We start from the raw sequence: 230,686 nt of genomic DNA, 5'->3' as shown, positions 1-230,686 counted from the left end.
ACGACGAGGCCGTACTGCTGGTCATCAACCGCCAGGCCGGTGCCAACATCATCGAGACCGTGGAGCAGATCAAGGCGCAATTGCCGGCCCTGCAGTCGCTGTTGCCGGCCAATGTCACCCTGAACATCGCCATGGACCGCTCGCCGGTGATCAAGGCGACCCTCAAGGAAGCCGAGCACACCCTGCTGATCGCGGTGGTGCTGGTGATCCTGGTGGTCTACCTGTTCCTTGGCAACTTCCGCGCCTCGCTGATCCCGACCCTGGCGGTGCCGGTGTCGCTGGTGGGCACCTTCGCGGTCATGTACCTGTGCGGGTTTTCCCTCAACAACCTGTCGCTGATGGCGCTGATCCTGGCCACCGGGCTGGTGGTGGATGACGCCATCGTGGTGCTGGAGAACATCTCCCGGCATATCGAGGACGGCCAGCCGCCGATGCGCGCGGCCTATCTCGGCGCCAAGGAAGTGGGCTTCACCCTGTTGTCGATGAACGTGTCGCTGGTGGCGGTGTTCGTTTCCATCCTGTTCATGGGCGGCATCGTCAACGCGCTGTTCCGCGAATTTTCCATCACCCTGGCGGCGGCGATCATTGTTTCGCTGCTGGTGTCCCTGACCCTGACCCCGATGCTCTGCGCCCGCTGGCTCAAGCCACAGGCTCACGATTCGGGCCAGACCCGCCTGCAACGCTGGAGCGAGCGCCTGAACCAGCGCATGGTGGCGGGCTACGACCGCACCCTGGGCTGGGCCCTGAACCATCGCAAGCTGACCCTGTTCAGCCTGCTGCTGGCCATCGGCGTCAATATCGCCCTGTACGTGGTGGTGCCCAAGACCCTCATGCCGCAGCAGGACACCGGCCAGCTGCAGGGCTTTATCCGGGGCGACGACGGGCTGTCGTTCAGCGTCATGCAGCCGAAAATGGAAATCTACCGCCGCGCCTTGCTGGCGGACCCGGCGGTGGAAAGCGTGGCCGGCTTCATCGGCGGCAACAGCGGAACCAACAACGCCATGGTGCTGGTGCGCCTGAAACCGATTGCCGAGCGCAAGCTGGACGCGCAGAAGGTCATCGAGCGGCTGCGCAAGAACATGCCGCTGGTGCCTGGTGGCCGCTTGTTCCTGATGGCCGACCAGGACCTGCAACTGGGCGGTGGCGGTCGCGACCAGACCACCTCGCAGTACCTCTACACCCTGCAGAGCGGCGACCTCCAGGCGCTGCGCACCTGGTACCCGAAAGTGGTGGCAGCGGTGCGCGCATTGCCTGAGCTGACCGCCATCGACGCCCGCGACGGCAGCGGCACCCAGCAGGTGACCCTGGTGGTGGACCGCGACCAGGCCAAGCGCCTGGGCATCGACATGAGCATGGTCACCGCCGTGCTCAACAACGCCTACAGTCAGCGGCAGATCTCCACCATCTACGACAGCCTCAACCAGTACCAGGTGGTGATGGAGATCAACCCCAGGTACGCCCAGGATCCGAGCACCCTGGAACAGGTCGAGGTGATCACCGCCGACGGGGCGCGGGTGCCGCTGTCCACCATCGCCCATTACGAGAACAGCCTGGCCAACGACCGCGTCAGCCACGAGGGCCAGTTCGCCTCCGAAGACATCTCCTTCGACGTCGCCGAGGGCTACAGCCCCGACCAGGCTCTGGCGGCGCTGGAAAGGGCGGTGGCCAAGGTCGGTCTGCCCGAGTCGGTGATCGCCAAGCTCGGCGGCACCGCCAACGCCTTCGCCAAGACTCAGGAAGGCCAGCCGCTGATGATCCTCGGCGCCCTGGTGCTGGTGTACCTGGTGCTGGGCATCCTCTACGAAAGCTACATTCACCCGCTGACCATCCTGTCGACCCTGCCGTCGGCCGGGGTAGGGGCCTTGCTCACGCTGTACGTGACCGGTGGCGAGTTCAGCCTGATCTCGCTGCTGGGGCTGTTCCTGCTGATCGGCGTGGTGAAGAAGAACGCCATCCTGATGATCGATCTGGCGCTGCAACTGGAGCGTCACGAGGGCCTGGGTCCCGAAGAGTCGATCCGTCGTGCCTGCCTGCTGCGCCTGCGGCCGATCCTGATGACCACGCTGGCGGCCATTCTCGGTGCCTTGCCGTTGCTGCTGGGCAACGCCGAGGGCTCGGAAATGCGCCAGCCGCTGGGTCTGACCATCATCGGCGGCCTGGTCTTCAGCCAGGTGCTCACGCTTTACACCACTCCGGTGGTCTACCTCTACCTGGATCGCGCGCGCCATCGCTTCAACCGCTGGCGTGGCGTGCGCACCGACGCTGCCCTGGATACCCCGCTATGAGCCAACGTGTCTTTCTCTCCGATTCTTCGCTGCTGCGACTGCTCGGTGCCCGCGGTTCGCGCCTGCTGGCGGCCGGCCTCAGCGTGGCGATGCTCAGTGCCTGCACCCTGAGCCCCGACTACCAGCGCCCGGACATGAACACTGCGGCGCCGTTCAAGTACGCCGAAGGCTGGACCCAGGCCAACCCGTCCGACGCCCTGGCCCGTGGCGCCTGGTGGGAGCTGTACGGCGACGCGCAGCTCAACGCCCTGGTGGAGCAGCTCAACGCTGGCAACCAGACCGTGCGCCAGTACGAGGCCCAGTACCGCCAGGCCCAGACCCTGGTCCGCAGCGCCCGCGCCTCGCTGTTCCCCAGCCTCGACCTGAGCGCGGGCAAGACCCGCTCCAGCCAGGGCACCGGCAGCAGCAGTTCGAGCCTGAGCAACAACAGCAGCGGCATCCGCGACACCTACAGCACCCAACTGGGCGTGAGTTGGGAAGTGGACCTGTGGGGCAAGTTGCGTGAAGGGCTCAATGCCAATGAAGCCAGCGCCGAGGCGAGCTTTGCGGACATGGCGGCGATCCGCCTGAGCCTGCAGTCGGAGCTGGTACAGAACTACCTGCAACTGCGGGTGATCGACGAGCAGAAGCGTCTGCTGGAAGCGACCCTTGCGGCGTACCAGCGTTCGCTGACCATGACCCTGAACCAGTACAAGGCGGGCGTTTCCGGCAAGGACGCGGTTGCCCAGGCCACCACCCAGCTCAAGAGCACCCAGGCTGACCTGGTGGACCTGGTCTGGCAGCGTGCGCAACTGGAAAACGCCATTGCCGTGTTGCTCGGCAAGCTGCCGGCGGAGTTCGCCCTGGCGCCGACCACCGATATCCCGGCCTTGCCGCAGATTCCGCTGGCCTTGCCGTCGCAGTTGCTGGAGCGGCGTCCGGACATCGCCTCGGCCGAGCGCAAGGTGATGTCGGCCAACGCCAGTATCGGTGTGGCGCGGGCGGCGTACTTCCCGGACCTGAGCCTGAGCCTGAGCGGCGGCTACAGCAGTAGCAGCTTCAGCAACTGGATCAGCCTGCCCAACCGCTTCTGGTCGGTGGGACCGAGCCTGGCCATGACCCTGTTCGACGCCGGCAAACGCTCGGCGGAAGTCGATCGTACCGTGGCCGTCTACGACCAGACCGTGGCGCAGTACCGGCAGACCGTGCTGGATGGTTTCCGCGAAGTGGAAAACTACCTGGTGCAGCTCCAGGTCTACGCCGACGAGGCCGTGGTGCGCCAGGAGGCGCTGGAGTCGGCCCGCGAGTCCCTGCGCCTGACCGAGAACCAGTACAAGGCCGGGCTGATCGGCTACCTGGACGTGGTCAACGTGCAGACCACCGCCCTGAGCAACGAACGCAGCGCCCTAACCTTGCTGCAGGGCCGGCTGGTGGCCAGCGTGCAACTGATTGCCGCACTGGGTGGCGGGTGGGATGGAAAGCTCAGTCCTCCGTGAAAGTTCAGGTGCTCGCCGCAGGTTGTGCTGTGTTTTCAAGATCGAGCGCCGCCCGTGCGGCGCATCGCTGGCAAAGCCAGCTCCCACATTTTTTGCAACGCGCCATGGCCTGTGAGATTTGAGTTGCCAGCCTTTGATGCTTGGCGATCTGTTGCGGGGAGGCTGTTGGGCTCGACTCGATAGTGTGCCGTACACACAAGGCGATCAACCATGGCCTTGCAGACAATGTGGGAGCTGGCTTTGCCAGCGATGCGCCGCGCGGGCGGCGCTCGATCTCAAGGGCGCAGACCAACTCCCGACTGGCACCTGTAACCGACGACGTGGAATCCGGCTGGCCCTCGCCAACCTCACACCCTGTGTAAATCCCCCCGCCAACCGGCTGAAACTCCGTGCGTTTCGCCAAAGCTTGAGTACAATCATCGGCTTTTATGGGCTGGCAAATTGCCTCACCATTTTCCTCCCTGGAAGTCCTTATCTTGATCGGCAGTTACTCACCTTCTCTGGTCGTGATCTCCCTCTGTGTGGCGATCCTTGCCTCCTACACCGCACTCGACCTTACCGGACGCCTGGCCACGGCCAAGGGACGGGCCGCGTACCTGTGGATGAGCGGCGGCGCATTGGCCATGGGCATGGGGATCTGGTCGATGCATTTCATCGGCATGCTGGCGTTCAGCCTGCCGATCCAGTTGGGCTACGACGTCACCCTGACGGTACTGTCGCTGGTGGTTGCGGTGCTGTCCTCGGGCTTCGCCCTGTGGCTGGTGAGCCAGCGCAGCCTGCCGCTGCGCATGCTGTTGCTGGGCGCGGGAATCATGGGCGCGGGCATAAGTTGCATGCACTACACCGGGATGGCGGCGATGCGCATGCAGCCGGGCATCCAATACGACCCACTGCTGTTCGGCCTGTCGCTGCTGATTGCGGTCGGGGCCTCGATGGCGGCGCTGTGGATTGCCTTCCGCCTGCGCCGCAGCACGCCCTATGTGCGACAGATTCGCGGCGGCGCGGCGGTGCTGATGGGCGTCGCGATCGTTGGCATGCACTACACCGGCATGGCGGCGGCGAATTTCCCCGATGGCAGTTTCTGTGGCGCCTTCGACACCGGCCTGAGCGGCGACGGCCTCGATTACCTGGTGCTGATCACCACCCTGGCGGTGTTGTCGGTGGCCCTGTTGACCTCGGTGCTCGATGCCCGCCTGGAAGCCCGCACCGCCGAGCTGGCGCGCTCGCTGACCCTGGCCAACCAGGAACTGACCCAACTGGCCCTGCACGACACCCTGACCGGGCTGCCCAACCGCACACTGCTGGCCGATCGTATCGACCAGGCGATGAGCAAGGTCGCCGAGCATGGTGGCTGCTTTGCGCTGATGTTCATCGATCTGGATGGCTTCAAGCCGGTAAACGACGCCTTCGGTCACCACACAGGCGACCAGTTGCTCAAGGAAGTGGCCTTGCGCCTGCGCGGGCATCTGCACAGCCAGGACACCCTGGCGCGGATCGGCGGCGACGAATTCGTCCTGTTGGTGGAGCTGGAAGATCCGGACGACGCGGTCAACGTCGCCGCCAAGCAGGTCAATCTGGTGTCCCGGGCGTTCCGCGTGGCCGAGCAGAGCCTGCAGATTTCCGCCAGCATCGGCATTGTCCTGTACCCGGGCAACGGCAGCGACCAGCACGAACTGCTGCGTAATGCCGACGCCGCCATGTACCACGCCAAGAGCGCCGGCAAGAACGGCTACAGCTTCTTCGACGTGTCGATGAACAGCAACGCCCGCCTGCAATTGCAACTGCTGCAGGACCTGCGCACCGCCGTGGAAGAAAAGCAGTTCCGCCTGTACTACCAGCCCAAGTTCGACGCCGTTGGCCGTCATGCGATCGGGGCCGAGGCGCTGGTGCGCTGGGAACACCCGACCCTGGGCCTGCTGCTGCCGGATCGTTTCATCACCCTCGCGGAAAAGACCGGTCTGATCATTCCCATCGGCGAATGGGTTCTGGAAGAAGCCTGCCGGCAGATGCGCGAGTGGGTCGATCAGGGCTATGGCGACTGGCGGATCGCGGTAAACCTCTCGGCGATCCAGTTCTGTCACGCGGGGCTGGTGGACAGCGTGGCTGCCGCGTTGGCGCGCAATGGCCTGACGCCCAACAACCTGACCCTGGAGATCACCGAAACCACCGCGATGCGCGATGCCGACGCCAGCCTCTGCGTGTTGCAGCGGCTGTCGGACATGGGCGTGGACCTGTCCATAGACGATTTCGGCACCGGTTATTCGAGCCTGATGTACCTCAAGCGCCTGCCGGCCAACGAACTGAAGATCGACCGCGGCTTCGTCCGCGATCTGGAACAGGACAGCGATGACGCCGCGATCGTCTCAGCCATCGTGGCGCTGGGGCAGGCGCTGGGCTTGCGGATAGTGGCCGAAGGGGTTGAAACCGATCGGCAGCAGGATTTCCTGACCCGGCTGGGCTGCGATTCGCTACAGGGCTATCTGCTCGGCCAGCCCGTGCCGGCCGAGCGTTTTCTGATCGATATCGAAAGGGTGACGGCAGCGCAGGCCCGCGTCTGAGGTTCAGGCGGTGCGCTGCAGGGCGCAGGACGGCTGGAAGGCGGCGAGTTCGTCTTCCACCGCTTCGATGATCCGCTCCACATCGTGGGCGGCCATGACGGTGGAGCAGGGGATGCCGGCAATGGCCAGCAGGGTTTCACCAGTGGCGCGGTCGAACAGGCGGGCTACCATGCTGCGCGGCGCGTCCATGCTGGCTTCGAAGCCCAGGGGGTGAAAATGCCAGCGCATCATCTGGCAGGCGCCGGGAAAAGTGAATTTGTTCATGCAGGCCTCCTTGTATCGCTGGACCGATAACCCTGAATGACACCCCGAAATGACTGGCCTTTCGCGGCCAGAGACTAACCATAGCAGCAATGATGCGCGTGAACGGGAATAATTCCCGGTTGTTTTCCCCGTTCCATGATGGCTGTCACATTCCGGTCCATCCCCCTTGCTGGCGCAAACGTTTTCCGCGCTGCTTTGCCACGCATCCGTCGAGGCGCGCTGCCCCAGCGTCGTTCAAGGGTTTCCGACGGGTGGCGCCTTCAACTCAACAGGCCGGCGGCGATATTCACGGTGAACCCGAGAATCGCCGTGTTGAACAGGAAGCCGATCAGCGAGTGGGCCAGCACCACCCGGCGCATTTCCCGGCCGGCCACGCCCACATCCGAAGTCTGTACCGCAACGCTGAGGGTGAAGGAAAAGTAGTGGAAGTCCCAGTAATCGGGATGGCGCTCTTCATCGGGGAAGCGCAGCAACGGCTCGTGGCCGTCGTTGGTATAGAAGAGGCGGGCGTAATGCAGGCTGAAAATGGTCCCGATCAGCAGCCACGAGCCGGCCACCGTCAGGCCGGTGTAGGCGTAGTGCAGCAGCAGGGCGCTGCCGTGCAGTTCCCGGCTGCCGGCCAGTTGCAGCGTCACGGCGGCAAGGCTGGCCACGGCGGCGATGCTGACCACGAACAGCACCAGCGCGGCATTCTCGTCCTCGGCATCGGCGGTTCGCCGCACCGTGTCGGCGTTCGCCCCGAGGGTGAGATGAAGGATCAGTGCCAGGTAGACCCAGGCGGCGACGTTCCAGCCGGCCAGCACCTGCTGCACGGTGTCGCCAGCGGGAATGAACAGGCCGCCGAGAACGCCCAGCAGGCTTGCGGCGATCAGGCGTGGGTGAGTGTGGGCCAGTTTGTGCAGTGCCATGGGGCCTCGCGGTCGGGGAGTCATCCGGCAACTGTAGACCCTGAACGGTGGCACGCCGTTCGGCGAAAGGAGTTGCCGAGGCGGGTGGGCTCGTTCATCCTGCGCGCCTTCGATCCGTCATCGCCGTCGAGGAACCCCACGGTTTGCCCGAGTCACAGCCCAATCCGCTTCAGCAATACCTCGCCCGACTGGCGCCTTCCAGCCAGTTGACCATGAAGTACGTCCTGCAGGACGCCGCCGACCGCCTCGGTTTCGACGAGACCGACATCCTCGACGTGCCCTGGTATCAGCTCGATCCCGCCGACATCACCGATCTGGTGGCGGCCCTGCGCAGTGACGGTTACGCGCCCAACAGTTCGTCGCTGTACGTCAACGCCATTCGCGGGGTGATGAACGAGGCCTGGCGCCTTGGGCTGATCGATCAGGAGCGGTTGTTGCGCATCCGCGAAGTGAAGGCCATGCAGGGCACGCGCCTGCCGGTGGGGCGCAACCTCAAGCGCACGCTGATCCGCGAACTGATGGACGTCTGCGCCGCCGACCCGCGCCCCCAGGGCCTGCGCGACGCCGCGGTGATCGCGCTGCTGTACGGCACCGGCATGCGCAAGTCCGAATCGGTCAACCTCGACCTCGCCCAGGTGGACTTCGCCGAGCGCAGCCTGAGCGTGCTGGGCAAGGGCAACAAGCAACTGATCAAGTACGCCCCGGTCTGGGCCTTCGAAAAGCTCGGCGCCTGGCTGGCGTTTCGTCGTGAACAGTTGCCGGCGGGGCAGGCCGACGACAGCTTCCTGTTCAACCGCATCCGTCGCGGCAGCCACATCACCCGCGAGCGCATCACCAAGCACGCCATCTATTACATCGCCCGCCAGCGCGGCCAGCAGGTGGGGGTGAAGATCATGCCCCATGACTTTCGCCGGTCGTTCATTACGCGGGTGATCGAAGAGCACGACCTGTCCATCGCGCAGAAACTGGCGCACCACAGCAACATCCAGACCACCGCCAACTACGACATGCGCGACGACAACGAGCGGCGGCGGGCGGTGGATCGGTATGACTATTGAGCGGGTTATCGGCGCTTTACGCTGGTGATGTAATCGATCAGATGGCCGACCGTACCCAGCTTGTCAGCCTGGCTTTCAGGGATCACGATGCTGAATTTCTCCTCGAGGAGTGCGGTCAACTCCACCAGGTCGAGTGAGTCTGCACACAAGTCATCTGTGAGCGATGCTTCTCTTCTGACGGCGGTCGCTTCACATCCGAGCCGCTGGATAATTGCTTCTTTCACACCCGATTCGACATTCATGTTCGTCATCCTCTGTTGATCCCCGCTCCAGCGAGGGCCATCTCATTCCATCAGCCTTTGCGGTCTGGCGAAACTGACAAAAATATCAGGTCCGCCCCAGGTCTCCGGCCTGGCAGGCGATCACGTAATTGATCACTGAGCCGAGTGTCGTGAATGGCCGTTGCTCCGGTCCCGGCAGTTCAAGGTCAAAGGCTTTTTCCACGGCGTGCAGGATCTCCAGGCGCTCCAGCGAAGTGGTCGCGAGATTGTGACGAAACGACAGGGTCTCGCTGAGCTGTTCCGGGTCCAGACCGAGGACGCTGTGAATGATGGCGAATACCTGCGACCGAACCGCGCCGAGGGTGCTGGCCGGTGGCTGTCCTGAACCATGGGTGGGCAGAGGCTCCGGTCGGGCAGGCGGCCGCGCCTGTCCGGCCTTTTCGATGCGTACGGCGACATCATCGATCAGTTCGCCCACCGTGGCGAAGCGACAGCTGTCCTCATCGGGGATGTCGATCGTGAACCGGTCCTCGATCGCCATCAGTACCTCCAGCGCCTCCAGCGACGCCAGGTTCAGGTCTTCGACAAAGGTGGCGGATCGTTCGATTTGCCTGGGGTCCACATGCGCTTTGGCGCCGAGGGCCTTCAGAATGAACTGCTCGATAGGCTCCATCTTGCTCATGTCGCCGGCTCCGTTCCTCAAGGATCAGTTGAACCGATGACGTCATTTGAGCAGAGCCGCAGCCAAGGCGAAATTGACAAAAATATCAGTACGCCATCAGTGGATGCTCGACGCCAGTTCGAAGATCGGCATGTACATCAGGATCACGATCAGCCCGATCAGCAGGCCGATGAAGGTCATCAGCAAGGGTTCGAACAGGCGCACGAACCACTCGATCCAGCGACCGATCTCGGCATCGTAGAAATCGGCGCTGCGCTCCATCATCTGGCCGACATTGCCGGATTGCTCGCCCGCCCGCAGCAGGCGCAGCGATACCGGCGTCACCAATTCGCTTGCCTCCAGCGCCGCCGACAGCGAGACGCCTTCACGCACCCGCTCGCAGGCGCGGTCCAGGCGTGTCGCGGCGCTGCTGCCGAGCAGGCCGCGGGCCATGCCCATGGCCGTCAGGATCGGAATGCCGCCTTGCAGCAGGATCCCCAGCGAGCGATAGAACCGCGCCAGTTCGTACATCACCAGCCGCCGGTGCAGGGCAGGCAGGCGCTGCAGCTGGCGACCCAGCCAGCGGCGCACCGACGGTCGGCGTTGCAGCAGTGCCAGGGCAAGGCACAGCCCGGCGCTGCCGGCGAGCAGGGTGCTCTGGTGGCGCTGCAGAAACAGCCCGGCATCCATCAATAGCTGCGACAGCCACGGCAGGTTGCTGCCCAGCCCCTCGAACACCAGGCTGAAGCGCGGCACCACATACGCCAGCAAAAACAGCACCACGCCGCCGCCCACCAGCAACAGCAGCAGCGGGTAGATCGAAGCGCTGACGATCTTCTGCCGGACTTCATCCAGCCGCTGGCGATAGCCGACATACCGGCGCAGGGCATCGGCCAGGGCACCGGTCTTCTCGCTGGACTGCACCAGCGCCACGTACAGCGTCGGAAACACGGCCGGTAACTGGGCCAGCGCCTGGGAATACGACTTGCCTTCGTACAGCAGGCGCACCAGCGCATCGAGGGTCTTGCGGGCCTGGGGCGCGTTTTCCTTCTCTGCCAGGCTCTGCAGGGCGTCGATCAGCGGCAGGCCGGCATCGAGCAGGGTGCCCAGCTCCTGGCTGAACAGCAGCAGGTCGAAGGTTTCCCGGCGGGGGCGGCGCAACCGCACGAAGTGCGCGCTGCTGCGCGCACTGAGCACCCGCAACCCCTGGCGCTCGGCCTGTTCGCGGGCCTGGGCGAGGTCCGCAGCGTCGATGTCCAGGGCGACTACCCCGGTCTTGCCCAGGGCCTTGAGACGAAAGCGCATAGTGGTCACCTAGTTCCAGTTGGTGATTTCGGCGTTTTCGCCGTCGCCGCCGGGCTGGCCGTCCTTGCCCAGGGAGAACAGGTCGTACTCGCCGTTCTCGCCGGGGTAGCGGTAGAGGTAGGCGTGGCCCCACGGGTCATCGGGGACTTTCTTCTGCAGGTAAGGGCCGGACCAGCGTGCCTCGTCGCTGGGGGCGCTGACCAGCGCCTGCAGTCCCTGTTCCGAGGACGGATAGCGGCCGATTTCCAGCCGGTACAAATCCAGCGCCTTGGACAGGCCCTCGATCTGCGCCCGGGCCACCTTCGCCTCGGAGCGGCCTAACTGGCTGAAATAGCGTGGTGCGACGATCCCGGCCAGCAGGCCGAGTACCACCAGCACCACCAGCAGTTCCAGCAGGGTAAAGCCGTGTTGCGTGCGACGTTGTCGGTTCATGGCGGGGCCTCCTCCAGAGCGTGTGGATAGCGCTCATGCAAAGCCCGTGCGCGTCTGCGCCGGGGCCCGTGGCGGCGCGGCCGGCGGGGCGGCACAGTGCTTGCGTCATCCCCTCCGAGCCCGCCCCGATCGGGGCATAACCCCCACTTGTTGGGGAAAACCGGGAGGAGGCGAGCATGCGCATCCTGACCACCGCACTACTGGCCTGGTTGGCCACCCTGAACCCGGCCCAGGCCGATGTGTACGTCTCCGTCGACGCCAATGGCAGCTACGTCCTCTCCAACGTCCACCGACCGGGGCGGCACTATCAGCGGGTGATCGCCGAACCCGGCGTGGCCAGCGTGGCGACGAGCCGCCCGGAACTGGTGACCGGCAAACCCTACGCCGAGCTGATTGCGGCAGCGGCCAGGGCCAACGGCCTGCCAGAAGCGCTGCTGCACGCCGTGGTCCACGCCGAATCCCGCTACGACGCCAACGCCCGCTCGGGTTCCGGGGCCATGGGCCTGATGCAATTGATGCCGGAGACAGCGAAGGAGTTGGGCGTTACCAATGCGCTTGATCCTGCGGCCAACCTCGACGGCGGGGCGCGCTACCTCAAGCGAATGATGAAACTGTTCGACAACGACGTGGCCCTGGCCGTGGCGGCGTACAACGCAGGGCCCGAAGCGGTGCTGAGCCGGGGGCGGGTGATACCGCCGTTTGCCGAGACGCAGCGGTATGTGCCGCAGGTGCTGCGGCGGTATCGGGAGTTGCGGGGGGAGTGAGGGTTTCTCTGGCGTACAGGGTCAGGGCAATTGCATGAGGCGGTGCCTTGGTCGTGGACATTGGTTCGATGCCATCGTATTGACGTCACTTTTCCTGCTCATCTATCATCGCGCCCGCCAATGATGGCCTATTGATATTGACCAGGGATTCGGGATGATGACTGTCCACCACCTCGCGATGAGGTTGTGCCTTGTGGCTGCGTGTCTGGGCGCCATTGCTCCAGCGCTGGCGGTGACCCCGGGTGAGCAGGACATGATCCGCGATCGTCAGAATCGCCTGTTGCAGGAGCAACAGCGCCGTCTTGATGAACTCCGCGAGTTGCCGGGCAATCCGGTCACGCCGCAAACCCCGACATCCGCTGAAGACACCCGCTGCTTCCCCATCGACACCATCGAGATCAAGGGCGCCGACCGCCTTTCTACGGCGGACCGCGAGCGCCTGGCGCAGCCTTATATCGGCCAATGCCTCGGCGTGCAGCAGCTCAACGCGCTGCTCAAGGCCATAACCGATCATTACTTGGCCCTTGGTCTGGTGACTAGCCGTGCTTACTTGCCTCAGCAAGACCTGAGCAGCCGTCATCTGGAAATACAGGTGGTGGAGGGGCGACTGGAAGGGCTCAAGAGCGCCCAGGACAGTGGGCTCACTGCGCGGGAACTGGCCATGACCTTTCCCGGTGAGGTCGGCGCGCTGCTCAATCTGCGCGATATCGAGCAGATGGTCGATCAGTTGAACCGCTTGCCCTCCAACCAGGCAAAGATGGAACTGGTACCTGGCAGCAATGTGGGTGGCAGCACCGTGGAAGTCGGCAACACTCCGCGAAAGCCCTGGCGCGCCAGCCTGTCGCGTAACAACGACGGGCAGCGCGCTACCGGTGAGCAGCAGTGGGGCAGCAGCCTGGAGTGGGACAGCCCGCTGGGCCTGGCAGACCAACTGATGTTGCGCGGCGGCCGCGATGCCGTCAGCGACCACCAGCGCACCTCGCACAGCGAGATGCTGTTCTACAACCTGCCGTTTGGCTGGTGGAACGTCAGCTACTCCTACAGCCAGAGTGCTTACCGCTCCCGGGCCCAGGCCAACGGCTTCAGCTTCAAGCAGACCGGCGACACCCAGAACCACCAGTTGCGGGTAGAGCGTGTCGTCCATCGCGACAACCTGTCCAAGACCTCGCTCAATTCCGGGCTCGCCTACCTGCGTTCCAACAACTACATCGAAGACAGCAAGCTGGCCAACAGCAGCAATCGCCTGAGCGAAGCGCAGTTCGGCATCAACCATGGCCGGCGGATCGGCGGTGCCTTCGTCAACCTGGACCTGGGCCTGCAGCAAGGCATCGGCGCTTTCGATGCGCAGTCCGGTCGCACCGAACGCGCCAGCGACCCGGATGCCCGCTACCGCAAATACACCGCGACCCTCAGCTACCTGCAGCCGTTCCGGCTGGGCAGCGAGTCGTTCACCTTCAGCAGCCTGATGACCGGCCAGCGCAGCGAAGACCCGCTCTACAGTCCGCAGCGCATGAGCCTTGGCGGTTTGTCTTCGGTCCGCGGCTACAAGGACCAGTCCCTCACCGGCGACAGCGGCGGCTACTGGCGCAACGACCTGCGCTGGAGCCGCCCGGTGCAAGCCGAATGGCTGCGCCCGGTGCTGGGCGAATACGGTGTCAGTGTCGGCTACGACCAGGGCGTGATTCGCGGTGACCGTTTCAACGACGACCAGCACGGCCGCGTTTCCAGCAACTCGCTGGAACTGTTCGCCCGTGGCCAGCACTTGAACGCCAGTGTCACCTTCGCCCATTCCCTCGAGCGCCCCGACGTCATCACCGAGCGGGAAGCCCCGATCTATTTCCGGCTGGAGCTACTGCTTTAACTCCAGCCTTTGCCGAATCGAGACCACGACATGGATGTCCGTCAATTCGCTTTCCTGCTGCGCCAGCCTTCGGCGACCCTGCAAGCCCGTGAAAACTTCTGCGGCATCCCCAAGCGTGCCCTGGCGTTTCTGCTGGCTAACGTCATGTTCTGGCAACCGCTGTGGGCCCAGGCCGAGGGTATCGCCGTCAGTGCGCCCGGCACCGGGCTGGCTCAGGCGGGCAACGGCGTCCCGGTGGTCAACATCGCCGCGCCCAATGCCGGCGGGCTGTCGCACAACCAGTTCAAGGACTACAACGTCGATGCCAAGGGCCTGATCCTCAACAACGCCACGGATCGGACGCAAAGCACCCAACTGGGCGGCATCATCGTCGGCAACCCGAATTTCAGCGGTCGTGCCGCCGACATCATCCTCAATGAAGTCAACGGCGGCAGTCCCAGCCAGTTGCGTGGTTATACCGAAGTGGCGGGCAAGTCGGCCCATGTGATCGTCGCCAACCCCTACGGCATCAGTTGCGATGGTTGCGGCTTCATCAACACGCCGAAAGTGACCTTGAGCACGGGCAAGCCAGTGATCGAAAACGGCCAGCTCAACCGTTACCAGGTCGATCAGGGCAGCGTTGCGATCCAGGGCGCCGGGCTCAATGCAGGCAATGTCGACCAGTTCGAAATCATCACCCGGTCGGCACAGATCAACGCCCAGCTGCAGGCGAAGAAGCTCGATATCGTTGCCGGTCGCAATGACGTTGATGCCCGAACCCTGGCAGCCACCGCGCGCGTGGCAGACGGCAGTCAGGTCCCGGAGCTGGCGGTGGACTCGTCGGTGTTGGGCGGCATGTACGTCGATACCATTCGCCTGGTGGGTACCGAAGCCGGCGTCGGCGTGAAGCTGGCAGGCGACATGATCGCTGGCGGCGATATCCAGATCGATGCCAACGGCAAGTTGAGCCTTGGGCAGGTGTCGGCAGGTGGTTCGGCGGCGGTCAAGGCACGATCGGTCGATGCCCAGGGCACGCTGTACGCCGGCAACAACCTGGCGATCACCGCGCAAGGCGAGGTGAACAACCACCAGAGCCTGGCGGCACGGGACCGCCTGACCATCGACAGTGCGGGGCGGGTGCTCAACCAGGGCGTGATCGAGGCGGGCGTCAACGCCGACAACAGCCGCAACGGGCAGGGCGATCTGAGCATCAGCGCACAGACCCTCGAAAACACAGGCCGTACCCTGGCGGCCAGCCGCGACCTTGCGATCACCACCGCTGAGCTGGACAACCAGGGCGGTACCCTCAGTGCCGGGCGCAATGCGCAGGTCGATGCGACTCGGCTGGATAACCAGAACCGTGGCCGCGTACTAGCCGGCGGCACGCTTGGCAGCAATAGCCAGACCCTGCTCAATGGCCAGGGCGGACTGTTCAGCAGCGGCTCAGCGCTGGCGCTGAACAGTAACCGGCTGATCAACCGCAATGGCGAACTGTCCGGCCTCGGCCAGGTCACTTTGCGCGTGGCGAGCCTGGACAACGTCGCCGGCCTGGTCAGCGCCGGGCAGGGGCTCGACGCCTACGTCGCCGGCCTGCTGGACAACAGCGGCGGCGGCCAGGTGAGCAGCCAGCAGCAATTGACGGCCAGCGTCGGCAGTCTCGATCAGCACCAGGGCGGCCGCCTGCACAGCGACGCCGGACTGAGCCTCGACCTGCGCCACGGTACGCTGGACAACCGCGCCGGGGTCATCAACGCCAGCGGCCAGTTGACCTTGGACAACCTCGCCGATGTCGATAACCGCCAGGGCGAAATCTCCAGCCGGCGCGCCTTCACCCTTGCCGCCAGTAACCTCGACAACGCCGCCGGCAAACTGCTCAGCGACCAGGCGTTGACGCTGGAAATAGCCCGCACCCTGATCAACAACGCCGGCCTGATAGCCGCACAGGGCCTGCGGATCGACGCCGCCAGCCTGAGCAACGGCGAGCAGGGCATGCTCTCCAGCCGCGCAGGCCTTGTCGCCCGCATCGGCGGGGCGTTGAACAACCACGACGGCAACCTCAGCGCCCAGGGCGATCTGCAGCTTGCCGTGGGCAGCCTGGACAACAGCACGGGCCGCCTGCATGGTCAGTCGGGCATTCACCTGGACCTCAACCGAGGCCACTGGAACAACCAGGGCGGCCTGGTGACCGCGCCCGGCCCGTTGCAACTGGACAACCTCGCCAGCGTCGATAACCGGAGTGGCGAGATCTCCAGCACCCGTGACTTCGAGGTGCGTGGCGACCAACTGGACAACCGGGGCGGAACGCTGAAAAGCGAAGGCAGCCTCGGCCTGACCGCCGCCACTGGCCTGGACAATCGCGCCGGCCAGGTACTGGGTGGCGACCTGCGCCTCGATGTCGGCCCGCTGGACAACCAGAATGGCCGGATCCAGGCCAGCAATGAGCTGCGCCTGACGGCAGGCAGTGTCGACAACCGCGACGGCGTCCTCGCCAGCGGTGCGCAACTGACGTTGCAGGCCGGCACGGTGGACAACCGCTTCGGCAAGCTCTCCAGCAGCACAGGCTTGACCGCTACCCTGGCCGGCAACCTGCTCAACCAGAGCGGCCTGTTCACGGCGGGCGGCGACCTGCAACTGAGCAGCGCCGACCTGATCAACCAGCGCGGCGAGCTGGCCGCTGGCGGCACCCTGCAACTGCGCAGCGGACATCTGGACAATAGCCAGGCCGGGCGCATCCACGGTTACAACCTCAATGCCGATATCGCCAGCCTGGAGCAACTGGACGGCGGCCAGCTCTACAGCCAGAACGACCTGGCCCTGACGCTCAACCAGGGGCACCTGGGCAACCAGGGCGGGCTGATCAATACCCCGGGCCAACTGTTGCTCAACGCCTTGAACACGGTGGACAACCGTGGCGGAGAAATCTCCGGCAGCCGGGCCTTCCTGTTCGATGCCGCCAGCCTCGACAACCGTGACGGCAAGCTGCTCAGTGACCAGTTGCTGACCCTGCGCATCGCCCGCGCCCTGGACAACGCCGCCGGCCTGGTCTCCGCTGCGCGCCTGGACGGTCGTATCGGCAGCCTGGGTAACGCCGCCGGCACGTTCACCATCGGCAACGACCTCAGCCTGAGCGTCGGTGGCTTGCTCGACAACCGCGGCGGCGAGCTGCTGGCCCGCGAGCTGAGCCTGAGCGCTGGCGAAGTGGACAACCGTCACGGGCGCATCCAGGGCGACCAGCGCGTCGTCCTCGACAGCCGTGGTGCCGTGCTCAATGGCACGGGCAGCCTGGTCGCCGGCAGCGCCTTCAGCCTCACTGCGGCCAGCCTGGACAACAGCGCTGGCACCTGGACCAGTAATGGCAGTCTGGATGCCACCATCATCGGGCAACTGCTCAACCAGGGCGGCACCCTGGCCACCGCAGGAGACCTGGGCCTGGCCGTCGGCAGACTGCTCAACCTGCACGGCAGCCTCAGCAGCAAGGCTCATCTGCGTCTGAGCGGCGCGAGCCTGGACAATCGTCAGGGCGACCTGTTCGCCCGCGAACACCTCGAAATCCTCGGCACTGGCCTGCTGGACAACCGCCAGGGCAGCCTGCGCAGTGATCAACGTCTTGATCTGCGTGCCCTCCAGCTGAACAACGGCAGCGCCGGTCGCATCGGGGCCGGCGCGCACCTGAACGCCAGTGTCGCCGGGCTGGAGCAACTGGACGATGGCCAGATGCTCAGCCAGGGCAGCCTGACCCTCGATCTGAACAACGGCCACCTGAGCAATCAAAACGGGCGGCTCAATGCCGCCGGGCAATTGCTGCTCAAACAGCTGGGGACGGTAGACAACCGCAATGGCGAAATCTCCAGCAACCTGGCCTTCCTGCTGGCTGCCGATGCGCTGGACAACACCGCTGGCAAGCTGCTCAGCGAGCAGGGCTTGACCCTGCGCATTGCCCGTTTGCTGGACAACAGCAAGGGACTGGTGTCGGCACCGACCCTCGACCTTCACGCCGGCAGCCTGCTCAACGCTTCCGGTCGCCTCAATGCAGGCGGCAGCCTTGGCCTGAACGTCGACGACACGCTGGATAACCGTGACGGCAAGGTGCTCGCCAGCAATGCATCGGTCGCGGTCGGTTCACTGGATAACCGGCAAGGCCTGATGCAGGCCGACAGCCGCCTCGAAGTCACAAGCCGAGCGGTCTTGAACAACCGCCAAGGCACCCTGTACGCCGGGCAGGCCCTCGACCTGCGCGCTGCCAGCCTCGACAACGGCAGCGGCCAGCTCTACGGCAAGGCCGACGTCAGCCTCGACCTGAACCATGGCCACCTGGACAACCAGAGCGGCCTGATCAATGCCCCCGGCCAGTTGCTGCTGCGCAACCTCGGCAGCGTCGATAACCGCGGTGGCGAGATTTCCAGCAAGCTGGTCTTTGAAGTGGCAGCCACTCGCCTGGACAACCGCAGCGGCAAGCTGCTGGGCGAGCAGGCGCTGACCCTGCGCATTGCTCAGGCCATGGACAATGCCGCCGGCCTGGTGTCGGCGCAGCGGGTCGAAGGTCGGGTCGGCAGCCTCGGTAACGCCAAGGGCAAGCTGGAGGCACGGGATGGCCTGCAACTGGTGGTAGACGACGCACTCGACAACAGCGGTGGTGAACTGCTCGCCCGCGATCTGGGCGTGACCACCGGCACCCTCGACAACCGCAGTGGCCGGGTCCAGGGCGATAACAGCCTGCTGCTCGACAGTCGCGGACGGGTCCTAAACGCCGCAGGCAACCTGGGTGCCCGGCAACTGACCCTGAACGCCGCCAGCCTGGATAACGCCCAGGGCTCCCTGTTCGCCAGCGAGCGGCTGGCGCTGGTGCTCGGCGGCGTGCTGGACAATGCCAAAGGCACCCTGCGCAGTGATCGCGTGCTCGAATTGCAGGCAGGGCAGGTCAACAATGGCGACGGCGGACGCATCAGCAGCGCCGAGCTATTGAGTGCCAGGGTCTCCGGCCTCGATCAGCGGGACGATGGGCAACTGCTCAGCCAGGGCAGCCTGACGCTCGACCTCGGCAATGGCCATCTGAACAACCAGAGCGGCCGACTGAACAGCCCCGGACAATTGCTGCTGAGCAATGTCGGTTCGGTGGACAACCGCGGCGGTGAGATCTCCAGCAACCTGGCTTTCCTGCTGGCGGCGGCGACGCTGGACAACGGCAGCGGCAAGCTGCTGAGCGAACAGGCCCTGACCCTGCGCATTGCCGGCCTGCTCGACAACAGCAAGGGGCTGGTGTCGGCACCCACCCTGGATCTGCGCGCGGGTCGTCTGCTGAACCTGTCCGGCAGCCTCAGCGCCGGCGGTGGCCTGACACTGGACGTCGATGACACGCTGGACAACCGCGAGGGCAAGGTGCTTGCCGACAATGCGGTGGTCACAGTCGGCTCCCTGGATAACCGGCAAGGCCTGGTGCAGGCCGACAGCCGGCTCGATTTCGCTGGCCGGGCGGCCCTCGACAACCGCCAGGGCACCCTGTACGCCGGGCAAGTGCTCCACGTACGCGGTGCCAGCCTCGATAACGGCGGCGGCAAGCTCTACGGCAAGGCCAATGTCACCCTCGACCTCAATCACGGTCAACTGGACAACCAGGCCGGCCTGATCAACGCTCCGGGCCAGTTGCTGCTGCGCAACCTTGGCAGCGTCGATAACCGTGGCGGAGAGATCTCCAGCCAGCACGCCTTCGTTCTTGCTGCCGACAGTCTGGACAACCGCAACGGCAAGCTGCTCGGCGAACAGGACCTGGGCCTGCGTATCGCCCGTGCCCTGCTCAACGGCAATGGCCGGCTCGGTGCGGCAGCGCTGGACCTGCGCGCGGGTAGCCTGGACAACCGCGACGGTCTGGTCGAGGCCCGGGAGGGCCTGGCCCTGAACGTCGATACGCTGCTGGGTAACCAGCAGGGCAAGCTGCTCGGGGCGAACACCTCGGTCACCAGCCAATCGCTGGATAACAGCGACGGCCTGATCCAGGGCGACACGTCGCTGACCCTGAGCCAGTCGGCTGATGTATTGAACGTCAACGGCCAACTGCTCGCCGGGCAGGATCTGACCTTGACGGCGGCCAGCCTGGACAACCATGGCGGCGGCCGGCTCAACGGCCAGACCCGGCTCACCCTCGACCTCGTCGGCGGGCTGCTGGACAACCGTGACGGCTGGATTACCACCCCCGGCGCTCTGCTGCTGAACCGTCTGGGCCGCGTCGACAACCGCGCGGGCGAAATCTCCAGCCAGCAGGCTTTCGTGCTGGCGGCCACGGCGCTGGACAACGGCAGTGGCAAGCTGCTCAGCGAGCAGGGCCTGACGCTACGCATCGCGCAGTGGCTGGACAACAGCAAGGGCCTGGTTTCAGCGCCAAGGCTGGACGTGCGTGCCGGCAGCCTGGTCAACCTGTCCGGTAGTCTGAACAGCGCCGGAGCCATCGCCCTGGTGGTCGACGAGGCGTTCGACAACCAGAGCGGCAAGCTGCTGGCAGACAGCGCGGTGCTGCGTGTCGGCTCGCTGGACAACCGCCTGGGCCTGCTGCAAGGCGATACCGCGTTCGACCTGACTAGCCTCGGCGCTGTAGACAACCGCCACGGCACCCTGTTCGCCGGACAGCAGTTCGACGTTAGTGCGGCCAGCCTCGACCAGCGCGACGGCGGTCGGCTTTCCAGCCAGTCTGGTGTCACCCTCGACCTCAACGGCGGTGCACTGAACAACCAGGGCGGCTTGATCAATGCGCCTGATCAATTGCTGTTCAGAAACCTCGGCAGCGTCGCCAACCTGGGCGGCGAAATCTCCAGCGCCACGTCCTTCGAGCTGGCCGCGAACCGGCTCGACAATGGCGGCAAGCTACTCAGCGAACAGACCCTGACCCTGCGCATCGCCCAGGCTCTGGACAACACCAAGGGGCTGATCAAGGCTGCGGCGCTGGATGTCCGTGCCGGCAGCCTGGTCAACCAGCAGGGCACGCTAGAAGCGCGCAACGGCCTGACCCTGCTGGCCGATGGCACCCTGGACAACCGCCAGGGCAGCTTGGTCGGCAACCGCACCACGTTGGGCAGCGTGGTGCTGCGCAACGACGCGGGTCTGATCCAGGGTGACCGGCAACTGACCCTGACTGCGACCGGCGCTCTCAGCAACGGCAAGGGCCGCCTGCTGGCCGGAGACGCCTTGACGGTGAGTGCCGCCAGCCTGGACAACAACCTGGGCCGGGTCACCAGCGATGGCGCTCTTGACCTCACGATCGCCGGGCAACTGCTCAACCAGGGTGGCCGCCTGACTGCAGGCGGCGCGTTGCAGGTGCGCAGCAACGAACTGGACAACCGCCTGGCCGGCTTGCTCAATTCCGGTGGCGCCATGACCCTGGATGTCGCCAGCCTGGACAACCGCGGCGGCGAAATCGCCAGCGTCGCCAGCCTGACCGCCACCGGCACCCGGCTGGACAACAGCGCCGGTGGGCGCCTGGTCGCCAACGGCGCCCTGCAACTGACCCTGGCACGCCTCGACAACCAGGCCAAAGGCATCGTCTCCGGGCAACAGGCGGTCACTATCGTCGCCGGCCAGGTGGACAACAGCGCCCAGGGCAGCCTGTATGGCAAGACCGGGCTGTCGCTGCTGCTGCGTGCGGGCAGCGGCGTCAATGGCCAGTTGAACAATGCCCAAGGCGTTGTGCGCAGCGATGCCGGCCTGGGTCTCGACCTGGCCAGCCTGGTCAACGACAGCGGGCGCATCACCAGCGCGTCCAACCTGTTGCTCACGGCGGGGCAGGGCGTCGGCAACCTCGGCGGGGATATTCTCGCCGGCGGCACGCTGACCTTCACCAGCCTTGCGCTGGATAACAGCCGTGGCCGTGTCGCTGCCGACGGTCGTGTGCAGCTCGCTACCGGCACCTTCACCAACCAGGCCGGGCGTCTGACCATTGTCGATCGTCTCGACCTGACTGCCGGCCTGGTGGACAACCGTGGCGGCCGGATCGCCAGCGCCAAGGCGCTGGTGGCCAGTGTCAGCGGTCTTGACCAGCGCAGCGGCGGCGAGCTGTACAGCAACAGCGCGCTGACTCTTGACCTCAACAACGGCCTGCTCGACAACAGCGGTGGCCTGATCAATGCGCCGGGCCCGCTGGTGCTGCGCAACCTGGCCACGGTGCTCAATCGCGGCGGCGAGATTTCCAGCGAGCAAGGCTTCGCGCTCACGGCGCAGAGCCTCGACAACAGCGGCGGCGACCTGCTCAGCGACGCCGCCATCAGCCTGCTGGTGCGTCAGGCGCTGCTCAACGTCGGCGGGCAGATTGTGGCCGAGGGCCTGACTGCCGAGGCCGGTAGCCTGGATAACCGCGACGGGCTGTTCAGCAGCTCCGCCGCCCTCGACCTGACGGTCGCCGGGGCGCTGGGCAACGACGGAGGAGAGGTCTCCGCCGCCGGCAGCAACCTGATCCGCGCTGCCAGCCTGAGCAACACCGCAGGCCAGATCATGGGCGACAGCACCCTCGACCTGACGGTGACCGGTGCCCTGGGCAACCAGGGCGGCACCCTGGGCGCCGCGCAGCGCCTGCAGGTCACGGCGGGCAGCCTCGACAACAGTCACGACGGCAGCCTGGTCAGCGATGGCCGCCTCGGTGTGAACGTCGGTGGCCTGCTGGACAACCAGGCCGGCGGCAGCCTGCTGGCCAAGGGCGCGATGGAACTGCTGGTGGGCAGCCTCGACAACCGGGGCGGCCGCCTGTTCGGACAGAACACCCTGACCCTGCGTGGCACCGGCCTGGACAACCGCGCCGGCGTGGTTCGTGCCAACCAGGACCTGCTCCTGCGCCTGGCCCTGCTGGACAACCGCCAGGGTGTGGTCAACGGCGTGCGGGCGCTGGACCTGGGCGCCACCGAGCTGCGCAACCAGGCGGGCCTGATCAGTGCCAGTGGTCTGCTCAGCCTGAACGCCGACACGGCCGGCAACGGCAAGGGCCGTATCGCCAGCCAGAGCGACCTGCGCGCCACTGTCGGCGTGCTCGAACAGCAGGGCGGCGAGCTGGTCGCCCAAGGCGAGCTGAGCCTGAGCGGCGAGCGCCTGGACAACGGCGCCGGCGGCCTGGTGGGCAGCACAAAAGCGCTGAAAATCGACGTGGCGTCCATCGACAACCGTGGCGGCAACCTTTCCAGCCAGCAACAGGTCGAGGTCAGCGGCGCGCTGCTGGACAATAGCGGTGGCAAGCTGCTTGCCGGTACCGCACTGGAAGTGACCGTCACCCGGGTGATCAACCAGGCCCGTGGCCTGCTGTTCGCCCAGGACATCAGCCTGGCCGGCACTCGCCTGGACAATGGCGGCGGCACTCTCGCTGCCCAGCGCGACCTGGGCGTGCGCTTGTTGGGTGATCTCGACAACGGCCAGGGCAGTATCAGTAGCGAAGGCAAGCTGACGCTTGCCGGCAGCCAGCTGGACAACCGCGCCGGCAGCCTGTCCAGCGCCGGCCTGCTCAAGCTCGAGGCCAGCGCCGCGCTGCTCAATCAGGGCGGCATGGTGGAAAGCGCCCAGGCCCTCGACCTGCGCAGTGCCAGCCTGGACAACAGCGCCCAGGGTCTGATCAAGAGCCAGGGCAACGCCACCCTGGTCACCGGCCACTTCGCCAACGACCTCGGCGGCCGCCTGATCGGCAGCGGGACGCTGGACCTGACCGCCGGCCAGGTCAGCAACGGCGGCCGTATCGCCAGCAGCGGCGCACTGACTGCCAGCCTCGGCGGACTGCTCCAGCAGGGCGAGCTGTTCAGCAACAGCCTGCTGAGCCTCGACCTCAACCACGGCGACCTGAGCAACCTGGGGCTGATCAACGCGCCGAACCTGATCCTGAATAATCTGGGCGCGGTCAGCAACGCCGGCGAAATCTCCAGCCAGAGCGCCTTCAGCCTGGCGGCGCGCAGCTTCGACAACGGCAACGGCAAGCTGGTCAGCAACCAGGGCCTGACCCTGCGCATCGAGCAACTGCTGGGCAACGCCAACGGCCGCATCAGCGCCATGAGTCTGGACCTCGGCAGCCTGCGCCTGGACAACAGCGACGGCCTTATCAGCAGCCGCGGCGCCCTTACCGTGAATAGCGGCGAGTGGCTGCGCAACCAGCGCGGCACGCTGATCGCCGATGGCGTAATGAGCATTGCCGGTGCCAGCCTCGACAACCGCCTGGGCGAGATCGCCGGCAAGGCGCTGGTGGAACTGAACGCCACGGCCATCGACAACCAGGGTGGTCAGGTGATCGGCACCGACCGGATCGATCTCACCGCCACCCGTCTGGACAACCGCAGCGGCCTGCTGGGCGCCACAAAAGCGCTGAAACTCGAGATCGGCAGTGTCGACAACCGTGGCGGCGAGCTGACCAGCAACAGCGATATCAGCCTCACCGGGCAGAGCCTGGACAACAGCGACGCCGGGCTGGTGTTTGCCGCTGGCAACCTGACCCTGACCGTGCAGAGCGTGATCAATCGCGCCCGCGGGCAACTCAACGGGCAGGGCGTCAGCCTGGGCGGTGCGAGCCTGGACAACAGCGGGGGCGCCATCTTCGCCCGGTTGCCGCTGGTGCTGAATCTCAGCGGTGAACTGGCCAACCGCCAGGGCACCCTCAGCAGCGAATCAACGTTGAACCTCACCGCCGCCAGCCTCGACAACAGTGGCGGCAGCCTGAGCAGCGCCGCCGACCTGAGCCTGACCGTCAACGCCGGGGTGAACAACAGCGACGGCGAACTGCTCACCGATGGCGGCCTGGTACTGCGCAGCGCCAGCCTGGACAACAGCCGTGGCAGCCTCAGCGCCAAGGGCGCGGTCAGCGTCACCACCGGTTTGCTGAGCAACATCGGTGGCCGCCTGAACAGCGCGCAAACCCTCGACCTCATCGCCAGCCAACTGAACAACGGCGGCACCATCGGCAGCCTCAAGGCGCTGACTGCCAGCGTCGGCGGCCTCGACCAGCAGGGCGGCAAGCTGACCAGCAACACCCGCCTGAGCCTGGACCTCAACGGCGGCACGCTGAACAACCAGGGCGGCCTGATCAACACCGTCGGCCCGCTGCTGCTGAGCAACCTGTCTGACGTCAGCAACCGCAACGGCGAGATCTCCAGCGCCCAGACCTTCACCCTCGATGCCCGCAGCCTGGTCAACGATAACGGCCGTCTGCTGAGCAGCCAGAATCTGGACCTGCAGATCGCCCAGGCCCTGAGCAACGGCAACGGTCTGGTCGGCGCCGCCAGGCTCGATATCAGTACCGGTTCGCTGGACAACCGCGAAGGCATCCTCAATAGCCGTGGCGACCTGCAACTGACCAGCCGCGGTCTGCTCGACAACCGCCTGCAGGGCTTGATCAGCGCCGCCGGCTTGCTCGGCCTGAACAGCGGCGACCTCTACAACCAGGGCGGCAGCCTGCTCGGTGCCAGTGCGGCGACCCTGACTGTACGTGCGCTGAACAACAGCGCTGCCGGCCTGATCAACAGCCAGGGCGGCCTGACCCTCACGGCCAGCAGTCTCGACAGCCGTGGCGGTGAAGTCTCTGCGCGCAGCAACCTCAAGCTGGACCTCGGCGCACTACAGCTGGCCAACGGGCGCATCGTCGGCGACCAGGGCGTGACCCTCGGCCTCAACGGCAACGACCTGGCCAACGGCGGCGGCCTGATTCTCGCCAGGGGCGCACTGACCCTCGACCGTATCGGCGCCTTCGACAACGCCGGCGGCGAGCTGTCCAGCCAGCAGACCGTCACCGTCAACGCCAACAGCCTGGACAACCGCAACGGCAAGCTGATCGGCAGCCAGCGCCTGGTCCTCAACGTCGGCAGCGTCAACAATCAGCAGGGCCTGCTCTCCGGCTGGCAGGGCCTGACCCTGTACGGCACCAGCCTCGACAACCGTAACCTCGGCACCCTGTCCAGCCGCAATGGCGCGCTGGATGTGCAACTGAGCGGCGCCCTGCTCAACAGCGGCGATGGCGCCCTGGTCAGCCAGGGGCGCATGGATATCGGCGCGGCCAACCTCGACAACGCCGGGGGCGTGCTGTCCAGCGGCGAGGCGCTGCAACTGGTGGTCGCCAGCCTCGGCAACCGCGGCGGCAGCATCGACGCCCAGCAACTGCTGACGGTCAACGGCACTGACCTGGACAACAGCAATGGCCGTATTGCCGGCAACGGCAGCCTGGTCCTCGACCTGCGCGGCACCCTGAACAACGACGCCGGCACCCTGACCAGCGCCGGCAGCCTGCTGCTGACCCAGGCCCTGCAAGTGCTCAACCGTGGCGGCAAGATCGTCAGCCGCGCGGGGCTGGAACTCAACGCCGGCACCCTCGACAACCGCCAGCTGGGCACCGTGGCGGCCAGGGATCAGGTCAAGCTGATCGCCAGCTCGCTGCTGCACAACGATGCCGGCGGCCTGATCTACAGCCAAAGCGCCGATGTGCGCGTGCAAGCCGCCGGGCTGAGCAACCAGCAAGGCCAGGTACAAGGACAGAGCGGCCTGGTGCTGGACGTACTCGGCGCCCTCGACAACCGCAACGGCACCCTGCTCACGCAGGACGGCAACCTGGTGGTCCAGCGGGCCGCCAGTCTCGGCAACCAGGGCGGCACAGTTGCCAGCCTTGCCGGGTTGCTCGACCTCAAGATCGGCGGCCTGCTCGACAACGGCCGCGACCTCGCCGGCAAGGGTGGCGTGGTGCAGGGCCAGCAACTGCTCGTGCAGGCGGGCGTCACCGACAACAGCGGCGGGAGCATGGCTGCGCAGAGCGGTGATGCACGGATTGCCGGCGGCGACTTCACCAATGCCGGTGGCGGCCTCTACGCCAAGGGCCTGGTCCGGGTCGATGGCCTGCGCCTGGACAACAGCGGCGGACAGCTGGCCGGCAACCGCGTGGAACTGGCGCTGGGTGACGCGCTGGTCAACCGCTCCGGGGTGATCGAAAGCGACAGCCACCTGCTGGTCTCGGCCGGCGACCTAGACAACCAGAGCGGCGTGCTGCGGGCGCTGGGCGGTGCGGGCAAGACTGAGTTCCAGGTACTGCGCGACTTCGACAACCGCTACGGCAAGCTGGAGGTGAGCAGCGCCGACCTGACCTTGAATGCGGGGCGGCTGAGCAACCTCGACGGTTCGGTGCTGCATGGGGGGAGTGGGACGTTCGATATCTCCACGGCCAACCTGACCAACGCGGGCGGCAACCTGGTCACCCGCGGCGGCCTGACCATCGCCGCCAGCACCTGGACCAACAGCAGCGTGGTCCAGGCCGGGCGGCTGACGGTGAATGTCGGCGAACTGACCCAGGTCGCCGGCGGCCAACTGCTCGCCTCGGAGAGCTTCAGCGGCAGCGGCAGCAACTGGAGCACCGGCGGACTGATCGCCAGTGACGGACGCCTGGACCTGAACCTGAGCGGCACGCTGAATGCCGGGGCGCGTATCACCAGCCTGGGGGCGATGAACCTCGGGGTAGTGCAACTGCTGGTGGGCAGTGCGGCCAGCATTGCCGGAGGTGGTGCCACGGGGATCACCGTCGGCGGGCAACTGAGCAACGCCGGGCGGGTGACCTCGGCGTCCAGCCTGACGCTGTCGGCCGGCAGCATCGTCAACCAGGGTTCGCTGGGTGGCGCGCTGGGGCTGACCGCGACCACCGCCAGCCTGGTGAACCAGGGCGGGTTTGTCTTCAGCGGTGCAGACATGGCGCTGTATGCGGACAGTCTTTCCAACCAGCAAGGGGATATCTACGGGCTGGGGGCGATTCGGGTTGCGAAGGATGCGCAGGGGAATCGGTCGACGTTGTTGGAGAATATTTCCGGGACGATTGAGAGTGGGGGGGATTTTTCGATTGTTTCGGAGGCAGTTGTAAACAAACGGCGAGATTTTGAAATACAAGAAAATCTAGAATCTGGATATATCGGCGTCAGGTGCGTTTCTTGTAATGGTCTTAATGAAGTTTGGGATCCTTATATTCCAGGTGGATCTCATCTTGTCTGGGCCCAAAAATACGGCAGTTCTTCTGTTTCGGAAGAAAGCTCTCAGCAGGCTAGTTTGATTTCGGGGCGAAATTTTTCTATTCGCGGAAGTGATGTTCTAAATAGTAACTCATTGATTTCATCTGTGGGTGAGCTAGATATTAAAAGCGATAGCTTTTCCAATATTGGTTCCTCTCTCGGAGGGTACACTGTTCTTAAGTATCTCAATGTTACTTTGCCGAGCTGGGGGCTTCTGACAGATATTCTTAAATATAACTCTGAAAATGATAAAAATTACAATGGAGGTATTCATTTCTGGAATGCAGCAGGCGCTGAGACAGTCGCCACTATCAGAATAGATGGAGTAACTGCAGGCAATGACTCGTCTTGGGCATGGTATCAGGTGTTTGGAAGCATGTGGGTCCCCATGGATAAGTGGGTTCCCAAGTATGGTATCCCGATTCCAAGTGGTAATTACCAGCCAGGTGCGGGAATTAAGGTTCCGCTAGAAATTCAGAGCGCCGGATTGATATTGGAGAAGATAGTCAGTGACGATGGGGCGAGCTTCATTCCCTCAGTAGTCCAAGCTGGTGGGGTGGTTTCCATCACAGCAGCCAAAAAAATCGCCAATGGTGTTGAGCGTTCTTTTACTACCGGCGTAATTGGTGCACCTCGCATGTTGGATACCACCGCTATGGATGCTGGTGTATCCAATATCGTCCTCCAAAACAAACAACTCCCCCCCAATCTGGCCCAACAACAGATCAACCCCCTGGACCTCCCAGGTTTCACCCTGCCCACCAACCAGAACGGCCTGTTCCGCCTCAGTGATCAATCCGCCAGTAGCAGCCAGGTAGCCCAGGGCGACAACGGCCCCCGCAACTGGACCCTGAGCGGCGCCAGCATCGATGTCGCCCAACGGGAGCAATCCGTCCCGGGCACCACCGGCCGCACCTTGCAACTGGACGCCATCACCCAGTTGTCGGCGAGCACCCAGCAGCTCTCGGTGGCCGCCCGCGAGGCCAGCACCGTCAGCGCCGCCATCAACGCGATCAACGTCGCCGCCGCTGGTAACGTCAACAACGGCACCTGGCAATCCACCCGCAGCGATGGTGCCGATATCACCCGCAGCGACGGCATCGGCAGCCAGGCGCCGACTGGCGACCCTTCGGGCTCGATCAGTGCCTCGGGCCAGAATGTCGACCTGTCCGGTATCTCCGGCAGCCGCGATACCCAGATCGGTATCAGCGGCCCCGTTGGACCCGGCCTGCCCGGCGGCGGGCGCGGTACCAGGGTCGGCTCCGGCCCGGCAGCGGGCAGCCGTGACACCCAGATCGGCGTGACCGCCAATCTGCCGGGCCTGCCCGCCACCAGCCGTGATACCAGCGTGGCCGGCCAGGCCGGTAAACCTGATCTTGGCCTGCAGGAGCGTGGCAACCAGGCGACCCCGAGCACGCCCGGCGCGAGCCAGAATGTGCCCGGCCTCTCCACTGCGGGCCGTGACACCCGCGTGAACGGCGACACCACCGGCGCCCGTCCCGACCAGGCCCTGCCGGGGCTGACGCCACAAGTCCGCGACCAGCAACTGGCTGTCGGTGCGCCACAATCGGCACAGGTGACTACCGTCGATCCGCTGGCGCGTGAAGCGGTGATCCCGGCATCGGAGCGCTCGGACACTCCGGTGATTGACGCCGGCAGCACGGCGATCAACGCACCGGCTACCCCCTCGCCGACCCCGGCCAGCAGCCAGACCATCGACCGCGTGCAAGGCCTGCCAGACCACACGGCGGCCTCGCAACCGCACAAATACCTGATCGAAACCAACCCGCTGCTCACCGACCTCAAGTCGTTCATGAGTTCCGACTACCTGCTTTCCGGCCTTGGCTACAACCCGGACGACAGCGCCAAGCGCCTGGGTGACGGCTTCTACGAGCAGCGGCTGATCCAGCAGGCCATCGTTGCCGGCACGGGCCAGCGCTTCATCGCCGGGCTGACCAGCGACGAAGCGATGTTCAAGTACCTCATGGACAACGCCATCGCCAGCAAGCAGCAGCTCAACCTGGCGATTGGCGTCAGCCTCACGGCGCAGCAGGTCGCGGCGCTGACCCACGACATCGTCTGGCTGGAAGAGGTGGTGGTGAATGGCGAGAAGGTGCTGGTGCCGGTGCTGTACATGGCCAACGCAGCCGGTCGCCTGGCGCCCAACGGAGCGCTGATTGCCGGTAACGACGTGAGCCTGATCGCCGGCCAGGACCTGACCAACGCCGGCACCTTGCGTGCCAGCAACAACCTCTCGGCCAAGGCCGGCAACGATATCGTCAACAGCGGTCTGATCGAGGCGGGCAACCGCCTGGATCTGTTGGCGGGCAACAACATCGTCAACAAGGCGGGAGGGATCATCAGCGGTCGGGACGTCAACCTGACCACGATCAACGGCGATGTGATCAACGAGCGGACGGTGACCAGCCATGTCACCAATACCGCCCGTCTTTACGAGCGCACCGACTATGTCGACAGCGCCGCGCGAATCGAGGCGGCCAATGGCCTGAGCATCAATGCCGGTCGTGACCTGATCAATGTCGGGGGCGTGCTGCAAAGCGGTGGCGATATCGGCCTGCAGGCCGGCCGCGATGTGCAGTTGCTCTCCGCCGAGGCCAGCAATGGCCTGGCCTATGGCCGGGTGAGCACCCAGTCCACCACCCAGAACGGTTCGCAGGTTACGGCGGGGCGTGATGTCAGTGTCGTTGCTGGTCGCGATTTCAGCGCCATCGCCAGTCAGATCGATGCGCTGCGCGATATTGATATTTCTGCTTTGGGCGACGTCACTCTGATGTCGGCGGCCGACGAAGCGTATGCCTCATACACCTCGAAAAAGCTCAAGACGCAGGAAGGGCATGTCAGCCAGGTATCCACCACGGTCGATGCGGGGGGCAACATCACCCTCAGCGCGAGTAAAGACCTGGAACTGATTGCCAGCCGGGTGAGTGCAGGGGACGAGGCCTATCTGTTTGCCGGCGGCAACGTCAACATGGCGACAGCTGACAACGTTGATTATTCCTATTACGAGAAAACCAAGAAGGGTTCGTTCGGCAAGAAAAAGTCGACGATGACCGAAACCGAAACGGACGTATCTGTCAGCTCCAGTGTTTCGTCCGGGACAAAACTGGTCATTTCCGCCGGAGAGGATTTCAACGCCACAGGCGCCAAGCTGAACAGCGATGGGGCATTGCTCGTTACCGCAGGCGGCGACATCAATCTCGATGCCGCCCAAGACTCTGTAAGGCAGGCCAACGCCTCGTCCAAGAAGAGCTGGACTTCCAGCAAGTCCAGAAGTTCAGAAGTCACCCAGACCCGTTTGAACGGCACAGAGTTGGTCGGCGAAAGCATCGAGCTGAAGGCTGACAACGACGTCTTGCTGAACGCCGCGGCCTTGCGCGCCGAAGAAGGAGTGAAACTCACGGCAGGCAATGACGTACTGATTGGTGCCGCTCAGGAAACGCAAACGTCCGCTCAGTCCAAAAGCTCCAGCAAGGCCGGTTACACGGCCACCGGTTGGTTCTCATCCACGCAGAAATCGCAACAGAGCCAGAGCACCTCAACCCAGAGCATCGGCAGTGCTATCAGCGCCGACAGCATCGAGATCAGGAGTGGCAGCGACACTACGCTTGAAGGCAGTACGTTGGTGGCCGACAAGGATATCGGCATCAATTCCGGGGGTAACCTGGCGATCACCAGTGCCGAAAACACTGAAGCCTCGAACTCCAAGTCCGGCAGTAAGAAAGTTGGCGAAATCGGCACGACCTGGTGGCAGGGCGCAACAGGGGTCCTGAAACAAAAGCAGACCGAGGAGTTTGCATCTACACGCCAGTCGGGCAGCCAGGTCGCATCGTTGGGCGGCAATATCAACCTGACGGCGGGTGATCGTTACACCCAGACCGCCAGCCAGTTGGTCGCACCTGCGGGTGACATCGGTATCACCGCAAAGCATGTCGATATCCAGGCTGGTTACGACAGCATGGAGTTCTCCAAAACCACCAGCACCAGCCGTACCGCGATCGGTGGAACGGTGAGCATCCCGCTGCTTGATGCATTGCAAAACATTCAGCAGATGGGCGAGGCGGCGCAGAAAACCAGTGATGACCGGATGGTTGCGTTGGCTGCTGTGAATGCGGCAATGAGTGCCAAGCAGGCTGTCGAGGCCGGTCAGGCGCTTATGGAAGCCCCGCGGGCCGGGATCAAGATCAGCGTCAATCTCAGTGACAGTCGCAGCCAGAGTGAAAGCAGCCAAAGCGGTCGCAATGTGGTGAGCAGCGATGTGGTGGCTGGCAGAAACGTGAAGGTCGTTGCCACGGGGGATGGTGCGAATAGCGACATCAACGGCATCGGCAGCCGCATCGAGGGTGGTGGCGATGTCAGCCTGAAGGCCGACGGCAATATCAACCTGGTAGCGGCGCAAAATACGGCGAGCCAGAACAGTACCAATAGCAACTCGGGCTGGAGCGCCGGCATCGGGATCGGCTTTGGTGGGGCGCAAAACGGCATTTCATTCGAGCTGGCGGCAAATGCCGGACGCGGCATGGCCGACGGTGACGATGTCACCCAGACCAACACCTACATCAAGGGTGGCAACAGCGTCAGCCTGGAGAGTGGCGAGGATACGAATATCAAGGGAGGGGTCGTCTCCGCTGAGCAGGTCAAGGTCAAGGTGGGCGGCGACCTGAACATCGAAAGCCTTCAGGACACCAGCACCTATACCTCCAGGCAAATGAGCGCTGGCGTCGGTGTAAGCATCTGCGTTCCACCGTTCTGTGCTGGCATGAGCAGTGTCAGTGGCGGTATCGCCGCGCAGCAGATGCAAAGCGATTACGCCAGTGTCAACGAACAGTCGGGGATCAAGGCTGGCAATGGTGGCTTCCAGGTCGAAGTTGCCGGTAACACTGATCTCAAGGGCGCCATCATCGCCAGTACCGATAAAGCGGTGGTGGATGGCAAGAACAGCCTTGAAACCGGGACGCTCACGACGTCCGCAATCAAGAACAAGGCAGAGTACGACGCCACCAGCATCAACCTGAGCGGTGGTTACGGCGGAGACATAGGCCTGGATGGCAAAGGCAATGCCAATGCAATGGCCAACGCCAATGGGCCCACCGCGCCGAGCAAGGACGGACTGAGTGTTAACACACCGGTCGTGCTCTACGCCGGAGACAGCTCCAGCAGTACCACCGACAGCGGGATCAGCGGCGCAGCGGTCACCATTACCAATGCTGCCAGGCAGGCTGAACTGACCGGTCAGACGGCGGAACAGACGGTTGCCGGGATCAATACCGATGTCGCCAGTGACCGCGATGGCAGCAACAGACTCAAGCCGATCTTTGACGCAGAGGAGATCGGCGTGAAGTTCGAGATTGTTGGCAAGTTTGTGCAGAACGTTTCGCAGTACATCGCGAGTCGGGCGCAAGAACTCGATCAGAAAAAGGAGCAGGTCGAGAAGGAACGAGCGCTGATGAAAGCGCCCGGAATATCCGAGGCCGATCAACTCAAACACCTCAACAATATTCAGGCGCTTAAGCAGGAAATCAGGGAAATCGATGAAAACTGGGGTTCGGGTGGCACCTACCGGCAAATTGCGACGGCGCTCGTCGCGGGTGTCAGTGGCAATGTGGCTGGAAGCAGCGCGCAGTTTGCCCAGAACATGGTGGTCAACTACGTACAGCAACAGGGTTCGGCGTACATCGGCGAACTGGTGAAAAAGGGCCTGAAGGAAGGCAGTCCTGAACACTCGGCGCTGCATGCCATTCTCGGCTGTGCCGGTGCTGCTGCCAGTAACCAGGGCTGTTCGGGTGGAGCCTTGGGCGGTGCTGCCTCCAGCGTGCTGGCAGGGCTGTTTGCAGAGGCTGATGCAAACGAAACCGCCGTAGAGCGAGAAGCCAAGCGCAACCTCATCACCACGCTGGTGACAGGCATTGCCGCCATGAGTGATCCGAACGGTGCAGCGACCGCAAACAATGCGGCTACGGCGAACATCGATAACAACTGGTTGGCAACGCAGCAGCATGTGCAGTACCAAAAGGAGTTGGAAGAAGCCCAGGGGCCGCTAGCTAAGGCGATAGTGACCGCCAAGTGGACGGGTACCTCGGTAAAACAGGATGTCCTGACAGCCGGTGGTATTGGCCTGGGTCTCGCAGAAAGTGGTCTGCAGGATATTGAAGGTCTGGCTGAGTTCCTTGCTGATCCGGTCACCGGACTGCAGGGGCTTGCCTCGGTAGTCAGTGATTCGAAGGTACGCACTCAACTTGGCGAGGCGGCACAGGCGAGCCTGCTGGGCAGTATTGACCGGATGAAGGTGGCACTTGAGACCGGCGGGGATGATCAGGCAGTCCAGTTGGGGCGTGATCTGGGTTCGTTGATCTACACGGTCGCAGGCGTCGCGACCGCAGTAGGGGGGCTAGCCAAAGCGGGACTGTCCCTGGCAAAAGCGGGGGTTGAGGTATCGAGCAAGTCTTTGGGTAAAATGCTTGCCAAGGACAGTGAGGCGCTTGGTGAGCATATTGCTGCGCTGGAAGTCAGGACGACGAAAAACCTGGATTCTGTCAGCGGAGGGGTGGATTCTGGTGCAAAAGGACCAGTGCAGGTTATCCCTGATGCAATCAGCCCACCCAAGCTCAGCTCGGTTGAAGACCTGTTTGGGCAGACATTTGAAAGTATCCCGCTGTCGCACCTTCCCAATTGGAAGACCGGTTCGCTTGTAAATGATGGGGTGTTGGGCGAGCAACTGGCCCTTCAAGTCCTCAACGAAAAAACCGGACTCAATTTCAAACCTCTGCAAAACAGTAGCAACCACGGCTGTGATGGCTGCGCGGTGGCGATCAATGGCGATACGATTACCGTAGTGGTGATGGATGCGAAATCTTCGGTGAATGGCGTGAGTAAGGCCGGTACGCCGCATGGGGATCCGGCGGCAAGATTGAGAGGCTGGTTGGCCAATGAGTCAATAAGTCAATCCGATCCGGTCTTGGCTGGAGCCTTGGCATCTGCGCTGCGAAGTGATGCAGTCAAAGTCCAAGGCGTTACCGTTAAAGTCGGTTTGCCAGCACCCGGTAAAACAGGTCAAGCAGAAATCAAGGTGGAACCATGGCTGAAGAAATAAATCAAATTGAACGCGCGGGTGTAAACCCAAAATGGCCTTCCTACAAGAGCGTATGTGTTCGCGTCGCTAGAGGGCCGCATGTTGAGGACTCGTTTTATGTCAACGCGATACGCGAATACATCACGAGGGAGGATGCAAGGCCCACTGGACCAATGATGGTTCCAAATAAAAACAATGCGACAGATACCACCCCGGAAAGAATGGTGAGGGGTAGACTTCATAGGGTACTTGCCACTGCACCAAGCAACCCGCAATGGTTGCAAGAATTGGCTCACTGGATGCGTTACTACCAAGTAGGTGTTTGGCAATTGTACTTTTGGGCACATCAGTACGATCAACGCCCCGGGAACTATATCCGCCAACAAAACTACAGCATCCAAACCGCCACCAATATGATGGGTGCAATGGCGATTTTGGGCTGGAAGGATGCCGTCATCCATCAGGGCTATCTCACCCATGCGGCTCTCAACCGTGGGCATCAATTAGTGATTGAGTACGAAGAGCAACACCGCCGCGCCCAAGCCTTTATGCTGCGTGTGTTTGCCGATTGGGTGGGCGATGTCTCGCATCAATGGCCTGCTTATGCTTACGACGAACCCATCTACGAAGCCTTGTTGGCCAAGTGGCGCACTCCCAGCCCCGACGACCTGATGCCCTGCTTGTTGGCCGCGTGTGACCGCCACACTTGGCAAACCGGCAAAGAGAGCCAGAAAAATTCCTACGACTTCAATCAGGACTGGCACTTGGAGCGCGTGCCGGTGGAAATTCTCTATATCCTGCGCTTGCGCCAGTGGGAAGGCTTAGCCAATCCGCAGAAGATTGATCATCCGCTGCTGGCCGCGCCCTTTGACCAATTGCCGCCCGAGCAACCCGTACCTGAGTTGGACGAGTTGATGCAAGGTGTGCTCAAACGCGCAAGGGAAGACTGGCCACAGTACGATGAAGTGCTGTCTTTTCCTGCATTGAAGGGTTGAACAGGTGAAAAAGGTGCAGGTGCCGCTGGGCGTGATGTTGAAGAGGTTGTGACAGTCCCGAATGCGCAAGCAGGGACGCCAGCCCACCAGGCACTGACGCACCTTTCCCCGCAACCTCAGCGATCTACCTTTCCCGCTGCTGCGCAATCCCCTCCAGCAGCGCCCGCACCAGCGCCCGCGAAATCTCCAGTGACTGACAAGACCGCCACGCCAGGTCGCCCACTGTCCTGTCGGCCAGCTCGCAGATTTTCAGGGTGGTTTCGTGGGTGGATTGGAGGGTCATGGACAGGTGGATCAGGGCGTCTTCGATATCGACGCCGGCGCAGACGGCGAACAACGGCTTTTGGTTGTCCTGGCAATGGCCGAACTGGGTATGGGCGGTGGTGAAGCGGGGGATGAGGCTGGGTGGATCGGGTACCGGCTTTTTCATGGTGACGATCTCTGTGGAAGGAGTGAAACGCCACGAACCGGCTGTCAAACAGGTGGGTGGCGACTGTGCGCGGGTTGACAGACCGGTCCACAGAGAAAAACCGGCGCGCCCGAAGGCGCCCACACGCACAGCTGCCATAGCAACCAGCGATCTGTGAAAGGTCGGCCTGTCAAAGCCGGTCGTTGATTTGGCAACGACCGACGCAGACTAGGCAGCGATCCCCACGAGCGCAACGGCTGATAAGGGCCGGAAGTATGGTTCGGAAATTGCCTACGTAAAAGTCAGAAACAGCCTAAATTTCGTAGCTTTATGCAACGCCTTTTGCGCCCCAGCGCATCGAGGCCGCCGACGACCTGAGCCTGAAAGCCGGGCAGGACCTCCTGAACCAGGGTGGCGTACTGCAAGGCGGCCGCGATGTCGGCCTGCAGGCCGGACGCGACCTGCTACTGGGCTCGACCGAAGCCATCAATGCCGAAGCGGTCGCGGGCCGAACGAGCCAGAGCGTGCAGCAGAACGGCAGTGTGATCACCGCCGGGCGTGATTTCAGCGCAGCGGCGGGACGCGACTTTGCTGCCATCGCCAGCCAGATCGATGCGCTGCGTGATATCGACATCACTGCCACGGGCGACGTGGCCCTGATGTCGGCGGCGGACGAAGAGCATTCGACCTACAGCTCGAAGAAGCTCAAGACCCAGGAAGACCATGTGAGCCAGGTGGCGACCGCGCTCAAGGCCGGCGCCGACCTCGCTATCAGTGCCGGCCAGGACCTGGCGCTGAGCGCCAGCCGGGTCACGGCAGGAGACGAAGCCTACCTGGTCGCGGGCGGAAACCTGGCGTTGTTGGCGGCCGAAGACAGTGATTACTCGCTGTACGACATGAAGAAAAAGGGCAGCTTCGGGAGCAAGAAGACCCAGCGCGACGAGGTGACGCAGATCACCAACGTGGGCAGCGAGATCAGCACGGGTGGCGACCTGACGCTGGTGAGTGGCAGCGACCAGTTGTACCAGGCGGCCAAGCTCAACAGTGGTGGTGACCTGACGCTCGACAGCGGCGGGGATATTACCTTCGAGGCGGTGAAGGACCTGCATCAGGAGAGCCACGAGAAGAGCAAGTCCGACCTTGGCTGGTTCAGCATGAAAGGCAAGGGCAGCACGGATGAAACCGTTCGCCAGAGCGAAATCGTGGCCCAGGGCGAATTGGTCATCAATGCGGTGGGCAACATCCATGCGGATGTCTTGCAGATCAACCAACAGACCGTACATGAGTCTATCGATGCGATGGTCAAAGCCGATCCTAACCTGGCCTGGTTGAAGGAGCTGGAAGCGCAGGGAGGCATCGACTGGCGGCAGGTACAGGAGATTCATACCAGCTTCAAGTATTCGAACTCGGGGTTGGGGCCAGCGGCGCAGATCATCATTGCGATCATCATGGCGGCGGTGGTCGGGCCGGCGGCGATGGGCGCGCTGGGAACTGCTGGAGCAAGCACAGCGGTAGCAGCGGCAGGAAGCGCAGTCGCTGTAGGTGCCGCGACTACGGCTTCGATCAGCGTGGTCAACAATCGCGGCAACCTGGGCGCGGTGCTCAAGGACGTGACCTCCAGTGATGCGCTCAAAGGCTACGCTATCTCGGGTATTACGGCGGGCCTGACCGTTGGCTATTTCGATGCCTGGACGGGCACGACCACCGACCCTATCACCGGCAAGATCACCACCAACCTGAGCACCTGGAAAGGTATTGGCCAGTTCGCGGCCAGGCAGGGTCTGCAAAATGCCACATCGACTGCCCTGGGCAAAATCATGGGGCAGGGCGGTGAGCTGGGCGACGCCTTGCAGAGCACATTGTTCAACACGCTGGCGGCGGCCAGTTTGAACGCGGTCGGCGACTACACCAAGGGACTGTATGCCGACGGCAGCCTGCAGAAAATCGCGATTCCATGCTGTGGTCGGTGGTCTTTTGGCCGAAGTCAGCGGTGGTGATTTCCGTACTGGCGCGCTGGCAGCAGGCGCCAATGAGGCGATGGATGACCAGCTCAATACCTGGGTGGGCGGCGACAAGAACCTGCTAAACATGAGTTCGCAGTTGGTGGGGGTGTTGGCTGCGGCTACGCAGGGTGATGCAGACGCCGAGAGTTTGCAAAAGGGCGCCTGGGTCGCGCAGAACGCGACGCAGTACAACTACCTGAATCACGATCAACTGGCGGAGGCAGCCAAGGAGCTACGTGCGTGTGCCGATGCTGACTGTCGAGAAGAGGTGGTAACTCGCTATAAGGACTTGAGCTTTGCTCAAGACCTCGAAGCTGCCGCAGCGTGTTCGGCCAGTCGAGCAAATTGCGCTGCTTACTCCAGAGAAGTGGCCAATACCATGGCCAATCTGGACGACGTTTACCAGATCCTGGGTGATGGCCCGACCCAAGAGTGGGAGCTTCTTCGTCAAACCAACCTTGAGTTTCAGGAGATGCTCGCGACGTTTACCGCCGGGCACACTTCGGCCTCTATCGCAGGGGCGATGCAGCAAAAATGGGGGCTGTCGGATGAGAACACTAGGATTATTGCCGAGAATCTAGTACTAGTAGCTGCTGGTGGCGTCTCAGTGATTGCTGCGAAAAAAGCACTGGCTTCGGTGCTTGGTTCAAAAGCAACAGCTTCTCCACGCACTCCACTAGGTGGTCCTACTGAAAACTGGAAAACCTTTGTTAATGCTGAAAAACAGATTCAACTGGAAGCAGGTGCTGAGCAACGTGTAGACCAAGTTATCAATGATAACTCTATCTGGTAAGAAAAATTTCACGAGCTCTATGACGCTCACAACCGATGAGGCTCTATCGGCAGGGCAAAAATATTTCGGTCCCGAGTACAGGGAAATCGGCAAGCCCGGCTCTGGGGTGTTTCACAGTGCTGATGGCACCAAGGAGTTCCGTATCGACTCAGGATCTATATCAGGAGCACACGCTCCGGGACTCCCGCATGTACATTTCGGAGTTAAAGACCCTGTGACTGGAAAATATATTTCTAACAATCATGTTCCCTATGCGGACTAGGATATGAATACGTCTATCGTTCGGAAGGGTATTGTTGTCACTGGCGAGTATTCTGGCTGGGAAATTGTTGTTGCGGACGACCGTGATGGCGACACTGGCGGGTATTATCTTTACTTGAAGAAAAGTGATGTTGAAGGGTTTGACTACTGGTTCGAGCATGAGGCAGGGCTTCAGGCTCAGCTAGCTGATTTTGAGGTGGAGTGGATAGTTTAGTAAGTTAATTAGCATGGCTGTTATTTTGCCGTCGGTTCAAAAGCAACTGCAAGCCTTGAAAAAGAGGCCGGCACTTACTTTGGGCAGCAGAGAAAATATTGGTCTCAAGAGCCAATCCAGTACAACGGGAATAAGGTTTATCAGTGGAGTGACTTGATTGACCCAGGTAGGATTGATTCGCAAACTGGATTAACCAATGAGCAGCTTATGGAGAGTGGATTGGCACCATATTGAACAGATGGGAAGAAAATAAACCTCCATCATATGTTGCAGGCTCATGACGGCCCTATTGCGGAAGTGGCTCAGGGTTTTCATTAGAGGAATACAGCGGTTATTCATATAAACTCTGGCTCAGATATTCCATCTGGAATTAGCAGGGCGCAGTTCGAGAAGTGGAAGAAAGGCTATTGGAAAGCTAGGGGATCTAATTTTTAATCGATTTGGTGATATATGATTTTTGATATAAATTGCGTTGTCGTAGAGTTAAAGAAATTACGATTGCCATTACCCAATGCTCAGGTGTTGCCAAGTGATGAACTCTTGGATTCGTGTGAGAAAGAGTTGGGCTTTATCTTTTCGGAGGATTATAGATATTTTTTGAAGGAGGCAAGTGATAGTCTCTTGAACGGAAAGGATTTCCTTAGGGTTACATTTGATAGAGATAGCCCGAGAGAATTAATTACTAATGCGAATGAGGCGTGGAGGCTAGGCGTTCCTCGTGATTGGCTTCCTTTTTGTGAAGATAATGGTAACTACTACTGCCTCACGAAACTTGGAGAGGTAAGATTTTGGTCCCATGATGGTTCTTCTGGTGAGAGCTGGCCAAGCTTGGCGATTTGGATTAAGAAAGTTTGGATTGATGAAGAATAAAAGTAGCCCCGGCACTGTCGGGGCTATTTGTTTCACTCCGCTGTAATCACCAAACAGCCCTGCATCACCCGGATTCGTATCCGCTCAGCGCCATCGTAGCGGCGACTTTGTCCCAGCTATCCAAGGTTCAAGAGCGACTTCCCAAATCGACAACCCTCCCGTGAAGAATGGATGTAAAGTAGGGGAGGATGTCGATAATAAAACCGGTAAGGGCAATGATCCCTCTTGGTCTACTGTTCGGTCCAGGTTCTGGAAAAATGAGGCTGCTGCTCCAAACGCTGCAGATACTTATGGTTCAGATAACCTTGATCGTATGAGGAAAGGGCTCGCGCCTCAGCGATATAACGCAGATAAAGGGGGCGTTGAGTCTATGGAGTTGAGTCATGAACCTATTCCTGCTCGGGATGGTGGTAAAGACTTCGTTCCTCGTTGGCCACAAGACCACGTCGCTGTCGATTCTTACAGAAAACCAGGATATTGAAAAATGACCGAAACACTTTCTTCAATTTTTCAGCGCACACGAGGGGCTCCTGTTGAAATTGCAGAGCGTCTTGTGTACCCGATTTTCCAAAAAAAATCAAAGCAGGGCGGAGCAGTTTTTTAATTCGACGATTGAAAGCACCGGCGCAGCCGATATCAGGATTGCGCTTGAAAGTAGTAAAGGGAGTACTGGAGGTGAATAATCAACATCACTCCGAAATAGTCTTATGGGCGGATACGAGTCCAGAGTCAGTGCCGTTTTCAGTCGTGTCAAAAACAGCTTGCGAATTGAAGATGTGGAATGTTTGGCGGGTGAACGATATTGTGCAGGCGTGGGTCGGCAATGCGGGCATCCTAATAACTGAAGAAGGAAACCTGACAACGTTGGAGTGCAGTGGTGGTACTGAGGCGGTAGATTTTTCTGCCTTGGTTTTCCGGATTGAGTCTGTTGATTGAACTACTTGTGCTGGAGTGGCCAGCAGATCGCTCGAGAAAGTAATGAGCCAGGTAGCTTGAGAACTTGGCTTCATGTGCGTTGCAAGACTCCATTAGTGGGGCGTTAATAAATGTTTTTGGAAAGTTACAGGGAGTAAATGGGCGTCTGCCCTCATTGATCAGGCCGCTCGGGCACTTGCTCAAGGCCAAGGTTTCGAGGGCGTCCAGCCAGCGAATGAGCTCGTCAAGGAATGGGGGGAGCTCATGGCCGGAGAACTCTTAGGCCTTGGGTTTTCCGCTGTCCTAGGTAAGGCTGGCTTGTGGCTTGCAGACGCTCCAAAAGCAACTGGCATTGAGTTCTTGCCCAAAATGACCAGAAACAGCGCCGGACAAATTGAAGCGAATGTTACGCAAAGCAGTGCTATAAATACCCTTGAGGCCAGTGGTTAAAAAAACTGTTTCGCAGGATGGTACGGTGACGGTATTGACAAGTGGTGATAAAACGTACCGATTTTACCCATCCTCTACGTCTACAGGGCAACCCTCAGCTTCGCTGACAATTTCAGGGGTAAAAAAACCAGTTGTGAAAATTAGATTTGTCGGAGAGTGAAGTGGTCGAGCTGAATGTCAGATCTAGTGATTTATCTATGATAGTAGAAAAACTGTCAGGGGTCGTCGACTTTGAGAGCGATTTGCCTTCGAAGGTTTTTTTTGAAAACGAACTGGTGTATTGGTTTTTTGAGCGGCCATTGCTTGCATTTGTAGATATGTTTTCTGAGTTGGTCTCAAAAAGTATCTCTAGCTACGGTTCGAATGTGTTAATTAAGTTTTCTGGTGATAAGTTGCTGGATGATTCTTGCATTGTTTTTGATGGGTGTGATACTGAGGGTAAGGTTTTGATTGTTAGTGATAGGTATGTTGATTTTCTTGGGGGTAAACTTGGATATCCAATAATTTTTTTTAATGAGAATCACGACTGGGTGGCTTTCGAGAGTGCGCATGAGGAGTTTGGGGTTATAGCAGTTCGGAAGGCTGATCTTCCAAAAGAGTTTTCTGAGTATCTGGAGTGTAATTTTATTTCGGCTAAAACTCTTGAAGGATTGGCATTGAGTTCCACTGCTGTGGGCGTTATAGCGAAGGCTTTCCAAAAAGCATACAGCGGCTAGTCGGTGCTTATGAGTTAACGATTAATGGGCTGCCGCAGCGAATTGCTGTGACGGGTGGCGACAACGGTTTTGTCGTCGGTACAACCCCAAGGGGTAGCGTCAAGTGAAAATTTTAAAGTTGATGGCGGATTATCAGTGTCACCCGCTATGGGATATGTCTCCTGATGAATATGGGGACATAGATCCTTGCGGACTTCCTATCTCTAAAGAGCTTCAGTTGCGTCTGTCAAAGTGGGCCTCTACATACGATGAAACACTGGACATTGATTACCCGCCAAACTCTGGGTTTAAAAGCGAGGAGTTGGAACGCGAATTCAAGCAGGAGGGAGAGCGGTTGGCTGAAAGCTTGAGGAATGAGCTGGGTCCGGATTTTTCCATTTTTCTTAAAATTTAGTTGGTGCAAAAGGAACTGGTGCAGCGTAAGGAAGGCTTCCAGATGAGGTATTTACCGGGAAGAAACCGCATCAGACAACGCCCGGAGTAGCGAGTGTGACACAGGAGAGGTACAACCCCGCGACTGGAAAACTGGAAGAATCTGCCATCGAGTACGATCAATATGGCCGGCAGATTAAAAGAACGGACTACACTAATCACGGATATGGGGACAAGAAAAGCCAGCGGAGTATCATTCCGACCCCCACACGCACCTATGACTATGGTCCAGGCTATGGCTCAATGGAAAAGATACGAGGATCAATAATGATTAGTCTTCCAGAATTGAATGAACTGCTTGTTGCTCACAACTGTGTGCATGCAATTAGCAACCAATTGAATGCTGACGGCACAGCCTATGATTTATTCCTATCGATTTCTGACTCTGAAACAGCAGGGGCTGATGTCGTGAGTGTCAGGTTTATTGACATTAGCCAGTTTGCGTCCCGTGATTTTGGAGGCGGATTAACTCAGTTGATGCATATGAGCGTTAACAAAATGGATTCGGGCCTCGATAGGGTGCGCTATCAACTGAGTGATCTTGAAGATAACAAGCTTTCGTTTTATTTCTCATAATTCTCGCTTGGTTAGCTGGTGCAAAAGGAATTGGTGCAACGGGAGGAGTAGCCAGCTCTGGAGGGAAACCCACAGTTGAATTGTTTGGTGGGCAGAAAGCACAGATCCCTGGTGCAATTAACGTTGATATACATCCAGATATTCAGTCGGGTATTCGGGCGGACGCGACGAAACTCCTCTTCAGAGACAATTCGCTGGGAGAGGCTGTTGCTAGTAACCCTTCACTCCAAAGAATGCAGATGGCACTAACTCAATGATGGGTTTTCTATTGGAAGCTGCTCGTGCAATAGAGCCTGGTGGAAAGATACTTATCAATGCGAACGCTGCGAACCCTTATGGCAAAACCCCGCGTGCATCTGAGCTAGAGTCTCTAGGGTTGCGAGTTATACAAAATAGTTCTCCTGATTCCAGGTTTTCGGGGCAAATATTCCTCCGCACAGATGGAAGTGTAATTACAAATCTCGATAGCATGAAAACTATCGTCCTGGAGAAGTTGAGATAATAATGTCAGATGATTTTGTTTCACATGATGCTGCTATTAAAATTGAGCCTGACACAAAAGCAAATTCAACGACCCTCTTATGAGAAGAAGAGAAAAAGGATACGCAGGGACGAACAGATACCCCACCAGGCACTGACGCCCCTTTTCCGTCCCCTCGGCGATCTACCTCCCTCGCTGCCCCGCAATCCCTTCCAGCAGCGCCCGCACCAGCGCCCGCGAAATCTCCAGCGACTGACACGAGCGCCAGGCCAGATCGCCCACCGTTCTGTCGGCCAGCTCGCAGACTTGCAGGGTGGTTTCGTAGGTGGATTGGAGGGTCATGGACAGGTGGATCAGGGCGTCTTCGATATCGACGCCGGCGCAGACGGCGAACAACGGCTTCTGGTTGTCCTGGCAATGGCCGAACGGGGTATGGGCGGTGGTGAAGCGAGGGACGTGGCTGGGTGGATCGGGTACCGGCTTTTTCATGGTGTCGGACTCTGTGTTGAGGTGGGACGCCACAAACCAGCCGTCAAGCAGGAGGGTGGCGACTGTGCGCGGGTTGACGGACCGGACCACAGAGAAAACCGGCGCGCCCGAAGGCGCCCACACGCACAGCTGCCATAGCAACCGGCGCTTTGTGAGATTCGGCCCGTCAAGACCGGTCGTTGATTTGGCAACGACCGACGCAGACTAGGCAGCGATCCCCACGAGCGCAACGGCTGAAAAGGGCCGGAAGTATGGTTCGGAAATTGCCTACGTAAAAGTCAGAAACAGCCTAAATTTCGTAGCTTTATGCAACACCCACATCCGCCGCGAGGAGGATGAGTAGCCGCAACGGACGATGCCGCCACCCGCCACCCCCCAATTCCCCAAAAACCGGGTAAACCCCGGGCCCCAGTCCCCAACTCTCTTCGCGATGAACACCTAACTCACTGAAAAACAACAACAAACGACTCTGGCGCGGCCCTTGCAAAAAGGCCTGTAAACGTCCCGACCGAGGCGCGCCACGATGATCATTGTCAAAGGCAATCTGTTGCCCTCTCTGTTGTCCCTGGCCATTGGGTTGTTGGCCATCCAGCCGTCCGCCGAGGCGGCGATCCGCTGCGAGCGAACGCTGGTGGCGAATGTCGTCGCGCTGGACCAGCCCCTGATGTTCAACCGCCTCGGCGCGCAAAACGCCAACGGCATGATGTTCGCCCTGCGCCGCGATGTGGTGGACGAGCACGATGTTCCGCTGACCAAGGGCGGCGCCGCAGTGCCGGGCAAGGTCTCGCTGCGCCCGGACAAACGCCCGCGGCCGATCGTGCTGCGGGTGGCCGCCGGTGACTGCCTGACGGTCAATCTGCAGAACCTGCTGGCCTACCAGGCCAACCCGAACAAGGGCGAGGAAGGCGAGGACGGCGAGGGCGAGGACTTCGTCGTCGATGATCAGGTCGCCGACCGTCACGTCGGTTTCCAGGTCAACGGGCTGCAGGCCGTCAACGGTATCCAGGACATCGCGGCGTTCACCGGGCGTAACGGCAACTTCCTGGTGGCGCCGGGCAATACCCGCTCCTACACGCTGTATGCCGAGCGCGAAGGCGCCTTTGCCGCCATCAGCAAGGGCGCGACGTTCGGTGGCGACGGTTCGGCGGGTAACGTGGCCAATGGTCTGTTCGGCCAGGTCGTCGTGGTGCCCAAGGGCGGCCGCACCTACCGCAACACCCTCACTGAGGAAGAAATGCGCATGGCCACCACCGGCCGCGCACCCACCGGCCAGCCGGTGGTGGACTACGAGGCCCGCTACCCGCAACGCGAGCCCTGGATCAGCGAAGGCAAGGCGGGGGCGCCGATCATCGCCATGGTCGACGGCAACGAGATCGTCTCCAGCGAGGCAGATGCCGTGGTCATGGGCCCCAACCCCGACGGCAGTTTTCCGCCCTCGACCTACCCGCTGGAAAGCCTCGGCAAGCGCAACCCGGCGCTGCCCAACCGGCTGGACGCGTTCCGCGACTTTTCCTCGATATTCACCGATGAAGCCGTGGCGACCCAGGCATTTCCCGGCTATTGGGCCGATCCGGTGATGGGCCATGTGCTGGAGCCGGCGCGGGACTCGTTCATGATCAACTACGGTGCCGGCGGCATGGGCGCCGAAGTGGTGGCCAACCGGCTTGGCGTCGGGCCGATGCACGACTGCCTGTCCTGCGCCTACGAGGAATTCTTCCTCAGCTCCCACACCGTGGGCGACGTGGCGATGCTGGTGGACGTACCCGCCAACGTCGGCCTGGAGAACATCCGCCCCGGCGAAGTCCCGGACCCGCGCGATACCGGGGTCAAGGCGACCATGGCGCTTTACCCTTCGGAGCCGGCCAACGTCAACCACAGCTACATCGGCGACTTCATCAAGTTCCGCAACAGCCACAACGGCCACGAACAGCACATCTTCCACCTGCACGGTCACCAGTGGCTGTTCAACCCCAATGACGACAACTCCGACTACGTCGATGCCCAGGGTATCGGCCCGGGCATCGGCTACACCTATGAAATCGCCAACGGCGGCTCCGGCAACCGCAACCGGGTCGCGGGTGATGCCATCTATCACTGCCACTTCTACCCGCACTTCGCCCAGGGCATGTGGAGCATGTGGCGGGTCCACGATGTGTTCGAGGAAGGCACCCGCCTGGAAGTCTCGGCCCAGGGCAGCGACGGCTATCACACCGAACCCTGGGCGCTGCGCAGCGGCAAGCCGGCAGCAGGGGCCCGGGCCTTGCCCGATGGCGAGATCGTCGCTGGTACGCCGATTCCTGCCGTGGTGCCGCTGCCGGGCAAGGCCATGGCGCCGATGCCGGGCCAGGTCGCGGTGATCCCGAAAATGGCTCCAGCCCTGGTGGCCAGCCACGATGACGATGACGACGAGCATGAAGACGATGATGACGATGACGACCAGGCCCATGACGGCGAACTGCGCGCCATCGGCTCGGTGGTGCTGGTGGACCGCAGCGAAGCCAACCGCAATGCCGACGGCAGCCTGAAGAACCCTGGTTATCCGTTCTGGATCGGCGGTATGGAAAGCACCGTCGGCCAGCGTCCGCCAACCCCGCCGCTGGACATGCTCGACGCCGACAAGGCGCGCAGCCTGCGCGACAGCGGCAACAGCCTGTGGGCCAACCTCGACCCTGCGCAGTCCGGTGGCTGGGACGGCGGCCTGCCACGTCATGCGCTGGACGGCCTGGCCGCTGGCGGTGAAGCCCATGTCACCACCACTGCCCTGGACTTCTCCAAGGAGATCACCCGGGCCAAGGCGGTGTTCATGCCGGAGGAGGGCACCGATGTCGAACAGGCGGCGATGCGCTTCCACTCGAAACTGGAGCACCCCAGCTACGCATTGCTGCCCGGCCGCCAGTTGACCGCCAAGGCCTTCCGCACCAACGGCGCCTTGCCGGTGGCCGGCGCGCCGTACTACGAGCCGTGCATGGACGACCGCGCCAAGCGCCTGACCCAGGCTTCGCCCACCGGCGAGTACCACAGCGGCGAGCGCCTCGACGGCATGAGCTTCACCGGCTCGTCGCCGTTCACTGCCGATCGCCCGCGTATCTACAAGGGCGCCAACATCCAGTTCGACGCGGTGTACAACAAGGTTGGCTACCACTTCCCGCAAGCGCGCATCATCGCCCTCTGGGAAGACGCCTGGCCGGTGATCACCAAGCAGCGTCCGCCTGAGCCGCTGGTGATGCGGATCAACACCTTCGACTGCACCATGTACCAGCACACCAACCTGATCCCTTCGTTCTACGAGATGGATGACTACCAGGTGCGCACCCCGACCGATGTGATCGGCCAGCATATCCACCTGCCGAAATGGGACCTCACCGCCGCCGACGGCTCGGCCAACGGCTGGAACTATGAGGATGGCATTCTCTCCCCCGGCACCGTGGTCGAACGAATCCACGCCATCCGCACCTTCAACCAGTGCCAGAGCAGCGATCCCCGCGATGGCAGCGCCGAGTGCCCGAAAGCCAAGAACCATCCGTTCTTCGGCCGCTACGGCCGGGCCGACTGGCTGGGCGCACGCACGCAGATGCAGCGCTGGTTCGCCGACCCGGTGGTGAACGTCTACAACATCGACCGTGGCCTGGGCACCATCTTCACCCACGACCACCTCGGCCCATCGACCCACCAGCAACTGGGGCTGTACGCCACGGTGCTGGCCGAGCCGGCCAACTCCACCTGGTACCACGCCGAGACCGGCGAACAGCTGTACAACACTGCCCAGCGCCAGGACGGCGGGCCGACCTCGTGGCAGGCGGTGGTCGCCACCGGAGACCATGACAACGACGGGCGCAACGACAGCTACCGCGAGTTCTTCCTGGAATACAGCGACTTCCAGCACGCCTACGAGGCCGGTGTCTACGTCGGTGCCGGGCCGGACGGCATTCCCAATCCGCAGGCCTATCCGCCCAGTGCCGACAGCTTCCGCTACGCCATCAACCCGCCGGTGCGGGCCAAGGCCTCCAACCTGCTGGAACAGGTGGTGGAAGTCCGTGGCGGCCTGAGCTCGGCCTGTCCGAGCCGGCCGTGCCCGCAGGCGATCTCGGTGGATGACCCGGGCATGTTCGTCGTCAACTACCGCAACGAGCCGCTGGCACTGCGGGTCTTTGATCCGAACAAGGTGGCCCCGGACGGCAAGCGTGGCATGCAGGCCGACGGCCTGGCCGGCGATCTCGCCTTCGCCATGCAGAGCCGCACCGATCGCGCCATCGCGGCGATGAACCTGTCGCCGGCGGCGGTCACCCAGGCGGTCGGGCCTACCGGCGGCACCACGCTGTTCCCGCCGCACATCAACAAGGCCGGCGCCGAACCGGGCGACCCGTTCACGCCGATGCTGCGCACCTACTCCGGCGACAACGTGCGCCTGCGCATGCACGCCGGCGGCCACGAAGAGGAACACAACGTGACCCTGCACGGCGTCAAGTGGCTGCAGAGCGGTTCGGGCTTCGGCAGCAGCTCCAACTCGGGGTGGAAAGCCTCGCAGATGGTGGGCATCTCCGAGCAACTGGGGTTCATGTCGCCGGTGTCGATGATCTCCAGCTCCGCGGCGCCCAATGGCGACTACCTGTACTCCCTGGACGCCTCGATAGAGGGCTACTGGAACGGCATCTGGGGCGTGATGCGCAACTACAGCAACAGCCGCAGCGACCTGTTCGCCGTGCCGAACAACCCGCAACCGATGGCCGTGCGCAACACCGTGGCCTTCGACGGCATCTGCCCGCGCTATACCGCCAACACCAACGGTATCGGCACCCGGCCGACGGTGACCCGCAGCTACGAGATCGTCGCGGCCCTGGCCAACGACATCCTCGGCAACCCGCAAGGGGTCAACATCACCGACCCGGCCGGCGCCGGCCAGCATGTCGGCGGCCCGCTCAAGGCCGGCGGCGGCACCCTGACCTACAACACCCGGACCACGGCGATCCCGCAGGTCACGGTGGAGGATCCGGAAGACGGCGAACTGCTGACCCTCGGCGGTCACGCCGGCCCGCTGCACGACCCGACTGCCATCCTCTACGTGCGCAAGGCCGACCTTGACACCACCACCGGCAAGCTCAAGCCCGGCGTGCCGATCGAGCCGCTGGTGCTGCGCGCCACCGCCGGCGAGTGCATCAAGGTGACCCTGGAAAACCGCCTGCCGCTGGTGATGCCGGACCTGGCCAGCACCGCCTCGGTGCAGAACCTGGTCAAGCGCGACCGCAACGGCAGCGAAGGCTCCACCGCCTTCAGCAACAACCTGATGCGGCCCTCCAGCCATGTCGGTTTCCACACCCAGCTGCTGGCCTACGACATCACCAAGTCGGACGGTGTCAACGTCGGCCAGAACCCGGTGCAGACCGTTGCCCCTCGCGCCGGCAACAGCGGCGCCTACCCGAGCAAGGTCTACCAGTACTATGCCGGGCACCTGGAGCGCGAAGGCAAGCCGGTGTCGCAACTGGGCCGCGCGGTGGACAACATCAACACCACGGCGATCGAGTTCGGCGGCCTCAACATCACCCCGGCCGACCCGATCAAGCAGGGCCAGAAAGGCCTGGTGGCAGCCATGAGCATCCTGCCGCTCAACGCTACCTGGACCGAAGACACCGCCAGCCGTGCCTCGGCCACAGTGCAGGTCAGCGGCCAGCCGACCTACCGTGACTTCGCCACTGTGTTCCAGCGTGCGCTGAACATGCGCTGGGCCGATGGCCGGCCGGTGGAAGCCATCGCCGCCGAAGGCAACGGCGTGCCGGGCGACCCGCAGGACAACTCGGGCATGGCCATCAACTACAAGAGCGAGCCGCTGTGGTTCCGCTTCGGCCTGGCGCCGGACGCCCCCTTCGGTCACGCCGACGGCCGTGGCTGGGGCGACGTGCCCAACGCCCACATGGCGTACTCCAACCTGCTGGTGGGCGGCGATCCTCAGACTCCGGTGCTGTGGGCCAAGCCCGGCCAGCCGTTCCGTACCCATGTGCTGATGCCCACCGGCGGCAGCCGCGGCATGACCTGGCAACTGGACGGTCACCTGTGGCCTCTGCACGCCCTGCAGGCGGAGAAATCCGACACCGGTGGCTACCCCATGGGCCTGCCGGGGATCGGCTCGGTGCGCTTCGCCTACAACCCGATGGCCATGTACATCGGCGCCCAGGAAAGCGTGCTGCCGGCTGCGCACTTCAGCTTCATGCACTCCAGTGCCGGTGGCGGCAACGCCATCCCTGGCGACTACCTGTTCCGCGACTTCGCCGCCTACGGCAACGCCTCGGGACTCTGGGGGATCCTGCGGGTGACCAACGAGACCCCGCCTGCCACGGCACCGGCGCAGTAATCAGGGAGCACGGACATGCACAAGAAGAACAAGACGCTGTACCTGGGCCTGATGACCGGCGTGCTGCTGATGGGCATCGGCATCGCCTACGAAAGCCTGTGGTGCGACCCTCGCGAACCGCTGGTGCCGGTTGCCGATACCGGCGCCAGCCGCCTGAGCCGCGACGGCGTTACCGTGGAGTTCGAGGCCATGCCGCTGGCCGGCAGCGGCAGCCTCACCGAGGGCGCCTACGCCAGCATCCGCTTCAAGGTCACCGACCAGAACTCCGGACAGCCGCTGTCCGGGGTCTCACCGGGGGCCTGGATCGACCCGGCGCTGAGCGGTGATGCGGCCAGGGACCGCGACAAGAGCTGCAAGGCGCGGGTTGCGCTGTTCCTCAAGAGCAGCATCGGCGCACGGCCGCTGATGGACCTCAACAGCTACTTCCTGCTGGTGCTGAACAAGGACGCCAGCCTCACCGTGATCGATCCGTCGGTGTCGGTCGGCGGCGTCACCAGCACCATGGCCCGCATCGGCCTGAGCGACACACCGATGGACTGGGTGGCCAGCAGCGACGACAAACAGGTCTGGGTATCGTTGCCGGCGGCGGGCAAGGTGGCGCTGATCGACACCAGCACCTTCCAGCACCTCCAGGACCTGCCCGCCGGCCAGCAGCCGGTACGGGTGGCACTGCAGCCGGACCAGCGCCTGCTGTGGGTCGGCAACAACGCCGAGGAGGAGGGCAAGAGCGGGGTCAGCGTGATCGACACGCAGAAGCGCACGCTGCTCAAGTTCATCCCCACCGGCAAGGGCCACCACGAGATCGCCTTCAGCCACGACTCGCGCTACGTGTTCGTCAGCAACCGCGACAGCGGCACCCTGAGCGTGATCGACGGCAGCGACCTGAGCCTGCTCAAGACCCTCGTGGTCGGCCCGCATCCGCTGTCGGTGGCTTATTCGCCGCTGTCCCAGGCGGTGTACGTGGCCGATGGTCGCGACGGCGGGATCCGCGTGATCGACGCCCGCAGCCACACCCTGCGCAGCCACATCCAGGCGCAGCCGGGGCTCGGCCCGATGCGCTTCAGCGGCGACGGGCGCTACGGCATCGTCCTCAACACCCTGGAAAACCGCGCCGTGGTCATCGACGCCGCCAGCGACCGCCTGCTGCATAACCTGGAGGTGTCCGCCGAGCCGTACCAGGTGACCTTCACCAGCGCCTACGCCTACGTGCGCGGGCTGGCCTCATCCAAGGTGACCATGATCAACCTGTCGAGTCTCGGCGAAGGGCGCACGCCCATCACCCAGGGCTTCGACGCCGGGCCCGCGGCGCCGCGCCAGGCCGGCGACCTGCCGCTGGCCCAGGGCCTGACCGTGGCCCGCGACGAGAACTCGGTGTTCGTGGTTAACCCGGTGGACAACACCACTTACTTTTACGCCGAAGGCATGAACGCACCGATGTCCGGCTACGCCAACCGCGGCGCCAATGCCCGCGCCGCGCTGGTCATCGACCGCAGCCTGCGGGAAGTGGCGCCGGGGGTCTACAGCTCGACGGTGAAGCTGCCGGCGGCGGGCAATTTCGACGTGGCCTTCCTGCTCAACCAGCCGCAGATCATCCACTGCTTCAGCACCGAAGTGGCGGCCGCCCCGGACGCCGTGCACCGGCGCACGCCACGGGTGGAATTCCTCATGGACCGTCCGGTGGTGCAGCAGGGTAGTCCGTTCGTGGCCCGCTTCCGCCTGCTCGAAGGCAGCGGCGAGCCGCGCAAGGGCGTGCAGGACCTGTCGTTGCGCTACTTCCTCGCGCCGTCGTCGCGGGCGCGCAGCAGCGAAGTGGAAGAGGTGGGCGACGGCGTCTACCAGGCGCCGCTGCAACTGAGCGAGGCGGGGGCCTGGTACCTGCATGTGCAGGCGCCGTCCCTGGGCGAGGCCTTTGCCGAGAAGAACTACACCAGCCTGCGGGTACTGCCCGCCAAGGCGCACTGAACCCAGCACGAGGAACGCGCGATGAAATCCGTCAAAGCCCGCAGTTTCCTGGCCCTGTGCCTGTTGGCCGGCGCCATTTCCCAGGTTCACGCCCATGGCGGCGTCGATCACAGCGGCCATGACGCCCCGCCGGCTCGCCAGGAAAAGACCCAGGTGCGCTTCGCCGATGTCGGCCTGCTGGACCAGGACGGCATGCCGGTGCGCCTGGAAAAGGACCTGGTGGCCGACCGCATCACCGTGATCGGCTTCATCTACACCCGCTGCACCACGGTGTGCCCGGTGGTCTCGTCGATTATGGGCAAGGTCCAGCAACGCCTGGGCGGGCGGGTGGGCGACGAGGTGCAACTGGTGTCGCTGAGCGTCGATCCGCAGCACGACGACTCGAAACGCCTGCGCGACTACGCCCGCTCGTTCCAGCACGGGCCGGGCTGGAGCTGGGTCACCGGCAGTCCCTATGCCGTCACTGAAACCCTCAAGGGCCTGGGCAGCTTCAGCGCCGACCTGAGCAACCACCCGCCGCTGATTCTGGTGGGCGATGGCCGCACCGGCCACTGGACCCGTTTCTACGGCTTCACCGACCCCGACAAGCTGGTCGGCGAAGTCGATCGCCTCAGCGCCCGCCGGGTCCATGCCCGCCACACCGCCATCGCCCAGGAGCACAGCCATGAGTGACGCCAGCCTGCAGCGCCGCAGCATGAAAGCATTCGACTGGCTGGTGCTGGGCGCCTGCCTGTGGATCCTCGCCAGCGTCGCCCTGGCCCACGAAGGCCATGGTAGCGCCGCACCCGCCGCGCCGCCGCCACCGGCCGGCAGCGGCACCCACGATGCCCAGACCTATTTCACCGACAGCGAACTGCTCGACCAGAATGGCCGTCGTGTGCGCTTCTACAGCGATGTGCTGAAGGACCGGGTGGTGCTGCTCAACGTCATCTTCACCCACTGCAACGACGCCTGCCCGCTGATCACCCGCAAGCTGCGGGAGGTGCGCGAGGCAATGGGCGACGGGGCGAAGGCGGTGACCTTCATTTCCATCACCAGCGACCCGACCAACGACTCCCCCGACGTGCTCAAGCGCTTTGCCCAGGAGCAGGGCGTGGACGGGCCGAACTGGCTGTTCCTCACCGGCGCCCAGGCCGATATCGACCGCGTACTGGGCCGCCTCGGGCACATCCTGCCCAGTCCCGAGCAGCACTCGACCCAGTTGATCGCCGGTGACGTGGCCGGCAAGCGCTGGAGCAAGATCCGCCCCGACGCACCGCCGGCGGCCATTGCTCAGCGCCTGCAACTGATGACCCAGCCACTGGCCGGACGCTGAGCCATGAAGCGCCTGTTCGCCACGCTGCTGATCGCCCTCCTGGCCCAGGCTGCGCTCGCCCTCGACCTCAACGAGCAGGAGGCGGCCGGCAAGCGCCTGTACCGCGAGGGCGTGGCGGCGGGGGATGCCCAGGTGATGGCACGGGTCGGTGCGGCGGACATGCAGGTGCCAGGCAGCGTGATGCCTTGCGCCAACTGCCATGGCCGCGACGGTCGCGGACGCCCGGAAGGCGGTGTACGCCCGCCGGAGCTGAGCTGGCAGCGCCTGGTACTGGGCGCGGGCGAACGGCAGATGAACGGTCGCAGCTATCCGGCCTACGACGACGCCACGCTGGCCCGGGCCATCCAGCAGGGCCGCGATCCGGCGGGCAATCGCCTGGACCCGGCAATGCCGCGCTTTTCGCTGTCCATGGCCGACCAGCGCAACCTCACCGCCTACCTCAAGCGCCTCGCCGATGACCATGATCCCGGCGTGGAAGAGGGTTTCCTGCGCCTGGGCACCCTGTTGCCGGCAGACGGTGAGCTGGCAGAGGCGGGCCGGGTGATCCGCGCGATCATCGAGGGTCGTATCGAGGCCATCAACGCGGCGGGCGGCATCCACGGGCGCAAGCTGCAGCTCTCGGTGCTCGACCCCGGGCCGGACCAGGCCAGCGCCGGGGCGGCCCTGAGCCGGCTGCTGGACGAAGAGCAGGTGTTCGCCCTGGTCATGCCGCTGGCGCCGGCGCTGGACGACAGCCTGGCGGCGCGGCTGGAACAGGCCGGCGTACCGTTGATCGGCGCCCAGGCGCGGGCGAGTGACAGCCGGCAGATCTTCGACCCGCTACCGGGCTTGACCGAGCAACTGCTGAGCCTGGCCGAGTACGCCGCAAGCGCCCTCGACCTGCGCAGCCGTCCGGCGCGTATTCTCTACAGCGACCCGGCCCTGGCGACGGTGGGCCGGGCGTTACTGGCCGATCTGCAGGAGCGGGGCTGGAGCCGACTTGAGCTGGAGCCCTTCGCGGGCAAGGCGGTGGAGGGGGAAGCGGTATTTTTCCTGGGCTCGGCGCCGGCCTTCGGCGAGCTGACCGCCGCCTTGCAGGCGGCCGGGCGCACGCCGTACCTGTTCGCCGCCTCCAGCCAGGTGGCCGGGGAACTGATGCAGGTGCCGGAGCAATGGTCGCGCCGGGTGTTCCTTGCCTATCCCTTCGTCCCCGGCGACTGGAGCCCGGCCGGTCGGGCGGCGCTGAGCGAGCTGCGCCGCCGCCAGGGCCTGGATGGTCGCCACGCGCTGCTGCAGGTGGGCGCCTGGTGTTCCATGGTGCTGCTGGAGGAAGGGCTCAAGCGCAGCGGGCGCGACGCCAGCCGCGACAAGCTGGTGAGCGCACTGGAGAGCCTGCACGACATCGACACCGGCCTGACCCCGCCCCTGGGGTTCGGCCCCGGTCGCCGCCAGGGCCTGGCTGGCGCCCACGTGGTGACCCTGGCCATGCCCGGGCCGCTGTTCTATCCCGTAGCACCCTATACCCGCGCGGCCGAACGGCCATGAGAGGTGTGAGATGAAGCTGTTCCTGCTGATCCTGGTCCTGATCGCCTGCGCCCAGGCGTATCTGCTCAAGGCCGAAGAGGGCGGACCGGCGGCATTGCGGGTCAACGGTGTGGCGATCAGCCAGTTGCGTGTGGAGCGCTACTTCGCCGAGTACCTGGAAGACCAGGGCCGGGCACTGACCAGCATCCGCAGCCCCAGCCTGTACCAGCGCCTGCGCGAGCAGGCCGTGGAGCAACTGATCGCCAAGGAACTGCTGTGGCAGGAGGCGCGCCGCCGTGGCATCGAGGTGGACGAAGCCGCAGTGCAGGCACGCATCGGCGAGCTGCGCCGGGCCTTCCCCGATGCCGACGCCTACGACCGCGCCCTGGCCAATGCCGGCTTCGATGGCGCTTCGTTCGCCGACTACACTCGACATGAGATCGCCGCGCAACAGGTGTATGCGCTGTTGGGTCGGGTCGAGCCGCCAACGGACGAGGCCGTCCGGGCGTTCCACGAAGAACGTCGGCAGGCCGGAGAAAATAACCCGAACCAACCGCAACAAAGCCCGGTCGAACGAGAGCAGGGACTCGCATTGACCAAAAACCTCCTCCTCGAACGACAGCAGGCGCAGGCACGCCAGGCGGCGTTGCAGCGTCTGCGGGCCGAGGCCCGGATCGAACGGGCCGATACCCGGTGAAGGTGTCCCCCAGTAGTGGGGGAAGCTCAGGGGCAAAGTGCCATACTGTCCCCGGGATTGGGGCCAGCGGTCTCCGGCATTTTGGGAAACGGCAAGGGAATCAGCTATTTGCACCCGTCTCAAAACGCCTTCGCGGTCTGGCATGAAGCGTGCGTAAGCCTGTTCAAGGTCGCACGCAGCCGGATCGGGAAACCGCACCAGCACGCATTTGGAGTCGACCTTGGTGAAGACAGTTCTGGTAGTCGATGACGAGCAGACCCTTGCGCAGAACCTCCAGGCTTACCTGGCGGCGCAAGGCCTGGACGTCCATGTTGCCCACGACGGAACGAGTGCCATCGGCCTGGCCGAGCGCATCCAGCCCGACGTGACCGTGCTGGATTATCGCTTGCCCGATATGGAGGGGTTTCAGGTACTGGAGGCCGTGCGCTCGCACAGGGACTGCCACTTCGTGTTGATCACCGCGCATCCGACCGCCGAGGTCCGCGAGCGCGCCGCCCAGCTCGGAGTCAGTCATATCCTGTTCAAGCCTTTTCCCCTGGCGGAACTGGCGCGCGCGGTGTTCGACCTGATGGGTATCGCGCGGGTGTCCAAGGCCGGCAGCAACACGGATTCGGGGTTCGTCGAACGACGCCAGCACGCAAACCAGAGCTTCCCCCTGCAGCTGTATGACGGCACCTGGGTTCTGGCGGACAGACGGCGTAACGGCTCGAGACCGCCCCCACCCGACGACGATCAACTGCTCACCGGGGAGTAGGCGCGAGCAGACTGAACCCTGGCTTGCCGCGCCCCGTGCGTTGGAGAGCAGGCCATGGAATCCTCGTCGCTCGCAGTATCCCCGGCAACCGTCACTCCCGCGGCTGCACTCGACCGGGCCTTGCTCGGCCGGGCCCGTGAGCAGGCCGCGCTGACCGGCGAACGCCTGCTCGATGTGCTGCGCAGCCTGGTCGCCCAGACCCCCGTCGATTTCGTTGCCATCCTCGGCAGCCATTTGCATTACCCGGTACTGGACAGCCAGCGCCTGCTCGGTGCCACGCCGCTGTTCGGCCGCGTCAGCCTGGCCCAGTGCCTGAAGCGCGAATTCATCCTTGTCGAACTGGACGGCCAGCCCGCCGGAGTCTTCGCCGATCCCTTCGACGGCGAACGCCTGGCCTGGATCGACGAACACCTGCAGGGCGCTCCGCTGTATCTGGTGCAGGCTGCCGACCTGGCGCTGTTTCTTGCACGCCAGGAAGAGAGCTTCCATGCCGTCGATTCCCTTGGCAGCGAAGGCGAGGGCGGTGTCGAGGCCGAAGCCTTGCAGAGCCTGTCGCTCACCAGCATCAGCGAAGACCAGAGCCGGGTGGTCAAGCTGGTCAACTCGACCCTGTACGACGCCCTGAAGATGCACGCCAGCGACATCCACCTCGGTGTGACCGGTGCCGGCCTGGTGATCAAGTACCGTATCGACGGCGTGCTCACGGCCGTCAGCAAGGTCAATGGCAGCGAGTTCGCCGACCAGGTGATCTCGCGGATCAAGGTCATGGCCGAGCTGGATATCGGCGAGAAACGGGTGCCCCAGGACGGCCGCTTCAAGATCGGCATCAGCGCCCGGCAGATCGACTTCCGCGTGTCGGTCATGCCAAGCATCTTCGGCGAAGACGCGGTGCTGCGGGTGCTCGACAAGCAGGACCTGGCCGACCGGGTCAGCGGCGTACAGCTGCAGGCCCTGGGCTTCGAGGAGCAGACCCTGCGCAGCCTGCGCCGGCTGGCCGGCGAGCCCTACGGCATGATCCTGGTCACCGGCCCCACCGGCAGCGGCAAGACCACCACGCTCTACGCCATGATCAGCGAGATCAACCACGGCCACGACAAGATCGTCACCATCGAGGACCCGGTGGAGTACCAGTTGCCGGGGGTGTTGCAGATCCCGGTCAACGAGAAGAAGGGCCTGACCTTCGCCCGCGGCCTGCGTTCGATCCTGCGCCACGACCCGGACAAGATCATGGTCGGCGAGATCCGCGACCCGGACACCGCGCAGATCGCCGTGCAGTCGGCCCTCACCGGGCACCTGGTGTTCACCACTATCCACGCCAACAACGTCTTCGATGTGATCGGCCGCTTCAGCCAGATGCAGGTCGATCCCTACAGTTTCGTTTCCGCGCTCAACGCCGTGCTGGCCCAGCGTCTGATCCGCCTGGCCTGCCCGCACTGTGCCCGCCCGCTGCAGCCGGACGCCGAGCAACTGGCCGCGTCCGGCCTGCAGCCCGAGCAGGTGGTCGGCTGGCGCTTCGTCCATGGCCCCGGTTGCGGCCAGTGCCGCGGCAGCGGTTATCGCGGACGCACGGCCATCGCCGAACTGCTGCACCTGGACGACGACCTGCGGCAGATGATCGTCGAGCGCCAGCCGCTGTCGCGAATCAAGACCCACGCCTGCCAGCGCGGCCTGCGCCTGTTGCGCGCCTCGGCGCTGGAACTGGTGCGGGACGGCCGGACCACTCTGGAGGAGATCGATCGTGTCACTTTTATCGCCTGACCGGTTTATCGCCGTGCTCGGCGCCCAGGCGGTCGGCCTGTGCCGCCGTCAGGGCCGCCAGCAGCATTGGCTCGACAGCGCCGCCATCGACGCGGGGCGCGAGCGCTTCATCGAGGCCAGCCTGGAACGACTCGACGCACTGCTGGACAGCCATGCCGGCAAAGGTGCGCACCTGAGCGTGGTACTGGCGGCACAGCACTGCCGCTTCTGCCTGGTGCCCTGGAGCGAGGGCATCGCCCGGCCGCAGGAGTTCGAGGTCTACGCCCGTGCCTGTTTGGAGCGCTGCTATGGCCAGGCGCTGGACGACTGGGCCGTGGTGCTCGGGCCAGAGCCCGCCGGCCGCGCACGGATCGCCGCGGCCTTGCCGCAGCTGCTGTTGCAGGGGCTGCTCGGGCAGTGCCGGCAACGGCAGATCCGGCTGGTGTCGGTGCAGCCCTACCTGATGGCGGCCTGGAACCACTTCGCCGATCAGGTGGCCGGCAACGACTTCCTGTTCGTGGTAGCCGAGCCGCAGCGCAGCGTGTTCCTGTTGGCCCGCGAGGGCGGCTGGCAGCAGATCCGCAGCCAGGGCATCGGCGACAGCGACCCGGAGCTGGCCGCGCTGCTGGCCCGTGAATGTCATCTGCAGGCCGGGCAGGGCGAACTGCGCCTGTTCGTCCACGCCCCGGCCCGCCGCGCCCCGCGGCCGCTGCTCGAAGCAGTGGAATTGCTGGAACTGGACGAGCCGGCCGCGCTGTTGCCCAGCATGGCCCGGGTGGTGGCCTGACATGCGCCGCCTGATGCTCGACTTCATCCCGTCACGCCGTGGCCCGCTGGCCTGGGCACCGTTGCTGCTCGGCGCCGGTCTGCTGGCCGCCTCGCTGCTGTGGCAGCAACAGCTGGACGACCAGCACGCGCAACTCATCCGACAGATTCACCAGGCCGAACAGAAACTGGGCCTGCGTGCCCGCGACACCGCGCCGCTGACAGCTGCCCAGAGCCGCGAGCAGGCACAGAAGCTGGCGCGGATGCGGGATCTGTCGCAGCAATTGCAACGCCCCTGGGAGCGCCTGTTCAGCTTGCTGGAAGGCTTGCCGCAAGACGACATCGCCTTGCTCAGCCTCAGCCCCGACGCCCGCAAGGGCCAGGTGCGGATCAGCGCCGAAGCCCGCGACCTGGAGGCCATGCTGGCCTTCCACAAGCGCCTGGAAGCCAGCGGCGAACTGCGCGATGTGTCGCTGCTCAACCATGAAATCCTGGTCAAGCAGCCCGAGCGTCCGGTGCTGTTCAACCTTTCGGCCCACTGGGAGAGCGGCGATGCGCGTCTCTAGCCTGAGAGTCCACGAATACCTGCGCCGGCTGGGCTGGGCGCCGCTGGTGGGCGCTGCGCTGATCCTCGGCGCAACGCTCCACGGCGCCGGCCAGCTCGGCCAGTGGCAGGATCTGCACGCCCTGCAACGGCGCAGCGCCGAAGTGGCCGAGCAGCTGGCCCAACTGAAAACCGGCGAGCGCAAACCGGTCGAGGCCAGCGCCGACCCGCTGCAGGACCTGCAACAGCAACTGCCGGCCCAGCCCGAAGCGACCGCCGTGATCGAGCGTCTGTACCGGCTGGCCCGGGACCAGAAGATCAGCCTGTCCCGCGGCGAGTACGCCCTGGGTGTCGATCCCGAGACCCGACTGGCCCGCTACCAGATTCTGTTGCCGCTGCGCGGCAGCTACCCGCAGATCCGCCGTTTTCTCCAGACCCTGCTGGTGCAGATGCCGGCGCTGGTACTGGAAGACATCGACCTGCAACGCAAACGGATCGGCGACAGCGAGCTGACCGGGCGCATCCGCATGACCCTTTACCTGTCGAGGTCGTGATGAACAGTCAGCGCGTATTGGGCTGGACCGCTTTTCTCGGTATTTCCGGGGCCCTGGCCTGGGCGCCTGGGTACTTCTTCGAACCGCTGGAGCCTGAGGCTGCCGCCGCGGTGACCCGCGCCGCGCACAGCACCCCGGCGGGCAACCAGGCTGCCGCGCCGGCACACGAGGTGACCAGGGCACCGCTGCGCGACCTGTTCGCCAGCAAGCAGTGGAAGCCTGCCGCGGTGCTCGCCACCGTCACCGAGCAGCCCGTCGTGGTCGCGCCGGTGGAGGTGTTGCCGGTGGCGCCGGCGCTGCCGTTCCAGTTCGTTGGCCGCCTGGATGATCGCGACGATCAGCGGGTGTTCCTCCAGGCCGGGGAAAAACTCTACGTCGTGCGTCGCGGTGACGTGATCGACGACACCTACCGCATCGACCAGATCTCCGCCACCGAGCTGAGCCTGGTCTACCTGCCCATGCACCTGTCCCAGACCTTGTCTGTAGGGAGCGCACCATGAATTGCTCAGTCGTTCACAAATCCGCGCCGTTCCTGCTGCTGGCGCTGTTCGTCGCGGTCGCCGGCTGCGGCACCAGCGGGGTGCGCAAGGACGGCCAGGCGCTGATCGCCGAGGGGCAGTACGAAGCCGGCATCGCCCTGATCGAACAGGCCCTGGTGGAATCGCCACGGGACACCGAACTGAACATCGCCCTGGCCCAGGGCCGGGCCAAGGCGGTGGAAGCGCTGCTGACCCAGGGCGACAGCGACCGTTCGCGGCACGACTTCGCCGGGGCGCGCATGGCCTACGGCCGGGTGCTGACGCTGGAGCCGCAGAACCGTCGGGCGATGGAAGCGGTGCGGCAGATCGAGCAGCTGCGCAACATCGACGAGCGCACCGCCCTCGGCCAGGCGGCGCTGCGCCGTGGTGATCTGTTCGGTGCCGAGCGGCACATGCGCGAGGTGCTGCTGCTCGACCCGCAGAACCAGGGCGGCCTGGGCCTGCGCAGTGACATCGAGCTGGTCCAGGCGCGCACCGCCCAGCCCAACCCGCAACTGCGCGGCAAGCTGGAGCGGCCGGTGACCCTGGAATTCCGCGACGCCAACCTCAAGACCATTTTCGAGGTGCTGTCCCAGGTGGCCGGGCTCAACTTCATCTTCGACAAGGACCTGCGCCCGGACATGAAGGCCACCATCTTCGTCCGTGACGTGCGCATCGAAGACGCCGTGGCCCTGCTGCTGGAGCAGAACCAGTTGCACCAGAAAGTGGTGAACGACAACACCCTGCTGATCTACCCGGATTCGCCGCAGAAGACCAAGGATTACCAGGAACTGGTGATGCGCACCTTCTACCTCACCAGCATCGACGCCAACACCGCGCTGAACATGGTCAAGACCCTGCTCAAGACCCGCGACGTGTTCGTCGACGAGCGCCTCAACACCCTGACCATGCGCGACACCCCCGATGCGGTGCGCATGGCCGAGAAACTGCTGCAGTCCCAGGACCAGTCCAACCCTGAGGTGGTGCTGGAAGTGGAAGTGATGGAAGTGGCCCGCTCGCGGATCCTCGACCTCGGCCTGCAATGGCCCAACACCTTCGGCGTGGTCAACAGCGACGGCAGTGGCGTGAGCATTCTCAACCAGCTGCGCGGCATCAACTCCTCGCGCATCTCCATCGCCCCGGCGCCGCAACTGAAGATCAACGCCCAGGACAACGACATCAACACCCTGGCCAGCCCGGTGATCCGGGTCAGCAACCGCGAGCAGGCGCGCATCCATATCGGCCAGCGGGTGCCGATCATCAGCGCCACCTCGGTGCCGTCGACACAGGGCCCGGTGATCACCGAGAGCGTCACTTACCTGGACGTGGGCCTGAAGCTCGAAGTGCAGCCCATCGTCCACCTGAACAACGAAGTGGCGATCAAGATCGCCCTGGAAGTCAGCAACGCCACGCCGCTGGAAGCCACCCGCCAGGGCACCATTCCGGTCCAGGTCGATACCCGCAACGCCCAGACCAGCCTGCGCCTGCATGACGGCGAGACGCAGATCCTCGCCGGCCTGGTGCGCAACGACCACGGTGCCACCGGCAACAAGATCCCCGGCCTGGGCGACATTCCCGGCCTGGGCCGGCTGTTCGGCAGCAACAAGGACAACATGAGCAAGTCCGAGCTGGTGCTGGCCATCACTCCGCGCATTGTGCGCAACCTGCCGTACCAGAGCCCGTCGGACATGGAGTTCCCCACCGGCACCGAGACCAGCCTGCAGATCCGCAACCTCGAGCGTGCCAGCGAGCTGGCCGAACCGGGGCCGGACGCGCCGCTGGGCGACACGCCGATCGCCGGGAGACCCTGAACCATGAAACGCGTACAAGGCGGCTTCACCCTGATCGAAGTGGTCATCACCCTGGCCCTGATCGGCCTGCTGGCGGCCATCGCCGCACCGCTGACGGAAACCGTGATCCGCCGCGGCAAGGAGCAGGAACTGAAGACCGCGCTGTACCAGTTGCGCGACGCCATCGATGCGTACAAGCGCGCCTGGGACGCCGGCTACATCGAGAAGAGCCTCAACGCCAGCGGCTATCCGCCGAGCCTGGAGGTGCTGGTGGACGGTGTGCGTGACGTGCGCAGCGCCAAGGGCGCGAAGTTCTACTTCCTGCGGCGCATTCCCGCCGACCCGCTGCACCCGGCACAGGGCGACGACAACGGCTGGGGCCTGCGCACCTACGACAGTTCGGCGGACAACCCGCGCCCCGGCGAGGATGTGTTCGACGTGTATTCCCGGGCCCCCGGCAAGGGCCTCAACGGCATCGCCTACAGCCAGTGGTGACGACCATGCGCCGGAACAAGGGCTTTACCCTGATCGAATTGCTGGTGGTGATGGCGATCATCGCCACCCTGGTGACCATCGCCATGCCGCGCTACTTCAGCAGCCTGGAGCAGTCGAAGGAAACCACCCTGCGCCAGAGCCTCAGCGTGCTGCGCGAGGCCCTGGACCATTACTACGGCGACACCGGGCGCTACCCCGAGTCGCTGGAGCAACTGGTGGAGCAGCGCTACCTGCGCGCCGCACCGCTGGACCCGATCACCCAGCGCCGCGACCTGTGGCTGGTGCTGCCGCCGCCGGAAGGCGTGGCCGGTGGCGTCGGCGACATCAAGAGCGGTGCCACCGGGAGGGCGCGTGATGGCAGCCTCTATGCCGACTGGTAAGGCGGCCCAGGCCGGCTTCACCTACCTGGGTGTGCTCCTGCTGATCGCCGCGACCGGTCTGGCGCTGGGCGCCGCCGGGCAACTCTGGTCAACCCAGGCCCTGCGCGACCGCGAGCAGGAACTGCTGTGGGTTGGCGGGCAGTACGCCCAGGCCCTGCGCAGCTACTACCGGGCTTCGCCGGGGCTGGCCCAGTACCCGCAGACCCTGGAAGAACTGCTGGAGGATTCGCGCTTCCCCAACCTCAAGCGGCACATTCGCAGGCTCTATGCCGACCCTGTCACCGGCAGTGACGACTGGGGCCTGGTGCGTTCCATCGACGGGCGCATCACCGGGGTCTACAGCCGTTCCCAGGGCGTGCCGCTGAAGCAGTCCGGCTTCGCCGCGCAGTGGGCCGATTTCGAGGGGCTGGGACATTACGCCGACTGGCAGTTCGTCGCCGAGCAGGCGTTTACCGGCAAGGCCGCCCAACGCCCGGTCACGGACGGTGCGCCATGAAACGCTGCCTGCGGGTCGCCGCGCTGCTGCTGGCGCTGGGCTGTGCCCAGGCGCGGGCCGGGGCGGAAGACGAAATGATGGGCTTCATCGTCGATTACACCATCAGCCACATCGGCCACGACTTCTACTACAGCTTCGCCGAGCGGCTGCGTGCCACCAGCCGTCTGGATTTCAACCTGGTGGTACGGGAAAAACCGGACCCGCGCTGGGGCAGCCTGGTGTCGGTCGAGTATCAGCAACGGGTGGTGTACCGGCGCTTCCTGCCGCCCAACACCGCCGAACTGAAAGCGGTGGCCTACGAGGCTGCCGACCTGGTCAAGGCGCAGGTGATCCAGCGCAAGCTCGAATCCCTGCTGCAGGACACCACTGATCTGGAGAGGGACGAGCTATGAACGCCACTATCGCCCACCACCTGGCCTGCGCCGTGCTCCTGACGGCCTGCGTCCAGGCTTCGGCCACCGAACTGGTGCACACCCCGGTCAACCCGGCCTTCGGCGGCAACCCGTTGAATGGCACCTGGCTGCTCAACAATGCCCAGGCGCAGAACGACCATGACGATCCGTCCAGCGGTCGCTCGTCGTACACCGGCACCACGGCCCTCGAGCGCTTCAGCAACCAGCTGGAGTCGCGGATGCTCTCGCAACTGCTGGACAACATCGCCAACGGCAACAGCGGCAGCATGTCCACCGACTCTTTCATCATCAACGTGATCGACGATTCCGGGGCCCTGAGCATCCAGGTGACCGACCGGGCCACCGGCGAGGTCTCGGAAATCCAGGTCAACGGCCTGAATCCTTGAGCCGCGCCGAGCCGAATGGGGAGAACAACATGAAACGTCTACTGGGCGCACTGCTGATCCTGGCCACCCTGCAAGGCTGCGGGCTGCGCGAACCGATGTCGGCCGAGGATACCGAGACCCCGACCCTGACCCCACGGGCCTCCACCTACTACGACCTGCTCAACATGCCGCGGCCCAAGGGCCGGCTGATGGCCGTGGTGTATGGCTTCCGCGACCAGACCGGGCAATACAAGCCGACCCCGGCCAGCTCGTTTTCCACCAGCGTCACCCAGGGCGCGGCGAGCATGCTGATGGATGCCCTGCAGGCCAGCGGCTGGTTCATGGTGCTGGAGCGCGAAGGGCTGCAGAACCTGCTGACCGAACGCAAGATCATCCGCGCCTCGCAGAAAAAGCCGGACACGCCGCTGAACATCCAGGGCGAACTGCCACCGTTGCAGGCCGCCAACCTGATGCTCGAAGGCGGCATCATCGCCTACGACACCAACGTACGCAGCGGTGGTGAAGGCGCGCGCTACCTGGGCATCGACATCTCCCGCGAGTACCGGGTCGATCAGGTTACGGTCAACCTGCGGGCGGTGGACGTGCGCAGCGGCCAGGTGCTGGCCAATGTCATGACCAGCAAGACCATCTACTCGGTGGGCCGCAGTGCCGGGGTGTTCAAGTTCATCGAATTCAAGAAACTGCTGGAAGCCGAGGTGGGCTACACCACCAACGAGCCGGCGCAGTTGTGCGTGCTGTCGGCGATCGAAGCCGCCGTGGGGCACCTGCTGGCCCAGGGCATCGAGCGGCGGCTGTGGCAGGTGGCGGGGGATGGCAGTGGCGACAAGGCGGTGCTGGACAAGTACCTGAGCCAGTATCAGCAGCCTTGAAACGGGCACATCCTCCAGTGGGAGCGGCTTCACCGGAACGCCGGACCGCCGCGATCGGCGGCGAAGCCGTCGTAACCCCTGAGCCCCCTGTCTGCCAGACGTATCGCGGACTCAGGTTTCATGGCCGCTTCGCGCCCAATCGCGGCTGAAGCCCCACAAGATGTTGCCAGTCGATGAGTCTGTGTTCAGGTCGCGACCCGCGAAGTCGAGCCGATCACCGCTTCAAGCACGCTGAAGTCGATCCAGTCGCGCACATCGAAGTGCCGCGGGATGAACTGCCAGCGGTAGAGGAAGTCGGTGAAGTCCTGCAGTGCACTGATGGAGCGGCTGTCGAGGGTGGTGCGCAGGCGCCGGTGGGCGTCTTCGCCATAGGCCGCCGCAACCCAGTATTCGCTGGTGTTCAGCTCCCGGGCCAGGTAGCGGCGGGTCTCGTCGGGGTTGGCCCAGGCCCATTGCTCGGTACGCAGCAGCACGTCGACGATGCGCTTGCAGGCGCCGAAGTGATGGTCGAGCAGGTTGGTGTCCACCGTCAGGGTGCGGGGCGTGCCGTTGTTGGAGCGGATCAGCGGATCGGGGTGGGAGCCGGTGTCGATGACAACATGCAGGCCCAGTTCGTAGGCCAGTTGCAGCGCCGTGGCACCCTTGAGGAAGATCGCGTCGATATCGCCGCGCAGCAGGCCGATCAGTTCGTTGTTGCGCCGGCTGATGCGTCCGCCCAGGTACACCGCTGCACCATGCACATGGGTCACCTGTTCGTCACTGTGGGTGCCGCCGTAGGGGTAGTCCACCAGCTCGACGTCGGCGACGTTCAGGCCTTCCAGGCGCAGGGCGTTTTCCAGGCCACGCAGGGCCTGGGCGCGGGTGAAGTCGATCTGCACGTTGGCCCACTTCGGCAGGCCGAAACGGCGGTTCTTCAAATCGCGGACGGTCTTCACCCCGCTTTCGGCGGTGGTCAGGATCAACTGCACTTCGTCGGCCCAGCTCAGACCCAGCACCCGTGTGTCGACGCCGGCCGAGTAGGCCCAGATCGCCGGGATATTGCCGCCATGGCGGACCGAGTTGGGCAGGTGGTGGTCGTAGTGGGCTTCGCGGACTTCCCGTTCGCTGGACTCGCGCAGCGACTGGATCGAGGTGCCCAGCGGGGCGAAGGCTTCGGCCAGGCGGCCGGTCTGCACGGCGATGCCGAGGCCGGTGGGCACCGGGCTGTGGGTGTACCAGAGGGTGTCGAGGGGCGTGCTCATGTGGGGATCTGGTCCTTGCAGGGTGGCCGGTTGTCCGGCCAGTGGAGTAGTCGGCCCGTCCTTCTGGGCAGGGTATTCAGGCGCTGGCCTTGAGGGCGGCGGCCCTGGGCTCGCGCAGCAGTGGCAGGACTTCCTGGCCGATGCGCAGGGCCTCTTCCAGGTGCGGGTTGCCGGCGAGGATGAAGGTGGAGAAACCGGCGTCGCGGTACTCGGCCAGGCGCTCGGCGATGTTCTGGTGGCTGCCCACCAGGCCGACGGTGGGGCCGGGCTTGGCCTTGGCGAAACCGGCCCAGAGATTGGGGCCGAGGATCAGGTCGTCGAAGCGCTGGATGTTCTGGTGGTAGGCCGTCTGGCGCGCTGCGCCGACCGAGTCGCTGGCCCGGGTGAAGGCGCTGGAGACCACGCTCGGCTTGCCTTCGAGGCGGTCGAACTGGCGGCGCAGGTCGGCCCAGGCGGCTTCTTCGGTTTCCCGGGCGAACAGGTCCACGCGCAGGCCGAAGCGCACGCTGCGGCCTTGCTTGTCGGCCAGCTCGCGGACCCGCTCGATATGCGGCTTGAGCTGGTCCACCGGTTCCGCCCAGTTGAGGTAGACATCGGCGTGGCGGGCGGCCACCTCCAGCGCAGGCTCCGAGAACCCGGAGAAATACACCCCCGGCTTGCGTTCATTGCCAAGGCCCGGCGGCAGCGCGCCGTTTTCCAGTTGGTAGACCTCGCCGTCGTAGCTGAAGCGCTCGTGGCTCCACAGGCCCTTGATGATGTCGAGGAATTCGCCGGTGCGTTTGTAGCGCTGGTCGTGGTCGAGGTAGTCGCCCTGGGCGCGCTGGCTGGCCGGGTTGCCGCCGGTGATGATGTTCCAGTCCAGGCGGCCGTGGCTCAGGTGCTGGAGAATCGCCGCCTGCTGCGCGGCGTAGGCGGGCAGGGTCCAGGTGGCCTGGAAGGCGATCAGGAACCGCAGCCGGCGGGTTTCCCGGGCCAGGGCGGCGGCAACGATCCAGGGTTCAGGCCCGGTGGGCAGCAGTGCGCCTTCGAAGCCGGCCAGCTCGGCGGCCTTGGCCACCTGGGCGATGTAGTCGATGTAGGTGAAACCGTCCGGCGTGCCGTCGGCCAGCAGGCCTGGCGCAATATGCCCGTGGCGGCCGGCGAAGCTGCCGCGGTTGTGCTTGTCGGTGGTCAGTTGCGGGCCGTCGGTGCCCAGGGGCAGACGCCAGAAGAATTCGGTGCTCATGGCAGGTCCTCTGTAGATGTGAAAGGGGCGGTGCAACCGGCGTGCCACGCCGGATTCGAGGGCCTCATCGCTGGCAAGCCAGCTCCCACAGGGCCTGTGATCAGGGCACTTGGTGGGAGCTGGCTTGCCAGCGATGAGGCCGGTAGAACCACAGGGATTGCTGCCTGAGCAACACTGCAAACGCAGTCTCTGTGGCAGAGCCAACATCAGCCCTCCACCAGCTCGCCGCGCTGCTCGTAGCTGCGGTACAGCGCCGCATAGGCGCCATCGGCCTCGATCAGTTGTGCGTGGGGACCTTGTTCCTGCACCCGGCCCTGGCGGATCACCACGATGCGGTCGGCATCGCGGATGGTCGCCAGGCGGTGGGCGATGATGATTGCCGTGCGTCCCTCGCACAGCCGGCGCAGCGCCCGCTGGATGCGCCGCTCGGTGTGCACGTCCACCGCCGAGGTGGCTTCGTCCAGCACCAGCACCGCCGGGTTGGCCAGGTAGGCGCGCACCAGGCACACCAGTTGCCGCTGGCCATGGCTGAGATGGCTGCCGAGGCTGCCGACCTGGGTCGCGTACTGGTGGGGCAGGCGCTCCAGTACCTCGTCGGCGCCCAGTTCGCGAGCGGCGGCGATCAGCGTGGCGTCGTCGGCAGCGGGGGCGGCCAGGCGCAGGTTGTCGAGGATGCTGCCGGCGAACAGCACGTTGTCCTGCAGCACCACGCCCACATGCCGGCGCAGTTGCTGCTGGCTCAACTGGCGGATGTCCACGCCGTCCAGCTTCACCGCGCCTTCGCCCACTTCGTAGAAGCGGGTGAGCAACTGCACCAGGGTGCTCTTGCCATGCCCGGAAGGGCCGACGATGGCCAGCACCTCGCCGGCGCGGATGCGCAGGTCGAGGCCGTCGATAACGGGTTGCACGGCGTCGGCCTGGTAAGCGAAGCGGATCCCCTCGAAATGCACTTCGCCCTGCACCCGCGGCAACGGTAGCGGACGCGGCGGGTCGAGGATTTCCGGGGCCGTGTCCAGCAGCAGGAAGATCCGTTGCGCCGAGGCCGAACCCGTGGCGTAGCGCTCGAACAGGTCGGTGAGCTCTTGCAGCGGGCCGAGGAACAGCATCACGTAGAACAGGCTTTCACCCACCTGGCCCACGGTCACCGTACCTTCGGCCAGGGCGTAGCCGCCCACCAGCACCAGCACGGCCATGCCGGCGGCGGCGAGCAGCGCGGTGAACGGGGCGAACCAGCCAGAGCGCAGGCTGCCGGTGATCAGGGCGTTGTTGAAGTCGTCCAGCAGGCCGCGATAGCGCTGCTGGTTGTGCGCCTCGCGCCCGCTCTGCTGCAACAGGCGCACGCCGCTGACGCTCTCCACCAGGTGCGCGGTGAAGCGGCTGCGCTGCTCGGCGACTTTCGCCCAGTTGCGCTGGGCCACCCGCTTGAACGCCCAGGTGGCGAGCATCAGCAGCGGCAGGCTGCCGATCAGGCTGAAGAAAAACAGCGGCGTGATCAGCCACAGCATCAGCGCCGCCAGGGTGCAGCGCAGCAGGGCGCCGAGCAGTTCCGGCGGGCCCTGGATCAGCAACGGCTCCAGCGCATCGACGTCGCGGTCGGCGCGGGACAGGATGCGCCCGGCGCGGGTGCGGTCGAAGTAGCCGACGCTGAGGGACTGGACGTGGGCGAATACCCGCACCCGCAACTGGTTCAGCACCTCGATGGCGGCGCTGCCGGCGACGTACTGCGACAGCCCGCCCAGCAGGATCCGCCCCAGCCAGCTGGCGGCCAGCCCGGCGCCGAGCCACAGCACCAGCGGCAGGTCGAGCAGCCAGGCGTTGCCGTCGTGGATCAGGCCGCGGTCGAGCAGTTCGCGGACGAACCAGGGCCGAAGGAACACGGTGAACACCAGGATCAGCTCCAGCACGATGACCCAGGCCACCTGGCGCCGCACCGGTCTGAGCAGCGGCCAGAGGCGTTGCAGCATGCTGCGGTCGAGGGCTTTCTTCGCCAGCCGCTCCTCGATCTCGATATCGCTCATGGCGGTGTTGTTGGCGGTCTTGCTCATTGGTCGATCCCCAGCAGGTCGCGGTAGGCGGCGTTGCGCAGCAGCAGCTCGGCGTGAGGGCCGCTGTCGACGATGCGGCCCTGGTCCAGCAGCAACACGCGGTCGGCGCGCTGCACGGTGGTGGCCTTGCTGGCAATCAGCAGCAGGGTCGGGCCGCCGGGGCGGCGCAGGTGGTCGAGCACATGGCCTTCGCTGATAGCGTCGAGGGCGCTGGTGGCGTCGTCCAGGCACAGCAGGTCGGGTTTCGCCAGCAGGGCGCGGGCCAGACACAGGCGTTGGCGCTGGCCGCCGGACAGGGTCACGCCGCGGTCCCCCAGCGGGCTGTCGAGACCCTGGGGCAGGCGTTCGAGGATGTCGTCGGCAGCGGCGCGGTGCAGGGCGTCGAGCAGGTCTGCGTCGCTGGCCTCGGGGGCACTCAGGCGCAGGTTGGCGGCGAGGCTGTCGGCGAACAGGAAACTCTCCTGCGGCAACACATGCACCCGGCGACGCAGGTCGGCCAGGTCGAGGTCGCGCACGTCCTGCCAGCCGCCTCCGGCGTTGCCGATCAGCACGCGGCCGCTGTCAGCGTCGGTCAGGCGCGGCAACAGGCTCGCCAGCAGGCTCTTGCCGGTGCCGGTGGCGCCCACCAGGGCGACCACTTCGCCGGGGGCGAGGAGCAGCGAGCATTGGCGCAGGATGTCGCGCTCACTGCCTGGCGCGGCAACGTTGACCGCCTCCAGTTGCAGGCCCAGCGGCCCGTCGGGCAGGCGCCGGGGGCCGCTTTCGATGCGCGTCGGTGCATCCAGCAGTTGCCAGATGCGCCCGGCACTGGCGCGGGCGTCGGCGAAGGTCTGCATCACCCGGCCAATGCCTTCGATGCGGAACACCAGGGTGGTGGCGATCAACAGCGAGGTCACCAGTTCGCCGATGCCGATCTTGCCGGCGGCCACCAGTTGCGCGCCGATCACCAGGATCCACACATGACCGAGGGCGACCAGCGCCTGGGGCAGGGGAATCCGCGAGCTGGCCCAGGCCAGGGCCTGGCGGGCCAGCCCGGTGAACTGATGAACCTGCGTGGTAAAGCCGTCGATGCGCTGCTGTTGCAGACCGAACGACTTGATCACCCGCACCGCGCCGATGCCCTCGGCCAGGTCCTGGTTGACCCGATCGTAGGCGGCGCCCACGGCGCGGTCCAGCTCGACCAGGCGGTCGGTTTGCAGCACGAACAGGTACAGCGCCAGCAGCGTCAGCAGCAGCGGCCCCACGGCCAGCAGCGGGTGATACCAGGCCAGCAGGCCGACGGTGGCGAGCACGATCAGCGGGGTTTCCACCAGTTGCCGCCAGAAACTCACCAGCGCGTCGCGGACCTTGTCGGCGTCGCGGGTGGTGCGGGTGACGATCTCGCCGATGCCGTGCTGCCAGTGGTAGCCCAGGTGCAGGCGCAGCACCTGTTCGAGGATGCGCTCGCGCAGGCGGGTGAGCAGGGCCTGGCCGAGGATCAGCGCGCCCAGGCTGGCGGCGTATTGCAGCACTGCGCGGCCCAGGGCGACGGCGAGGATCAGCCAGAACCAGGTCCAGGCGAGATGGCCGTCGAGGCTGCCGTCGGCCTGGCGGCTGACCGCGCGACCGGCAGTGACGTCATTGAGGGCGTGGCCGATCAGCCATTGCTGCAAGACCAGGCCCAGGTTGATAAGAACGAACAGCCCGGCGACCAGGGCGAAACGCCAGGGCATCTCGCGGTAGATCGCCAGGCTGCGCAGCAGCGGGTGTCGATGGCTCATGAACGGCTCGAAACAGGACGAAGAAACGCGCGGGTGCCGTCATGGGCTGCCCGCGCGACGGGTTCAGCGGCTGGCACCGGCCTTCTGCTTGGCGGTGAGGATCGCGGTGTACTCGCCCGGATCGACGCCGTTGAGGTAGTAGTTGCCGACGTGGTGCAGGCGCCAGCGGATCGGGTCGTGGGTGGTGTGGACCCGGGCGTTACGCCAGAAGCGGTCGAGGTTCCACTTGCTCAGGGACGAACTGGCGCCAAGCAGCGAGAAGATGTCGCTGGAGATCCTCAGCGAAGCGCCGTCGGAATGGGCGCGGGCGGTGGCCACCGAGAGGATCAGTTCGTCCTGCAGGGCCTTGTTCTCCGGGTCGCGCTCGTGGGCATCGAAGGTCCGCGCGGCATCGCGCAGCAGGGACTCGGCGGCGCGCAGGGCAACCGCGTATTCGCCGATCTGGCGGATGATGTGCGGCTCGTCGCTGGCCCGTTCCACCTCGCTTTCGACCCACGGCCGGGCGTGCTGGTTGAGGTAGTCGATGCCGGCCTGCAGGGCGCCGGCGGCGATGCCAGTGTCGATGGCGGCGTGGAGGATCTGCGGGAAGGTCAGGCCGGTGCGCTTCATCGGGCCCTGGCGACGCAGCACGTAGCGCTCGTCCAGTTCGATGTTGTCGAAGCGCACGGTGCCGCTCACCGAGTTGTGCTGGCCGAAGGCGTCCCAGTCGTCCACCAGGGTCAGGCCGGGGGTGTCGCGGTGCAGCAGTACGCCGGCACCGCCGTCGTCACTGGCGGCGGTGAGCGAGATCCATTCGGCGAGGTAGGAGCCGGTGGAGTAGAACTTGCTGCCGTTGAGCACCAGCACGCCATCTTCACGGCGCTCCACGCGGGTCTTGAGGGCGAACTTGTTCTTGCCGCCGACTTCCGCCAGGGCATTGCCCAGGCGCTTGCCGGCCAGCACGTCGCCGAGCAGGCGCTGGCGCACTTCATCCGGGTAGCCGCTGAGCACCCCGCGCAGCATGACGTTGTGGATCTGCAGCAACTGGCCGACGCCGCCGTCGGCGCGGGAAATGATCCGTACGGTTTCGACGATGGTTTCCACCGAGGCACCGAGGCCGCCGTCGGCGCGCGGCACGCCGATGGCGGTCAGGCCGCTTTCCGAGAGCAGTTCGGCCTGGCGGCGGGGCAGGGTGCGGTTGTGTTTCGGGTCGGCGGCGAGTGCGGCGATTTCGCCGGCAATCTCGTGGGCGACGGTAATGGCCTGGGCTTCGCTTTCCAGGCGGCGGGGCAGGGTAGTCACGATTAACGCTTCCTTGAATGAACAGGTGCGCGGACTTGAGCAGGTTCTGTGCCATCGGTCTGCAGGCCTTGCGCGGCGTGGCTTTCAGCGAAATCGGCAGGGGCGGCTGCTGCTCTGGCAGCAGTGGGGCGGGGATTGTTGCTCAGGCAGCAGCAGTGCCGTTGCCGGGGTGTTGCCAGATCAGCAGTCCGGTACGGTGCTTGGTGGTAAAAATCAATGAAATCAATGGGTTGATGAGTTGGCACGGGCGCTGCAATGGCTCAGGCAAAGGCCGCCTGGCCCATTCGATCCGCTTGATGGAGTCCGTTCATGTCACTTGCCGCTGCTCTCGCTACCGATCAGTCGTCGCCCGCCGCGACGTCTCTGGAGCAACTCTGGTTCACCCGCTGCCCGGTACCGACCGCCTCGGGCATCGCCTACACCCTCGGCTGGCTGGGCGAGGAATTCGCCGCCGAAGGCCTGCCGGTACTGACCCTGCAGGAGGCCCGCCAGCTGGGTCACCACCACTACGATCACCAGCTGCCCGGCCTGTTTCGCGAAGGCGGCAACGTCCCGGCCCTGGCGGCCCGCGCCGCCGGTTCGCCGAGCCGGCTGATCGGCCTGACCTGGATCGAGGAATGGCAGACCATCCTGGTTCGTCCAGGCTCCGGCATCCGCACTGCTTCCGACCTCAAGGGCAAGCGCCTGGCGCTGCCGGCCTGGGGCGACAACCGTCCCGGCAGCATCGCCCGGGCCATGAGCCTGCACGGCTACAAGGGCGCGTTGAGCTCGGCCGGGCTGAGCTTCGACGACGTCACCCTGGTGGAAGTGGCCCTGGCCGACCAGGCCGCCGCACCGACCCCGGAGCAGGGCCTGCAACGTCTGTGGTCGGGCCTGGAGTACCTGGTGCGTGGCGAGGTGGACGCGGTCTACGTCAAGGGCGCTTCCGCCGCCGACGCCGCCCGCCGCCTGGGCCTGGAAGTCGGTATCGACCTCGACCAGCTGGAGCCGCGGTTCCGCATCAACAACGGCACGCCACGGCCGATCACCGTGCACCAGAGCCTGCTGGACGATCACTTCGACCTGGTGGTGCGCTTCCTCGCCCAGACCCTGCGTGCCGCCGAGTGGGCCAAGGACAACCGCGAAGGCCTGCTGCGCATTCTCCAGGACGAGACCCGCGCCGGCGCCGAAGGCGTGGACGAAGCCTACCGTGGTGACTTCCACACCACCCTGGCGCCGGACCTGTCCGAACAGCGCCTGGCCTTCCTCGACGTGCAGAAGACCCTCCTCAACCTGCACGGCTTCCTTGAAGCCGATTTCGACCTGGCCGACTGGGTCGATCACCGCCCTCTGCAAGCTGCCCGCGAACTGCTGGCCCAACGTAACCAGGACAAGGACCTCTGACATGACCGTATTGACCACCGAGCACCTGATCGACGCCGAACTGAAAGCTTTCGTCGAGCAGGTCATCCACCAGGCCGGCGAGGCCTTCCGCGTCTACCGCGAGACCAACACCATCACCGCCAACGGCACCGTCGGCTTCATCGAGCGGGTGCCGGGCCGCGACCTGCTGGTATCGGTCAACTACCCGGGCCCGTGGAAAAAGGACCAGCCGCTGAAAGCCAGCGTCACCGACTTCCAGGGCAACCTGGTGTTCGGCCAGGGCAAGGGCGGTCTGAACCGCTACACCCGGCTGTTCGTCCAGCGCCCGGAGATCACCACCGTATCCCACGTGCACAGCCCGTACCTCGGCGCCTGGGCCCAGACCCAGCGATCGCTGCCGATCAGCTACGTGCCGGTGCAGCGCTTCCAGCTGGCCCGCGAGCTGCCGGTGTACATCGACCGCCGCCAGGACGAAGTGGACTTCATCCTCGACAGCCTGACCGAAAACCCCTTCACCACGGCAATTCTCGAAGCCAACGGCGGCTCCACCGTGTGGGGCACCAAGGGCCTGCAGGACACTGCCGAGTTCATCCTGCTGCTGGAGGAGGGCGCGCAACTGCAACTGCTGGCCGAAGCCTTGGGCGGCTCCCGTGCCTATGGCCCGGGCGTGCTGACCCAGCAGTGGACCATGAGCAAGCTGCTCGGCCAGGCCCGTGAACTGGGCCTGGTACCACCCAACGACAGCCCGCGCGCATAAGGACATCCGATCATGGCAGTAAAGATTCTCTGGTACCTCACCAGTCCCGACGGTCCGTATCCGTGGGAAGAACAGGGCCGCTGGCTCACCGACTTCGATCACCTCAAGCAGATCGCCGTCAATGCCGACCGCCTCGGCTACTACGGCTCGCTGCTGGGCACCAGCCCCAACGAAAGCCTGACCGTGGCCGCGTCGCTGATCGACGCCACCGAGCGCCTGCGCTTCCTGGTGGCGCAGCATCCGGGCGAAGTGTCGCCGGCGGTGCTGGCCAAGTGGGCGCTGACCTTTGACGAGTTCTCCGGTGGCCGCCTGCTGTTCAACGTGGTCAACGGCAGCGACGCGGGTCTGGCGACCCTCGGCGTGCATTACCCGCACGACGAGCGTTACCAGTTCAGCCTCGAATACTGGCGTGCTTTCCAGGCCATCTATGCGGGCAGCACCGAGGGCTTCGACGGCCAGTACGTCAAGCTGGCGCCGCGTCCGGCCGCTGCCGCGCGGCATCCGCTGGGTGGCTGGCATCCGCCGAAGCGCCTGTCGGTGCCGCTGTGGGGCGCCGGCACTTCCGGTCCGGGCGTGGCCCATTCGGTGCAACTGCTCGACGTTTACCTGAGCTTCGCCGACACCCCGCCGAGACTGGGAGAGAAATTCCGCCGGGTCGGCGCCGAAGCGGCGAAGCTCGGTCGCGAGCTGACCTACGGCACGCGCCTGCAGATCATCGTCCGCGAGACCGAGGAAGAAGCCTGGGCCCACGCCCAGAAGCTGCTGGACAACACCTCGCTGGCCACCACCCGCGCCGCCCTCGAACGGCAACTGCCTCCGGGCCAGACCCTGGACAGTTTCCACAGCGACGACCCGCGCATCGAAGCCAACCTGCAGGCCATCCGCGAAGGCCGTCTGCCCAAGGCCCGCGACCTGGAGATCTACCCCAACGTCTGGACCGGGCCGAGCCTGTTCGGCTTCAACCTGCTGGGGCCGGCTGCCGGCACCTACCTGGTGGGCAGCGCCGAACAGGTGGCCGAGCGCATTCGCGAATACGAGGCCCAGGGCACCAGCGCCTTCATTCTCTCGGGCTTCCCGCTGATCGATGAAGCGCACCGGGTGGCGGACCTGCTGTTCCCGCTGCTCGACCTGGACCACGGCTTCGAGATCCCCCGCCTCAAGGCTCGCTCTACCGCTGAAACGGCCGGTCAACCGGCCTGAGGACTGCACCATGCCCAACGAATTTTCCCGTCGCATCTTCCTCGGTAACAGCCTGGCCATCGGTGGCGGCTTGCTGCTCGGTTCCAGTCTGCTGACCGGCTGCGGTGGCGGCGAGCCAGCCGCCGTGGCCGGTGCCAAGGCCATCGCCAGCACCCCGGTGCGGGGCGGGCGGCTGCGGGTCGGCATCATCGACGGCGACCAGGCTGGCAACCTCGACGCGCACAAGCCGTCCGGCGGCGGGATCATTCGCGGCTGGGCGCTGTACAGCAAATTCTGGGAGTGGAACGACGACGTCAGCACCCGCCTGGGCCTGGCCGAGTTCGCCGAACCCAATGCCGACGCCAGTGCCTGGACCATCCGAATCCGCCCGGGCCTGGAGTTCCACAACGGCAAGACCATCACCTCGGACGACATGCTGTTCTCGATCCTGCGCCTGACCGACCCGAAACTGGCCTCGCCCTATGCCGGGCTGGTCGGCGCCATCGACCGCCAGGCCTTGCGCAAGCTCGATGACCGCACCATCGAAATCCGCTTCAAGGAAGGCCGCAGCTTCTTCCCGCTGGACGAAACCCTGATCGCTTTCGGCGGCATCGTGCCGACCGATTACGACCCGAACAATCCGGTGGGGGCGGGGCCGTACCGGCTCAAGCGCTTCGTGCCGGGGCAGCGGGCGCTGTTCACCCGCTTCGAGAACTATTTCAAACCCAACCAGCCCTATGCCGACGAGCTGGAAATCATCGAATTCAAGGACCAGGTGTCGCGGGTTGCGGCCCTGCGCGCTGGCCAGATCGACGTCGCCAGCGGCGTGCAGGCCGAGCACAGTGCCTTGCTCAAGGCCGATCCGCGCCTGCAACTGGTGGTGTCGCCCACTACCTCGTTCACCGGCTTCAACCTCAATACCGCCAAGGCACCGTTCCAGGACGAGCGGGTACGCCAGGCCTTCCGCCTGCTGGCCGACCGCCAGGAGCTGGTGGGGCGTGGCCTGAACGGCTTTGGCCGGATCGCCAACGACCTGTATTCGCCCAACGACCCGACCTACAACCACGCCATCGCCCAGCGTCCCTACGACCTGGAACAGGCCCGCTCGCTGCTGCGCCAGGCCGGCGCCACCGACCTGCGCCTGGAACTGACCACCACCGCCAACGAAGTCAACGCGGCGCTGGTGTTCGCCCAGCAGGCGAAGAAAGCCGGGGTGGAGATCAAGGTCACGCCGGTGGACGCTTCGGTGTTCAACGGCCCGCAGAAGGAACAGTGGCTGATGTCGCCGGGTTCCACGCCGGCCCGTGGCTTCCTCGCTACCGGCCTGCACAACGACGCGCCGCTGGCGATCTACAACCGCAGCAACTTCCGTGACGAGCGCTTCTCGCACCTGTTCACCCAGGCGCTCGCCCAGCCCGACCTGGCCAAGCGCCGCGAGCTGGTGCACGAGGCGCAGACCATCCAGCACCAGCGCGGCGGCCTGCTGATCTGGGGCTTCAGCGACGTGCTCGACGCTGCTTCCAACAAGGTCGGCGGCCTGCACGGCGAACAGACCACCTTCGCCTCCTGGCGCTTCGACAGCCTGTGGTTGAACCATGCCTGATCGCATCAAGACTCCCCGTTTGCCCGCCTGGCTGCCCTGGTTCGTCGGTCGCCTCGGCTATGGCCTGCTCACCGCCTGGGTCATCAGCCTGGTGGTGTTCATCGCCACCCAGGCGCTGCCGTCCGACCCTGCGCGGGTGATCCTCGGCCCTGACGCGCCGCTGGACAGCATCCTCACCCTGCGTGAACAACTGGGCCTGAACCGGCCGATCCTCGTGCAGTACCTGAGCTGGCTGGCCCAGTTGCTGCGTGGCGACCTCGGCATTTCCCTGGACTCTGCGCAGCCGGTGGCGGCGCAGGTGCTGTACCGCTTTGGCAACACCCTGGCGCTGCTGGCCGGGGTGCTGCTGGTGACGGTGCCGCTGGCGCTGGTGATCGGCGTCGGCCTGGCCCTGCGCCGCGACAGCCGCCTGGACCGTTGGGGCCTGGCAACCCTGATCGTGCTCAAGGCCACGCCCGGCTACCTGATCGCTATCGGCCTGGTGCTGTTGTTTTCCATGCCGCACTTCGACCTGCTGCCGGCGGTGTCGCTGATCGATCCGGACCGGCCGCTGTGGCGCCAACTGCAGTACCTGGCGCTGCCGGCCATCGCCCTGAGCCTGTCGTCGCTGCCGTACCTGGCGCGGCTGGTGCGCGCGTCGATGATCGAGACGCTGGACTCGGACTACGTCGGCGCCGCGCGCCTGCGCGGGGTGCCGGAGCGGCGCATCGTCTGGCGCCACACCTTGCCCAACGCGCTGGTGCCGGCGATCCAGGGTGTGGCCCTGACCCTGCGGGTGCTGATCGGCGGCGCGCTGCTGGCGGAGGTGGTGTTCAGCTACCCCGGCATCGGCACCTTGCTCAACAGCGCGATCCAGATGCGCGACCTGCCGCTGATCCAGGGCGTGGTGCTGGCGATCACCCTCGGCGTGGTGGCGGTCAACCTGCTGGCTGACCTGCTCACCGTGCTGCTCACCCCGAAACTGCGCACCGCCCGCCGTCCCGGCCTGATCGCCCGCAATCGTCGCGGCATCCAGAGCTGGTGGCGACGGCCGGCGGCCAAAGCCCCTTGAAGGAGAACCCCATGTTCACAGCACGATTCTGGCGCGAGCCGTCGATCCGGCGCGGGGCGCTGGTGACCCTGGCGGTGGTGCTGCTGGCCCTGTTCGGGCCGTGGCTGGCGCCCCACGCCCCCACCGACATGCTTGGCGGCGTGTATGGCGCGCCCACGGCGGCGGCTCCGCTGGGGCACGACTTCCTTGGCCACGATGTGCTGTCGCGGCTGCTGGCGGGCGGCCTGTCGATCCTCTGGATGTCGGTGGCCGCTGCCGCCCTGGCGCTGGTGGTGGGCAGCGTGCTGGGCATGCTCGCCGGCCTGTCGCGCCAGCGCCTGGACCAGATCATCACCTGGCTGGCGGATGTCTGGCTGGCGTTTCCCGACCTGATCCTGGTGCTGCTGATCGTGTCCATGCTCGGGCGCGAGCCGTGGCTGATCGTGCTCACCGTAGCCATTGCCTTCATTCCCGGGGTGATTCGCCTGGCTCGCGGCAGCGCAGTGTCGGTGGCCAGCCAGGAGTTCGTCGAGGCGGCGCAGATGATGGGCTTTTCCCGCACCCGCATTCTCTTGCGGGAGATCCTGCCCAATGTGCTGACGCCACTGCTGGTGCATTTCGGCAACATGCTCACCTGGGGCATCGGCATGCTCTCCGGGTTGAGCTTCCTCGGCTACGGCGTCGCCCCTCCGGCGGCGGACTGGGGCCTGATGATCAATGAAAACCAGGCCGGCCTGATGGTCCAGCCCTGGGCCGTGCTGGCCCCGGCGCTGCTGATCGCGGTGTTTGCCTATGGCACCAACCTGCTGGCCGAAGGCATTGCCCGGTACAGCGCGGGAGCGCGCTCATGAATGCATTCGTCCTTTCGGCACCGGCCCAGTCCGCTGCTGCGGCGGCTGTGGCGGCGTTGCAGGTCGAGCACCTGCGGGTCGATCTCGACAACGGCAGTGATGTGATCGACCACATCGACTTCAGCCTGGCGCCGGGGGAAATCCTCGGTCTGGTGGGGGAGTCCGGCTCCGGCAAGACCACCCTCGCCACCGCCTTGCTCGCCCATGCCCGGCGCGGTGCGCGCATCCGTGGCGGGCGGGTGCGGGTTGCCGGCACCGAGCTGCTGGCCCTCGACGCTGAGTCATTGCGTCGGGCCCGTGGCGGCTTGATCGGCTACGTGGCGCAAGACCCGGCGCTGGCGCTCAATCCGGCGATCCGCATCGGCAAGCTGCTGCTGGAAACTCTTCAGGCTCACGAGCCGGGCCTGGGCCGAGACGAGCGCGAGCAACGGCTGCAACAGACGCTGGTGGCGGTCGGCCTGCCGGGGGATCGCGAGTTTCTCCGGCGTTTTGCCCATCAACTGTCCGGTGGCCAGCAGCAGCGGGTGATGCTGGCGCTGGCCTTCATCCTGCGGCCGAAGCTGATCGTGCTGGATGAGCCGACCACCGCGCTGGATGTCGGCACCCGTGCGCACATCCTGCAAACCGTGCGGCGCCTGTGCAAGGAGCAGGGCGTGGCGGCGGTGTACGTATCCCACGACCTGGGGGTGATCAAGGACCTGGTGGACCGGGTGATGGTCATGTATGCCGGGCGCATCGTCGAAGTCGCCAGCCGCGAGCGCTTGTTCGACCGGCCCGGTCATCCCTACACCCTCGGCTTGCTCGCGGCGATCCCGGAAGTGGGACGCCAGCGCGAGCTGCGGGCGATCGCCGGGCACGCGCCGGCGCCGGGGCAGCGTCCCGCCGGTTGTGCCTTCGCCGCCCGCTGCGAACGCCGCAGCGCCGCCTGCCAGCAGGCCGAACCGCAACTGCAGGAACTGAAAGACGGCCAGCGAGTGGCCTGCCTGCATCCACAACTGACCGCGCTGCCCGAGGCTCGCAGCCTGGCGCAGCGGCCTGTCGCCGAAGGGCAGGCGCCCTTGCTGGCGCTGCGCGAACTGAACCTGACCTACGACCGCCAGGTGCTGTTCGACCTCGATCTCGAGGTGTACCGCGGCGAATGCCTGGCGGTGGTAGGCGAGTCCGGCTCGGGCAAGACCAGCCTGGCGCGGACCCTGGCGGGGCTCGGCGACAACGCCATCGGCCGCCTGGACTTCGACGGCCAGCCGCTGAGCCTGCTGGCGCGCCAGCGCCCGGCGGCGACCCGGCATCGCATCCAGTACATCTTCCAGAACCCGTACCGGGCGCTGAACCCGCGGCAGACCGTCGGCCAGTGCCTGCAAGCGCCGCTGGAGCATTTCTTCGGCCTCAAGGGCGCGGCCTGCCGCGAGCGTATCGAGGCCGCCCTGAAGCGCGTGGCCTTGCCGGCGGAGACGGCCGGCAAGTACCCCCATCACCTGTCTGGCGGCGAGCGCCAGCGCGTGGCCATTGCCCGGGCGCTGGTGTGCGAGCCCGATGTGCTGATCTGCGACGAAGTCACCTCGGCGCTGGACGTCTCGGTGCAGGCGGCGATCCTGGCCTTGCTGCGGGAGCTGCAGGACGAGGGCATGACCCTGGTGTTCGTCACCCATGACCTGGGTGTGGTGCGGGCCATTGCTGACCGCATCGTGGTGGTGAAGGAAGGGCGGATCATCGAGCAGGGCGCCAGCGGCGAGGTACTGGATCGGCCGAAGACCGGGTATGTGAAGGGGCTGGTGGCGCAGGCGATGTTCTTGCGCCACTAAGGAGGTTTCACAAAATCAGTGCACGAATGCGCAGGAATATTCCTGCATGCGCCATTCTGGCCCGCAATGTGCACTTACACATTCCATCGATTGCTGATCGATCGATCAGGTCTCCGCCATGGCCCGCACAGCGCGCTGGCGGAGGCGTTCTTTTACCGCCGCGTCGGCTCGGGATTGCCTGAAATCCCCAGTAAACGCGGCGTTTGCCGGAACCGCTGGAATGTCCCTACCCGAACCGCTTGCGCCCGTGACCGACACCACGGGCTGGAGCGCCGAGCTGACGCTGCGCTTCGTTGAACGAGGCGGGAAGACCTGTATTGGTGCGCGTCGTCATTTCGGACCTCTTTTGGTGCAAAGGCCTTTCTACCCGGAAGGCGCGCCCTGCCATGTCTATGTGCTGCACCCCCCCGGCGGCGTGGTGGGCGGCGATCGCCTGACCCTCGAGGTACATCTTGAACCCGGCAGCCACGCGCTGCTAACCATGTCCGGCGCCACCAAGTTCTACCGCAGCGCCGGCCCCATTTCGGTGCTCAAGCAGCATTTCCACCTCGCCGAAGGCAGCACCCTGGAGTGGCTGCCCCAGGGCAACATCTGCTTCGACGGTGCCCGGCTGAGCCTGGAAAACCGCTTCACCCTGGCGCCGGGTGCTCGTCTGCTGGCCTGGGAAACCCTGTGCCTGGGCCGGCCGGTGATGGGCGAGGGCTTCGAGCGCGGCACGCTCGACAGCCGCCTGATCGTCGATATGCCCGACGACCCCGGCCTGCACGAACGCCTGCGCGTCGACGGCGGCTCGTTGCACAAACTTGCCGGCTACCCGTTGCAAGCCACCTTCTGCGCGGCGCCTGCCACCCCCGAACTGCTGGAGCAGGCCCGCGCGCTACTGGAAGACCTCGGCGTACCGGCCGGCGCGACCCTGCTTGGCCACTTGCTGGTGGTCCGCCTGCTGGACCACGACAACCAACGCCTTCAATCCACACTGGCGCGGCTCTGGCACGCGCTGCGCCCGGCCATTACCGGCCTGGCGCCGTGCCCGCCGCGAATCTGGGCCACCTGAGAGAGCGACCATGGAGCTGACCCCGAGAGAGAAAGACAAACTGCTGCTGTTCACCGCTGCGCTGCTTGCCGAGCGCCGCCTTGGTCGCGGCCTCAAGTTGAACTACCCGGAAGCGGTGGCGCTGATCAGCGCGACGGTGATGGAGGGCGCCCGCGACGGTCGCACCGTCGCCGAGCTGATGAACCTGGGGCGTGAAGTCCTGACCCGCGACCAGGTCATGGACGGGGTGCCCGAGATGATCCACGACGTTCAGGTGGAAGCTACCTTTCCCGACGGGACCAAGCTGGTCACCGTCCACGACCCCATCGTCTGAGCCGCGCGACAGGAGAGCAGGATGATTCCCGGAGAAGTACAGGTCGCCGCTGGCGACATCGAGCTCAACGCCGGACGCGAGACGATCAGCGTCAGCGTGGCCAACCACGGCGACCGCCCGGTGCAGGTGGGCTCGCATTATCACTTTTACGAAGTCAACGACACCCTGGTGTTCGACCGCGAGGCCACCCGTGGCTGGCGCCTGGACATTCCCGCCGGCACCGCCGTGCGCTTCGAGCCGGGCCAGTCGCGCAGCGTGACCCTGGTGCCTTATGTGGGCAAGCGTGAGGTCTACGGTTTCCAGGGCAAGGTGATGGGCAAGCTGGAGGTGGGCGCATGAGCCGGATTTCCCGTCGGGCCTACGCCGACATGTTCGGCCCCACGGTCGGCGACCGCGTGCGCCTGGCCGACACCGAGCTGTGGGTGGAGGTGGAGAAGGACTTCACGATCTACGGTGAAGAGGTCAAGTTCGGCGGCGGCAAGGTGATCCGCGATGGCATGGGCCAGGGTCAGATGCTCGCCGCCGAAGCCATGGACCTGGTGCTGACCAACGCCCTGATCATCGATCACTGGGGCATCGTCAAGGCCGATATCGGCGTGAAGAACGGCCGCATCTTCGGCATCGGCAAGGCCGGCAACCCGGACGTGCAACCCGGCGTGACCCTGCCGGTGGGGCCGGGCACCGAGGTGATCGCCGCCGAAGGCAAGATCGTCACCGCCGGTGGCATCGACTCGCACATCCACTTCATCTGCCCGCAGCAGGTGGAGGAGGCGCTGACCTCGGGCATCACCACCTTCATCGGCGGCGGCACCGGGCCGGCCACCGGCACCAACGCCACCACTTGCACCTCGGGGCCGTGGTACCTGGCGCGGATGCTCCAGGCCGCCGACGAACTGCCGATCAACATCGGCCTGCTGGGCAAGGGCAACGCCTCGCAACCGGAGGCCCTGCGCGAGCAGATCGCCGCCGGCGCCGTGGGCCTGAAGCTGCACGAGGACTGGGGTTCGACCCCGGCTGCCATCGACTGCTGCCTCAGCGTGGCCGAAGAGATGGACGTGCAGGTGGCGATCCACACCGACACCCTCAACGAGTCGGGCTGCATCGAAGACACCCTGGCCGCCATCGGCGACCGCACCATCCACACCTTCCACACCGAGGGGGCCGGCGGCGGCCATGCGCCGGACATCATCCGCGCGGCGAGCTTCGCCAACGTGCTGCCGTCGTCCACCAACCCGACCCTGCCGTACACCGTCAACACGGTGGATGAGCACCTCGACATGCTGATGGTCTGCCATCACCTGGACACCAGCATCGCCGAGGACGTGGCCTTCGCCGAGTCGCGCATCCGCCGCGAGACCATCGCTGCCGAAGACATCCTGCACGACCTCGGCGCCTTCTCCATGACCTCATCCGACTCCCAGGCCATGGGCCGGGTGGGCGAGGTGGTGCTGCGCACCTGGCAGGTGGCGCACCAGATGAAACTGCGCCGCGGTCCGCTGGCCGGAGACACCTCGTACAGCGACAACACCCGGGTCAAGCGCTACATCGCCAAGTACACCATCAACCCGGCGCTGACCCATGGCATCGCCCATGAAGTCGGTTCGCTGGAAGCCGGCAAGCTGGCCGACCTGGTGCTGTGGTCGCCGGCGTTCTTCGGCGTCAAGCCGGCGCTGGTGGTCAAGGGCGGGATGATCGCCACCGCGCCCATGGGCGACATCAACGGCTCGATCCCGACGCCGCAGCCGGTGCACTACCGGCCGATGTTCGGCGCCCTGGGCGCGGCGCGGCATGCCACCCGCATGACCTTCCTGTCGAAGTCGGCCCTGGACCGTGGCGTGCACCAGCAACTGGGCCTGCGCAGCCTGATCGGCCTGGCCCATGGCTGCCGTACGGTGCGCAAGGGCGACATGGTGCACAACGGCCTGATGCCGAACATCGAGGTGGATTCCCAGACCTATCAGGTGCGCGCCGATGGCGAGCTGCTGGTGTGCGAACCGGCCAGCGTGTTGCCGATGGCCCAGCGTTATTTTCTGTTTTGAGCAAGGAGAGTCCGATGATTCTGTTGACCCGCAAGGTGAGCGAGGGCGCCGCAACGGCCACCGCGACCCTGAGCCTGGATACCCGAATCAAGAGCCGGGTGCGCATCACCCTCGACGATGGTCGCGATGCCGGGCTGATGCTGGAGCGCGGGCAGTTGATCCGTGGCGGCGAGCTGCTGACCGACGAGGCGGGCGGCGAGGTGATCCGGGTGGTCGCCGCCGCCGAGCAAGTCTCCACCGTGCGTTCCGACGATCCGCTGGCGCTGGCCCGCTGTGCCTATCACCTGGGCAACCGCCATGTGCCGTTGCAGGTCGAGGCAGGCTTTTTGCGCTACCAGCATGACTATGTGCTGGATGACATGGTCCGCGGCTTCGGCCTCGAGGTGAGTGTCGAGCAGGCGCCGTTCGAACCCGAGGCGGGCGCCTACCAGAGCGCACCGCACAGCCATAACCATTCCGATCACCTGTTCGTCCGCCTGCCTGCCCAGGCGTTGTGAATTACAACAAGGAGTCCCCCATGAAGAAGTACCTTGCCCTCGCCCTGATGCTGGTCGCCGTGCCGGCATTGGCCCACCCCGGTCATGACACCAGCCCGCTGCAGGACGGCCTGCTGCACCCGCTGACCGGCCTCGACCACCTGCTGATGCTGCTGGGCACCGGCGTGCTCGCTGCGCTGACCCGCAGCCGCCTGACCCTGCCGGCGCTGACGTTGTTCGCCATGTTCGCCGGTGCGGTGCTGGGCCACCTGTTCGGTGGCGTGATCGGCATGGAAGCGATGATCCTGGGGTCGCTGCTGGTGGCTGGCGCCGCCTTGCTGCTGCCGCGAAAACAGGTGCTGCTGTCGCTGGTGATGCCGGTGTTTGCCCTGTTCCATGGCTGGGCCCACGGCGTGGAATCCAGCCCGGGCGCCTTCTGGGTGTTCAGCGCCGGCTTCGTCACCGTCAGCGGCCTGCTGTTGCTGGCCGGCTTTGGTGTCGGTTGCCTGCTGCGTCGCAATACCCGCCTGCAACAGGCCTTCGGCGGCGGCCTGCTGGCCGGCGCAGCAATGATGCTGGCGGGCTGATGAGCACCGATCTGACGTTGCTGCGGCTGCTGCAACTGGCCAGTCCGAACCTGCCGGTGGGTGGTTTCACCTACTCCCAGGGGCTGGAATGGGCGGTTGAAGCCGGCTGGGTGCGCGGCGCCGAGGGCTTTGCCGACTGGCAGCGCCAGCAACTGCACGACACCCTTGGCTACCTCGACTGGCCCTTGCTGGCGCGCCTGTACCGCGCCTGCGAGGCCGGCGATGCCGAGGCGTTCGCCCACTGGAGCCGCTTTCTGCTGAGCAACCGCGAAACCGCCGAGCTGCGCACCGAGGAGCGCCAGCGCGGCATGGCCCTGATGCGCCTGCTGGATGGCTGGCAACTGGGCCAGGCCCCGGCCTGGCGTTCGAGCCTCGAATTGAGCCAGCTCGGTGGTATGGCCTGGCTCGCCGTGCACTGGCAGATCCCGCTGCGCGACCTGGCCCTGGGCCACGGCTTCATCTGGCTGGAAGGCGCGGTCATGGCCGGGGTCAAGCTGGTGCCTTTCGGCCAGCAGGCGGCGCAGACCCTGCTACGCGATCTGAGCGAAGAACTGCCCGCCGTGCTGGCGCGGGCCCTGGCGCTGCCCGATGACGAACTGGGCGGCGGCCTGCCGCTGCTGGCGATCGCCTCGTCGCGACACGAAACCCAATACACCCGATTGTTCCGATCCTGAGGAATTCCCCATGCAAAGCTACAAGCAACCCCTGCGCGTCGGCGTCGGCGGCCCGGTCGGATCCGGCAAGACCGCATTGCTCGAAGCCCTGTGCAAGGCCATGCGCGACCACTATGAAATCGCCGTGGTGACCAACGACATCTACACCAAGGAAGACCAGCGCATCCTCACCGAGGCCGGTGCCCTGGAGCCCGAGCGCATCGTCGGCGTCGAGACCGGCGGCTGCCCGCACACCGCGATCCGTGAGGACGCCTCGATGAACCTGGCAGCGGTGGAAGAGCTGGCGCGCAAGTTCGGCAACCTGGAAGTGATCTTCGTCGAGAGCGGCGGCGACAACCTCAGCGCCACCTTCAGCCCGGAACTGGCCGACCTCACCGTGTACGTCATCGACGTGGCCGAAGGCGAGAAGATCCCGCGCAAGGGCGGGCCGGGTATCACCAAGTCGGACTTCCTGGTGATCAACAAGATCGACCTGGCGCCGTACGTGGGCGCGTCGCTGGAAGTGATGGAGCGCGACACCCGGCGCATGCGTCCGGAACGGCCGTGGGCCTTCACCAACCTCAAGACCGGGCATGGCCTGCAGACCCTGATCGACTTCATCGTCGACCGCGGCATGCTGGATGCGGCGAAGGCGGGGTGATGGGCTGAGGTTGCGCTGGCCCCATCGCTGGCAAGGCCAGCTCCCACAAGGTCCGGGTTAGCCGGCGTATCGGCGTCTGGCTCGGTCCCTTTGTGGGAGTGGCTTCAGCCGCGATTGGGCGCGCAGCGGCCACAGAACCTGCCGGTGCGGATGTGCCAGGCCGATCCGGGACTCAGGGTTTGCGACGGTGAAGCCGCTATGGCACTTGTGAGCAAACTCCGCCCCGGCTTTTTTCTGCTCCGCTGTGTAGGAATATTCTTAGGATAATTGACGATTGGGCGGGTGGACTTGATAGTTCTTCCTACAGCCAGGTTAATTGGCTGGATTAGAACTACACACTGCGTTTATATCTGCAGCGATGGTGCGTTATCGAACTGGAAAATCCGAACTGAATTATATATTTCGCAATCCTTTTTATTCGAAGGCGCATTGAACTGCGGAACTTGAATACCTAAAGTCCCGCCCCTGCCGACGATGAACAGGGAATGCGCTCATGAAATGCTTCAACGACTACGACCATGATCACAAGGAGTTCTACAAGGTTAAGCCCCATTCGGAACTGAAGGTTCTGGAGTCGGACACTACAGAGGGGCGATACCGGGTGACATACGAGGTGGACTGCTTGAGTTGTGAGCAGGTCTGGATCGATTATCAGGATGAAGCCTACGAAATCATCGCTCCGGGCGGCCGCCTGATACACGACCCTCTACAGCGCAACCGCGCCATCAACGCGGCCTACGCGCGCCTTTGGTTGCACGACAATCGTTTCCAGTGGGCCGGGCTTGCGGCCTTTGCCTCCAAGCAGGTGGGGTGTGGCCTGCTGCACGCGACCGATGTGGTGATGAAAATGCAGGCCGAGGATGAAGCGGCCAAACGCCTGCTGAAAAGTACCCAGCGCCTGAATGCGTTCGGCTGGAGCCTCAGTTACGCGGATGACGAGGCGCTGCGCGAATACCAGCTCGCCTCGGAACAGAATCCCATGTGGACGAAAGATATTTCCCCGACCTGGAGTTTCGGCACCACGGCAGGCGAGGTTGCAAGGCAGAAGGCGCGGGAAAGTGTCCACGCGACCCAGTCGGCACTCTACAAGCAGATGCAGAAAGGCTTTCGCTATGTACGTGAAAGGCTGGCATTTGGTAATACCCTGTTATTTCTCGATGTCTATCCCCTGCATATGTTTTACGCGAAGCGTGGGCTTAAAGACCTGAAAATGTGTTTGCCGCGGCGCGAGAATATCGTCAAATTGGAAGGCCGCAAGGTGTACTGGCCGGCGCCGAGGAAGCCTTTGGAGTCGGTACTTGATTTTGGGATTGAATTTGAGGAAATAGTATGGGCGTTTGAGGCTATAGAAAGGGGGGATATTGCTCAAAGTGTGGATCAGTTAGCTCAACATGAGCAGGTCAATATATTGCAGCCCGTTATGTATAACGATTGGAGGCTGGTAAGCCTGCTGAGGGGTAATCAGGTATCGTATGTTACCAACCTACCTAGGTTCTGTATGAAAAGCCTTGATACTTGGCCATGCTGCGTTGAAAAAAGCCTCGGAATGCTCATTTACTCCAGTAAACTCCGCTTCCTCGGCTGTTTTCGCCTTGCCTGGCCGGCGTCTCAAGACTTTTCATACAGAACCTAGTTCTGTCGCACAGCCGGTTGAACTGACTTTGGCAAATCAATGTGAATCACTGAACGATGATCGCACCATCGGTTTCGGTGGTGGCATCGCTGCCAATTTGGCTGATCGCGAACAACGAATGGAGTTTGTGCTCAGAGCCGCTCGACAGTTTGATGACTTGCTCAAAGGCCCGGCTCGTAGCCAGGTGGAGCAGGCCATAAAAAATATTGCCGAGGTGGATATTTGAATACGAAAATTTTCACAAAGCCCTATCGTTTATCAAAAGCGCTAGTGGTGTTTTTTGTTGTGTGTATCGTTGTTATTTTAGCTTGGTGTACTCCATGGCAAGACCGTGAAATTGCTTTGGATGTGGGTGAGCCTTGGGAGGAAATGCGCCAACGCTCAACCGCTAAAATCGGTCCAGCTGTTGAGGGGCGTTTCTGGTTTCGGATGCCAAGTTCAGATGCGCGACTAAGGCTCATAGATCCTCAATATGGTTTTGTAACACCGCTCGCGCGCTTTTTTACAGTCAGCTTTGACAATGATGGTAACGTCAGAAGTTTGAGAATGTCGCCTCAAGTCGAACCACTTCCACTCGAAGAGATACTCAAGATAGTTGTGGATTTGCAGAACCAGTGGCGCGCGGGAGGATGGGAGCTCTATTTTCCTGATGAGTTTCCGGCGATCGAAGACACCGTCGAGTGGCGAGAGCATTTGAAAGATCGTCGAGGCAGGACATTTTGGCGAGGCGGCTCTCGTTATATGATCAGGCTCTACATTTCCCGGTTTTACAGTAATAAATATGATGATCCGCGTTATCTGATTACGATGCAGCTAAGCGGGCCCAGGCGAGACTGAAATGCCTCAGCGAGGCAGTGAAGTGCTTTCGGAGCGCGCTCAGACGCCCAGTCAAAGGTGGTTGATGTCATCACATGGGAGCGCCTTCGTCCTGGCGAGGTTCCAGCGATCGAAGACACCGTCGAGTGGCGAGACGGCGCTGACAGCGAGGTGCCTGAAAAAAATGGCACCTCACAAATGCCCTCAAACCTTGTAGAACACCGCCAGCCAGACCGTCGTTTCTTCGCGGCTGGTCCATTCGACCCGGTGCCGGCAACGGGCCGGGATATCGAGAAAATCTCCCGGCCGCAGCACCCGCTCCTGTGCCTCGCCTTCCAGCCGTACGCCCGCCGAACCCTTCAGCACCATCACCCATTCCCCTTCATCCTGGTCGTACCAGAAGTCTGGCGGGCTGCATTGCCCGGTGGACACGATGCGCTCGATGCGCAGGCCCGGCCGGGTCAGCAGGTCGTCGAAGCGTTCCTGCGCCAGCGGGGTGGTGAGGTCGTCGAACAGGTTGCTCAGCATGGAAAACGCTCTTGTCGGGTATCAGGAAGGATCAGACCGATCGGGTAATACCCCCGTCGACCCGAATGTTCTGCCCGGTAATGTAAGCCGCGCCGGGGGAGGCGAGGAAGGCTACGGTGGCGGCGATTTCCTCGCTGCTGCCATAGCGCTGCAGCGGCACGCTGGCACGGCGTTCTTCGGTGGCCGGCAGGCTGTCGATCCAGCCGGGGAGGATGTTGTTGATGCGCAGGTTGTCGCCGGCGTAGGTGTCGGCAAAGATCTTGCTGAACGAGGCGAGGCCTGCGCGGAACACTGCCGAGGTGGGGAACATCTCGCTTGGCTCGAAGGCCCAGGCCGTGGAGATGTTGATGATCACGCCATCGCGCTGGCGCTGCATGATCGGCGTCACCAGGCGGGTCGGGCGGATCACGTTGAGCAGGTAGGTGTCGAGGCCACGGTGCCAGTCGTCGTCGCTGATCTCCAGGATCGGCGCCCGTGGACCATGGCCGGCACTGTTGACCAGCACGTCGATGCGGCCCCAGCGGGCGAGCACCTGGTCCACCAGGTTCTGCAGGTCGTCGTTGGACTGGTTGGAACCGGTCACGCCGATACCACCCAGTTCCTCGGCAAGGGCCTGGCCCTTGCCGGACGAGGACAGGATGCCGACCTTGAAGCCGTCCGCCGCCAGGCGCCGCGCCGCCGCTGCGCCCATGCCGCTGCCACCGGCGGTGATGATCGCTACTTTTTCTACCGTCATGTCGTTCTCCTGGGGTTCAAGGGTTAAGCTGCGTTCAGGCTAGCAGCCACGAAGCCGTCCCAGAGAGACAGTTTTCCATCGTCCAGCCAGTAGAAAATCTATCGTCATGCTCGAATCCGTCCTTGCCCGGCCCGAGGTCTGCCACGGCGCCGCCCGTTTGTTTGTCGATCACCGTCCCGGCAATTCAGCCGCGCACCTGCTGGCGATTCATGGAGGTGGCAACGCGCAGGAAGGCGTGTTTGCCGGCGTACGCGAGGAACTGGCGCTGCGCGGCGTCGGTTCCACCGCCTTCGATTGCGTTGGTCACGGTCGCACCGGAGGCGACAAGCTCGGTTCCTCCCTGGCCGATCGTACTGCCCAGGCGCGGGCCGTGATCGAAGCCACACGCCGTCCGACTGCGATCCTCGGCGCCAGCATGGGGGCCTACAACGCCCTGCGCCTGGCTCCGGAGCTGACGCCACGGGCGCTGGTGCTGGTGGTTCCGGGCATCTATTGCCCGCAGGCCTATGAAGTGCCGTTCGGCCCGGGCTTCTCGCAGGTCATTCGCCAGCCGCGCAGTTGGGCGGACAGCGACGCCTGGGAAATCCTTTCACAGTACACCGGCCGGCTGCTGGTGGTTGCTGCCGGCGACGACGACGTGGTGCCGCTGGAAATCCCCCGGCGGCTGCACGAGGCGGCGGCAAGGGCGGAGTCAAGGTCGTTGCTGGTGGTGCCGGGGGCGGGCCACAGCGGGCTGTTGCGGCGAATGCTGCAAGACCCGGTATGGCGCCCGAAGCTGCTGGACGGGTTGCTGCGCTGCCTCAGTTGACCGCGAGCGCCGGCAGACTGCGAGTTGCCCGGCTGAAAATCCGCGTCGACGCCTTGCAGGCTGGCGGATAACGCTCGAACACCTGGCGCACCCAGTCGGGACGGGTCTTGCTGGCATCGTTGAGCCAGTTGGCGACGGAGTCCTGCGGGTATTTGTCGGCTTCGGCAAGCCGTGGCAGCAGCAGGGGCTCGGCGATTTCCGGCTCCTGCTTGAGCCGGGCGATGTGCTCGCACCAAACGCCGCGGGGGCGGAGGATCTCGACGCTGAAACGGCGAATCAGTGGGTCGTCGCTGGCCGCGTGACGGCAGAGCAGGGTGATGCTGGCCTCCAGGTCGTCGAGCAGGTGCGGGCGCAAGGCCAGCCACGCCCATTCGCGCACGCCGAAGTGGCTGTCGGTGGCGAAGCGCAACTGGCTTTGCAGGGCGTTGGCGGTATTGCTGTCGCGCAACATCCAGGCGTTGGCGAAGGCGGCCCAGCCACGTACGGTGTCGGAAGGGTGGCTGAACAGCCCCTCGCGGAGGTGGGCGCGCAGGTCGGCGGGAGCTGTTTCCAGCCAGTGCCCGAGTGCCTGTCCAATTGTTGCAATCTTTTTCGAGATTCCCTGGCCGTGGCTAGCCTCTGCGGCCTCCGTCAAGGCGTGGCCAAGGGTGTTGTCCAGCCCTTGGATAACCTTTTCCGCCAGCAGTCGCTGGTCCACGGCAAGGCATTCGGCAAGGTTTCGGGTTTCGATAATGCCCTGATCGATAAGGGCTTTTCTGTCTTCGGTCATGTCCATTCCCTGGTCGGTCCGTGGCCGCGCCGACGTCCTTCGGGCGTCGCGGGCGGGCAAGAGAGTATCACCAAAGCGACCCGTTCCGCGGGTGCGATAGCGGCAAACAGACATTAGTGTCATATTGGAATCAATCGTTTGCGAATGTTACTATTCCCTTACTAAAAGCAAGGGCAAGACAGGGCAACGGACGCCCGCTAACAACGCTTCCCGCTTGCGGGGGCAGCATGGATGCCAGCGCGTGACTCCCCCTCCGGAACACCCCTGCGCACCCAGGTCTGTACGGGCGCTTTACGTACAGGACCTGATCCCTCACGGCTTCAGCGTCATGACATGACTCCCGGATTTTCCAGGGCTTGCCGACCACCGTTACCTGCGGATCGGCGAGGATGAATTTCACAGGTTGGAGAAAGGTATGTCACAGGCATTCACGCTGAAGAACCTCAGCGTCACGCGCAAACTGGGCCTGGGTTTCGGTCTGCTGCTGTCCTTCGCCTTGCTGCTGTCGCTGCTCGGTGGTTTCGGCCTGCAGAACAGCAGTGCCTCGCTCCAGCGCATCAGTTTCATCAGCGGCCTGTTCGATGAAATCGTCTTTACCCGTGAGGCCAACTACAACTTCGCCCTGAGCAACGATGCCCGGCACCAGGCGCTGCACCAGGAGCACCACGCCAAGCTCAAGGAAGGTTTCGAACAACTGGTGAGCGATGCCCGCGAAGGCCGCTGGCCGGCTCAGGACCTGGGCGCCGCGCAAAAGCTCCAGGCCGACCTGGAAACCTACACCCGTGCCCGCGACCAGGCCCGCTCGGTGGCCGAACTGACCGCCGCCAACCAGTTGCTGCAACGCCTGCAGGACGGCGCCAACGAGCTGTACTACGCCGAGGAGGCCCGTGCCTCCGAGCAGGTCAAGAGCACTCACCTGCGCCTGGCGGCGGTAACCCTGGTGGCGATTCTCTGCGGCATCGTCGTCGCGCTGCTGATCAGCCGGCAGATCGTCTACCCGCTGCGCCAGGCGGTACAGGCAGCGCAACGCATCGCCGGCGGCGACCTGACCGCCGACATCAAGGTCGAGCGCAGCGACGAGCTGGGGACGCTGCTCGGCGCTTTGAACGCCATGAATGCCAGCCTGCGCGAGGTGATCTCGCAGATCGGTTGCGGTTCGCAACAACTGGCGGCATCGGCCTCGCAACTGGCGGCCATCACCAGCAGCACCCAGGAAGGTATCGACAGCCAGCGCAACGAGACCGACATGGTCGCCACCGCGATGAACGAAATCGCCATGACCGTGCAGGAAGTGGCAAAGAACTCGGAAGAGGCGGCGAGCGCGGCCAAGGGGGCCGACCACGAAGTGAGCAGCGTGCTGGCGATGTCCCAGCAGGCGATCCGCCAGATCGAGGAAATGGCCAGCGGCGTGGGCATTTCCGCTGAGTCGCTGGGGCGTCTGCAGCAGGAATGCGGGCGCATCGGTGCGATTCTCGATGTGATCAAGGCGGTGGCCGAACAGACCAACCTGCTGGCCCTCAACGCTGCCATCGAAGCGGCGCGGGCCGGTGAGGCCGGGCGTGGCTTTGCGGTGGTCGCCGACGAGGTGCGCAACCTGGCCCAGCGCACCCAGGCGTCCTCCAGCGAAATCGAGCAACTGATCGGTACCTTGCAGCATATCGCTGACGAGAGCAGCGGCATGATGCAGACCAACCTCAAGCAGACCAGCGTTTCGGTGACCGGCGTGCGCGATACCGGCATGGCGCTGGAGCACATCACCCGCCAGGTGTCGAACATCCAGCAGATGAGCGAACTGATCGCCACGGCCGCCGAGGAACAGGCAGCCGTGACCGAGGAAATCAACCAGAGCGTGACCCGCGTGCGGGAAACCGCCGAGGAATCGGCCACCGCCAGCGCGGAAATCTCCGCGGCCAGCACCGAGCTCAGTCACCTGAGCAAGCAGTTGCATGTGATGGTCGGTCATTTCCGCTTCTGATACGGTTTTTTCTCTGCTTTCTGCGTCTGTTATGCAAACAGCGGCTTGCCGACAATAGCCCCATCAGACGAGGTTGCGGTGGTTTTCCGGTTTCCACCACCCCGTCTGACCCGTTTGATCGAGGTTATTGGAGGCTGTGATGGGCAAGATGGCGATTTTTCTGTTCGGGTTCCTGGTGCTGGCAATCGTGATCGGGGCGTTGGGGACCATCTCGCCGGTGTAACGCCTGCTAAGGTGTCCTGATCTTCTGCAGGCAGGACACCCCGCATGGCCCCTGATGAACCGTTCAAGCGTCTGTTTTTCGCCCTGCCGTGCAGCCCGCAGCAGGGCAAGGCCATTTCCCGCTGGCGCCGCGGCCTGGGCCTGCGCGGCGGCCGTCCGGTGCCGACGGAGAACTTTCACCTGACACTGATGTTCCTTGGCGACGTCGGCACCGGCCAGGTGCCTGCGATTCTCGACGCCGCTGCGCGCCTGCGCCCGCTGGAGCGGCCGGTCGACCTGCGTTTGAACCAGGTGGACGCCTGGCGCCGCAGCCAGACGCTGGTGCTGACGGCGAAAGATGTACCGCCCGCGTTTCTGCACTGGGTGTATGCCTTGCACCAGGCGATGCTGCCGCTGGGCTTCGAAGCGGACTCGCGGGATTTCCGACCGCACCTGACGCTGATGCGTGATTATCGCGAGCCGGTGCCGGAAGTGGCGCTGGATACCGAGTTTCGCCTGCCCGGCCGCGAGTTCGTGCTGTTCGAGTCCAGCAAAGGGCGCTACCTGCCGTTGGCCCAATGGTCGCTGATCGGGAAGTGACAGCGCCGTAGCGCTCCTATACTCGGACAACGGACCCTGATTCGGTGTCCGGGGCGGACGCTTGCAGTTGGCGTCCCGTGCGATCCCTCGACTCCGGCAGGGCGCAGATCGTGAACACTTCTGTTGTGGCCGTGGCCTTGTTGACTGGCGTGATGCTGGGCCTGGGCGGCTGCGGCTCGCGCTCGCGGACACCGGAAACGCCGCCGGTGGTGCTGTCCCAGGCTGCGTGGCAGCAGGTGGACCGCGAGATCGTCATGGCTTCCCGTGGCGCGACCGGTTCGGCGGGCGACTACGCGCGCAGGTCGATGCGGGTCTGGCGCGAGCAGGTGCAGGCGCGCACCGAGTCCGATTTCATTCCCTGGTTCACCGGCTATTGGACTCAGCAGTGGCTGACGCTCAAAGTGGCTTGGTACAAGATGAGCGAGGACAGTAAAAATCCAAGTGGTGACAACAGGTTAGCGCTCTATCTTCAGGAAGAATATCGCGAACGGGTGCTGGAGCCGGTGGCCGAACAGATCAATCCGGACCTGATTCGTGAACGCGCCACCGAGCTGTACGTGCAACTCCTCGGCCAGCAGTTGCAAGCCATCAGCCAGCGCTACCGGGCCGCACCTGACCAGTTCGCCCTGCACCTGAACCGTATTCCCGCCATTGCCCTTGGCCCGCCGGCGGCGCGAGATGCCAGTGTGCATCAGGTGCTCGCCGCGCGGCCGTTCGTGCAGTTGCCTGCCTGGCGGGCCCTCGACGAACAGATCCGCCAGATCGCCGCGAGCAACGCCAGCGCCTCGGATACCGGCCTCTCATCGGTGGCGAGCAAGGCCAGCACGCGGCTGGAGGCCACCCTGGCACCCCGTGGTGCGGCCAGCGCGGTGGCGGCGGCGGTGGGCAAGGCGGCCGGGCTGCTGATTTCCGTGGCGTCCGCCGGCATCGGCGCAATGATGCACGAGAGCGATCGCCCCGAGATGGTCGAACAGCTGCGGGTGATCCTCAATGTGGCGTTGAACGAGGAATGGCAGAACCTGATGGAGAACCATGGCTCCGGGGTAATGGCCGGAGTCTGGTCGATGGCGGGGCAGATCGAGGGGAACCTGAGGGGCGGGGCAGAGAGCTTGCCGAGGCTGGAGGTGCTGCCATGATTTTGTTTAAAAACAGTGGCTTGCAGATAATTGTTAAAGTTGAGTAATGCATGCCTTTAACCGAGGCAACGAAAAAGGCCGCACCGAGAGCGCTCGGTGCGGCCTTTTTAAAGACATAAACCGATATAAATCATCGACTTACGTACATTTATTCATGCAATGCTTTGGCTTTTGCTCTGCTGCTTCTTGCTCGCTTGGGCGCGGCACGCTTCACCAAAGGCTTCGAACATCCGCACCGAGTCGGGGTTCTTCGCGGCCTGCCACTCCGGGTGCCACTGCACCGCGAACAGGAAGGGCGACAGGCTGGGGGCATGGATCGCTTCGACCAGACCGTCCTCGGCGTGGGCCAGCGGCTCGACGCCTTCGCCCAGGTTCTTCAGGCCCTGGCCATGCAGCGAGTTGACGCGGATCTCGTCGCTTTGCAGCAGCTCGCGCAGCCAGCTGTCCGGCTTGATGCGCACGCTGTGCACGGCGCTGTATTGCACGTCTACCGGATCTTCCGGGTTTTCCCGGTGATCGTTGAAACCTGGCTCGGCGTAGACCTTCTGATAGATGTCACCGCCCAGCGCCACGTTGATTTCCTGCATGCCACGGCAGATGCCGAAGATCGGCAGGCCACGGGCGATCGCCAGTTGCACCAATGGCAGGTCGAAGAGGTCGCGGTCGCGGTCCTGGGCCTTGCCGGGGGTTTCGTTTTCCTGGCCGTAGAGGGCAGGGTCGATGTTGCTGCCGGCGCCGGTCAGGTAAACGCCATCGGCCATGTCCAGGTATTGCTCGAGGTCTTCGGTTCCGCAGCAGGTGGGCACCATGACCGGAACGCAGCCGGCGTGTTCCACCAGCGGCACGATGTATTTGTGGGTCATCACCTGATAGTCGTGACCCTTGCGCTCTTGCGTGCCCATGGTCATCAGGACCACGGGTTTGCGGGATTTCTGATTCTTATTGCCAATGTTGCTGTTGGGCATATGTCACCTTGGGACAGGCGCAGCCTGTCATTGTTGTGCAGGCGCGCCGGCCTTGCCTTGCGCTACCTGGGGTTTCGAGCACTGCCGGGTGTGCACGCGGACGTCGATTCCCGGTCGAAACCTGCCCCATAGCTTGCCAGAGCCGTTAAATATATCAAGCGGATTAACGCTTTCATGTGCATATTTTTTAACGTGATACCTGTGGTTTATCGTTTAATTCGTTGATTTGAATGGGTTAATGATGATTTTTCCTTGAAATATGAGTTCATTATATTTGACGAGTGTTTCCTTCGGCGGCACAGGGTCTCTGGGTGGACCTTGCGGCGCGCCGCCCCCGCTCTTAAGCTGCGCAATCCCCGTTGATATCAGTCTGACCATGCCTACTCCAAGACCGTCCCTGACGCTGACCCTGCTGCAAGCCCGCGAAGCCGCGATGGCGTTCTTCCGTCCTTCTCTCAACGAGCACGGCCTGACTGAACAGCAGTGGCGGGTGATCCGCATCCTGCGTCAGCAGGGTGAGCTGGAGAGTCATCAACTGGCCGAGCAGGCGTGCATCCTCAAGCCGAGCATGACCGGCGTGCTCAGTCGCCTGGAGCGCGATGGCCTGGTCCGACGCAAGAAGTCGACCCAGGACCAGCGCCGGGTGTTCGTCACCCTGACCGAGCAGGGCCAGCAGTGCTTCATCGACATGAGCGAAGACATGGAGCGCAACTACCAGCGCATCCTCGAACAGTTCGGCGAGGCCAAGCTGCAATCGCTGCTGGGGCTGCTCAACGAACTGAAGAACGTCAGGCCCTGATCCGCCGCCGGCCTCCTGGCGCGTGATTCGCGCGTGCGAAAAGTCCTACCTATACTGTCGGCTATCCGCAACAGCTTGCCGTCGTTGGTCGGACCACGACGCCTCAACGCCGGTGGTGGTGGCCGTATCCGAAGTAGCCCGCTCGCGAGTCGTCAATTCAGGCGCTATAGAGGGGCAATTGCGATGGATATCATCAGTCTGGCGATTCAGATCATCAGTGGTGTGGTAGGCGGCAATGCGGCGGGGATGAGCAAACAAGGCATGGGCCCGCTGCTCAATTCGATTCTTGGTGGGGTCGGTGGCGTGGTGCTCGGGCAGATCCTGTCCCACTTCACCGGCGATCCGGCATTGGCCGAGGCTGGCGCAGCCGGCACCCTGGATCTTGCCGCGATCATCAGCAGCGTGGTGGGCGGTGGCGCAGGCGGAGCGATCCTGACCTTTGTCATCGGCCTGATCAAGAACAAGCTGCAGCCGCACTAGCCAGAAAAAAGGGCCTGCATTGCAGGCCCTGTTTCAATGTGCCGGGCATCCCCCGGCTTTCACCGTGCGTACCGTGGTCGCCGGGTTGCGCGTCAGCTTCTCGCCCACCCGCGCCGGACGTGGCTGCAGCTCGCCGCCACAGTTCGGGCATTTGCCCTTCAACTGACCTTCCGCGCAGCTGCGGCAATAGGTGCATTCGAACGAACAGATCATCGCATCGCGGCTGTCGCCTGGCAGGTCGGTGGCGCAGCATTCGCAGCAGGGGCGGAGCTCAAGCATGAAGGTAGTCCTTTGAAATATGCCGAAGCCCTAGGTTGAAGGGGCTGCGAAGGCAATGCAAGTGGCCATTATGGGCGATACAGGTGCGCGTGTCCGGCCCGGTACAGCGCCGACTCGCTGAAGCTGTCGCTGGACAGCACCCGCCCCACCAGGATCAGCGCGGTGCGGCGGAACCCCTTGCGCTCGCTCTGCCCGACGATGTCGTCGAGGGTGCCCAGCACCCAGTCCTGGTCCGGCCAGGTGGCGCGGTGGACCACGGCAATCGGACAGTCACCGCCGTAGTGCGGGCGCAGTTCCTCGACGATCCGTGCCAGATGACGGACCCCGAGGTGAATCGCCATGGTCGTGCCGTGCGCCGCCAGGCTGGCCAGCGCCTCGCCCTCGGGCATGGGCGAGCTGTCGGCGAAGCGGGTGAGGATCACGCTCTGGGCAATGTCCGGCAGGGTCAGCTCGCAGCCCAGCAGCGCGGCACTGGCAGCGGTGGCGGTGACGCCGGGGACGATCTCGTAGTGAATGCCCAGCTCGCGCAAATGGCGGATCTGCTCACCAATCGCGCCGTACAGGCTGGGGTCGCCGCTGTGCACCCGGGCTACGTCCTGGCCCTTGGCGTGGGCGGCGCTGATGGCGTCGATGATCTGTTGCAGGTGCAGCTCGGCGCTGTTGATCAGAGTCTCGGCACTGTGGCCTTCGAGCACTGCAGCGGGTACCAGGGAGCCGGCGTAGATGATCACCGGGCACTGGCGGATCAGGCGCTGGCCCTTGACGGTGATCAGCTCCGGGTCGCCGGGGCCGGCGCCGATGAAATAGACGGTCATGACGAATCCTTGGACGAGAGGCGGCGGATTATCCGCCAAAGGACGGTGCCCAGGCCAATGCCAGGGTCATGTCGTCCTGCACGATACGGGTGATGCGCAGTTGCGCGATGCCGCCGCCGGCCTGTTCGGCCAAGGCCAGGGCGCTGCTTTCGGCCACGCCGTGGCAGCCGCTGTGGCGAAAGGCGATGGCGGAATGGTGACTCAGGCGTGAGGCAAAGGGCGCCAGTTGCGCGGCGCTGAAGAAGATCAGCGGCAGGTCGAGGTCGGCCGCCAGGCGCAGCAGGCCGGGTTCGTTGCGCTTGAGGTCGATGCTGGCCAGGCCAGCGAGGGCGGAAACGGGCAGGTCATGGGCCTGCAGGGTCTGCCGCAGCAGTCTGGCCAGAGCACTGGCCGAATTGCCGCGACGGCAGCCCAGCCCGGCGAACAGCGGGGTTACGCCGGGTGTAACGGTCATCAGGCCGCCTGGCGACGGTACAGCCAGGCGCTGATCAGGCCCAGGGCGACCCAGAACGCGGCGTTGGTCAGCAGCGAAGCGACGATGAACTGCGACTCCAGGGCCTCCGGTGCCAGGCTCTCATGCACTTCAGGTTGCGGCGCGCCGATCACGTGGGGGAGGACCAGCAGCACCAGGCCTACGGCCTTGAGCAGCCAGTTGCCGGCGAACACGATCAGGGCCAGGCCCACGGCGGTGGCGGCGGCAGTGCCGACCCACCAGTACTGACGCAGGGCCAGGTCGGCGGCGGCGGTGCCGGGCAGTTCGGGCGGCAGGCCGAGGTTCGGTGCCAGGCAGAACACGGCGAAACCGCCCAGGCCCCAGAGGGCGCCGGTGGCCACGCGTCCCGGGCTGCGGAGGGTGTACATGGCGGCGAGCAGCAGGGCAAAGCCCACCGCGACCACCAGGTTGCCACCGGTGGTGGACAGCACGCGCTGCCAGCCATCTTCCGGCGACCAGGCTTCGGCGTCGTGGTGATGTTCTTCAGTGGCGGCGGCGCCGGCATGCTCGTGTTCGTGAGCGGCCGGGGCGGCGGTTTCATAGGTTTCCGCCTGGAGGATCAGCGGCGACACCCAGAAGCTCTGCAACAGGGTCAACAGCAGGGCGGCCAGCAGGCCGGCGAAGCCTGCGGTGCGGGCAATGCGCATGAACATTCGGGCAGGCCTCAGTGGCAGGGGAAGGCGGCGCTGTGGCGGGTGTCGTGAGCGGCGTTATGCACCGCTTCGATGTGCGAGAACCCGGCGAAGTAGACCAGGCACAGGCCCAGTACCGAGGCGCTTACGGCGGCGACGATACGCTGGCTGAGGGTGACGGGTGTGGCGATGGAAGGACGGGCTGTGGTGATCGGCATGGCGCTTTCCTCTTGGTGTTATCGGCAACAGGCAAGCGCGAAGAACCCCTGACCGGACTCGCCCAGGAGTTGCAACGTCGCCCGCCCACCGCAGGTTTGGTCAATGCTGGTCTGGGCCGGTCTCCGGGCTGGCGAGGGTGGATGAACAACTCCAACCGTGGCGTCACCTTCCCATGCCGAACTGCTGGCACAGTGGATCAGACGCTTTCCTCGCTTACCGTTGCGGGGGCAGCACCGGCTTTTACCGGTTTCCCGTTTCACCTTTTGTAATAAAAAAGGCACCCAAACGAATCGCGCTAGGAAATCACGCGCGTTGACATCCGTCAATACAGCGGTTGACCGACTTCCGGGCACTGCGTAGCCTTGCCGATTCGAGGTTCTTCGGCGCGGGCCGGAGCTAGGTTCTGTACGAAAAGTCTTGAGACGAAGGTCAGGCAAGGCGAAAACAGCCGAGGAAGCGGAGTTGACTGGTTGTCAATGAGCATTCCGAGGCTGTTTTCAACGCAGCATCACCGAGTATCAAGGCTTTTCGTACAGAACCGAAGAGGGGAACGCGGTGCGCCTTTATTGGCCAGGCCGCGGCTGCCCCCGCAACTGTAGGCGCTGCCAGCATCGACACAGCCACTGCCCAGACGGCGGGAAGGCGTCGGTGACGCCCTGAAGGGCACAGCGCGAGCCAGGAGACCTGCCTCGTACAGTTTCCGACATTCAACCGGGCGGGGTGATCCGGTGGCGAACGCGCCCAGGCCAGACGGCCTGCGGCTCCCGTCCCGCATGCCCGCCATCCTGCCAAGGGCATCCGACATGAAAACACTGGCCAAACTCCCCGTCACCATCGTCACCGGCTTCCTCGGTTCGGGCAAAACCACCCTGCTGCGGCACATGCTGGACAACGCCCAGGGCCGCCGCATCGCGGTGATCGTCAACGAGTTCGGCGAGCTGGGCATCGACGGCGAGATCCTCAAACAATGCAGCATCGGCTGCACCGAGGAAGAGGCCAGCGGCCGTGTCTACGAGCTGGCCAACGGCTGCCTGTGCTGCACCGTCCAGGAAGAGTTCTTCCCGGTGATGCGCGAACTGGTGGCCCGTCGCGGCGATCTCGACCATATCCTGATCGAAACCAGCGGCCTGGCGCTGCCCAAGCCTCTGGTACAAGCCTTCCAGTGGCCGGAAATCCGCAATGCCTGCACCGTCGACGCGGTCATCACCGTGGTCGACAGCCCGGCCGTGGCCGCCGGCACCTTCGCCGCCTTCCCCGAGCAGGTGGACGCCCAGCGTAAGCTGGACCCGAACCTGGACCACGAATCGCCGCTGCACGAGCTGTTCGCCGACCAACTGGCCAGCGCCGACCTGGTGGTGCTGAACAAGGCCGACCTGATCGCCGCCGACGCCCTGGCTGCGGTGCGTGCCGAAGTGGCCGAAGAGCTGCCGCCTGCGGTGAAGGTGATCGAGGCGAGCAAAGGCGTGTTGCCACTGGACGTGCTGCTGGGCCTGGGCGCCGAGTCCGAAGCTCATATCGATGGCCGGCGCACCCACCACGACAGCCACCATGATGACGACGACCACGACGATCACGATCACGACGCCTTCGATTCCATCTCCCTGGAACTGCCGGAAGCCGACGAAGCCCTGCTGCTGGACGCCCTGACCCAACTGGTGGTGGATACCGGCATCCTGCGGGTCAAGGGCTTCGCCGCCATTCCCGGCAAGCCGATGCGTCTGCTGATCCAGGGCGTGGGCACCCGCTTCGACAAGCACTTCGACCGCGCCTGGCGCGCCGACGAACCGCGGGTCACGCGCCTGGTGCTGATCGGCCAGGAACTGGAGGCCGAGGTCCTGCAAGCCCGTCTGCGCTCGGCCCTGGGCGCCTGATCCATGCACCTGCTGCGGACCCAGCCCGGTGGTTTCGTACCGGACGACAGCATTGCCGACCTCGGGCAGACACCTGCCGAGCTGGTGATCCTTTGCAGTGGTGATTCGCACCTGGCGCTGCTGGCCGAAACCGCCCGGCAGTTGCCGGGCGATTACCCCAGCCTGCGCCTGGCCAACCCCATGCAGGTACAGAACCATGCCTCGGTAGACCTTTACGTTGACCAGGTGCTGCGCCACGCCAAGGTGATCCTGGTGTCGCTGCATGGCGGCATCGGTTACTGGCGCTACGGCGTCGAGCAACTGGTGGAACTGGCCGCCCGTGGCGTGAAGCTGATCCTGGTGCCGGGCGACGACCGTCCGGACCCGGAGCTGAGCAGTCTGGGCAGCGTGACGGGCGAACACGCCGAACGGCTCTGGCACTTCCTGCGCCAGGGCGGCAAGGCCAACGCCCTGAATCTGTTCAACTGCCTGGCCAGTCTGTGGCTGGGTCGCGATTACGCCTGGGACGAACCTCGGCAATTGCCGCGTACCAGCCTTTACCACCCCGATCATGCCGAACCCGGACTGGCGCACTGGCGTGCCGACTGGCAAGCCGGCCAGCCGGTGGTGCCGCTGCTGTTCTACCGCTCGCACCTGCAGGCGGCCAACACCGGCTTCGTCGACGTGTTCTGCGAGCGTCTGGCCGGTGCCGGGCTCAATCCCTTGCCGATCGCCGTAGCCAGCCTCAAGGAAGCCGGTTGCCTGGCCCAGGTCGAAGACTGGCTGGACGAAACCGGCGCTGCGCTGATCCTCAATACCACCGGCTTCGCCCAGTCCAGCCCGGAACAGCCGCACCTGCGCCCGTTCCGCCGTGACATCCCGGTGTTGCAGGCGATCTGCGCCCAGGACAACCAGCCGGGCTGGGAGGCCAGCGAACAGGGCCTCGGCGCCCGGGACCTGGCGATGCACATCGCCTTGCCGGAGCTGGACGGGCGGATCATCACCCGGCCGGTGAGTTTCAAGGACCTGGCCTGGCGCAGCGAGCGCAGCCAGTCCGATGTGGTCTGCTACCGGCCGCACCCCGAGCGCATGGATTTCGTCGCCGAGCTGGCACGGCGCTGGTGCGAACTGGCGCGCCTGCCCAATCCGCAGAAGCGGGTGGCGCTGATCCTCGCCAACTACCCGACCCGTGATGGTCGCATCGGCAACGGCGTCGGCCTGGACACGCCGGCGGCGGCCCTGAATATCCTGCGGGCGCTGAAACAGCAGGGGTATCCGGTGAGCGAATTGCCGGATACCGGCACCGCGCTGATCCACGACCTGCTGGGCGGTGTCAGCAACGACCTCGACACCCTCGACCAGCGCCCCTGTGCCCAGAGCATGGCGCTGGACGACTACCTGGCGGCCTTTGCCCAACTCCCCGAAGCCAATCAGCAGGCGGTGCGCGAACGCTGGGGCGAGCCGCAGCAGGACCCGATGTTCCGTGGCGGGCGCATGATGGTCGCCGGCCTGCGTCTGGGCCTGACCTTCGTCGGCATCCAGCCGGCGCGTGGCTATCAGCTCGACCCGAGCGCCGTCTACCACGACCCGGACCTGGTACCGCCCCACGGCTACCTGGCCTTTTACTTCTGGCTGCGCCACGGCTTTGCCGCCGATGCGCTGATCCATGTCGGCAAGCACGGCAACCTGGAGTGGCTGCCGGGCAAGGGCGTTGGTCTCTCCGACCAGTGCTGGCCGGATGCGCTGATCGGGCCGCTGCCGAACATCTACCCGTTCATCGTCAACGACCCGGGCGAGGGCGCCCAGGCCAAGCGCCGCACCCAGGCGGTGATCATCGACCACCTGATGCCGCCGCTGACCCGCGCCGAAACCTACGGGCCGCTGCGCAACCTGGAGCTGCTGGCCGACGAATACTACGAAGCCCAGTTGCTTGATCCGCGCCGCGCCGTGGAACTGCAGAAAGACATCCTGCAACTGGTGCGCGACAACCATATCGACCGCGAGCTGCAACTGGATGGCGCCCTGGACGACGCCAACGTCTGGCTGCCACGGCTGGACACTTACCTGTGCGACCTCAAGGAATCGCAGATCCGCGATGGCCTGCATGTGTTCGGTGAGTCACCGGTCGGTCGCCTGCGCATCGACACCCTGCAGGCGTTGTTGCGCGTGGCCAGGGGCGATGGTCGCGGTGCCAATGCCAGCCTGCCCCGTGCGCTCGCCCGGGCGTTGCGGCTGGGCTTCGACCCGCTGGACTGCGACCTCGGCGAGCCCTGGAGCGGCCCGCGCCCCGAGCCACTGGCGGCATTCGACTGCGGCCCGTGGCGTACCCACGGCGATACCCGCGAGCGCCTGGAATTGCTGAGCGCCGCGTTGATCGAGACGGCGCTGTCCGGCGTGTCCGAATTACCCGACGACAGCCAGTGGGACGAAGTGCTTGCCATACTGCAAGGGCTGCGCGAGCAGGTGGCGCCGCAACTGGACGCCTGCGGCGCGGCCGAGATGCAGGGCGTGCTCAGCGCCCTCGAAGGCCGCTTCGTGCCCGCCGGCCCCAGCGGCGCCCCGAGTCGCGGACGGCTCGACACGCTGCCCACCGGGCGCAACTTCTACACCGTCGATGTACGCAACCTGCCCACCGCCACCGCCTGGCGCCTGGGCTTCGCCTCCGCCAGCCTGATTCTCGAGCGTCATCTGCAGGACCACGGCGATCACCTGCGCCAGCTCGGCCTGTCGGTGTGGGGTACGGCGACCATGCGCACCGGCGGTGACGATATCGCCCAGGCCATGGCGCTGATGGGCGTGCGGCCGGTGTGGGCAGCGGGCAGCCACCGTGTCGATGATTTCGAGATCCTGCCGCTGAGCCTGCTGGACCGCCCGCGGGTGGATGTCACCCTTCGAGTGTCTGGCTTCTTCCGCGACGCGTTCGGCAACCTGATCAAGCTGTTCGACGCCGCGGTGCAGGCCGTGGCTGCGCTGGACGAGCCGGACGACCTCAACCCGCTGGCTGCACGGGTGCGCGCCGAGCGGGCCGAACTGCTGGCCAGCGGTCTGGATGAAGAACAGGCCCGGCGCCAGGCCGGCTGGCGGGTGTTCGGTTCCAAACCTGGTGCCTACGGCGCGGGCGTGCAGAACGCCATCGACGGACGTCTGTGGCACAGCCGCGAAGACCTCGCCGAGGTCTACCTGAACCACGGCGGCTATGCCTACGGCGGCGCCGACGACGGCACCGAAGCCCGTGGCCACTTTGCCCGGCGCCTCAGCCAGGTGCAGGCGGTGCTGCAGAATCAGGACAACCACGAGCACGACCTGCTCGACTCCAACGACTACTACCAGTTCCAGGGCGGCATGCTGGCGGCGGTGGAAAGCCTTGGTGGCCGCCCGGCAGCCAGTTACCACGGCGATCACAGCCAGCCGGAGCGCCCGCGCATCCGCACCCTCAAGGAAGAGCTGAACCGGGTGATCCGCGCCCGGGCGCTCAACCCCAAGTGGATCGACGGGGTCAAGCGCCACGGCTACAAGGGCGCCTTCGAACTGGCGGCGACGGTGGACAACCTGTTCGCCTTCGATGCCACCACCCACCTGATTGATGACCATCATTACCAGTCGCTGGCCGATGCCTACGTGCTCGATGCCGCGACCCGCGAATTTATCCGCCAGCACAATCCCGAGGCGCTGAGGGACATCACCGAGCGCCTGATCGAGGCCCAGCAGCGCGGGCTCTGGGAAGAGCCGGGCGACTACCGCGAAGCCCTCGAAGAGCAGTTGCTGGACGGCGAAGAAGAGGCTTGAGATGACAGAACCCGTGCACTTTCCCCTGGCCGCAGTAGTCGGCGCCGAGGACCTGAAACTGGCCCTGTGCCTGACCGCCATCGACCCGAAGATCGGCGGCGTGCTGATCGAAGGGCCGCGGGGCATGGCCAAGAGCACCCTGGCCCGTGGCCTTGCCGACCTGCTTGGTGACGGGCCATTCGTGACCCTGCCGCTGGGCGCCACCGAGGAGCGCCTGGTCGGTACCCTCGATCTGGACGCCGCGCTGGGGCAGGGCAAGGTCCGCTTCTCGCCGGGCGTGCTGGCCAATGCCGATGGCGGCGTGCTGTACGTGGATGAAGTGAACCTGCTGCCGGACCATCTTGTGGACCTGCTGCTGGACGTGGCGGCGAGCGGTACCAACCGTATCGAGCGCGATGGACTGTCTCACCGGCACAGCGCGCGCTTCGTGCTGATTGGCACGATGAACCCGGAAGAGGGCGAACTGCGCCCGCAACTGCTGGACCGCTTCGGCCTCAACGTGGCGCTGCACGGCCAGCCGCTGCCCGAGGCGCGCGGGCAGATCCTGCGCCGGCGCCTGGCATTCGACAGTGATCCACTGGCCTTCTGCGCCGACTGGGCAGACGCCCAGGCCGAGTTGCGTCAGCGCTGCCAGGACGCCCGGCAGCGGCTGGCGTCCATCGAACTGGATGACCGCTCCCTGGAGCTGATCACGGCCCGATGCTTCGCGGCGGCGGTCGATGGCTTGCGGGCCGATCTGGTCTGGTGGCGGGCTGCGCGGGCTCATGCCGCCTGGCGCGGCGCGCTGGCGATCGAGGACGAAGATATCGAGGCAGTGGCGGAATTCGCCCTGCGTCATCGGCGGCGCGAGCAGGACACTGCCGAACCGTCGCAAGCGCCGCAACCCCAGCGCGGCCAGCAGTCCGGTGGCCAGAGCGGCACAGCCGGGGAGTGGGGCGAGATGCCGGCGCAGCCGGTTGCTGTCGGGGCGCGGCGTGAGGTGCCGGCCTGGCCAAAAAAGCCCTGAGCATCCGTGCCCGCGCCGCTGCGGATGCCAGACCCAAGGCGGGCAGGCTCGATCAGGGCGCGCGTGGCCGTGGGCGAAGTGCCGGGAAGGGCAAGGTGGCCTGGCCGGCGACCCTGCTCAAGGGCCGTCCGCGCCAGCGTGCCGACCTGTGCTGGACCCAGCGCAGCGCGGCCAGTCCAGAGCTGTGGCTGGTGATCGTCGATGCGTCGGCCTCGACCCGTCGCCATCAGGCGTTGAGCCGGGCCAAGGGGCTGTTGGCGAGTTTCTTCGATCAGGCGTATCGCGCCCGCGCCCGGCTGGCACTGCTGACAGCCAGCGGCACTACGCCGCGCTGGCAGCGGCATGGCTTGAAAGCTTCGGCGGCGCTGCAGCCGTGGTTGGCATCGCTGGGCGCGGGCGGCGGGACGCCGCTGCTGGCGGCGTTGAAGGAAGCGCGAGAGTGGTTGGCGCGACGGCAAAAGCAGTTTCCCGGCGAGCGGCAGCGCTGCCTGGTGCTGACCGATGGCCGCCTGGCGAAAAGCCCGGCGCTGCTGCCGCTGCCTTGTGCCAGCCTGCTGATCGACATGGAGAGCGGCCCGGTTCGCCTGGGCCGCGCACGGCAACTTGCGGAGCAACTAAGCGCCGACTATTTCCATATGGATCAATTGGATAGAAGTTTCAAGTTATAAGCTGCAAGCTGCAAGCTACAAGCTACAAGCTACAAGCTACAAGCTACAAGCTACAAGTTACAAGTTACAAGCGAAAGCTGATAGTGCTGATAACGCGGACTGCTTTAACTTGCAGCTTGCAGCTTGAAACTTGCAGCTCTCAGGAAGGCATGGTCCAGGGTTGCAGGTCGTAACCTTTTTGCCGCAACTCGGCGCGGACTTCTTCGATCAGGTCTGCCCACTGCGCCGGGTCGGAATAGGTGCTGCTTGGTACCTGCTTGCTGCCAATGCGGGTGCTGGTCCGGTCGATCACTGCCAGGCTTAGCTCGCCGGTACCGTTTGGCGCGTCCCAGGCGACGCACTGGAAGGGTTCGAAGGCGTGGTCGGCAATCAGCAGTGCTTCGTTGACACGCAGCGGAGCGTTCATGGGTTCGGTCTCTCTATTGGTCCCAAACAACAAAATAATAGTACCGTGCGTTTGTTCGCGGCGGCGGTTACTTGTACTGATGTCCGAAGTAACGGGTGGAGTCACACACACCGCGAAATTTTTTATTCATTCGTCGGACACCTGTTTTGCACTCGCGGCTTGAGACGTTGAATTGACAGGAAAATTCCGTGAACGAAATTTAATCCCGGTGGCCGACGGACAGACGGTAGTGGGGGCACTGGCGTTCGTTGCTACTGTTACAAACGGGTCTGCCAAGATGCTGTTTCTACTCACATTTCCAATAATTGGCGTCAAGGAACGGTCATGCTCGAACCCGCACCGAACCGTCGTTTGCTGGTGGTCGATCCCTGCGATGACTGCCACCGTCTCCTGCCTGGTCTGCGCAGCGTCGGCTGGGATGTTCACAGTTGTACCCTCAGTGGTGCCCTGGAGCATCCCTGCGATGTCGGCCTGTTGCGACTCAATGCCGCTCATCTGCAACACCCCGAGGCGGTCAAGGATCTCATCAGCCGCAGCGGCGCCGAGTGGATCGCCGTGCTCAGCGCTCAGGAGTTGCGGGCGCAGAAGGTTGGTGACTTCGTCTGCGAGTGGTTTTTCGACTTCCATACCTTGCCGTTCGATGTGTCGCGGGTCCAGGTCACGCTGGGCCGGGCGTTCGGCATGGCCCGGCTGCGGGGCAAGGGCGCGGCCCATGTCGATGAGCCGGAACACGAACTGCTGGGCGATAGCCGGCCGATCCGCGAGTTGCGCAAGCTGCTGAGCAAGCTGGCGCCCACCGAGTCGCCGGTGTTGATCCGCGGCGAGAGCGGCACCGGCAAGGAGCTGGTGGCGCGAACCCTGCACCGTCAGTCACAGCGCTGCGAAAAACCCTTTGTGGCGATCAACTGCGGAGCGATTCCCGAGCACCTGATCCAGTCCGAGCTGTTCGGCCATGAAAAGGGCGCGTTCACCGGAGCGCACCAGCGCAAGGTCGGGCGGATCGAGGCGGCCAATGGCGGCACGCTGTTTCTTGACGAGATCGGCGATCTTCCCCTGGAGTTGCAGGCCAATCTGCTGCGTTTTCTCCAGGAAAAACATATCGAGCGGGTCGGCGCCAGCCAGCCGATCGCCGTGGATGTGCGGGTGCTGGCGGCGACTCACGTCGATCTGGAAAGCGCCATCGTCAGCGGACGTTTCCGCGAGGACCTGTATTACCGCCTCAACGTGCTGCAGGTGGTCACCGCACCCTTGCGCGACCGGCATGGCGACCTGTCGATGCTGGCCAGTCATTTTTCCCGTTTCTACAGCCAGGAAACCGGGCGGCGGCCGCGGACCTTCAGCGATGACGCCCTCAGCGCCATGGGCAAGCACGACTGGCCGGGGAATATCCGCGAGCTGGCCAACCGCGTGCGCCGCGGCCTGGTGCTGGCCGAGGGACGGCAGATCGAGCCCCGGGACCTGGGGCTGCAGGAGCAGGGTGCGGCCCTTGCGCCCATCGCCACCCTGGAGGACTACAAGCACCAGGCCGAGCGCCAGGCATTGTGCGATGTGCTCAACCGGCACAGCGACAACCTGAGCATTGCGGCCAAGGTGCTGGGGGTGTCGCGGCCGACCTTCTACCGGCTGTTGCACAAGCATCAGATCCGCTGAAACCGCGCAATGCAAAAGCCCGTGGCTGCGATGACAGCCACGGGCTTTTACGTTTGAAACGCGTCAGAAGTAGTAGGGGAATTTCAGGCTAAAGGTGAAGTCGGGGGCGTCGTCGGTCAGGCCGATCGACAGGTTGGGCACGATGGTCAGCTTGTCGGTGGCGGCGAGGGTCATGCCGACGTTGAAGTAGGCAGCATTGGCGTCGCTGCCGGTGACGGTGGTCCAGTCCTCGCCGTCGGCCTTGGTTTTCGAGCGACGCTGGATCACGTCGGTCACCGAGAACGACATACTCATCTTCTCGTTGAGGGCGAAGGCGACGCCGGCACCGATCTGGAAGCTGTCGCCCAGCTTGATCTTGCCCGGTACTTTCTGGCCTTCGGTGGAACTGATGTCGCTGAAGGAATCTTCCAGGTTGTAGGTGTAGGACAGGCTGCCGAACAGCACCGCCGGGTCGTAGGTCTTGACCAGCGAGATGCCCGGGCTGATGGACCAGACGCCGTTGCCGGTGGGCAGGGCTTCCGGGTAGCTCAGGCTGTCGTTGCCAGGGTCGGTGCGGAACTTGATGCCATAGGGGTCTTTGCCCGTCGGCGCCTTGACCCGCAGGGTGACCACGGCGTCCGGCGCGTATTCCGACTCGTCCATGAATTTGTAGGCCAGGCCGAAGTTCACGTCGCCCAGGGTCGGATCGCGGGTGACGGTCTGATCGGAAAGCGCCGCGCCGCTGCCACCGGCACCGCCGGACTGGAAGGTGGACTCGCGATAGACCACCGGCACGTTGACGTCGAACTGCCAGCGCTGGTTCCAGTTGTAGCGTGCGGTCAGGTCGAGGGTCCAGGTGTCGGACTTGATGCGATCGAGGTTGATGTTGCCGAGGAAGATCGAATCCAGCGCCAGGAAGCCGTTGAGCAGCAGTTGCTTGGTGTCGTAGCGGGCGTAGGTGATGCCGGTCTCGAGGCTGAACTTGCCGCCACCGAAGAAGCCGCTGGCCTCGTCGTAGAGGTTGGACACGCTCTGGGCGGGCGCCGAGTCGTCTTTCAGCGATTCGCCGTAGGACGCGCCTGTGCCGCCTGCGGCGGCCACGGTCTGGCCCGAACCTGCGGGCTGGCTTGGCTTGCTCGCGGGGGAGCGCACCAGGCGCTTGGGTTGCTGGGCCGCCGGCTGGTCCTCGACCTGCCGGACCCGTTGCTCCAGGACCATCAGGGCCTGTTGCTGCTGTTCATAACGTTGTTTGAGGGCCTGCAACTCCTGTTTCAGCGCCTCCACCTGTGGATCCTGGGCCGCAAACAACATCGTTGACGGAACCAGAGTGCTCAGACAAACGACTGCATTGAACGAAAACGACCGGTGCATAGGTTAGCCATCCCTTCCAACTGCGCAATAAGTTGAAACAGAGCGTAGATCAATATCCGGAGATACGAAGGCCCTTCAACTGGTCCAGATTGCAATTCAGCGCGCCTGCGCTGGGCAGGTTGTCGCGCAGCACCACATTGAGCTGGGCGAGGTTGTTCACGGCGTTGTTGCCGCCCAGCAGGGTAGTGGCCTGCATCAGCCCACCGTCGGCCACGCGCTGCAGGCTGCTGCCCTGGTTGTTGGCGGCCTGGATGCTCATCTGGATGCCGCTGGCGGTAGAGGAAACGGCGAGGGTGCCGGCGTTGTTGGTGGCGCTGAGGGTGGCGCCGGCGGCCAGGGCCTGGCCTTGCTGTGGATCGAGTTGCGGGGCCTTGCTGGCCTCGCTGACATTGACCTGGACGTTGTTGTAGGCGCTGTTGCCATCGCCGGCGGAGCGGTTGACCTGGACCACGCCCTGGCCGGTGCCGAGCCCGGCGCCGCCGGTCACGTTGCCGGTGCCTTGGGCGGTGGAGGTGCCGTTGCCGTTCTCACCGGTCATGGAGACGTAGAACTGCGGCTTGAAGGTCGATTGCTGCACTTGCAGTGCGGCGGTGGCGCCGATCCGGTCGCCGTTGGCGTTCTGCCAGGTACTGCTCATGACCACGCCGAAGCTGATGATGCGCCCGGGCATCACGTAGCGGCCGCGCAACTGGTCCAGTTCCTGGTCCTTGACTTCGATGGGTTTGAAAACCTGCGCGTGGGCAGGAAGACTGGCCGCCAGACAGGCGGCGATCAGCCAGCTTGAAGTCTTCATCGGGTGCTCCCGGAGCTTCATGCTCACCTGTTGTTAGAAGAAATCGCTCTGGATGAATCCGAACTCCATCAACTGCGCATCGTCGATCGGCTGGAAGTTGTTGATGCGGTTCTTGGCGGTCAGCGGCAGTGGCGGTTCGAGCAGGGCGTTGCCCTTGTCGTAGCCGGCGCCGATGACGGCGAAGATGATGCCGTTCCAGCCTTTGACGAAGTCGTCGAACTTGTAGCGTTTGTTTCCCAGTACCGGGTCGCCGACGTAGACCCAGTTGTCGTCGGCCCGTTGCATGACCACGAAGTGCTTGTAGCCGCGGATGTCCATCAGCACCACCACCGGCACGCTGACGCTTTTCAGGCTGTCTGCCGGGATGCGGTAGCCGCGGGCACGCATGCCGAGGCTTTCCACGTAGCGTTTCATGTCGAGCATGGAGAAGCCCTGCACCCGGACGGTATCCTGATCGGAGTGGGCGAGCATGCCTTCGATGATGTGGGCTTCATCCACGTCGAGCCAGTAGGCCTGCTTGAGGATGGTGCCCAGTGCGGCGGCGCCGCAACTGAAGTCGGTCTTTTGCTGGACCAGGTTGGCGAAGCGACGTTCGCGGATGCTCTGCACCGGCTTGTAGATCGTGGTACCGCCAGGCAAGGCAACGACCGCCATTTGCGCGGCCTGTACCGATCCGACCTGACTACCCAGTGCGACCAGCGTTGCCAGCAGGAGCGCGCGCATGAGCTTCCCCATCCATTGAATTCAAGGAAAGGGGCCCCGAAGGGCCCCGATCAAGGCTGTTACATGCCAGTGCAGGCACGGCAGCCTGCGGCGATGGACAGCGAGTTGCTTTGTTGGTTGCCAGAGCCCGCCGAGACGTTGGCACCGACGTTGCCCGACACGCCGTTCAGCGAGTTGGTCAGCGAAGCGGTGTTGGTCACAGGGTTGACCCAGCCGCTTGGGGTCAGCACTTGGTAGGAGGCTACGCCGAACAGCGCGAAGTCGCCTTCTTCGTGGAACTTCAGCGGATCTTTGTCGGTACGGCCGCCACGGTCGTTGCCGTGACCGTTGCCATGGCCATTGCTGCTTTCGTCTTCTACGTAACCCCAACCATTGCCTTCGTATTTGCCGTAGGCAGCGAAGCTTGCGTGCAGGGTCTTGGTGTCGTAGGTGCGATCGGCTTCGTTGCTGACGTTCAGGCCATTGGTGGTCTGGTTGGCAGCTGCGCTGGCCGCGGCGACGCGGCCGCCGGACACGGCGATGGCCAGGTTGTTTTTCTGTTGGTTGAAGTCGCCGGCGGTGACGTTTACCCCGATGTTGCCGGAGCTGCCGTTGGCCGAGCTGTTGAGCGTAGCAGTGTTGCGAGTCGAGTAGTTCTTGACATGGTTGCCCATGTTGTTCTGGGTAGCGCTGGAGATGGCCATGGCGCTGCCGAAGATGAAGCTCTCGTCGGCGGTGGCGATTGCAGCGACGTTGTCTTGTTGGTTGCCATCACCGGCCGCGGTGTTGGCGCCCAGGTTGCCCTGCGAGCCATTGGCCGAGTTGTCCATCTTGGCATCGTTGCGAGTGGCTTCGTTTTTCACCCAGTTGCCGCTGTTGGTCTGGGTGTCGATCACCGTGGCGGCGGCGCCGGCGTTGATCAGCAGGGACAGCAACAGGGATTGGGTATTGTCGTGATCGTTGTGGTGGCCGCGACCGCCGCCATGGTCGTCACGTCCGCCCGCTTGTGCAGCAACTGCCATGACCGCTGCGAGTGCGAATACCAGAGGCTTGAGTGCCATTTTAGGTTTCATGGTGTTTCTCCGCATTTATCGTTTTGATTGTTAAGTGTTGTGTTGCAGGTTTCGGGTCAGTCAGCGACCCGTACGCTCAGGGTGTTGCCCATCTGGTTCCCCACCCCGGCGCTCTGGTTCAACTGCACTACGCCACGGCTGCCGGTGAAGGCCTGGTCACTCGTGTTGACCTGGCGACTGCCGGGGGCGTTGTGGGTTGAATCGGAGCTGTTGGACAGCGCCACGTTCTGCTGGAGCAGGACGCTGTCATCGATGCTTTGCGGTATGGCGCTGATGCTGATGCGCACCGCGTTGGCCTGTTGCGTGCCGGCGCCGGCCGACTGATTGATGCCCAGCACGCCGCTGCCGTTGCTGAACGAGTTGCCGCCGATGCTGGTGCTGGCGTCGATGGCGCGGCTCGGTGCCGTGTCCATGCGCTGGATGATCCGGGTCGTTGCATCGGCGTCGTGGCCGATGGCAATGGCGCGACTGTTGTTCTGTTGCTGCTGGTCGCCAGCGGCCTGGTTGACCGACAGGTTGCCCTTGTAGTGCTGGGCGCTGGCGTCGATGTTGGCGTTATCCACCACTGGCGAGGCGGCCAGGGCACTACCCGTGCAGAACAGGGCGATGAACAGCAGGGAGGCCTTCATCTCATTTGCCTCCGGTGAGGATCTGCAGCGGTGCCATGCCGCGCTGGATGCCTGCGTTCACGGTATTGGAGATGCTGCCGGTTGCGCCGCTGCCGCCACCGCCGGTGCTGTTGCCAAGGCCCGGCAGGCTGCTCGGTACCGAATTCACCACGCGGGAGCCGCCGCTGGCGTCCGGCACCATCACCCGGTTGACCAGGGTCGCGCCGCTGGCGACGGTGGCGAAGTCGCCGTCACTCAGTTCGTTGCTGGTCTGGGCAGTGATGCGGGAGGATTCGTTGGTGTTGACGGTGAGCGGATTGGGATCAGGGCGGTCGTTGCGGAAGGCGTTGCGGGTTTTGACGTCTCGGGTCAGTACCACCACGCCGTTGCCCTCGGCTTGGGCAGGCAGCGAAGCGATGAAGGAAGCACTGAGTGCATATCCGATGACCACAAGGCGGAGCAGATTATTGTTGTGATTCCCCACGGCGGCGGTTCCTTCTTCTGAGCGCTGGCCCTTCAGCGTTGCGAGAGAAAGAGCAGAAGCTGTGCCGCTTTTTGTTTTGTTCAGGAAATCAACGAGTTGCGGGGAAATGTCGCGAGCGCTTCGCGTTGCCTGTAACGCCGCTGAGACAACGCAGCGGCCGTCGGGCCGCCGCCAGGAACGGGATGCCCGCCAATCGGGGCTCCGGCCAGACTGTATCAGCGCCGAGACAGTCGGCCGGTCGGTGGTCTGGCAGGCTCTGGGGTGGGGGTCGGCACGGGCCGGGGTGTATCAGTGGTTTAACACTCGGTGGCGCAGGCCGCGGGTTTTCCGTCCAGCAACGCTTGCACGAGAGTCAGGACCCTGGCGCGGCGGCTGGGCCAGTCACCGTCGATCACCTGGGTTGTCAGCGAGTGCCGTTGCAACCACTGCCGACTGGACTCGAAGAAGGCCCGGCGTTCGGTCAGCTCCGGCTGGCAGCGCTGCCCGTCGCCGATCCACGGCACACCCTCGGGGCTGAGCAGCAGGTGCAGATCGTAATGCCGCTCCAGCAGCGCAGGTTCGAGCCAGTCCGGGCAGTCGCCGAACAGCGTGCGGCTCCAGAGGATGTTGCTCAACAGGTGGGTGTCGAGGATCAACAGCGGCGGTTGGCGCCGGCGCGCGGCGTCTTCCCAGGCCAGTTGGCCACGGGCGATGGCCGGGATATCGGCGTAGCAGGTGTCGCGCTGCTGTTCGTCAATGAAGTGGCGAACGTATTCGCCTACCAGCTCGCCGACGAAATGCGCCTGGATCTCCGCGCCGAGCCAGCTCTTGCCACTGGATTCCGGGCCTGTGAGCACCAGCACCTTCATGCGGCCACCAACGCCGGGTCGCGGCGCCATTCGCGCAGCCCCTGGATCGCCATCAGGGTGAACAGCCCGTAGAGGCCGGCGGTCAGGTACAGGCCCTGATGCAGGAACAAGCCCACGCAGATGACATCGATGGCGATCCACAACGCCCAGCATTGCACTCGCTTTTGCGCCATCCATCCTTGCGCCACCAGGCTGAAACCGGTGATGCCGGCATCGACCCAGGGTTGTTCGGCGTCCGTCCAGGTGCTCATGGCCGCACCGACTGCCACGCTCGTTACCAGCCCGATGAACAGGCCGAGGTTGACCTGCGCTGGCGTCAGCAGGCTGACCTTGCGCGCTTCGCGCACGCTGTCCGGCCGGGTCCACTGCCACCAGCCGTAGAGTTGCAGCACGGCATAGACGCCTTGCAGGAGCATTTGCGAATACAGGCGGGCGTCATGGAATACCCAGGTGTAGAGCAGCACCATGGCCAGGCCGATGGGCCAGCACCAGGGATTCTGCTTGACCGTGAGCCAGACGGAGAGGGCGCCGAGGGCGGCAGCGAACCATTCGAGGCCGGACATCGGCACTCCTTCAACGCGGGAAAAAGGGGTGGGGATTGTACCTGTGAAGGTTTGTCCATGGCAGCGATTGCCGGGGACCGACCTGACATTTTTGTCAGTTTCGCTGCGTCGCATTTGCCGTCAGATTGTCGGGGCGGCGTCGTAGTGGCTGTTGAGTCGTAGTTGCGTCGGACCCTTGTCGAGCTGCCATGGCAGTTTCAGGAGATAAGACAATGAAAAGATGCACTGATGGTTGGACGCTACTGATGGCCGTGCCGTTCCTGACGCAGGTGGCGGTGGCCCAGGCGGCGGGTTGCGAAGAGACGCTGCAGCAGATCCAGGCGTTCTACAACAAGACCGTGGACAACTGTCCGGGGGACAGCGGCGAGGCCCAGGCGGCCTACAACTGTTCCGGCCTCATCGCCAGGGGGACCAAGCGTCCCGAGCATACCGGAGGCAAGGCGGGTGACTACTACGTCTGGCAAACGAGCCCCAAATCCCGTGAGCAAGGGAACATTGCGGCAACCTACCTGCGCAAGGACGTGGTCTTCGCGGACGTTCATGTCAAAGGCGACGTGTGGACCAACTTCAATGACGGTTTCCTGCTCATGCCGCCCTGGCTGGTTGCCAACCAGGCGGACCGTTCCTATATCGACTGCGCCTTCCCTGCCGACGCCTGGGCGTTCGAACGGGCGGACAAGGGCTGCGGCGACAACCAGAAAACCCCGGGTGTCGAGACTACCTGTGACTCGCTGGGCGTGAATGGTCAGAACTGGGTGGACAAGTATTTCGAACCCTACAAGTACTCGCAGAGCGAGCTGATCGGTGGCACCAGTTGTGCCTTCGACCTGAGAACCACCGATGGCGCCAAGAGTGCCGAGGCGTTCAAGCAGTTCCTCGATGCCCGCAAGGCCATGCAGAACGTGGCGAACCAGGACACGGCGTTCGGCTCCTACACGGAAGTGCGCTACACCAACCCGCCCAGCAACGAGTCAGTGCCCTGGGCGTTCTACTACACCGACCCGGCCGGGCGTGAGGATGCCCTGAAGAATCGCGACGAATACAAAAAATTGAAAGGCGTCGATGTCCCGGTGATCCAGATCCAGTTCCCGCGGGACAAGAACAGCCAGGCGACGTTCTCCTGCGAAGCAGGGCCGACCCCAGGACCTGCACCGGTACCTGAGCCAGGCGGCAACGCAACGGAGCTGGCAGCCGGAGGCTGGGGCCTGGGGGACGATCCCAAGAAATGCTCCCGTTACTTCGATTCGGTGGTGTGGATCAACCGTTGGGACGCCTACCTCAACCAGCATGTCGATTCGGTGTCGGTCACGCCGTCCGCGTGCGGGCGTGAAATCGGTGCGGACCAGACTGACGCGGCGATGGAGGAAATGAAACAGAAAGCCACCTCCGTGCCGGGTGGGGCGAAAAAATGGGGCGACCGGGACGCCACCCTGCGCCGTCAGTACGTTTGCCATATCTCGTTGGTGGAGGAGAACGGCTCGTCGGTCAGGTACAAGCAGGAATACAACCTGGAGCCCATTCGCTCCTACGTCTCCCACGAACAGTCGCTGGAAGCCAAGTGCAACCCGCCGCTGACCGACAACAAGATTGGCGGGGGTTGGGGGCCTGGCGGTTCGGCGCAGTGCACGCAGTACGTCAGTTCGGTCAAGTGGGTGAGGCGCCAGTTCCCCGAATATGGCAGCCAGCAGGTGATGTCGCTGGAAGTCACGCCTACCGACTGTGGCCGTAACATCGGTCCGGACCAGAACGCGAAGATGATGGCCGAGATCAAGAAGAAGGCGCTGGCAGCTGATCCGAAGGGCGCGGAGTACTGGGGCGCCAAGGATGATTCGATGCGGCGCCAGACTGTTTGCCTGATGAAGATGTACCGGGAGAAACCGACCTGGAATATCGAGTCGATCCGCCCGAACGGTGTGAGTGCGGCGCAGGCTGAGGCTGCGCATTGCAATTTCAAGTGATTGAAGGGGGTTGACGAGGTGGGCTGCCGATACTCGTTTGGGTATCGGCAGTTTTTTTGGGCTTTTTATGCAGGTTTGGGGGCGATTCTTGGGGTTGTGGTTGTTGATTTTGTGAGCATATCCGTTATTTTCGGCGATGTTGGCGGCCCGTTCCGCCTTTACGGCGGGTCCCTTTTTTCTTGGAAAAAGGAACCAAAACCGCTGGCTCCCACATACGGCCCTACGCTTCGCTCCGGGTCCCCTCGCTCCGGTGTCCTCCAGGGGCCGCGCGGCCTACGACTTGCTTCGCCAAGTCTACGACTCGCGCTCTTCGGCTACGCCGAAGGGGGCTGCGCCCCAGCCCCTTCCGAACACCTCCACTCGGCCTCCTGAAGTCGCAGGTTACGGGCGGCGCTCTCACGGACGGATCTTCGAGATTTGGATCTGATTTTGATAGGCGCCCCAAAGAGCCAGAGCTTTTGCTCTGGCTTTTGCTCTTCATGCGCGTCAGTTCAGACGCCGCCAATTGCGACTTCAGCCGGCCGAGTGGAGGTGCCTGTAGGGGCCGGGTGCGTAAGCACCCTTCGGCGATAGCCGAAGACGCGAGATGGAGATTTGCGAAGCAAATCGTAGGCCGCGCTGGCCCCGAAAGGTGCCGGAGGGAGGGGACCCGTAGCGAAGCGTAGGGCCGGATGTTGGGAGCGGGCGGTTTTGCTTACTTTTGACAAGACAAAAGTAAGCCGCCGTAAGGGCGGAACGGGCCGGCAACGTCTCCGAAAATTATGGATAATCACGCAAAATTGATCTTTTCAGAGATTCGGTGAGGAACCGTTTTCACCCGAGTTCTCCCGACCGACCTGATATTTTTGTCAGTTTCGCAAAAGGCTTCGCCTTGGCAGATTAGTAGCCGGGCGGTGGTGGTTTTGGGTCGTATTCGCGCCGAACGCACGACATGAATCTTTAACTTCATCGTCCAAGGAGGCGCTGACATGAAGATTGCAGCCAATACCCTGACCGCGCTTGTTTCGCTTTCCGTGCTGTCGGCGCTTCCATCGGCTAAGGCCGAGACCTGCGAAGCCACACTGAGTGTGGTCCAGGAGCTGTACAACCGCACCGTGGACATCTGTCCCGACGGTGACACCGCCTCTGACTGTTCGGGACTGTTGATCCGGGGAACGCATCGCGCCGATCCGGCGAAAGGCCAGGCCTTCGATGTCTGGAACCCCAGCCCGAACGCACTGAGGATCGGCAGCATCGCATTTTCCTACCTGCGCAAGGACATCAACTTCGATGACCCTGGCATGGATGCCACCAACGGTTTCATTACCACGCCTTTCGATTACCTGTGCCAAGGGCAGCAGGGCGCGCACCTGCAGTGTGCCTTTACCTCCGACGGCTGGACCGACTACCGCAACGACCGTGGCTGCTTCGACAATAACCAGACCTCGAAAGTGGAGGGCTTCTGCCAGGACACCGGCATTACCACCGGCGCGAAATGGCTCGCCCAGTTCCTCGCGAACCAGCCGGCCAATGGTGTCTGGGGACCTTATCCCTACCAGGCTCAATGTGGCTTCGATATGGCCAGGGGGCGCGGCCAGGCCGGGCGTGCGGCGGCGTTCAAGACGTTTTTGGAGTCTCGGCGGCTGGTCAACAACCGTGAGTTCATGATGCAGACCGAGGTCAGGGTCTCCAACCCCGGTAACGACCAGATGCCGGTGCTGGCATTTTTCACCGAGGGCCCCCACGGCCTCGCCGATGCGCTGGCCAATCAGCGTGACTACCTGGCCAGGACCGGTCAGTTCCGGCCGGTGATCGCTATCGACTTTCCCAGGACACCCGGCGGCGTCGCGACGTTCTCCTGTGCGCCCAACCAGATGCGACCGCCGGCCAGTGTGTCGACGCCAGGCTTCTGCAGGGCGGGCAGGTCGCCCAGTCCCGGGTTCGCAGTGAGTCCCAAGCCGATCGACCAGGCCACCCAGGCAGCCCTGGCCGCGCAACTGGCACAAGCCCAGTCTGCTGTCGCAGCGGCGACCGCCGCGCAGGCACAGGACGATGCGAAGCGCTGCAAGCCGTGCATCAAGGAAAGCAAATGGATCCAGCGCGACGACCCTGTTCTGGGCGCAGGCATCTGGTCGCTCAGCATCACGCCCACGGACTGCGGCCGCGCCATCGGGCCGGACGAGACCGATCGCATGTACGCCGAGCTGTACAACAAGCACAGCAATGACCCGCAGTGGCGGCAATATGCTGACAACTTCGGATCGATGCGCCGGCAGTTCGTGTGCCATCTCGCCAACAGCAACGCGCGGAAAAAAGCCGAATGGAACCTTGAGCCCGTGCGCCCTTATGTCAGCCATGAGGCGATGCTGAATCTGTCATCGCCCTGCAACCCCGGACCGGCGGACAAGGGTAAATAGGCTAGCGAGCGGATGTCTGGCGAGAGGGCGAAATCATGGATATCAAAATAAAGTGTATGGCTCCGGTACTGATACTCGGTTTGGTCATCCAGTCGGCGCGAGCGGAAGTGCCGATGTGTGCAAAAACCCTGGAAGTCATCAACAGGCTCTACAACAACCTGGTGACAAAATGCGAAGGCAGTGAAGGCACAGGTCCCCTCACGGATTGTTCCGGTCTGATCATCAGGGGCGCCAAACGGCCCGAGGCCAGCAGTCCGCCTCAACCGGCGGGCAGTTGGTACATATGGAACCCGAGCCCCAGAGGCCAGGAGCTCGGCACTTCCGCTGCCTCGTGGATGCGCAAGGACGTCAACTATGAGTCGCCAGGCGTCGAGCATAGAGGCGGCTTTATCGTCACGCCTGTCAGCCTTGTGCCAAAGGGCGAGCCAAAATCTGAAATCGCCTGCATCAGCCCATTGGACTTCTGGAGTGATTTTCGAAATGACCAAGGGTGTGGTGACAACAAAGAATCAACAGATCAAGTGGAGCAGTCCTGCCAGGCAGAAAAGATAGATGGTGAAAACTGGTACCGAAAGAAATTCCATCCGTTTGGCGATTCGTTTGCAAACCTTTCCCGGAGGGGACAGAAGCTGTGCACCTTCTATATGAAGGAAGGCTACGACAAGGTCAAGGCTGCCGAGAACTTCCTCAAGGCAAGAAATTCCATAGAAACCACATATTCTGCTTACGAGTCGCAGACCGAACTGCGTTTCTATCACCCCAAGGAACCCAATACCCAGTCGATATTGGCCTTTTTCTGCACGAACGATGCCGCTTGTGCGGATGCGGTGTTAAATCGAATTGAATATTTCGAATTGACAGGCTTCGTTAGAAATATAATAAAAATAAAATTTCCCGATGTTCAAGGAAAGACGGCGACGTTCTCTTGTGATGAGGCAACGGATGGTTTGAATGGGGTGGATGTCGATAGTTATTACATGCGTATATACAAAAAAATTACGGAAAAGAAACTTGAGGCGCAGCGCAACGCTGATTTCGACGCAGTTTTTGACGCGGAGAACGAGCTGCAAAAGATGCACTCGGAATACCGTGCGATGACAGATGAGGTAAAAAAATAAAAGCAGGTTTTGTTTTTTCAATTACGACGTCAGCTTTGACCTCATGGCCGTTTTTACGCCGATTCCAGCAGTATGGCTATAGCGTAGCGAGGAGTTAACGATGAAACAGAATGTTGAGAAAATCGCGTTTGTGTTGATATTTCCATTTATTTTTCAGTCGAGCCTGGCGCAGGCAGCGAACTGTGCTGAAACAATGAAGAAAATTAATTCACTCTATAGCAATCTGGTGGACGAGTGTCGCAATCCCGATGGCTCTCCCGACCCGCTCACCGATTGTTCGGGATTGATCATCAGAGGGGTGGAACGACCGAATAAAAACGCTTTGAATATATGGAATCCCAGCCCCTCGGAGGCAGAGCTGGGGACAACTTCGGCCTACTGGATGCGAGCTGACGTGAACTTCCTCACTCCCGACGCCGCGCACCGCTCCGGCTATATTCTGACTCCGGTGGACGATGTTCCAGCGAATGAACCTAAATCACACATTGCCTGTATTGCTCCTGGCCCCTTCCTCAGTGATCGTCGCGATGACAGAGGCTGTGGTGATTCCCTGTCTACACCGGCTCAAGAAAAATCCTGTGACGCTATCGGCGTGAACGGAGCAAACTGGGTAGTCAAAGAATTTCCCCGGGCCCTGCTTGATGTTAACAATACGTGTGCTTTTTACATGAAGCGCGGTCACGATCGTGTGGCAGCGGCCAAAGATTTCGTGCTGGCCAGAAAATCCATTCAGAATGTCGATTCTACCTGGAGGTGGCCAACGGAACTTCGTTTCTATCACCCCACCGAAGCCAACACCCAGTCGGTGTTGGCATTCTTCTGCGCGGATAATGCGTCTTGCCGTGAGGCTCTGTTGATCAGGGATGAATACAAGAAAGTCGTGAACAAGGACAAGGACGTAATCTTGATCGAATTTCCCGATTTTCCTACCCGGCCCGCGAGATTTACCTGTTCTCCGGTATGAGTGTGCGCAGCGGTATGACAATAGTGGCAAGAGGATCAAGCGATGAAACGGAATATTGATAAAATCGCGTTTGTACTGATGCTTTCATTTGCTTTTCAGTCAAGCCTGGCGCAGGCGGAAAGCTGCGCTGAAACCATGAAGAAAGTTGATTTTCTTTATAACAACATAGTAGGCGAGTGCCGCAATCCGGACGGTTCTCCGGACCCGCTCACAGATTGTTCCGGGCTGATCATCAGAGCGCTTGATCGTCCTCCAACTGGGCTTGAAGGCGCTTGGTATATATGGAATCCCACCGACATAGAATCAAGGTTAGGTACAACGTCGGCCTACTGGATGCGAGCAGACGTCAACTTCCCAACTTTAGGATTCGATTACCGCTCCGGGTATATTCTTACGCCGGTGGACCATGTTCCTGAAGGCGAGCCTAAATCACATATTGCCTGCATTTCTCCTGTCGTCTTCAACGGTGATGAACGAGCGGAAAGAGGCTGTGGTGACTCCCCGTCTACACCGGATCAAGAGAAATCCTGCGACACCATCGGGGCCACGGGAGCAACCTGGAAATTTGGACAGGCTCGACTGGCTGAGGCTGATGTCGCACGGGTTTGTACGTTCAACATGAAGCGCGGCCACGATCGTGTCACGGCGGCCCAGGAGTTCGTGGAAGCCAGGCGATCCATTCAGGACACGTTCCTGGCCAAGCGCAGGCCAACGGAACTGCGTTTCTATCACCCCACGGAAACCAACACCCAGTCGGTGCTGGCATTCTTCTGCACGGATCATTCGTCTTGCCTCGGTTCTTTAGCAAATCGGGAGGAATACAAGAAAATCGTGAAAAAAGACAAGAATATTATCTGGATCAATTTTCCGGGTACTCCTGATCAGCCCGCGACATTCAAATGTTTTGCGGAAAAAGTGTGAGTGGCGGTGTAACGATAGTGGCAGAGGACTTAACGATGAAACGTCATGTTGATAAGATCGCTTTTGTACTGATGCTTCCATTTGCTTTTCAGTCAAGCCTGGCGCAGGCAGAAAGCTGTGCTGAAACGCTGAAGAAAGTTGAATCGCTTTATAACAAAATAGTGGACGAGTGCCGCAATCCGGACGGTTCGCCGGACCCGCTCACCGATTGTTCGGGCTTGATCATCAGGGGGGCCGCACGACCGGCTAAAAACGCTTGGCATATATGGAATCCCAGCCCCTCGGAGGCAGAGCTAGGGACGACGTCGGCCTACTGGATGCGAGCCGATGTGAACTTCCTTGTTCCCGAAACCGTGCACCTCTCCGGCTATATCCTGAATCCGGTGGACTATGTTCCAGCGGATGAGCCTAAATCACACATTGCCTGCATTTCTCCTGTCGTCTTCAAGGGTGAGGGTCGAACGGAAAGAGGCTGTGGTGATTCCCTGTCTACACCGATGGATGAGAGATCCTGTGACACTATCGGGGCCACGGGAGCAGACTGGGAACTTGGACAGTATCGACTGGCTGAGCGTGATCTCGCACTGGTTTGTACTTTCAACATGAAGCGCGGCCACGACCGTGTCACGGCGGCCCGGCAATTCCTGGAAGCCAGAAAATCCATTCAGCACAAAGTCCTGGCCAGGCGCTTTCCAACGGAGCTGCGTTTCTATCACCCCGCTGAAACCAACACCCAGTCGGTGTTGGCATTCTTCTGCATGGATGATGCGTCTTGCGTCGATGCTCGGTTGAACCAGGCCGACTACAAGAGGGTCGTGAACAAAGACAAGAATATTGTCTGGATCAACTTTCCGTATTCTGCTGCCATTCCCGCGACATTCAAATGTAATCCGACCTGAATGCCCGGGACTGTCGAGCCGGGTTGCAGCACTCGTCAGGAGCAGGAGTTAGATACGGAACTGCCCCAGCACCTGCTCCAATTGTGCGCTCAACCGATTGAGTGAATGCCCGGAATGGCTTGACTGCTGCGCGGCCACTGCCGTCTGGCGCGACAGTTCGGCCGTTTCGGTGACGCTGCGGTTGATGTCTTCCACCACATGGGACTGCTGCAAGGTGGCGCTGGCGATGGACGCGTTCAGGGCGGTGAGGTTGTGCAGGGCCTGGCTGATGGCATCCAGGCTGCTGCCGGCCTCGCTGGCCTGTTCCACGGTGGCCCGCGACGCCTGGCTGCTCGCATCGATGGCCTTGACCGCCGCCTCCGACTGACCTTGCAGGTGTTCGATCATGGCCTGGATCTCGGCGGTGGATTGCTGGGTGCGCTGGGCCAGCAATCGCACTTCGTCGGCGACCACGGCAAAGCCGCGTCCTTGCTCGCCAGCCCGGGCGGCCTCGATGGCGGCATTGAGGGCCAGCAGGTTGGTCTGTTCGGCAATGGCGCGGATCACCTCCAGCACACTGCCGATCCGGGTACTTTGCCCGGCCAGCGCCTCGATCACATGCACGGCCTGATCGATGGTGGCCGACAGTTCGTCAATCTTCGCCAGGCTGCGCTGGATACTCTGCTGGCCCTGGCGTGCCCGGTCCTGGGCCAGGCTGGTTTCGCTGGAGGCCTGTTCGGCGTTCTTCGCCACGTCCTGCACGGCGTAGGTGACTTCGTTGATCGCCGTGGCGACCTGTTCCATCTGCTGCGACTGCTGGTCGCTGTGCTGCTGCGCCTGCACGGCGGTGCTGCCCACTTCACCGGCCGAATGGCCCAGTTCGTGGGCGGCCTGCAGCAGACGGCTGACCACCTGCTGCAATTGTCCGGTGAAGCTGTTGAAGTGCTCGCCCAGGCGGGTGAGTTCATCGTTGCCATGGGTGTCGAGGCGGCGGGTGAGGTCGGCTTCGCCGCTGGCGATGGTGGCCATGGCGCTGACCGCGTCGTCCAGTGGGCGGACGATGCTGCGCGAGATCAGCATGACCAGCAGGGCCAGGACCAGGGCGATACCGGCGCCGAGCAGCGAGGCGTCGCGCAACTGGCGGAGGAACTCGGCCTGCACGTCGTCGACGTAGACACCCGAGCCGATGACCCAGCCCCACGGCTTGAACAGCTGGATATAGGAAGTCTTTTCCACCGGCTCGCTGGCGCCGGGCTTGGGCCAGCGGTAATCGATGGCACCGGCACCCTTGCTCCTGGCCAGGCTGACCATCTCGTTGAACAGGGCGAAACCATCGGGGTCGCGGATGGCGGAGAGGTCCTGGCCTTCGAGCTTGGGGTTGGCCGGGTGCATGACCATCTTCGGTCCCAGGTCGTTGATCCAGAAATAGTCGTTCTGGTCGTACCGCAGCCCGCGTACGGCGGCGATGGCCTGTTGCTGCGCGGCCTCGCGGCTCAGCGTGCCAGCGGCTTCTAGGCCCTGGTAATAGCTGAGCAGGCCTGCGGCGGTTTCCACCACATGCCGGGTTTTCTCGGCCTTGGCCCGGTACAGGTCGCCATGGATCTGGTTGAGCATCAGCAACCCGAGGGTCACCAGCATCGCCACCGCCAGCACCAGGATGAGCCACAGGCGCCGGCTGATCGACATACTGCGTAAAGTCTTCATGAAGGTCATCTCGAGTTATTGTTATTGTCACGAGCATCCAAGCACGCTTTACCGCTTCCACCTACTCGACCAATGGATAAGTGATTGATTCGGTGGATCCATTGCGCAGACGCCGACGTCACAAAACCGGCGGGTCTGATAGGATTTCGGCCCCGGTGCGCGATTTCTGAAGGGGGCGTGACGAGTGGCGCGGCATTTTTGTCGTCGCTCGTCCGCAGGGCGTGCCTGGAGCCTTGATGCACATCTGAAACAGACAACGAAAAACTACAACGGGGCGTGCCGCGAGCATCGCCCTACGGGGGAATGATGGATTTTTGGACCGCCATGCAGGCAGTGATTCTCGGCATTGTCGAGGGTCTGACAGAGTTTTTGCCGATCTCCAGCACCGGCCACCAGATCATCGTGGCCGACCTGCTCGATTTCGGTGGTGAACGGGCCATGGCCTTTAACATCATCATCCAGCTTGGGGCAATCCTCGCGGTGGTGTGGGAATTCCGCCGCAAGATTCTCGACGTGGTGGTGGGCTTGCCGAAGCAGCGTCAGGCCCAGCGGTTCACCGTCAACCTGCTGATCGCCTTCCTGCCTGCCGTGGTGCTGGGTGTTGCCTTCGCCGATCTGATCCACGAGTACCTGTTCAATCCGGTCACCGTGGCTGCGGCCTTGGTGGTGGGGGGCGTGATCATGCTCTGGGCCGAGCGTCGCGAGCATGTGATCCGGGTTGATGAAGTGGACGAGATGCGCTGGATCGATGCCTTGAAGATCGGCTGCGCCCAATGCCTGGCCATGATTCCCGGCACTTCACGTTCCGGCTCGACCATCATCGGCGGCCTGCTGTTCGGTCTGTCGCGCAAGGCGGCCACGGAATTCTCGTTCTTCCTGGCCATGCCGACCATGGTCGGCGCTGCGGTGTACTCGGGCTACAAGTACCGTGAGCTGTTCCAGCCGGGCGACTTCATGGTCTTTGCCATCGGCTTCGTGGTGTCGTTCATCTTCGCCATGATCGCCGTGCGCGGCCTGCTCAAGTTCATCGCCAGCCACAGCTACGCGGCCTTTGCCTGGTATCGCATCGCCTTCGGCCTGGTGATCCTCGGTACCTGGGCCTTCGGTGTGGTCGACTGGTCGGTGGCCCACGGCTGATGCAGTATCCACGGCTCAAGCTACTGGCGTTTGCCGCGCTCTGCCTGCTGCCCCTCGGTGGCGCCCTGAAAACGGGACTGCTCGAGGGCAGCTGGCTGCCGGCGCTGTTCTATCTCGTTGCGAGCCTGATCTGTGCCGGGCTGTACTGGCATGACAAGCGCCAGGCCCTGGTGCGGGGCCAGCGTGTTCCGGAAAAGGTGTTGCACCTGAGCGAACTGCTCGGCGGCTGGCCTGGGGCGCTGGTGGCGCAGCAGGTCTGGAGGCACAAGACGCGCAAGTTGTCCTATCAGGGGGTGTTCTGGCTGATCGTGCTGGTGCACCAGGTGGTGTGGCTGGATGTGCTGTTTCTGGGGCAGTGGCGGCACATTCTTTAGAGCCTTGCTGATTCCGGGGCCGGATGAGGGCCTTGTGGGGGGGTGTCGGGGCGCCGGACCGCCGCGATCGGCGGCGAAACCGTCGTAAAGCCTGAATCCCCGGTCTGACTGATACGCCCGGGATACCGGGTTTGGGGCCGCGTTGCGGCCCTTCGCGGCGGTCCGGCGTTCCGGTGAATCCGCTCCCACAAGATCGCAAGTGATCCGGCCCCATGTGCCTGACTGCAAGATGTCTAGATACCCATGCAGCGATGAGGCCATCACAGGCAATGATGGTGCCTGCACCGACGCCATCGTCGGCAAGGCCGACTCCCACAGGTATCGAGTCCTGCCTTGGATAGCGCGGCTGGCCGGAATGAGCTGCGCCCCAAAAGTTGGACATTAGGTGCGTAAAGCTACGCGGCCTGGTTTCTGTAAGCCACAGGACTCAGGCCGCCAAGCTTCATTTTGATACGTTCATGGTTGTAATAACGAATGTACTCATCAATCCCAGCACGGAGCTGGTCGATTGTCTTGACGTGTTCCCGGTAGAAATACTCCGCTTTCAACGTGCCAAAAAAGCTCTCCATCGCGGCGTTGTCCAGGCAATTGCCCTTGCGCGACATGCTTTGCTCCAGGCCCGTATCCTTCAAGCGCTGGCGGTAGTCAGGGTATCGGTAGTGCCAACCTTGGTCCGAGTGCAACATCGGTTTGCTGTCAGTCGGGAGTTTCTTCAGTGCACGCTCAAGCATTGTTCCCACCAGGGCATAGCGCGGTCGCGTGTCAGTCTGGTAGGCGACGATTTCCCCGTTGTACAAGTCCAGAATCGGCGAAAGGTAGAGCTTCTCGCCAGCGACCTTGAACTCCGTAACATCTGTCACCCACTTCTGGTTGGGCTGATCAGCCGTAAATTCCCGTTTCAAGATATTGGGTGATGCCTCGTCCATCAGGCCACGGTATGACCTGTATTTCTTGGGTCGCACCGTACATTTGAGGTCCAGTTCGTTCATCAGGCGGCGTACTTTCTTGGTGTTCACCAACTGACCTTCCTGACGCAGAGTCGCGGTGACACGGCGATAGCCATAGCGACCACGGTGATGGTGCTGGATGTCCTGGATCGAGGCTTTCAGCGAGGCACATTTATCCTCAGCTCCGATGGTCTTGAGCTGGTAGTAGTAGGTGGCACGTGCCAAGCCTGCAGCGTCTAGCAGGTCGGCCAGCAAATGACTCGAGTGCAGTTCGGCAATCAGCCGGGCTTTTTCGTGGTGGCTTTCTTCTGCCTGAGTTTGGCCTCGTCTAATTCCTCGAGCTTTTTTAGGTAGGCGTTCTCCGCTTCAAGCTTGCGTATCTTGCGCAGCAGTTGGGCGACCGAGAGCTCCTCGTCAGGTACTACCGAGGTTTCATCGGGCTTGGAGGGCTGCTTGGACATGGTACGAGGCGGTCTCTTCTTCGCTGAAAGCTGGGCTGTAAGCTCGCCACTGTAATACTGCTGCTGCCATCTGCCCAGTTGACTCGAATTACCCAGATTGAACAGCGCTGCGGCAGCACGATGAGACAGTTGTTCATTCAGCATGCGATGAAGCACGGTGAGTTTGAACTGGGCGCTGTGGCGCTGATGAGAGCGTTTGAGGCTGGCCACGCCGTGATGCTGGTAAGCCACGACCCAGCGCCGCAGAAGGGTGGGATCTATTTGAAACTGGCTGGCCACGTGGCGAAACCCCCGGCCTCGCTTGAGGAAGGCCTTGATGGCGGACAGCTTGAACTGCTTGGAATACTTGATCATTTAAAACACCCCGGTGCTGGATGGGTGTCCAACATCCGGGGCGCAGTTCAGAATCCTGTGGGAGCTGGCCTTGCCAGCGATTAGGCCAGCACAGGCAACGCTGTTGCCTGCTATGACGCCATCGCCGGCAAGCCGGCTCCCACAGTTTTCCACGCCAGTTGGCTCAATCCAGCAGCAACCCCACCTGCACCCGCTTCGGCAACTTCCTCACCACCAACTGATGCGAGCGGCGCAGCAGATCCTCGAGCGCTTCACGCCCCAGCGGGTAGGGCGGTGCCACGCTGATCCAGTGCGCCCGCGCCAGATAGGGCGCCGGGCGGATTCCCGGCACATCCACATAGCCGAGGAACAATTCCTTTTCGACCTTGAACGACAGCCCGGCACCGGCCAGGTCCATCACCGCGAACATCTTGTTTCCCGCTACCGAGAACACCCGCACGCCGCCCCATTTGTAGTCTTCCCGGGCGCCCGGCAGGCTCAGGCAGAACGCTGCCGCCTGTTCGTCACTGAAGCCGTGCTCAGACATAACGTTCTCCACATTCCTCGAATGACGTCACCAGATGATCGATCCACGCACGCACTGCCGGCAGAACGCCGCGCCGGTGCGGGTAGACCGCTTGCAGGAAACCGCTGGGCATCGACCAGTCCGGCAGCAGGTGGACCAGTTCGCCGCTGGCCAGTTCGGTTTCGCAATGCAGCAGCGGCAGGGCGGTGAAGCCCAGGCCGGCGAGGGCGGCGGCCTTGCGCACGACGAAGTCGTCAATGCTCAGGCGGGCTTCCAGCGCCAGGTCTTCGCTCTGGCCGTCGGCATTCAGCAGGCGCAGGTGCACCAGCCTGTCTGCCTCGGCGGCGCCCAGCACCGGCAGGCCGGCCAGTTCGCCGGGGTGCGTGACCGGATGCTGGCGGACAAAGTCCGGCGACGCCACCAGTTGCATCTGCGCGCGATTGAGGCGACGGGTGACCAGCGCCGGGTCTTCGTCGCCGACATCGCGGACGCGCAAGGCAACATCGATGCCTTCGTTGATCAGATCGACCCGGCGGTTGACCAGGACCATCTCCAGTTGCACCTGCGGATGCAGTTCCAGGAAACGGGTAATGACCGTTGGCAGAAAGGCGTGGGCCAGGCCCACCGGGCTGGAGACGCGCAACCGCCCGCGGGGCTCGCTGGTCATGCTGGCCACGGCCTCGTCAGCCATTTCCGCCTCCAGCAGCATTGCCTGGCAATGCCGCAGGTAGCGTTCGCCCACGGCGGTGAGCTTGAGTTGGCGGGTGGTGCGTTGCAGCAGGCGGGTGCCGAGGCGTTCTTCCAGCTCGGCGATGCGCCGCGACAGGCGCGACTTGGGAATGCCCAGCTGGCGGCCGGCGGCGGCGAAACCACCGGCTTCGACCACCCGGGCAAAGTAGAACAGGTCATTGAGGTCTTGCATGATTGTTCCATCAGTGGGACGAACTAGCGCGAAATCGGGATCTTATCAGCTATTCATCCTGCCGTTAGGATTCTCCCCATCGTCACCGCCAACCCGCGGTCCCCCATCAGGAGAGCCCCATGAAACTGTTGCACATCGATTCCAGCATCCTCGGCGACAACTCTGCTTCGCGCCAACTGAGCCAGCAAGTGGTGCAGGCCTGGCAGGCCGCCGAGCCTTCGGTTCAGGTGGTGTACCGTGACCTGGCGGCCGATGCCATCAGCCACTTCTCGTCCTCGACCCTGCTGGCCGCTGGCACACCGGAAGAAGCCCGTGACGCTGCTCTGGCCCACGAAGCCAAGCTGAGCGCCGACACCCTGCAGGAGTTCCTCGAAGCCGACGCCGTGGTCATCGGCGCGCCGATGTACAACTTCACCGTGCCGACCCAGCTCAAGGCCTGGATCGACCGCATCGCCGTCGCCGGCAAGACTTTCCGCTACACCGAAGCCGGCCCGGAAGGCCTGTGCGGCAACAAGAAAGTGATCGTGGTCTCCACTGCTGGCGGCCTGCATGAAGGCCAGCCGACCGGCGTCGGCCATGAAGACTTCCTCAAGGTGTTCCTTGGTTTCATCGGTATCACCGACGTCGAATTCGTCCGCGCCCACGGCCTGGCCTACGGCGACGAGCCGCGCGCCAACGCCCTGCAAGCGGCCCGCTCGCAGATCGCCAACGACCTGTTCGCCGCCGCCTGACGCGTGCGCCAATCGCGGGCCGTCCTGGCCCGCGAAAGCTGTCAGCAGTTTCATCCAGCTTTCATCTGCACCGACCTGGCCCGTTCTATGCTTTGCATCAGGCGGGTCATCGCCTTTGTGTCGGGGTGAAGCGAAATGCGGGTTCTAAGGACGTTGTTGGTGCTCTGTGCGCTGGCCTGCAGCCTGGTGGTGCAGGCCGAGCCCGCGCAACACTGGACCGTGGGCCTGCACCGCATGAGCATCCCCGATCCGCTGGATGGCCAGCCGATGCAGGTGCTGGTGTTCTACCCCTCCAGCGGCATCGCCCACCCGCGGCGGATCGACGGCTACCGGCTCAACGTCGCCGCCGAAGCTCCGGTGGTCATGGGCCGCTTCCCCTTGCTCGCGCTCTCCCATGGCAATACCGGTACGCCCCTGGCCCTGCACGACCTGGCCAGCGCCCTGGCGCGGCGCGGCTTTGTGGTGGTCGCGGCGATCCATCCGGGGGACAACGCCAAGGACCACAGCCGCCTTGGCACCCTGAGCAACCTCTATGGCCGGCCGCTGCAGATCAGCGCGGCGATCACCGCGACTCTGCAAGACCCGCTGCTGGCGCCCTATGTCAGTGGCGAGCAGGTAGGCATGATCGGCTATTCGGCGGGCGCCGAGACGGCACTGATTCTTTCCGGAGCACGTCCCGACCTGCAGCGCCTGCGGCGTTACTGTGAGGAACGCCCGCTGGATGCCGACGCCTGCACCCGCCATGGCGAAATCATCGCCGACCGTGACGACCTGCTGCCGGCAGCCGATCCGCGTATTCGTGCGCTGGTGCTGATGGCGCCACTGAGCCTGATGTTCGGGCGCCAGGCGCTGGCGGAGGTGAGGGTGCCGTCACTGATCTACAGCGGCGACCACGACCAGTTGCTGGCGGTGGACAAGAATGCCGAGGCACTGGCGCGCAAGTTGCCGGTGACGCCCAACTACCGCCGTCTTGAAGGCGCCGGGCACTTTGTCTTCATGTCGCCTTGCGACGACGCCCAGCGGGCGCGGATGGCGGCGCTGTGCACCGATGCCGAGGGCGTCGACCGGGTCGGCATTCATCTGTCGCTGCAGTCCGAAGCGTCGCACTTCTTCAACCGTGCGCTGGGCGTTTCCAGCCGGGCAGGGTTGCACACCGCCGATCAGTGAGCAGGTGAGCGGCGCAAAAGGGCAAGCGTCAGGCCGACACCCACAAGCGACAGCAGCGCCGCCACGCAGAAGATCCAGGCATAACCCAGGTGCGCGGCGACGAAGCCCATCACCGGCCCGGCAATCGCCAGGGCCAGGTCGAAAAACACCGCGTAGGCGCCCAGGCCTGCACCCCGGCTGGTGGGTGGCACCTGCTTGATCGCCTCGACGCCCAGCGCCGGGTACACCAGCGACAGGCCGAAACCGGTCAGGCCCGCGCCGAGCAATGCCAGCAGCGGCGAGGGTGCCAGCCACAGCAGGGCCAGACCGAGGGTTTCCACCGCCATGCAGGCGATCGCCACGCGGTAGCCGCCCCACTGATTGACGGCGTTGACGAACAGCAGGCGCGAGACGATGAAGCACACGCCGAAGGCGCTCAGGCACCAGGCCGCGCCGCTCCAGCCGCGTTCCAGGTAGAAGAGGGTGACGAAGGTGGTCAGGGTGCCATAGCCGATGGAGGCCAGGGTCAACGCCAGGCCGCAGGGGGCGACGCGTCCGAAGGCCGCCCAGAACGGCAGGCGTTCGCCACGCACCACCGGCAGCGACGGCTGGGTGCGGATCACCAGTAGCGCCAGCACGGCCATGGCCGTCAGCGCGAGGCCAATGGCATAGAAACCGGTTTCCTGGGCCAGCATGACGCCCACCGGCGCGCCGATGGCGATGGCGCCGTAGGAGGCGATGCCATTCCAGGAAATCACCCGCGCCGTGTGTTCGGCGCCTACCTGGCCAATGCCCCAGCTCAGGGTGCCGACGCCGATCAGGCCCTGGGCGATACCCAGCAGCACCCGCGCCACCAGCAACAGTCCCAGGCTCAACAGCGGCACGCTCACCAGCAGCGCCGAGCCCCAGGTCAGCAGGCCGCTGACGCCGATCCCGGCCAGGCCATAGGCAATGGTGCGACGGGTACCGAGGCTGTCGGCCAGGCGTCCGGCCATGGGGCGGCTGAGCAGGGTGGACAGGTACTGGATGCCGATGGTCAGGCCCGCAACCACCGCGCTGTAGCCCAGGACATCGTGGACGTGCCCCGGCAGCACTGCGATCGGCAGGCCGATGCAGAGAAAGGCGATGAAGGTGTAGAAGACGATCGAAAGGATCTGCAGGGTGACGGAAAACGACGAGGGTGACGCAGAGGGTGCGGCAGGCATGGGGTTTCGTTCGCAGGCAAGCGGTTGAAGGCTCACATCATGGCGGCGGACGAGGATAAAAGAAAGCAGGCTAACGAATTATTCGAACAAGGATCCGGGCCGCTCCCAGCATCTGGGAACGGCCCGGCCGTGTATCAGACCACCACGCCCTGGCTGCGCAGGTAGTCGTCGTAGGTGCCGCTGAAGTCCACCACGCCGGTCGGGCTCAGCTCGATGATGCGGGTCGCCAGGGACGACACGAATTCACGGTCGTGGCTGACGAACAGCAGGGTGCCCGGATAGTTTTCCAGCGCCAGGTTGAGTGCCTCGATGGATTCCATGTCCAGGTGGTTGGTCGGTTCGTCCATCACCAGCACGTTCGGCTTTTGCAGGATCAGCTTGCCGAACAGCATGCGGCCTTGCTCACCACCGGAGATCACCTTCACCGACTTGAGGATCTCGTCGTTGGAAAACAGCATGCGCCCGAGCGTGCCGCGGATGACCTGCTCGCCCTGGGTCCACTGGCCCATCCAGTCGAACAGGCTGACATCTTCCTCGAAGTCGTGGGCGTGGTCCTGGGCGTAGTAGCCAATTTCCGCGCTCTCGGTCCATTTCACGCTGCCGCTGTCCGGGGCCATTTCGCCGACCAGGGTACGCAGCAGGGTGGTCTTGCCGATACCGTTCGGGCCGATGATCGCCACGCGCTCGCCGGCTTCGACGGTGAAGCTGAAGTTCTTGAACAGTTGCTTGTCGTCGAAGCCCTTGGAGACTTTCTCCAGGGTCACCGCCTGGCGGTGCAGCTTCTTGGTCTGCTCGAAGCGGATGAACGGGCTGACCCGGCTCGACGGCTTGACCTCGGCCAGCTGGATCTTGTCGATCTGCTTGGCACGGGACGTGGCCTGTTTGGCTTTCGAGGCGTTGGCCGAGAAGCGGCTGACGAAGGTCTGCAGCTCGGCGATCTGTGCTTTCTTCTTGGCGTTGTCGGCCAGCAACTGCTCGCGGGACTGGGTCGCGGCGGTCATGTACTCGTCGTAGTTGCCCGGGAACAGGCGCAGCTCGCCGTAGTCCAGGTCGGCCATGTGGGTGCAGACCGAGTTGAGGAAGTGACGGTCGTGGGAAATGATGATCATGGTGCTGTTACGCGCCGTGAGAATGCTTTCCAGCCAGCGGATGGTGTTGATGTCGAGGTGGTTGGTCGGCTCGTCGAGCAGCAGCACTTCCGGATCGGAGAACAGCGCCTGGGCCAGCAATACCCGCAGCTTCCAGCCTGGCGCGACTTCGCTCATCGGGCCGAAGTGCTGTTCCAGCGGAATACCCAGGCCCAGCAGCAGCTCGCCGGCGCGGGATTCGGCGGTGTAGCCGTCCATCTCGGCGAACTCGGTTTCCAGCTCGGCGACGGCCATGCCGTCTTCCTCGGTCATTTCCGGCAGCGAATAGATGCGGTCGCGCTCGGCCTTGACCTTCCACAGCTCCTCGTGGCCCATGATCACGGTGTCGATCACGGTGAACTGCTCGTAGGCGAACTGGTCCTGGCGCAGCTTGCCGAGACGGGTGTTGGGCTCGAGCATGACCTGGCCGGCGCTCGGCTCCAGATCGCCACCCAGGATCTTCATGAAGGTGGACTTGCCGCAGCCGTTGGCGCCGATCAGGCCGTAGCGATTGCCGTTGTTGAACTTGACCGAGACGTTCTCGAACAGAGGTTTGGCGCCGAACTGCATGGTGATGTTAGCGGTGGAGATCAAGGATTTTACCTATCAGTACCTTACGGAGCTGGTTTCTCGCCTGATACCGATTTGATACCAACCTTGAAGGTTTCCAGCTCGCCCCAGTCGGGGCTTGAGTTAAGCCAACAGGCATAGGCCGACAGCAGCATCTGCGCGCTGTGACCCAGTTGTTGGGCGATGAATGCGGGATTGAGACCGGACATTGCGCGTATTGTCGCATAGGTATCGCGGCAGTTGTATGGCGGTTGAGGCCTGATCCCCAGATCTTTCAGCAACGCCCGCCAGTGTTTCGTTTCGACCGCCGTTGCCTGGGGAAGCTTGCGACGGCGTTCAAGGACTCGTGAGGCAGCGGAGGCGCTGTGCCAAGAGTTCGCTATCGTCCGCGCCTGCTGGTGGGCTCATTGTGTTAAAAAGGGGATCAACAGGAGGGTCGATATGGGCAAGACAGCCAAACCGTTTTACTTCGCCGCCATCCCGCTGATTGCACTCGGCGGGGCGTTCGCCGCAGTCGGCGCATCTGGTCAGGAAGCCTTCGGTTACACAGCCGTGGGCCTGCTGGTGCCTGGCATCGTGTTGCTGGTCACCGGATATCGCCGGCGGGCCTCGGCAAGTCAGCAATAGAGGGTCAGTTCGGGTTGAATAGCGCGGACTTTTACGCGGACACAAGGAAGCGCCATGGGGCTGGTACCGGGATTCAAAGTTTTCGCTGTGACAGTGCTGCTTGCGCTAGCCGGTGGATGTACGCCCTACATCCAGAAAGAGGCAGAAGCTCTGCCCGAGTCAAATACAGCCGGAATTCGTGCCATTGATAAAACGCTGACAATCGCCACCGTGGATGGCGTGGACACGCTATACGTCTTTTATACCCAGAGAACCGAGTATCGCCTGACTGCGGGTCCTCACCGGCTCGAGATTAGAAAATGGATGGGCACCCAGACCGCTCGGCCGGTGTTCTTTGACGTTGATTTGATTGCCGGGCGTGAGTACGGGATGAAGTACATTCCGCTTGAGGGCTGGGGCGGTCGGATCGAAGTCGTGGATATGGAAACCAACAAGAGCATTGGTACTCGTGTTCCGCGATGAGGTGGCGTTCCCGCAGGGCGACACACTGAGGCGGGAGGGTACCCTTGCGCAATCTTCAGCTTGACCCGGATTGAGCCTCACTCGATCTGCATCACCGGCAACCTGCATTCATTCAACCGCGCCCGCTCGCTCCACGAGGCGGTGTGGGTCGCCTTGTTCCAGCGCACCTTGCTGATCCCGTTCTCTTGAGCGCGGACGATCGCCTCTTCGACACAACGCAACCCGACGGTCGCACCCACGCAGGCGCCGTCGATCAACAGCGCGGCTTTCCAGGCTTCCAGCCAGGTCATGCCGCTGCGGTTGGTGACCACGACTTTCTTCTGGCCGTGCTTCACGTAATGGATCTCGTACTTGTCCTGCATGTCCCTGCCTGTGGGCTGAACGTCCTTTAATTGCGAAACATTATCATTTTCGGCGTGCAGATGATATTGCCCAAAGTCGTAGGGTAACCCTGGATCGCTTGTGCTAGAGCGGCGCAGATCAACGATGGCGGCAAGGTTTGCAGGTCTGGCCCCTGTGGTGTTAACTGGCCGGCCGTGGCGCACAGCCATTCAATCACTGTGAGGCGAGCCGTTGTGACCTTGAGCTTCCGACCCGTACAGGCCCGTGACATTCCGGCGATCTGCGGGTTTGCCCAGAACGCTGACGAGGCGTTTTTCTTCTTCCCCAAATGCACCTTCCCGGTGACGCCGGATCAGCTCAGCGCCGCTATCGCCCAGCGCAGCGATTCCTCCGTGGTGGTCGATGGCGACGAGGTGCTGGCCTTCGCCAATTTCTACCAGTGGGAGCAGGGCGGTACCTGTTCGCTGGGCAATGTGCTGGTCTCGCCGATGGCGCGCGGCCGCGGCGTGGCGCGTTATCTGGTGGGGCAGATGATCGAGGTGGCGCGCAACCGCCATCAGGCCCGGGAGATGAAGGTGTCCTGCTTCAATCACAACACGGCCGGGCTGCTGTTGTACCCGGCACTGGGCTTCGTGCCGTTCGGCATCGAGGAACGCAAGGATTTCGCCGGCAACCGCGTCGCCCTGGTCCAGATGAAACAACGCCTGCAGACGGACAATGAGCATGCATGACGAAGACGATATCCACGAGCCGGAACACGATCACCTGCTCGATCATGAATTCCACCACGACGAAGACGGCGAAGAGCACGCCGACCCGATGTTCGACGACGTCGAGGACGAAGATGAAGAAGAGGAGTACGGCCTCGACGTGCTGGACGACGAAGATCACGAAGACTGGTGACCGCCCCGCGGTTCAGTGACGAAAGCGCGGTAGCGGACGGTCCAGCGACAGGCTGGTGAGGGTATGCTTGACCAGCGCCTCATCGGCCTCCACGGCGCGCAGGCTTTCGCGGATCTTGCCGGCGATCGGGTCGTCGCCCTGGCGGTCGATCCAGTCGGCGATATCCTTGCAGGCGCTGGCCAGTTGATCCTGCCGGTGGTTGATCACCGTCAGCAGGGTTTTGATGTCTTTGTCGGACATGACTCATTCCTCCTGTAGGCGAATTCAGTGTAGCAGCCCCTTGGCAGCATGGCGGTCAAGGGGCTGTGTGCCGCTGGATCACTGTGTTTTCACCAGGTCACGGAACCAGTCATCGAGCATGGCCTTTTCCGCGTATAGGCGATCGCTGGCACCGGCGCGGCCGGGGCGTTGCAGGTAGAACTTGTCATCGACCCGGGCATCGGCCTGTTTCAGCACCTGCCCCTGTTGCTCGAGGGCATAGTGCAGGTCGATGCTGGGCCAGGTGATGTCGCGCATGAAGCGCACCGAGTAGGCATTGGTTTGCCAGGGCTCGTAGCGTCCGGCGAGGTCGATGTTGCGGATATCGATGCGCAAGGTCTGGCCGGCGGGCAGATAGCGGGCGCCGAGGGTTTCCAGGTAGCTGCGCAGTTCTTTCATCACCTGCTGGTCGGCACCCCGTTCGTAGCCATCGCCACGCAGGCTGGCGTCGCGGAATTTTTCCGGCTGGATGAAGTTGACCTCGACATTGGCCGTGGCCGCATATGCCATGCTGTTGCAGGTCAGGGCTGCGAAGAGGGCGAGGGTTATGGCCGGGCGCATGGTACACCTCCGGGTGTCTGTATCAGGGCATTGCCGCCACGTTCATTGTACGCCGATGGCCTGGCGATGCTGCAGGAGGGCCTATGAGCACTGTGCTTCGGGTGGCACGCAATGCGCTGGGACGCGACCTGGCGGTGGGCGATGTCCACGGACATTTCAGCCGTTTGCACGAGGCGCTGGACGCCGTCGGCTTCGACCCGACGCGGGACCGGCTGTTCAGTGTCGGTGACCTGGTGGACCGCGGCCCCGAAAGCGAGGACGTGCTTCACTGGCTGGCGCAGCCCTGGTTCCAGGCGGTCCAGGGCAATCACGAATCGCTGGCGTTGTCCCATGTGAACGGCCAGTGGCTGGACTACGCCATGTACCGCAACGCCGGAGGTGGCTGGTTTCTCGATATGCAACCGCAGCGCCAGGCGCAGTACGCCGCACGCTTTGCCGACATGCCGCTGGCGATCGAGATCGATACCGAACAGGGCCCGGTCGGCATTCTCCATGCAGACTGCCCCGTGCCGCGCTGGCGCGACCTGCTCGATCTGCTGGAAACGGTGCCGATTCCGACGCGGGCACAGGAGGTCTGTCAGTGGTCGCGCAAGCGCCTGCACGATGGCGACGAGCGCGGTGTGGACGGCTTGCGCGCCCTGTTGGTGGGGCATACGCCACTGGCGGCGGTGCGGGTGCTGGGCAATGTCTGGCACCTCGACACCGGCGGCTGGTCGCAGGGCCATTTCACGCTGCTGGACCTCGCCAGCCTGACCGAGGCTCAGCCGATCCGTCCCAGATAGCCCGTCACCTGGGCCAGTACCCGCGCCGGATCTTCCCGGTGCGGTACGTGATGACAGCCCTCGAGAATCACCACTTCGCCCTTGTCGCCCGCGAGTGCGGCGATGCGCTGTGGGTGCAGTACCGAGCCGTATTCGTCGAGGTCGCCGTGCAGCGCCAGCAACGGGCAGTCGAGGGCGCCGACGCAGCGCTCCAGGGTCCAGTCGCTGAAGGCCGGCGCCAGCCAGGTTTCGGTCCAGGCGTCCAGCACCCATTGCGCCTTGTCGCCGTGGTAGCGCGCCAGACGGTCGAGCTGGCCGGGTGCCTGGAACTGCGCCTTGGCCGTGCGGATGCCCTCCAGGGTGCGGTCTTCGACGAAGGCCTGGGACGACTCGGTGATCAGTGCCAGGCAGTCGTCCGGAAAGCGTGCCGCACAGGCGCTGGCCATGGCGCCGCCGACGCTGTGGCCGAAGGCGATGAAACGTTCGATGCCCAGCGCCTGGCGCAGATGCGGGAAGAAGCGTTCGGCTTCGTCAGGAATGAAGGTCAGCGGCAGGGTGCCGGCAAAGGCCGCGGACTGGCCGAAGCCCAGGCGGTCATAGGCCACGACCTGCAGGCCGGTGGCCTGGCACAGTTGCTGGGGGAAGTCGCGCCACAACTCGACGCTGCCAAGGGAGTCATGGAACAGCACGATCACCGGCTTGCGGGTATCGGCGACGGAAGGGAACCAGCGTCGAGCGAACAACTGGCCAAGGGGCGTTTCGATCCAGACAGTTTCGGTAGTGACAGACGACATAAGGCTTCCAGCATTCGAGGCAAGTTATTGAGAAGTAACAAAAGCGCTTCGCTGCCGCAATCGAATTCTGTACGGGAGTGCCAGAAGCCCGGGTATTCAACTGTTTGAAAGTCTGACCTTTCAAACAACTTTTCAGCCAAATTCCCGTCGCCGGAAAATCATGTTTTTCCGGCACTTTCGAGCACACTTCAATGCTGTTACGAAATAGGTAGCCAACCGCCATCAGGCAGTGCGATGCTCCGCAAAAAACCAACAAATACAGGGCCTTCAGCGGTCTTTTCAATTCGGGGAGCAGCATGAAACACATAATCAAACAGTTTGCCTGCGTGGCAATACTGGCGAGTCCGTTCGCCCACGCAGACAGCTTGCTGCGGGTGACGTGCGTCGATGAAGACAATGGCGCTGCGGTATTGATCGACAATAACGCCGTCGGTACTTGCCCGGTCATCACTGCGATGCCGGCAGGCACTTATCAGGTTCGCGTGGTCAAGTCGGTTGGCGACGACCAGGAGCAGGTGTTCGAACAGCAGGTGGTGCTGGTGGATGGCCGCCCGCAGTCGGTGGATGCCGAGTTGTCCGCGCCACGCCTGACGGCCGCCGCAGTCAAGGCCAAGGCCAGGGCAGGCGCCGCCCAGACACTGGAGGCGGCGCAGAACGGTGATGTCGACGCCATGCTTGCGCTGGTTCGGCTGTACGAAACCGGCGAGGGGGTCGACAAGAGTTCGCTCAAGGCCGAGCAGTGGCGCGCCAGAGCGCTCGAGACCAAGGCCAAGGCACAGCAGAACGCGTTCTACACCAGTCTGCAACAGGCCAACAACGGCAATATCGGGGCCATGTATTCGGTCGCTGCTGCCTACGAGTCCGGTGACGGCGTGACCCAGGATCGCGCCCAGGGCGCTGCCTGGCGCCAACGGGCCAAGAACACTGCACTGAACGAGCAACTGGCCGCGAATGGCTTCTTCAATGACGTGAAGCACTACAACTTCGACGACCCCGGAATGCTGACCTCCAGCACGACCTTCGTGCCCACGTCGCTGTTTATCGGTGTTGTGGAAAGCCCTAGCGTGACCAGCCGGCAAATGCGGATCCGCAGTGAAGCGGTCATGCGTCCCGCGACCTTCGGCAATCCCGATTCGATGATCGCCCGCGCCGCGCAACGCCAGACTGTGGTGCTTGCCAGCCAATGAGGGCACTGCTGCTCCTGATGCTCGCGGTAATGTCGGGCTGCGCGGTGAAACCTGCGGCGGTGGATCCTTCGTTCGCGGCCGTTTCGGTCGCGGTGACCGGCGACACGCGCTCCAGCGCCGATGAGTACCGACGAGCCCGGCAGGGTTACCAGACCGATCCGCGCTACGCCTGTAGCCAGCCGTTGTATGCCGCCTGGTTTCGGGGGCAGGGGCGGACCGGCGCGACCCCGTTGCCGTGCGCGAACCGCGTACCCTTTGCCGTGCAGACGCCGGACGAAGGCATACGGGTGGTGTGGCTGGACCCGGCGAGGGTCAGTGCCGTGCATCTGCTGTTTGCCGGCAGCAGTCCCAGCCCGGCGTCCCGCTTTGGTCATGTGGCACTGCGGCTGGTGGTCTGCCCGGCTTCGGCGCCGGATCCGCAGGCCTGCGACAGCAATCTGTCGAAGCATCTGGTCCTGGGTTTCCAGGCCCACGTCGATGATTTCACCCTCGACCTGCTCAAGGCGTTGGGCGGTGAATATCAGGCGCGGTTGTTCGCCAGCCGGTTTCTCGACACCTACGAGCAGTACGCCATTGGCGAATTTCGCGAGCTGCACTCGTTGCCGCTGCGCCTGAGTGCCCCTCAGCGCCAGCAACTGGTTCGCGATCTGGCGCAGATCCATTGGCGCTTCGCGGGCAGCTACGACTTTTTCACCCGCAACTGCGCGACGCTGTTGCAGCAGGCCCTGCGGGTCAGCTGGGACGATTATGCCGGCGACCGCGCCCTGGCTGACGGTTTCCTGCGCCCCGACCGCCTGTTCGCGGCCCTGCGTGACAGCCCGTTGGCCGACGGCGCGCGGTTGGCCAGCCCGGAGCAGGCCGAACGCGATGGTTACTATTTCTCCAGCACCCGCTCGTTCTACGAGCAGGCGTTGGCCCAGCTTCGCCAGCATCTGCCCGGACCCGGGCTCGACAGTCTGCAGGCCTACACCGGGATTGCGCCGCACGCCCGCCGTGCGGCATTCGACGACCCGGACTACGTCCAGCGTCTGAGAGCGGTACCGCGCACCCTCCAGGCGCAGTTGATGCTCGAGGAGTACGCACTGTTCAGCAGCCAGCGCCTGCTGTCCGGCTACGCGGCGGATTACCTGCGCCGCCAGGACTTCGCGAGCTGGGCGGGTGCGCTGGATGCAACGCACGCCGCCGTTTTCAACGATTGCCTTGTGCAACCCTTGCGTCAGCGTATTGGTCCACCGCGGCGAGCCTCGGGCATTCCCGGTGAAGACGACCGGTTCAGCGAGATCCCCGTCGCGGCCGAACACTGCGGTACCGAGCGCAGCCGCCTGTTGCTGGCCGAGGCCATGGCTGCGGTGAGCGACGATGGCAGTGAAGCGTGGCAACACCTGACGTCACTGGCCCGTTATCGGGCCGACACCCTCGACAACATTCTCTATCTCCGACAACTTCGCCCCTAGCTGGCAGGAACGCCCATGCTCACCAACACCCTCCGAGGATTCGCCCTGGCACTGTGCCTGCCCGTCGTGCTACCGGCACTGGCCGGCAGCGACGAACAGCAGCAGATGCTCGATCAACTCGCGCAACTGGACGAACTGGACCATCAGGATTTTCTCAAGCGCAACGCCAAGGCCAACGCGTGCATCGAGCAACGGGACTTTGACTGTGCCACTGCGGCGATCGAGCGGGCCAGACGGCTGGCCAAAAACGCTCAGGACAAGGCTGCACTGCAACTGACCCGGGAAAACCTGGCCCTGGAGCAGGAATTGCTGGCCTCCGAACAACGTTCTCGCCGCCAGCGGGAAGAGGCGGAGGAAGCCGACCGGCGCGCCGAGGAGCAAGCCATTCGCGCCCAGGAACTGGCCGAAGAGCGCGAGGCCGAGCGCCAGCGCACCAAATATGCGGCGATGGCCGCAGGGCTTGCGCTGGGCGGCGGCGGTCAGTTGTCTCCCGAGCGCCAGGCGCGACTGCTGTCGGCGATACAGCGCGACAGTTACTCGCAAGGTTCGGATACCAGCAATTTCAATGCGGCCGCAGACAGTATCCGCGACGACCAGCAGCGCCAGGCCCAGGAGCGCGAGGAACTGCGCGCCCGGCAACGTGAGCTGCAACAGCGCCAGCAGCAGGCCCGAGCTGAAGCACGCGAGCAGGCCCAGGACCAGGCGCAGGAACAGGCCCGCCAGGCGGCTGCAGCCCGCCGGCAACAGATGGCCGAGGCGGCCGCAACGAACGGCTCGACGCCGACGGCGGCCGAGCGTCCGCAGATTGTGCAGTACGTCTCGCAGAAGGTGGTCTTGCCGACCTGGGACAGCGAATGTCCGGCGGGTTCCTCGCCGGCTCGTCATCCCAACGGCACCACGGTGACCGCAGGCTCTGGCACGGCCTACTGCGTGAAGGACAACGGCAAAGAGGCTCAGCAACTGGCCAGCGCACCAGGCGCAACGGGCAGCAACGGCGCGGGGAAATCCACCGCGGGCGGCGCTGCTGGAGCCAGCGGCAAACAGGCTGGGGCGTCGGGTTCTGCGGCCTCCGACAAGCCGCAGGGCGAAAAGAAGAGCGCCTGGGGCGAGGTAAAACCGGAAGCCCTGGCGATCTGCCGGCAATCGCAGAAGAGTCGCATGTGGGAGTGCAACGGGGCGCTGGATGACCAGACCATCGTCGACGAGCCTACGGTGGAGAGTGCCTTGAAACGGCAACATTGTGCCGGCGGTACGCTGACCGTGGGCGGACCGGTGATCAAGGGGCAGCAGTGGCAGGTCTACCAGTGCGGGCACAGCCTCGGGCCCGGCGACTACGATGTCGCCAAGCGCTACGACCTCGTCACGCCGCGCCGTTCCTACATCTGCAAGGCGTACTTCAGCGGCCGTTGCGACACCCCGTATACCGGTCAGGACAAGCAGTGAGACGGGGAGGTGAATTGCTGCAAATCCTGCAGCAATGAACTGCATAGCGGCTATCTTGTTGACCATTGATTGCGTTCACATACTGCGCCCATCCTTCATCGATGCCCGCGACGGGCAGGGAGCTTGGCAATGGCGACAGCAATACGAGTGAGCGAAACCGGCGGCCCCGAGGTGCTCGAACTTCACACCGTCGATGAGGTGGCGCCTGGCCCCGGCGAGGTCTGGCTCGAACAGGAGGCCATCGGCGTCAACTTCCTCGACGTCACCCAGCGCAAGGGCGCGGCACCGTTGCCGCTGCCCGGCGGGCTCGGCCTGGAAGGCGCCGGTCGGGTGATCCGGGTGGGTGCCGGGGTGAGCCATGTCGTCGAGGGCGACCGCGTGGCCTACGCCACCGGGCCGCTGGGCAGCTACGCCAGTGGCCGGCTGTTTCCCGCCGAGCGTCTGGTGAAACTGCCGGATGCGCTGTCGGCCGAAGAGGCTGCAGCCGTGCTGTTCAAGGGCATTACTGCCCACTACCTGCTGAAGTCGACCTACCCGGTAGGGCCGGGCACGACGGTGCTGCTCTATGGCGTCGCCGGCGGATTGGGCTCGATCATGGCCCAATGGGCGAAACACCTTGGCGCCTTCGTCATCGGCGTGGTGTCACGCCCGGCCAGTGTGGAAAAAGCCAGGGCGCTGGGCTGCGACGACGTGCTGGTATTCGACCCGGCGACCCTCGCCGCCGAGGTCGCCCGTATCACCGAGGGCAGGAAGGTGGATGTCGTCTATGACCCGATCGGCCGCGTATCCTTCGAGGCTTCCCTGGACAGCCTGCGGCCACGTGGGCTTATGGTGTCTTTTGGCGCGTCCTCCGGCGCCCCGGCACCGCTGGAAATGGCCACGCTGAACGGCAAGGGCTCGCTGTTCGTCACCCGGCCGTCGCTGGCCGCCCATACCGCTACCGTCGCCGAGTACCAGCAGCGCGCCAACGAGGTGCTGGCAGCGGTGGCGGCGGGTATCATCACGCCGCACATCTGGGGGCGCCATGCGCTGGCGGATGCGGCCAGGGCCCACGCCGACCTGGAATCCGGGCGTTCATCGGGAGCGATCATTCTCATACCATGAGCCTTGATGTGCTGGACAACCCCCACAGCGACGAAATCGCCGCGTTCCTCGCCGTCGCCGCGCAAGGCTCGTTCGTCGCGGCCGGGCGCCTGCTGGAGCGCCATCCGACGGTGGTGTCGAAGCGGGTGGCGGCGATGGAAAAACGCCTGGGCGTGCGGCTGATCGAGCGCTCCACGCGCCAGGTGCGCATCACGCCGGTGGGCGAGCAACTGGAGCAGCGTCTGCGCGCGGCCCTGGGCATGATCGCCGAAGCCGAGCAGCAGGCGATTTCCGGGGCCGCCGAAGTGCGTGGGGTGCTGCGCCTGGCGCTGCCGGCGGCGATGGGGCGGCTGTGTATCGGGCCGTTGCTGCCGGACTTCCTCGACACTTACCCGCAGGTGTCCATCGCCGCCGACTACAGCGAGCGGCTGGTGGACATCATCGAGGAAGGCTTCGACATCGTTATCCGCATCGGTGAGCTGGAAGACAACCGCCTGATCGCGAAAAAGCTCTGCGATCACCGACGGATCCTCTGTGCCTCGCCGGCCTATCTGGCGCGCCATGGCGTGCCGGAGCATCCACGGCAACTGGCCGAACACAACTGCCTGCGTTTCAGCGGCCTGGCATCGTTCCCGCAGTGGCGGCTGTATGCCGGCGACCAGCAGCAGGCGGTAACCCCCAAGGGCAATCTCACCGCCAACGACAGCGAGTCGCTGCTCGCGGCCGCCCGTGCCGATGCCGGCATCCTCGGCGCGGGCGAGTGGCTGATGAGCCGCGACATCGCCGCCGGGCGTCTGGTACGGGTGCTGCCGGACTGGCAACTCGACCCTACCGGTGGCGTGTACCTGGTGCGGCCATCGGCGCGTTTTCCTGCCGCGACAGTGCTGGCCTTCAAGGAATGGATCGAGGCACGCTTCAGCCCGGCGCCGCCGTGGGCGCGGTGAAGTCCGTGCTTCAAATGAAATAGATTCGCATTTATACTCCGGCCCCCGATGCCCACTCCAGGTCATGTTTCCCGTGCAGGCCGATCCTCCCAAGCCCTCGCTGCTGTCCACGCTGGTTCGCCATTACGACGAGCTGGTGGAGCACGTCCGCCGCCGTTTCGGCGAGCGCGGTTTCGCCCGTGAAGTGGTGCACGATGTCTGCGTGCAACTGTTGCAGAAGCATGAGAAGGAGGGCGTGCGCACGCCGCTGGCGCTGTTGCGCAAGATCACCCATGACAGCGCCGTGAGCCGTTATCGCGGCGAGCGACGGCATCAGGCCTGGATCGTCGCGGTGCCGGAACTGCCGGAGGTGGAGGCGAACATCGCCAGCCAGGAGCGCCAACTGGATGCCAGCAAGGCGCTGGAACGCCTGATCGCCGCCATCGAAGGCCTGCCACCGCGCTGCCAGATGGTGTTCGTGATGCACAAGATCCATGAACTGCCCCAGGCCGAGGTCGCCGAACGCCTGGGCATTTCGCTGAAGACCGTGGAAAAGCACCTGCGCCTGGGTCTGGCGGCCTGTCGCGAACACCTCGGCAATGAGGTGTTTCCATGAGTCGCAGCACCCGCCCGGGCAAATACGCCGAAGAAGAGCAGGCCATCGCCGACCTGCGTGAAGCCCTCAAGCAGCGTTTTCCGCTGCCCGATCCACCCCCGCCGCGCAAGAAACGGCTCAACGCGACTCGCGCCGGCCTGTTGTCGCTGGCCCTGCTGGCGGGGCTCGCCGGGTTCGATCCGGCCTACCGCAGCGAGCACTACCTGACCCATGTCGGCCAGCGGCAAACCCTGCAACTGGCCGATGGCAGCGAGGTGGTGCTGGACAGCGCCAGCGAACTGACGGTCAGTTGGCACCTGCTCAGCCGTCGTAGCGAGCTGGTCCGCGGTCAGGCGCTGTTCGCCGTGGCGCCGCGGGTCTATCGCCCGTTCCTGGTCGAGGCCGGCCCGGCAGCGGTGCGGGTGGTGGGCACCCGCTTCAATGTCAGCCGTCCAGGGCCTGACGTACGGGTCACCGTGGAAGAAGGGCGGGTCGAAGTGCGGGCTGGCGATGCTTCGAGCCTGCTCCAGGCCGGGCAGCAAGTACGGGTGCACGACGGCCACCTTGAGCCGCTGGCCCAGGTGGATGCGCGTCAGTCCATGGCCTGGCGCAACGGCGAGCTGGTGTTCGAAAGCACGCCGCTCGCCGAAGTGATCCAGGTCATCCAGCGCTACCACGCCGCGCCCATCCGCCTGGGCGATCCGGGACTGGGCCGCCTGCCGGTATCCGGCGTGTTCGACAGCGCCCATGTCGAGCGCCTGCTGGGACTGTTGCCGAGCATTCTGCCGCTGACGGTCAGCAACGCTGCCGATGGTTCGGTACTGATCGTTCCTCGCGGAAAAAAATAATCGCGTCACGAGGTAGGGTTGGGCGGGGCCGCCGACGGCTATCTCCATGTCCCCTTATTTCATGGAGTGCCGTTCGTGAGTCAGTCCCTGTTGCGCGTGTCGTTGCTTGCTGCCGGTCTGTTGTCGAGTCCGCTCTCGTTTGCCGGGTCCGATCCGGTGGACTTCGATATCCCGGCCGCGTCCCTCGAGCAGTCGCTCAATGCACTGGCCCGCCAGGCCAGTGCCCAGATTCTTTTTTCCGGCGACAGCACCGCGGGCAAGACTGCGCCGGCGCTCAAGGGGCGCTTCACCCTGGCGCAGGCCCTGAGCCAGTTGCTGGGCAGCAGCGGCCTGAAGGCCCAGGAGCGTGACGAGCACACCTTTATCGTGGTGCCGGGTGCCGCGCCGGCCGTCGAGGTCCCAAGCAGCGAGGCGGCGGCGGTGGAACTGACCGGCCTGGAGATCAGCTCGTCCCGCACCAACGGCACGCTGGTGCCCCAGGCCCGGCAGGTCAGCGTCATCGAGCGCGAGCAACTGGAGCAACTGCGCCAGGGTTCCGACAGCCTGGCCACGGTGCTGGCCAAGAGCATTCCCGGCATGGCCGATTCCAGCCGCACTATCACCGACTACGGCCAGACCCTGCGCGGACGAACGATGCTGGTGCTGGTGGACGGCGTACCGCTGAACACCAACCGCGATTCCTCGCGCAACCTGGCGAACATCGACCCGGCGCTGATCGAACGGGTCGAGGTGATCCGCGGCAGCAGCGCGATCTACGGGGCCGGCGCCACTGGCGGGATCATCTCCATCACTACCCGGCCCGCAGGCGGCGAGCCCCAGGCGCAGACCAGCCTGAACGCCGTCTCGCCCCTGAGCCGGCTGGGACGCGACGGGCTCGGTGGCCAGTTGCAGCATCACCTTTCCGGTTCCCAGGGACAGGTGGACTACGCCCTTGATCTGGGCGCCCGGCATATCGGCGCCTCTTACGATGCCAATGGCCGGCGCATCGCTCCGGAGCCCAGCCAGGGCGACCTGTTCGACAGCAACACCTGGAACCTGGGCGGCAAGCTCGGCCTGCGCATCGATGAGCAGCAGCGCATCCAGCTTTCTGCCAGCCACTACAACGCCGACCAGGACAGCGACTACACCTCCGATCCTTCCGTGAGCCGACTGCCGCCGGGCACCGTCGCGGCGCGGCCGTTGTCCGGGCTGTCGCTGGACGAGCAGAACCAGATCCGCAACACCTTGCTCAACCTGGAGTACGCCCACGCCGATGTGCTCGGCGGTACGCTCAACGCTCAACTGTACTACCGCGACTACTTCACCCGCTTTACCCCGTTCGATGCCCGGGGCGTGGCGACCCGTGGCCGCAATGTCGACCAGGTGATGCAGAACAGCGAGGTGTTCGGCAGCCGCGTGACCCTGCGCACGCCGCTGGGCAAGGCGGGTGACACCGAATTGCTGTGGGGCGCCGACTTCAACCAGGAACGCAGCGACATGCCGATCGACATCTTCGATCCGGCGCTGTACGACGCCAGTGGCGGCCGCCTCTACGAGAAGATCGGCAAGCTCACCTACATGCCCGACCTGACCACCCGCAGCCTGGGCGGCTTTGCCCAGTTGCAGCACCGCATCAACGATCAGTGGTCGGTGGAGGGCGGCGTTCGCTACGAGTACGCCACGGCGCGCTACGACGATTTCGTGCCGCTCTCGGAGTCCACGGCGGCTTCGCCTGCGACGGTGGCCGGTGGCGAGGTCAACTACGACGCGTTGCTGTCCAACGCCAGCCTCACCTGGTCGCCGGTGGCGGGGCAGGAATGGTACGTGGCGTTCAGCCAGGGCTTCCAGTTGCCGGACATCGGTGTCCAGGTGCGCAACGCCCGGCGCGGTTTCGATATCGATTCCTCGAACCTGGAACCGGTGAAGACCAACAATTACGAACTGGGCTGGCGCGGCGCCCTGGGCGAGCAGACCCTGGCCAGCCTGGCGCTGTTCTACACCACCTCCAGGCTGGGTGATGTGCAGAGCTTCAACAATGGCCTGATCCTCACCCGTACCCAGGAGCGCATCCACGGCGTCGAGGGCAGCCTCGACTGGCTGACCGACGACGAACGCTGGGGCGCAGGCGGCACCTTCAGCTGGCTCAAGGGCCGGGAGAAACCGGACAACGGCAATTGGCAGGACATGACCGGCTACCGCATCCCGCCCATGAAAGTCACCGCCTATGTACAGTACAAACCCGACGACGACTGGAGCCACCGCGCCCAGCTCACCTGGTTCGACAGCCACGACTACCGGCTCGACGGTGTCGCCAGCTTCGGTCGGCGCAAGGTGGACGGCTATGCCACAGTCGACCTGATCAGCCAGTACCGGCTGAGTGCCGATGACCAGGTCAGCGTCGGCATCCAGAACCTGTTCAACCGCGACTACTACCCGGCGTACAGCCAGTTGATGCGCAGCAGCACCAACGCCAGCCGCCTGCCGGCGCCGGGAACGGTGTTGACGGCGAGCTACACGCACCAGTGGTAAGCGCGTGAGCGACGGCTCCCGTGGGTGATGGCAATCTGGCTGCGGCGGACTTGACGCTGGGCCGGGTCGCCGGAGAAGCTTGGCCATTGCCCACAGGAGCCCGCCATGGACCTTGCCAGCCTCGCGTTGTTCATCCCCGCCTGCTTCGCCCTCAACATGGCCCCCGGCCCCAACAACCTGCTGTCGTTGAACAACGCCAGCCGCTACGGCCTGCGCACCGCCTGCGCCGCCGGCGTCGGCCGGCTGCTGGCCTTCGCCGGAATGATCGTGCTGGCGGCGCTGGGCCTGGCGGTGGTGCTGCACACCAGCGAATACCTGTTCCTGGCGATCAAGGTGCTGGGGGCGTTCTACCTGTTCTACATCGCCTGGCAGTTGTGGCGGGCGCCAGTGGGTGAGGGCGGTCCGACGCTGGAGCGCAAGGGTGGGGTGTTGCGCCTGGCGCGACAGGAGTTTTTCGTCGCCGCTGGCAACCCGAAAGCAATTCTTATATTCACCGCCTTCCTGCCACAGTTCGTGGTGATGAACAGCGACGTGCCGGTGGGCGAGCAGTTCCTCTGGCTGGGGGCAATGTTCCTGGCGCTGGAGTGGCTGGCGATCGCTATCTATGCCTGGTTGGGCGCCTACCTGCAGCGCTGGTTCGAGCAGCCGGGGCCGCGGCGTCTGTTCAACCGGGTCAGTGCCGGGTTGCTGGGCTGTGCCGGGCTGGGGTTGCTGGCGGCGCGGCGGGCCTGAGCATGATGAGGTCTGCGCTGCCGTTGGCCCTGGCGTGCTGGGCGACCGCGAGCCATGCCGGCGAGGTCGTCTCGCCCTTCGTGTCGCTGCATGGCTTCACGGTGAAGAAGGACAAGAGCCATATCATCAGCAACCTGCCGCCGCTGACCGATCAGGGCTCGCTGCCGCTGTGCTTCGCCCACGCGGCGGCGACGGTCTACAACTACTACGTTTGCAAGGGGCTCGGCCAGGATTGCGCCAGCGCGCCGAAGAGCGCACTGGCCTCGCCCCTCGATATCACCCGCTATGCCTCGCGCCCGGAAAACAACGAAGGCCTGGAGTATTCCAGCTCCTATCCGGCCATCCGCATCAGCGGGGGCTCTGCGCTCTACACCCTGGAGAAGGCGGCGCTGTTCGCCGGGGAAGTGGCCTCGCAACAGTGCGCGCCCTACGAGAGCTTCTTCATCGGCACCGCCAGTACCGGCCAGGGCGTGGCTGACACGGTGGTGCTGTCGCAGAACGAGACCCTCGCTAGCCTCGAAGCCTTCTACAAGAAGTACAACCCGCCCTGTAGCACCCAGTGTCCGCCCGGAACCCTGGAGGAGCTGGGGGCCATCCTGCCGAATTTCCACACCGACATCCTGGCATTGTCCCGCGCGCTGCGGCGCGAGTCGTTCGATGGCTTCCTGACCCGGCTGGCGATTCCGGCGAACTGCGCGCTGGCCAGGAACCGCGCGTTCTTCGACCGGAACGACTACACCATGGGCATGCTTCCGCCCACGGGCAAGAAAAGCCTGTCCTACACCCAGTACCGCAAAGCCATCATCGACGCGGTCAAACGCGACAATCCGGTGATCCTCGAAGGCATCTGCCTCTCGGCGAAGAAGAAAAACGGCAAGTGCGACGACATGCACGCGCTGGTGGTCTACGGCTACGCGGAACTGTGCGACGCCGAGCGCTGCTACACCGGCCTGAAGCTGCGCAGCAGCTGGGGCCAGGAGTGGCAGGCGGCCGCCGATGAGCGCTGGTATGACGCCAAGGCGCTGTTCGAGCGCTCTGCGCAACTGGAGGGCATGGTGGGCTGGTTGACCCCGGTCGCGAAGAAGAAGTGAGGCCCGGCGCCTGCCGGGCCGCGCGATCACTCTGTCCAGCCCAGTCCCAGCGCCTTGTGCAGCGCCGCGAAATCCTTGAGCAACTGCGCATCCGCGGCGATGCGGTTCTGCCGCGCATCGAAGCGCGTGCGCTCGGCATCGAGCCAGTCGAGGGTGCTGGCGGTGCCGGCGCGGTAGCGTTCGCCGGTGAGTTCGGCGGCCCGCTCGGCGGAGCGCTGGATGTCCCTCAGCATCACTACGTTTTCCCGCTGGTGGCCATAACGGGCCAATGACGTGTCGGCATCACGCAGGGCGTTGAGCACGGTGCCGCGGTACTGCGCCAGGGCCAGGTCGCGGCCGCTCTCGGCGGCGTCTATCGACGCTTGTACCCGGCCGAAATCCAGGGCGTTCCAGGTCAGGCGAGGCACCACCAGCCAGGTGCCGTTGCTCTTGCGCGCCAGGTGGCCGGGGTCGGCGGCGCTGAAACCGAGGTCGCCCATCAGGCTCAGCTTGGGAAACCAGTCGGCTTTCTTCTCGCCGATCTGCGCGGTGGCCGAGGCCAGGTTGCGCTCGGCGTTGCGCACGTCGGGGCGGGCCTTGAGCAGGTGCTCGGGGCTGGCCACCGGCACCTGCGCGGGAATGCTCGGCAGGTCGCCGGCGCTGCTCAGGCGGGCGTCCAGCTCGCCCGGTTCCAGGCCGCAGAGCAGGGCGAGGCGGTCGAGGGATTCGATGATCTCGGTCTGCAGCGGCAGCTGGCGGGAGCGGGTGGTCTCGGCCTGGGTCAGGATCTGTTCCAGTTGCAGTTCGCTGGCGACACCCTGGCCACGGCGCTGGCGGGTCAGGTCGACGATCTGCCGGTCGGCGGCGACGGTTTCGTCCACCACCGCTAGCCGCGCCTGGCGGTCGCGCAGATCGACGTAGCCCTGCACCACCTCGGCCACCAGTTGCACCTGGGCGTCGGCCAGTTCGGCGGCGCTGGCTTCGGCACTGGCCTGTGCCGCCTCGATGGCGCGACGGGTGCCGCCGAACAGGTCCACTTCCCAACTGGCGTCGAAGTCCATCAGGTACAGGCTCAGCGGCCCACGGCCGCCGCCACCGCCACTTTCCCCGCCGAGCTGCGACAGGTCCGGTGAGCGCATCCGCAGCATCGTGGCGTTGCTGGAGACTTTTGGCCGGCCACTGGCTTGTTCGCTGCGCAGGCCAGCGCGGGACTGGCTCAGGCGCGCCCGGGCCTGGGCGATATCAGGGCTGTTGGCCAGGGCGTCGGTCACCAGCCGGTCGAGCAGCGGATCATTCAGCCCGCGCCACCAGTCGGATACGGCCGGGGTGCGGGCCTGGTCCTGGCGATCGTGGGCCAGTTGGCCGCGGGCCAGAGTGTCAGTGGCGACGTCCGGCGCGCCCTGATAGTCGGGGCCAACGGTGCAGCCGGCCAGTACGGCCAGCGCCAGGGCAGTGAGCAACGGGTTTCGCATCAGCGGATTCTCTTCGGCAACGGGCGCGTTTTCAGCAGCAGGGCAAGGGGAATGCAGGCGAGCAGGGCGATGCCCAGCAACAGGAAACTGTCGCTGTAGGTCATCACCAGCGCTTCACGGGCGATGGTGTCGGCAACCTGTTGCAGGGCCTGCAACTGGGCATGGGCGAGGTCGGTGCCGTGGGCCATGAAGCTGCCGGCGCGCTGGGCCATCTGGTCCTGCACCAGGCTGCTGTTGGCGCTGATGGATTCGCGCAGCGCGGCATCGTGGACGTGCTCGCGGCGGTCGATCAGCACGCCCAGCAGGGCCAGGCCGATGGAGCCGCCGAGGTTGCGCGCCATGTTGTACAGCCCGGCAGCCTCGCCGGCTTCGTGCACCGGCACGGCGGACATCGATGCCTGGTTCAGCGGCATCATCGCCAGGATCTGGGCAAAGCCGCGGATAAGCTGGGAGGCGTAGAAATCATGGCCGACGCTGTCGGCGGTCAGCGACAGGTCGAGCAGGCAACTCACGCCGAACAGCAGCAAGCCGGCGATCACCATGATCCGGGCGTCGTAGCGGCTGAGCAGGCGCGGCAGAAAGGGCATCAGCAGGAACGCCGGAATCCCCGACAGCAGCATGATCGAACCCGCCTGCTGGGCGTTGTAGCCGGAGATATTGGCGAGAAACTGTGGCAACAGGTACGACACACCATAAATGGCGCCACCCACCGCTGCGACGATGACGATGACGCTGGCATAGCGCGGGTTGGCCATCAGCCGCAGGCGGACGATGGGCTGGCGGGCGCTGAACTGGCCGATGGCGACCAGCAGAAAACCGAGCAGGGTGGCCACGCCGAGCCACTGGATCATGCTCGACTCGAACCAGCGCTCGCGCTGGCCTTCTTCCAGCAGCACGGTCAGCGAACTCAGGCCCACCGCCAGGCCGGTGATGCCCAGCCAGTCGGCCTTGAACAGCGCCTGCAGGTTGGCCTTTTCCGGTTTCAGGCCCGACCAGAGCAGGGCGATCAGCACCGCGCTCACCGGCAGGTTGAGAAAGAAGCACCAGCGCCAACTGGAGTTTTCCGTCAGCCAGCCGCCCAGCACCGGGCCGAGCAGCGGCCCGAGCAACACGGTGAGACCGAAGGCGCTCATGCCGATGGCCAGTTGGTGTTGAGGCAGGCGGGTGCGGATGATGGTCTGTGCCGTGGGGATCATCGCGCCGCCGGCAAAGCCCTGGCCGATCCGGCCGAAGATCATCTCCGGCAGGCTGCTGGCCAGGCCGCAGTACATGGAAAACAGGGTGAACATCAGCGCCATCGCCATCAGGAAGCGGCGCAGGCCAAGGACCCGGCTCAACCAGGCTGCCAGCGGAATCATGACGATCTCGGCCATCAGGTAGCCGGTGCTGATCCAGGTGCCCTCGGTGCCGGTGGCGCCGATCTGGCCCTGGATCTGCGGCAGTGCCGAGTTGGTGATGGAGATGTCCAGGGTCGCCAGCAAGGCACCGAGGCCACCGGCGACCACCGCGATCCAGTCGCTGAGGGAGGCGTTGGCCGGGTGCGGCGGGCTGCTGGCGTGGATGGCTGCGGTTTCAGCCATGGTGCTGGTCCCCGGTGGAGCGCAGGTCTACCTCGACGGTGGCCGACAGGCCCGGCAGCAGGACCTGATTCAGCTCGGCGGGGATGTCGAGGACGATGCGCACCGGCACCCGCTGGACGATCTTGGTGAAGTTGCCGGTGGCATTGGACGGCGGCAGCAGGGCGAACTGGGCGCCGGTGCCGGGAGCCAGGCTGTCGATATGACCTTGCAGGTCGCGGCCGGGCAGGGCGTCCACATGCACGATGACACGCTGGCCGGGGCGCATGGCGCCGATCTGGGTTTCCTTGAAATTGGCGGTCAGGTACAGCGACTGCAGCGGCACGATGGTCATCAACCGGGTGCCCGGCTGGGCGTACTGGCCGACCCGCACGCCGCGGTCGGCGACATTGCCGGCGATGGGGCTGCGCAGCAGGGTGTCGTCCAGGTCGATGTCCGATTGCCGGGCGCTGGCTTTGGCTTCGGCGAACTGTGCCCGGGCCTGTTGCACCTGTGCCTTGAGGGTGGCGGTGCGCACTTCGCTGGCGCGCAGCGCGGCCTGGCGGGCGGCGAGGGTGGAGGCGGCGCGGGCCTGCTCGTTGACCAGGTCGGCCAGGCGCTCCTCGGTTTCCGCGCCGGAGCGGGCCAGCGGCGTGTAGCGTTGCACCTGGGCGCGGGCGTGCTTGAGGTCGTTGTCGGCACCGGCCAGCTCCGCGCGGTTCTGGGCGATGGTGGCGTCCTGCTGGGCCAGTTCCGCTTCGGCGCGGGCGACGTCCGCCTCGCGGGCCGCGACGATCGCTGCCGACTTGTCGCTGGCGGCGCGGTAGTTCTGCACATCCAGGCGCGCCACCGGCTGGCCGGCTTCGACCCGCTGGTTGTCGGCCACCAGCACCTCGGCGATGTAGCCACCGATCTTTGGCGCCACGGTCATGCTGTCGGCCTGCAGGTAGGCGTCGTCGGTGCTCTCGAAATGGCGGCCCTCGACATACCACCAGCCACCCCAGGCTACGGCGGCGATCAGCGCCACGCCTCCCAGCCCCAGCAGTACGCGCAGCGGTGCGCGACGATTGGGCGTGACCTGCTCAAGATCGGTTTTCGGTGATTGATCGACGGACATGGAGGGCTCGGCTCGAATTTATATCGGTCGGAATAAAATGCGCGAATGTGACAATTTATGTCAACTGATATATTTTTCACCCTGAATTCATCAGGAGCGTTGTCATGGCCCGACACAAACCCGCAGCCGAGGGCGGTTACCAGCGTGGCGAGGAAACCCGCGCCCGGCTGATCGACAGCGCCATGCGCCTGTTCGGCGAGCGTGGCTTCGGCGCGGCCACCACCCGCGATATCGCCGTGGACGCCGGCGTCAACGCGCCGGCCTTGCAGTACTACTTCGGCAACAAGGAAGGCCTGTACCTGGCCTGTGTCGAGTTCATCATCGAGCGGGTCTGGGAGCAGGTGCGGGAGGCGGTGGACAACGCCGAGCGTACCCTGAACGACCCGGACAGCAGCGATGATGCCCTGGTGGAAAGCTACCTGGCGGTGCTGGGCGGGTTCATCGGTTTCATTCACGACAGCCCGCGGGCCAGCGCCTGGCGCCAGTTCATGGCCTGCGCCCAGGCCGGGCACGACAGCCCCGACACCCTGGAGCTGATGAGCCAGCGCCTGCACGGCCCGATTCGGCGGGTGACCGGTGGCGTTATCGGCCGTCTCACCGGCTTGCCGGCTGATGACGAGCGCACCCTGATCAGGATGTTCGTGCTCAACAGCCAGGGCATGGTCTTCCGCGTGCTGCGCCAGCAGGTGCTGGGCACCCTGGGCTGGGACAGCGTCGATCGCGAGCGGATGGAAACGGTGCGGGAGGTGTTACTGTCGCAGACGCGGCTGATGCTCAGGGCGCTGGTGGCCGAGCGTGGTATGGGCTGAATGCCCGGGGGCTCAGGCAGGGGCGGGAGTAGCGAACAGATCGAGCGCCGCCTGCGCGGCGCATCGCCGGCAACGCCGGCTCCCACGGTATTTGCGTCGTGCACAGGCTTATCGTCTGGCACAACTGCTTGTGGGAGCCGGCGTTGCCGGCGATGCGCCGTGCGGACGGCGCTCGATCTTGACGCCGCCGAAAATCTCCAGTCTTGCAAGCGCTGTCCGCAACGCAAAAAAAGACCGGTCGGCGGAGCCACACCGACCGGCCAAACACCGGCTTACCAGTCGATACGCACGCCGAAGTTACCCGCTAACTGCTCCTGCTCGCGGCTGTCGAGGTTGGCGGCGTAGGTGAGGCCGGTGTACACGCTGACCGCCGGGCTCAGACGCGCGGTGATCCCCACACCGACGTCGGCCCAGGTGGCCTGCTGATCTGTCTTGAGGGTGTCGACGTCGTCGAAGGTCAGGCGGTCTTCGCCGGCGAGGCTGTGCCACACGTTGGCCCGCACCCAGGGTTCGACCGGCACCGTGCCGGCCTGGTACGCGCCCTTGAGCCGGGCACCGAGGCGGCCGGTCCACTGGGTGTCGCTGTCCTGGCGGATCTCGGAAACGCCATCGTCCTGACGTTCCAGCGACACCTTCTGGCCGATGATCTGCGCCTGCGGTTCCAGCACCCAATGCTCGCTCAGCGGGATCGGATAGCCGGTTTCCAGGGACGCCGCCCAGGCGTGGCCGTCGAGGTCGATGCGCAGGCCACGGTCGGAACGGGCACGGCCATCGAGGCGGGTGTACTGGGCCACGGCGTCGAGGTACCCCTGTTGCGGACCGACCAGGGTCCAGTAGGCGCCGACGCTGTCACCTTCGAGTTTCATGTCGCCCACGGCGATGTCTTCGAAGCCCAGAGCGAAGCCGCGGATATCGCCGGTCAGCCGGGTGTGAGCGACATACAGTCCGGCGCGCTGGCGGTAACCGCTGTCGCTGGTCTGGCCGTAGAGGTCGTGGCCAACCTGGAAGCCGCGCAAGCTGCCGTCCAGGCTGGGCGAGACATCGCCGCTCCACTGCTGGCGCAGCTTGTCGCCGAAGAAGCGGCCCCAGCCGCCCGGCAGCGCGCCCTGGCCGTCGAGCAGGCGCTGTTCACCCTGCCGTTCATGGAAGGTACTCAGGGTGCTGCGTCCGATCAGCGCTGCGGCGCGGTTGGCAACCGCATAGACCGCCGCTTCCGGACGATACAGCGGGATGCTTGCGCCAGGCTCCGGGTCTGGCAGCGGCGGGGTACCGAGGGCGGCCACCGGCTCCGCAATGCCCGGTTCGGACGCTGCCACCACCGACGAGCGCAGGTACCAGCCTTCGGCGCTGTCGGCGGTGACGCCGCCTTTGAACAGGTAGTACTGGTAAGCGCCGACCGACAACGGCGCGCCCAACTGGAAGGCGCTGGCGCTGCCGGTCACGCCGCTGCCGGCCTCGACCACCTGGATGCCGTTGGCCGTGGTGAGCGCACCGGTGCCACCGAGGTTGTTGACCAGCAGGGTAGTGGTGCCGGAGATCGTGCCCTGGTTGACCACCAGCCGGTCCGAGGCGGCGCCGTCGCCCTCCAGCACGCTGTTCAGTTGCAGGCGGCCGCCGTTGCCGGTGTAGCTGCCGTTGACGGTCAGGCGGCCGAGGCCGTCGCCAGCGCTGCTCAGGTCGATCAGGCCGGCGTTGCTGACGCTGGCGTTCTGCCCGGCAGTGAAGGCGCCGATCACGCCGCCGGTGGATTGCAGGCGGCTGCTGCCGTCGAGGGTCAAGGTACCGGTGCCGCTGGCCAGGTCGCCCAGGGTCAGGTTGCTGTTGAGAGCGCCCGCCGAGCCATTGGTCAGGGCGATGCTTTCCCAGTTGGAGAAGCGTCCGTCGAGGGTGGCGGTGGTGTTGTCCAGCGTCAGCAGGTCGTTGCCCAGGTCTGCGTTGATCTGGGTAACGACCGCCAGCTGCGCGTCGCTGAGGTTGGCCAGCAGGGTCCGGTCGTCACCCTGGCCCAGTTGCAGGCCGCCCCGGAGGATGCCGCCACCGCGCCAGACCACGGTGTCGTTGCCGGTGCTGAGCAGCACGTTGCCGACGACCTCGCCACCGGTGACGGTCACGCTGTCGTCGCCGCCAGAGACGCTGATATTGCCGCCGATCAAGCCACCGCTGAGAAGAATGGTGTCCTTGCCGAAACCGGTCACCAGGTTGTTGTCGATGGTGCCGGCGCGCATGTCGAACACATTGTCGTCCAGCTTCATGTCGACCCGGCCGATGCGGCCGCCGGTCATCAGCGCGATATCGCCTGAGTCGAAACCGCCGACGATGCGCCCCCCGCTCATTTCGAAGCGGTCGAGGCCCTCGCCCTGGTCCAGGGACTGGATCTGTCCGCCGGTCATGATGAAGGCGTCGATCTCGTCGTCCATGAACACCGCGCCACCGATGGTGCCGGAATGCACCTCCACCCGGTCGTTGCCGACGCCGAAGGTGACGCCGCCGGTGATGGTGCCGCTGCCGCCGGCTGGCAGGATCAGGGTGTTGTTGCCGTTGAGGTCGGTGAGTGAAGCGGCTGTGCCGCTGTCGCAGGTGTAGGTGTCGTCGCCGGTGTCGGCACCGAAGCTGCAGGCGCCGTGGACGGATTCGAGGGGAAGGGTGAGTAACGAGAATGCACTGCAGATCAGCATCAGAGGTGTACGCATCGCCTGTATTCTCCAGGAAGACAAAAGGCTCAGTACTGCCTCGATCCAGCGTTTGCTGGACGATGCGACCAGGAATACAGGCGATGGGCCAGCTCGACAACTGACAAAAATATCAGGTAGGCGGTAAAAACCCGCCCTTTTATCGGGAAATGTTCTGATCGGCACGAAGCCATTGACCTACGATGAACAGCGCACTGCAGGCTAGGTTCTGTATGAAAAGCCTTGAGACGCCGGCCAGGCAAGGCGAAAACAGCCGAGGAAGCGGAGTTTACTGGAGTAAATGAGCATTCCGAGGCTGTTTTCAACGCAGCATGGCCAAGTATCAAGGCTTTTCATCCGGGACCTAGGAGCCTGCAGCCCTTCCACTGCCAGGGAGTCATGGACATGCTATCTACGCTGGAACTGCGGAATCTCGTCGAGAAGAGCTTTCTACCGGTTCGGTGCCTTTGCACCCTGGCCAAAGATCAATCCCTGACCGTGACGCTGTACGAAAGCGGCAACCCGAACCCTGTGCTGGTGAGGCCCGGTATCAATATCGAGCAACTGAACGGCATGGGGGCCATTTCCGCGCTGATGATCCAGCTGCGCTGTGATCTGCTGGACCAGCAGACGGCAGTGCCGCTGCGCGATGCCAGCTGAGCGGGATCGGAGCGGTTATCGGGAACCCGCTCAATCCCGATAGAACGTCTGCACCAGGTGATAACCGAACTTGCTCTTGATCGGCCCATGCACCGTGCGCAACGGTTTCTTGAAGATCACCTGATCGATCGCCCCCACCATCTGGCCCGGGCGGACCTCGCCCAGGTCGCCGCCACGCTTGCCCGAGGGGCAGGTGGAATATTTCTTCGCCAGCACGTCGAAGGCCTCGCCCTTGGCGATGCGTTGCTTGAGTTGCTCGGCTTCTTCGGCCGTCTTGACCAGGATGTGTCGGGCCTGTGCTTTCATGATGCGGGTGCCTCGGGGTTGCGGGTAAAAGCCGGCGATTATGCCTGATCGCGCAGCTCGGTGCGGTCGCGAAAATGCTCCAGCGCCTGCGGGTTGGCCAGGGCGTCGGTGTTTTTCACCGGCAGGCCATGCACGACGTTGCGCACCGCCAGTTCGACGATCTTGCCACTGATGGTGCGCGGGATGTCCGCCACCTGGACAATCACCGCCGGCACATGACGGGCACTGGTGTTGTCGCGGATGACCTTGCGGATCTGCGCCTGCAGCGCATCATTCAGTGTGACGCCTTCGGCCAGGCGGACGAACAGCACCACCCGCACATCGTGTTGCCATTGCTGGCCGATGGCGACGCTGTCCAGCACCTGCTCGACCTTTTCCACCTGGCGGTAGATCTCGGCGGTGCCGATGCGCACGCCGCCGGGGTTGAGCACGGCATCGGAGCGGCCGTGGATCGCCAGGCCGCCCTCGGCGAACTCCTCGGCGTAGTCGCCCTGGCACCACACGCCGTCGAACTGGCTGAAATAGGCAGCCTGGAAGCGCTCGCCATCGGGGTCGTTCCAGAACCCCAGGGGAATCGCCGGGAAATGTCGGGTGCACACCAGTTCGCCTTTCTCCTCCAGCACTGCCTGGCCCTGGTCATTCCAGACCTCGACGGCCATGCCCAGGCCCTTGCACTGGATCACGCCCCGGCGCACCGGCAGGGTCGGGTTGCCGAGCACGAAGCAGGAGACGATATCGGTGCCGCCGGACATGGACACCAGGCAGATGTCTTCCTTCACCTCGCGGTACACGTAGTCGTAGCTGTGGGGCGACAGCGGCGAACCGGTGGACAGCAGCAGGCGCAAGCGCTCCAGGCGATGGCTTTGGCGCGGCTGCAGCCCGGCCTGTTCCAGTGCCGCGAGGTACTTGGCGCTGGTGCCGAACACGCTGATGCCCTCGGCGTCGATCAGGTCAAGCAGGCGCTGCGGGCCCGGATGGAACGGCGAGCCGTCGTACAGCACCAGGGTGGCGCCGAGGGCCAGGCCGCTGACCAGCCAGTTCCACATCATCCAGCCGCAGGTGGTGTAGTAGAACAGCACGTCGTCCGGCCCCAGGTCGTTGTGCAGGCCGTGTTCCTTGAGGTGTTGCAGCAGCACGCCGCCGGCGCTGTGGACGATGCACTTGGGCACGCCGGTGGTGCCGCTGGAATAGAGGATGTACAGCGGATGGTCGAACGGCAGCGGGACGAAAGCCGGTTCGCCGCCGCTCTGGTAGAAATCGTCCCACAGGCTGACCCGGGCGTTGGTGCGGAAGGCCTCGGGAACGGCGTCGGCATTGCCGTAGGGCACCACCAGCAGCTGTTGCAGTGCGGGCAGGGCGGCCAGCACTTCGTTGAGCTTGTCCACCTGGGACAGCGGCTTGCCGGCGTACTGATAGCCGGCGCACACCAAAAGCAGCTTCGGCTCGATCTGGCCAAACCGTTCGACGATGCCCTGGGTGCCGAATTCCGGCGACGAACTGGACCAGATCGCGCCGAGGCTGGTGCAGGCGAGCATCGCCACCAGCGTCTGCCAGGTATTGGGCATGCAGGCCGCGACCCGGTCGCCAACGCCGACCCCGGCCGCCTTGAAGGCCCGTTGCAAGCCGGCGACCTGGGCCGCCAGTTCGCCATGGGTGAGGGTGAAGCGCTGGCCGTCCTCGCGCACCGAGACCACGGCGACACCCTCATCGCGTCGCCGCAGCAGGTGCGCGGCGAAGTTCAGGGTGGCGCCGGGGAACCAGCGGGCGTCGGGCATTTGCGGGCCCTCGTCCAGCGCCTTGATCGGGGTGTGATGCCAGCGCACCTCGAAGCGCTCGGCCAGGGTGTCCCAGAAGGTCGCACGCTGCTCGATGCTCCAGCGGTGCAGGGCGGGGTAATCGGCCAGGTCGAGGCCGAAGCGCTGGTTGATCTCGCGCCGGAACTGGTCCATGCGGCTTGCCTGAATACGCGCCTCGCTCGGGCGCCAGAGCACATCGTTCATGCCGATTCCCCTTGTCTGCCTGTGTTTGAGTCTATTCGACGCTGGCGTTTTTCACCTCGCCGGAGGCCGACCAGATCCGGTAACGCACCTCGACCCCTTCAGGTACATAGACCACCACCGGCAGCTTGCTGTTGTAGCGCAACAGGAAGCCATCGCCGATCACCGGGACGAAGGCCTTGGTCTTGGTCTGGTCCGGGCAGGCCATCAGGGTCGAGGCCGGGCCGGAGACCTTTTCCAGCCGGTAGTAGGGGTAGCCCCAGCCCTTGAGGTCTTTCTCTTCCAGATGCCCGCCGAGGCGCTGGCGGTTGCAGTCCACCAGCAATTCCTTGCCGGCCAGCACTTCGAGTTTGAACGCGTTTTCGTCCTCTTGTGCGGGCAGGTGGATCACCTGGCGGGTGAAGCCTTTTTCCGCTTCCGGATACGGCGCGACGTCCTTCAGGCTGGCGGCCGGCACCAGCGGGCTGGCCGCCAGGGACAGGGTGAACAGGGCAGTGAGGGAATACGGGCGCATGAGAGCTCCTTGCACAGTTGTCGGTCCGTGATGCCCGCCGCGCCTTACTGCGCCAGCCAGCCACCGTCGATGTTCCAGGCGGCGCCGCGAACCTGGCTGCCGGCATCACTACAGAGAAACAATACCAGCTCACCCAGGTGCTGCGGTGTGACGAAGGCCACGGACGGCTGCTTCTCTGCCAGCAGATCGTGTTGCGCCTGCTGCGGGTCCTGGCCTGCGGCGATGCGGTCGTCGATCTGCTTCTGCACCAGCGGGGTCAGCACCCAGCCAGGGCAGATGGCGTTGCAGGTGACGCCGCTGGTGGCGGTTTCCAGGCCGACCACCTTGGTCAGACCGACCACGCCGTGTTTGGCCGCCACGTAGGCGACCTTGCCCAGTGAGCCGACCTGGCCGTGCACCGAGGCGATATTGACGATCCGTCCCCAGTTGCGCTGGCGCATGCCCGGCAGGGCCAGGCGGGTGCAGTGGAACACGGCCGAGAGGTTGACCGCGATGATCGAATCCCAGCGCTCCACGGGAAAGTCTTCGACCGGCGCCACGTGCTGGATGCCGGCGTTGTTGACGAGGATATCGACAGCGCCGAAGTGCTGCCGGGCATAGTCGAACAACGCTTCGAGCTGGGCCACATCGCCAAGGTCGGCGGGATGGTGGGCGACTTTCGTGCCATGGCTGCCGACCTCCGCCAGCGCGGCGGTCGGATCGCCGAAGCCGTTGAGCAGCACATCGGCGCCGGCGGCGGCCAGTACCTTGGCGATGCCCAGGCCGATGCCGCTGGTGGAGCCGGTGACCAATGCGGTTTTTCCTTTGAGATTCATGGGTGGCTCCTCAGACGATGCCGGTGGCGTAGAAGGTGGCGATCACGACGAACACCGCCAGGGTCTTGATCAGGGTAATGCCGAAAATGTCCTTGTAGGCTTCGCGGTGAGTCAGGCCGGTGACGGCCAGCAGGGTAATGACCGCGCCGTTGTGCGGCAGGGTATCCATGCCGCCGCTGGCCATGGCGGCAACCCGGTGCAGCACTTCCAGCGGGATATTGGCGGCGTTGGCCGCGGCGATGAAACTGTCGGACATCGCCGCCAGGGCAATGCTCATGCCCCCGGACGCCGAGCCCGTGATGCCGGCCAGCAGGGTTACGGTGATGGCTTCGTTGACCAGCGGGTTGGGGATGGCCTTCAGCGCATCAGCCAGTACCAGGAAGCCCGGCAGCGAGGCGATCACCGCGCCGAAGCCGTATTCCGACGCGGTGTTCATCGCTGCCAGCAGGGCACCGCTCACCGCCGCCTTGCTGCCATCGGCCAGGCGGCTCTTGATCGCCTTGAAGCCGGCCACCAGCACCAGCAGGATGCCCAGCAGCAGCGCCGCTTCCACGGCCCAGATGGCCGTCAGCTTGGCAATGTCGGTCTGCACCGGCGCGGCCATACCCGGCAGTTGCAGGCTGTGGCTCTTGCCATACCAGTCGGGAATCCAGTGGGTGAACAGCAGGTTCATGATCCCCACCAGCAGCAGCGGCGACAGCGCCAGCAGCGGGTTAGGCAGGGTCAGGTCGTCGGCGGTTTCCGGCTCGTTGCGCAGCTCGGTGCCGTAGCCTTCACCGGCGCGCTGGGCCTTGTTGCGCTGGCGTTGCAGATAGAGCATGCCGGTGCAGAACACGAACAGCGTGCCGATCAGCCCCAGCCAGGGAGCGGCCCAGGCGGTGGTGTTGAAGAAGGTGCTGGGGATGATGTTCTGGATCTGCGGCGTGCCGGGCAGGGCGTCCATGGTGAACGAGAACGCGCCCAGGGCGATGGTTGCCGGGATCAGCCGCTTGGGGATGTTGCTCTGGCGGAACATCTCGGCGGCGAACGGGTAGACCGCGAACACCACCACGAACAGCGACACGCCGCCGTAGGTGAGCAGGGCGCAGACCAGCACGATCACCAGCATCGCCTGGCGGGTGCCGAGCAGGCGGATGGCGGCGGCGACGATGGAGCGGGAAAAGCCCGACAGCTCGATCAGCTTGCCGAACACCGCCCCGAGCAGGAACACCGGGAAATACAGCTTGATGAAGCCGACCATTTTCTCCATGAACACCCCGGTGAAGGCGGGAGCGACGGCGGACGGGTCAGTGAGCAGGACAGCGCCGAGGGCGGCGATGGGGGCGAACAGAATGACGCTATAACCACGGTAGGCAGCCAGCATCAGCAGCGCCAGGGCTGCGAGGGCGATGATCACACTCATGGAGTGTCTCCTTGGTGACTCTTGTTTTTGTTGGGTTCAAGGAGGTAGCGGGAATCGTGCCAACTTTATAAGTTGTTGATTTAAAAGAGAAAAATATCAAATTCTGATTTCTCTGGTCGAGTTTGTCTCTTTTTTGAGATTGTGGGGTGGCCGAACCGCCGCGATGAGGCCAGAAAGAGCGGTCTCAAAATCAAGACTTGAGTCTCTTTATGGAGACTGAATCCCCAGCGCCACCAGCTTCTTGTACAAGGTCGACCGCCCCAATCCCAACTGCCGCGCGGCTTCCGGTACATTCCCGCCGCAGCGCGCCAGCGCCTTGCCCAGCAAGTCCCGCTCGAACGCCTCGCACGCTTCGCGATACCCGGTCACCGGCTCATCCGCCACCGCCAGCGGCTGCAACGTCCCCAGCGCTGCCCGGATATCCGCTGCGCCCAGGCGCGCCTGGTCTGCCAGCAAGGTGGCCCGCTCCAGCACATTTCGAAGCTCGCGGATATTCCCCGGCCAGGCATGCCGGGTCAGCAGCGCCTGGGCGTCGTCGTCCAGTTCATGGCGGCTGCCGAGGTCTTCGAGGAGGGTTTCGCTCAACGCCGGCAAGTCTTCCAGCCGTTCGCGCAACGCCGGCACTTCGATTGGCAGCACATTGAGCCGGTAATACAGGTCGGCACGAAACTCGCCCCGGGCCATGGCCGCCTGCAGGTCTCGCGAGGTGGCGGCGACGATGCGCACGTCGGTCTGCAGCATCTGGTTGGAACCTACGGGTTCGTATTCCTTTTCCTGCAACACCCGCAGCAGCTTGCTCTGAAGCGGCAGCGGCATGTCGCCGATCTCGTCGAGGAACAGGGTGCCGCCTTCGGCCAGTTGCAGTTTGCCAGGGCGGCCCTTGCGGTCGGCACCGGTAAAGGCGCCCGGAGCGGTACCGAAGAATTCGGCTTCAAGCAGGGTTTCCGGAATCGCCGCGCTGTTGATGCTGACGAAGGCCCGGTGCGCCCGTGGCGAGGCGGCGTGAATGGCGTGGGCCAGCAGTTCCTTGCCGGTGCCGGTCTCGCCCAGCAGGAGCACCGGCGAATCGCTGCTCGCCGCCCGCCGTGCCCGGCGCTTGACCTCCAGGCTGCGGGCGCTGGTGCCGATGAACTGGTTGAAACTGTACTTGGCCTGGCGCGCCTTGAGCAGCGAACGGGTCGAGGCCAGTTCCTGCTGCATGCTGGCGTAGCGCTTGAGCAGCGGCGACAGGCTGCGCAACTCGTCGAACAGGGCGAAACCGATGGCGCCGATGACCGCGCCGTCGCCATCGTGGATCGGCAGGCGCATGACCACCAGCGGCTCCTTCGGCGTGTCGAGCATGTCCAGCAGCGCCGGGCGGCCCTGGGTCACCACCTCGCGCATCAGGCTGCCGGGGATCACCTGCTCGCAGGGCTGGCCGATGGCGGCGCTGGCGTCGGCCAGGCCGAAGCGGCGGGCATAGCGCTCGTTCATCCAGACGATCCGCGCGTCGCGGTCGACGATCACGGTGCCTTCGCTGGACTGTTCGATGATCTCGAACAGCGATTTGATCGCCAGGCGGCGCACCCGCTGGTAATCCTTGAGGCTGTCGCTGTCGTGCATGGGGCGTTCCGTCACAAAGAAGGGATCAGGCGCGTGGGTCGAAAGCTTCGCGCAGCGCATCGCCGATGAACACCAGCAGGGTGAGGATCAGCGCCAGGGCGAAGAATGCGGTAAAGCCCAGCCACGGTGCTTGCAGGTTCTGCTTGCCCTGGTTGACCAGTTCGCCCAGCGACGCGCTGCCGGCGGGCATGCCGAAGCCGAGGAAGTCCAGGGCGGTGAGGGTGGAAATGGCGCCGGTGAGGATGAACGGCAGGTAGGTGAGGGTGGCGTTCATGGCGTTGGGCAGGATGTGCCGCACGATCACCAGGCGGTCCGGCAGGCCCATGGCTCGGGCGGCCTGTACGTATTCCAGGTTGCGTCCGCGCAGGAACTCGGCGCGGACCACGTCCACCAGCGCCAGCCAGGAAAACAGCGCCATGATTCCCAGCAGCCACCAGAAGTTCGGCTCGACAAAGCCGCTGAGGATGATCAGCAGGTACAGCACCGGCAACCCCGACCACACCTCCAGCAAGCGCTGGCCGAGCAGGTCGATCCAGCCGCCGTGATAACCCTGCAGCGCGCCGGCGGTGACGCCGATCAGCGTGCTGATGGTGGTCAGCGCCAGGGCGAACAGGATCGAGATACGCGTGCCGTACAGCACCCGCGCCAGCACGTCGCGGCCCTGGTCGTCGGTGCCCAGCCAATTGCTCGCGCTGGGCGGGCTGGGCGCCGGCACCTGCAGGTCGTAGTTGGGCGTGTCGGCACTGAACGGCACCGGCGGGAACAGCATCCAGCCGCCCTGGCCCTCGATCAGCTCGCGCACGTACTGGCTGCGGTAGTCCGGCTGGAACGGCAACTGGCCGCCGAACTGCTGTTCGGTGTATCGCTTGAACGCCGGGAAATACAGGCTGCCCTGGTGGCTGACCACCAGCGGTTTGTCGTTGGCGATCAGTTCGGCGCCGAGGCTCAGGGCCAGCAGCGCGGCGAAGATCCACAGCGACCACCAGCCGCGACGGTTGCGACGGAAGTTCTGCAGGCGGCGGCGCGACAGGGGCGACAGATGAATCATCAGTGCGCCCTCGTGGCGAAGTCGATACGCGGATCGACCAGGGTGTAGCAGATGTCGCCCACCAGGCGGATCAGCAGGCCGAACAGGGTGAAGATGAACAGCGAACCGAACACCACCGGGTAGTCGCGGCTCACCGCCGCGTCGTAGCTCATGCGCCCGAGGCCATCGAGGGAGAAGATCACTTCGATCATCAGGGAGCCGGCGAAGAACACAGTGATCAGCGCCTGGGGAATCCCCGCCACCACCAGCAGGATGGCGTTGCGGAACACATGGCCGTACAGCACCCGGCGTTCGGTCAGGCCCTTGGCCCGGGCAGTGACCACGTACTGGCGGGTGATTTCATTGAGGAAGGCGTTCTTGGTCAGCAGGGTCAGGGTGGCGAAGCCGCCGATCACCAGCGCGCCCACCGGCAGCACCAGGTGCCAGAAGTAGTCGGCGACCTTGCCGATCAGGCTCAGTTCGGCGAAATTTTCCGAGACCAGCCCACGCACGGGGAACCAGTTCAGCGAGGTGCCGCCGGCGAACAGCACGATCAGCAGCAGGGCGAAGAGAAACGCCGGCAAGGCATAACCAATCACGATCAGGCTGCTGCTCCAGGCATCGAAGGCGCTGCCGTGGCGCACCGCCTTGCGGATGCCCAGCGGGATCGACACCAGATAGGTGATCAGCGTCGCCCAGAAGCCCAGCGACAGGGTCACCGGCATCTTGTCGAGGATCAGGTCGGTGACCCTGGCACCACGGAAAAAGCTCTCGCCGAAGTCGAGCCGGGCGTAGTTGCCGAGCATCAGCCACAGCCGTTCCGGCGCCGACTTGTCGAAGCCGTACTGTTTCTTGATGGTTTCCAGCAACGCCGGGTCGAGTCCGCGGCTGGCGCGGGAATCCACGTGCACCGATGAGGCCCCCGGTGCGCCGCCGCCAATGCCCTGCAGGCGTGCCACGGCCTGTTCCACCGGCCCGCCGGGAGCGGCCTGGACGATAACGAAGTTCACCAGCAGGATCACCAGCAAGGTCGGGATGATCAGCAGCAGGCGCCGCAGGATGTAGGCGGTCATTTCGCTGCTCTCGTGCGTTCAGCCATCTGGGCGTCGGTGAGCGGGGTCGGGCTGATCTCCCACCAGGTGTCCAGCGCGGGATCATTGGCCGCCGGGATCTTCGGCAGGCCGAAGCGGTTCCACCACACGCTGGAGGTGCCCGGCGGGTAGTAGTTGGGAATCCAGTAGTAGTTCCATTGCAGCACCCGGTCCAGCGCATGGGCGTGGCGCTGCATGTCGGCCTGGGTGCGGGCGCGCACCAGGCCGTCGATCAGGCCGTCCACCACCGGGCTCTTGAGCACCATGAAGTTGTTCGAGCCGGGGTCGTTGGCCGCTGCCGAACCGAAGTAGCTGTACAGCTCCAGCCCAGGCGAGGGTGACACCGGGTAGCCGGTGACGATCATGTCGTAGTCGCGGGCCATCAGGCGGTTGACGTACTGGGCGGCATCGACCCGGCGGATCTGCATGTCGATGCCGATCTGTGCCAGGGTGCGCTTCCACGGCAGCAGCAGGCGCTCCATGCCGTTCTGGCCGTTGAGGAAGACGAAGCTCAGCGGCTCGCCTTTATCATTCACCAGGCGATCGCCATCCGGGTGCCAGCCGGCCTCTTGCAGCAGGGCGAGGGCCTGCAACTGCTTGTCGCGGATCAGGCCGGAGCCATCGGTCTTCGGCGCTTCGAACACCTGGCTGAAGACTTCGTCGGGCACCTGGCCGCGCAGCGGTTCGAGCAGCTTGAGCTCTTCGGCATCCGGCAGCTCGCGGGCGGCCAGCGGGCTGTTGGCGAAATAGCTCTGCTGGCGGATGTACATATCGCGCATCATCCGCCGGTTGCTCCATTCGAAGTCCCACAGCAGGGCCAGCGCCTGGCGCACGCGGCGGTCCTGGAACATCGGCCGCTCCAGGTTGAACACGTAGCCCTGGGCGCTCTGGGCCATGTCCCTGGCCAGGTGGGCGCGCTGCAGGCGGCCGTCGTCCAGCGCCGGGCCGTTGTAGCCGATGGTGTAGCCGGTGGCGGAAAACTCGCGGTTGTAGTCGTAGCCGCCGCCGCGCAGTACCTGGCGGGCGACGTCGGTGTCGCCGAAATACTCGATGCGCAACTGGTCGAAGTTGTAGCGGCCGCGGTTGACCGGCAGGTCCTTGCCCCACCAGTCGCGGTTGCGTTCGAAGGTGATACTGCGGCCGTTGTCGATCCGCGCCACGCGGTACGGGCCGCTGCCCAGCGGCGCCTCGAAACCGCCGCCGTTGGCGAAGTCGCGGCCGCGCCACCAGTGCTCCGGCAAGACCGGCAGCGAGGCGAGGTCCAGGGCGAGGGCGCGGTTCTGGCTGGTCTTGAAATCGAAGCGCACCTGGCTGGGGGATTCCACCACCACGTCGGCGACGTCGGCGAACTGGGTGCGGTACTTCAGGTTGCCTTCGCGCAGTAGCAGGTCGTAGGTGAAGCGCACGTCTTCGGCGCGGATCGGCTTGCCGTCGGCGAAGGTCGCCTTGGGATCGAGGTAGAAGCGCAGCCACAGGCCGTCGTCGGCCCGTTCCATGCGTCGGGCCACCAGGCCATAGACGGTGTAGGGCTCGTCCTGCGAGCGCACCGCCAGCGGTGAGTAGACCCAGCCATCGATCTCGCTGACGCCGATGCCTTTGTCGATGTACGGCAGGATATGGTCGAACTGGCCGATCTCGATGGCCGAGCGGCGCAGGCTGCCGCCCTTGGGGGCGTCAGGGTTGGTGTAGTCGAAATGAGTGAAACCGGCGGAATAGCGCGGGGCTTCGCCGTAGACGGTGAGGGCGTGGGAAGGGGCGGCCTGGGCCGTCAGGCTGAAGGCCGTGGCGAGCAGGCACGTCCCGGCAAGGATCAGCTTGCGCAACCACCCCTGTGGGAGCCGCGAAGGACCGCAAAGCGGTCCCCTGAAGCGACGCAAGACCGATCAGTCCTGGCGGCTGGTCACTTCCAGCAGGTGATAACCGAACTGGGTCTTCACCGGACCTTGCACCACGTTCAGCGGCGCGCTGAACACCACGGTGTCGAATTCACGGACCATCTGGCCCGGGCCAAAGGAACCCAGGTCACCGCCCTGGCGGCTGGACGGGCAGGTGGAGTTGGCTTTGGCAACGTCCGCGAAATCGGCGCCGGCTTCGATCTGAGCTTTCAGTTCGTTGCACTTCTCGATGCTGCTGACGAGGATGTGACGGGCGGTGGCTCGGGCCATGGGGTGGTACTCCTGTTGGTAAAAGCCAGAGACTACCGCAATTGGCCGCTGAATTCTCCTTCGAATCCGTAGGACCGCAGGAAGCCGACCTGGCATTTTTGTCAGTTGCGCGGCAGCTTTCACTCTCTCCAAGATGCGTCCATGCCGTGAGCGGGCCAGGGCGGGCATCGAATGGCGCCGGACACGCGATCGGGTGACAGGGAACCACAGGGAGGAAGCGGCATGAGCCGTCGGGAATCGTTGGTGAGCCATTGCCTGTCGACGATAGGCGTTGTCTTGCTGTCTTTCTTCTTCGCCTGCGCAAGCTGGGGGCTGTCGGGGCCGCAGACCGCGCAACTGCTCAATCAACGGTTGGCCGCGACGCCCCAGCGCTGCGTGGGCGACAAGCCCGTCCATCACTGCAGCGGTGTCCTGCTGCTGCCCACGGACCAGACGCATCCGCGCCCCTTCTGGAACCACAGCGCTGAAGCCGGTGAGCGGGGTTCGGAGCGATTTCGCTTCTTGCGTGCCGATCTGGACGGCGCCGCCCCGCCTGGCGCCGTGGGCTACGTCCTGTACGACGGCTTCAGCGCCCTGGGCCTGGGAAAACCCTATGACGTGGAGAATGACGGCGAGGTGGTCGACGGAGAACTGCGGGTCCGCAACTGGCCGCAGGACTCACCGCAGCAATTGGCGGTTCAGGCGCTCTACTACGACATCGACCAGCCCGACAGCCTGCTGCTGGCCCAGCGCGGACAACGGGACTACTTCGATGCCACGGGCGACTGGCTGCCTTTGGTGCGCTTTACCGCCCAGGGCGGTTTCGGCTTCAGCCAGAAGGAACAGTTGTACAACGGCTATCAGGTGGCTGACCGGCTCAACGTTCGGTTCGCCAGAACCGGGACAACCTGCACAGGTGGTCAGGCTGCGTACTTCTGCAATGGTGTTCTGCTGCGTACCACCGACGTGGGTGACTTCCATGCATGGAACCCCAGCCCTGCATCGATCAATGGCAACGGCGTGTCCTTTCACTATTTCCGTGCCGACTTGCACACCGCCATCTACAAGCCCCAGGGCTTTGTCATGCGTGAGCAGAGTTACCCCGTGCCTGAGCCACTCACCTTGCGTTGCGCGTTCCCGTTCGATGCTCACACGGGTGGCCAGGCGGATATCTGCACCTTCCGGCCTTCCTGCGCGAGCCTGAACATCCGCACGCCCCAGGCATGGGCCGCGGCTTACGCTTCGAAACCCATCAGCAGTTGTTACTTCGACAACAGTGCGGACGACTTCCAGCTCTCGATCGAGGTGCGCAATGCCAACAAGTCCGTCGACCCCTACGGCTGGAACGAGGTGATTCTGGCGGCTTGGCGGCCGAACGCCGGTCGCGATCTTCCTCTCGAAGCCTTTGTCTTCATGCCGAACCACAAAAATGGAAATGGTCTCGATGGCGCGAGAGTCTTTCAGGAGGATTACGTTCTTACCGACCAGCGCTACATCCCGGTGCTGGAGGTTCACCCGGACGCCACGGATGGCAGGGTGTTCACCTACAACCCGCAAGACCAGCACATACCGTGACAGGTCGGTGCCGGTGGGTGCTGCAGCCTCTGTTGCCGGCGGGTACCTGATATTTTTGTCAGTTGTGCAGTTCCCCGCGCGGCTCTTCAATGACTCCTCGTTCCACCTGAGTCGTTGTTCCCACTTGCTAGCGGAGAGCCCGTCATGACCATCCAGGAACCCCTCGAGTCCGGCAGTCTGCTTCACCGGATCACCTTGCTCAGCCAGCAGATCCGCGCCCGCTCGGGCGACAGCCTGGCGCTTGATCCCTTGTACATTCCGGCCCTGATCACGCCCGTGCAGACGCCGGGTGCCGATGGTGGGCTCAATAACGCCGCCTTGAATCAGCACGCCGATGGCCTGCTGGTGCTGGTGCAGTCCTACAGCAACATGCGCGCCGGTGACTGGGTCGATGTCTATTGGGGGGACGATTCGGCCTCGGCTGCGTCGGGGCTGGTTCTGGAGGAACATATCGGCGCCAGCTTCGCCTTGTTCGTCAACGCCGGAAAGATTCCGGAAGGTGTGCACAAGGTGCACTACAGCGTGACCCGCTCCGGCAGTGGCAACAAGGAGTGGTCGCTGGCGATGCAGGTGCTGGTACGCCGCGCCCAACCCGGTGGCACCGACCCCGAGCCGGATCTGCCGGGTCATCAGAACCTTGCTCCGCCAGCGCCGGAACTTCCGCCCAGCGGCATCATCGACGAGGAGGCAGCCCGCAACGGGGTCAAGGTGAGCATTGCGCCGTACCCCAACATGCGCGAATACGATCGCATCACCCTGAGCTGGGGTGGGGAACTGATTACGCACGCGGTGAAGGCCGCCGAGGTGGGGCAGGCCGTGGAAATCACCGTGCCTGAAGCGGTGATTCTCAAGGCCGGCGACAGTGACGAACTGGTGCTGGTCTACCGGGTGATGGACGAGGTGCACAATCAGTCCAGCGACTGGTCACCGCGCAGCCATGTGATGGTAGAGGTTGACGGCAGCCGCCCGGATGCGCCGCTGATCGTCAACCCTGACGACAATGCCGATCCGTACGATGTGATCGACCTGGACAAGCTCGGCGATGCCGATCTGCCTGTCGATGTGATGGTGATTCGCGATGGCGGCATCGCGGTGGGCGACAGCGTGACGCTGACCTGGGTCGGCACCACGGCCCAGGGGCAGGAGATCAGCTACACCTCCGAGCCGCAGAGCGTCCTGCGGGTCCCCACAGTGCTGAGTTTCGAAGTGCCCAATGCCGATGTCCGCGGACTGGGCCATGGCCGCGGCGTGGCGTCGTACAAGGTCAACCGGAGCGATGGTAGCGACGCCACCTCCAAGCGCGCCTTCGCCAGTTTCATTGGTGTGGAGCAGCAACTGCCCAAGCCTACGGTCACCCAAGCCGTAGGAGGCAACCTCGACCCCGACTTGCCCCAGGCCGCCGTGGTGGTCCCCGGCGCAGCGCTGCAATCCGGAGACTGGGTAACGATGACCTGGCTAGGCACCCAGGCCAGTGGCAGTCCGCTGCTGCACACCGAGGAGCGTCAGGTCAGTGGGAGCGGAACCGGCAAGCCCTTGACCTTCATCGTCCAGGCCAATGCCATCAAGCCGCTGGACGGTGGCCGGCTGGAGGTCTACTACGACATCCGCCGCCCCGGTCTGGACGCACCGCTGAAGTCCGAGCGCGAGCACCTGCAGGTCGGCGAAGCGCAGCATGCGCTGCCAGCGCCCGGCGTGAACCCGGCAGCCAGTGACGGCTGGCTTGATCCGGACCAACTGCCCAATGGTGTGGACGTGGTGATCGCGCCGTACGCCAATATGCGCTCCGGGCAGACCGTACATCTGGAATGGCGGGCCACGGTGGGAGGCCATTTTACCGATTTCATGCAGCTCAATGAGTTCTCGGCGGGCAAGCCGGTGCTGTTCCGCATCGAGCAGGAGCAACTGAAGGACAATGCCGAGGGCGAGGTCGAGGTGTGGTACCGGGTGGAAGAGCCGGGCCAGCCGACGCGACGCTCGCAGGGCCTGCACCTGAAGATCGGTCAGGAGGAGGAAGAGGATGCACCGCTGATTGCGCCGGTGGTGCTGGAGGCGGTGGATGGGCTGCTCGATCCGTTGAAGGGCGCGACGGTGCGGGTGAGTTATGCGGACATGGTGCCAAGCGACGAACTGGCCATTGCCTGGGGGCTTGTTGGCGAAGAGGAGCCTCTTTACGTAAGCCAGCCACAACCGGGCAGCACCCAAGGTTACGTGGACTTCCCCGTGCCGGCGGAGGTGCTGCAAGCCAGTGATGGTCATGGCGTACAGGTGTTTTACGCGCGAGTTCGTAAAGGTCAGAACCGGCTTTCAGAGGCCCTGAAACTGGTGGTCATGGAAATCCCGCCGGAAGGTTTGCCGACGCCTGTCATTCCGCAAGTCAAGGAAGGGTTGCTCGATCTCCATGACTTCAATGGCGATGCAGAAATCACCGTCGAACCGTGGCCGGGGATTAGCGCCGGTCAGCGCTACTGGTTGCGCGCATATGGCACGGACAAGGAGGGGGGAGCCCACACCGTCGAGCTGGCGGTAGCCGAAGCAGTGGCGTCGGCGGAAGTCGCAGCGGGGCTGAAGGTATTCCTGCCACGAAGTGATTTGCTGCTGTTGCGCAACTACAGCGAGCTGAAAGTCGAGCTGAAAGTAGCGATCAATGGTGGCGATCAGGAAAGTGCGGCTTCACGGTTCCCGATTCTGAGCGTTCCTGTTCGGTCAGAGCATAAACTGATTATTGAGAATTTTGATAAATACGAAGATAAGCGAATTTACTATGGGGAACTTCTAGACATCGATACGATGGAAGTTACGGTTTTGGATGTGCAGGGGGAGGGTATTTTGGGGCCATACTATCTGGCAGGGCACAAAGCTATTCGGCTTGATTTGAAGTTTCAGTGTCGACGCGTGAATTTCACTACTTTCCGAAATTCGGGCTATATGGCTACTTACATATTTTACAATGCACAGGGTGCTGAGCTCGGAAGGAGGAGTGTGCCAGCGGGCCCGCAAACACACTTGGATCTTGAGTTTAAAGCGAAAAATGGTGCTTTTATTTCCAGGATAGAGGCGATCAATGCGGCGGGTAATACATGGATGCAAAACTGCATTTTTGAGCTTTAACCTCTGAAGATCGGCCCCGCCCATTTCCAATGGCCGGGGCCATTTTATCGATGCTCTGCATGCACCACATTTTCCTGGTTTCCCCTATATCTCCTCAGCACAGCCTACGGTTGCGTCCTTTCACCTCCGCTCCGCTCGCTTCCAGCCTGGCACCTGATATTTTTGTCAGTTGTGCACTTTCCCCCACGGCTCTTCAATGATTCCTCGTCCCATCTGAATCGTTGTTCCCAACCGCTAGCGGAGAGCCCCCGTCATGACCATCCAGGAACCCCTCGACCCCAGGAGTCTGCTTCACCGGATGACCCTGTTCAGCCAGCAGATCCGCGCCCGTTCGGGCGACAGCCTGGCCCTCGACCCCTTGTACATTCCGGCCCTGATCACGCCGGTGCAGACCCCGGGCGCCGATGGCGGGCTCAATTACAACGCCTTGCACCAGCACGCCGATGGCCTGCTGGTACTGGTCCAGTCCTACAGCAACATGCGCGTCGGTGACTGGATCGATGTGTACTTCGGCGACGACGCGGTGCCGGTGGCGTCGGACCAGGTGCTGGAGGAGCATATCGACGACAACTTCGCCCTGTTCATCGCCGCCAGCAAGGTCCCCGAAGGTGTGCACAAGGCGCACTACAGCGTGACCCGCGCAGGCAGCGGCAACAAGGAGCTTTCGCTGGTGGTGAATGTGCTGGTGCGACTGGCCCAGCCCGGCGGCACCGATCCCGAGCCGGACCGGCCCGGCCACCAGAACCTGGCCCCACCCGTGCCGGACCTGCCGCCCGGCGGCATCATCGACGAGGAGGCGGCCCGCAACGGCGTCAAGGTGAGCATTGCGCCGTACCCCAACATGCGCGAATACGACCGCATCACCCTGAGCTGGGGCGGCGAATTCGTGACCTATCAGGTGAAGACCGACGAGGTGGGGCAGGCGGTGGAGATCACCGTGCCGGAAGCCATCATTCTCAAGGCCGGCGACAGCGATGAACTGGTGCTGGTCTACCGGGTGATGGACGAGGTGCACAATCAGTCCAGCGACTGGTCGCTTCGCAGCCATGTCATCGTGGAGGTCGAGGGTAACCGGCCGGACGCGCCGCTGATCGTCAACCCCGACGACGCTGCCGATCCGTACGATGTGATCGACCTGGACAAACTCGGTGATGACGACCTGTTTGTCGATGTGATGGTGATCCGCAATGGCGGCATCGCCGTAGGTGACAGCGTGACGCTGACCTGGGTCGGCACCACCGCCCAGGGTGAGGAAATCCACTACACCTCCGAGCCGCAGAATGTGCCGCGGGTCCCGACGGTGCTGAGTTTCGAGGTGCCCAATGCCGATGTCCGCGGCCTGGGCCATGGCCGCGGCGTGGCGTCGTACAAGGTCAGCCGCAGCGATGGCAGCGACGTCACCTCCAAGCGCGCGTTCGTCACCTTTATCGGTGTGGAACAGAAACTGCCCAAGCCCACGGTCAGCGAAGCGGTGGGTGGCAGCCTCGATCCCGAGCTGCCTCTTGCCACGGTGGTGGTGCCCGGCGCAGCGTTGCAATCCGGGGACTGGGTGACGATGACCTGGCTGGGCACCCAGGCCAGCGGCAGCCCGCTGCTGCACACGGCCGAGCGGCAGGTCAGTGCCAATGGCGGGGGCAGCCCGATGCGCTTCTCCGTGCCCGGCAGCTACATCAAGCCACTCGATGGCGGGCGGCTGGAGGTCTCCTACGAAATCCTCCGCACTGGCCTGGAGGCACCGCTGAAATCCGAGCGCGAGCACCTGCAGGTGGGCGAAGCGCAGAACGCACTGCCGGCGCCCACTGTGAACCCGGCGGCGGTCGATGGCTGGCTCGACCCGAACCTGCTGCCCAACGGCGTGAACGTGGTGATCGCGCCGTACCCCAACATGCGTGCCGGGCAGGACGTGCACTTCGAGTGGCGTGCCACCCTGGGCGGTAGTGTGACCGACTATATGTCGATCAACGAGTTCTCGGCCGGCCGGCCGGTGCTGTTCCCTATCGACCAGGAGCAGTTGCGGGAAAATGCCGAGGGTGAGGTGGAGGTGTGGTACCGGGTGGAAGAGCCGGGCCAGCCGACGCGCCATTCCCGCAGCCTGCACCTGAAGATCGGCAAGGAGCAGGAAGAGGAAGCGCCGCTGATCGCGCCGGTGGTGCCGGACGCGGTGGACGGCATTCTGGACCCCGCGAAGGTACCCAACGGCGCCAAGGTGTGGGTGAGCTACACGGACATGGCGCCCGGTGATGTGCTGACGCTGTTCTGGCAGGGCACGACTGATGAGGCAAGGTATGAAAGCCTGCCACAAGCCGGCAGCGCGGATGGCCTGGTGGAGTTCATCGTGCCGCCGGCGGTGGTGGAGGCCAGTGCCGGGGAGGGTGATGCCGGAGCGGTCACCGTGTTCTATCGGTTGGCAAGACCGGGTCGGCCAGTGCGCACCTCTCCGGAAACCCTGCTGAACGTCACCCTGGTGGAGGAGGCGCCGTTGATCGCGCCCGCGGTTCTGGAGGCCACAGGTGGCACCCTCGATCCGCTGGATACTTCGGACGGTGCCACGGTACGCGTCAGCTACGCCGACATGACGGCGGCGGATGTGGTGGTGGTGCATTGGGTAGGGGCGGATCAGGAAGGCAGCCACGAAAGTGAACCGCGCGCCGGCAGTAGCCTGGGGTACATCGACGTCGTGGTGCCGCCGTCCGTGGTCTGGGCCAACGAAGGGCGGCAGGTCAGGGTGCATTACACCCGCAGCCGCAACGGCGTGCCGAAGGCATCGCCCGAGTTGACCCTGAGCGTGCTGGAAGTACCGGTCAAGGACCTGCCGACGCCGGTGATTCCACAAGCCAGCAGCGGGCAACTGGATGTGCTCGGGCTCAGCGGGAATGCGCGGGTGACCGTGGAGGCCTGGCCGTTGATCGCGAGCGGGCAGCATTACTGGTTGCGTGCGTACGGCAAGCTGAAGAACGGCAGCGCCTATACCATCGACCTGGCGCTGGGCGAGACCGTCACCGAAGCAGAAGTCAGCACCGGCCTGAATGTGGTGCTGCTGCGAAGCGAACTGATGAAGCTGCTTAACCGGAGCGAGTTGCAGGTGGAACTGAAAGTTGCGCTCAAGGGTGACCAGAGCGAGGCGGGGGCGACTCCGTTCCCACGGCGCAAGGTGACGGTCAGGACGGAGACGCAATTGTTGGTGGAGAATTTCCTGAGCGTTCCATTGGGATCGTATGGGCCTGGCGGAACCTTCCCTTCTGGGTTCGAGACGGCGGTAATGAAGGTTGATGTGCTCACCGGAAGATACGTACTGACGACCCGGCAAAACTTCCCTAATGGAAGGGGCTTTGCCCTTTGGCACGGCGCTACTCAACAGCACTTCAGTGTCCGCTTCACGCCCAAACAGCAAGCAAGCAAGGTGAACATTCAGATCATGTGGGACCATAGCCTTGGGGGGCTGCTAACTTCTATGACGACAAGGGCGCTTTGATAGGAACGATAGATATGTCTGCGCCGGTTAATAGCCTGGTGACGAAAACCTTCCCGGCACCGGCCGGGAAGCAGGTGGCGAAGATAGAAGTCAGGTCAGGCGACTTCATGCATTACACCCGATTTGAATTCGAGGTCTGACTGCCCCCGGCGCTCCTGCAACCCGATGTTGCAGGAGCGCGCGGCAGCAAGCGTCGTCTCTACCTATCAACCCGTGCATTGAGGCGTGCCGCTTTCAGCAGCATCGCCTCCGTGCTTTCCCAGCCCAGGCAGCCATCGGTGATCGACACGCCGTATTTCAGCGTGCCCTTGCCCAGGCTCTGGCAGCCATCGAACAGATGGCTCTCGATCATCACCCCCACCAGTGCGCAGTCGCCGTCCAGGCGCTGGCGCAGCACATCGTCCAGCACCGCCGGCTGTTTGAGCGGATCCTTGCCACTGTTGGCATGGCTGCAATCGACCATGATCCGCGGCGAAACGCCGGCCTTGACCAGGCCCTGGCGAGCCTGCCCGACACTCGCGGCATCGAAGTTCGGCCCCGAGTGCCCGCCGCGCAGCACCAGGTGCGTGTCCGGGTTGCCAAGGGTCTCGACAATGGCCGGATGACCCAGGGCGTCGAGGCCGAAATGACGGTGCGGGTGGGCCGCGCTGCGGATCGCGTCGCAGGCGATGCCGACGCCGCCGTCGGTGCCGTTCTTGAAGCCCACCGGCAGGCCGAGGCCGCTGACCATCTCGCGGTGGATCTGCGACTCGGTGGTACGTGCGCCGATGGCGGCCCAGCTCAGCAGGTCGTCGAAGTAGCCGGCGGCCATGGGTTGCAGCAGTTCGGTGGCCACCGGCAGGCCGCGCTCGATCATGCCCAGCATCAGTTCACGGGAGAGGCGCAGGCCGCCGTGCATGTCGTCGCTGCCGTCCAGGTGCGGGTCGTAGGCCAGGCCTTTCCAGCCGACGGTGGTCCGCGGCTTTTCCACGTAGGCGCGCATCACCAGCAGCAACTGGTCGCCGACCTGCTTGGCCAGCGCGGCCAGGCGATCGGCGTATTCCAGGGCCGAGCGTGGGTCGTGGAGGGAGCAGGGGCCGACGATCACCAGCAGGCGCGGGTCGGTGCCGTCGAGAATGTGCTTCACCGCCTGGCGGTGGCGCTCGACCTGGGCGGCGAGGGCGGTGGAAAGGGGCAACTGCTGCTTGAGTTGCACGGGGCTTGGCAGACGCTGGCTGACGGAGGTGTTGGCCGCGGCGGTGTGGGTCAGGGGCAGGGCTTGGCTGGTCGCTTGCATGTTCGGATTCCCTGGGCGGAAGGCGGGTGCTGTCCCGCGCCTTCGGCCCTATCGCTGTGTTCGACAGATACTTGTATGTGTTGGGTTGCCACCTGCAAGGCACCGGTCGGAGGCGGCTGGCTGGCCCGAGCGGCAGTGGCTAAATCGCCAGGCAGAGCGTTGGTAGCGGTAATAAGTGGCGTTGTTCATGTGTCGATTCCTCATGGATGTCAGTGTGTTCGGGCCCAAAAACAAAACCCCCGGAGGGCTGGGCCGTCCGGGGGTTCGAGAGTTCTCGTGTTCGGCGGCCCTGTGAGTGGGCGCCGGTGGGGGTATCAGCGGCGCCTGTGGCTAAACCAATACCCAAAATAAAACGCGGCTGGAGCAGCAGTCCCGCAGGCAGCCACGGACACCACGGAGCGCGCTGGGCGACCGTTGTGCTGTACGTGGTTGTGAGGGCGGTTTTGCATGGTGTGCTCCGGTTGAATGCGTTCGAGCTTACTTCAGCGTAACTGCGTGTTTCAACGATTAATTTCAATCGTAACGATTAATCAAACTAACGTCGCAGGTAGGCGGTGAAGTCGATGTCCCCGGCGCTGAGAATGGCCTGCACGCGGTTGTGCACGTTGAGCTTGCGCAGGATCGCCGAGACGTGGGCCTTGACCGTGGTTTCGGCGATGTCGAGGTTGTAGGCGATCTGCTTGTTCGATTCGCCCTTGGTCATGCGCTCCAGCACCAGCAATTGCTTGCGGGTCAGGGCCTGCAGCAGCTCGGGGGCAAAGCCCTGGGGCTCGCTCTGGCTGCGGCGGCTGCCGCTCTTCTGGGTGCGGATGATATCGGGCGGCAGGTAGACGTTGCCGTTGAGGATCTGCTCGATGGCCTCGGTCATCTGCGAGCGCGGCGACGACTTGGTGATGAAACCCACCGCGCCGTAGGTGATGGCCTGCAGCACCACTTGCTTGTCCTGCTCGGCCGAGACGATCACCACCGGGATGGTCGGTGCCTCGTTGCGCAGGTTGATCAGCCCGCCCAGGCCGTGCATGCCGGGCATGTTCAGGTCGAGCAGGATCAGATCAAGGTCGTCGTTCTCGCCGGTCAGGGCCAGGGCACTGTCGAGATCGGCGGTTTCCATCACCTCGCTGCCGGGAAACCCGTCGCTGATGACGTTGTGAATGGCTTCGCGAAACAGCGGGTGGTCGTCGGCGATCAGAATCTTGTACATGGCTTTGCACCTTATTGTTTTTGGCGTTGACCGCAAGGAATCGTCGTTCAGGGGAAGACCTCGGGCGTGGCGGCAACCACGGGCAGGCCGGCGGCTTCCCAGGCATCCAGGCCATCACGGTACCAGTACAGCCGCGAGTAGCCCAGCGCCGTGGCGCGCTTGACCGCGTTCCAGCTCAGCCAGCAGTCGGAACGGCAGTAGAACACGATGGGCCGCTGGCGGTTGCCGGCGCTCAGGCGCTCCAGGTGGCGGCTGAAGTAGGCCGACCATTGCGCGTCCAGGGCGCCATCGCCGGTATTGGCCAGCCAGTGGCTGCCAGGCAGGTTGGCGTGGGCTTCGCTGTCGATGAACTGGCCGTTGAGGTACTGGCGCTTGTAGACGTCGATCAGCAGGGTATCCGGCTGCGCCGCCATCAGCGCCTGTAGCTTCGCCGTATCGACGGTTTCGGCAACCTCGGCGGAGGCGGGCGTGGGGCTGCGGTAGAGGCCGGCGCGGTAGCCGTCGGCGGAGAACAGGGGCGTGTCGGCCAGGGCAGTGCCGGCAAGCAGGCCGGACAGGGTGAGGCCGGCGATTGTGGACAGGACGCGGGGCAGCATGGTCGGCAGTCTCGTTTTTGTTATGCCGGTATTACAGGTCAGTAGCGCAGCTTTGTGAATGCGACCATCGACAGCAAAAGCGCTACCAAAGTAGTAGGCGATCGGCCCGGGGACGGCTCTAGCATGGGGTGTGGCGAACAACAACGAGAACGACGCCGATGGACATTCTGCTGGTTGACGACCACCCCATGCTGCGGGTGGGCCTGCGTGCCGTACTGGCCGAGGAGCTGCCGGTACGGGAAGCCGCCTCGGGCGAAGAGGCCCTGCAGCGGGTACAGGAACAGGTGCCGGGCCTGGTTCTGATGGATTTCGACCTGCCCGGCATCAGCGGCCTGGAAACCACCCGCCGCCTGCGCCAGCGCCTGCCGCAACTGCGGGTGCTGTTCTTCAGCGAGCACACCGAACTGGGACTGGTGCGCCAGGCACTGGATGCGGGAGCCTGTGGTTTTCTGTCCAAAGCGGTGGCGCCGGCGACCTTGCTCGAAGCGGTACGCCGGGTGCTGGCCGGGCATGCCTATATCGAACAGGCCCTGGCCACCCAGTTGGCCACCCAGCCGCACCGCGCCGAGGACAAGGACGCTCGATTGAGCGGTCTGACCCAGCGCGAGACCGAGATCTTCCTGATGCTGGCCAAGGGCACCTCGATGCGGATGATCGCCGAGCACCTGTGCCTGAGCGGCAAGACCGTGTCCAACTACCTGACGGTGCTCAAGAGCAAGCTGCAGGTCAGTTCCCATGCGGAGCTGGTGCATCTGGCGATCGAGACCGGATTGCTCAGGATCGCTGCCTGAGCGAGTTGCAAGCTGCAAGCTGCAAGCCGCAAGCCGCAAGCCGCAAGCTAAAAGCACTCCCTCGGAGGCCGGACGATAAGGCTACAAGCCCAGAGACTGCACACGAACTGCTCTGGCTTGTAGCTTGTAGCTTGTAGCTTGTAGCTTGCAACCGCCTCAGTCCCAGGTCTTGGGACACCCCTCGCAGCCTTCCATATTGGCATCCTGGAAGTTCGCATAGTGCACCCGCGTCCCGCGCAGGTCGGCCTTTTCCAGGTTGCTTTCGCCGAACTTGGCTTCCTGCAGGTTGGCATCGTTGAGCTTGGCGCCATTGAGGTCGGCTCGGCTCAGCCAGGTCATTTCCAGGTCGGCGGCCTGCAGGTTGGCGTTGTGCAGCTTGGCCCCGGACAGGCGGGCGAACTCCAGGTAGGCGCCGCTGAGGTTGGCATCGTTGAACTTCGCGCCCTGGGCGAACATGCCCCAGGCCTGGCTGGCGATCAGGCTGGCACCGGTCAGGTCGGCGATGCGCAGGTTGCTCTGTTGCAGGCTGGCACGGTTGAGGTTGGCACCCTGCAACTGGGCCTTTTCCAGGTTGGCAAGGTCGAGGGTGGCATGGCGCAGGTCGGCGCCTTTGAGGTTGGCCCCGGCCAGGTTCATCTTGGTCATGTCCTGGTTGTTGAGGTCGGCACCTTCGAGGTTGGCGTTGGGGCACTGGCTTTGCGGCTGGATCACGCAGCCGTTGATGACCAGCGGCTTGTCGTCGTCACCATCGTCGGCGATCACGGCGAAGGCGGGGGTGATGGCGAGGGTGAGGAGCAGAGGCAGGAATTTCATGGGCATCTCCTGGGAAGAAAGCGAAAGGGGGGCTGTCAGGCCCCCCTCGTCTAGCTCAGATCAACGCTGTGCGGTCTTGGTGTCCCAGCTCGGGATCTTGAACACCCAGAACGAACCGCCCTGTGCCACCGGCTTGGTCAGCTCGGCCATGTCGCCGCCCCACAGTGGGACCGCGCCGCCGTAACCGACGGTCACACCGATGTACTGCTCGCCGTCCTGCTCCCAGGTGATGGGCGGCGAAACGATGCCGCTGCCGGTCTGGAATTTCCACAGCTCCTCGCCGGTCTTGGCGTTGAACGCCTTGAAGTAGCCGTCGCCGGTACCGGTGAACACCAGGTTGCCCTTGGTTGCCAGTACGCCAGCCCACAGTGGCAGGCGTTCCTTGTGTTCCCAGACCATCTTGCCGGTGGTCGGGTCCATGGCGCGCAGGGAACCTACGTGGTCTTCATACATGCGTTTGATACGGAAGCCCATGCCCAGGTAGGCGGAGCCTTTCTTGTAGTTGACCTCTTCGGTCCAGTATTCCTCTTTCCACTGGTTGGACGGCACGTAGAACAGGCCAGTGTCCTGGCTGTAGGCCATCGGGTTCCAGTTCTTGCCACCCAGGAACGGCGGCGAGACTTCCACCGACTTGCCCTTGGTTTCGCCTGGCGCAGGCTTCGGCGGACGCTGGCCTTCGTTTTCCACCGGGCGACCGGTCTTCAGGTCGATGTGGCTGGCCCAGGTGATGTTGTCGGCGAACGGGAAGGCGTTCTGCAGCTTGCCGTTGGTACGGTCGACCACATAGAAGAAGCCGTTGCGGTCGGCGTGGGCGGTGGCCTTGAACTGCTTGCCGTTCTTGTCCTTGTAGTCGAACAGCACCAGTTCGTTGTTGCCGGAGAAGTCCCAGGCATCGTTCGGGGTGTGCTGGTAGAACCACTTCACTTCACCGGTGCTCGGATCGACGCCGACCTGGCCCGAGGTGTAGAGGCTGTCGTAGTCGTGCGGGTTGCCGTCTTTCGAGGTCCGCGCCCAGGTGTTCCATGGGCCCGGGTTGCCGGCACCGACGATGATGGTGTTGGTTTCGGCATCGAAGCTCGCGCTCTGCCATGGGGCACCGCCGCCGTGGCTCCAGGCTTCGACCTTGCCGGTCTCGGTGCTCGGATCATCCGGCCAGGACGGTGCCTTGACGTCACCCGTCGGGGTGCTGTCCTTGCCGTTCAGGCGGCCCATGTGGCCTTCGACGAACGGACGCATCCAGACTTCTTCACCGGTTTCCGGGTCGCGGGCATACAGCTGGCCCACCACGCCGAATTCGTCGCCGGAGCTGCCGTGGATCAGCAGGACCTTGCCGGTCTTGCCGTCCTTGATCAGGGTTGGCGCGCCGGTCATGGTGTAGCCGGCGGAGTGATCGCCGAACTTCTTCTTCCACACGACCTTGCCGGTGTCCTTGTTCAGGGCGACCAGCTGGGCGTCGAGGGTGCCGAAGTAGATCTTGTCGCCGAAGATCGCTGCACCGCGGTTGACCACGTCACAGCAAGGGCGAATGTTGTCCGGCAGGCGGTGGTTGTAGGTCCACAGGCGCTTGCCGGTCTTGGCATCGAGGGCGAAGACCCGCGAGTAGGAGCCGGTGACGTAGACGACGCCGTCGTTGACGATCGCTTGCGACTCCTGTCCACGCTGCTTCTCGTCGCCGAACGAGTACGACCAGGCCGGGGTCAGCTTGAACACGTTCTTGTCGTTGACCGCCGCCAGTGGGCTCCAGCGCTGGGCGTTGGTGCCCATGCCGTATTGCAGCACGTTGTTGGTGGTCTTGTGGTCGTTGGCGATGTCTTCCCAGGTCACGGGCTTGGCCTGGCTGGCAGGGGCCATGGCCAGGGTGCTGACCAGCAGCACGGCCTGCACGGCCAGAGACAGAGGAGAGAGAGCGGCGGGTAACGATCTTATTGTCATGTTGGTGTTTCCCAATGGAGGTTTTGGCCTGCATAGACTGGAACGCCAGCGCCGCCCGAGATACGGAAAAACTCCCGCCTTCGCCGGGAAAACTTCCCGGTCCGGGCATGATTTGGCACTGCCCCACAAGCGCTACTACCAACGGAGTAGACCGCGACCACCAAAGCAGCATGGGGCCTGCATCGGGTGCTTCCTAAGATGGCCGCAGAACCTTTCGCCAGAGAGGTTTTCGCGTGCAAATCGTGCAACCTGAAGTAGTCGAGGGCAGAACAATGACAACAGTGAAAAACGCCTGGATGAGCGCCGTCCTGATCACCGGTCTGATGAGCGCGGGGGCGGTCATGGCCCACGGCAACGTGACGCCGACGGCGGTCAACACCGGCAACCTGGAAAAGCTCGGTGAGGAATGGCGGACGGAAAACCCGTACCGCAACAGCAAGGACCACGACGAGGCGGTGAGCATCGGTGCCTCGGCCTACAACCAGAACTGCGCGGCCTGCCATGGCCTGGAAGCCAAGTCCGGTGGCATCGCTCCTGACCTGCGGCTGCTCGACGAAGGCGCCAGCGGTGACGAGTGGTTCGTCGAGCGTGTGCGTCACGGCTCGGTGCGCGACGGTCGCGTGTACATGCCGAAGATGGCCGACTACCTGAGCCAGGAAGCGCTCTGGGCCGTGCGGACCTACCTGGACAGCGTCCACGTCTCGGAGTGATGCCATGGGCCGGGTGTCGTTGTTGCTGGTGGCGTTGCTCGCGGGCGCTCCGGCATACGCCCCTGCATCCAGCCTGGACCCGGGCCCCGACCCGGTGCCCTCGGTGATGTGGGAGTTCTACCGAAAACAATGGATTGGCGACGAGCCGTACCGCTTCGACGAGCGGGTCAGGGTCGTTGCACCGCCGTTCGCCGAGGACGCCCGGCAAGTGCCGCTGCAGGTGGATGCCCGCGGCCTGCCGGGCCGGGTCAAACGCATGCTGGTCTGGGCAGAACTGAACCCGATACCGCGGGTCGTCGATTTCGCTCCGGGCCCCGAGGTGCTGCCGTGGCTGGCGATCCGCATCCGGATCGAACAGGCCACGCCGTTGCGCGCCGCCGTGCAGACCGAGGATGGCGTCTGGCATGTCGGCTCGACCCTGATCGATGCCGCCGGTGGCGGTTGCACCGCACCCAGCGTGGCGCGCAGCCAGCCGGGCTGGGAAGAGCGGCTCGGCCAGGTACTCGGCGGACGCTACCCTCGCGAGGACTTCAGCCGCTTGCGCCTGTCGGTCTCGCACCCCATGGATAACGGCCTGATGGCCGGGATTCCGGAATTCTTCATCGAGCACGCCGAACTGTTCGACGCCCAGGGCCAGTCCCTGGCGACCCTCGAGCTGTTTCCGGCGGTGAGCGAAAACCCCAGCCTGTCGTTCGACCTGCGCCGTCCCGGCCCGGTACGCCTGAGCCTGCGTGACAACAACGGCAACGGCTTCGACGCCGCTATCGAGTGAGGTCCTTGATGCGTGCCTTGTTGTGCCTGTTGAGCCTTGTCAGCCTGCCGAGCCTGGCGGAGCTGGACTACCGTCTGCAGCCGCGCCAGATCGCGGCGGACACCTATGTGCTGGAAGGCAGCACCGAGAACTTCTCCCGGAACAATGGCGGCAATATCGTCAATACCGGGTTCATCGTCAGCGAGGACGGTGTGGTGGTGATCGACAGCGGTCCGTCGCTGCGCTATGGCAAGGCGCTGCGCGAGGCCATCGGCAGCGTCACCGACAAGCCGGTGGTGCAGGTGCTGATCACCCATCACCATCCCGATCATGCCCTGGGCAACCAGGCCTTCACCGACGTGCCCATCGGCGCCTTGCCGGGTACTACCGAGCAACTGGCGAAGGAGGGTGATGCGCTGGCCGAGAACATGTACCGCATGGTCGGCGACTGGATGCGCGGCACCGAGGTACGCCTGCCGGACCAGGCGTTGCAACCCGGCGACAGGCGCTTCGGTTCGCACCCGCTGAAGCTGTTGGCGTTCAGTGGCCACAGCGGCGCAGACCTGGCGGTGCTGGACGAAAAGACCGGCGTGCTGTTCGCTGGCGACCTGCTGTTCTACCAGCGCGCCCTGACCACGCCCCACAGCCCGGGACTGGTGCAGTGGGTCGACGACCTGCGGCAACTGCAACGGCTGGACTGGAAGGTTCTGGTGCCGGGACACGGCCCGGTGAGCCGCGACCGCGGGCCGTTCGACCAGATGGTCGATTACCTGGGCTGGCTCGATGACCTGCTGCGCGACAGCGCGGCCCACGGGCTGGACATGAACGAGGTGATCGCCACGCCGATTCCCGAGCGCTTCGCCTCGATCAGCCTCACCCAGTACGAACTGATCCGCAGCGTGACCCATCTGTATCCGCGCTACGAAGCGGCGGTCATGAGTCGGGTCGAACAGTAGCGGCCGTTCCTTGCCAGTGCGGGAATGGCCCACTAACCTTGCCGGCTTTCCATGCCCTTGCCCGAGTTTCCATGAGCCGCAGCACCTCCCGCACCACAGGACGCCCGACCCTGGCCGAAGTCGCCCGGCTTTCCGGGGTTTCCCCCATCACCGTGTCCCGTGCCCTGCGCGGCGTGGCCACGGTGGCGCCGGCGCTGGTGGAGAAGGTCAGGGCGGCGGCGGCCGAGCTGGGCTACGTCGCCAATCCGGCGGCCCGTGCGCTGGCCTCGGCGCAGAGCCAGTCGGTGGTGGTGCTGATTCCGTCGCTGTCCAACCAGTTGTTCGTCGAGACCCTCGACGCGATCCACGATGTGCTGCGCCCACGCGGCCTGGAAGTGTTGATCGGCAACTACCACTACGACGCTGCCATCGAAGAGAACCTGATCCGCAACTACCTCGCTTACCAGCCCCGCGGCCTGCTGCTGACTGGCTTCGAGCGCAGCGAAGCGGCGCGGCAGATGCTCGCCGCCAGCCGCGTGCCCTGCGTGCACATGATGGAACTGGGCGGCGAGCCGGGGGCCTGCTCGGTGGGCTTCTCCCAGGAGGATGCCGGGCGCGCCGTGGCCCGCCACCTGCTCGAACGGGGCCGGCGGCGCCTGGGTTTCATCGCCGCGCAACTGGATGCACGGGTGATGCAGCGCGCCGCCGGTTTCCGTCAGGGACTGGCTGATGCCGGGCTTTACGATCCGGCGCTGGAACTGCTGGTGCCGGAGCCGTCCTCCATTGGCCTGGGCGGCGAGCTGTTCAGCCAGTTGCTGGCGCGTCATGGCGATATCGACGGGATCTTCTTCTGCAACGATGACCTGGCCCAGGGCGCCATCTACCAGGCCCGGCGCCAGGGTATTGCCGTGCCGGAGCAGGTGGCGATGGTCGGTTTCAACGACCTGCCGGCCTCGGCCCACCTGGTGCCGCGCCTGACCTCGATCCGCACGCCCCGGGCTGCGGTGGGCCATCACGCGGCCCTGGCGCTGCTGGCGCGGCTCGATGGCAAAACGGCCCAGGTGGCGTCACACGACCTCGGTTTCGAGCTGATGGTGCGGGAAAGCAGCTGAATCAAGCCGACGGGCGGTGATGGCAGACCGCTTGCACGGCGCTTTGGCCTATCTACGCTTAGCTCAATTCCGCCCATGGAGTGAGCGCGACATGTTTGACTCCCATCGCAAAGCCGATCTAGCAGAAATCGAGCGGTGTAATCGGATGTTGGCCGAAGCCAACGCAAAACTGGCAGCGATCAGCCGATCCATGGCGATGATCGAGTTCAGCCCCGATGGAGTAGTACTCGACGCCAACCCCCACTTTTGCAAGGCCATGGGCTATAGCCTCGACGAGATTCGTGGCCAGCATCACCGCCTCTTCTGCGAAGAGGCCTACGCCAAGACCGAGGAATATCGCCAGCTCTGGCGTGACCTGGCGCGTGGCGAGCCGCGCAGCGGCACCTTCCTGCGGCTCAACCGCCAGCACAAGGAAATGTGGTTGGAAGCCAGCTACATGCCGGTGTTCGGTCCTGGCGGGCAGGTCAGCAGCATCATCAAGGTGGCCTCGGACATTACCGAGCGGGTGGTCCACGAGCACGAGGCCGACTGCATGCTGGAGGCCATCGGGCGGTCCATGGCGGTGATCGAGTTCACCCCCGACGGGCGCGTGATCAAGGCCAACGACAACTTCCTCAACACCATGCGCTACCGCCTCGACGAAGTGGTGGGCCAGCACCACAGCCTGTTCTGCCACAAGAGCGAAAGCGAGTCGCCGGCCTACAAGGCGTTCTGGGCCTCGCTCAATCGCGGCGAATACCATTCGCACCGCTTCGAACGGGTCAACAAGCTGGGGCAGATGGTGTACCTGGAGGCGTCCTACAACCCGATTTTCGACACCAAGGGCCGGTTGTCCAAGGTGGTCAAGTTCGCTAGCGACATCACCCAGCAGGTGTGTACCCAGCAATCGGCCGCCGAGGCCGCCCATGCCACCTCGGTGCAGAACGATGCCTGTGCGCGCAAGGGCTCGGAGGTGGTGCAGCAGACCGTGCATGTGATCGAAGAGATTTCCCATGACCTCAACGAAGCGGCGCGCAGCATCGACGCGGTGAACCGCCAGTCGGAGCTGATCGGGCAGATCGTCCAGACCATTCGTGGCATTGCCGACCAGACCAACCTGCTGGCGCTCAATGCGGCCATCGAAGCGGCGCGGGCCGGCGAGCACGGGCGTGGTTTCGCCGTGGTGGCCGACGAGGTGCGCAACCTGGCGGCGCGCACCAGCAAGGCGACCCTGGAGATCGTCGAGGTGGTGCGGCAGAACCATGACCTGTCGCTGAATGCGGTGGCCAGCATGCAGTCGAGCCTGAGCCGCACCGGCCTCGGGGTGGAACTGGCCAATGAGGCCGGAGAAGTGATCCTGGAAATCCAGCAGGGGTCGCAGCATGTGGTGGATGCGATCAGCCAGATCAACTCGACCTTGCAACTTCACTAGTGGTGGCGAAACCCGTAGGAGCGGCGCAGCCGTCGTAAAACCTGAGTCCCCGATCTGGCTGGCACATCCGGGGCACAGGTTTTGTGGCCGCTACGCGCCCAATCGCGGCTGAAGCCGCTCCCACGAGGTCCCGACATCAGGTCCGTCAGGTAGCTCAGGGCATATCACCAGTGGTGGCAGGTACTGCACGAAACCCGTAGGAGCGGCTTCAGCCGCGAACGGCGGCGCAGCCGTCGTAAAACCTGAGTCCCCGATCTGGCTGGCATAGCCGGGACACAGGTTTTGTGGCCGCTTCGCGCCCAATCGCGGCTGAAGCCGCTCCTACGAGATTTTTCAGACTGCGGCTGCCAACTGCGCCACCACATGCTCCCGACGAATCCGCGCCAGCGGCACGCTGACCAGCGCCAGGGTCAGCACAACCGTCACGCCAATCCCCCAGGCCGCCAGGGTGAAGCCGCCCAGCGAGATCAACCCACCGGAAATCGCCGGCCCCACCGCCAGGCCCAGGCTGAGGAAGCTACCGGCCGCCGCCACTACGCGACCCTCGCGATCCAATTCTGCCGCCAGGCCGGTCAGGTAGCTCAGGGCATAGAAATAGGTGATGCAGATGGTCATCACGCCAGCGGTGTACAGGGTTTTGGAGTGCTCGCCCAGCACATAGCTCAGGCTGGTGGCGCCGGTCAGCAGCACGGCCAGGATCACCGGCGTGCTCATGCCGAAGCGCTTGCCGATCATCGCTGCCAGCAGCGGGCCGATCAGGCCGACCACTGATTGCACCGACAACAGCACACCCAGCTCGTCGCCGCTGTAGCCGACCAGGGTGCCGATGCGTTCGACGAACGCCCAGCCCATGGTGTCGCGAGCCTGGAACACGAACATCGCCAGCATCATGCAGATCGCCGGCAGGCTGAGCAGGACATTGCCCTGGCCCTTGCTGCCCGTGAGGGTCACCACCGGCTCGGTGACGGGCGCTCGCTGCTGCATCGCCGGGATCGCCAGCAGCATCACCGCCATGGTCGCCGCCATCGCGTAGTACAGGCCGGACAGGCCATACAGCGCCATGACCTTGGCGTAGCCGAGCATGACCACGATCATCAGCAGCACCGACAGCACGTTCATGTGCCCGGCGACGCGGTCGGGGTGTTTCGCGCTGGACACCGCGGCGTTGCCGCAGGCCAGGGCCAGGCCCGCGCCGATGCCGGCGACGCAGCGCATGGTGGTGAGGGCATAGAGATTGTCGAGGTGGGCACTGGCGAGGTTGGCGGCGATCGCCAGCAGGGCGCCGCCCAGCGCCAGGGTGCGACGCGGGGCGCGGCCCATGAACGGCGCCACCAGCAGGGAGGCGAGCATGGTGAAGCCGAACTCCGCCGACATCAGCAGCCCGGCCTGGGCCTCGTTGAAGTGCAGGTCGTGGATGATGGCGCTGATCAGGAACGGCAGGGCCCACAGCCCCAGCAGCCCGACACCGTAGGCCGCGGCGGCGGCGGAGAACACCAGGCTCCAGCTTTCAGGCAGGACGTTGCGTATTGTTTTCATTGTGTAATCCCGGTTTGCACGCAAAAAAGCGCGCCATTATCGGCGCGCTATCCAAGTTTTACTGCTGACTTTCGTCGACTGGCGTGCCGTCGTCGTATTGCGACAGCCAGGTCACCATGGCGTCCCGGTAGCGGGTGAAGCCCTTGTAGTCCACCAGCTCCTGGTCCAGGTCGCGGATCACTCGGTGCATGCGTTTGGCCCACTGCGGCGCGAACTCGGCCAGTTGCTGCAGGCTGACCAGGTAGGTGCGCACCGGGAACAGCACGGCATTGCTGCGCGGCAGGCGGTGCAGCGGCTGCAGTTCGATCCGCAGGTTGACCAGCTCGCCGGCGTTTTCCGCGGTCACGGTGGTACGGTCCGGGGCCCAGTCCGGCAGGGTCTCGGCGGAGGTTTCCAGGCGCGGGTTGACGGTGATCGACCAGTTGGTGCGGCGCACCGGGTGGCCCGGACGCAGACGCAGGAGGAACTTCAGGGCGCGCTGGAGGATGCCCATTTCATGCAGCTTCGGCACCGGGCCGTGGAACTCCATGAAGCTCATGCCCAGGTTGAAGCGCAGCGAGTAGTCGGCGCGCTGGGTGGCCATGCCGGCGCCCATCACCAGGGTGTCGTCGCGCTCTTCGAGCAGGATGAACTCGCCCTGGGCCTGACGGGTGATGTACTCCATCGGGTCCATCGGCAGGGTGCTGGCGTCACCGAAGGTGAAGGTGTCGTCCAGTTGCAGCGGGCGGTTGATCCAGCGCCACTGGCTGCCTTTCTTCTCCAGGCTGAAGTGCTCGGGGAAGTCCCGCGAATAGGACTCCATCAGCAGTTCCAGCAGGTCCCACTGGGCTTCCATCATGTGCGGCAGCGCGGCGTAGTGGATGCCCGGCTGGCTGTCGAGGATCTGCGCACGGTGATGGCACTCGGAGATGTAGTGCTCGTCGATGTCGAACTGGGCGCGCAGGGCACCGTTGCCGAAGGGCACATGGGGCTCGACGTTCATCGAGTACATGTACTGGTCTTCCGGATAAGGGAAGGGCAGGCGCAGCACCGCGTCGCGGCTGTTGCTGTAGGTGAAGCCCCGGGTGTCGAGGTCGGCGTAGCTTTCGATCGGCTTGAATACGGTCATTGTTGTTGTCCTGTCTCAGAGGTCCACGACCAGGCGGCTGCAGCTCGCCCGGGATACGCACGGCATGAATTTGCGCTTGCTCAGCTTGTCTTCTTCGCTCAGCCAGTCGTCGCGGTGGTCCAGCTCACCGTCCACTTCCAGCACTTCGGTCTCGCAATAACCGCAGGCGCCGCCACGGCACAGGTACGGCACCTTGTAGCCCGCCTGCTCGGCGGCTTCGAGCAGGGATTGCTCGGCGGGGACTTCGAGGGTCACGCCCTGGCGGGCGAGGGTGACGCTGAACGGCTGGCCGCTGGAGCCTTGTTCGACGAAGCGCTCGTAGTGGATGTGGCTGTCGGTCCAGCCCAGCACATGGGCGCTTTCGACGGTGTCGTCGATCATGCTGTCGGGACCGCAGACGTAGACGTGGCTGCCCAGCGGACGGCCGAAGAGGATGCGCGGGATGTCCATGCGCTCGTCCTGGCCCTGCACGTAGAGGTGCACCCGGGCACCGTACTTCGCCTGCAGCTCGCGACCCAGGGCGGTGTGTTCCGGCCCGCGCACGGCCAGGTGCAGCTCGAAGGTGGCGTTCTTCAGCTCCAGCTCTTCCAGTTGCGAGTACACCGGAGTGATGCCGACGCCACCGGCGATGAACAGGTGCTGACGGGCGTGCCTGGCCAGCGGGAACAGGTTGGCCGGCTGGAGGATCTGCAGCAGATCGCCTTCGCGGACGCTGTCGTGCAGGAAGCGCGAGCCGCCACGGCCGTCGGTCACCCGGCGCACGGCGATCTGGTAGGCGCTGGAGTCGTAGGGTGAGCCCATCAACGAGTAGGCGTTGCGGTGGGTCTTGTCAGCGCCTTCGAGGACCACCACCACGTGGCTGCCGCCGGAGAAGGCCGGCAGGTGCTTGCCGTCGGGATCGACCAGGGTGAAACGGGTGATTTCCGGGGTCAGCGTCTCGATGCGGGCCACGCGCACGGCCAGGGTGCCGTTATGGGTATTCATGTGTCGAGCTCCTCGGCAGCCGGCAGTTCGCCCGGGACTTCGCCATCGGCCTTGATGCCCTGGAAGGCGGCCAGGCGGCGGGAATAGTGATCGCGCACCACCAGGTCGAGCTGGCAACCGGGGCAGGTGAAGACGCGGTGGGTGACGTTTTCGGTGTAGGTGTCGCAGTGGGCGCACCAGACGCGGCGAACCAGGGTGCCGCTGTGTTCGCGCAGCACTTCGTCGCGGTTCAGGTCGACCGCGTTGGCGGCCTGCATGGCGGTGCCGATGAAGCTTTCCGAGCCACTGAGGTACAGGCGGGTGCCCATGCGCGCATCTTCGAGGCGGGCGCGCAGGGCGGTGATCAGTGCCTGGTTGCTGGGGAACACTTCGAGCCCCGCCGCCTCGGCCTGTTGCAGGGCTTGCAGGTGATCGTGCCCGGAGAAGGATTCGGTGGAGTAGAGCAGGGTGCTGTTGTGCCGTTGCTCGGCGGACATGTCCGCGATCAGGCGCAACATCGCCGCGCCGCCGCTGCCCTGACCCGCGATCAGGTGGCGCAGGCCACCCGCCATGGGTTGCAGCCGGTCGTAGACCGGGCGGCTCTTGATGCCGGTGATAAGCATGGTGATACCTCGTCATTCACCCTCCCGGCGAACCGGGAGGGCTATGGCGTCAGCAGAAAACCGCCTATGCCATATTGCCTATGGTTTTATATGTTTTGTTTCGGCCGCCCACGATGGGCGTTTTCATCAGTCAGAACGGGGAAATCAGTGCTTGAACATGACGTGGCGGACGCAGGTGTAGTCTTCCAGGCCGTACATCGACATGTCCTTGCCGTAGCCGGACTGCTTCATGCCGCCGTGGGGCATTTCGCTGACCAGCATGAAGTGGGTGTTGACCCAGGTGCAGCCGTACTGCAGGCGTGCGGCCAGGCGGTTGGCGCGGCCGACATCGCGGGTCCACACCGAGGAGGCCAGGCCGTAGTCGGAGTCGTTGGCCCAGGCCAGGGCCTGCGCTTCGTCGTCGAACGGGGTGACGCTGACCACGGGGCCGAACACTTCACGCTGGACGATCTCGTCATCCTGAAGGGCGTCAGCCAGCACGGTTGGCTCGAAGAAGAAGCCCGGGCCGTCGACCCGGTTTCCACCGGTAATGACGCGGATGTGCGGCTGGGCCTTGGCACGCTCGACGAAGCCGGCCACGCGTTCCAGGTGATCGCGGGTGATCAGCGGGCCGAGTTCGGTGTCCGGATCATCCTGCAGGCCCATGCGCAGGCTGCCGACAGCCTCGCCCAACTGGCTGACGAAGCGCTCGTAGGCGCCTTTCTGCACGTACAGGCGGCAGGCGGCGGTGCAGTCCTGGCCGGCGTTGTAGAAGGCGAAGGCGCGGATGCCCTCGACGGCGGCGTCGATATCGGCGTCATCGAAGATCAGTACCGGGGCCTTGCCGCCCAGTTCCATGTGGGTGCGTTTGACGCTGCTGGCGGTGCTGGCAATGATCCGCGCACCCGTGGCGACCGAGCCGGTCAGCGACACCATGCGCACCCTGGCGTGGTTGACCAGTGGCTCGCCGACGCTCGGGCCGCGGCCGAAGAGGATGTTGACCACGCCGGCGGGGAACAGCTCGGCGATGATTTCGCCCAGGGCCAGGGCGGTCAGCGGCGTCTGCTCCGAGGGCTTGAGCACCACGGTGTTGCCGGCGGCGAGGGCGGGGGCGAGTTTCCAGGCGACCATCATCAGCGGGTAGTTCCACGGCGCGATGGAGGCGATCACGCCCAGCGGATCGCGGCGGATCATCGAGGTATGGCCGGGCAGGTACTCGCCGCCGGCGGAGCCGGACAGGCAGCGACTGGCGCCGGCGAAGTAGCGGAACACGTCGGCGATCGCAGGGATCTCGTCGTTCAGCGCGGCAGCGTAGGGCTTGCCGCAGTTCAGCGACTCCAGGCGGGCCAGGTGCTCGCCTTGGGCTTCGATGCGGTCGGCCAGTTTCAGCAGCAGGTGCGCGCGGTCTTTCGGCGCGGTCTGCGACCAGCCGTCGAAGGCCAGGTCGGCAGCCTGCACGGCGGCATCCACCTGGGCGGCGCTGGCTTCGGGGATGTTCACCACCACCGAGCCCTCGGACGGGTTGTAGACCGCGTAGGGGCTGCCTTGGCCTTCGACCAGTTGGCCGTTGATCAGGAGTCGGGTTTGCATTGCGTATTCCTGCTTGGAGTTATTGACGAATACAGGCGCACAGGTTCACGGAGGGCCTGCGCAAGGCTTAAACATATAAAACCATATCTTAAATTTGTCTGCTAGCCTGCAAGCAGCGATTTGTTGTTACCAGAAGGTCATAAGGCGCTATCACGACAACTGTGGTTCGCTATAAGATGCGAAACCGAATTTTTAGCCGAGTCTCTGCAAAGCTCGATAGGGAGAGGCAATGACTGCCCTGAATAGTGCCCGTAACACCGCCTTTATCCGGCTGCGCCAGGAGGGGCGCACCGATGAGGTGGCGCGCAGGCTGGTAGAAGCCATCGAGCTGGGGCTGTTTGCCGAAGGGCAGCAGTTGCCCAGCGAATCGGAACTGGCGTTGCAATTGGGGGTGGCCACGGTCACGTTGCGTGAGGCGCTGGTGACGCTGCGCCAGCGCGGGCTGATCGAAACCCGCCGTGGTCGCAATGGCGGCAGCTTCGTCTGCGCCCCGGTGGAATTGCCGGAAGCCTTGCTGCTGCAGCGCCTGCGTGACATGAGCGGTCCCGACCTGCGCGACCTGGGTGATGAGCAGACGGCCATTTCCGGCACGGCTGCGCGCCTGGCGGCCAAGCGCAGTTCACCGGAGCAGCAGACGCGGATCGCCCACCATATCGACATGCTGCGCCAGGCCGGCTCGCGTCTGGCCCGGCACCGCGCCGATGCGCGCTTTCATATCGAAGTCGCGGCGGCGGCCCAGTCGCTGCGCCTGACCAATGCCGAGATGCGCCTGCAATCGGAAGTCGGCGAGCTGTTGTGGATGGAAGCCGCCGGTGGTGGCGATATCACCCTGGTGGAGCACGAGCACCAGGCCATTCTGCAGGCACTGGTGGCCGGCGATGCGGTGCTGGCCGGCGCTCTGGCCGAGGCTCATGTCAGCCGCGGCATCAAGCGCCTGATCAGCCTGCGCCTGGAATTGCTGGCGAGCTCGGACGACGACTGAACCGCTGTACCCGATCCCATAAGAAGAAAAGCCGAACCTGCGTGAGGTAATGCCATGTTTACCCTGAGCGACAACGCGTCCTTCTCGGCCTGCGCCCAGCAGTTGGACAGCACATTGGGGACCATCTTCAGCCAGGTCCGCCAACTGGTGGAGGAAACCCGTGAACTCTGGGAGCGGGTACTGGCCGAGGGTCGCCAGCCTGCGGCGAAAGACCTGGCGTCACTGCGTCCGGCCATCGACCGGCAACTGCTGGCGACCGGTGCCTTTGGCTGTGGCGGCGGCGTGATCGTCGAGCCCAATGGCCTGGCCGACCGGGAGATGCACCTGGAATGGTGGTACCTGGCCGATGGCGGCAAGACCCTGCCGCTGCGGCCCAACTTCGACCAGCGTCGCGAGAACTACTACGACTACACCGAAATGCCCTGGTACAGCCGTCCGCGGGATACCGGCAGGAGCGTGGTGGAAGGGCCATACGTGGACCTCTACGGCACCAACCTGTACGTGCTGACCTTCACCATGCCGATCCTGGTGGGCGGGCGGTTCATTGGCGTGGCGGGGCTGGACCTGTCGTTGCACAACGTCGAGCGGCTGCTGGTGCGCAGCCTGATGCGTCTGGACCATGAGGCGGTGCTGCTGTCCGCCGAGGGGCGGGTGATCGCTGCCAATACGGCGAACTGGATGGTGGGCGAGCTGGTGAGTACACGGCTCAATACGCTGCAACTGGATCAGATTCGCCTGACCCTGTCGGAGTCGGAAACCGGCTGGTCGCTGGTGCGCTTGCCGGGGTTGCGCAGCAAGGCGTGAGGGGCTTGGGTCTGGCCTGGGCTGCGGTTGGTCCGGTCCTTGGAGGGAGCCTGTGCCGGCCTCATCGCTGGCAAGGCCAGCTCCCACGGGGCTTGCGTCCGGGCCGGGCAGTGGGGTTGGCCCGGACCTTGTGGGAGCTGCCCGGGCGGCGCTCCGCTTGCCAGCGATGAGGCCGGCTCAGGCCGGACGCCGCCCTGTCAGCTTTCGTAACCCAGGTTCGGCGCCAGCCAGCGCTCGCTGACCGACACGTCCTGCGCTTTACGCGCGCTGTAGCTTTCGATCTGGTCCTTGTCGACCTTGCCGACGGCGAAGTACTGCGCCTGCGGATGGGCGAAGTACCAGCCGCTGACCGCCGCCGCCGGGAACATGGCGAAGTGTTCGGTGAGGAACACGCCGCTCGGGCCGGTTTCGCCAATGGCGGTGCCGTCCAGCAGGCGGAACAGGGTTGCCTTCTCGGTGTGGTCCGGGCAGGCCGGGTAGCCCGGGGCAGGGCGGATACCGGCGTACTGCTCCTTGATCAGCGCTTCGTTGTCCAGGTGCTCGTCCTTGGCGTAGCCCCAGTAGTTTTTCCGCACTTGCTCGTGCAGCCACTCGGCGCAGGCTTCGGCCAGGCGGTCGGCAAGGGCCTTGACCATGATCGAGCTGTAGTCGTCGCCCTTGTCCTGATAAGCCTTGGCCACTTCCTCGGCGCCAATGCCGGCGGTGGTGATAAAACCACCGACGTAGTCAGTCAGGCCGCTGTCCTTCGGCGCGACGAAGTCGGCCAGGCTGAAGTTGGGCTTGTTGTCCGGCTTGATGGTCTGCTGGCGCAGGTGGTGCAGGCGCGCCAGTGGTTGGCCGTCGTCACCGTAGACCTCGATATCGTCGTCGGCCACCTGGTTGGCCGGCCAGAAGCCGAACACCGCACGGGCGCTGATCAGCTTCTCGTCGATCAGCTTGCTCAGCATCTGTCGGGCATCGGCGTACAGCGCAGTTGCTGCTTCACCTACCACCTCATCGGTGAGGATGCGCGGGAACTTGCCGGCCAGGTCCCAGGAAATGAAGAACGGCGTCCAGTCGATGTAGTCGGCCAGCACGTTCAGGTCGATGTCTTCCAGCACCTTCACACCGGTGAAGGTCGGGACTGCCGGCTGGTAGCCAGCCCAGTCGTATTGCGGCTTGGCGGCGACCGACTGGGCGTAGCTCAGGCGCTCGGTACGGGCGCTGCGGTTGGCGGTGCGCTCACGGACGTCAACGTATTCTTCGCGGGTTTTCTGCACGAAGGCCGGCTTGAGCTCCTTCGACAGCAATTGCGTGGCCACACCCACGGCGCGGGAGGCGTCGGTGACGTAGACGACCGCGTCGTTGCTGTAGCGCGGCTCGATCTTCACCGCGGTGTGGGCCTTGGAGGTGGTGGCGCCGCCGATCATCAGCGGCAGGTGGAAGTCCTGGCGCTGCATTTCGCGGGCGACGTGGACCATCTCGTCCAGCGACGGGGTGATCAGCCCGGACAGGCCGATGATGTCGCATTTTTCGTCGCGGGCGACCTGCAGGATCTTTTCCGCCGGCACCATCACGCCGAGGTCGACGATGTCGTAGCCGTTGCAGCCCAGCACCACGCCGACGATGTTCTTGCCGATGTCGTGGACATCGCCCTTGACCGTGGCCATGAGGATCTTGCCCTTGGCTTCCGGCTTGTCGCCTTTCTCTTCTTCGATGAACGGAATCAGGTGGGCTACCGCCTGCTTCATCACCCGGGCGGACTTCACCACCTGGGGCAGGAACATCTTGCCGGCGCCGAACAGGTCGCCGACCACGTTCATCCCGCTCATCAGCGGGCCTTCGATCACTTCGATGGGCCGTGCGCACTGCTGGCGGCACAGCTCGGTGTCTTCGACGATGTAGGCGGTGATGCCTTTCACCAGCGCATGTTCCAGGCGCTTCTCGACCGGCAGCGAGCGCCACTCTTCGTTTTCCACTTCCTTGGCCGCGCCGCCGCCCTTGTAGTCGTCGGCGATGGCCAGCAGGGCGTCGGTGCCTTCCGGGGTGCGGTTGAGCACCACGTCCTCGACCCGCTCGCGCAGCGCCGGCGGGATCTCGTCGTAGATCTCCAGCTGGCCGGCGTTGACGATACCCATGGTCAGGCCGTTCTGGATGGCGTGGTAGAGGAACACCGAGTGGATCGCCTCGCGCACCGGGTTGTTGCCACGGAACGAGAACGACACGTTGGACACGCCGCCCGACGACAGCGCGTAGGGCAGGTGGTCGCGGATGTACGCGCAGGCTTCGATGAAGTCCACGGCGTAGTTGTTGTGCTCTTCGATGCCGGTGGCGACGGCGAAGATGTTCGGGTCGAAGATGATGTCTTCCGGCGGGAAGCCGACTTCATTGACCAGGATGTCGTAGCTGCGCTGGCAGATCTCGCGCTTGCGGTCGGCAGTGTCGGCCTGGCCGACTTCGTCGAAGGCCATCACCACCACGGCGGCGCCATAGCGCTTGCACAGCTTGGCGTGATGCTTGAAGGCTTCCACGCCTTCCTTCATCGAGATGGAGTTGACGATGCCCTTGCCCTGGATGCACTTCAGGCCCGCCTCGATCACTTCCCACTTGGAGGAGTCGATCATGATCGGTACGCGGGAAATGTCCGGCTCGCCGGCAATCAGGTTGAGGAAGCGGACCATGGCGGCCTGGGAGTCGAGCATCCCTTCGTCCATGTTGATGTCGATCACCTGGGCACCGGCCTCGACCTGCTGCAGGGCGACTTCCAGGGCCTCGGTGTAGTTTTCCTCGCGGATCAGCCGGGCGAACTTGGCGGAACCGGTGATGTTGGTGCGCTCGCCGACGTTCACGAACAGCGAGTTGCGGTCGATGGTGAAGGGCTCCAGGCCCGACAGGCGACAGGCCTTGGGAATGTCCGGAATGACCCGCGGCTTGTACTTGGCCACTGCCTCGGCGATCGCCTGGATATGGCCCGGCGTGGTGCCGCAGCAGCCGCCGATGATGTTGAGGAAGCCGCTGGCAGCGAACTCCTCGACCACCACGGCCATTTCCGCCGGGGTCTCGTCGTACTCGCCGAAGGCGTTGGGCAGGCCGGCGTTGGGGTGCGCGGACACGTGGGTGCCGGCCTTGGTCGACAGCTCTTCCAGATACGGACGCAGGTCCTTGGCACCCAGGGCGCAGTTCAGGCCGACCGAGATCGGGTTGGCGTGGCGCACCGAGTTCCAGAAGGCTTCGGTGGTCTGGCCCGACAGAGTGCGGCCGGAGGCGTCGGTGATAGTGCCGGAGATCATGATCGGCAGTTCGATGCCGTCGTCCTCGAACACCTGCTGCACGGCGAAGATCGCCGCCTTGGCGTTGAGGGTGTCGAAGATGGTCTCGATGAGGATCAGGTCGGCGCCGCCCTCGATCAGGCCGCGGGTCGCTTCGATGTAGTTGGTGACCAGTTCGTCGAAGGTGACGTTGCGGTAGCCGGGGTCGTTGACGTCCGGGGAAATCGAACAGGTGCGGCTAGTCGGGCCGAGCACGCCGGCGACGAAGCGCGGCTTGTCGGGGGTTTCGAGGGTCTTGGCATCGGCGACCTGGCGGGCGATGCGCGCACCCTCGACGTTGAGCTCGTACACCAGCTCTTCCATACCGTAGTCGGCCTGGGAAATCTGCGTGGCGTTGAAGGTGTTGGTCTCGAGGATGTCGGCACCCGCATCCAGGTAGGCCTTCTCGATGGCGGCAATCACGTCCGGGCGGCTGAGCAGCAGCAGGTCGTTGTTGCCCTTGACGTCGCTCGGCCAGTCGGCGAAGCGCGTGCCACGATAGTCTGCTTCCTCAAGTCGATAGCTTTGGATCATAGTACCCATGCCGCCATCGAGAATCAGGATGCGCTCTTTGAGTGCTTGCTGAAGTGCTTGGAAACGAGCGCTGCGGTCAGACATTGGAACTACCTGGGTCAGACAAAGACGAAAGTTGCGGGATGATAACAAAGCTGCGCGCTTTTTAGACGCGTCGCACATTTGCATGAATTTCATTCATGTTGGCACCGCAGTCCACCAGTAGAATCGTGAATAGCTATCAAAAACCAGGACATACGGCACATGGTGCATCGCTTTCTTGCCGGCGCCTTCGCTCTGCTCATCAGTAGCGCGGCGCTAGGGCAAGCCCCCCAGAACGCTCCGGCGATTTCCTACACCCGGGACATCCAGCCGATCTTCACCGAGAAGTGCGTGGCTTGCCATGCCTGCAACGACGCGGCCTGCCAGTTGAACCTCGGCAGCGCCGAGGGCGCCAGCCGCGGCGCGTCGAAAATCCCCGTGTACCAGGGCGATCGCAGCAAGGCGGTGGCGCCGACCCGGCTGTTCTACGACGCCAGCGGTCCGGCCTGGCAGAAGCTGGGCTTCAGTTCGGTGCTGGACAACCAGGGCAGCCAGGCCGCGCTGATGGCGCGGATGCTGGAGCTGGGCCATGCCAAGCCGCTGGTACCCAACCAGAAGATCCCCGACAACATCGTGCTGGGCCTCAACCGCGAGAACATGTGTCCGCTGCCCGGCGAGTTCGATGGCTACGCCAAGGCCCATCCCCAGGAAGGCATGCCGCTGGCGGTGACCGGCCTCACCGACGCCCAGTACCAGACCCTGCAGCGCTGGCTGGCCCAGGGCGCGCCGGTTGAGCACAACCCGGTGCAGCCGAGCGCGAAGGAAGCGGCGCAGATCGCCGACTGGGAAGAGTTGCTCAACCGTCCCGGTTCCACCGAAGCACTGGTGGGACGCTGGTTGTACGAGCACCTGTTCCTTGCCCACATCCATTTTGTCGGCGGTGAACCGGGGCATTTCTTCCAGTGGGTGCGTTCGCGCACGCCCAGCGGGCAGCCGGTGGACATCATCGCCACGCGCCGTCCCAACGACCCGCCGGGCACCGATTTCTATTACCGCCTGATGCCGGTGCAGGGCGTGATCGTGCACAAGACCCACATCACCTACCCGATGGGGCCGCAGAAGCTCAAGCGCGTGAAGCAGCTGTTCTACAGCGGCGAGTGGCATGCCGCCGCGCTGCCGGGCTACGGGCCGCGGCACCGCTCCAACCCGTTCGAGACCTTCGAGGCCATCCCGGCGGTGGCCCGTTACCAGTTCATGCTGGATAACGCCGAGTACTTTGTCCGCACCTTCATCCGTGGCCCGGTCTGCCGCGGCCAGATCGCCACCGACGTGATCCGCGACAACTTCTGGGCACTGTTCCAGGAACCGGCTCACGACCGCTACATCACCGATGCCAAATACCGCGAGGAAGCCACGCCGCTGCTGGCGATGCCTGGCCAGATCGACGACGTTGGCAGCATTCTCAGCCTGTGGCACGCCTATCGCGACAAGCGCAACGAGTATGAAAGCCTGCGCCGCGACACCTACGCCGACATGCCGCCGCCCAGCTGGTCGACCCTGTGGGCCGGCAACGACAACGCGCTGCTGACCATCTTCCGGCATTTCGACAGCGCTTCGGTGACCAAGGGCCTGATCGGCGACGTGCCGCTGACCATGTGGCTGTTCGACTACCCGTTGTTCGAGCGCACCTACTACCAGTTGGCGGTCAATTTCGACGTGTACGGCAACGTCTCGCACCAGGCCCAGACCCGGCTGTACTTCGACCTGATCCGCAACGGCGCCGAGGTCAACTTCCTGCGCCTGATGCCGGCCAACAAGCGCGGTGCCATTCTCAGTGACTGGTACCAGAACAGCGGCAAGGTGAAGATGTGGATGGACTACGAGGAGATCGACACCAGCACGCCGAGCGCGCTGAAGCTCGATCTGCACCATTCGGTGCGCGACTTCGGCCTCAAGCTGATCGAGCGCACCGGCAGCCTCAATGCCGCGCCCGATCCGATCAACCGCTGCAGCGGTGCCTATTGCTCGCGGCCGAACGTGAGCGAGGAGTTCCGTGATGTGGAGCAGGCGCTGAGCCGCCTGGCCTCACGGCCGGCAGCGGGGCTGAAGGTGATCAACCAGTTGCCCGAGGCAACCATGCTGCGCATCGAAGGGCAGGGCGGCAAACGGCAGGTCTACAGCCTGTTGCGTAACCGCGCCCACAGCAACGTGGCGTTCATGCTTGGCGAGGCGTACCGCTACCAGCCGGGGCTGGACACCCTGACGATCTATCCGGGGGTGATGAGCAGCTACCCGAACTTTATGTTCAACGTGCCGGCCAGCGATGTGCCGGAGTTCGTCGAGGACCTGGAAGCGGCGCGGGACGACACGGCGAAGTTCGAGCGGATCGTCATGCGCTGGGGCGTGCGCCGCAGCCATCCGCAGTTCTGGCAGTACTTCCATGACCTGAATGCCTATATCCAGGAGACCGATCCGGTGGAGGCCGGGGTGCTGGACATGAACCGCTACGAGAACCTTTGAAGCGGCAAGCTTCAAGCTTCAAGCTGTAAGCTGCAAGAAAAAGCACTCGCGCCGCGGACTGCTCTTTCTTGCCGCTTGAAGCTTGCAGCTTGCAGCTATCTTTCCCGACACAATTAGTAGGACTTTGTTCGTACGCGCGGTTGGCGTAAACTGCCGACAAGTCTGTGAGGAAATTCCATGAGCGCTATAACCATTACCGACGCCGCGCACGATTACCTGGCCGATCTGCTCTCCAAGCAGAACACCCCGGGTATCGGTATCCGCATCTTCATCACCCAACCCGGCACCCAATATGCCGAAACCTGCATTGCCTACTGCAAGCCAGGTGAAGAGAAGCCGGAAGATACCGCGCTGGGTCTGAAGAGCTTTACCGCCTACATCGATGCCGTGAGCGAGCCGTTCCTCGACGACGCCGTCGTCGACTACGCCACCGACCGCATGGGCGGCCAGCTGACCATCAAGGCGCCGAACGCCAAGGTGCCGATGGTCAACGAGGACAGCCCGATCAACGAGCGGATCAACTACTACCTGCAAACCGAGATCAACCCGGGGCTGGCCAGCCACGGCGGTCAGGTCAGCCTGATCGAAGTGGTCGAGGACGGCATCGCCGTGCTGCAGTTCGGCGGCGGTTGCCAGGGCTGCGGCCAGGCCGACGTGACCCTGAAGGACGGCATCGAGCGCACCCTGCTCGAGCGCATTCCGGAGCTGAAGGGCGTTCGCGACGTGACCGACCACTCGCAGAAAGAAAACGCTTACTACTGAGTGAGCCAACGAAAAGCGGAGCCCGAGGGCTCCGCTTTTTTGTTTCGGCTGTGCGGCCTCATCGCCGGCAACGCTGGCTCCCACAGTGTGGGAGCTGGCTTGCCAGCGATAGCGCCGGTACAGGCTGCCTTCTACTTAAAAGTCATAGCTCACACTGGTGTAGTAGAACGCTCCCTGCGCGCCTTCAGGCGAGGTGATCGAGTACTTCGGCACCCCGTACAGCTGCGCGCCCTTGAGCTTGTCCGGGTGGCTGTCGAACAGGTTGATCGCGCCCACCGAGACTTTCAGGCCCAGGTCGAAGCGGTAGCTCAGGTCCAGGTCGGTGACCCATTGCGGGCTGAAGGTCTGGTCCAGCGCCGGGTTGCTGGCGTTGAGGTTCTTCCATTCGCCATAGCGGCGCTGGGTGACGGTCAGGCCCCAGTTCTCGTACAGCCAGTTGGCGCTCAGGGTCAGTTTGTTGTCCGGCGTGCCGTGTTCGATCAGGCCCTGGGTGTTGCGCCCGACGATCTGGTCGCCGCGGATCCCGCCCACGTCCCGCAGGTCGGTGATGCGGGTGCGGGTCTTGGCGAAACCGGCATTCAGATCAAGACGCCCGTAAGCCGCAAGATCGAGCTGGTACTGGCCGCTCAGCTCGATGCCGTCGGTGCGGGTGTCGGCGATATTGGTGTAGAACGCTGCGCTCTGGATGTTGGCGTAGGGCGTGCCGGCGAAGATCGGACCGACCACCGTGGACGGCAACTGGTCGGAGAGGGTGATGCGGTTGTCGATATCGATGCGGTAGGCGTCGATGCTCAGCGAGGCGTTGTCCACCGGCCGCCAGACCAGGCCCAGGGAGTAGTTGGTGGATTCCTCGGGTTTCAGCGCCCGACCGCCCAGCAATGCCGCTTCCGGGCTGTCGGCCCGCAGGGTGCGTTGCTGCACCTCGACCCAGTTGCCGCTGCCCGTTGGCTGCTCGACCACCTGCACGCTGAACGACGACAGCCCGCTCTGCACCAGCGACGGCGCCCGGTAGCCGCTGCTGATGCTGCCGCGCGCGGCGATCTGCGGGGTGAAGTCGTAGCGCAGCGACAGCTTGCCGTTGGTGGTGTCGCCGAAGTCCGAGTAGTGCTCCGAGCGCACCGCCAGCCCCGCCTGGAATTTCTCGGTGATCTGCCCTTCAAGGTCCAGGTACGCGCCGAATACCTTGCGTTCCAGCGAGGCGGCATCGACCTGGGTGATGCCCGAGTAGTAGCCGGGAATCCGCCGGCCGGTGACCGGATCGAGGGTGTTGAACAGCGCTCCGTTCTGCCAGCCGGCCGCTTCGCCGGCGCTCAGGGTGTAGTTTTCCTTGCGCCAGGCCAGGCCCGCCGAAACGGTCAACGGCTTGGCCAGCAGGTCGGTAGGGAAGTCCCGCACCCAGTCGAGGGTCAGGTTGGTCTGCTCGTTTTCCCGTTCGCCGGTATAGATGTTGTAGGGGCTGTTGGCGCCCCAGCTCGGGTTGATGGCGTCGCGGTCGGTGGATTTGAGCGTGTCGTTGCCATAGTTGGCGGCCAGGTCGAACTTGCCCAGTTGCTCGTTCTCGTAGCGCAGGCCGCCAGTGACCGCGTAGTCCTCGAGGGCGTAGCGGGTGATCGGCAGGCGGCCGTCGGGGTAGCGCGACAGGGCGACGCTGCCGTAGTTGTTGCGCAGCGTGGTGGGCGGGTCGAAGAAGCCTTCGGCATCGGTGTTCTTGTGGGCGTAGGTGGCGAAGCCATAGGCGGTCAGGCCGTCGCTCAGGCCGATCTCGCTGTTGGCGACGAAGTTGTACTGGTCGGAAACGCCGCCCGAGCCCCAGTTCCAGGTGCGGTAGCGGTTGTTCTGTTCCCGCGGCGTATTGATGCTGGTGCTGCCGGGGTAAAAGATCCGGTTGTCCGCACGGGTGTCGCTGGCCGGGTCCTGGCTGCCGGCGTCGAAGGACAGGGTGAGGAAACCGTCGTTGGGCAAGGCGAAGCCCTTCCAGCCGCTGAGCTTGCGCTGCAGGCCGTCGCCCTTGTCGTAGCCGCCGAAACGGTAGCCGATGTTGCCGCCGTCGTCGTTTTCCTTGAGCACGATGTTGATCACCCCGGCGATGGCGTCGGAGCCATATTGGGCCGCCGCGCCGTCTCGCAGGATTTCCACCCGTTGCACCGCACTCAGCGGGATCAGGCTGAGGTCCACCGCGGCCGCGCCACGGCCGTTGGCCAGGGCCTGACGGGTGACGTTGGCGCTGGCGTGGCGGCGCTTGCCGTTGACCAGCACCAGCACCTGGTCCGAGGCCAACCCGCGCAGCGAGGCGCCCTGAGCGATGGAGCCGGCGAACGCGCCCTGGGGCGACTGCGGGAAACTGAAGGACGGCGACAGCGCGGTCAGGGCGCCGGACAGGTCCTTGGCGCCGGTTTCCTCCAGGCGCTCGGCACTCAGGACATCCACCGGCGCTGCGCTTTCCAGGGCGGTGACGTCGCTGCGGCGGGTACCGACCACCACCACGGTGTCGAGTTTGTCGCTTTTGGCGCCGGCGCCACTGGCGGGCTCCTGGGCGTGAACGGCGGGCACGGCAAGGCTGCCGATGACCAGCGCCACGGCGCCGGCCAAAGGATCGAGACGGAACATGAAAGGCTACTCCTGTAACGCGAAAAGGAGGCCGGCGACGCGGGTCGCCGGCAAGGGGCGGGTCAGAACCGGCTGGTGACGCTCAGGCCGACAGTGCGCGGATCGCCGTAGGTGATCACGTACTGGCCGGCCGTGCCGTTGGGCCGGCCATGGACCTGGTAGCGGCGGTCGGTGAGGTTGTTGACGAACCCGGTGACACTGAGTTTTTCGTCGGCGCTGAACCAGGTCAGGCGGCTGTTGACCAGGGTGTAGTGGGGCTGGTTGAGCGGTGCGTCGACGCTGCTCTGACGGTCGGCGAGGAAGTATTCCTTGTCGCGGTAGCTGACATCGCCGCCGGCCACCAGCTTGCCGGGGATGTCCAGCGGCAGGGTGTAGTCGGCACCCAGCGAGACCACGTGGCGCGGCGAGCGCACGAAGCTGTTGCCGCTGTAGTCACCGGTGACGGCGCCGGTGTTGGGGTTGGTGTTCTTGAAGTCGGTGTACTCGGTGTCGAGGAACGACAGTGCCGCCCGCAGGTGCAGGCGATCTGTCGGCTGGCCTTCGATTTCCAGTTCCGCACCCTTGACCTTGCCCGCTGCGCCGTTGGTCAGCGCCGTGGTGAGCACGCCGTTGTTCACTGTCAGCAGGTTGACCTGAATGTCCTGGTAGTCGTAGTAGAAGACGTTGGCGTTGACCGTCAGACGACGGTCGAACCACTCCGACTTGAGGCCCAGTTCGTAGGCGTCCAGCTCCTCCGGATCCACCGTGGTCAACTGCGCCAGGCTGGTGGACAGGCCGGTGTTGAAGCCGCCCGAGCGGAAGCCGTGGGCATAGCGGAAGAATACCCGCAGGTTGTCGTTGATGCGGTATTCCGGGGTCAGGTCGTAGGTCCAGGCGTCCCAGCGCTTGTCTTTTTCCTGGCTGCCGTTGCTGCCGACGGCGGTCAGCGGGATCAGCGGGCCATTGGCGGTGGCGCGGGTGAACTGGGCCAGGTTGAGGTCGATGTCCTTTTTCTCGGTGGTCCAGCGCAGGCCGCCGGTGACGGTCAGGTTGTCGGTGAAGTCGTAGGTCAGGTTGCCGAACAGGGCGTAGCTGTCGGTACGGTGGGTGTAGTTGAGGTCGCGCAGATCGACGTTGCCACCGGTCTGGTTGGAGCCGGTGCCGTTGGGCGTCGGCCCTGGCGTCACCGTGCGCACCGCACTGCTGTCGAGGGTCTCGTGGAAGTAGTGGGTACCTAGGAGCCAGCGCAGGGTTTCCTGCTGCGGCGACGCCAGGCGGAACTCCTGGGAGTACTGGTCGTAACGGTTGTCGCTGTCGGTGGCGCCGTTGACTTCGTACGGCGTGTAGTCGGCGTCGGTGAGCGACTGGTTGCGCAGGTAGTCGTAGGCGGTGATCGAGGTCAGGGTGTAGTCGCCCAGGTTCCAGTTCAGGGTCAGCGAGGTGCCGCTGTGGTCGAGCTTGTAGTCCTCGTCGGTGTTGAGCTGGATGCGCCGGCCGTCCGGACGCTGGTAGCCGACGTTGTAGTAACGGCCCAGCGGCAGCGAGCCGCTGCTGCCGTCGCCCTTGAACTCGCGGCTGTGGATCTTGAGCAGGGCTTCGAGGTCGTCGTTGACCTTGGCCAGGAACTGCACGCGCACCGCTTTCTTGTTGACGTCGCCGTAGGTCTGGTCGTTGGTCAGGTTGTGGGTGAAGCCGTCGCGTTCTTCCGAGTACAGCGACACCCGGCCGGCCAGGCGGTCTTCCACCAGGGTGCCGCCGAGGGCGCCGTTGAGGATGCGTTCGTTCTTGCTGCCGAAGCCAATAGTGCCGTAGCCGTCGGTCTCGAAGGTGGGCTTCTTCGAGATCACATTGACTGCGCCGGCCGTGGTGTTCTTGCCGTACAGCGTACCTTGCGGGCCGCGCAGGATCTCGATGCGCTCCAGGTCGAACAGCGGCCCGCCGCCGGCCACCGGCGCGTTGAGGTAGACGTCGTCGGCATAGATACCCACCGGGTAGACGGTGGCGGCGCCGGTATCGCCGGTACCCAGGCCACGGATGTACCAGCGCGGGCGGCCGTCGCCATCGGGATTCTTCGCCGAGGCGTTGGGAATGAAGGTGGTGATATCGCCCATGGCGCGGACACCGTCGGCGACGATGCTGCTGCCCTGGACCGCCGAGACCGCGACCGGTACTTCCTGGAGGGTTTCCTCGCGGTGCTGGGCCGTGACGGTCACCGCCTTCAGCGCGGTGGTGGTGCCGGTGTCTTCTTCGGCATGGGCGAACTGGCCTGCCAGCAGCAGACTGATGCCGATGCCTTTGGCGATTGGATTGAGTTGGAACATGCTGCTTCTCCCCGAGCGTTGCAGATACGGGGATAGAGCAGGGTTTGTGCCATATTTATAACTAATTGATTTATATCAATAAATTGTGAAATTTCAGGAAGGGTTGCTAGACAGGCAGCAAGGGGGTGGTGAATGCCTGCTGCTCCAGCAGCAGTCCGCTGGAGGCAAATCCCAGCCTGCGCACCTGATATTTCTGTCAGTTGTGCCGTGTTTCAGGGTGGCCTAGCGTCGTGCGTGAAAGCAGTTGTGCAAGGCCCACTCCCGATGGCGAGGTGACGATCATGCTGGTCGACTGGACTGAATGCGGAAAAGTGCTGTCCGGACGTGCTCTGGATAAAGGCGAAAGTGTTTCGGTGTTCCTGATCGACGAGCAGACGGAGCGGCTCTGGGAAACCGACCGGCTGCAGAAGTTCACCCCGGCCCCGGACCGCTTGGGACAGTGGAGCTGGCCGATCGACTTCTGCCTGTACATCAACCGCACCTCCGATGTGATCCAGGCCGGCAGCTGGAAAGACGGCAAGTGGGTGGTGGAGGGCAGCAGTTTCTCCAACCGGCTCTGGCGGACCGCGCAGAATATCCGCGCCTTCACCAACTGCCCCGGTGCCGACAACTGGATCCGGGCCGAGCCGATTCATCCCACTGTCAGCCTCAAGGCCGGTGATGTGGTGGAGGTCATGGTTCGCAGCGAAATCTCCGGCCGCCGCTACCGGGCCGAGCGCTTCCGGCCGCTCAAGGACCGCCTGCAGCCCGCGCAATGGGCCCAGGACCTGGCCGCCTGGATCAACAAGACCTTCGACATGATCAGGGCCGGTTGCCCCGACGCCAGCGGACAGCGGATCAAGGAAACCGCGGACAAGGCGGGCAACTACATCTGGGTGCCGCATAACTCAAAGCTGACGGTGAGCTGGGAGGTGTCTCAACACAAGCAAGCCGTTCAGGTACTGTCCGGCCGCGACGCGCTGGAGGGCGAGCGCATCTGCGCCTATCTGGTCGATGATCTGAGCGGCGAACGACTTCAGTCCGAAGACCTGGTGTTCAAGCCGGCCGCCGATCGACGCGCTGTGCGCGACTGGGTGGAGGATTTCTGCAAGGAGATCAACAAGCGCGCGAAGAACATGCGCGCGGGTTACTACGATGACAAGGGCGTGCTCAACGTTGCCCACAGTTTCGAACGAAACTTCATCTGGACCTGGCGCAAGGGTCTTCGCGCCTTTACCACCGCGCCGCACCTGAACAACTGGGTTCAGGGTCCATCGTTGCTTACTGACCGAGTCATGACCGTCGATGAGCGGGTGATCGTCAGGGTCTGCAACAAGGCCAATGGCGCGGTGTGGGAAACCCTGCTCTTCACGCCGAAGGCCGATCGGCTGAAGCCGGCGCTGTGGGTGCGGGACCTGTCGACGCTGATCAACCAGCAAAGCCTGTTTGTGCGCGCCGGGCAGCCCAACCCGGACACCCAGGTGATCGAGACCATTGCCGATGTCTACCGTAGCCATATCTGGGTGCCGAAGCATTCGGAGCTGGAGGTGAAATGGGATCGTGTCGTCCCGCAATCCCGGGGCGCGGTGACCTCGGACCGCGACGCCGTGGAAGGCGAAAGCATCAGCCTGTTCGTGATGGACGAGGCGACGGGGGAAATCCTCGAACGCCCCACCTACAAGGCGGTCAAGGACTCGCTGGGCCAGTACCTGTGGCCGCGGCGTTTCGCCAGCGAGGTGAACAGGAGCTCGCGCTATGTCCAGGTGGGCGACAAGGACGAGAACGGGGTGTTCACCACCTTCGCCAGTGGCTACAAGAACAGGATCTGGACACCGGACCAACATATTCGCGCTTTCAGCACGTCGCTGGATCTCGATAACTGGGTGATGGCCCGACCGTTCTCCTTCGAGCGGGACCTGAAGGCGGGCGACCGCATGGTCGTGCATGTGCGCAGCGAACTCACCGGGTACCTGTACCAGACCCTGACGTTCAGCCCGGCGCTGAAGAACAACAGGGCCACGGCGGCGGACTGGACCAGGGCGTTGTGCGAGAAGCTGAACAAGGAATGTGTCTACCTCAAGGCCGGGTGCAAGAACGAAAAGACCCGGCGCATCGAACCGGTGGCGGATCACGACCGCAATGCGATCTGGGTGCCGGTGGGCTCGGGACTGGCGGTGGAGGTGCTGAATATTGGCGACAAGACCCGGTATGCGGCGCCGATCGAGGTGCACACTGACGTCGACGCCCAGCAGGGAGTCGCCTCTGCGAGAATCGTCCTGGGGACGCTGGTTGGCAACGATGGGATTGGCCCGTCAATCAACCTCGGGCTGATCTGGTCTGCGCAGAACACCTGGTCAATCACCGGTGTCAGCCATTTACTGTATATGGAGCTGACGAAGCGTGGCAGCCCAACAACTTATCGGTACGTTCTTCACCTATCGAGCGGCGCTGTGGTGAGGTTTGAAACGGATAGCGTCGAGAAAAATTTCTATTTTTCGAATTTCAGGTTTGGTCATTCCGAGTCTGGGTTTGAGGTGCGCTATAAAAATGGAGTCGTGGAGGAATTTTCATTCAGGCAGGTGGTTCGGGACTCAACGAAATTTGTCGACCATGATGCCTTCATGAAAGGTGATCAATCAGTCGTGGTCAGTACGTTATATTTACCTACCGCGATCCATTCGCCTACTGGCTCAAGTGTGGCGCTGGAGTGGAGAAAAGATCAAGTTTTAACAAGTTCGAGTGGCTGGATAAATTTGAAGGTTCCGGTGTTTTGCATGCTGGAAAGAATCACCTCAGGCAAGACCCGCATTTTTGAAAGTCAGTTGGAGGGAAAAAACTTCAGTTTCACGCTGTATCCAAAGCACGCACAGAAGGTCGAGTACCAGTTGTCGGTCGAATCCATTAATGTCATTGAAGGCACACTTCCCTGGGGATGGTTTTCACAGATCAAACGGCTTGGCGCCGGAGGCGTTTCAGAGGTCGCGTTTTCCTATGTTGCCCAAGGCGCGAAGCACAATCCACCTCGTCTGGCTACCGTCTCATCCCGCGCCATGCGCGTGTGCTTCGATTACAACACTGACAACACGGTTGCCAAATACACGCTGCAGGCCGCCGGGGCAGCTACGGTCACTCGCCGCTATATCTACAGCAAGGCCTGAATTCAACACATAAGTGCAACGCTCACCCCTGTATGCACTTCGTACGGCGTCTTCCAGCCCAAGCGCTTGCGCGGGCGTAGATTGATCCTCGCTACTGTCCGATTGACGGCTTCGACGGTCAGCTTGCTGAAGTCGCTGCCCTTGGGGAAATACTGGCGGAGCAGACCGTTGGTGTTTTCATTGGTGCCACGTTGCCAGGATGAATAGGGGTCTGCAAAAAAGACCTGGCACTGGCTCCGTAGCGCGATGCGTTCATGCCCGGCAAACTCCCTTCCGTTATCCAGCGTCAGCGTGTGAGCGGCATGGCCCTGAAGCATCAGATTGATCGCCCGCGTTACCTGCCGGCGCGTTCTGCGCTTGACCGGATAGGCGCTCAGATAGCCGCTTTTGCGATCAACCAGGGTCACCAGGTTACCGCCCAGTCCATGTACCGTATCGCCCTCCCAGTCCCCCAGGCGCTCGCGGCTTTCGACCTCGGCTGGGCGTTCACTGATTGACACGCGATTACGCAGCTGCCCGCGCCGATCGTGGCTTCCATAGCGTTTCCGGTAGCGCTTTCGGCGATGTCGCAGATAGGTATAAAGCTCACCACCGGCGCGCTGTTCGGCGGCAATGAACCGATAAATCCACTCATGGCTGACCGCCCGGCTTGGCTGCTCCTGCTTCAACCGCTGGGCGATCTGCTCCGGACTCATGCCATGCTTGAGCCACACCGGGAGATGATGGCTGAGCCATGTCGCCGGCTTGCAAAACTTGCGCGCACCCGCTCGACGAGCATCACTTTCATGGGCCGCAGAAACAGCCTTGTAGATATTCTGGGTGCTGTTGCGGCGAACCTCGCGACTGATCGTCGAGGGATGCACGCCGACCCGCTTTGCAATGCTCGCCTGGCTCTCTGCGGCGCTCAAGCCAGCCTCAATCTGGTAACGTTGTCCCTGAGTCAGCTGCCGGTAATGCGTAGTCATCTGCGCTTGAATCCTTCGGTGTGAGAGCCTGGATTCTACCGGTGGCTGGCTCTCTGCCTCTCGTTTCAAGCGTTGCGCTTATTCTATGAATTCAGGAGGGGCAAACCGACATTGAAATGCAATGTGGCGCCCATGTAACCAAACGCAAACAGTACTTCACCGACGGGGTGCTGGTAAAAGAAACACAGTCGCTGGGCGAGTGCACTTCCGTGACCGAGTTTTCCACGGCCGTGGACAAGGAAACGTCAAACGCTACCACCACCAGCGTTACGCGGAAAAAAGGCAAGGATGTCCTGGTCGAGAAGGCACTTTCCGTGATTGATGCGAATGGCAACATCATCAAGACGGTGGAGAAGGGGATAACGACTGAACTCACGTATTATCCCGAGGGACCGTCGTGGCACGATCATTCAGTGCAGAAAAAAGTCACTCACATTTCCAGCATTTCAGACGTCGTTTTATGGGGGGTGGACAATATGACGCTGAGCCCGTTCTTCAGTGAGAGCGGGTACACCTGGGAGACGGTGACTGACCATGTGCTAACGGTCGATTTTCCCGCAACCAACCACGCCAGGGATACATTCGGATTACCCGTTGAACTTGAATGTTGCCGCGAGCAGGGCTTTTTCATAACCCGCCTCGAATCGGAAAAGGTTTATGTAGGCGAAGGCGACGCACGGGTTGATCTGAAGTGGAAATTCTACGGTTGTACCGCGCTGCCAGCGCAGGGCAGAAGCTCGGGGCCGGTCATGCCATCGCTGGCAATGACCATTCTTTATCCTCAGACCAGCGATCAGAAGAAACTCAGCAAGTTCACCTCCGCTTCCATGACCATTGAAAAGACCAGTTACGTAACGGCGACTGACAGCAAGGATTTCGGCCGCCCATCGAAACGGGAATCCTGTCGCCTTGATTCGCAAGGCAAGGAAAACACCACGTCCCGCCATGAAACCCGTTACAGCTACGCGTTGTCGTCGGATGTTCTGACCACGACGATTACCGAAACATTCGGCGAGAAGCTCACCGCCACCAGTACGGTGGCGAACAATATTGTCACCGGCCAGGAGATCAGTGCCACCGACTCGCGCAAGAACCGGACCCAGTGGACCTACGACAGTCATGGTCGCATGGTCAGCGAAGTCGATAATGCCCAGGACAGCAAGCAGCGTCAGGAAACCCGCTTTCAGCACCACAGTTTCTACAAGGGCCACACCATAACGATCCTGGCGCCGGACCTTGATCAAAAACGCGTGGAATACGATGCCGCCGGCAATCAGACGAAAACCTGGACGCGGGGTGCGGGTTTTATCGGCTGGCGGCTGATGTCGAGCATGGAGTTCGATGATGCGGGGCGCGCCTCGCTGCAGACCGATTACGATTATCTCCCCGATGGCACCCTGTTCAGTAAACACGAGCAGCGCCACCACTACGATGACTGGGGCCAGTTGCTCTATACCGAACTGCCTGGCGACATGCAGGCGTACTGCGAACACGACCCGATCAAGCGGCAAACGCTGGAGTACGTAAAAGCAGGGGGCAAGATCAAGCAGAAAGTGCTGTGCACGTTCGATGAGCGGGGCAACCTCACACGACGCGAACTGCAGGATGGTGCCGGCAAGGTTCTGACCTGGGCCCGGCACGACTACGATGCTGGCGACAGGCTGATAAAAAGCCAGGACAGTTCGGGCCTGGAAACGGCCTTCACCTACGATTCGCGAGATCGCCTGACCACGATCACCGAAGGCGGGGTCGTCACCAGCAACGTGTATCCGACGCACTCGGGCCTGGTGAGCCGGGTCAGGATCGGCAAAGACAAGGACACGCTCGAGGAAGTGGCCAGCCGCAAGCTGAATGCGTTGTCCCGTGTGACCAATACCACGGTTGGAGGACGGGCAGTCGACCACACCTATGAAGGCATCAGCCAAAGGGGGGTACGCACTACCGGAGTGCCTGCGCTGGCTGAAGCCTTCACCCGGCATCGTGTCGATCACAGTTTTGCCGGTGATGCTTGTAGTGGAAGCCTGATGGAAAGGCATGTGGTGGGCAAAGAGGACTCCTCGGTTACCCATGTCTACTCGCTACGCGGCATCCTGCTGTCGTTCACCAACGCCTTCGATCAGAAGACGGTCTACCACTACGATGCCGTCGGCCGCCGGACCCAGGCACTCTCCGATGAGGTTCACAACACGCTCACCTATGACGCCTTCGGCACCTTGACCGAGGAAACCGTCTGGCGCATTGCCGAACGTTCGAGTGTGAAAATCGGCTACACCCACGACGCGCTGGGCCAGGAAACCGCGCGCAGCTTCGTCATCGACGACAAGCACAAGCTGACCCTCAAGTACACCTATGAGAAAGGCCGGATCAAGACCGCGCAGTTGCTCAACGACACCACCTCCATGAGCAAGGAAGACTACACCTATGACGAACAGGGCCGATTGAAAACCTGGACCTGCGATGGCCCGCAGCGGCCCACCGATCCCTGGCTCAATGAAACCTTGAAGAAACAGTCGTTCACTTACGACGTGCTCGGCAATATCCAGACCTGCACCAGCGAAACCACCGGTACCCGGAAAACCAACACGGCGACCTATGCCTACAGCGATACCGACAAGATGCAGCCGGTCAGGATCAGCCACTCGGAAAAGAGCTGCACGGCTGTCGACCTCGCCTATGACACCGAAGGGCGCCTGACGAAGAACCCGGTGAACAAACTGCACCTGCATTACGACAAGGCGGGGCGCCAGGTCGGGTCTGGCGAGAAACACCTGGCTCATTACGACAGCTTTGGTCGACGTGTGCACAACGAGGACTACTACTACGGCGAGTGCTTCTACTACAACGACAACGCGCCCTACGCACGTAAAGGCGCTGTTCGAATCGGTGACAAGAAGACCTGTGATCACCGCCGCACGCTGTTGCTGAATGAAAGCGGCAGTTGCGTGGCCCAGCAGCAGACCTTGAGCGGTGGCGGTGAAGCAGAAATCAATACCTTCGAGTTGAAGGATATACGTGGCAGTGTGATCGCCTCGTGGCGAACAGGCAAAGAGGGCTTTACGTACCTGCCGTTCACACCTTACGGCTATCGACCGAGCAGGGAAGATGATCTGCACTGGCTGGGCTTTACCGGCCAGCCCCTGGACCGGCAATCCGGCGGGGTCTATCACCTGGGCAATGGCTACCGCACCTACGACCCCATCACCCTGGTATTCCATGCCCCGGACGACCCCGGCTTCAGCCCTTTTGGCGAGGGCGGAAGCAACTGGTACGCCTACTGCCTGGGTGATCCCGTCAATATGGTCGACCCGACAGGGCATGCGACGACGGTTGCCCAGTGGCGGACCGTGGAAACCGCGCGCGTGCCTGTCGACCCGGTTGTCCGGGAAGTCATCAATATGGGGGTTTCACTCGCACTGATCCCCTTTACCGGAGGAGGCTCGGCCGTAGCCGGATGCCTGACCGCTATCGCACTGGCCGAAGGCGCCGCGGGCATAGGGGCGGCGATGTTGCAAAACAGCGACCCGGACTCCGCCAGTGCCTTGCGCTGGCTGCAGTTCGGGCTCGGCATTACCGAAGCCGTTGTGTCCCTGAAAAACCTGGCCAGTCATCTGCCTTTGCGCAACGGTGGTCGGGTCAAGGGGATCAGCGAGAGCATGGGAAAGCAGTTCATGGAAATGGGCGGCAATCTCAGGAATACCCGAATGCTCAAGAGTGGCGCCTATGTCTTTGAAGATATCTACAAGGGGGCACCGCGATTGAATGTGCATTGCCATGGGGTGATAGACGGGGTCGGCTATATGCATCTGGGTAATCGGGCGTACACGCCGGAGCATTTGCTGATGATGCTGAAAAGCCGGTCGATCGATCCCAAGCACTTCGCCAGTATCCGGATGATCATGTGTGGTTCTGCCAATGGTGGGTCAGCCTCGTTTTCTCAGAGACTGGCAACGATGACGGGGCGTCCGGTGAAAGGCTTCCTGGGCTCGGTGTGGACAGGCTACGACGCTGACACGATGACCCGGATATTTGCGGAGGGACACCTCAACGGGAAACGCATCAGCGGAGGGGTGATTCCTCTGATGGAGTCGTTCCCGATGACGAAGCAGAACCCCTTCAAGATCTGGAAGTCACCCATGGACTTCATGAAGTTTGAATACAACCCTGTTCATTTCATGCCCTGAACGCTTCATGCCGGCTTGAACCCGGGGCACCAGCCCCGGGTGCATGGTTGCCATGGCGCCTTTCGCTACCTGGCTGAAGTCATCCCTCTCGCTTCACCACCAGCGTCAGAATGTCGTAACTGGCCACCAGTTCCCCCAACTGGTTGGTCACTTCCACATCCCAGGCCACCACGCCTTGCGGGATGCCCTGCGGGCTCTTCTTGCCCTGATCGATCTTGCGTTTGCAGGTCAGGCGTGCCTGGATGGTGTCGCCGATGCCCACCGGGTTGATGAAGCGCAGGTTGTCCAGGCCGTAGTTGGCCAGCACCGGGCCCGGCGCCGGGCTGACGAAAAGCCCGGCCGCAGCCGACAGCACGAAGTAGCCATGGGCGATGCGCTTGCCGAACTGCGACTCGCGGGCGGCGATGTCGTCGAAGTGCATGTAGAAGTGGTCGCCCGACAGGCAGCCGAAGTTCACCAGGTCGGCCTCGGTGACGGTGCGGCGGTGGGTCAGCAGCGACTCGCCGATGCGCAGGTCTTCGAAGTGGCGGCGGAACGGGTGAACGTCGGTTTCGATCACCTCGGCGCCACGCACGTATTCGCCGGTGACCGCCGTCAGCATGCTCGGCGAGCCCTGGACCGCCGCCCGCTGCAGGTAGTGCTTGACCGCCCGCAGGCCGCCCAGTTCTTCACCACCGCCGGCGCGACCGGGGCCGCCGTGTTTCAGTTGTGGCAGCGGCGAGCCGTGGCCGGTGGATTCCAGCGCCGCTTCGCGGTCCAGCACCAGCAGCCGGCCATGCCAGGCCGCGGCTACCGGAATCGCCTTGGCCGCCACCGCACGGTCGGCGGTGACCAGGCTCGCCACCAGGCTGCCTTTGCCACGGGCCGCCAGCACCAGCGCTTCGTCGAGGTCGTCGTAGGTCATCAGGGTGCTGACCGGGCCGAAGGCTTCGATATCGTGGGCGCCACCGTCGGCATGGGCATCGCGGGCCAGCAGCAGGGTCGGGGCGAAGAACGCACCGTTGGCCACGCCTTCGCCGCGAGGCTCGAAACCGTCGCGGGCACCGAACAGCAGGTCACAGCTCTGCAGCAGTTGTTCCACCCGCTCGCCGACGTCGGCCTGCTGGGAATGGGAGGCGAGGGCGCCCATGCGCACGCCTTCCACCGACGGATCGCCCACCACCACCTTGCTCAGGCGTTCGCGCAGGCGGGTCGCCACCGCGTCCAGGTGTTTCGCCGGGACGATGGCGCGGCGGATGGCGGTGCATTTCTGCCCGGCCTTGGTGGTCATTTCCCGCGCCACTTCCTTGATGTACAGCTCGAACTCTTCGCTGTCCGGCGCCACGTCGGGGCCGAGGATGGCGCAGTTAAGCGAGTCGGCCTCGGCGGTGAAGGGCACCGAGTGGCGGATCAGGCTGGGGGTGACCCGCAGTTTCGCCGCGGTGTCGGCGGAGCCGGTGAAGGTCACCAGATCCTGGCCGTCGAGGCGGTCGAGCAGGTCGCCGGTGCTGCCGATCACAAATTGCAGCGCGCCCGGCGGCAGCAGCCCGGACTCGTCGATCAGGCGCACCACCGCTTCGGTCAGGTAGCTGGTGGCGGTGGCCGGTTTGACGATGCAGGGCATGCCGGCGAGGAAGGTCGGGGCGAATTTTTCCAGCATTCCCCAGATCGGGAAGTTGAAGGCGTTGATGTGCACGGCCACGCCGGCGCGGGGTACCAGGATATGGCTGCCGGCGAAGTGGCCCTGCTTGCCCAGCGGGATGGCCGGGCCTTCGTGGACCAGGTTGCCCGACGGCAGTTCGCGGGCACCGATGCCGGCGTAGGAGAACAGCGTGGCGTTGCCGCCTTCGATGTCGATCCAGCTGTCGGCGCGGGTGGCGCCGCTGTGGTGGGACAGGGCGTAGAGCTGTTCCTTGCGCTCGGCTAGGTACAGCGCCAGGGCCTTGAGGCGCTGGGCGCGTTGCTGGAAGTCCAGGCCCATGAGGCCGTTGCGGCCCTGCTGGCGCCCGTAGGCGAGGGCTTCGGCGAAGTCCGGGCGCTCCTCGTGGGCATGGGCCAGGACATGGCCGTCGATGGCGCTGCGCAGGGACTGGGCGCCGTGCTGGCCAATCCAGCGGCCGGCGATGAAGCTTTGCAAGGTAGGGGCAGCAGACATCGTGTGTGTCCTCCGATTCATTCAGTGAGGCGCTGTTACCACAGCGCCAGGGTGTAGCCGACGATCAGGCGGTTCTCGTCCAGGGCATTGGTCAGGCCGTTGCCGGAACGGAAGGTGACGTTGCGCCAGCGCAGGCTGACGTTTTTCAACGGACCGCTCTGGATCACGTAGGCGAGGTCGGTGTCGCGTTCGCGTTCGCGCTCGCGGCCGTTGTCGATGCCCGCGGCCTTGGCGTGGCGGCCGTCGGTGTAGCGGGTCATGAAGGTCAGGCCGGGGATGCCGAGGGCGGCGAAGTCGTAGTCGTAGCGGGCCTGCCAGGAGTCGAGGCCGGCGCGGGTGAAGGTGTTGTAGGTGACCAGGTTGACGGTGTACGGGTCGCCGCCATTGAGGAACGGGAAGGCGCTGTCGCCGGACATCTGCTGGAAGGTGCCGCTGAACTTGTGGGCCCCCACTGCGAGGGTGAACATGCCGTTGAAGTTGCGGTTGTCGATGCGCCCGGCGCGCTCGGCGCCGTCGCCACGGCTGTCGAAGTAGCGCAGGTCGCTGCGCAGGCTCATGCCTTCGGCCAGCGGCAAGGTGTGGACCAGGCCGACATACTGCTGGCGGTAGATCTCTTCCAGCTTGGCGTAGTAGTAGGTCACCGCCAGTTGCGGGCTGAACGCGTAGGTGCCGCCGCCGAAGTCGAAGTGGTCGCTGGTGGCGGCGCCGTAGCCGATATCGTCGTTGCTCGACGAGTCGCGCAGGTTGGCCTTGGTCAGGCGCCCGCCATTGACGGTCAGGCCGTCGATCTCCTGGCTGGTGAGGAGCCCGCCCTTGAAGGTGGAGGCCAGCAGGCGCGTATCGTTGTAGGTCACCACCGGCAGCAGCGGTTGCAGGGTGCCGAGGCGCAGCACGCTTTTCGACAGGCGCACCTTGGCGGTCAGGCCCAGTTCGCTGTAGTCGTCGGCCGGTTCCAGGCTGTTGCGGCCGTAAGGCAGCAGGCCGGTACCGCGGTGGTCGCGGCTGGAGTCCAGCTTGATGCCCAGTTGGCCCATGGCATCCACGCCAAAGCCGAGGGTGCCGTCGGTGAAGCCGGACTCCAGTTTGGCGGTGAAGCCCTGGGCCCATTCCTCGGCCTTGGATTGCGGCGCGTTGTCCTGGCGGAAATCGCGGTTGATGTAGTGGTTGCGCAGTTCGATTTTTGCGTGGCTGTCCTCGACGAAGTCGGCCATGGCAGGGGCGCAGGCGAGGGGCAGGGTGATTCCGGCCAGAAGGCGAATGGGGTTCATTGTTGTTATTCCCGCGTCGATTCTTGTTTTAGTGTTTGCTGGCACCGGCAGCGCCGATACCGGTCATGGAGCGGATGAACTGCGCCAGGTAGCGGCCGCGTTCCTCGCTGGCCTGGGCCGAGCGGTCGGTGACCGAGAACGCCCAGGCGCAGAAGAACGCCATGCTCATGGAGAACAGCGCCGGGTTGCTGTAGGGGAACAGCGCCTTGTCGTGATGCAGCACGTTGACCCACACCACCGGGCTCAGCACCAGCAGCACCACCGCCGACACCAGACCGCCCATGCTGCCGGCCACTGCGCCGCGGGTGGTCAGGCCTTTCCAGAACATCGACAGGAACAGCACCGGGAAATTGACCGAGGCCGCGATGGCCAGCACCAGGCCGGAGAGGAAGGCGATGTTCTGTGACTCGAAGGCCAGGCCCAGGAGGATGGCCAGCACGCCGATCACCAGGGTGGCGATGCGCGACACGCGGATCTCTTCCTGTTCGGTGGCCTTGCCTTTGCGCATCACGCAGGCATACAGGTCATGGGACACCGCCGACGCGCCGGACAACGCCAGGCCAGCGACCACAGCGAGGATGGTGGCGAAAGCCACGGCCGAGATGAAACCGAGGAACAGGTTGCCACCCACGGCTTGCGCCAGGTGCACGGCGATCATGTTGCCGCCACCGATGATCGCGCCGCTGGCGTCGCGGTACGCAGGCTCTGTACCGACCATGACGATGGCGCCGAAGCCGATGACGATCAGCAGCAGGTAGAAGTAACCGATGAAGCCGGTGGCGTAGAACACCGATTTGCGCGCTTCCTTGGCGTCGCTGACGGTGAAGAAGCGCATCAGGATGTGCGGCAGGCCGGCGGTACCGAACATCATGCCCAGCCCCAGGGAAATCGCGTCCACCGGGTTCGACAGCAATCCGCCAGGCGCCATGATCGCGGTGCCTTTGGCGTGAACGGCGGTGGCGCTGGCGAACATCGCCTCGGTGCTGAAACCGAAGTGCTTGAGCACCATGAAGGCCATGAAGGTGGTGCCCGACAGCAGCATCACCGCCTTGATGATCTGCACCCAGGTGGTGGCGAGCATGCCGCCGAAGGTCACGTAGAACACCATCAGCACGCCCACCAGGATCACCGCGTAGAGGTAGCTGATGCCGAACAGCAGCTCGATCAGCTTGCCCGCACCGACCATCTGCGCCACCAGGTACAGCAGCGCCACGGTCAGGGTGCCGAAGGCCGAGGTCAGGCGTACCGGCGTCTGCGAGAGACGGTAGGACACCACGTCGGCGAAGGTGTACTTGCCCAGGTTGCGCAGGCGCTCGGCGATCAGGAACAGGATGATCGGCCAGCCGGCGAGTACGCCGAGGGCGTAGAGCAGGCCGTCGTAGCCGTTGAGGAACATCATCGCCGAGATGCCGAGGAAGGATGCGGCGCTGATCATGTCGCCGGCAATCGCCAGCCCGTTCTGCATCCCGGTCAGGCCGCCGCCCGCGGTGTAGAAATCGCTGGCCGAGCGGGTGCGCAGCGCAGCCCAGCGGGTCACGCCGAGGGTGAAGACGACGAACAGCAGGAACATGCCGATGGCGGTCCAGTTCATTGCGCGCACTCCTGCTTGACCTTGTCGTTGAGCGGATCGAGGACGTTGTTGGCGCGGTACACGTAGATACCGGTGAGGCCGAACGACACCAGCACGATCAGCACGCCCACCAGCATGCCCACGGTGGTGACCCCACCGCTGAGGGACTGGCCCAGGGTGCTGGGGGAAAAGGCCACGAGCAGGACGAAGCCGTAGTAGATCACCAGCATGGCAGCGGTCAGCGTGCCGTTGAGGCGGCGCTTGCGCCGGACCAGTTGCTGGAAGTCGGGGTTGTTGCTGATGGATTCGATATGACTGGGCGTCATGGTGTGGGCGCTCTCTTGATCTTGTTGTAGTTGTTGTGTCGTTCACGCTTGGGGTGTTGCTTTGCTCTTTCGGGCCTCATCGCTGGCTTGCCAGCGATGAGGCCGGAGCCGGTTCAGAGCTGATCGAAATCCAGCACCACCCGCTCGCTCACCGGGTAGCTCTGGCACGACAGCACATACCCGGCCGCCACTTCGTAGTCTTCCAGGGCATGGTTGCTGTCCATTTCCACTTCGCCCTCGATGACCTTGCACTTGCAGGTGGAACAGACCCCGGCCTTGCACGACCACGGCAGTTCGGCACCGATGGCGTTACCGGCCTCCAGCACGCTGACGGTGTTGCGCGGCAGGTCGAAGGACAGGGCGCGACCGTCGCTGATCACCGTCACCTGGCTCAGCGCCGTGTCCACCTGGCGCGCCGCTTCGCGGGCCTGGCGGCGCTGCTCGTTGCCGGCGGTGGCAAACAGCTCGAAGTGGATGCGCTCCGCTGTCAGGCCCCTGGCCTTGAGTGCATCGCGTACGGTCTCGGTCATTTCCTGCGGGCCGCAGATGAAGGCGGCGTCGAGGTTCGGCACATCGAGCCAGCGGCTGAACAGTTGTTCGCACTTGGCGGCATCGATACGGCCGTTGTAGAGGTCGATGTCCTGTTGTTCGCGGCTGAACACGAAGATCAGGTTGAGCCGTTGCAGGTAGCGGTTCTTCAGGTCTTCCAGTTGTTCGCGAAACAGCGCGGCGCCGCTGGCACGGTTGCCGTAGAGCAGGGTGACGCGGCTGTCCGGCTCGGCTTCCAGGGTGCTCTTGACGATGGACAGGATCGGCGTGATGCCGCTGCCCGCCGCGACGGCGAGGTAATGCCCCTGGCGCGCCGGGTCGAGGGCGACATGGAAGCTGCCGGACGGCGGCATCACGTCGAGCACGTCACCGGCGGCCAGGGTCTCGTTGGCGAAGGCGGAGAAGCGTCCGCCGGCGACTTTCTTCACCGCCACCCGCAGTTCACCGTCGTTGATGCCGGTGCAGATCGAGTAGGAGCGGCGCACTTCTTCGTCGTCCAGGTGAGTGCGCAGCACCAGGTACTGGCCCTGGGTGAAGCGGAAGGTTTCGCGAAGGTCTCCCGGCACGTCGAACAGGATCGACACGGCGTCGCGGGTTTCGCTGCGGACTTGCTTGACGGTCAGGCTGTGGAACTGGCTCATGGTGGTTCTCCATCAGTCGCGGCGTGCCGCGCTCAGATGCATTTGAAATAGTCGAAAGGCTCGCGGCAGTCGCAGCAGCGGTACAGCGCCTTGCAGGCGGTGGAACCGAACTGGCTGAGCAACTCGGTGTGCACGCTGCCGCACTGCGGACAGGCGATCACGTCGGTCTCGCCCAGCAGGCTGCGCTTGCTGCTGCTGCCCACCGGCGCGGCGATGCCGTAGGCCCGCAGCCGCTCGCGGCCTGTGGCGCTGATCCAGTCGGTGGTCCAGGCCGGGCTCAGTTGCCGGTTCAGCCGTGGTGCGGCAAAGCCGGCCTGTTCCAGGGCGCTGCGGATGTCCTGCTCGATCACTTCGGTGGCCGGGCAGCCGGAGTAGGTCGGGGTGACGGTCACTTGCAGGTGACCCTCGGCCCAATCCAGCTCGCGAACGATGCCCAGGTCCACCACGCTGACCACCGGCACTTCCGGGTCCATGACCTGTTCCAGCACCGTCCAGGCCTGGCTCAGGTCGTCGGCCCGGGGCGCGCGGGCGCCGCGGTCGCTGGCGATCAGCTCACCAGGTCGCATCGGGGTAGGCTCGCGGCAGGAACTGCATTTCCGCCAGCAGCAGTCCCAGGTGCTCGCTGTGCACGCCCTGGCGACCGCTGAGGTAGAAGTGGCTGGCAGGCTGTGGCACTGGCAGGCAGGCGCGCTCGAAGGTGGCCTCGACCTGATGCTGCCAGTCCAGCGCCACTTGCTCGGGGTTGCCGATCAGCCCGCCCTGGAACAGCCGCTGCTCGACGGCATCGGCATCCACCAGCTCGACGGTGAAGCGCCAGACCTGGGGCAGGGCGGCGAGCATGCGCCGGCGGCTTTCCTCGGTGCCGTCGCCCAGGCGCTCGACCCATTCTCCGGAGCGGCGCAGGTGATAGGTGACTTCCTTCAGCGCCTTGGCGGCGATGCCCTGCACGCGCTCGTCGCCGGAACGGCACAGGCCCTGGAGCACGGCAAAGTGCCAGGCGTCGTAGAAGAACTGCTTGAGGATGGTCACCGCGTAGTCGCCGTTGGGTTGTTCCACCAGCAGCAGGTTGCGGTAGGCGCGTTCGTCGCGGCGGAACACCAGGTGGTCGGCATCGCGCCCGTCATCGGCCAGTTCCGCGGCGTACTCCAGCCAGTTGCGCGCCTGGCCGACCAGGTCGAGGCCGACGTTCATCAGTGCCAGTTCCTCTTCCAGTGCCGGAGCCCGGCCGCACCACTGGCACAGGCGCTGGGCCTGGACCATGGCGCTGTCGCCCAGGCGCAGCAGGTACTGGATCAGGTCTGCGTTCGTGGCAGCGCTCATCACATGTGCCCCACTTCGGCGGGCAGCTCGTAGAAGCTGGCGTGACGGTAGATCTTGTCGTCGGACGGGGCGAACAGCGGGTCTTTTTCGTCCGGCGACGAGGCGGTGATCAGCGCCGATGGCACCACCCAGAGGCTCACGCCTTCGTTGCGGCGGGTGTACAGCTCGCGGGCGTTCTCAATGGCCATCGCCGCGTCGGCGGCATGTACGCTGCCGACGTGCTTGTGGTTGAGCCCGTGCTTGCTGCGCACGAAGACTTCGAAAAGGGTCCATTCGGACATGGCGGGTTCTCCTGTCAGGCGGCGGTCAGGCGGCGTTCTTGTTGTGTTTTTTGCGGGCGTGGGCGACGGCGGCTTCGCGTACCCAGGCACCGTCTTCGATGGCCTGGCGGCGGGTGGCGATGCGCTCCTGGTTGCACGGGCCGTTACCCTTGAGCACTTCGTGGAACTCGTCCCACTGGATCTGGCCGAAGTCGTAATGGCCGCGCTCGGCGTTCCACTTCAGTTCCGGATCCGGGGCGGTGCAGCCCAGCAGTTCCAGTTGCGGCACGGTCTGGTCGATGAAGCGCTGGCGCAGTTCGTCGTTGCTCTGGCGCTTGATCTTCCAGGCCATCGACTGGGCGCTGTTGGGCGAGTGTTCGTCGCTGGGGCCGAACATCATCAGCGACGGCCACCACAGCCGGTTGATGGCGTCCTGGACCATGTCCTTCTGCGCCTGGGTGCCCTCGCGAATCATGGTCAGCAGCAGCTCGTAGCCCTGGCGCTGGTGGAAGCTCTCTTCCTTGCAGATGCGGATCATCGCCCGCGAGTAGGGGCCGTAGCTGGTGCGCTGCAGCACCACCTGGTTGACGATGGCGGCGCCATCCACCAGCCAGCCCACCGCGCCGATATCGGCCCAGCTCAGGGTCGGGTAGTTGAAAATGCTGGAATACTTGGCTTTTCCGCTGTGAAGCTTCTCTATTTCTGTATCGCGATCAGCGCCCAGGGTTTCCATGGCGCTGTACAGGTACAGGCCGTGGCCGGCTTCGTCCTGAATCTTCGCCATCAGTTGCAGCTTGCGCTTGAGGCTCGGGGCGCGCGTCACCCAGTTGCCTTCCGGCAGCATGCCGACGATCTCGGAGTGGGCATGCTGGGAAATCTGCCGGATCAGCGTCTGGCGGTAGGCATCGGGCATCCAGTTCTTGGCTTCGATCTTGATCTCGGCGTCGATGCGCTCCTGGAAGGCGCGTTCTTGTTCGGACATCTCTTCGAGGGTCTTGAGGCGCTTGACGCCGGTTTCGACCAGTTGTGCGTACATGTGGGGTCTCCCGCCTTTTTATCGTGGGCTTTGGGGCGTGGGAACAGTTATAAGTGATACAAAACCAAATATCAAACACAAAAAATGGTGTCGTAATTGTTTTTTGTATCGGATCGGATGAATGGGCGGGGGTTGCATTACCTACCAATGGTATCTACCTTTGGTATGTAGAAATTCACTCTCAACACCTGGAGTCCTTCCATGCGCGCACTGATCGTCGTTGCCCATCCCGACCCCGAGTCGCTGACCCATCGCGTCGCCGCCGAACTGGCCAGGGGCGTGGCGGAAAACCACAGCGTCGAAATCGCCGACCTGGCGGCAGAGGGTTTCGATCCGCGCTTCAATCCGGATGACCTGGCAGGCTTTCGCAACGTGGCCGCGCAGCCGGCGGAGGTCCTCGCCGAACAGGCGCGAATCGACAGGGCCGATGCGCTGGTGCTGGTGTATCCGGTGTACTGGTGGTCGTTTCCGGGGCTGCTCAAGGGCTGGATCGACCGGGTGTTCACCAATGGCTGGGCCTACGATCAGAACGAGCAGGGGCTGTTGCAGCGCCTGCCGGTGCATCTGGTCGCGCTCGCCGGCGCCGGCCCGCGCACTTACGACAAGCACGGGTATTCGGTCGCCATGCATACCCAGATCGAGCACGGCATCTTTGGCTATTGCGGCGCCCGGGTGGCATCCTCGACGCTGTTGACCCAGGCGGACGCGGGATTCCCCCAAGGCCATTTCGACACGGCGCTGCGCCTGGGGCGCGAGCTGTTCAGTCACAGGAGATGATGCATGAGCGACACCCGCAAGCGCCTGACCCGGGAGCAACGTCTTGAGCAGTTGCTGGACGTGGCCCGGCAACTGATCGCCGAAGAGGGCACCGATGCCCTGAGCCTGGGTCGGCTGGCCGAGGCGGCGGGCATCACCAAGCCGACCGTGTACGACCATTTCGGCACCCGGGAAGGGCTGCTGACCGCGCTTTACCAGGATTTCGAAGTGCGGCAGAACCTGCTGATCGACACCGCCATGACGGCCGGCGAGGCCACGCTCGCCGGCAAGGCACGGGCGATCGCCGACAGCTACGTCGATTGCGTGCTGGCCGAAGGGCGGGAGATTCCTGGTGTGCTGGCGGCACTGGAAGGCTCGCCGGAGCTGGTGCGGCTCAAGCGCGAGTGCCAGTTGGCGTTTCTTGGCAAATGCCGGGCAGTGCTGGCGCCGTTTGCCGGGGAACTGTCCACGGCAGGCCTATGGGGCATGCTGGGCGCGGCGGATGCGTTGTCCGCTGCTGCGGTGGCCGGGGAAATCGACCACGG

The 230,686-nt window shown here is 64.1% G+C and carries 185 protein-coding genes, 5 pseudogenes and 2 riboswitches (2 of these 192 running past the window's edge); of the genes and pseudogenes, 111 read left to right on the top strand and 79 right to left on the bottom strand.

Annotated elements, in window-relative coordinates; all coding sequences use genetic code 11:
- From AC05QJ_RS19495 to AC05QJ_RS19485, 3 genes are all read left to right on the top strand, one after another.
- A protein-coding gene (locus AC05QJ_RS19495; protein WP_476742923.1) for an efflux RND transporter permease subunit crosses the window boundary here: on the top strand, positions 1-2,285 show its 3' portion. It extends 829 nt beyond the left edge of the window; only the last 2,285 of its 3,114 coding nucleotides appear in the window; its start codon lies off the left edge, out of view; its stop codon occupies positions 2,283-2,285.
- Complete coding sequence (locus AC05QJ_RS19490) at positions 2,282-3,760, top strand: efflux transporter outer membrane subunit (RefSeq protein WP_476742922.1); 1,479 nt, start codon at positions 2,282-2,284, stop codon at positions 3,758-3,760. The genes AC05QJ_RS19495 and AC05QJ_RS19490 overlap by 4 nt, the downstream gene beginning before the upstream one ends.
- Before the next feature lie 473 nt (positions 3,761-4,233).
- Positions 4,234-6,318 (top strand): putative bifunctional diguanylate cyclase/phosphodiesterase, encoded by a 2,085-nt coding sequence (locus AC05QJ_RS19485; protein ID WP_476747969.1) that lies wholly within the window; start codon positions 4,234-4,236, stop codon positions 6,316-6,318.
- 3 nt (positions 6,319-6,321) lie between these two features.
- On the opposite strand, the gene AC05QJ_RS19480 is transcribed toward AC05QJ_RS19485, so the two are convergent.
- Entirely contained in the window at positions 6,322-6,582 is a 261-nt protein-coding gene (locus AC05QJ_RS19480) for a DUF1652 domain-containing protein (protein ID WP_476742921.1), read from the bottom strand.
- Between the two features lie 260 nt (positions 6,583-6,842).
- On the bottom strand, positions 6,843-7,490 hold the full coding sequence (locus tag AC05QJ_RS19475; protein WP_476742920.1) for a DUF1345 domain-containing protein: 648 nt from the start codon (positions 7,488-7,490) through the stop codon (positions 6,843-6,845).
- Positions 7,491-7,702: 212 nt separating this feature from the next.
- On the opposite strand from AC05QJ_RS19475, the gene AC05QJ_RS19470 reads away from it, so the two are divergent.
- On the top strand, positions 7,703-8,548 hold the full coding sequence (locus AC05QJ_RS19470) for a site-specific integrase (RefSeq protein WP_476747968.1): 846 nt from the start codon (positions 7,703-7,705) through the stop codon (positions 8,546-8,548).
- Between the two features lie 5 nt (positions 8,549-8,553).
- On the opposite strand, the gene acpP is transcribed toward AC05QJ_RS19470, so the two are convergent.
- The 4 genes from acpP to gspG all read right to left on the bottom strand — a co-directional run bounded on the left by acpP (position 8,554) and on the right by gspG (position 11,167).
- A complete protein-coding gene (acpP, locus tag AC05QJ_RS19465) occupies positions 8,554-8,790 on the bottom strand; it encodes an acyl carrier protein (protein ID WP_476742919.1) in 237 nt (78 codons plus the stop codon).
- Between the two features lie 85 nt (positions 8,791-8,875).
- Positions 8,876-9,451 (bottom strand): phosphopantetheine-binding protein, encoded by a 576-nt coding sequence (locus AC05QJ_RS19460; protein ID WP_476742918.1) that lies wholly within the window; start codon positions 9,449-9,451, stop codon positions 8,876-8,878.
- Positions 9,452-9,547: 96 nt separating this feature from the next.
- Positions 9,548-10,735 (bottom strand): type II secretion system F family protein, encoded by a 1,188-nt coding sequence (locus AC05QJ_RS19455; protein WP_476742917.1) that lies wholly within the window; start codon positions 10,733-10,735, stop codon positions 9,548-9,550.
- A 9-nt stretch (positions 10,736-10,744) separates the two neighbouring features.
- Complete coding sequence (gene gspG / locus AC05QJ_RS19450; RefSeq protein ID WP_476742916.1) at positions 10,745-11,167, bottom strand: type II secretion system major pseudopilin GspG; 423 nt, start codon at positions 11,165-11,167, stop codon at positions 10,745-10,747.
- A gap of 176 nt (positions 11,168-11,343) precedes the next feature.
- On the opposite strand from gspG, the gene AC05QJ_RS19445 reads away from it, so the two are divergent.
- From AC05QJ_RS19445 to AC05QJ_RS19430, 4 genes are all read left to right on the top strand, one after another.
- The gene (locus AC05QJ_RS19445) at positions 11,344-11,931 is read left to right on the top strand and encodes a transglycosylase SLT domain-containing protein (protein WP_476742915.1); all 588 of its coding nucleotides are present in this window, start codon (positions 11,344-11,346) and stop codon (positions 11,929-11,931) included.
- 157 nt (positions 11,932-12,088) lie between these two features.
- On the top strand, positions 12,089-13,792 hold the full coding sequence (locus tag AC05QJ_RS19440; protein ID WP_476742914.1) for a ShlB/FhaC/HecB family hemolysin secretion/activation protein: 1,704 nt from the start codon (positions 12,089-12,091) through the stop codon (positions 13,790-13,792).
- A 30-nt stretch (positions 13,793-13,822) separates the two neighbouring features.
- The gene (locus AC05QJ_RS19435) at positions 13,823-34,855 is read left to right on the top strand and encodes a hemagglutinin repeat-containing protein (protein WP_476742913.1); all 21,033 of its coding nucleotides are present in this window, start codon (positions 13,823-13,825) and stop codon (positions 34,853-34,855) included.
- 308 nt (positions 34,856-35,163) lie between these two features.
- Positions 35,164-35,829, top strand: coding sequence for a hypothetical protein (locus tag AC05QJ_RS19430; RefSeq protein ID WP_476747967.1), 666 nt, complete (start codon positions 35,164-35,166; stop codon positions 35,827-35,829).
- Positions 35,830-35,953: 124 nt separating this feature from the next.
- On the opposite strand, the gene AC05QJ_RS19425 is transcribed toward AC05QJ_RS19430, so the two are convergent.
- Positions 35,954-36,259, bottom strand: coding sequence for a DUF3077 domain-containing protein (locus AC05QJ_RS19425; protein ID WP_476742912.1), 306 nt, complete (start codon positions 36,257-36,259; stop codon positions 35,954-35,956).
- A 503-nt stretch (positions 36,260-36,762) separates the two neighbouring features.
- On the opposite strand from AC05QJ_RS19425, the gene AC05QJ_RS19420 reads away from it, so the two are divergent.
- The 9 genes and pseudogenes from AC05QJ_RS19420 to AC05QJ_RS19380 all read left to right on the top strand — a co-directional run bounded on the left by AC05QJ_RS19420 (position 36,763) and on the right by AC05QJ_RS19380 (position 43,468).
- Entirely contained in the window at positions 36,763-38,235 is a 1,473-nt protein-coding gene (locus AC05QJ_RS19420; protein WP_476742911.1) for a DUF637 domain-containing protein, read from the top strand.
- On the top strand, positions 38,213-39,034 hold the full coding sequence (locus AC05QJ_RS19415; protein ID WP_476742910.1) for a hypothetical protein: 822 nt from the start codon (positions 38,213-38,215) through the stop codon (positions 39,032-39,034). The genes AC05QJ_RS19420 and AC05QJ_RS19415 overlap by 23 nt, the downstream gene beginning before the upstream one ends.
- Before the next feature lie 265 nt (positions 39,035-39,299).
- Positions 39,300-39,509, top strand: coding sequence for a hypothetical protein (locus AC05QJ_RS19410; RefSeq protein WP_476742909.1), 210 nt, complete (start codon positions 39,300-39,302; stop codon positions 39,507-39,509).
- Positions 39,510-39,758: 249 nt separating this feature from the next.
- Positions 39,759-39,944, top strand: a pseudogene (locus AC05QJ_RS19405) (HNH/ENDO VII family nuclease).
- A 15-nt stretch (positions 39,945-39,959) separates the two neighbouring features.
- Complete coding sequence (locus AC05QJ_RS19400; protein WP_476742908.1) at positions 39,960-40,379, top strand: SMI1/KNR4 family protein; 420 nt, start codon at positions 39,960-39,962, stop codon at positions 40,377-40,379.
- Positions 40,380-41,027: 648 nt separating this feature from the next.
- Positions 41,028-41,315: a hypothetical protein gene (locus tag AC05QJ_RS19395; protein WP_476742907.1), complete on the top strand. Its 288-nt coding sequence runs from the start codon at positions 41,028-41,030 to the stop codon at positions 41,313-41,315.
- Between the two features lie 590 nt (positions 41,316-41,905).
- Positions 41,906-42,460, top strand: coding sequence for a hypothetical protein (locus tag AC05QJ_RS19390; RefSeq protein WP_476742906.1), 555 nt, complete (start codon positions 41,906-41,908; stop codon positions 42,458-42,460).
- A gap of 103 nt (positions 42,461-42,563) precedes the next feature.
- Entirely contained in the window at positions 42,564-42,854 is a 291-nt protein-coding gene (locus AC05QJ_RS19385) for a hypothetical protein (RefSeq protein WP_476742905.1), read from the top strand.
- 95 nt (positions 42,855-42,949) lie between these two features.
- A complete protein-coding gene (locus AC05QJ_RS19380; RefSeq protein WP_476742904.1) occupies positions 42,950-43,468 on the top strand; it encodes a hypothetical protein in 519 nt (172 codons plus the stop codon).
- A 664-nt stretch (positions 43,469-44,132) separates the two neighbouring features.
- Here the strand turns inward: AC05QJ_RS19380 and AC05QJ_RS19375 are convergent.
- Positions 44,133-44,438 (bottom strand): DUF3077 domain-containing protein, encoded by a 306-nt coding sequence (locus tag AC05QJ_RS19375; protein ID WP_476742903.1) that lies wholly within the window; start codon positions 44,436-44,438, stop codon positions 44,133-44,135.
- Positions 44,439-44,961: 523 nt separating this feature from the next.
- Here AC05QJ_RS19375 and mnxG point away from each other — a divergent pair.
- From mnxG to AC05QJ_RS19280, 19 genes are all read left to right on the top strand, one after another.
- Positions 44,962-50,781 carry a manganese-oxidizing multicopper oxidase MnxG gene (gene mnxG, locus AC05QJ_RS19370; RefSeq protein WP_476742902.1) on the top strand — a complete coding sequence of 1,940 codons (5,820 nt, stop codon included), beginning with the start codon at positions 44,962-44,964 and terminating at the stop codon, positions 50,779-50,781.
- 15 nt (positions 50,782-50,796) lie between these two features.
- Positions 50,797-52,743: a cytochrome D1 domain-containing protein gene (locus AC05QJ_RS19365; protein WP_476742901.1), complete on the top strand. Its 1,947-nt coding sequence runs from the start codon at positions 50,797-50,799 to the stop codon at positions 52,741-52,743.
- A 21-nt stretch (positions 52,744-52,764) separates the two neighbouring features.
- Positions 52,765-53,415: an SCO family protein gene (locus tag AC05QJ_RS19360; RefSeq protein ID WP_476742900.1), complete on the top strand. Its 651-nt coding sequence runs from the start codon at positions 52,765-52,767 to the stop codon at positions 53,413-53,415.
- Positions 53,408-54,058 carry an SCO family protein gene (locus AC05QJ_RS19355; RefSeq protein ID WP_476742899.1) on the top strand — a complete coding sequence of 217 codons (651 nt, stop codon included), beginning with the start codon at positions 53,408-53,410 and terminating at the stop codon, positions 54,056-54,058. Before AC05QJ_RS19360 ends, AC05QJ_RS19355 begins: the two co-directional genes overlap by 8 nt.
- A 3-nt stretch (positions 54,059-54,061) precedes the next feature.
- Positions 54,062-55,582 carry a cytochrome c/ABC transporter substrate-binding protein gene (locus tag AC05QJ_RS19350; RefSeq protein WP_476742898.1) on the top strand — a complete coding sequence of 507 codons (1,521 nt, stop codon included), beginning with the start codon at positions 54,062-54,064 and terminating at the stop codon, positions 55,580-55,582.
- Between the two features lie 10 nt (positions 55,583-55,592).
- Positions 55,593-56,258: a SurA N-terminal domain-containing protein gene (locus AC05QJ_RS19345; RefSeq protein ID WP_476742897.1), complete on the top strand. Its 666-nt coding sequence runs from the start codon at positions 55,593-55,595 to the stop codon at positions 56,256-56,258.
- A 220-nt stretch (positions 56,259-56,478) separates the two neighbouring features.
- Positions 56,479-57,012 carry a response regulator gene (locus tag AC05QJ_RS19340; RefSeq protein WP_476742896.1) on the top strand — a complete coding sequence of 178 codons (534 nt, stop codon included), beginning with the start codon at positions 56,479-56,481 and terminating at the stop codon, positions 57,010-57,012.
- A gap of 54 nt (positions 57,013-57,066) precedes the next feature.
- Positions 57,067-58,770, top strand: a complete 1,704-nt coding sequence (locus AC05QJ_RS19335; protein ID WP_476742895.1) for a GspE/PulE family protein — start codon at positions 57,067-57,069, stop codon at positions 58,768-58,770.
- The gene (locus tag AC05QJ_RS19330) at positions 58,751-59,536 is read left to right on the top strand and encodes a hypothetical protein (protein WP_476742894.1); all 786 of its coding nucleotides are present in this window, start codon (positions 58,751-58,753) and stop codon (positions 59,534-59,536) included. The genes AC05QJ_RS19335 and AC05QJ_RS19330 overlap by 20 nt, the downstream gene beginning before the upstream one ends.
- A gap of 1 nt (position 59,537) precedes the next feature.
- Positions 59,538-60,080, top strand: coding sequence for a pilus assembly protein (locus tag AC05QJ_RS19325; RefSeq protein ID WP_476742893.1), 543 nt, complete (start codon positions 59,538-59,540; stop codon positions 60,078-60,080).
- Positions 60,067-60,612, top strand: a complete 546-nt coding sequence (pilO, locus tag AC05QJ_RS19320) for a type 4a pilus biogenesis protein PilO (RefSeq protein ID WP_476742892.1) — start codon at positions 60,067-60,069, stop codon at positions 60,610-60,612. The genes AC05QJ_RS19325 and pilO overlap by 14 nt, the downstream gene beginning before the upstream one ends.
- Entirely contained in the window at positions 60,612-61,112 is a 501-nt protein-coding gene (locus AC05QJ_RS19315; protein ID WP_476742891.1) for a hypothetical protein, read from the top strand. The genes pilO and AC05QJ_RS19315 overlap by 1 nt, the downstream gene beginning before the upstream one ends.
- Positions 61,109-62,941, top strand: coding sequence for a secretin N-terminal domain-containing protein (locus AC05QJ_RS19310; protein ID WP_476742890.1), 1,833 nt, complete (start codon positions 61,109-61,111; stop codon positions 62,939-62,941). Before AC05QJ_RS19315 ends, AC05QJ_RS19310 begins: the two co-directional genes overlap by 4 nt.
- 3 nt (positions 62,942-62,944) lie before the next feature.
- Positions 62,945-63,415: a type II secretion system protein gene (locus tag AC05QJ_RS19305; protein WP_476742889.1), complete on the top strand. Its 471-nt coding sequence runs from the start codon at positions 62,945-62,947 to the stop codon at positions 63,413-63,415.
- Positions 63,416-63,420: 5 nt separating this feature from the next.
- Positions 63,421-63,795, top strand: a complete 375-nt coding sequence (locus AC05QJ_RS19300; protein ID WP_476742888.1) for a type II secretion system protein — start codon at positions 63,421-63,423, stop codon at positions 63,793-63,795.
- On the top strand, positions 63,770-64,291 hold the full coding sequence (locus AC05QJ_RS19295; protein ID WP_476742887.1) for a type II secretion system protein: 522 nt from the start codon (positions 63,770-63,772) through the stop codon (positions 64,289-64,291). The genes AC05QJ_RS19300 and AC05QJ_RS19295 overlap by 26 nt, the downstream gene beginning before the upstream one ends.
- Complete coding sequence (csgE, locus tag AC05QJ_RS19290; protein WP_476742886.1) at positions 64,288-64,683, top strand: curli production assembly/transport protein CsgE; 396 nt, start codon at positions 64,288-64,290, stop codon at positions 64,681-64,683. The genes AC05QJ_RS19295 and csgE overlap by 4 nt, the downstream gene beginning before the upstream one ends.
- Positions 64,680-65,090, top strand: a complete 411-nt coding sequence (locus AC05QJ_RS19285; RefSeq protein ID WP_476742885.1) for a curli assembly protein CsgF — start codon at positions 64,680-64,682, stop codon at positions 65,088-65,090. Before csgE ends, AC05QJ_RS19285 begins: the two co-directional genes overlap by 4 nt.
- A 29-nt stretch (positions 65,091-65,119) precedes the next feature.
- Positions 65,120-65,959: a CsgG/HfaB family protein gene (locus AC05QJ_RS19280; protein WP_476742884.1), complete on the top strand. Its 840-nt coding sequence runs from the start codon at positions 65,120-65,122 to the stop codon at positions 65,957-65,959.
- 185 nt (positions 65,960-66,144) lie between these two features.
- Here AC05QJ_RS19280 and AC05QJ_RS19275 read toward each other — a convergent pair whose 3' ends face one another.
- From AC05QJ_RS19275 to AC05QJ_RS19255, 5 genes are all read right to left on the bottom strand, one after another.
- Positions 66,145-67,200: an ABC transporter substrate-binding protein gene (locus AC05QJ_RS19275; RefSeq protein ID WP_476742883.1), complete on the bottom strand. Its 1,056-nt coding sequence runs from the start codon at positions 67,198-67,200 to the stop codon at positions 66,145-66,147.
- A 76-nt stretch (positions 67,201-67,276) separates the two neighbouring features.
- Complete coding sequence (locus AC05QJ_RS19270; protein WP_476742882.1) at positions 67,277-68,425, bottom strand: LLM class flavin-dependent oxidoreductase; 1,149 nt, start codon at positions 68,423-68,425, stop codon at positions 67,277-67,279.
- A gap of 206 nt (positions 68,426-68,631) precedes the next feature.
- The gene (locus tag AC05QJ_RS19265) at positions 68,632-70,470 is read right to left on the bottom strand and encodes an ABC transporter ATP-binding protein (RefSeq protein ID WP_476742881.1); all 1,839 of its coding nucleotides are present in this window, start codon (positions 70,468-70,470) and stop codon (positions 68,632-68,634) included.
- Positions 70,467-72,230, bottom strand: a complete 1,764-nt coding sequence (locus AC05QJ_RS19260) for an ABC transporter ATP-binding protein (protein ID WP_476742880.1) — start codon at positions 72,228-72,230, stop codon at positions 70,467-70,469. Before AC05QJ_RS19260 ends, AC05QJ_RS19265 begins: the two co-directional genes overlap by 4 nt.
- 63 nt (positions 72,231-72,293) lie before the next feature.
- Positions 72,294-73,511, bottom strand: coding sequence for an acyl-CoA dehydrogenase family protein (locus tag AC05QJ_RS19255; RefSeq protein ID WP_476742879.1), 1,218 nt, complete (start codon positions 73,509-73,511; stop codon positions 72,294-72,296).
- A gap of 309 nt (positions 73,512-73,820) precedes the next feature.
- On the opposite strand from AC05QJ_RS19255, the gene AC05QJ_RS19250 reads away from it, so the two are divergent.
- From AC05QJ_RS19250 to AC05QJ_RS19165, 18 genes are all read left to right on the top strand, one after another.
- On the top strand, positions 73,821-74,894 hold the full coding sequence (locus AC05QJ_RS19250; protein WP_476742878.1) for an ABC transporter substrate-binding protein: 1,074 nt from the start codon (positions 73,821-73,823) through the stop codon (positions 74,892-74,894).
- Position 74,895: 1 nt separating this feature from the next.
- On the top strand, positions 74,896-75,630 hold the full coding sequence (locus AC05QJ_RS19245; protein ID WP_476742877.1) for a class II aldolase/adducin family protein: 735 nt from the start codon (positions 74,896-74,898) through the stop codon (positions 75,628-75,630).
- A gap of 12 nt (positions 75,631-75,642) precedes the next feature.
- The gene (locus tag AC05QJ_RS19240) at positions 75,643-76,830 is read left to right on the top strand and encodes an LLM class flavin-dependent oxidoreductase (protein WP_476742876.1); all 1,188 of its coding nucleotides are present in this window, start codon (positions 75,643-75,645) and stop codon (positions 76,828-76,830) included.
- A gap of 10 nt (positions 76,831-76,840) precedes the next feature.
- Entirely contained in the window at positions 76,841-78,412 is a 1,572-nt protein-coding gene (locus AC05QJ_RS19235) for an ABC transporter substrate-binding protein (RefSeq protein ID WP_476742875.1), read from the top strand.
- On the top strand, positions 78,405-79,463 hold the full coding sequence (locus tag AC05QJ_RS19230; RefSeq protein ID WP_476742874.1) for an ABC transporter permease: 1,059 nt from the start codon (positions 78,405-78,407) through the stop codon (positions 79,461-79,463). Before AC05QJ_RS19235 ends, AC05QJ_RS19230 begins: the two co-directional genes overlap by 8 nt.
- A gap of 11 nt (positions 79,464-79,474) precedes the next feature.
- On the top strand, positions 79,475-80,293 hold the full coding sequence (locus AC05QJ_RS19225) for an ABC transporter permease (RefSeq protein ID WP_476742873.1): 819 nt from the start codon (positions 79,475-79,477) through the stop codon (positions 80,291-80,293).
- Positions 80,290-82,095 carry a dipeptide ABC transporter ATP-binding protein gene (locus AC05QJ_RS19220; RefSeq protein ID WP_476742872.1) on the top strand — a complete coding sequence of 602 codons (1,806 nt, stop codon included), beginning with the start codon at positions 80,290-80,292 and terminating at the stop codon, positions 82,093-82,095. Before AC05QJ_RS19225 ends, AC05QJ_RS19220 begins: the two co-directional genes overlap by 4 nt.
- A 220-nt stretch (positions 82,096-82,315) precedes the next feature.
- A complete protein-coding gene (locus AC05QJ_RS19215; protein WP_476742871.1) occupies positions 82,316-83,149 on the top strand; it encodes an urease accessory protein UreD in 834 nt (277 codons plus the stop codon).
- A 10-nt stretch (positions 83,150-83,159) separates the two neighbouring features.
- Positions 83,160-83,462 (top strand): urease subunit gamma, encoded by a 303-nt coding sequence (locus AC05QJ_RS19210; RefSeq protein ID WP_476742870.1) that lies wholly within the window; start codon positions 83,160-83,162, stop codon positions 83,460-83,462.
- A 21-nt stretch (positions 83,463-83,483) separates the two neighbouring features.
- Positions 83,484-83,801, top strand: coding sequence for an urease subunit beta (locus AC05QJ_RS19205; protein WP_476742869.1), 318 nt, complete (start codon positions 83,484-83,486; stop codon positions 83,799-83,801).
- A complete protein-coding gene (ureC, locus tag AC05QJ_RS19200; RefSeq protein ID WP_476742868.1) occupies positions 83,798-85,501 on the top strand; it encodes an urease subunit alpha in 1,704 nt (567 codons plus the stop codon). The genes AC05QJ_RS19205 and ureC overlap by 4 nt, the downstream gene beginning before the upstream one ends.
- Positions 85,502-85,515: 14 nt before the next feature.
- Entirely contained in the window at positions 85,516-85,998 is a 483-nt protein-coding gene (gene ureE, locus AC05QJ_RS19195; RefSeq protein WP_476742867.1) for an urease accessory protein UreE, read from the top strand.
- Positions 85,999-86,018: 20 nt separating this feature from the next.
- A complete protein-coding gene (locus AC05QJ_RS19190) occupies positions 86,019-86,564 on the top strand; it encodes a HupE/UreJ family protein (RefSeq protein ID WP_476742866.1) in 546 nt (181 codons plus the stop codon).
- The gene (locus tag AC05QJ_RS19185) at positions 86,564-87,238 is read left to right on the top strand and encodes an urease accessory protein UreF (protein WP_476742865.1); all 675 of its coding nucleotides are present in this window, start codon (positions 86,564-86,566) and stop codon (positions 87,236-87,238) included. The genes AC05QJ_RS19190 and AC05QJ_RS19185 overlap by 1 nt, the downstream gene beginning before the upstream one ends.
- 10 nt (positions 87,239-87,248) lie before the next feature.
- A complete protein-coding gene (ureG, locus tag AC05QJ_RS19180) occupies positions 87,249-87,878 on the top strand; it encodes an urease accessory protein UreG (protein ID WP_476742864.1) in 630 nt (209 codons plus the stop codon).
- A gap of 493 nt (positions 87,879-88,371) precedes the next feature.
- A complete protein-coding gene (locus AC05QJ_RS19175) occupies positions 88,372-89,511 on the top strand; it encodes a DUF2515 family protein (RefSeq protein WP_476742863.1) in 1,140 nt (379 codons plus the stop codon).
- Entirely contained in the window at positions 89,408-89,737 is a 330-nt protein-coding gene (locus AC05QJ_RS19170) for a DUF2515 family protein (RefSeq protein ID WP_476742862.1), read from the top strand. Before AC05QJ_RS19175 ends, AC05QJ_RS19170 begins: the two co-directional genes overlap by 104 nt.
- Positions 89,734-90,348, top strand: coding sequence for a hypothetical protein (locus AC05QJ_RS19165; protein ID WP_476742861.1), 615 nt, complete (start codon positions 89,734-89,736; stop codon positions 90,346-90,348). The genes AC05QJ_RS19170 and AC05QJ_RS19165 overlap by 4 nt, the downstream gene beginning before the upstream one ends.
- A gap of 183 nt (positions 90,349-90,531) precedes the next feature.
- On the opposite strand, the gene AC05QJ_RS19160 is transcribed toward AC05QJ_RS19165, so the two are convergent.
- Complete coding sequence (locus AC05QJ_RS19160) at positions 90,532-90,855, bottom strand: cupin domain-containing protein (RefSeq protein ID WP_476742860.1); 324 nt, start codon at positions 90,853-90,855, stop codon at positions 90,532-90,534.
- A 31-nt stretch (positions 90,856-90,886) separates the two neighbouring features.
- Complete coding sequence (locus tag AC05QJ_RS19155; RefSeq protein WP_476742859.1) at positions 90,887-91,591, bottom strand: SDR family oxidoreductase; 705 nt, start codon at positions 91,589-91,591, stop codon at positions 90,887-90,889.
- A gap of 106 nt (positions 91,592-91,697) precedes the next feature.
- Here AC05QJ_RS19155 and AC05QJ_RS19150 point away from each other — a divergent pair, with 106 nt between their 5' ends.
- Entirely contained in the window at positions 91,698-92,399 is a 702-nt protein-coding gene (locus AC05QJ_RS19150) for an alpha/beta fold hydrolase (protein ID WP_476742858.1), read from the top strand.
- Here AC05QJ_RS19150 and AC05QJ_RS19145 read toward each other — a convergent pair.
- Positions 92,392-93,168 (bottom strand): hypothetical protein, encoded by a 777-nt coding sequence (locus AC05QJ_RS19145; RefSeq protein ID WP_476742857.1) that lies wholly within the window; start codon positions 93,166-93,168, stop codon positions 92,392-92,394. The two genes, AC05QJ_RS19150 and AC05QJ_RS19145, sit on opposite strands and share 8 nt — an antisense overlap.
- Positions 93,169-93,583: 415 nt before the next feature.
- On the opposite strand from AC05QJ_RS19145, the pseudogene AC05QJ_RS19140 reads away from it, so the two are divergent.
- The 4 genes and pseudogenes from AC05QJ_RS19140 to AC05QJ_RS19125 form a co-directional block, all read left to right on the top strand.
- Positions 93,584-94,285 (top strand): annotated as a pseudogene (locus AC05QJ_RS19140) (HAMP domain-containing protein); the annotation flags it as partial.
- Positions 94,280-95,143: a methyl-accepting chemotaxis protein gene (locus AC05QJ_RS19135; RefSeq protein WP_476747966.1), complete on the top strand. Its 864-nt coding sequence runs from the start codon at positions 94,280-94,282 to the stop codon at positions 95,141-95,143. The pseudogene AC05QJ_RS19140 and the gene AC05QJ_RS19135, both read left to right, overlap by 6 nt.
- Before the next feature lie 267 nt (positions 95,144-95,410).
- The gene (gene thpR, locus AC05QJ_RS19130; protein WP_476742856.1) at positions 95,411-95,944 is read left to right on the top strand and encodes an RNA 2',3'-cyclic phosphodiesterase; all 534 of its coding nucleotides are present in this window, start codon (positions 95,411-95,413) and stop codon (positions 95,942-95,944) included.
- A gap of 152 nt (positions 95,945-96,096) precedes the next feature.
- Positions 96,097-97,080, top strand: coding sequence for a hypothetical protein (locus tag AC05QJ_RS19125; protein WP_476747965.1), 984 nt, complete (start codon positions 96,097-96,099; stop codon positions 97,078-97,080).
- 152 nt (positions 97,081-97,232) lie between these two features.
- On the opposite strand, the gene AC05QJ_RS19120 is transcribed toward AC05QJ_RS19125, so the two are convergent.
- Entirely contained in the window at positions 97,233-98,045 is an 813-nt protein-coding gene (locus tag AC05QJ_RS19120; RefSeq protein WP_476742855.1) for a gamma-glutamyl-gamma-aminobutyrate hydrolase family protein, read from the bottom strand.
- A 376-nt stretch (positions 98,046-98,421) separates the two neighbouring features.
- Between AC05QJ_RS19120 and hpaR the strand changes: the two genes are divergently transcribed.
- Together hpaR and AC05QJ_RS19110 are read left to right on the top strand one after the other, a co-directional pair.
- A complete protein-coding gene (hpaR, locus tag AC05QJ_RS19115) occupies positions 98,422-98,844 on the top strand; it encodes a homoprotocatechuate degradation operon regulator HpaR (RefSeq protein ID WP_476742854.1) in 423 nt (140 codons plus the stop codon).
- 183 nt (positions 98,845-99,027) lie between these two features.
- On the top strand, positions 99,028-99,324 hold the full coding sequence (locus AC05QJ_RS19110) for a hypothetical protein (RefSeq protein WP_476742853.1): 297 nt from the start codon (positions 99,028-99,030) through the stop codon (positions 99,322-99,324).
- A gap of 33 nt (positions 99,325-99,357) precedes the next feature.
- Here AC05QJ_RS19110 and AC05QJ_RS19105 read toward each other — a convergent pair whose 3' ends face one another.
- The 5 genes from AC05QJ_RS19105 to AC05QJ_RS19085 all read right to left on the bottom strand — a co-directional run bounded on the left by AC05QJ_RS19105 (position 99,358) and on the right by AC05QJ_RS19085 (position 101,761).
- Positions 99,358-99,603 (bottom strand): DUF1272 domain-containing protein, encoded by a 246-nt coding sequence (locus tag AC05QJ_RS19105; protein WP_476742852.1) that lies wholly within the window; start codon positions 99,601-99,603, stop codon positions 99,358-99,360.
- A gap of 68 nt (positions 99,604-99,671) precedes the next feature.
- On the bottom strand, positions 99,672-100,418 hold the full coding sequence (cobM, locus tag AC05QJ_RS19100) for a precorrin-4 C(11)-methyltransferase (protein WP_476742851.1): 747 nt from the start codon (positions 100,416-100,418) through the stop codon (positions 99,672-99,674).
- Positions 100,419-100,446: 28 nt separating this feature from the next.
- Positions 100,447-100,872: a cobalamin biosynthesis protein gene (locus AC05QJ_RS19095; RefSeq protein WP_476742850.1), complete on the bottom strand. Its 426-nt coding sequence runs from the start codon at positions 100,870-100,872 to the stop codon at positions 100,447-100,449.
- Entirely contained in the window at positions 100,872-101,564 is a 693-nt protein-coding gene (locus tag AC05QJ_RS19090) for a CbtA family protein (RefSeq protein ID WP_476742849.1), read from the bottom strand. Before AC05QJ_RS19090 ends, AC05QJ_RS19095 begins: the two co-directional genes overlap by 1 nt.
- 11 nt (positions 101,565-101,575) lie before the next feature.
- Positions 101,576-101,761 (bottom strand): CbtB domain-containing protein, encoded by a 186-nt coding sequence (locus tag AC05QJ_RS19085; RefSeq protein ID WP_476742848.1) that lies wholly within the window; start codon positions 101,759-101,761, stop codon positions 101,576-101,578.
- A gap of 97 nt (positions 101,762-101,858) precedes the next feature.
- Positions 101,859-102,062: riboswitch (cobalamin riboswitch) on the bottom strand.
- 205 nt (positions 102,063-102,267) lie between these two features.
- Positions 102,268-102,468: riboswitch (cobalamin riboswitch) on the top strand.
- A 97-nt stretch (positions 102,469-102,565) separates the two neighbouring features.
- Here AC05QJ_RS19085 and cobW point away from each other — a divergent pair.
- From cobW to AC05QJ_RS19065, 4 genes are all read left to right on the top strand, one after another.
- Positions 102,566-103,633: a cobalamin biosynthesis protein CobW gene (gene cobW, locus AC05QJ_RS19080; protein WP_476742847.1), complete on the top strand. Its 1,068-nt coding sequence runs from the start codon at positions 102,566-102,568 to the stop codon at positions 103,631-103,633.
- A 3-nt stretch (positions 103,634-103,636) separates the two neighbouring features.
- Positions 103,637-107,398, top strand: coding sequence for a cobaltochelatase subunit CobN (gene cobN / locus AC05QJ_RS19075; RefSeq protein ID WP_476742846.1), 3,762 nt, complete (start codon positions 103,637-103,639; stop codon positions 107,396-107,398).
- Position 107,399: 1 nt separating this feature from the next.
- The gene (locus AC05QJ_RS19070; protein WP_476742845.1) at positions 107,400-108,404 is read left to right on the top strand and encodes a magnesium chelatase ATPase subunit I; all 1,005 of its coding nucleotides are present in this window, start codon (positions 107,400-107,402) and stop codon (positions 108,402-108,404) included.
- Between the two features lie 95 nt (positions 108,405-108,499).
- Positions 108,500-109,072, top strand: coding sequence for a vWA domain-containing protein (locus AC05QJ_RS19065; protein ID WP_476742844.1), 573 nt, complete (start codon positions 108,500-108,502; stop codon positions 109,070-109,072).
- Positions 109,073-109,211: 139 nt separating this feature from the next.
- On the opposite strand, the gene AC05QJ_RS19060 is transcribed toward AC05QJ_RS19065, so the two are convergent.
- Positions 109,212-109,478: a hypothetical protein gene (locus tag AC05QJ_RS19060; protein ID WP_476742843.1), complete on the bottom strand. Its 267-nt coding sequence runs from the start codon at positions 109,476-109,478 to the stop codon at positions 109,212-109,214.
- Between the two features lie 324 nt (positions 109,479-109,802).
- On the opposite strand from AC05QJ_RS19060, the gene AC05QJ_RS19055 reads away from it, so the two are divergent.
- A complete protein-coding gene (locus tag AC05QJ_RS19055) occupies positions 109,803-111,128 on the top strand; it encodes a sigma-54 dependent transcriptional regulator (protein ID WP_476742842.1) in 1,326 nt (441 codons plus the stop codon).
- Positions 111,129-111,191: 63 nt separating this feature from the next.
- On the opposite strand, the gene AC05QJ_RS19050 is transcribed toward AC05QJ_RS19055, so the two are convergent.
- The 8 genes from AC05QJ_RS19050 to pnuC all read right to left on the bottom strand — a co-directional run bounded on the left by AC05QJ_RS19050 (position 111,192) and on the right by pnuC (position 117,549).
- Positions 111,192-112,478: a transporter gene (locus AC05QJ_RS19050; RefSeq protein WP_476742841.1), complete on the bottom strand. Its 1,287-nt coding sequence runs from the start codon at positions 112,476-112,478 to the stop codon at positions 111,192-111,194.
- 49 nt (positions 112,479-112,527) lie between these two features.
- Positions 112,528-113,271: a hypothetical protein gene (locus tag AC05QJ_RS19045; RefSeq protein WP_476742840.1), complete on the bottom strand. Its 744-nt coding sequence runs from the start codon at positions 113,269-113,271 to the stop codon at positions 112,528-112,530.
- A 33-nt stretch (positions 113,272-113,304) separates the two neighbouring features.
- On the bottom strand, positions 113,305-113,994 hold the full coding sequence (locus AC05QJ_RS19040; RefSeq protein WP_476742839.1) for a C39 family peptidase: 690 nt from the start codon (positions 113,992-113,994) through the stop codon (positions 113,305-113,307).
- Between the two features lie 59 nt (positions 113,995-114,053).
- Positions 114,054-115,046, bottom strand: a complete 993-nt coding sequence (locus AC05QJ_RS19035) for a heme utilization protein (protein WP_476742838.1) — start codon at positions 115,044-115,046, stop codon at positions 114,054-114,056.
- A 56-nt stretch (positions 115,047-115,102) separates the two neighbouring features.
- Positions 115,103-115,675: an adhesin gene (locus AC05QJ_RS19030; RefSeq protein ID WP_476742837.1), complete on the bottom strand. Its 573-nt coding sequence runs from the start codon at positions 115,673-115,675 to the stop codon at positions 115,103-115,105.
- A gap of 1 nt (position 115,676) precedes the next feature.
- The gene (locus tag AC05QJ_RS19025; protein WP_476742836.1) at positions 115,677-116,138 is read right to left on the bottom strand and encodes a hypothetical protein; all 462 of its coding nucleotides are present in this window, start codon (positions 116,136-116,138) and stop codon (positions 115,677-115,679) included.
- Between the two features lie 296 nt (positions 116,139-116,434).
- Positions 116,435-116,986 (bottom strand): AAA family ATPase, encoded by a 552-nt coding sequence (locus AC05QJ_RS19020; RefSeq protein ID WP_476747964.1) that lies wholly within the window; start codon positions 116,984-116,986, stop codon positions 116,435-116,437.
- On the bottom strand, positions 116,983-117,549 hold the full coding sequence (gene pnuC / locus AC05QJ_RS19015) for a nicotinamide riboside transporter PnuC (protein ID WP_476742835.1): 567 nt from the start codon (positions 117,547-117,549) through the stop codon (positions 116,983-116,985). Before pnuC ends, AC05QJ_RS19020 begins: the two co-directional genes overlap by 4 nt.
- A 212-nt stretch (positions 117,550-117,761) precedes the next feature.
- Between pnuC and AC05QJ_RS19010 the strand changes: the two genes are divergently transcribed.
- The 6 genes from AC05QJ_RS19010 to AC05QJ_RS18985 all read left to right on the top strand — a co-directional run bounded on the left by AC05QJ_RS19010 (position 117,762) and on the right by AC05QJ_RS18985 (position 125,805).
- Positions 117,762-119,507 carry a DUF2599 domain-containing protein gene (locus AC05QJ_RS19010; RefSeq protein WP_476742834.1) on the top strand — a complete coding sequence of 582 codons (1,746 nt, stop codon included), beginning with the start codon at positions 117,762-117,764 and terminating at the stop codon, positions 119,505-119,507.
- 968 nt (positions 119,508-120,475) lie between these two features.
- Positions 120,476-121,903: a DUF2599 domain-containing protein gene (locus tag AC05QJ_RS19005; protein ID WP_476742833.1), complete on the top strand. Its 1,428-nt coding sequence runs from the start codon at positions 120,476-120,478 to the stop codon at positions 121,901-121,903.
- A gap of 35 nt (positions 121,904-121,938) precedes the next feature.
- Entirely contained in the window at positions 121,939-123,021 is a 1,083-nt protein-coding gene (locus AC05QJ_RS19000; RefSeq protein ID WP_476742832.1) for a hypothetical protein, read from the top strand.
- A gap of 100 nt (positions 123,022-123,121) precedes the next feature.
- Positions 123,122-123,985 (top strand): hypothetical protein, encoded by an 864-nt coding sequence (locus AC05QJ_RS18995; RefSeq protein WP_476742831.1) that lies wholly within the window; start codon positions 123,122-123,124, stop codon positions 123,983-123,985.
- Between the two features lie 42 nt (positions 123,986-124,027).
- Positions 124,028-124,906, top strand: coding sequence for a hypothetical protein (locus AC05QJ_RS18990; protein WP_476742830.1), 879 nt, complete (start codon positions 124,028-124,030; stop codon positions 124,904-124,906).
- Positions 124,907-124,941: 35 nt separating this feature from the next.
- Positions 124,942-125,805, top strand: a complete 864-nt coding sequence (locus tag AC05QJ_RS18985; protein ID WP_476742829.1) for a hypothetical protein — start codon at positions 124,942-124,944, stop codon at positions 125,803-125,805.
- Between the two features lie 48 nt (positions 125,806-125,853).
- Here AC05QJ_RS18985 and AC05QJ_RS18980 read toward each other — a convergent pair whose 3' ends face one another.
- Entirely contained in the window at positions 125,854-127,488 is a 1,635-nt protein-coding gene (locus AC05QJ_RS18980; RefSeq protein ID WP_476742828.1) for a methyl-accepting chemotaxis protein, read from the bottom strand.
- A gap of 306 nt (positions 127,489-127,794) precedes the next feature.
- Between AC05QJ_RS18980 and AC05QJ_RS18975 the strand changes: the two genes are divergently transcribed.
- Positions 127,795-128,625: an undecaprenyl-diphosphate phosphatase gene (locus AC05QJ_RS18975; RefSeq protein WP_476742827.1), complete on the top strand. Its 831-nt coding sequence runs from the start codon at positions 127,795-127,797 to the stop codon at positions 128,623-128,625.
- A complete protein-coding gene (locus AC05QJ_RS18970) occupies positions 128,625-128,999 on the top strand; it encodes a DUF1294 domain-containing protein (RefSeq protein WP_476742826.1) in 375 nt (124 codons plus the stop codon). The genes AC05QJ_RS18975 and AC05QJ_RS18970 overlap by 1 nt, the downstream gene beginning before the upstream one ends.
- 395 nt (positions 129,000-129,394) lie before the next feature.
- Here the strand turns inward: AC05QJ_RS18970 and AC05QJ_RS18965 are convergent.
- From AC05QJ_RS18965 to AC05QJ_RS18955, 3 genes are all read right to left on the bottom strand, one after another.
- Positions 129,395-130,761 (bottom strand): IS3 family transposase gene (locus tag AC05QJ_RS18965; RefSeq protein WP_476742730.1). Its coding sequence is split into 2 segments (ribosomal slippage): positions 129,395-130,279 and positions 130,282-130,761, totalling 1,365 coding nucleotides; the frame shifts between segments, so codons are not numbered across the junction.
- 163 nt (positions 130,762-130,924) lie between these two features.
- Positions 130,925-131,287, bottom strand: a complete 363-nt coding sequence (locus AC05QJ_RS18960) for an MmcQ/YjbR family DNA-binding protein (RefSeq protein WP_476742825.1) — start codon at positions 131,285-131,287, stop codon at positions 130,925-130,927.
- The gene (locus AC05QJ_RS18955) at positions 131,280-132,188 is read right to left on the bottom strand and encodes a LysR substrate-binding domain-containing protein (RefSeq protein ID WP_476742824.1); all 909 of its coding nucleotides are present in this window, start codon (positions 132,186-132,188) and stop codon (positions 131,280-131,282) included. Before AC05QJ_RS18955 ends, AC05QJ_RS18960 begins: the two co-directional genes overlap by 8 nt.
- Positions 132,189-132,307: 119 nt before the next feature.
- Here AC05QJ_RS18955 and AC05QJ_RS18950 point away from each other — a divergent pair, with 119 nt between their 5' ends.
- Entirely contained in the window at positions 132,308-132,919 is a 612-nt protein-coding gene (locus AC05QJ_RS18950) for an FMN-dependent NADH-azoreductase (protein WP_476742823.1), read from the top strand.
- 135 nt (positions 132,920-133,054) lie between these two features.
- On the top strand, positions 133,055-134,086 hold the full coding sequence (locus AC05QJ_RS18945) for an alpha/beta hydrolase family protein (protein ID WP_476742822.1): 1,032 nt from the start codon (positions 133,055-133,057) through the stop codon (positions 134,084-134,086).
- Here AC05QJ_RS18945 and AC05QJ_RS18940 read toward each other — a convergent pair.
- The 3 genes and pseudogenes from AC05QJ_RS18940 to AC05QJ_RS18930 all read right to left on the bottom strand — a co-directional run.
- Positions 134,080-135,270 (bottom strand): MFS transporter, encoded by a 1,191-nt coding sequence (locus tag AC05QJ_RS18940; RefSeq protein WP_476742821.1) that lies wholly within the window; start codon positions 135,268-135,270, stop codon positions 134,080-134,082. The genes AC05QJ_RS18945 and AC05QJ_RS18940 overlap by 7 nt on opposite strands.
- A gap of 134 nt (positions 135,271-135,404) precedes the next feature.
- The gene (locus AC05QJ_RS18935) at positions 135,405-136,991 is read right to left on the bottom strand and encodes an ABC-F family ATPase (protein WP_476742820.1); all 1,587 of its coding nucleotides are present in this window, start codon (positions 136,989-136,991) and stop codon (positions 135,405-135,407) included.
- A 20-nt stretch (positions 136,992-137,011) separates the two neighbouring features.
- Positions 137,012-137,257 (bottom strand): annotated as a pseudogene (locus tag AC05QJ_RS18930) (site-specific integrase); the annotation flags it as partial.
- Between the two features lie 151 nt (positions 137,258-137,408).
- Here AC05QJ_RS18930 and AC05QJ_RS18925 point away from each other — a divergent pair.
- Positions 137,409-137,594, top strand: a complete 186-nt coding sequence (locus tag AC05QJ_RS18925; RefSeq protein ID WP_476742819.1) for a hypothetical protein — start codon at positions 137,409-137,411, stop codon at positions 137,592-137,594.
- Between the two features lie 54 nt (positions 137,595-137,648).
- Positions 137,649-138,056, top strand: coding sequence for a hypothetical protein (locus tag AC05QJ_RS18920; RefSeq protein ID WP_476742818.1), 408 nt, complete (start codon positions 137,649-137,651; stop codon positions 138,054-138,056).
- Between the two features lie 77 nt (positions 138,057-138,133).
- On the opposite strand, the gene AC05QJ_RS18915 is transcribed toward AC05QJ_RS18920, so the two are convergent.
- A complete protein-coding gene (locus AC05QJ_RS18915) occupies positions 138,134-138,418 on the bottom strand; it encodes a hypothetical protein (RefSeq protein ID WP_476742817.1) in 285 nt (94 codons plus the stop codon).
- A gap of 213 nt (positions 138,419-138,631) precedes the next feature.
- Between AC05QJ_RS18915 and AC05QJ_RS18910 the strand changes: the two genes are divergently transcribed.
- Both AC05QJ_RS18910 and AC05QJ_RS18905 read left to right on the top strand, forming a co-directional pair.
- A complete protein-coding gene (locus AC05QJ_RS18910) occupies positions 138,632-139,129 on the top strand; it encodes an N-acetyltransferase family protein (RefSeq protein ID WP_476742816.1) in 498 nt (165 codons plus the stop codon).
- Positions 139,122-139,301 carry a hypothetical protein gene (locus AC05QJ_RS18905; RefSeq protein WP_476742815.1) on the top strand — a complete coding sequence of 60 codons (180 nt, stop codon included), beginning with the start codon at positions 139,122-139,124 and terminating at the stop codon, positions 139,299-139,301. The genes AC05QJ_RS18910 and AC05QJ_RS18905 overlap by 8 nt, the downstream gene beginning before the upstream one ends.
- 12 nt (positions 139,302-139,313) lie before the next feature.
- On the opposite strand, the gene AC05QJ_RS18900 is transcribed toward AC05QJ_RS18905, so the two are convergent.
- Positions 139,314-139,541: a hypothetical protein gene (locus tag AC05QJ_RS18900; RefSeq protein ID WP_476742814.1), complete on the bottom strand. Its 228-nt coding sequence runs from the start codon at positions 139,539-139,541 to the stop codon at positions 139,314-139,316.
- 78 nt (positions 139,542-139,619) lie between these two features.
- Positions 139,620-140,120 carry a DUF3016 domain-containing protein gene (locus AC05QJ_RS18895; RefSeq protein ID WP_476742813.1) on the bottom strand — a complete coding sequence of 167 codons (501 nt, stop codon included), beginning with the start codon at positions 140,118-140,120 and terminating at the stop codon, positions 139,620-139,622.
- 83 nt (positions 140,121-140,203) lie between these two features.
- Here AC05QJ_RS18895 and AC05QJ_RS18890 point away from each other — a divergent pair, with 83 nt between their 5' ends.
- A complete protein-coding gene (locus tag AC05QJ_RS18890; protein ID WP_476742812.1) occupies positions 140,204-140,902 on the top strand; it encodes a metallophosphoesterase in 699 nt (232 codons plus the stop codon).
- Here AC05QJ_RS18890 and AC05QJ_RS18885 read toward each other — a convergent pair.
- Complete coding sequence (locus AC05QJ_RS18885) at positions 140,881-141,675, bottom strand: alpha/beta fold hydrolase (protein ID WP_476742811.1); 795 nt, start codon at positions 141,673-141,675, stop codon at positions 140,881-140,883. The genes AC05QJ_RS18890 and AC05QJ_RS18885 overlap by 22 nt on opposite strands.
- Positions 141,676-141,971: 296 nt before the next feature.
- Between AC05QJ_RS18885 and AC05QJ_RS18880 the strand changes: the two genes are divergently transcribed.
- The 10 genes from AC05QJ_RS18880 (at position 141,972) to AC05QJ_RS18835 (ending at position 153,539) form a co-directional block, all read left to right on the top strand.
- Positions 141,972-142,862: a PEGA domain-containing protein gene (locus tag AC05QJ_RS18880; RefSeq protein WP_476742810.1), complete on the top strand. Its 891-nt coding sequence runs from the start codon at positions 141,972-141,974 to the stop codon at positions 142,860-142,862.
- The gene (locus AC05QJ_RS18875; protein WP_476742809.1) at positions 142,859-144,316 is read left to right on the top strand and encodes a lipoprotein N-acyltransferase Lnb domain-containing protein; all 1,458 of its coding nucleotides are present in this window, start codon (positions 142,859-142,861) and stop codon (positions 144,314-144,316) included. Before AC05QJ_RS18880 ends, AC05QJ_RS18875 begins: the two co-directional genes overlap by 4 nt.
- 15 nt (positions 144,317-144,331) lie before the next feature.
- A complete protein-coding gene (locus AC05QJ_RS18870; RefSeq protein WP_476742808.1) occupies positions 144,332-145,759 on the top strand; it encodes a hypothetical protein in 1,428 nt (475 codons plus the stop codon).
- A 129-nt stretch (positions 145,760-145,888) separates the two neighbouring features.
- The gene (locus tag AC05QJ_RS18865; RefSeq protein ID WP_476742807.1) at positions 145,889-146,863 is read left to right on the top strand and encodes a quinone oxidoreductase family protein; all 975 of its coding nucleotides are present in this window, start codon (positions 145,889-145,891) and stop codon (positions 146,861-146,863) included.
- Positions 146,860-147,786: a LysR family transcriptional regulator gene (locus AC05QJ_RS18860; RefSeq protein ID WP_476742806.1), complete on the top strand. Its 927-nt coding sequence runs from the start codon at positions 146,860-146,862 to the stop codon at positions 147,784-147,786. The genes AC05QJ_RS18865 and AC05QJ_RS18860 overlap by 4 nt, the downstream gene beginning before the upstream one ends.
- A 73-nt stretch (positions 147,787-147,859) precedes the next feature.
- Positions 147,860-148,381 (top strand): RNA polymerase sigma factor, encoded by a 522-nt coding sequence (locus AC05QJ_RS18855; protein WP_476742805.1) that lies wholly within the window; start codon positions 147,860-147,862, stop codon positions 148,379-148,381.
- Positions 148,378-149,208, top strand: a complete 831-nt coding sequence (locus AC05QJ_RS18850) for a FecR family protein (protein ID WP_476742804.1) — start codon at positions 148,378-148,380, stop codon at positions 149,206-149,208. The genes AC05QJ_RS18855 and AC05QJ_RS18850 overlap by 4 nt, the downstream gene beginning before the upstream one ends.
- Before the next feature lie 75 nt (positions 149,209-149,283).
- Entirely contained in the window at positions 149,284-151,716 is a 2,433-nt protein-coding gene (locus tag AC05QJ_RS18845) for a TonB-dependent receptor (RefSeq protein ID WP_476742803.1), read from the top strand.
- 105 nt (positions 151,717-151,821) lie between these two features.
- Positions 151,822-152,448: a LysE family translocator gene (locus AC05QJ_RS18840; protein ID WP_476742802.1), complete on the top strand. Its 627-nt coding sequence runs from the start codon at positions 151,822-151,824 to the stop codon at positions 152,446-152,448.
- 2 nt (positions 152,449-152,450) lie between these two features.
- Positions 152,451-153,539, top strand: coding sequence for a hypothetical protein (locus AC05QJ_RS18835; RefSeq protein WP_476742801.1), 1,089 nt, complete (start codon positions 152,451-152,453; stop codon positions 153,537-153,539).
- A gap of 26 nt (positions 153,540-153,565) precedes the next feature.
- Here AC05QJ_RS18835 and AC05QJ_RS18830 read toward each other — a convergent pair whose 3' ends face one another.
- From AC05QJ_RS18830 to AC05QJ_RS18820, 3 genes are read right to left on the bottom strand one after another with little or no spacing between them, the layout of a single operon-like run.
- A complete protein-coding gene (locus AC05QJ_RS18830) occupies positions 153,566-154,990 on the bottom strand; it encodes an efflux transporter outer membrane subunit (RefSeq protein ID WP_476742800.1) in 1,425 nt (474 codons plus the stop codon).
- Positions 154,990-156,570, bottom strand: a complete 1,581-nt coding sequence (locus AC05QJ_RS18825) for an MDR family MFS transporter (protein ID WP_476742799.1) — start codon at positions 156,568-156,570, stop codon at positions 154,990-154,992. Before AC05QJ_RS18825 ends, AC05QJ_RS18830 begins: the two co-directional genes overlap by 1 nt.
- A complete protein-coding gene (locus AC05QJ_RS18820; RefSeq protein ID WP_476742798.1) occupies positions 156,563-157,663 on the bottom strand; it encodes an HlyD family secretion protein in 1,101 nt (366 codons plus the stop codon). Before AC05QJ_RS18820 ends, AC05QJ_RS18825 begins: the two co-directional genes overlap by 8 nt.
- 104 nt (positions 157,664-157,767) lie before the next feature.
- On the opposite strand from AC05QJ_RS18820, the gene AC05QJ_RS18815 reads away from it, so the two are divergent.
- Positions 157,768-158,472: a CerR family C-terminal domain-containing protein gene (locus tag AC05QJ_RS18815; protein WP_476742797.1), complete on the top strand. Its 705-nt coding sequence runs from the start codon at positions 157,768-157,770 to the stop codon at positions 158,470-158,472.
- A 272-nt stretch (positions 158,473-158,744) separates the two neighbouring features.
- Here the strand turns inward: AC05QJ_RS18815 and AC05QJ_RS18810 are convergent, their stop codons facing one another.
- Positions 158,745-161,162, bottom strand: a complete 2,418-nt coding sequence (locus tag AC05QJ_RS18810; RefSeq protein ID WP_476742796.1) for an autotransporter family protein — start codon at positions 161,160-161,162, stop codon at positions 158,745-158,747.
- Positions 161,163-161,546: 384 nt separating this feature from the next.
- On the opposite strand from AC05QJ_RS18810, the gene AC05QJ_RS18805 reads away from it, so the two are divergent.
- Complete coding sequence (locus tag AC05QJ_RS18805; RefSeq protein WP_476742795.1) at positions 161,547-161,801, top strand: DUF1652 domain-containing protein; 255 nt, start codon at positions 161,547-161,549, stop codon at positions 161,799-161,801.
- A 30-nt stretch (positions 161,802-161,831) separates the two neighbouring features.
- On the opposite strand, the gene AC05QJ_RS18800 is transcribed toward AC05QJ_RS18805, so the two are convergent.
- The 10 genes from AC05QJ_RS18800 to AC05QJ_RS18755 all read right to left on the bottom strand — a co-directional run bounded on the left by AC05QJ_RS18800 (position 161,832) and on the right by AC05QJ_RS18755 (position 172,720).
- Complete coding sequence (locus tag AC05QJ_RS18800; protein WP_095153555.1) at positions 161,832-162,107, bottom strand: peptidylprolyl isomerase; 276 nt, start codon at positions 162,105-162,107, stop codon at positions 161,832-161,834.
- Between the two features lie 38 nt (positions 162,108-162,145).
- Complete coding sequence (locus AC05QJ_RS18795) at positions 162,146-164,107, bottom strand: acetoacetate--CoA ligase (protein ID WP_476742794.1); 1,962 nt, start codon at positions 164,105-164,107, stop codon at positions 162,146-162,148.
- A gap of 31 nt (positions 164,108-164,138) precedes the next feature.
- Entirely contained in the window at positions 164,139-164,618 is a 480-nt protein-coding gene (eco, locus tag AC05QJ_RS18790; protein ID WP_476742793.1) for a serine protease inhibitor ecotin, read from the bottom strand.
- A gap of 44 nt (positions 164,619-164,662) precedes the next feature.
- On the bottom strand, positions 164,663-165,433 hold the full coding sequence (gene hbdH / locus AC05QJ_RS18785) for a 3-hydroxybutyrate dehydrogenase (protein WP_476742792.1): 771 nt from the start codon (positions 165,431-165,433) through the stop codon (positions 164,663-164,665).
- 10 nt (positions 165,434-165,443) lie between these two features.
- Complete coding sequence (locus tag AC05QJ_RS18780; RefSeq protein ID WP_476742791.1) at positions 165,444-166,835, bottom strand: GntP family permease; 1,392 nt, start codon at positions 166,833-166,835, stop codon at positions 165,444-165,446.
- Between the two features lie 207 nt (positions 166,836-167,042).
- Positions 167,043-168,437: a sigma-54 interaction domain-containing protein gene (locus AC05QJ_RS18775; RefSeq protein WP_476742790.1), complete on the bottom strand. Its 1,395-nt coding sequence runs from the start codon at positions 168,435-168,437 to the stop codon at positions 167,043-167,045.
- A gap of 25 nt (positions 168,438-168,462) precedes the next feature.
- Complete coding sequence (locus AC05QJ_RS18770) at positions 168,463-169,485, bottom strand: ABC transporter permease (protein WP_476742789.1); 1,023 nt, start codon at positions 169,483-169,485, stop codon at positions 168,463-168,465.
- Entirely contained in the window at positions 169,485-170,537 is a 1,053-nt protein-coding gene (locus AC05QJ_RS18765) for a microcin C ABC transporter permease YejB (RefSeq protein WP_476742788.1), read from the bottom strand. The genes AC05QJ_RS18770 and AC05QJ_RS18765 overlap by 1 nt, the downstream gene beginning before the upstream one ends.
- Positions 170,534-172,378 carry an extracellular solute-binding protein gene (locus tag AC05QJ_RS18760; RefSeq protein WP_476742787.1) on the bottom strand — a complete coding sequence of 615 codons (1,845 nt, stop codon included), beginning with the start codon at positions 172,376-172,378 and terminating at the stop codon, positions 170,534-170,536. Before AC05QJ_RS18760 ends, AC05QJ_RS18765 begins: the two co-directional genes overlap by 4 nt.
- Before the next feature lie 60 nt (positions 172,379-172,438).
- Positions 172,439-172,720 carry a peptidylprolyl isomerase gene (locus tag AC05QJ_RS18755; RefSeq protein WP_476742786.1) on the bottom strand — a complete coding sequence of 94 codons (282 nt, stop codon included), beginning with the start codon at positions 172,718-172,720 and terminating at the stop codon, positions 172,439-172,441.
- 222 nt (positions 172,721-172,942) lie between these two features.
- On the opposite strand from AC05QJ_RS18755, the gene AC05QJ_RS18750 reads away from it, so the two are divergent.
- The 3 genes from AC05QJ_RS18750 (at position 172,943) to AC05QJ_RS18740 (ending at position 180,854) form a co-directional block, all read left to right on the top strand.
- Positions 172,943-174,274: a hypothetical protein gene (locus AC05QJ_RS18750; RefSeq protein ID WP_476742785.1), complete on the top strand. Its 1,332-nt coding sequence runs from the start codon at positions 172,943-172,945 to the stop codon at positions 174,272-174,274.
- Between the two features lie 144 nt (positions 174,275-174,418).
- Positions 174,419-177,382 (top strand): hypothetical protein, encoded by a 2,964-nt coding sequence (locus AC05QJ_RS18745; protein ID WP_476742784.1) that lies wholly within the window; start codon positions 174,419-174,421, stop codon positions 177,380-177,382.
- 253 nt (positions 177,383-177,635) lie between these two features.
- Positions 177,636-180,854 (top strand): hypothetical protein, encoded by a 3,219-nt coding sequence (locus tag AC05QJ_RS18740; protein WP_476742783.1) that lies wholly within the window; start codon positions 177,636-177,638, stop codon positions 180,852-180,854.
- A 199-nt stretch (positions 180,855-181,053) separates the two neighbouring features.
- On the opposite strand, the gene AC05QJ_RS18735 is transcribed toward AC05QJ_RS18740, so the two are convergent.
- The 3 genes from AC05QJ_RS18735 to AC05QJ_RS18725 form a co-directional block, all read right to left on the bottom strand.
- The gene (locus AC05QJ_RS18735; protein ID WP_476742782.1) at positions 181,054-182,130 is read right to left on the bottom strand and encodes a 3-deoxy-7-phosphoheptulonate synthase; all 1,077 of its coding nucleotides are present in this window, start codon (positions 182,128-182,130) and stop codon (positions 181,054-181,056) included.
- Between the two features lie 535 nt (positions 182,131-182,665).
- Positions 182,666-183,331: a response regulator gene (locus AC05QJ_RS18730; protein ID WP_476742781.1), complete on the bottom strand. Its 666-nt coding sequence runs from the start codon at positions 183,329-183,331 to the stop codon at positions 182,666-182,668.
- A 47-nt stretch (positions 183,332-183,378) separates the two neighbouring features.
- A complete protein-coding gene (locus AC05QJ_RS18725) occupies positions 183,379-183,936 on the bottom strand; it encodes a PQQ-dependent catabolism-associated CXXCW motif protein (RefSeq protein ID WP_476747963.1) in 558 nt (185 codons plus the stop codon).
- 149 nt (positions 183,937-184,085) lie between these two features.
- Here AC05QJ_RS18725 and AC05QJ_RS18720 point away from each other — a divergent pair, with 149 nt between their 5' ends.
- Positions 184,086-184,718, top strand: coding sequence for a response regulator (locus AC05QJ_RS18720; RefSeq protein ID WP_476742780.1), 633 nt, complete (start codon positions 184,086-184,088; stop codon positions 184,716-184,718).
- A gap of 156 nt (positions 184,719-184,874) precedes the next feature.
- Here the strand turns inward: AC05QJ_RS18720 and AC05QJ_RS18715 are convergent, their stop codons facing one another.
- Positions 184,875-185,531: a pentapeptide repeat-containing protein gene (locus tag AC05QJ_RS18715; RefSeq protein ID WP_476742779.1), complete on the bottom strand. Its 657-nt coding sequence runs from the start codon at positions 185,529-185,531 to the stop codon at positions 184,875-184,877.
- Positions 185,532-185,591: 60 nt separating this feature from the next.
- Entirely contained in the window at positions 185,592-187,382 is a 1,791-nt protein-coding gene (gene exaA / locus AC05QJ_RS18710) for a quinoprotein ethanol dehydrogenase (RefSeq protein WP_476747962.1), read from the bottom strand.
- Between the two features lie 353 nt (positions 187,383-187,735).
- Between exaA and pedF the strand changes: the two genes are divergently transcribed.
- The 6 genes and pseudogenes from pedF (at position 187,736) to AC05QJ_RS18680 (ending at position 192,382) form a co-directional block, all read left to right on the top strand.
- Positions 187,736-188,173 (top strand): cytochrome c-550 PedF, encoded by a 438-nt coding sequence (gene pedF, locus AC05QJ_RS18705; RefSeq protein ID WP_476742778.1) that lies wholly within the window; start codon positions 187,736-187,738, stop codon positions 188,171-188,173.
- 4 nt (positions 188,174-188,177) lie between these two features.
- On the top strand, positions 188,178-188,945 hold the full coding sequence (locus tag AC05QJ_RS18700; protein WP_476742777.1) for a quinoprotein dehydrogenase-associated SoxYZ-like carrier: 768 nt from the start codon (positions 188,178-188,180) through the stop codon (positions 188,943-188,945).
- A gap of 8 nt (positions 188,946-188,953) precedes the next feature.
- Entirely contained in the window at positions 188,954-189,880 is a 927-nt protein-coding gene (locus tag AC05QJ_RS18695; protein WP_476742776.1) for a quinoprotein relay system zinc metallohydrolase 1, read from the top strand.
- A 71-nt stretch (positions 189,881-189,951) separates the two neighbouring features.
- Positions 189,952-190,971: an HTH-type transcriptional regulator GntR gene (gene gntR, locus AC05QJ_RS18690; RefSeq protein WP_476742775.1), complete on the top strand. Its 1,020-nt coding sequence runs from the start codon at positions 189,952-189,954 to the stop codon at positions 190,969-190,971.
- A 19-nt stretch (positions 190,972-190,990) separates the two neighbouring features.
- Positions 190,991-191,845, top strand: a pseudogene (locus AC05QJ_RS18685) (PAS domain-containing protein); the annotation flags it as partial.
- Positions 191,843-192,382 (top strand): methyl-accepting chemotaxis protein, encoded by a 540-nt coding sequence (locus AC05QJ_RS18680; RefSeq protein WP_476747961.1) that lies wholly within the window; start codon positions 191,843-191,845, stop codon positions 192,380-192,382. The pseudogene AC05QJ_RS18685 and the gene AC05QJ_RS18680, both read left to right, overlap by 3 nt.
- A gap of 333 nt (positions 192,383-192,715) precedes the next feature.
- On the opposite strand, the gene AC05QJ_RS18675 is transcribed toward AC05QJ_RS18680, so the two are convergent.
- The 5 genes from AC05QJ_RS18675 to AC05QJ_RS18655 all read right to left on the bottom strand — a co-directional run bounded on the left by AC05QJ_RS18675 (position 192,716) and on the right by AC05QJ_RS18655 (position 198,181).
- Positions 192,716-193,918, bottom strand: coding sequence for an MFS transporter (locus AC05QJ_RS18675; RefSeq protein ID WP_476742774.1), 1,203 nt, complete (start codon positions 193,916-193,918; stop codon positions 192,716-192,718).
- A gap of 58 nt (positions 193,919-193,976) precedes the next feature.
- Positions 193,977-195,026 carry a heme-dependent oxidative N-demethylase family protein gene (locus AC05QJ_RS18670; RefSeq protein WP_476742773.1) on the bottom strand — a complete coding sequence of 350 codons (1,050 nt, stop codon included), beginning with the start codon at positions 195,024-195,026 and terminating at the stop codon, positions 193,977-193,979.
- Positions 195,027-195,041: 15 nt separating this feature from the next.
- A complete protein-coding gene (locus tag AC05QJ_RS18665) occupies positions 195,042-196,010 on the bottom strand; it encodes a PDR/VanB family oxidoreductase (protein WP_476742772.1) in 969 nt (322 codons plus the stop codon).
- The gene (locus AC05QJ_RS18660; RefSeq protein WP_476742771.1) at positions 196,007-196,612 is read right to left on the bottom strand and encodes a dimethylamine monooxygenase subunit DmmA family protein; all 606 of its coding nucleotides are present in this window, start codon (positions 196,610-196,612) and stop codon (positions 196,007-196,009) included. The genes AC05QJ_RS18665 and AC05QJ_RS18660 overlap by 4 nt, the downstream gene beginning before the upstream one ends.
- Before the next feature lie 144 nt (positions 196,613-196,756).
- On the bottom strand, positions 196,757-198,181 hold the full coding sequence (locus tag AC05QJ_RS18655) for a gamma-aminobutyraldehyde dehydrogenase (RefSeq protein ID WP_476742770.1): 1,425 nt from the start codon (positions 198,179-198,181) through the stop codon (positions 196,757-196,759).
- Between the two features lie 229 nt (positions 198,182-198,410).
- Here AC05QJ_RS18655 and AC05QJ_RS18650 point away from each other — a divergent pair, with 229 nt between their 5' ends.
- The gene (locus tag AC05QJ_RS18650; protein ID WP_476742769.1) at positions 198,411-199,163 is read left to right on the top strand and encodes a FadR/GntR family transcriptional regulator; all 753 of its coding nucleotides are present in this window, start codon (positions 198,411-198,413) and stop codon (positions 199,161-199,163) included.
- Positions 199,164-199,217: 54 nt separating this feature from the next.
- The gene (locus AC05QJ_RS18645; protein ID WP_476742768.1) at positions 199,218-199,967 is read left to right on the top strand and encodes a PDC sensor domain-containing protein; all 750 of its coding nucleotides are present in this window, start codon (positions 199,218-199,220) and stop codon (positions 199,965-199,967) included.
- A gap of 197 nt (positions 199,968-200,164) precedes the next feature.
- On the opposite strand, the gene metH is transcribed toward AC05QJ_RS18645, so the two are convergent.
- Complete coding sequence (gene metH / locus AC05QJ_RS18640) at positions 200,165-203,872, bottom strand: methionine synthase (RefSeq protein WP_476742767.1); 3,708 nt, start codon at positions 203,870-203,872, stop codon at positions 200,165-200,167.
- A gap of 159 nt (positions 203,873-204,031) precedes the next feature.
- On the opposite strand from metH, the gene AC05QJ_RS18635 reads away from it, so the two are divergent.
- Both AC05QJ_RS18635 and nfuA read left to right on the top strand, forming a co-directional pair.
- Positions 204,032-206,329, top strand: a complete 2,298-nt coding sequence (locus AC05QJ_RS18635; RefSeq protein ID WP_476742766.1) for a fatty acid cis/trans isomerase — start codon at positions 204,032-204,034, stop codon at positions 206,327-206,329.
- 177 nt (positions 206,330-206,506) lie between these two features.
- The gene (gene nfuA, locus AC05QJ_RS18630) at positions 206,507-207,091 is read left to right on the top strand and encodes a Fe-S biogenesis protein NfuA (RefSeq protein WP_476742765.1); all 585 of its coding nucleotides are present in this window, start codon (positions 206,507-206,509) and stop codon (positions 207,089-207,091) included.
- A gap of 135 nt (positions 207,092-207,226) precedes the next feature.
- Here the strand turns inward: nfuA and AC05QJ_RS18625 are convergent, their stop codons facing one another.
- Both AC05QJ_RS18625 and AC05QJ_RS18620 read right to left on the bottom strand, forming a co-directional pair.
- A complete protein-coding gene (locus AC05QJ_RS18625; protein WP_476742764.1) occupies positions 207,227-209,698 on the bottom strand; it encodes a TonB-dependent receptor plug domain-containing protein in 2,472 nt (823 codons plus the stop codon).
- A gap of 62 nt (positions 209,699-209,760) precedes the next feature.
- Positions 209,761-211,998 (bottom strand): TonB-dependent receptor, encoded by a 2,238-nt coding sequence (locus AC05QJ_RS18620; protein WP_476742763.1) that lies wholly within the window; start codon positions 211,996-211,998, stop codon positions 209,761-209,763.
- Positions 211,999-212,279: 281 nt separating this feature from the next.
- Here AC05QJ_RS18620 and AC05QJ_RS18615 point away from each other — a divergent pair, with 281 nt between their 5' ends.
- A complete protein-coding gene (locus AC05QJ_RS18615; protein ID WP_476742762.1) occupies positions 212,280-215,135 on the top strand; it encodes a hypothetical protein in 2,856 nt (951 codons plus the stop codon).
- A gap of 2 nt (positions 215,136-215,137) precedes the next feature.
- Here the strand turns inward: AC05QJ_RS18615 and AC05QJ_RS18610 are convergent, their stop codons facing one another.
- The gene (locus AC05QJ_RS18610; RefSeq protein WP_004577240.1) at positions 215,138-216,100 is read right to left on the bottom strand and encodes an IS30-like element ISPpu17 family transposase; all 963 of its coding nucleotides are present in this window, start codon (positions 216,098-216,100) and stop codon (positions 215,138-215,140) included.
- A gap of 209 nt (positions 216,101-216,309) precedes the next feature.
- Between AC05QJ_RS18610 and AC05QJ_RS18605 the strand changes: the two genes are divergently transcribed.
- Positions 216,310-220,281, top strand: a complete 3,972-nt coding sequence (locus tag AC05QJ_RS18605) for an RHS repeat-associated core domain-containing protein (RefSeq protein ID WP_476742761.1) — start codon at positions 216,310-216,312, stop codon at positions 220,279-220,281.
- Between the two features lie 79 nt (positions 220,282-220,360).
- Here AC05QJ_RS18605 and paaZ read toward each other — a convergent pair whose 3' ends face one another.
- From paaZ to paaA, 9 genes and pseudogenes are all read right to left on the bottom strand, one after another.
- The gene (gene paaZ, locus AC05QJ_RS18600) at positions 220,361-222,415 is read right to left on the bottom strand and encodes a phenylacetic acid degradation bifunctional protein PaaZ (protein WP_476742760.1); all 2,055 of its coding nucleotides are present in this window, start codon (positions 222,413-222,415) and stop codon (positions 220,361-220,363) included.
- A gap of 35 nt (positions 222,416-222,450) precedes the next feature.
- A complete protein-coding gene (locus AC05QJ_RS18595) occupies positions 222,451-223,683 on the bottom strand; it encodes an OprD family porin (RefSeq protein ID WP_476742759.1) in 1,233 nt (410 codons plus the stop codon).
- 28 nt (positions 223,684-223,711) lie between these two features.
- Positions 223,712-225,280, bottom strand: a pseudogene (locus AC05QJ_RS18590) (cation acetate symporter); the annotation flags it as partial.
- Positions 225,271-225,579 (bottom strand): DUF485 domain-containing protein, encoded by a 309-nt coding sequence (locus AC05QJ_RS18585; protein WP_428584257.1) that lies wholly within the window; start codon positions 225,577-225,579, stop codon positions 225,271-225,273. The pseudogene AC05QJ_RS18590 and the gene AC05QJ_RS18585, both read right to left, overlap by 10 nt.
- A gap of 113 nt (positions 225,580-225,692) precedes the next feature.
- Positions 225,693-226,769 (bottom strand): 1,2-phenylacetyl-CoA epoxidase subunit PaaE, encoded by a 1,077-nt coding sequence (paaE, locus tag AC05QJ_RS18580; protein ID WP_476742758.1) that lies wholly within the window; start codon positions 226,767-226,769, stop codon positions 225,693-225,695.
- Positions 226,770-226,801: 32 nt separating this feature from the next.
- Positions 226,802-227,335 carry a 1,2-phenylacetyl-CoA epoxidase subunit PaaD gene (gene paaD, locus AC05QJ_RS18575; RefSeq protein WP_476742757.1) on the bottom strand — a complete coding sequence of 178 codons (534 nt, stop codon included), beginning with the start codon at positions 227,333-227,335 and terminating at the stop codon, positions 226,802-226,804.
- Positions 227,322-228,089, bottom strand: coding sequence for a 1,2-phenylacetyl-CoA epoxidase subunit PaaC (paaC, locus tag AC05QJ_RS18570; protein WP_476742756.1), 768 nt, complete (start codon positions 228,087-228,089; stop codon positions 227,322-227,324). The genes paaD and paaC overlap by 14 nt, the downstream gene beginning before the upstream one ends.
- Entirely contained in the window at positions 228,089-228,370 is a 282-nt protein-coding gene (gene paaB / locus AC05QJ_RS18565; protein ID WP_476742755.1) for a 1,2-phenylacetyl-CoA epoxidase subunit PaaB, read from the bottom strand. The genes paaC and paaB overlap by 1 nt, the downstream gene beginning before the upstream one ends.
- A gap of 25 nt (positions 228,371-228,395) precedes the next feature.
- Positions 228,396-229,385 (bottom strand): 1,2-phenylacetyl-CoA epoxidase subunit PaaA, encoded by a 990-nt coding sequence (gene paaA / locus AC05QJ_RS18560; RefSeq protein ID WP_476742754.1) that lies wholly within the window; start codon positions 229,383-229,385, stop codon positions 228,396-228,398.
- A 201-nt stretch (positions 229,386-229,586) separates the two neighbouring features.
- On the opposite strand from paaA, the gene AC05QJ_RS18555 reads away from it, so the two are divergent.
- Both AC05QJ_RS18555 and AC05QJ_RS18550 read left to right on the top strand, forming a co-directional pair.
- A complete protein-coding gene (locus AC05QJ_RS18555) occupies positions 229,587-230,162 on the top strand; it encodes an NAD(P)H-dependent oxidoreductase (protein WP_476742753.1) in 576 nt (191 codons plus the stop codon).
- Between the two features lie 3 nt (positions 230,163-230,165).
- Positions 230,166-230,686, top strand: partial view of a TetR/AcrR family transcriptional regulator gene (locus AC05QJ_RS18550; RefSeq protein WP_476742752.1) — the 5' portion only. Its footprint extends 64 nt past the window's final position; the window shows 521 of its 585 coding nt (coding positions 1-521); it begins with the start codon at positions 230,166-230,168; the stop codon falls past the right edge of the window.

Source organism: Pseudomonas sp. TUM25319, assembly GCF_056388475.1.
Note: the sequence above shows the minus strand (reverse complement) of the source record. Positions and strands in the feature narration are given on the sequence as shown.

Coding starts and splice junctions, on each gene's coding strand:
- AC05QJ_RS18905 (WP_476742815.1), top strand. CDS start 139,122: ATGCATGACGAAGACGATATCCACGAGCCGGAACACGATCACCTGCTC.
- AC05QJ_RS19060 (WP_476742843.1), bottom strand. CDS start 109,478: ATGAACGCTCCGCTGCGTGTCAACGAAGCACTGCTGATTGCCGACCAC.
- AC05QJ_RS19490 (WP_476742922.1), top strand. CDS start 2,282: ATGAGCCAACGTGTCTTTCTCTCCGATTCTTCGCTGCTGCGACTGCTC.
- AC05QJ_RS18805 (WP_476742795.1), top strand. CDS start 161,547: ATGCTATCTACGCTGGAACTGCGGAATCTCGTCGAGAAGAGCTTTCTA.
- AC05QJ_RS18870 (WP_476742808.1), top strand. CDS start 144,332: ATGCTCACCAACACCCTCCGAGGATTCGCCCTGGCACTGTGCCTGCCC.
- AC05QJ_RS18970 (WP_476742826.1), top strand. CDS start 128,625: ATGCAGTATCCACGGCTCAAGCTACTGGCGTTTGCCGCGCTCTGCCTG.
- AC05QJ_RS19175 (WP_476742863.1), top strand. CDS start 88,372: ATGAAATGCTTCAACGACTACGACCATGATCACAAGGAGTTCTACAAG.
- AC05QJ_RS18735 (WP_476742782.1), bottom strand. CDS start 182,130: ATGCAAGCGACCAGCCAAGCCCTGCCCCTGACCCACACCGCCGCGGCC.
- AC05QJ_RS19125 (WP_476747965.1), top strand. CDS start 96,097: ATGCTGGGCCTGGGCGGCTGCGGCTCGCGCTCGCGGACACCGGAAACG.
- AC05QJ_RS19295 (WP_476742887.1), top strand. CDS start 63,770: ATGGCAGCCTCTATGCCGACTGGTAAGGCGGCCCAGGCCGGCTTCACC.
- AC05QJ_RS18555 (WP_476742753.1), top strand. CDS start 229,587: ATGCGCGCACTGATCGTCGTTGCCCATCCCGACCCCGAGTCGCTGACC.
- paaZ (WP_476742760.1), bottom strand. CDS start 222,415: ATGTCTGCTGCCCCTACCTTGCAAAGCTTCATCGCCGGCCGCTGGATT.
- AC05QJ_RS18830 (WP_476742800.1), bottom strand. CDS start 154,990: ATGCGAAACCCGTTGCTCACTGCCCTGGCGCTGGCCGTACTGGCCGGC.
- AC05QJ_RS19410 (WP_476742909.1), top strand. CDS start 39,300: ATGAATACGTCTATCGTTCGGAAGGGTATTGTTGTCACTGGCGAGTAT.
- AC05QJ_RS18755 (WP_476742786.1), bottom strand. CDS start 172,720: ATGGCCCGAGCCACCGCCCGTCACATCCTCGTCAGCAGCATCGAGAAG.
- AC05QJ_RS18660 (WP_476742771.1), bottom strand. CDS start 196,612: ATGCTTATCACCGGCATCAAGAGCCGCCCGGTCTACGACCGGCTGCAA.
- pedF (WP_476742778.1), top strand. CDS start 187,736: ATGACAACAGTGAAAAACGCCTGGATGAGCGCCGTCCTGATCACCGGT.
- AC05QJ_RS19265 (WP_476742881.1), bottom strand. CDS start 70,470: ATGAGCAAGACCGCCAACAACACCGCCATGAGCGATATCGAGATCGAG.
- AC05QJ_RS18780 (WP_476742791.1), bottom strand. CDS start 166,835: ATGAGTGTGATCATCGCCCTCGCAGCCCTGGCGCTGCTGATGCTGGCT.
- AC05QJ_RS18960 (WP_476742825.1), bottom strand. CDS start 131,287: ATGTCTGAGCACGGCTTCAGTGACGAACAGGCGGCAGCGTTCTGCCTG.
- AC05QJ_RS18745 (WP_476742784.1), top strand. CDS start 174,419: ATGACCATCCAGGAACCCCTCGAGTCCGGCAGTCTGCTTCACCGGATC.
- AC05QJ_RS19310 (WP_476742890.1), top strand. CDS start 61,109: ATGAATTGCTCAGTCGTTCACAAATCCGCGCCGTTCCTGCTGCTGGCG.
- AC05QJ_RS18880 (WP_476742810.1), top strand. CDS start 141,972: ATGAAACACATAATCAAACAGTTTGCCTGCGTGGCAATACTGGCGAGT.
- AC05QJ_RS19150 (WP_476742858.1), top strand. CDS start 91,698: ATGCTCGAATCCGTCCTTGCCCGGCCCGAGGTCTGCCACGGCGCCGCC.
- AC05QJ_RS19445 (WP_476742915.1), top strand. CDS start 11,344: ATGCGCATCCTGACCACCGCACTACTGGCCTGGTTGGCCACCCTGAAC.
- AC05QJ_RS19005 (WP_476742833.1), top strand. CDS start 120,476: ATGAAGATTGCAGCCAATACCCTGACCGCGCTTGTTTCGCTTTCCGTG.
- paaB (WP_476742755.1), bottom strand. CDS start 228,370: ATGTCCGAATGGACCCTTTTCGAAGTCTTCGTGCGCAGCAAGCACGGG.
- AC05QJ_RS18615 (WP_476742762.1), top strand. CDS start 212,280: ATGCTGGTCGACTGGACTGAATGCGGAAAAGTGCTGTCCGGACGTGCT.
- AC05QJ_RS19300 (WP_476742888.1), top strand. CDS start 63,421: ATGCGCCGGAACAAGGGCTTTACCCTGATCGAATTGCTGGTGGTGATG.
- AC05QJ_RS18825 (WP_476742799.1), bottom strand. CDS start 156,570: ATGGCTGAAACCGCAGCCATCCACGCCAGCAGCCCGCCGCACCCGGCC.
- AC05QJ_RS18750 (WP_476742785.1), top strand. CDS start 172,943: ATGAGCCGTCGGGAATCGTTGGTGAGCCATTGCCTGTCGACGATAGGC.
- AC05QJ_RS19275 (WP_476742883.1), bottom strand. CDS start 67,200: ATGAGCACGCCCCTCGACACCCTCTGGTACACCCACAGCCCGGTGCCC.
- AC05QJ_RS19185 (WP_476742865.1), top strand. CDS start 86,564: ATGAGCACCGATCTGACGTTGCTGCGGCTGCTGCAACTGGCCAGTCCG.
- AC05QJ_RS19095 (WP_476742850.1), bottom strand. CDS start 100,872: ATGACCGTTACACCCGGCGTAACCCCGCTGTTCGCCGGGCTGGGCTGC.
- AC05QJ_RS18985 (WP_476742829.1), top strand. CDS start 124,942: ATGAAACGTCATGTTGATAAGATCGCTTTTGTACTGATGCTTCCATTT.
- AC05QJ_RS19070 (WP_476742845.1), top strand. CDS start 107,400: ATGACAGAACCCGTGCACTTTCCCCTGGCCGCAGTAGTCGGCGCCGAG.
- gntR (WP_476742775.1), top strand. CDS start 189,952: ATGAGCCGCAGCACCTCCCGCACCACAGGACGCCCGACCCTGGCCGAA.
- AC05QJ_RS18620 (WP_476742763.1), bottom strand. CDS start 211,998: ATGTTCCAACTCAATCCAATCGCCAAAGGCATCGGCATCAGTCTGCTG.
- AC05QJ_RS19105 (WP_476742852.1), bottom strand. CDS start 99,603: ATGCTTGAGCTCCGCCCCTGCTGCGAATGCTGCGCCACCGACCTGCCA.
- AC05QJ_RS19470 (WP_476747968.1), top strand. CDS start 7,703: ATGAAGTACGTCCTGCAGGACGCCGCCGACCGCCTCGGTTTCGACGAG.
- AC05QJ_RS18765 (WP_476742788.1), bottom strand. CDS start 170,537: ATGACCGCCTACATCCTGCGGCGCCTGCTGCTGATCATCCCGACCTTG.
- ureE (WP_476742867.1), top strand. CDS start 85,516: ATGATTCTGTTGACCCGCAAGGTGAGCGAGGGCGCCGCAACGGCCACC.
- AC05QJ_RS18850 (WP_476742804.1), top strand. CDS start 148,378: ATGAGTCGCAGCACCCGCCCGGGCAAATACGCCGAAGAAGAGCAGGCC.
- AC05QJ_RS19440 (WP_476742914.1), top strand. CDS start 12,089: ATGACTGTCCACCACCTCGCGATGAGGTTGTGCCTTGTGGCTGCGTGT.
- AC05QJ_RS19250 (WP_476742878.1), top strand. CDS start 73,821: ATGTCACTTGCCGCTGCTCTCGCTACCGATCAGTCGTCGCCCGCCGCG.
- AC05QJ_RS19135 (WP_476747966.1), top strand. CDS start 94,280: ATGAATGCCAGCCTGCGCGAGGTGATCTCGCAGATCGGTTGCGGTTCG.
- AC05QJ_RS18900 (WP_476742814.1), bottom strand. CDS start 139,541: ATGTCCGACAAAGACATCAAAACCCTGCTGACGGTGATCAACCACCGG.
- AC05QJ_RS18815 (WP_476742797.1), top strand. CDS start 157,768: ATGGCCCGACACAAACCCGCAGCCGAGGGCGGTTACCAGCGTGGCGAG.
- AC05QJ_RS18675 (WP_476742774.1), bottom strand. CDS start 193,918: ATGAAAACAATACGCAACGTCCTGCCTGAAAGCTGGAGCCTGGTGTTC.
- AC05QJ_RS18665 (WP_476742772.1), bottom strand. CDS start 196,010: ATGAATACCCATAACGGCACCCTGGCCGTGCGCGTGGCCCGCATCGAG.
- AC05QJ_RS18835 (WP_476742801.1), top strand. CDS start 152,451: ATGATGAGGTCTGCGCTGCCGTTGGCCCTGGCGTGCTGGGCGACCGCG.
- AC05QJ_RS19090 (WP_476742849.1), bottom strand. CDS start 101,564: ATGTTCATGCGCATTGCCCGCACCGCAGGCTTCGCCGGCCTGCTGGCC.
- AC05QJ_RS19480 (WP_476742921.1), bottom strand. CDS start 6,582: ATGAACAAATTCACTTTTCCCGGCGCCTGCCAGATGATGCGCTGGCAT.
- AC05QJ_RS18635 (WP_476742766.1), top strand. CDS start 204,032: ATGGTGCATCGCTTTCTTGCCGGCGCCTTCGCTCTGCTCATCAGTAGC.
- AC05QJ_RS19285 (WP_476742885.1), top strand. CDS start 64,680: ATGAACGCCACTATCGCCCACCACCTGGCCTGCGCCGTGCTCCTGACG.
- AC05QJ_RS19335 (WP_476742895.1), top strand. CDS start 57,067: ATGGAATCCTCGTCGCTCGCAGTATCCCCGGCAACCGTCACTCCCGCG.
- AC05QJ_RS18795 (WP_476742794.1), bottom strand. CDS start 164,107: ATGAACGATGTGCTCTGGCGCCCGAGCGAGGCGCGTATTCAGGCAAGC.
- AC05QJ_RS18820 (WP_476742798.1), bottom strand. CDS start 157,663: ATGTCCGTCGATCAATCACCGAAAACCGATCTTGAGCAGGTCACGCCC.
- AC05QJ_RS18875 (WP_476742809.1), top strand. CDS start 142,859: ATGAGGGCACTGCTGCTCCTGATGCTCGCGGTAATGTCGGGCTGCGCG.
- AC05QJ_RS18800 (WP_095153555.1), bottom strand. CDS start 162,107: ATGAAAGCACAGGCCCGACACATCCTGGTCAAGACGGCCGAAGAAGCC.
- metH (WP_476742767.1), bottom strand. CDS start 203,872: ATGTCTGACCGCAGCGCTCGTTTCCAAGCACTTCAGCAAGCACTCAAA.
- AC05QJ_RS18770 (WP_476742789.1), bottom strand. CDS start 169,485: ATGATTCATCTGTCGCCCCTGTCGCGCCGCCGCCTGCAGAACTTCCGT.
- AC05QJ_RS19460 (WP_476742918.1), bottom strand. CDS start 9,451: ATGAGCAAGATGGAGCCTATCGAGCAGTTCATTCTGAAGGCCCTCGGC.
- paaC (WP_476742756.1), bottom strand. CDS start 228,089: ATGAGCGCTGCCACGAACGCAGACCTGATCCAGTACCTGCTGCGCCTG.
- AC05QJ_RS18610 (WP_004577240.1), bottom strand. CDS start 216,100: ATGACTACGCATTACCGGCAGCTGACTCAGGGACAACGTTACCAGATT.
- AC05QJ_RS19270 (WP_476742882.1), bottom strand. CDS start 68,425: ATGAGCACCGAATTCTTCTGGCGTCTGCCCCTGGGCACCGACGGCCCG.
- AC05QJ_RS18695 (WP_476742776.1), top strand. CDS start 188,954: ATGCGTGCCTTGTTGTGCCTGTTGAGCCTTGTCAGCCTGCCGAGCCTG.
- AC05QJ_RS19235 (WP_476742875.1), top strand. CDS start 76,841: ATGCCCAACGAATTTTCCCGTCGCATCTTCCTCGGTAACAGCCTGGCC.
- gspG (WP_476742916.1), bottom strand. CDS start 11,167: ATGAACCGACAACGTCGCACGCAACACGGCTTTACCCTGCTGGAACTG.
- AC05QJ_RS18860 (WP_476742806.1), top strand. CDS start 146,860: ATGAGCCTTGATGTGCTGGACAACCCCCACAGCGACGAAATCGCCGCG.
- AC05QJ_RS19375 (WP_476742903.1), bottom strand. CDS start 44,438: ATGAAAAAGCCGGTACCCGATCCACCCAGCCACGTCCCTCGCTTCACC.
- AC05QJ_RS18810 (WP_476742796.1), bottom strand. CDS start 161,162: ATGCGTACACCTCTGATGCTGATCTGCAGTGCATTCTCGTTACTCACC.
- AC05QJ_RS19315 (WP_476742891.1), top strand. CDS start 60,612: ATGAACAGTCAGCGCGTATTGGGCTGGACCGCTTTTCTCGGTATTTCC.
- AC05QJ_RS18715 (WP_476742779.1), bottom strand. CDS start 185,531: ATGAAATTCCTGCCTCTGCTCCTCACCCTCGCCATCACCCCCGCCTTC.
- ureG (WP_476742864.1), top strand. CDS start 87,249: ATGCAAAGCTACAAGCAACCCCTGCGCGTCGGCGTCGGCGGCCCGGTC.
- AC05QJ_RS19260 (WP_476742880.1), bottom strand. CDS start 72,230: ATGAGCCATCGACACCCGCTGCTGCGCAGCCTGGCGATCTACCGCGAG.
- AC05QJ_RS19435 (WP_476742913.1), top strand. CDS start 13,823: ATGGATGTCCGTCAATTCGCTTTCCTGCTGCGCCAGCCTTCGGCGACC.
- eco (WP_476742793.1), bottom strand. CDS start 164,618: ATGCGCCCGTATTCCCTCACTGCCCTGTTCACCCTGTCCCTGGCGGCC.
- AC05QJ_RS19360 (WP_476742900.1), top strand. CDS start 52,765: ATGAAATCCGTCAAAGCCCGCAGTTTCCTGGCCCTGTGCCTGTTGGCC.
- AC05QJ_RS18920 (WP_476742818.1), top strand. CDS start 137,649: ATGGGGCTGGTACCGGGATTCAAAGTTTTCGCTGTGACAGTGCTGCTT.
- cobW (WP_476742847.1), top strand. CDS start 102,566: ATGAAAACACTGGCCAAACTCCCCGTCACCATCGTCACCGGCTTCCTC.
- nfuA (WP_476742765.1), top strand. CDS start 206,507: ATGAGCGCTATAACCATTACCGACGCCGCGCACGATTACCTGGCCGAT.
- mnxG (WP_476742902.1), top strand. CDS start 44,962: ATGATCATTGTCAAAGGCAATCTGTTGCCCTCTCTGTTGTCCCTGGCC.
- AC05QJ_RS19030 (WP_476742837.1), bottom strand. CDS start 115,675: ATGAAGGCCTCCCTGCTGTTCATCGCCCTGTTCTGCACGGGTAGTGCC.
- AC05QJ_RS19355 (WP_476742899.1), top strand. CDS start 53,408: ATGAGTGACGCCAGCCTGCAGCGCCGCAGCATGAAAGCATTCGACTGG.
- AC05QJ_RS18720 (WP_476742780.1), top strand. CDS start 184,086: ATGGACATTCTGCTGGTTGACGACCACCCCATGCTGCGGGTGGGCCTG.
- AC05QJ_RS19325 (WP_476742893.1), top strand. CDS start 59,538: ATGCGCCGCCTGATGCTCGACTTCATCCCGTCACGCCGTGGCCCGCTG.
- AC05QJ_RS18885 (WP_476742811.1), bottom strand. CDS start 141,675: ATGTCGTCTGTCACTACCGAAACTGTCTGGATCGAAACGCCCCTTGGC.
- AC05QJ_RS18915 (WP_476742817.1), bottom strand. CDS start 138,418: ATGCAGGACAAGTACGAGATCCATTACGTGAAGCACGGCCAGAAGAAA.
- ureC (WP_476742868.1), top strand. CDS start 83,798: ATGAGCCGGATTTCCCGTCGGGCCTACGCCGACATGTTCGGCCCCACG.
- AC05QJ_RS19210 (WP_476742870.1), top strand. CDS start 83,160: ATGGAGCTGACCCCGAGAGAGAAAGACAAACTGCTGCTGTTCACCGCT.
- AC05QJ_RS18975 (WP_476742827.1), top strand. CDS start 127,795: ATGGATTTTTGGACCGCCATGCAGGCAGTGATTCTCGGCATTGTCGAG.
- AC05QJ_RS19345 (WP_476742897.1), top strand. CDS start 55,593: ATGAAGCTGTTCCTGCTGATCCTGGTCCTGATCGCCTGCGCCCAGGCG.
- AC05QJ_RS19365 (WP_476742901.1), top strand. CDS start 50,797: ATGCACAAGAAGAACAAGACGCTGTACCTGGGCCTGATGACCGGCGTG.
- AC05QJ_RS18740 (WP_476742783.1), top strand. CDS start 177,636: ATGACCATCCAGGAACCCCTCGACCCCAGGAGTCTGCTTCACCGGATG.
- AC05QJ_RS19190 (WP_476742866.1), top strand. CDS start 86,019: ATGAAGAAGTACCTTGCCCTCGCCCTGATGCTGGTCGCCGTGCCGGCA.
- AC05QJ_RS19425 (WP_476742912.1), bottom strand. CDS start 36,259: ATGAAAAAGCCGGTACCCGATCCACCCAGCCTCATCCCCCGCTTCACC.
- AC05QJ_RS18625 (WP_476742764.1), bottom strand. CDS start 209,698: ATGTTCCGTCTCGATCCTTTGGCCGGCGCCGTGGCGCTGGTCATCGGC.
- AC05QJ_RS18645 (WP_476742768.1), top strand. CDS start 199,218: ATGTTTACCCTGAGCGACAACGCGTCCTTCTCGGCCTGCGCCCAGCAG.
- AC05QJ_RS19475 (WP_476742920.1), bottom strand. CDS start 7,490: ATGGCACTGCACAAACTGGCCCACACTCACCCACGCCTGATCGCCGCA.
- AC05QJ_RS19035 (WP_476742838.1), bottom strand. CDS start 115,046: ATGAAACCTAAAATGGCACTCAAGCCTCTGGTATTCGCACTCGCAGCG.
- AC05QJ_RS18585 (WP_428584257.1), bottom strand. CDS start 225,579: ATGACGCCCAGTCATATCGAATCCATCAGCAACAACCCCGACTTCCAG.
- paaE (WP_476742758.1), bottom strand. CDS start 226,769: ATGAGCCAGTTCCACAGCCTGACCGTCAAGCAAGTCCGCAGCGAAACC.
- AC05QJ_RS18655 (WP_476742770.1), bottom strand. CDS start 198,181: ATGCAAACCCGACTCCTGATCAACGGCCAACTGGTCGAAGGCCAAGGC.
- AC05QJ_RS19225 (WP_476742873.1), top strand. CDS start 79,475: ATGTTCACAGCACGATTCTGGCGCGAGCCGTCGATCCGGCGCGGGGCG.
- exaA (WP_476747962.1), bottom strand. CDS start 187,382: ATGGCCCCTGCCAGCCAGGCCAAGCCCGTGACCTGGGAAGACATCGCC.
- csgE (WP_476742886.1), top strand. CDS start 64,288: ATGAAACGCTGCCTGCGGGTCGCCGCGCTGCTGCTGGCGCTGGGCTGT.
- AC05QJ_RS19020 (WP_476747964.1), bottom strand. CDS start 116,986: ATGAAGGTGCTGGTGCTCACAGGCCCGGAATCCAGTGGCAAGAGCTGG.
- AC05QJ_RS19305 (WP_476742889.1), top strand. CDS start 62,945: ATGAAACGCGTACAAGGCGGCTTCACCCTGATCGAAGTGGTCATCACC.
- AC05QJ_RS19230 (WP_476742874.1), top strand. CDS start 78,405: ATGCCTGATCGCATCAAGACTCCCCGTTTGCCCGCCTGGCTGCCCTGG.
- thpR (WP_476742856.1), top strand. CDS start 95,411: ATGGCCCCTGATGAACCGTTCAAGCGTCTGTTTTTCGCCCTGCCGTGC.
- AC05QJ_RS19245 (WP_476742877.1), top strand. CDS start 74,896: ATGACCGTATTGACCACCGAGCACCTGATCGACGCCGAACTGAAAGCT.
- AC05QJ_RS18990 (WP_476742830.1), top strand. CDS start 124,028: ATGAAACGGAATATTGATAAAATCGCGTTTGTACTGATGCTTTCATTT.
- AC05QJ_RS19280 (WP_476742884.1), top strand. CDS start 65,120: ATGAAACGTCTACTGGGCGCACTGCTGATCCTGGCCACCCTGCAAGGC.
- AC05QJ_RS18950 (WP_476742823.1), top strand. CDS start 132,308: ATGAAACTGTTGCACATCGATTCCAGCATCCTCGGCGACAACTCTGCT.
- AC05QJ_RS19120 (WP_476742855.1), bottom strand. CDS start 98,045: ATGCCCAACAGCAACATTGGCAATAAGAATCAGAAATCCCGCAAACCC.
- AC05QJ_RS19155 (WP_476742859.1), bottom strand. CDS start 91,591: ATGACGGTAGAAAAAGTAGCGATCATCACCGCCGGTGGCAGCGGCATG.
- AC05QJ_RS19240 (WP_476742876.1), top strand. CDS start 75,643: ATGGCAGTAAAGATTCTCTGGTACCTCACCAGTCCCGACGGTCCGTAT.
- AC05QJ_RS19085 (WP_476742848.1), bottom strand. CDS start 101,761: ATGCCGATCACCACAGCCCGTCCTTCCATCGCCACACCCGTCACCCTC.
- AC05QJ_RS18945 (WP_476742822.1), top strand. CDS start 133,055: ATGCGGGTTCTAAGGACGTTGTTGGTGCTCTGTGCGCTGGCCTGCAGC.
- acpP (WP_476742919.1), bottom strand. CDS start 8,790: ATGAATGTCGAATCGGGTGTGAAAGAAGCAATTATCCAGCGGCTCGGA.
- AC05QJ_RS19400 (WP_476742908.1), top strand. CDS start 39,960: ATGATTTTTGATATAAATTGCGTTGTCGTAGAGTTAAAGAAATTACGA.
- AC05QJ_RS18700 (WP_476742777.1), top strand. CDS start 188,178: ATGGGCCGGGTGTCGTTGTTGCTGGTGGCGTTGCTCGCGGGCGCTCCG.
- AC05QJ_RS18895 (WP_476742813.1), bottom strand. CDS start 140,120: ATGCGCCCGGCCATAACCCTCGCCCTCTTCGCAGCCCTGACCTGCAAC.
- AC05QJ_RS19220 (WP_476742872.1), top strand. CDS start 80,290: ATGAATGCATTCGTCCTTTCGGCACCGGCCCAGTCCGCTGCTGCGGCG.
- AC05QJ_RS18730 (WP_476742781.1), bottom strand. CDS start 183,331: ATGTACAAGATTCTGATCGCCGACGACCACCCGCTGTTTCGCGAAGCC.
- pnuC (WP_476742835.1), bottom strand. CDS start 117,549: ATGTCCGGCCTCGAATGGTTCGCTGCCGCCCTCGGCGCCCTCTCCGTC.
- AC05QJ_RS18940 (WP_476742821.1), bottom strand. CDS start 135,270: ATGCCTGCCGCACCCTCTGCGTCACCCTCGTCGTTTTCCGTCACCCTG.
- AC05QJ_RS18865 (WP_476742807.1), top strand. CDS start 145,889: ATGGCGACAGCAATACGAGTGAGCGAAACCGGCGGCCCCGAGGTGCTC.
- AC05QJ_RS18595 (WP_476742759.1), bottom strand. CDS start 223,683: ATGAACCCCATTCGCCTTCTGGCCGGAATCACCCTGCCCCTCGCCTGC.
- AC05QJ_RS19050 (WP_476742841.1), bottom strand. CDS start 112,478: ATGCACCGGTCGTTTTCGTTCAATGCAGTCGTTTGTCTGAGCACTCTG.
- AC05QJ_RS19045 (WP_476742840.1), bottom strand. CDS start 113,271: ATGAAGACTTCAAGCTGGCTGATCGCCGCCTGTCTGGCGGCCAGTCTT.
- cobM (WP_476742851.1), bottom strand. CDS start 100,418: ATGACCGTCTATTTCATCGGCGCCGGCCCCGGCGACCCGGAGCTGATC.
- AC05QJ_RS18925 (WP_476742819.1), top strand. CDS start 137,409: ATGGGCAAGACAGCCAAACCGTTTTACTTCGCCGCCATCCCGCTGATT.
- AC05QJ_RS19205 (WP_476742869.1), top strand. CDS start 83,484: ATGATTCCCGGAGAAGTACAGGTCGCCGCTGGCGACATCGAGCTCAAC.
- hbdH (WP_476742792.1), bottom strand. CDS start 165,433: ATGAATCTCAAAGGAAAAACCGCATTGGTCACCGGCTCCACCAGCGGC.
- AC05QJ_RS19455 (WP_476742917.1), bottom strand. CDS start 10,735: ATGCGCTTTCGTCTCAAGGCCCTGGGCAAGACCGGGGTAGTCGCCCTG.
- AC05QJ_RS19040 (WP_476742839.1), bottom strand. CDS start 113,994: ATGCGCGCGCTCCTGCTGGCAACGCTGGTCGCACTGGGTAGTCAGGTC.
- AC05QJ_RS18955 (WP_476742824.1), bottom strand. CDS start 132,188: ATGCAAGACCTCAATGACCTGTTCTACTTTGCCCGGGTGGTCGAAGCC.
- AC05QJ_RS19000 (WP_476742832.1), top strand. CDS start 121,939: ATGGATATCAAAATAAAGTGTATGGCTCCGGTACTGATACTCGGTTTG.
- AC05QJ_RS19160 (WP_476742860.1), bottom strand. CDS start 90,855: ATGCTGAGCAACCTGTTCGACGACCTCACCACCCCGCTGGCGCAGGAA.
- AC05QJ_RS19145 (WP_476742857.1), bottom strand. CDS start 93,168: ATGACCGAAGACAGAAAAGCCCTTATCGATCAGGGCATTATCGAAACC.
- AC05QJ_RS18980 (WP_476742828.1), bottom strand. CDS start 127,488: ATGAAGACTTTACGCAGTATGTCGATCAGCCGGCGCCTGTGGCTCATC.
- paaD (WP_476742757.1), bottom strand. CDS start 227,335: ATGCGACCTGGTGAGCTGATCGCCAGCGACCGCGGCGCCCGCGCGCCC.
- hpaR (WP_476742854.1), top strand. CDS start 98,422: ATGCCTACTCCAAGACCGTCCCTGACGCTGACCCTGCTGCAAGCCCGC.
- AC05QJ_RS18775 (WP_476742790.1), bottom strand. CDS start 168,437: ATGCACGACAGCGACAGCCTCAAGGATTACCAGCGGGTGCGCCGCCTG.
- AC05QJ_RS18840 (WP_476742802.1), top strand. CDS start 151,822: ATGGACCTTGCCAGCCTCGCGTTGTTCATCCCCGCCTGCTTCGCCCTC.
- AC05QJ_RS19110 (WP_476742853.1), top strand. CDS start 99,028: ATGGATATCATCAGTCTGGCGATTCAGATCATCAGTGGTGTGGTAGGC.
- pilO (WP_476742892.1), top strand. CDS start 60,067: ATGCGCGTCTCTAGCCTGAGAGTCCACGAATACCTGCGCCGGCTGGGC.
- AC05QJ_RS18995 (WP_476742831.1), top strand. CDS start 123,122: ATGAAACAGAATGTTGAGAAAATCGCGTTTGTGTTGATATTTCCATTT.
- paaA (WP_476742754.1), bottom strand. CDS start 229,385: ATGTACGCACAACTGGTCGAAACCGGCGTCAAGCGCCTCAAGACCCTC.
- AC05QJ_RS19055 (WP_476742842.1), top strand. CDS start 109,803: ATGCTCGAACCCGCACCGAACCGTCGTTTGCTGGTGGTCGATCCCTGC.
- cobN (WP_476742846.1), top strand. CDS start 103,637: ATGCACCTGCTGCGGACCCAGCCCGGTGGTTTCGTACCGGACGACAGC.
- AC05QJ_RS18670 (WP_476742773.1), bottom strand. CDS start 195,026: ATGACCGTATTCAAGCCGATCGAAAGCTACGCCGACCTCGACACCCGG.
- AC05QJ_RS18650 (WP_476742769.1), top strand. CDS start 198,411: ATGACTGCCCTGAATAGTGCCCGTAACACCGCCTTTATCCGGCTGCGC.
- AC05QJ_RS19350 (WP_476742898.1), top strand. CDS start 54,062: ATGAAGCGCCTGTTCGCCACGCTGCTGATCGCCCTCCTGGCCCAGGCT.
- AC05QJ_RS18890 (WP_476742812.1), top strand. CDS start 140,204: ATGAGCACTGTGCTTCGGGTGGCACGCAATGCGCTGGGACGCGACCTG.
- AC05QJ_RS19010 (WP_476742834.1), top strand. CDS start 117,762: ATGAAAAGATGCACTGATGGTTGGACGCTACTGATGGCCGTGCCGTTC.
- AC05QJ_RS19215 (WP_476742871.1), top strand. CDS start 82,316: ATGTCCCTACCCGAACCGCTTGCGCCCGTGACCGACACCACGGGCTGG.